This is a genomic window from uncultured Sphingomonas sp., assembly GCF_913774285.1.
Lineage (GTDB): Bacteria > Pseudomonadota > Alphaproteobacteria > Sphingomonadales > Sphingomonadaceae > Sphingomonas.
The window spans coordinates 1-230,686 of sequence record NZ_CAJYHX010000025.1 but is presented as its reverse complement, the minus strand read 5'-3'; the positions used below and the strand labels follow the sequence as shown (position 1 = coordinate 230,686).

General features: G+C 67.8%; 197 protein-coding genes (1 of these 197 cut by a window edge). 121 read left to right on the top strand and 76 right to left on the bottom strand.

The genetic code is table 11. The features are described 5' to 3' along the window. Positions 1 to 869 carry the 5' end (the start) of an FUSC family protein gene (locus QZ670_RS12945; protein ID WP_294256036.1) on the bottom strand. Its footprint begins 1,231 nt before the window's first position, so only the first 869 of its 2,100 coding nucleotides appear in the window; the start codon lies at positions 867 to 869; its stop codon lies off the left edge, out of view. Positions 870 to 945: 76 nt separating this feature from the next. Between QZ670_RS12945 and QZ670_RS12940 the strand changes: the two genes are divergently transcribed. The 19 genes from QZ670_RS12940 (at position 946) to QZ670_RS12850 (ending at position 21,492) form a co-directional block, all read left to right on the top strand. After that, a complete protein-coding gene (locus QZ670_RS12940) occupies positions 946 to 1,743 on the top strand; it encodes a helix-turn-helix transcriptional regulator (RefSeq protein WP_294256034.1) in 798 nt (265 codons plus the stop codon). Between the two features lie 453 nt (positions 1,744 to 2,196). After that, entirely contained in the window at positions 2,197 to 4,248 is a 2,052-nt protein-coding gene (locus QZ670_RS12935) for a conjugal transfer protein TraG (protein WP_294256032.1), read from the top strand. A 2-nt stretch (positions 4,249 to 4,250) separates the two neighbouring features. Continuing rightward, entirely contained in the window at positions 4,251 to 4,652 is a 402-nt protein-coding gene (locus tag QZ670_RS12930; protein ID WP_294256030.1) for a CopG family transcriptional regulator, read from the top strand. Positions 4,653 to 4,684: 32 nt separating this feature from the next. Then, a complete protein-coding gene (trbB, locus tag QZ670_RS12925; protein ID WP_294256027.1) occupies positions 4,685 to 5,638 on the top strand; it encodes a P-type conjugative transfer ATPase TrbB in 954 nt (317 codons plus the stop codon). Positions 5,639 to 5,640: 2 nt separating this feature from the next. Next, positions 5,641 to 5,970: a TrbC/VirB2 family protein gene (locus QZ670_RS12920; RefSeq protein WP_294256025.1), complete on the top strand. Its 330-nt coding sequence runs from the start codon at positions 5,641 to 5,643 to the stop codon at positions 5,968 to 5,970. Further along, positions 5,967 to 6,239, top strand: a complete 273-nt coding sequence (locus QZ670_RS12915) for a VirB3 family type IV secretion system protein (protein ID WP_294256024.1) — start codon at positions 5,967 to 5,969, stop codon at positions 6,237 to 6,239. The genes QZ670_RS12920 and QZ670_RS12915 overlap by 4 nt, the downstream gene beginning before the upstream one ends. Then, positions 6,233 to 8,671: a conjugal transfer protein TrbE gene (trbE, locus tag QZ670_RS12910; protein WP_294256022.1), complete on the top strand. Its 2,439-nt coding sequence runs from the start codon at positions 6,233 to 6,235 to the stop codon at positions 8,669 to 8,671. The genes QZ670_RS12915 and trbE overlap by 7 nt, the downstream gene beginning before the upstream one ends. 4 nt (positions 8,672 to 8,675) lie before the next feature. Next, complete coding sequence (gene trbJ / locus QZ670_RS12905) at positions 8,676 to 9,416, top strand: P-type conjugative transfer protein TrbJ (protein ID WP_294256020.1); 741 nt, start codon at positions 8,676 to 8,678, stop codon at positions 9,414 to 9,416. A gap of 113 nt (positions 9,417 to 9,529) precedes the next feature. Beyond that, positions 9,530 to 10,828, top strand: coding sequence for a P-type conjugative transfer protein TrbL (gene trbL / locus QZ670_RS12900; RefSeq protein WP_294256019.1), 1,299 nt, complete (start codon positions 9,530 to 9,532; stop codon positions 10,826 to 10,828). 3 nt (positions 10,829 to 10,831) lie between these two features. Then, on the top strand, positions 10,832 to 11,638 hold the full coding sequence (gene trbF / locus QZ670_RS12895) for a conjugal transfer protein TrbF (RefSeq protein ID WP_294256017.1): 807 nt from the start codon (positions 10,832 to 10,834) through the stop codon (positions 11,636 to 11,638). Next, the gene (trbG, locus tag QZ670_RS12890; protein WP_294256015.1) at positions 11,635 to 12,564 is read left to right on the top strand and encodes a P-type conjugative transfer protein TrbG; all 930 of its coding nucleotides are present in this window, start codon (positions 11,635 to 11,637) and stop codon (positions 12,562 to 12,564) included. The genes trbF and trbG overlap by 4 nt, the downstream gene beginning before the upstream one ends. After that, positions 12,561 to 13,769, top strand: a complete 1,209-nt coding sequence (locus tag QZ670_RS12885) for a TrbI/VirB10 family protein (RefSeq protein WP_294256014.1) — start codon at positions 12,561 to 12,563, stop codon at positions 13,767 to 13,769. Before trbG ends, QZ670_RS12885 begins: the two co-directional genes overlap by 4 nt. A 9-nt stretch (positions 13,770 to 13,778) precedes the next feature. Next, complete coding sequence (locus QZ670_RS12880) at positions 13,779 to 13,997, top strand: DUF2274 domain-containing protein (protein ID WP_294256013.1); 219 nt, start codon at positions 13,779 to 13,781, stop codon at positions 13,995 to 13,997. A 173-nt stretch (positions 13,998 to 14,170) separates the two neighbouring features. Then, a complete protein-coding gene (locus QZ670_RS12875) occupies positions 14,171 to 14,497 on the top strand; it encodes a helix-turn-helix transcriptional regulator (protein WP_294256011.1) in 327 nt (108 codons plus the stop codon). A 2-nt stretch (positions 14,498 to 14,499) separates the two neighbouring features. Further along, entirely contained in the window at positions 14,500 to 15,747 is a 1,248-nt protein-coding gene (locus QZ670_RS12870; RefSeq protein WP_294256010.1) for a HipA domain-containing protein, read from the top strand. 1,135 nt (positions 15,748 to 16,882) lie between these two features. Next, complete coding sequence (locus QZ670_RS12865; RefSeq protein WP_294256009.1) at positions 16,883 to 17,389, top strand: 2Fe-2S iron-sulfur cluster-binding protein; 507 nt, start codon at positions 16,883 to 16,885, stop codon at positions 17,387 to 17,389. After that, positions 17,386 to 18,375, top strand: coding sequence for a xanthine dehydrogenase family protein subunit M (locus tag QZ670_RS12860; RefSeq protein WP_294256008.1), 990 nt, complete (start codon positions 17,386 to 17,388; stop codon positions 18,373 to 18,375). Before QZ670_RS12865 ends, QZ670_RS12860 begins: the two co-directional genes overlap by 4 nt. After that, positions 18,372 to 20,711, top strand: a complete 2,340-nt coding sequence (locus tag QZ670_RS12855; protein ID WP_294256007.1) for a xanthine dehydrogenase family protein molybdopterin-binding subunit — start codon at positions 18,372 to 18,374, stop codon at positions 20,709 to 20,711. Before QZ670_RS12860 ends, QZ670_RS12855 begins: the two co-directional genes overlap by 4 nt. 28 nt (positions 20,712 to 20,739) lie before the next feature. Next, complete coding sequence (locus QZ670_RS12850) at positions 20,740 to 21,492, top strand: HAD-IIB family hydrolase (RefSeq protein WP_294256005.1); 753 nt, start codon at positions 20,740 to 20,742, stop codon at positions 21,490 to 21,492. A gap of 86 nt (positions 21,493 to 21,578) precedes the next feature. Here the strand turns inward: QZ670_RS12850 and QZ670_RS12845 are convergent, their stop codons facing one another. From QZ670_RS12845 to QZ670_RS12835, 3 genes are all read right to left on the bottom strand, one after another. Further along, complete coding sequence (locus QZ670_RS12845; protein ID WP_294256003.1) at positions 21,579 to 23,090, bottom strand: tryptophan halogenase family protein; 1,512 nt, start codon at positions 23,088 to 23,090, stop codon at positions 21,579 to 21,581. Between the two features lie 94 nt (positions 23,091 to 23,184). Next, positions 23,185 to 26,241 (bottom strand): TonB-dependent receptor, encoded by a 3,057-nt coding sequence (locus QZ670_RS12840; protein ID WP_294256001.1) that lies wholly within the window; start codon positions 26,239 to 26,241, stop codon positions 23,185 to 23,187. A 584-nt stretch (positions 26,242 to 26,825) separates the two neighbouring features. Next, on the bottom strand, positions 26,826 to 28,634 hold the full coding sequence (locus QZ670_RS12835) for an FAD/NAD(P)-binding protein (protein WP_294255999.1): 1,809 nt from the start codon (positions 28,632 to 28,634) through the stop codon (positions 26,826 to 26,828). Positions 28,635 to 28,660: 26 nt separating this feature from the next. On the opposite strand from QZ670_RS12835, the gene QZ670_RS12830 reads away from it, so the two are divergent. From QZ670_RS12830 to QZ670_RS12820, 3 genes are all read left to right on the top strand, one after another. Continuing rightward, entirely contained in the window at positions 28,661 to 29,155 is a 495-nt protein-coding gene (locus tag QZ670_RS12830) for a hypothetical protein (protein ID WP_294255996.1), read from the top strand. 139 nt (positions 29,156 to 29,294) lie between these two features. Further along, on the top strand, positions 29,295 to 29,477 hold the full coding sequence (locus QZ670_RS12825) for a CsbD family protein (protein WP_294255993.1): 183 nt from the start codon (positions 29,295 to 29,297) through the stop codon (positions 29,475 to 29,477). Between the two features lie 121 nt (positions 29,478 to 29,598). Beyond that, entirely contained in the window at positions 29,599 to 31,110 is a 1,512-nt protein-coding gene (locus tag QZ670_RS12820) for a PAS domain-containing protein (RefSeq protein WP_294255989.1), read from the top strand. Here QZ670_RS12820 and QZ670_RS12815 read toward each other — a convergent pair. After that, entirely contained in the window at positions 31,100 to 31,486 is a 387-nt protein-coding gene (locus QZ670_RS12815; protein WP_294255985.1) for a response regulator, read from the bottom strand. The two genes, QZ670_RS12820 and QZ670_RS12815, sit on opposite strands and share 11 nt — an antisense overlap. A 547-nt stretch (positions 31,487 to 32,033) precedes the next feature. On the opposite strand from QZ670_RS12815, the gene QZ670_RS12810 reads away from it, so the two are divergent. The 17 genes from QZ670_RS12810 to QZ670_RS12730 all read left to right on the top strand — a co-directional run bounded on the left by QZ670_RS12810 (position 32,034) and on the right by QZ670_RS12730 (position 50,808). After that, entirely contained in the window at positions 32,034 to 33,965 is a 1,932-nt protein-coding gene (locus QZ670_RS12810) for a methyl-accepting chemotaxis protein (RefSeq protein WP_294255982.1), read from the top strand. Between the two features lie 5 nt (positions 33,966 to 33,970). Continuing rightward, positions 33,971 to 35,353, top strand: coding sequence for a chemotaxis protein CheW (locus QZ670_RS12805; RefSeq protein ID WP_294255977.1), 1,383 nt, complete (start codon positions 33,971 to 33,973; stop codon positions 35,351 to 35,353). Further along, entirely contained in the window at positions 35,350 to 36,438 is a 1,089-nt protein-coding gene (gene cheB, locus QZ670_RS12800; protein ID WP_294255974.1) for a chemotaxis-specific protein-glutamate methyltransferase CheB, read from the top strand. Before QZ670_RS12805 ends, cheB begins: the two co-directional genes overlap by 4 nt. Further along, positions 36,435 to 37,289, top strand: a complete 855-nt coding sequence (locus QZ670_RS12795; RefSeq protein ID WP_294255971.1) for a protein-glutamate O-methyltransferase CheR — start codon at positions 36,435 to 36,437, stop codon at positions 37,287 to 37,289. Before cheB ends, QZ670_RS12795 begins: the two co-directional genes overlap by 4 nt. Next, on the top strand, positions 37,289 to 39,190 hold the full coding sequence (locus tag QZ670_RS12790; RefSeq protein ID WP_294255968.1) for a chemotaxis protein CheA: 1,902 nt from the start codon (positions 37,289 to 37,291) through the stop codon (positions 39,188 to 39,190). Before QZ670_RS12795 ends, QZ670_RS12790 begins: the two co-directional genes overlap by 1 nt. Then, positions 39,187 to 39,423 (top strand): hypothetical protein, encoded by a 237-nt coding sequence (locus QZ670_RS12785; protein ID WP_294255965.1) that lies wholly within the window; start codon positions 39,187 to 39,189, stop codon positions 39,421 to 39,423. The genes QZ670_RS12790 and QZ670_RS12785 overlap by 4 nt, the downstream gene beginning before the upstream one ends. 78 nt (positions 39,424 to 39,501) lie before the next feature. Beyond that, positions 39,502 to 39,885, top strand: coding sequence for a response regulator (locus QZ670_RS12780; RefSeq protein ID WP_294255963.1), 384 nt, complete (start codon positions 39,502 to 39,504; stop codon positions 39,883 to 39,885). After that, a complete protein-coding gene (locus tag QZ670_RS12775) occupies positions 39,882 to 40,520 on the top strand; it encodes a chemotaxis protein CheX (protein WP_294255962.1) in 639 nt (212 codons plus the stop codon). The genes QZ670_RS12780 and QZ670_RS12775 overlap by 4 nt, the downstream gene beginning before the upstream one ends. A 37-nt stretch (positions 40,521 to 40,557) precedes the next feature. Then, positions 40,558 to 42,549, top strand: coding sequence for a hybrid sensor histidine kinase/response regulator (locus QZ670_RS12770; RefSeq protein ID WP_294255960.1), 1,992 nt, complete (start codon positions 40,558 to 40,560; stop codon positions 42,547 to 42,549). A gap of 189 nt (positions 42,550 to 42,738) precedes the next feature. Further along, positions 42,739 to 43,386, top strand: a complete 648-nt coding sequence (locus tag QZ670_RS12765) for a sigma-70 family RNA polymerase sigma factor (RefSeq protein WP_294255958.1) — start codon at positions 42,739 to 42,741, stop codon at positions 43,384 to 43,386. A 518-nt stretch (positions 43,387 to 43,904) separates the two neighbouring features. Further along, a complete protein-coding gene (locus QZ670_RS12760) occupies positions 43,905 to 46,715 on the top strand; it encodes a monovalent cation/H+ antiporter subunit A (protein WP_294255956.1) in 2,811 nt (936 codons plus the stop codon). 2 nt (positions 46,716 to 46,717) lie between these two features. Further along, the gene (locus QZ670_RS12755) at positions 46,718 to 47,071 is read left to right on the top strand and encodes a Na+/H+ antiporter subunit C (protein WP_365894648.1); all 354 of its coding nucleotides are present in this window, start codon (positions 46,718 to 46,720) and stop codon (positions 47,069 to 47,071) included. After that, the gene (locus QZ670_RS12750; RefSeq protein ID WP_294255952.1) at positions 47,068 to 48,591 is read left to right on the top strand and encodes a monovalent cation/H+ antiporter subunit D; all 1,524 of its coding nucleotides are present in this window, start codon (positions 47,068 to 47,070) and stop codon (positions 48,589 to 48,591) included. Before QZ670_RS12755 ends, QZ670_RS12750 begins: the two co-directional genes overlap by 4 nt. Then, positions 48,588 to 49,076, top strand: coding sequence for a Na+/H+ antiporter subunit E (locus QZ670_RS12745; protein WP_294255950.1), 489 nt, complete (start codon positions 48,588 to 48,590; stop codon positions 49,074 to 49,076). The genes QZ670_RS12750 and QZ670_RS12745 overlap by 4 nt, the downstream gene beginning before the upstream one ends. Further along, positions 49,073 to 49,342 (top strand): K+/H+ antiporter subunit F, encoded by a 270-nt coding sequence (locus QZ670_RS12740; protein ID WP_294255947.1) that lies wholly within the window; start codon positions 49,073 to 49,075, stop codon positions 49,340 to 49,342. The genes QZ670_RS12745 and QZ670_RS12740 overlap by 4 nt, the downstream gene beginning before the upstream one ends. Next, positions 49,339 to 49,752, top strand: a complete 414-nt coding sequence (locus QZ670_RS12735) for a Na+/H+ antiporter subunit G (protein WP_294255945.1) — start codon at positions 49,339 to 49,341, stop codon at positions 49,750 to 49,752. The genes QZ670_RS12740 and QZ670_RS12735 overlap by 4 nt, the downstream gene beginning before the upstream one ends. Positions 49,753 to 49,764: 12 nt before the next feature. Continuing rightward, the gene (locus tag QZ670_RS12730) at positions 49,765 to 50,808 is read left to right on the top strand and encodes a potassium channel family protein (protein ID WP_294255941.1); all 1,044 of its coding nucleotides are present in this window, start codon (positions 49,765 to 49,767) and stop codon (positions 50,806 to 50,808) included. 73 nt (positions 50,809 to 50,881) lie between these two features. Here QZ670_RS12730 and QZ670_RS12725 read toward each other — a convergent pair whose 3' ends face one another. The 7 genes from QZ670_RS12725 to QZ670_RS12695 all read right to left on the bottom strand — a co-directional run bounded on the left by QZ670_RS12725 (position 50,882) and on the right by QZ670_RS12695 (position 60,803). Then, positions 50,882 to 51,133 carry a hypothetical protein gene (locus QZ670_RS12725; protein ID WP_294255938.1) on the bottom strand — a complete coding sequence of 84 codons (252 nt, stop codon included), beginning with the start codon at positions 51,131 to 51,133 and terminating at the stop codon, positions 50,882 to 50,884. A gap of 260 nt (positions 51,134 to 51,393) precedes the next feature. Beyond that, positions 51,394 to 53,205 (bottom strand): glycoside hydrolase family 15 protein, encoded by a 1,812-nt coding sequence (locus QZ670_RS12720; RefSeq protein WP_294255936.1) that lies wholly within the window; start codon positions 53,203 to 53,205, stop codon positions 51,394 to 51,396. After that, positions 53,198 to 54,010: a glucose 1-dehydrogenase gene (locus QZ670_RS12715; RefSeq protein ID WP_294255933.1), complete on the bottom strand. Its 813-nt coding sequence runs from the start codon at positions 54,008 to 54,010 to the stop codon at positions 53,198 to 53,200. Before QZ670_RS12715 ends, QZ670_RS12720 begins: the two co-directional genes overlap by 8 nt. 68 nt (positions 54,011 to 54,078) lie before the next feature. Next, entirely contained in the window at positions 54,079 to 54,936 is an 858-nt protein-coding gene (locus tag QZ670_RS12710; RefSeq protein ID WP_294255930.1) for an SDR family oxidoreductase, read from the bottom strand. A 15-nt stretch (positions 54,937 to 54,951) separates the two neighbouring features. Next, positions 54,952 to 55,434: a MarR family transcriptional regulator gene (locus QZ670_RS12705; protein ID WP_294255927.1), complete on the bottom strand. Its 483-nt coding sequence runs from the start codon at positions 55,432 to 55,434 to the stop codon at positions 54,952 to 54,954. A 124-nt stretch (positions 55,435 to 55,558) separates the two neighbouring features. Beyond that, entirely contained in the window at positions 55,559 to 55,990 is a 432-nt protein-coding gene (locus tag QZ670_RS12700) for a hypothetical protein (protein WP_294255925.1), read from the bottom strand. Positions 55,991 to 56,063: 73 nt separating this feature from the next. Beyond that, complete coding sequence (locus QZ670_RS12695; RefSeq protein ID WP_294255923.1) at positions 56,064 to 60,803, bottom strand: PAS domain-containing protein; 4,740 nt, start codon at positions 60,801 to 60,803, stop codon at positions 56,064 to 56,066. 557 nt (positions 60,804 to 61,360) lie between these two features. On the opposite strand from QZ670_RS12695, the gene QZ670_RS12690 reads away from it, so the two are divergent. Further along, on the top strand, positions 61,361 to 62,026 hold the full coding sequence (locus tag QZ670_RS12690) for an HAD family hydrolase (RefSeq protein WP_294255921.1): 666 nt from the start codon (positions 61,361 to 61,363) through the stop codon (positions 62,024 to 62,026). A 56-nt stretch (positions 62,027 to 62,082) separates the two neighbouring features. Beyond that, positions 62,083 to 62,907 carry a transglutaminase-like domain-containing protein gene (locus QZ670_RS12685; protein WP_294255918.1) on the top strand — a complete coding sequence of 275 codons (825 nt, stop codon included), beginning with the start codon at positions 62,083 to 62,085 and terminating at the stop codon, positions 62,905 to 62,907. A gap of 173 nt (positions 62,908 to 63,080) precedes the next feature. Here QZ670_RS12685 and QZ670_RS12680 read toward each other — a convergent pair whose 3' ends face one another. Both QZ670_RS12680 and QZ670_RS12675 read right to left on the bottom strand, forming a co-directional pair. Beyond that, positions 63,081 to 63,872, bottom strand: coding sequence for a ThuA domain-containing protein (locus tag QZ670_RS12680; protein WP_294255917.1), 792 nt, complete (start codon positions 63,870 to 63,872; stop codon positions 63,081 to 63,083). Positions 63,873 to 64,063: 191 nt separating this feature from the next. Further along, positions 64,064 to 64,999 carry a LysR family transcriptional regulator gene (locus QZ670_RS12675; RefSeq protein ID WP_294255915.1) on the bottom strand — a complete coding sequence of 312 codons (936 nt, stop codon included), beginning with the start codon at positions 64,997 to 64,999 and terminating at the stop codon, positions 64,064 to 64,066. Between the two features lie 118 nt (positions 65,000 to 65,117). Here QZ670_RS12675 and QZ670_RS12670 point away from each other — a divergent pair, with 118 nt between their 5' ends. Next, positions 65,118 to 65,843 (top strand): SDR family oxidoreductase, encoded by a 726-nt coding sequence (locus QZ670_RS12670; protein ID WP_294255913.1) that lies wholly within the window; start codon positions 65,118 to 65,120, stop codon positions 65,841 to 65,843. Between the two features lie 90 nt (positions 65,844 to 65,933). Here the strand turns inward: QZ670_RS12670 and QZ670_RS12665 are convergent, their stop codons facing one another. Both QZ670_RS12665 and QZ670_RS12660 read right to left on the bottom strand, forming a co-directional pair. Beyond that, positions 65,934 to 66,236 carry a putative quinol monooxygenase gene (locus tag QZ670_RS12665; RefSeq protein ID WP_294255911.1) on the bottom strand — a complete coding sequence of 101 codons (303 nt, stop codon included), beginning with the start codon at positions 66,234 to 66,236 and terminating at the stop codon, positions 65,934 to 65,936. Between the two features lie 71 nt (positions 66,237 to 66,307). Continuing rightward, the gene (locus tag QZ670_RS12660) at positions 66,308 to 67,102 is read right to left on the bottom strand and encodes a type 1 glutamine amidotransferase domain-containing protein (RefSeq protein ID WP_294255909.1); all 795 of its coding nucleotides are present in this window, start codon (positions 67,100 to 67,102) and stop codon (positions 66,308 to 66,310) included. A 119-nt stretch (positions 67,103 to 67,221) separates the two neighbouring features. Between QZ670_RS12660 and QZ670_RS12655 the strand changes: the two genes are divergently transcribed. The 3 genes from QZ670_RS12655 (at position 67,222) to QZ670_RS12645 (ending at position 70,487) form a co-directional block, all read left to right on the top strand. After that, a complete protein-coding gene (locus QZ670_RS12655) occupies positions 67,222 to 68,118 on the top strand; it encodes a LysR family transcriptional regulator (RefSeq protein WP_294255908.1) in 897 nt (298 codons plus the stop codon). 806 nt (positions 68,119 to 68,924) lie between these two features. Beyond that, positions 68,925 to 69,662: an AraC family transcriptional regulator gene (locus tag QZ670_RS12650; RefSeq protein ID WP_294255906.1), complete on the top strand. Its 738-nt coding sequence runs from the start codon at positions 68,925 to 68,927 to the stop codon at positions 69,660 to 69,662. A 75-nt stretch (positions 69,663 to 69,737) separates the two neighbouring features. Further along, positions 69,738 to 70,487, top strand: a complete 750-nt coding sequence (locus tag QZ670_RS12645) for an acetoacetate decarboxylase (protein ID WP_294255904.1) — start codon at positions 69,738 to 69,740, stop codon at positions 70,485 to 70,487. A gap of 74 nt (positions 70,488 to 70,561) precedes the next feature. Here QZ670_RS12645 and QZ670_RS12640 read toward each other — a convergent pair whose 3' ends face one another. Further along, a complete protein-coding gene (locus QZ670_RS12640; RefSeq protein ID WP_294255900.1) occupies positions 70,562 to 71,344 on the bottom strand; it encodes a GntR family transcriptional regulator in 783 nt (260 codons plus the stop codon). A 589-nt stretch (positions 71,345 to 71,933) separates the two neighbouring features. Here QZ670_RS12640 and QZ670_RS12635 point away from each other — a divergent pair. Continuing rightward, positions 71,934 to 75,071 (top strand): autotransporter outer membrane beta-barrel domain-containing protein, encoded by a 3,138-nt coding sequence (locus tag QZ670_RS12635; protein WP_294255898.1) that lies wholly within the window; start codon positions 71,934 to 71,936, stop codon positions 75,069 to 75,071. A 24-nt stretch (positions 75,072 to 75,095) separates the two neighbouring features. On the opposite strand, the gene QZ670_RS12630 is transcribed toward QZ670_RS12635, so the two are convergent. The 3 genes from QZ670_RS12630 to QZ670_RS12620 are packed head-to-tail and all read right to left on the bottom strand — an operon-like array spanning position 75,096 to position 78,672. Continuing rightward, positions 75,096 to 75,701, bottom strand: a complete 606-nt coding sequence (locus tag QZ670_RS12630; RefSeq protein ID WP_294255897.1) for an isochorismatase family protein — start codon at positions 75,699 to 75,701, stop codon at positions 75,096 to 75,098. A 20-nt stretch (positions 75,702 to 75,721) separates the two neighbouring features. Then, positions 75,722 to 76,990, bottom strand: a complete 1,269-nt coding sequence (locus tag QZ670_RS12625; RefSeq protein ID WP_294255895.1) for a sigma-54 dependent transcriptional regulator — start codon at positions 76,988 to 76,990, stop codon at positions 75,722 to 75,724. Then, complete coding sequence (locus QZ670_RS12620; protein WP_294255893.1) at positions 76,987 to 78,672, bottom strand: ATP-binding protein; 1,686 nt, start codon at positions 78,670 to 78,672, stop codon at positions 76,987 to 76,989. Before QZ670_RS12620 ends, QZ670_RS12625 begins: the two co-directional genes overlap by 4 nt. Before the next feature lie 221 nt (positions 78,673 to 78,893). Between QZ670_RS12620 and QZ670_RS12615 the strand changes: the two genes are divergently transcribed. Both QZ670_RS12615 and QZ670_RS12610 read left to right on the top strand, forming a co-directional pair. Then, complete coding sequence (locus QZ670_RS12615) at positions 78,894 to 80,246, top strand: dicarboxylate/amino acid:cation symporter (protein WP_294255891.1); 1,353 nt, start codon at positions 78,894 to 78,896, stop codon at positions 80,244 to 80,246. Between the two features lie 12 nt (positions 80,247 to 80,258). Continuing rightward, a complete protein-coding gene (locus QZ670_RS12610) occupies positions 80,259 to 81,704 on the top strand; it encodes an alginate export family protein (protein WP_294255888.1) in 1,446 nt (481 codons plus the stop codon). On the opposite strand, the gene QZ670_RS12605 is transcribed toward QZ670_RS12610, so the two are convergent. From QZ670_RS12605 to QZ670_RS12585, 5 genes are all read right to left on the bottom strand, one after another. After that, positions 81,656 to 82,795, bottom strand: a complete 1,140-nt coding sequence (locus QZ670_RS12605; RefSeq protein ID WP_294255886.1) for an ABC transporter permease — start codon at positions 82,793 to 82,795, stop codon at positions 81,656 to 81,658. The genes QZ670_RS12610 and QZ670_RS12605 overlap by 49 nt on opposite strands. Beyond that, positions 82,792 to 83,919: an ABC transporter permease gene (locus tag QZ670_RS12600; RefSeq protein WP_294255885.1), complete on the bottom strand. Its 1,128-nt coding sequence runs from the start codon at positions 83,917 to 83,919 to the stop codon at positions 82,792 to 82,794. Before QZ670_RS12600 ends, QZ670_RS12605 begins: the two co-directional genes overlap by 4 nt. After that, a complete protein-coding gene (locus QZ670_RS12595) occupies positions 83,916 to 84,920 on the bottom strand; it encodes an efflux RND transporter periplasmic adaptor subunit (protein ID WP_294255882.1) in 1,005 nt (334 codons plus the stop codon). The genes QZ670_RS12600 and QZ670_RS12595 overlap by 4 nt, the downstream gene beginning before the upstream one ends. Further along, positions 84,917 to 86,431 (bottom strand): TolC family protein, encoded by a 1,515-nt coding sequence (locus QZ670_RS12590; protein ID WP_294255879.1) that lies wholly within the window; start codon positions 86,429 to 86,431, stop codon positions 84,917 to 84,919. The genes QZ670_RS12595 and QZ670_RS12590 overlap by 4 nt, the downstream gene beginning before the upstream one ends. Positions 86,432 to 86,557: 126 nt before the next feature. Further along, positions 86,558 to 87,748, bottom strand: a complete 1,191-nt coding sequence (locus QZ670_RS12585) for an alpha/beta hydrolase-fold protein (protein WP_294255876.1) — start codon at positions 87,746 to 87,748, stop codon at positions 86,558 to 86,560. A 291-nt stretch (positions 87,749 to 88,039) separates the two neighbouring features. Between QZ670_RS12585 and QZ670_RS12580 the strand changes: the two genes are divergently transcribed. Together QZ670_RS12580 and QZ670_RS12575 are read left to right on the top strand one after the other, a co-directional pair. Beyond that, complete coding sequence (locus QZ670_RS12580; RefSeq protein ID WP_294255873.1) at positions 88,040 to 88,753, top strand: acetylxylan esterase; 714 nt, start codon at positions 88,040 to 88,042, stop codon at positions 88,751 to 88,753. Between the two features lie 8 nt (positions 88,754 to 88,761). Next, the gene (locus QZ670_RS12575) at positions 88,762 to 90,207 is read left to right on the top strand and encodes a family 43 glycosylhydrolase (RefSeq protein WP_294255870.1); all 1,446 of its coding nucleotides are present in this window, start codon (positions 88,762 to 88,764) and stop codon (positions 90,205 to 90,207) included. Between the two features lie 8 nt (positions 90,208 to 90,215). On the opposite strand, the gene QZ670_RS12570 is transcribed toward QZ670_RS12575, so the two are convergent. Continuing rightward, a complete protein-coding gene (locus tag QZ670_RS12570) occupies positions 90,216 to 90,677 on the bottom strand; it encodes a hypothetical protein (protein ID WP_294255869.1) in 462 nt (153 codons plus the stop codon). Then, positions 90,674 to 91,618: a sterol desaturase family protein gene (locus tag QZ670_RS12565; RefSeq protein ID WP_294255867.1), complete on the bottom strand. Its 945-nt coding sequence runs from the start codon at positions 91,616 to 91,618 to the stop codon at positions 90,674 to 90,676. Before QZ670_RS12565 ends, QZ670_RS12570 begins: the two co-directional genes overlap by 4 nt. Positions 91,619 to 91,754: 136 nt before the next feature. Between QZ670_RS12565 and QZ670_RS12560 the strand changes: the two genes are divergently transcribed. Further along, on the top strand, positions 91,755 to 92,651 hold the full coding sequence (locus QZ670_RS12560) for an MBL fold metallo-hydrolase (RefSeq protein ID WP_294255866.1): 897 nt from the start codon (positions 91,755 to 91,757) through the stop codon (positions 92,649 to 92,651). Between the two features lie 121 nt (positions 92,652 to 92,772). On the opposite strand, the gene atzF is transcribed toward QZ670_RS12560, so the two are convergent. Genes atzF through QZ670_RS12520 form a run of 8 tightly spaced genes read right to left on the bottom strand, consistent with a single transcriptional unit; the run spans position 92,773 to position 102,760 of the window. Further along, positions 92,773 to 94,530 carry an allophanate hydrolase gene (atzF, locus tag QZ670_RS12555; RefSeq protein ID WP_294255864.1) on the bottom strand — a complete coding sequence of 586 codons (1,758 nt, stop codon included), beginning with the start codon at positions 94,528 to 94,530 and terminating at the stop codon, positions 92,773 to 92,775. Beyond that, positions 94,527 to 98,126 carry an urea carboxylase gene (gene uca, locus QZ670_RS12550; protein WP_294255862.1) on the bottom strand — a complete coding sequence of 1,200 codons (3,600 nt, stop codon included), beginning with the start codon at positions 98,124 to 98,126 and terminating at the stop codon, positions 94,527 to 94,529. Before uca ends, atzF begins: the two co-directional genes overlap by 4 nt. Continuing rightward, on the bottom strand, positions 98,123 to 98,758 hold the full coding sequence (locus QZ670_RS12545; RefSeq protein ID WP_294255860.1) for an urea amidolyase associated protein UAAP2: 636 nt from the start codon (positions 98,756 to 98,758) through the stop codon (positions 98,123 to 98,125). Before QZ670_RS12545 ends, uca begins: the two co-directional genes overlap by 4 nt. Then, positions 98,758 to 99,576 carry an urea amidolyase associated protein UAAP1 gene (locus QZ670_RS12540; RefSeq protein ID WP_294255858.1) on the bottom strand — a complete coding sequence of 273 codons (819 nt, stop codon included), beginning with the start codon at positions 99,574 to 99,576 and terminating at the stop codon, positions 98,758 to 98,760. Before QZ670_RS12540 ends, QZ670_RS12545 begins: the two co-directional genes overlap by 1 nt. Continuing rightward, the gene (locus QZ670_RS12535; RefSeq protein WP_294255855.1) at positions 99,573 to 100,052 is read right to left on the bottom strand and encodes a CopG family ribbon-helix-helix protein; all 480 of its coding nucleotides are present in this window, start codon (positions 100,050 to 100,052) and stop codon (positions 99,573 to 99,575) included. The genes QZ670_RS12540 and QZ670_RS12535 overlap by 4 nt, the downstream gene beginning before the upstream one ends. Then, complete coding sequence (locus QZ670_RS12530) at positions 100,049 to 100,855, bottom strand: ATP-binding cassette domain-containing protein (RefSeq protein ID WP_294255854.1); 807 nt, start codon at positions 100,853 to 100,855, stop codon at positions 100,049 to 100,051. The genes QZ670_RS12535 and QZ670_RS12530 overlap by 4 nt, the downstream gene beginning before the upstream one ends. Continuing rightward, positions 100,852 to 101,667: an ABC transporter permease subunit gene (locus QZ670_RS12525; RefSeq protein WP_294255852.1), complete on the bottom strand. Its 816-nt coding sequence runs from the start codon at positions 101,665 to 101,667 to the stop codon at positions 100,852 to 100,854. The genes QZ670_RS12530 and QZ670_RS12525 overlap by 4 nt, the downstream gene beginning before the upstream one ends. A 13-nt stretch (positions 101,668 to 101,680) precedes the next feature. Then, complete coding sequence (locus QZ670_RS12520) at positions 101,681 to 102,760, bottom strand: putative urea ABC transporter substrate-binding protein (protein ID WP_294255850.1); 1,080 nt, start codon at positions 102,758 to 102,760, stop codon at positions 101,681 to 101,683. 413 nt (positions 102,761 to 103,173) lie between these two features. Here QZ670_RS12520 and QZ670_RS12515 point away from each other — a divergent pair, with 413 nt between their 5' ends. The 7 genes from QZ670_RS12515 to QZ670_RS12485 all read left to right on the top strand — a co-directional run bounded on the left by QZ670_RS12515 (position 103,174) and on the right by QZ670_RS12485 (position 110,156). Next, positions 103,174 to 104,736 carry an ATP-binding protein gene (locus QZ670_RS12515; protein WP_294255847.1) on the top strand — a complete coding sequence of 521 codons (1,563 nt, stop codon included), beginning with the start codon at positions 103,174 to 103,176 and terminating at the stop codon, positions 104,734 to 104,736. After that, positions 104,726 to 105,643 carry a DNA-binding response regulator gene (locus QZ670_RS12510; protein ID WP_294255843.1) on the top strand — a complete coding sequence of 306 codons (918 nt, stop codon included), beginning with the start codon at positions 104,726 to 104,728 and terminating at the stop codon, positions 105,641 to 105,643. The genes QZ670_RS12515 and QZ670_RS12510 overlap by 11 nt, the downstream gene beginning before the upstream one ends. Further along, positions 105,640 to 107,184, top strand: coding sequence for a sulfotransferase (locus QZ670_RS12505; protein WP_294255839.1), 1,545 nt, complete (start codon positions 105,640 to 105,642; stop codon positions 107,182 to 107,184). The genes QZ670_RS12510 and QZ670_RS12505 overlap by 4 nt, the downstream gene beginning before the upstream one ends. 60 nt (positions 107,185 to 107,244) lie before the next feature. Next, the gene (locus tag QZ670_RS12500) at positions 107,245 to 107,619 is read left to right on the top strand and encodes a hypothetical protein (RefSeq protein ID WP_294255836.1); all 375 of its coding nucleotides are present in this window, start codon (positions 107,245 to 107,247) and stop codon (positions 107,617 to 107,619) included. A gap of 206 nt (positions 107,620 to 107,825) precedes the next feature. Next, positions 107,826 to 108,158 carry a UrcA family protein gene (locus QZ670_RS12495; RefSeq protein ID WP_294255834.1) on the top strand — a complete coding sequence of 111 codons (333 nt, stop codon included), beginning with the start codon at positions 107,826 to 107,828 and terminating at the stop codon, positions 108,156 to 108,158. 174 nt (positions 108,159 to 108,332) lie between these two features. Continuing rightward, a complete protein-coding gene (locus tag QZ670_RS12490; protein WP_294255830.1) occupies positions 108,333 to 109,217 on the top strand; it encodes a sterol desaturase family protein in 885 nt (294 codons plus the stop codon). Between the two features lie 12 nt (positions 109,218 to 109,229). Next, a complete protein-coding gene (locus tag QZ670_RS12485) occupies positions 109,230 to 110,156 on the top strand; it encodes a YncE family protein (protein WP_294255827.1) in 927 nt (308 codons plus the stop codon). 10 nt (positions 110,157 to 110,166) lie between these two features. Here QZ670_RS12485 and QZ670_RS12480 read toward each other — a convergent pair whose 3' ends face one another. Both QZ670_RS12480 and QZ670_RS12475 read right to left on the bottom strand, forming a co-directional pair. Further along, positions 110,167 to 110,649, bottom strand: a complete 483-nt coding sequence (locus QZ670_RS12480; protein WP_294255825.1) for a cupin domain-containing protein — start codon at positions 110,647 to 110,649, stop codon at positions 110,167 to 110,169. A 65-nt stretch (positions 110,650 to 110,714) separates the two neighbouring features. After that, the gene (locus QZ670_RS12475) at positions 110,715 to 111,608 is read right to left on the bottom strand and encodes a LysR family transcriptional regulator (RefSeq protein ID WP_294255821.1); all 894 of its coding nucleotides are present in this window, start codon (positions 111,606 to 111,608) and stop codon (positions 110,715 to 110,717) included. Between the two features lie 104 nt (positions 111,609 to 111,712). Between QZ670_RS12475 and QZ670_RS12470 the strand changes: the two genes are divergently transcribed. The 5 genes from QZ670_RS12470 (at position 111,713) to QZ670_RS12450 (ending at position 116,215) form a co-directional block, all read left to right on the top strand. Then, complete coding sequence (locus QZ670_RS12470) at positions 111,713 to 112,117, top strand: cupin domain-containing protein (protein WP_294255817.1); 405 nt, start codon at positions 111,713 to 111,715, stop codon at positions 112,115 to 112,117. 35 nt (positions 112,118 to 112,152) lie between these two features. Then, positions 112,153 to 113,202, top strand: a complete 1,050-nt coding sequence (locus QZ670_RS12465; RefSeq protein WP_294255815.1) for an NAD(P)-dependent alcohol dehydrogenase — start codon at positions 112,153 to 112,155, stop codon at positions 113,200 to 113,202. A 73-nt stretch (positions 113,203 to 113,275) separates the two neighbouring features. After that, positions 113,276 to 114,007 carry a DNA repair protein RecO gene (gene recO / locus QZ670_RS12460; protein ID WP_294255811.1) on the top strand — a complete coding sequence of 244 codons (732 nt, stop codon included), beginning with the start codon at positions 113,276 to 113,278 and terminating at the stop codon, positions 114,005 to 114,007. A 58-nt stretch (positions 114,008 to 114,065) separates the two neighbouring features. After that, positions 114,066 to 115,118: a 3-isopropylmalate dehydrogenase gene (leuB, locus tag QZ670_RS12455; RefSeq protein ID WP_294255807.1), complete on the top strand. Its 1,053-nt coding sequence runs from the start codon at positions 114,066 to 114,068 to the stop codon at positions 115,116 to 115,118. Next, positions 115,115 to 116,215: a glycosyltransferase family 2 protein gene (locus tag QZ670_RS12450; protein ID WP_294255805.1), complete on the top strand. Its 1,101-nt coding sequence runs from the start codon at positions 115,115 to 115,117 to the stop codon at positions 116,213 to 116,215. Before leuB ends, QZ670_RS12450 begins: the two co-directional genes overlap by 4 nt. Before the next feature lie 179 nt (positions 116,216 to 116,394). On the opposite strand, the gene QZ670_RS12445 is transcribed toward QZ670_RS12450, so the two are convergent. After that, a complete protein-coding gene (locus QZ670_RS12445; RefSeq protein ID WP_294255802.1) occupies positions 116,395 to 117,510 on the bottom strand; it encodes an NADH:flavin oxidoreductase in 1,116 nt (371 codons plus the stop codon). Between the two features lie 85 nt (positions 117,511 to 117,595). Beyond that, on the bottom strand, positions 117,596 to 118,900 hold the full coding sequence (locus QZ670_RS12440; RefSeq protein ID WP_294255799.1) for a phospholipid carrier-dependent glycosyltransferase: 1,305 nt from the start codon (positions 118,898 to 118,900) through the stop codon (positions 117,596 to 117,598). A 125-nt stretch (positions 118,901 to 119,025) separates the two neighbouring features. Here QZ670_RS12440 and QZ670_RS12435 point away from each other — a divergent pair, with 125 nt between their 5' ends. The 3 genes from QZ670_RS12435 to QZ670_RS12425 are packed head-to-tail and all read left to right on the top strand — an operon-like array spanning position 119,026 to position 121,426. Continuing rightward, positions 119,026 to 120,234, top strand: a complete 1,209-nt coding sequence (locus QZ670_RS12435; RefSeq protein ID WP_294255797.1) for an aminotransferase class I/II-fold pyridoxal phosphate-dependent enzyme — start codon at positions 119,026 to 119,028, stop codon at positions 120,232 to 120,234. Next, on the top strand, positions 120,231 to 120,635 hold the full coding sequence (gene apaG / locus QZ670_RS12430; RefSeq protein ID WP_294255795.1) for a Co2+/Mg2+ efflux protein ApaG: 405 nt from the start codon (positions 120,231 to 120,233) through the stop codon (positions 120,633 to 120,635). Before QZ670_RS12435 ends, apaG begins: the two co-directional genes overlap by 4 nt. Beyond that, a complete protein-coding gene (locus QZ670_RS12425) occupies positions 120,632 to 121,426 on the top strand; it encodes a LysR family transcriptional regulator (protein WP_294255792.1) in 795 nt (264 codons plus the stop codon). Before apaG ends, QZ670_RS12425 begins: the two co-directional genes overlap by 4 nt. Here QZ670_RS12425 and QZ670_RS12420 read toward each other — a convergent pair. Both QZ670_RS12420 and QZ670_RS12415 read right to left on the bottom strand, forming a co-directional pair. Next, positions 121,423 to 122,205, bottom strand: coding sequence for an ABC transporter ATP-binding protein (locus QZ670_RS12420; protein WP_294255789.1), 783 nt, complete (start codon positions 122,203 to 122,205; stop codon positions 121,423 to 121,425). The genes QZ670_RS12425 and QZ670_RS12420 overlap by 4 nt on opposite strands. After that, positions 122,196 to 123,167: an iron ABC transporter permease gene (locus tag QZ670_RS12415; RefSeq protein ID WP_294255786.1), complete on the bottom strand. Its 972-nt coding sequence runs from the start codon at positions 123,165 to 123,167 to the stop codon at positions 122,196 to 122,198. Before QZ670_RS12415 ends, QZ670_RS12420 begins: the two co-directional genes overlap by 10 nt. 255 nt (positions 123,168 to 123,422) lie before the next feature. On the opposite strand from QZ670_RS12415, the gene QZ670_RS12410 reads away from it, so the two are divergent. The 12 genes from QZ670_RS12410 to guaA all read left to right on the top strand — a co-directional run bounded on the left by QZ670_RS12410 (position 123,423) and on the right by guaA (position 134,736). After that, a complete protein-coding gene (locus QZ670_RS12410) occupies positions 123,423 to 123,983 on the top strand; it encodes an AraC family transcriptional regulator (RefSeq protein ID WP_294255784.1) in 561 nt (186 codons plus the stop codon). Positions 123,984 to 124,098: 115 nt separating this feature from the next. After that, complete coding sequence (locus QZ670_RS12405) at positions 124,099 to 124,680, top strand: M17 family peptidase N-terminal domain-containing protein (protein WP_294255782.1); 582 nt, start codon at positions 124,099 to 124,101, stop codon at positions 124,678 to 124,680. A 68-nt stretch (positions 124,681 to 124,748) separates the two neighbouring features. Beyond that, positions 124,749 to 125,411: a response regulator transcription factor gene (locus tag QZ670_RS12400; RefSeq protein ID WP_294255780.1), complete on the top strand. Its 663-nt coding sequence runs from the start codon at positions 124,749 to 124,751 to the stop codon at positions 125,409 to 125,411. Positions 125,412 to 125,654: 243 nt separating this feature from the next. Then, complete coding sequence (locus QZ670_RS12395) at positions 125,655 to 126,311, top strand: hydrolase (protein ID WP_294255777.1); 657 nt, start codon at positions 125,655 to 125,657, stop codon at positions 126,309 to 126,311. A gap of 48 nt (positions 126,312 to 126,359) precedes the next feature. Beyond that, positions 126,360 to 127,199, top strand: coding sequence for an alpha/beta hydrolase (locus QZ670_RS12390; RefSeq protein ID WP_294255775.1), 840 nt, complete (start codon positions 126,360 to 126,362; stop codon positions 127,197 to 127,199). A gap of 27 nt (positions 127,200 to 127,226) precedes the next feature. Next, positions 127,227 to 127,475, top strand: a complete 249-nt coding sequence (locus tag QZ670_RS12385) for a DUF1427 family protein (RefSeq protein WP_294255772.1) — start codon at positions 127,227 to 127,229, stop codon at positions 127,473 to 127,475. Between the two features lie 147 nt (positions 127,476 to 127,622). Further along, positions 127,623 to 129,467 carry an amidohydrolase gene (locus QZ670_RS12380; protein WP_294255769.1) on the top strand — a complete coding sequence of 615 codons (1,845 nt, stop codon included), beginning with the start codon at positions 127,623 to 127,625 and terminating at the stop codon, positions 129,465 to 129,467. A gap of 151 nt (positions 129,468 to 129,618) precedes the next feature. Then, a complete protein-coding gene (locus QZ670_RS12375; protein ID WP_294255764.1) occupies positions 129,619 to 130,494 on the top strand; it encodes a glyoxalase in 876 nt (291 codons plus the stop codon). 2 nt (positions 130,495 to 130,496) lie between these two features. After that, positions 130,497 to 130,922 (top strand): DoxX family protein, encoded by a 426-nt coding sequence (locus QZ670_RS12370; protein WP_125972537.1) that lies wholly within the window; start codon positions 130,497 to 130,499, stop codon positions 130,920 to 130,922. Beyond that, positions 130,915 to 132,414, top strand: coding sequence for an alginate export family protein (locus QZ670_RS12365; RefSeq protein ID WP_294255759.1), 1,500 nt, complete (start codon positions 130,915 to 130,917; stop codon positions 132,412 to 132,414). The genes QZ670_RS12370 and QZ670_RS12365 overlap by 8 nt, the downstream gene beginning before the upstream one ends. Positions 132,415 to 132,425: 11 nt before the next feature. Next, positions 132,426 to 133,127, top strand: a complete 702-nt coding sequence (locus QZ670_RS12360; RefSeq protein ID WP_294255757.1) for a YoaK family protein — start codon at positions 132,426 to 132,428, stop codon at positions 133,125 to 133,127. A 49-nt stretch (positions 133,128 to 133,176) separates the two neighbouring features. After that, entirely contained in the window at positions 133,177 to 134,736 is a 1,560-nt protein-coding gene (guaA, locus tag QZ670_RS12355) for a glutamine-hydrolyzing GMP synthase (protein WP_294255754.1), read from the top strand. 73 nt (positions 134,737 to 134,809) lie between these two features. Here the strand turns inward: guaA and QZ670_RS12350 are convergent, their stop codons facing one another. Both QZ670_RS12350 and QZ670_RS12345 read right to left on the bottom strand, forming a co-directional pair. Further along, a complete protein-coding gene (locus tag QZ670_RS12350; protein ID WP_294255752.1) occupies positions 134,810 to 136,012 on the bottom strand; it encodes a PAS domain-containing sensor histidine kinase in 1,203 nt (400 codons plus the stop codon). Beyond that, positions 136,005 to 136,538 (bottom strand): DNA-binding response regulator, encoded by a 534-nt coding sequence (locus QZ670_RS12345; RefSeq protein WP_294255750.1) that lies wholly within the window; start codon positions 136,536 to 136,538, stop codon positions 136,005 to 136,007. Before QZ670_RS12345 ends, QZ670_RS12350 begins: the two co-directional genes overlap by 8 nt. A 152-nt stretch (positions 136,539 to 136,690) precedes the next feature. Between QZ670_RS12345 and QZ670_RS12340 the strand changes: the two genes are divergently transcribed. The 3 genes from QZ670_RS12340 to QZ670_RS12330 are packed head-to-tail and all read left to right on the top strand — an operon-like array spanning position 136,691 to position 141,006. Then, on the top strand, positions 136,691 to 137,944 hold the full coding sequence (locus tag QZ670_RS12340; RefSeq protein ID WP_294255748.1) for an HlyD family efflux transporter periplasmic adaptor subunit: 1,254 nt from the start codon (positions 136,691 to 136,693) through the stop codon (positions 137,942 to 137,944). A 9-nt stretch (positions 137,945 to 137,953) separates the two neighbouring features. Then, positions 137,954 to 138,625: an ABC transporter ATP-binding protein gene (locus QZ670_RS12335; RefSeq protein ID WP_294255747.1), complete on the top strand. Its 672-nt coding sequence runs from the start codon at positions 137,954 to 137,956 to the stop codon at positions 138,623 to 138,625. Further along, positions 138,622 to 141,006 (top strand): ABC transporter permease, encoded by a 2,385-nt coding sequence (locus QZ670_RS12330; RefSeq protein ID WP_294255745.1) that lies wholly within the window; start codon positions 138,622 to 138,624, stop codon positions 141,004 to 141,006. Before QZ670_RS12335 ends, QZ670_RS12330 begins: the two co-directional genes overlap by 4 nt. A gap of 206 nt (positions 141,007 to 141,212) precedes the next feature. On the opposite strand, the gene QZ670_RS12325 is transcribed toward QZ670_RS12330, so the two are convergent. After that, complete coding sequence (locus QZ670_RS12325) at positions 141,213 to 141,443, bottom strand: hypothetical protein (protein WP_294255742.1); 231 nt, start codon at positions 141,441 to 141,443, stop codon at positions 141,213 to 141,215. Positions 141,444 to 141,531: 88 nt separating this feature from the next. Further along, the gene (locus tag QZ670_RS12320; protein ID WP_294255739.1) at positions 141,532 to 142,638 is read right to left on the bottom strand and encodes an LLM class flavin-dependent oxidoreductase; all 1,107 of its coding nucleotides are present in this window, start codon (positions 142,636 to 142,638) and stop codon (positions 141,532 to 141,534) included. A 24-nt stretch (positions 142,639 to 142,662) separates the two neighbouring features. Here QZ670_RS12320 and QZ670_RS12315 point away from each other — a divergent pair, with 24 nt between their 5' ends. Further along, a complete protein-coding gene (locus tag QZ670_RS12315) occupies positions 142,663 to 143,766 on the top strand; it encodes a Gfo/Idh/MocA family oxidoreductase (RefSeq protein WP_294255737.1) in 1,104 nt (367 codons plus the stop codon). Here QZ670_RS12315 and QZ670_RS12310 read toward each other — a convergent pair. The 3 genes from QZ670_RS12310 to QZ670_RS12300 form a co-directional block, all read right to left on the bottom strand. After that, on the bottom strand, positions 143,748 to 144,974 hold the full coding sequence (locus QZ670_RS12310) for an MFS transporter (protein ID WP_294255734.1): 1,227 nt from the start codon (positions 144,972 to 144,974) through the stop codon (positions 143,748 to 143,750). The genes QZ670_RS12315 and QZ670_RS12310 overlap by 19 nt on opposite strands. Next, positions 144,955 to 147,198 carry a TonB-dependent receptor gene (locus tag QZ670_RS12305; RefSeq protein ID WP_294255731.1) on the bottom strand — a complete coding sequence of 748 codons (2,244 nt, stop codon included), beginning with the start codon at positions 147,196 to 147,198 and terminating at the stop codon, positions 144,955 to 144,957. The genes QZ670_RS12310 and QZ670_RS12305 overlap by 20 nt, the downstream gene beginning before the upstream one ends. 154 nt (positions 147,199 to 147,352) lie before the next feature. Next, positions 147,353 to 147,985, bottom strand: a complete 633-nt coding sequence (locus QZ670_RS12300) for a hypothetical protein (RefSeq protein WP_294255728.1) — start codon at positions 147,983 to 147,985, stop codon at positions 147,353 to 147,355. 175 nt (positions 147,986 to 148,160) lie between these two features. Here QZ670_RS12300 and QZ670_RS12295 point away from each other — a divergent pair, with 175 nt between their 5' ends. From QZ670_RS12295 to asd, 7 genes are all read left to right on the top strand, one after another. After that, on the top strand, positions 148,161 to 148,739 hold the full coding sequence (locus QZ670_RS12295) for a sigma-70 family RNA polymerase sigma factor (RefSeq protein WP_365894646.1): 579 nt from the start codon (positions 148,161 to 148,163) through the stop codon (positions 148,737 to 148,739). Further along, a complete protein-coding gene (locus tag QZ670_RS12290) occupies positions 148,736 to 149,710 on the top strand; it encodes a FecR domain-containing protein (protein ID WP_294255724.1) in 975 nt (324 codons plus the stop codon). The genes QZ670_RS12295 and QZ670_RS12290 overlap by 4 nt, the downstream gene beginning before the upstream one ends. Before the next feature lie 124 nt (positions 149,711 to 149,834). Beyond that, the gene (locus QZ670_RS12285; protein WP_294255721.1) at positions 149,835 to 153,014 is read left to right on the top strand and encodes a TonB-dependent receptor; all 3,180 of its coding nucleotides are present in this window, start codon (positions 149,835 to 149,837) and stop codon (positions 153,012 to 153,014) included. Between the two features lie 108 nt (positions 153,015 to 153,122). Further along, entirely contained in the window at positions 153,123 to 154,658 is a 1,536-nt protein-coding gene (locus QZ670_RS12280) for a tryptophan halogenase family protein (RefSeq protein ID WP_294255719.1), read from the top strand. A 27-nt stretch (positions 154,659 to 154,685) separates the two neighbouring features. After that, on the top strand, positions 154,686 to 155,402 hold the full coding sequence (locus tag QZ670_RS12275) for a SapC family protein (RefSeq protein ID WP_294255716.1): 717 nt from the start codon (positions 154,686 to 154,688) through the stop codon (positions 155,400 to 155,402). Then, positions 155,399 to 156,043, top strand: a complete 645-nt coding sequence (locus QZ670_RS12270) for a DUF6445 family protein (RefSeq protein ID WP_294255715.1) — start codon at positions 155,399 to 155,401, stop codon at positions 156,041 to 156,043. Before QZ670_RS12275 ends, QZ670_RS12270 begins: the two co-directional genes overlap by 4 nt. Before the next feature lie 100 nt (positions 156,044 to 156,143). Further along, a complete protein-coding gene (gene asd, locus QZ670_RS12265) occupies positions 156,144 to 156,995 on the top strand; it encodes an archaetidylserine decarboxylase (protein WP_294255712.1) in 852 nt (283 codons plus the stop codon). Positions 156,996 to 157,001: 6 nt separating this feature from the next. On the opposite strand, the gene QZ670_RS12260 is transcribed toward asd, so the two are convergent. Continuing rightward, positions 157,002 to 157,562, bottom strand: coding sequence for a TetR family transcriptional regulator (locus tag QZ670_RS12260; RefSeq protein WP_294255709.1), 561 nt, complete (start codon positions 157,560 to 157,562; stop codon positions 157,002 to 157,004). A gap of 100 nt (positions 157,563 to 157,662) precedes the next feature. Between QZ670_RS12260 and QZ670_RS12255 the strand changes: the two genes are divergently transcribed. The 10 genes from QZ670_RS12255 to QZ670_RS12210 all read left to right on the top strand — a co-directional run bounded on the left by QZ670_RS12255 (position 157,663) and on the right by QZ670_RS12210 (position 174,275). Next, on the top strand, positions 157,663 to 158,343 hold the full coding sequence (locus QZ670_RS12255) for a DUF1349 domain-containing protein (RefSeq protein ID WP_294255706.1): 681 nt from the start codon (positions 157,663 to 157,665) through the stop codon (positions 158,341 to 158,343). A 2-nt stretch (positions 158,344 to 158,345) separates the two neighbouring features. Beyond that, complete coding sequence (locus tag QZ670_RS12250; RefSeq protein ID WP_294255704.1) at positions 158,346 to 158,897, top strand: sugar O-acetyltransferase; 552 nt, start codon at positions 158,346 to 158,348, stop codon at positions 158,895 to 158,897. Further along, positions 158,894 to 159,997: an acyltransferase gene (locus QZ670_RS12245; protein WP_294255702.1), complete on the top strand. Its 1,104-nt coding sequence runs from the start codon at positions 158,894 to 158,896 to the stop codon at positions 159,995 to 159,997. Before QZ670_RS12250 ends, QZ670_RS12245 begins: the two co-directional genes overlap by 4 nt. A 63-nt stretch (positions 159,998 to 160,060) precedes the next feature. After that, positions 160,061 to 160,600, top strand: coding sequence for an RNA polymerase sigma factor (locus tag QZ670_RS12240; protein ID WP_294255699.1), 540 nt, complete (start codon positions 160,061 to 160,063; stop codon positions 160,598 to 160,600). Continuing rightward, entirely contained in the window at positions 160,590 to 161,579 is a 990-nt protein-coding gene (locus QZ670_RS12235; RefSeq protein ID WP_294255696.1) for a FecR domain-containing protein, read from the top strand. Before QZ670_RS12240 ends, QZ670_RS12235 begins: the two co-directional genes overlap by 11 nt. Before the next feature lie 102 nt (positions 161,580 to 161,681). After that, on the top strand, positions 161,682 to 164,369 hold the full coding sequence (locus QZ670_RS12230; RefSeq protein ID WP_294255694.1) for a TonB-dependent receptor: 2,688 nt from the start codon (positions 161,682 to 161,684) through the stop codon (positions 164,367 to 164,369). Between the two features lie 73 nt (positions 164,370 to 164,442). Beyond that, entirely contained in the window at positions 164,443 to 166,014 is a 1,572-nt protein-coding gene (treF, locus tag QZ670_RS12225) for an alpha,alpha-trehalase TreF (protein ID WP_294255691.1), read from the top strand. A gap of 319 nt (positions 166,015 to 166,333) precedes the next feature. After that, positions 166,334 to 166,501 carry a hypothetical protein gene (locus tag QZ670_RS12220; protein ID WP_294255689.1) on the top strand — a complete coding sequence of 56 codons (168 nt, stop codon included), beginning with the start codon at positions 166,334 to 166,336 and terminating at the stop codon, positions 166,499 to 166,501. A gap of 13 nt (positions 166,502 to 166,514) precedes the next feature. Beyond that, a complete protein-coding gene (locus tag QZ670_RS12215) occupies positions 166,515 to 172,520 on the top strand; it encodes an MBG domain-containing protein (RefSeq protein ID WP_294255687.1) in 6,006 nt (2,001 codons plus the stop codon). Positions 172,521 to 172,601: 81 nt separating this feature from the next. After that, complete coding sequence (locus QZ670_RS12210; protein ID WP_294255685.1) at positions 172,602 to 174,275, top strand: ShlB/FhaC/HecB family hemolysin secretion/activation protein; 1,674 nt, start codon at positions 172,602 to 172,604, stop codon at positions 174,273 to 174,275. A gap of 16 nt (positions 174,276 to 174,291) precedes the next feature. Here QZ670_RS12210 and QZ670_RS12205 read toward each other — a convergent pair whose 3' ends face one another. From QZ670_RS12205 to QZ670_RS12190, 4 genes are all read right to left on the bottom strand, one after another. After that, the gene (locus tag QZ670_RS12205) at positions 174,292 to 175,227 is read right to left on the bottom strand and encodes a hypothetical protein (RefSeq protein WP_294255683.1); all 936 of its coding nucleotides are present in this window, start codon (positions 175,225 to 175,227) and stop codon (positions 174,292 to 174,294) included. Positions 175,228 to 175,277: 50 nt separating this feature from the next. Beyond that, on the bottom strand, positions 175,278 to 176,957 hold the full coding sequence (locus QZ670_RS12200) for a beta-xylosidase (protein ID WP_294255681.1): 1,680 nt from the start codon (positions 176,955 to 176,957) through the stop codon (positions 175,278 to 175,280). Positions 176,958 to 177,047: 90 nt separating this feature from the next. Continuing rightward, positions 177,048 to 177,584 (bottom strand): DUF3142 domain-containing protein, encoded by a 537-nt coding sequence (locus QZ670_RS12195; RefSeq protein ID WP_294255678.1) that lies wholly within the window; start codon positions 177,582 to 177,584, stop codon positions 177,048 to 177,050. A 172-nt stretch (positions 177,585 to 177,756) separates the two neighbouring features. Further along, complete coding sequence (locus QZ670_RS12190; protein WP_294255675.1) at positions 177,757 to 179,832, bottom strand: hypothetical protein; 2,076 nt, start codon at positions 179,830 to 179,832, stop codon at positions 177,757 to 177,759. 510 nt (positions 179,833 to 180,342) lie between these two features. On the opposite strand from QZ670_RS12190, the gene QZ670_RS12185 reads away from it, so the two are divergent. The 13 genes from QZ670_RS12185 (at position 180,343) to der (ending at position 193,891) form a co-directional block, all read left to right on the top strand. Beyond that, positions 180,343 to 181,605 carry a YceI family protein gene (locus QZ670_RS12185; RefSeq protein WP_294255672.1) on the top strand — a complete coding sequence of 421 codons (1,263 nt, stop codon included), beginning with the start codon at positions 180,343 to 180,345 and terminating at the stop codon, positions 181,603 to 181,605. A 77-nt stretch (positions 181,606 to 181,682) separates the two neighbouring features. Next, on the top strand, positions 181,683 to 183,134 hold the full coding sequence (locus QZ670_RS12180; protein ID WP_294255669.1) for an aldehyde dehydrogenase: 1,452 nt from the start codon (positions 181,683 to 181,685) through the stop codon (positions 183,132 to 183,134). Positions 183,135 to 183,143: 9 nt separating this feature from the next. Beyond that, complete coding sequence (locus tag QZ670_RS12175) at positions 183,144 to 183,617, top strand: DUF3237 domain-containing protein (RefSeq protein ID WP_294255666.1); 474 nt, start codon at positions 183,144 to 183,146, stop codon at positions 183,615 to 183,617. Positions 183,618 to 183,646: 29 nt separating this feature from the next. Beyond that, the gene (locus tag QZ670_RS12170; RefSeq protein WP_294255664.1) at positions 183,647 to 184,483 is read left to right on the top strand and encodes a p-hydroxycinnamoyl CoA hydratase/lyase; all 837 of its coding nucleotides are present in this window, start codon (positions 183,647 to 183,649) and stop codon (positions 184,481 to 184,483) included. Positions 184,484 to 184,500: 17 nt separating this feature from the next. Then, positions 184,501 to 186,636, top strand: a complete 2,136-nt coding sequence (locus QZ670_RS12165) for an acetate--CoA ligase family protein (protein WP_294255661.1) — start codon at positions 184,501 to 184,503, stop codon at positions 186,634 to 186,636. Positions 186,637 to 186,679: 43 nt separating this feature from the next. Next, entirely contained in the window at positions 186,680 to 187,978 is a 1,299-nt protein-coding gene (locus tag QZ670_RS12160; RefSeq protein WP_294255659.1) for an MFS transporter, read from the top strand. 32 nt (positions 187,979 to 188,010) lie between these two features. Next, positions 188,011 to 188,421 (top strand): GNAT family acetyltransferase, encoded by a 411-nt coding sequence (locus QZ670_RS12155; RefSeq protein WP_294255657.1) that lies wholly within the window; start codon positions 188,011 to 188,013, stop codon positions 188,419 to 188,421. Positions 188,422 to 188,427: 6 nt separating this feature from the next. Next, the gene (locus tag QZ670_RS12150; RefSeq protein ID WP_294255654.1) at positions 188,428 to 188,775 is read left to right on the top strand and encodes an ArsC family reductase; all 348 of its coding nucleotides are present in this window, start codon (positions 188,428 to 188,430) and stop codon (positions 188,773 to 188,775) included. Positions 188,776 to 188,913: 138 nt separating this feature from the next. Further along, entirely contained in the window at positions 188,914 to 189,291 is a 378-nt protein-coding gene (locus QZ670_RS12145; RefSeq protein WP_294255651.1) for a hypothetical protein, read from the top strand. Positions 189,292 to 189,420: 129 nt separating this feature from the next. Further along, positions 189,421 to 190,281 (top strand): 3-methyl-2-oxobutanoate hydroxymethyltransferase, encoded by an 861-nt coding sequence (panB, locus tag QZ670_RS12140; RefSeq protein WP_168844381.1) that lies wholly within the window; start codon positions 189,421 to 189,423, stop codon positions 190,279 to 190,281. 73 nt (positions 190,282 to 190,354) lie between these two features. Continuing rightward, a complete protein-coding gene (locus tag QZ670_RS12135) occupies positions 190,355 to 191,071 on the top strand; it encodes a tetratricopeptide repeat protein (RefSeq protein ID WP_294255644.1) in 717 nt (238 codons plus the stop codon). Beyond that, entirely contained in the window at positions 191,068 to 192,399 is a 1,332-nt protein-coding gene (locus tag QZ670_RS12130; RefSeq protein WP_294255640.1) for a PQQ-like beta-propeller repeat protein, read from the top strand. The genes QZ670_RS12135 and QZ670_RS12130 overlap by 4 nt, the downstream gene beginning before the upstream one ends. Positions 192,400 to 192,523: 124 nt before the next feature. Then, entirely contained in the window at positions 192,524 to 193,891 is a 1,368-nt protein-coding gene (gene der, locus QZ670_RS12125; RefSeq protein WP_294255637.1) for a ribosome biogenesis GTPase Der, read from the top strand. Positions 193,892 to 194,043: 152 nt separating this feature from the next. Here der and bfr read toward each other — a convergent pair whose 3' ends face one another. From bfr to QZ670_RS12090, 7 genes are all read right to left on the bottom strand, one after another. Then, complete coding sequence (gene bfr / locus QZ670_RS12120) at positions 194,044 to 194,526, bottom strand: bacterioferritin (protein WP_294255634.1); 483 nt, start codon at positions 194,524 to 194,526, stop codon at positions 194,044 to 194,046. A gap of 70 nt (positions 194,527 to 194,596) precedes the next feature. Then, positions 194,597 to 194,767, bottom strand: a complete 171-nt coding sequence (locus QZ670_RS12115; RefSeq protein ID WP_010545522.1) for a (2Fe-2S)-binding protein — start codon at positions 194,765 to 194,767, stop codon at positions 194,597 to 194,599. 33 nt (positions 194,768 to 194,800) lie between these two features. Next, positions 194,801 to 196,045, bottom strand: a complete 1,245-nt coding sequence (locus QZ670_RS12110; RefSeq protein WP_294255629.1) for a DUF418 domain-containing protein — start codon at positions 196,043 to 196,045, stop codon at positions 194,801 to 194,803. 10 nt (positions 196,046 to 196,055) lie between these two features. Beyond that, positions 196,056 to 196,709, bottom strand: coding sequence for a nitroreductase family protein (locus tag QZ670_RS12105; RefSeq protein ID WP_294255626.1), 654 nt, complete (start codon positions 196,707 to 196,709; stop codon positions 196,056 to 196,058). 94 nt (positions 196,710 to 196,803) lie between these two features. Then, the gene (locus QZ670_RS12100) at positions 196,804 to 197,205 is read right to left on the bottom strand and encodes a hypothetical protein (RefSeq protein ID WP_294255621.1); all 402 of its coding nucleotides are present in this window, start codon (positions 197,203 to 197,205) and stop codon (positions 196,804 to 196,806) included. Between the two features lie 66 nt (positions 197,206 to 197,271). Further along, positions 197,272 to 198,300, bottom strand: coding sequence for a DUF4118 domain-containing protein (locus QZ670_RS12095; protein WP_294255617.1), 1,029 nt, complete (start codon positions 198,298 to 198,300; stop codon positions 197,272 to 197,274). Positions 198,301 to 198,410: 110 nt separating this feature from the next. Next, positions 198,411 to 201,323: a sensor histidine kinase gene (locus QZ670_RS12090; RefSeq protein WP_294255614.1), complete on the bottom strand. Its 2,913-nt coding sequence runs from the start codon at positions 201,321 to 201,323 to the stop codon at positions 198,411 to 198,413. Between the two features lie 162 nt (positions 201,324 to 201,485). Between QZ670_RS12090 and QZ670_RS12085 the strand changes: the two genes are divergently transcribed. Next, the gene (locus tag QZ670_RS12085; protein WP_294255611.1) at positions 201,486 to 202,085 is read left to right on the top strand and encodes an alpha/beta hydrolase; all 600 of its coding nucleotides are present in this window, start codon (positions 201,486 to 201,488) and stop codon (positions 202,083 to 202,085) included. Between the two features lie 9 nt (positions 202,086 to 202,094). Here the strand turns inward: QZ670_RS12085 and QZ670_RS12080 are convergent, their stop codons facing one another. The 11 genes from QZ670_RS12080 to QZ670_RS12030 all read right to left on the bottom strand — a co-directional run bounded on the left by QZ670_RS12080 (position 202,095) and on the right by QZ670_RS12030 (position 216,410). Next, entirely contained in the window at positions 202,095 to 202,895 is an 801-nt protein-coding gene (locus QZ670_RS12080; RefSeq protein WP_294255607.1) for a cyanophycinase, read from the bottom strand. Further along, complete coding sequence (locus QZ670_RS12075) at positions 202,888 to 203,784, bottom strand: isoaspartyl peptidase/L-asparaginase family protein (protein ID WP_294255601.1); 897 nt, start codon at positions 203,782 to 203,784, stop codon at positions 202,888 to 202,890. Before QZ670_RS12075 ends, QZ670_RS12080 begins: the two co-directional genes overlap by 8 nt. Further along, complete coding sequence (gene cphA, locus QZ670_RS12070) at positions 203,777 to 206,539, bottom strand: cyanophycin synthetase (protein ID WP_294255598.1); 2,763 nt, start codon at positions 206,537 to 206,539, stop codon at positions 203,777 to 203,779. The genes QZ670_RS12075 and cphA overlap by 8 nt, the downstream gene beginning before the upstream one ends. A gap of 124 nt (positions 206,540 to 206,663) precedes the next feature. Then, positions 206,664 to 207,812, bottom strand: a complete 1,149-nt coding sequence (locus tag QZ670_RS12065) for a heparan-alpha-glucosaminide N-acetyltransferase domain-containing protein (protein ID WP_294255596.1) — start codon at positions 207,810 to 207,812, stop codon at positions 206,664 to 206,666. Continuing rightward, positions 207,809 to 210,142, bottom strand: a complete 2,334-nt coding sequence (locus QZ670_RS12060) for an alpha-N-acetylglucosaminidase (RefSeq protein WP_294255593.1) — start codon at positions 210,140 to 210,142, stop codon at positions 207,809 to 207,811. Before QZ670_RS12060 ends, QZ670_RS12065 begins: the two co-directional genes overlap by 4 nt. Before the next feature lie 66 nt (positions 210,143 to 210,208). Then, the gene (locus QZ670_RS12055) at positions 210,209 to 212,917 is read right to left on the bottom strand and encodes a TonB-dependent receptor (RefSeq protein WP_294255590.1); all 2,709 of its coding nucleotides are present in this window, start codon (positions 212,915 to 212,917) and stop codon (positions 210,209 to 210,211) included. Between the two features lie 278 nt (positions 212,918 to 213,195). Further along, entirely contained in the window at positions 213,196 to 213,678 is a 483-nt protein-coding gene (locus QZ670_RS12050) for a GAF domain-containing protein (RefSeq protein WP_294255587.1), read from the bottom strand. Between the two features lie 207 nt (positions 213,679 to 213,885). Beyond that, complete coding sequence (gene arfB, locus QZ670_RS12045; RefSeq protein WP_121078764.1) at positions 213,886 to 214,287, bottom strand: alternative ribosome rescue aminoacyl-tRNA hydrolase ArfB; 402 nt, start codon at positions 214,285 to 214,287, stop codon at positions 213,886 to 213,888. Beyond that, positions 214,280 to 214,939 carry an RNA pseudouridine synthase gene (locus tag QZ670_RS12040; protein WP_294256059.1) on the bottom strand — a complete coding sequence of 220 codons (660 nt, stop codon included), beginning with the start codon at positions 214,937 to 214,939 and terminating at the stop codon, positions 214,280 to 214,282. Before QZ670_RS12040 ends, arfB begins: the two co-directional genes overlap by 8 nt. A 121-nt stretch (positions 214,940 to 215,060) precedes the next feature. Continuing rightward, positions 215,061 to 215,663 carry an NAD(P)H:quinone oxidoreductase gene (gene wrbA, locus QZ670_RS12035; protein ID WP_294255576.1) on the bottom strand — a complete coding sequence of 201 codons (603 nt, stop codon included), beginning with the start codon at positions 215,661 to 215,663 and terminating at the stop codon, positions 215,061 to 215,063. 48 nt (positions 215,664 to 215,711) lie between these two features. Next, the gene (locus QZ670_RS12030; RefSeq protein ID WP_294255574.1) at positions 215,712 to 216,410 is read right to left on the bottom strand and encodes a pirin family protein; all 699 of its coding nucleotides are present in this window, start codon (positions 216,408 to 216,410) and stop codon (positions 215,712 to 215,714) included. 113 nt (positions 216,411 to 216,523) lie between these two features. Between QZ670_RS12030 and QZ670_RS12025 the strand changes: the two genes are divergently transcribed. The 4 genes from QZ670_RS12025 to QZ670_RS12010 all read left to right on the top strand — a co-directional run bounded on the left by QZ670_RS12025 (position 216,524) and on the right by QZ670_RS12010 (position 219,856). Continuing rightward, the gene (locus QZ670_RS12025) at positions 216,524 to 217,435 is read left to right on the top strand and encodes a LysR family transcriptional regulator (protein ID WP_294255572.1); all 912 of its coding nucleotides are present in this window, start codon (positions 216,524 to 216,526) and stop codon (positions 217,433 to 217,435) included. After that, complete coding sequence (locus QZ670_RS12020; RefSeq protein ID WP_294255569.1) at positions 217,432 to 218,502, top strand: AI-2E family transporter; 1,071 nt, start codon at positions 217,432 to 217,434, stop codon at positions 218,500 to 218,502. The genes QZ670_RS12025 and QZ670_RS12020 overlap by 4 nt, the downstream gene beginning before the upstream one ends. A 134-nt stretch (positions 218,503 to 218,636) precedes the next feature. Further along, complete coding sequence (ctrA, locus tag QZ670_RS12015) at positions 218,637 to 219,344, top strand: response regulator transcription factor CtrA (protein ID WP_125976549.1); 708 nt, start codon at positions 218,637 to 218,639, stop codon at positions 219,342 to 219,344. Between the two features lie 107 nt (positions 219,345 to 219,451). Beyond that, positions 219,452 to 219,856: a diacylglycerol kinase family protein gene (locus QZ670_RS12010; RefSeq protein WP_294255564.1), complete on the top strand. Its 405-nt coding sequence runs from the start codon at positions 219,452 to 219,454 to the stop codon at positions 219,854 to 219,856. A gap of 122 nt (positions 219,857 to 219,978) precedes the next feature. On the opposite strand, the gene QZ670_RS12005 is transcribed toward QZ670_RS12010, so the two are convergent. Together QZ670_RS12005 and QZ670_RS12000 are read right to left on the bottom strand one after the other, a co-directional pair. Beyond that, complete coding sequence (locus QZ670_RS12005; protein WP_294255561.1) at positions 219,979 to 220,626, bottom strand: HPP family protein; 648 nt, start codon at positions 220,624 to 220,626, stop codon at positions 219,979 to 219,981. A gap of 4 nt (positions 220,627 to 220,630) precedes the next feature. Beyond that, entirely contained in the window at positions 220,631 to 222,286 is a 1,656-nt protein-coding gene (locus QZ670_RS12000; protein ID WP_294256057.1) for an amidohydrolase, read from the bottom strand. A gap of 57 nt (positions 222,287 to 222,343) precedes the next feature. Here QZ670_RS12000 and QZ670_RS11995 point away from each other — a divergent pair, with 57 nt between their 5' ends. Together QZ670_RS11995 and QZ670_RS11990 are read left to right on the top strand one after the other, a co-directional pair. Then, positions 222,344 to 223,588 (top strand): threonine ammonia-lyase, encoded by a 1,245-nt coding sequence (locus QZ670_RS11995; protein WP_294255560.1) that lies wholly within the window; start codon positions 222,344 to 222,346, stop codon positions 223,586 to 223,588. Continuing rightward, the gene (locus tag QZ670_RS11990; protein ID WP_294255558.1) at positions 223,588 to 224,187 is read left to right on the top strand and encodes a TIGR02466 family protein; all 600 of its coding nucleotides are present in this window, start codon (positions 223,588 to 223,590) and stop codon (positions 224,185 to 224,187) included. Before QZ670_RS11995 ends, QZ670_RS11990 begins: the two co-directional genes overlap by 1 nt. Here the strand turns inward: QZ670_RS11990 and QZ670_RS11985 are convergent. Then, positions 224,171 to 224,317 carry a hypothetical protein gene (locus QZ670_RS11985; protein WP_183049446.1) on the bottom strand — a complete coding sequence of 49 codons (147 nt, stop codon included), beginning with the start codon at positions 224,315 to 224,317 and terminating at the stop codon, positions 224,171 to 224,173. The two genes, QZ670_RS11990 and QZ670_RS11985, sit on opposite strands and share 17 nt — an antisense overlap. A gap of 130 nt (positions 224,318 to 224,447) precedes the next feature. Here QZ670_RS11985 and rnr point away from each other — a divergent pair, with 130 nt between their 5' ends. Continuing rightward, complete coding sequence (gene rnr, locus QZ670_RS11980; protein WP_294255550.1) at positions 224,448 to 226,691, top strand: ribonuclease R; 2,244 nt, start codon at positions 224,448 to 224,450, stop codon at positions 226,689 to 226,691. 132 nt (positions 226,692 to 226,823) lie between these two features. Then, positions 226,824 to 227,834 (top strand): LacI family DNA-binding transcriptional regulator, encoded by a 1,011-nt coding sequence (locus QZ670_RS11975; RefSeq protein ID WP_294255547.1) that lies wholly within the window; start codon positions 226,824 to 226,826, stop codon positions 227,832 to 227,834. Between the two features lie 82 nt (positions 227,835 to 227,916). Here QZ670_RS11975 and purL read toward each other — a convergent pair whose 3' ends face one another. Then, positions 227,917 to 230,151: a phosphoribosylformylglycinamidine synthase subunit PurL gene (purL, locus tag QZ670_RS11970; RefSeq protein ID WP_294255544.1), complete on the bottom strand. Its 2,235-nt coding sequence runs from the start codon at positions 230,149 to 230,151 to the stop codon at positions 227,917 to 227,919. A gap of 73 nt (positions 230,152 to 230,224) precedes the next feature. Further along, the coding region (locus tag QZ670_RS11965) for a phospholipase D-like domain-containing protein (protein ID WP_294255542.1) at positions 230,225 to 230,686 on the bottom strand (462 nt) is incomplete at its 5' end.

Below are 230,686 nucleotides of genomic sequence, written 5' to 3'. Positions count from 1 at the left end.
TGCATCAGCGCCGCTAGCGCTTCGTCGTTGTGCATCGCTGCCAGCCGGGCCTCGATCTCCGTCGCCAGCGGGAGCAGCCGCGCCACCCGATCGTGGAGGTGCCGCAGCGTCGTACTGCTTGGGCGGGCGATCGCCGGGTCGTAGGGGAGATGCGTCGCCAGCCCGTTCAGGGCGAGCAGATCGAGGGCCAGCCGGTGGCGGTCGGCGCGCTGTCGCGGGTCCGTTTCGCCGCGCAGCGCGTCGCCGGCCAAGCGCCGTGCATCGCGCAGCGTCGCTGTCGCCTTGGCCAGGAAGTGGCCCGTCATCGGCCGAGGCAGCACGAAACGGTGGATCAGCACGGCACAGAGAATGCCAAGCCCGATTTGCTGCACGCGGACCAGCGCGGTGTCGAAGATCGCGTCCGGCTCGGCGACGCCGGGAAAGCCGATCAGGCTGGCGGTATAGCCGGCCAGCACGAAGGCATAGGCGCGCGGCGTGCGGTCGAGCAGCGACAGGAACAGGCAGAAGCCGATCCAGCCGGCCAGCACCAGGCTGCAAATGATCGGTTCGCCGACAAATGTCGGGAGGATCACCACCGTCGCCGCGGCGCCGACCAGCGTGCCGGCCATGCGATAGACGCCACGGCTGACCGACGCACCGGCCGAGCCTTGTGAGACCAGATAGGCCGTAATGATCGCCCAGGACGGGCGGGGAAGCCCGATGCGCAGGGCGATGTAATAGGCCAGCATCGCCGCCGCGAAGGTCTTGGCGGAGAACAGCAGCGCCTCCGCATCCGCTCGCAATGCTGGCGTGCGCAGGAAGGTGCCGATCGGCGGCAGCGTCAGACGCGGCCCGACCCAACCGTAAGTGTGAAACAGCCAGATACCCATTGGCTTGTTGATAATGATTCTTAGATAGTTATAAATTCGGTATCCTGACAATCAGTCCCTGAATTCGGTCAATCGCATGCTGTCCCCGCAACCCGCCATCGCCGCCTTCGATCCTGACGCGGTCGACCGGCCTGCGATTGCCCGCAATCTCGATTTTGCGGACTATGCCGCAGAGGTGCCCGCGCATGTGCACCGTAAGGGGCAGATGATCCTGGCGCTGCATGGTGCGGTCACTTGCACCGCGGACGACCAGCTCTGGATCGTACCGCCGAACTGCGGAGTCTGGATTCCGGGGGGCACGCCCCACAGTGCCCGCGCCACGCTCAACGCGCGGCTGAGCTATCTGTTCGTCGAGCCGGGGGGGGCAAGCCTGCCGGACCATTGCTGCGCGTTGTCGATATCCCCGATGATCCGCGCGATGATCGATCGACTGACCGAGGAAGGCGCCAGCTATCCGCCGGACGGCCATGCCGCACGGCTGGCGCGCGTGCTGCTCGATGAATTGGCCGAGATGCCGCACGAACGGTTCAACCTGCCGGTTTCGACCAACCCGAAAATCCGGGCCATTGCCGATGCACTAATGTCCAACCCGTCGGACCGCGCTACACAGGCGGAATGGGCGAAGCGCATGGCGTTGGGCGAACGGTCATTGTCACGGCTTATGATCCGCGAAACCGGTCTCACCTTCGGTCGCTGGCGCCAACAGCTGCATCTGATCATCGCGCTTCGGGAGCTGGCAGGAGGGGCATCCGTGCAAGGCGTGGCTGCGGATCTGGGCTATGAGTCCGTCAACGCGTTCATCACCATGTTCCAGAAGGCGTTGGGCAGTACGCCCTCGCGCTTCTTCGCCGGAAGGCGGCAGAATCGGGCTTAATCTTCAAGATCACGGAGCGGACCAAGATTCTGGCGGGAGGATAGGTCCAACGTGCGCCTTCGGCCACGTGCGTCCGCACGTGCATATTTGACGTATATTTGACAAGTTTGCTGCTGAGCCAGCTAAGCCATTGAAAACTGGCGCACCCGACAGGATTCGAACCTGTGGCCTCTGCCTTCGGAGCGCGCGCTATAGAGCCGGACATCCGCTCGAATGCTCAACGATGGAAGGTAGGCGGGCATCAGCAGAAGCATTCTTCCGGAGCGCAGCCGGTCGGAGCGATCCTGTTGTAGCTGCTTGGCCCGGAAAACAACGCTCATTCATCGGACGCTGCGCCGCGAATTGCACCGGAGCAGTAGCGAACGGCACCAGAAGGCTACTGATGCGCCAGACCGGAAAGGCGGAATGTAGCGGCTGAACCCGCACAGGCTGAACTGGCAGGCGGAGGCCCGCATGACTCCCACCAAACTGCTCATTGGACAGATCCTGATCGTGCTCGTCATCGTACTGGCGGGCGTATGGTTTGCGACGCAGTGGGTAGCCGCAGAACTGGCGTATCAGCCCGAGCTGGGCAGACCCTGGTTTGTCGCCTTCGGGCGTCCGTTCTATCGGCCATGGGCATTGTTCGGCTGGTGGTTCTCGTTCGAGGCCTACGCCCCGACAATCTTCGAAGAAGCTGGCGCAATCGCGGCGACGAGTGGCCTGATCGGATGCGGGGCAGCAATCTTCGGATCCCTCTGGCGTGCCCGTCAGCGGCGCCATGTCACGACTTACGGCTCCGCCCGCTGGGCGAGCTTTCAAGACATTCGCGCCGCTGGGCTTGTCACGGAGGCCGGTGTGTTTCTCGGCCGCGTGGGCCGGCAGTACCTACGCCATGACGGCCCCGAGCATGTCATGGCGTTCGCGCCGACCCGGAGCGGCAAGGGCGTGGGCCTCGTCATACCCTCGCTTCTTGGCTGGACCGGCTCGGCGGTCGTCCACGACATCAAGGGCGAGAACTGGCAGCTGACAGCTGGCTGGCGCCAGCGTTTCTCACATTGCCTCCTGTTCAATCCGACGGATGCGCGATCGGCGCGGTACAATCCGCTGCTCGAGGTCCGTCGCGGCAAGGATGAGGTGCGCGACGTCCAGAACATCGCCGACATCCTGGTCGATCCCGAAGGAGCGCTGGAGCGCCGGAATCATTGGGAGAAGACCAGTCATTCGCTGCTGGTCGGCGCGATCCTTCATGTCCTCTACGCCGAGCAGGAGAAGACGCTGGCCCGCGTCGCGTCCTTCCTTTCCGATCCGCAGCGCAAGTTCACCGACACGCTGGACCGGATGATGACCACCAATCATCTCGGCACGCCTGAAGCGCCCGCCGTCCATCCGGTGGTCGCATCGGCGGCACGCGAGGTGCTGAACAAGTCCGAGAACGAACGCTCCGGCGTGCTGTCGACCGCCATGTCATTTCTCGGACTCTACCGCGATCCGACGGTCGCGGCCGTCACTTCGCGCTGCGACTGGCGCATCGCCGACCTGGTCGAAGCCGAGGCGCCGGTGTCGCTCTACCTGGTGGTGCCGCCCTCGGACATTAGCCGCACTAAGCCGCTGATCCGTCTCGTCCTCAACCAGATCGGTCGACGCCTAACCGAGCATCTGGAAGCCGAGAAGGGCGCCAAGACCGGTAGCCGCCACAAGCTGCTGATGATGCTCGACGAGTTCCCGGCGTTGGGGCGCCTCGACTTTTTCGAGACCAGCCTGGCGTTCCTCGCCGGCTACGGCGTCCGCGCCTTCCTGATCGCCCAGAGCCTCAACCAGATCGAAAAGGCATATGGCGAGCACAATGCCATCCTCGACAATTGCCATGTCCGCATCGCCTTCGCGACCAACGACGATCGGACGGCAAAGCGCATTTCTGATGCCCTCGGCACCTCCACCGAGCAACGCGCGATGCGCAACTATGCCGGGCATCGGCTGGCACCCTGGCTCGCCCATGTCATGGTCAGCCGGCAGGAGACGGCGCGGGCGCTGCTGACGCCCGGCGAGGTCATGCAGCTGCCGCCAACGGACGAGCTTGTGCTGGTGGCGGGCACGCCGCCGATCCGCGCCACCAAGCTGCGCTACTATAAGGACGCCGTCTTCAAGGCCCGCATCCTGCCGCCGCCCGTGCTCGGTGCTGGCGATTATGCCGATCGGCCTGCGCCGCGGGCAAATGACTGGGCCGGCGTCGTCCGTGAGACGGATACGCGCCTCGCAGAAGGTGCGCCAGAGCAGCGCGAGAATGAGGATGGCGGGCTCGAGCAGGCGCGTCATCCCGGGCAGGAGCTTCCAGCCAAGCCGGCCGCCGAACCCACGCCAACCGAGGTATTGGGGCTCGGCCAGGACGAGGACGATCCTGCCGCCGACCAGCGTGCCATGGACCGGGCCGGCGCCTCCGGCATCGCGCGCGCCGTCTTCGCGATGGACGCAGGTGCGGATGGTGCCGGCGGGCATCGGGCCGGCGACCTGCAGGTGGAGCTGTGACCATGGTCGAGAAGGTCCGCCATCAGCTCTTCCTGCCAAAGCCGCTCAGCGATCGGCTGGAGGCGCTCGCCGCAAAGCCGGGTGCGTCGAAGTCGGCGATCCTGGCGGATGCCGTGACTGCCTGGCTCAATCGGCGCGGCGTCTCGGAACTGGAGGAGCGCTTCGGCCTGCGGCTGGACCGGATGACGACAGCCATCGGCAGGATCGAGCGGAACGAGCATGTCCTGCTCGAGACCCTGGCACTGTTCGTCCGCTACGAACTCGCCATCCACGCGCCTCTTGCCGAGAGCGACCAGGCGGGGCGTGCCATGGGGGCGAAGCGGTTCGAGGCGTTCGTCACCCAGGTCGGCCGGCAGGTCGCCGCTGGGCGCAGGACGATCGGCGGCTCGGAGCCCGGCCAGTGACCGCCGGCGTCTCCGGCGATAGGCGGCGCGCAATGCTGCGTACGGCCATGGGCCCGGCGATCGCCGCAGCGCTCGCCGATCCGCGCGTCACCGAGATCATGGTCAACCCCGACGGCGCGCTCCGGCTGGACCGGTTGGGGGAGGGGCGTTCCGACACGGGGCTACGCATGGAGGCCGCGCAGGTCGAACGGATCATCCGGCTTGTCGCCGCGCATGCGCGCGCCGAGGTGCACGGCGATGCTCCCATCGTGTCGGCCGAGCTTCCGGCCCACGAGGAAGGGCGGGCAGGGGAGCGGTTCGAGGGCGTGTTGCCGCCGGTGTCGACCGCGCCATGCTTCTCGATCCGCAAGCCGGCCGAGCGCCTCTATCGGCTCGACGACTATGTTGCCGATGGCGTCATGAGCCGGCTGGCTGCCGACCGACTGAAAGCCTGCGTCCTCCTCCGCCACAACATCCTGATCGCCGGCGGGACCAGTTCAGGCAAGACCACGCTCGCCAATGCGCTGCTAGCCGAAATGGCGTGCCTCGACGAGCGCATTCTCCTGATCGAAGACACGCGCGAGCTGCAGAGCCCGGCAGCCGATACGGTCGCGCTGCGCACACGGTCCGGCGTCGTGACCATGGCAGACCTGGTCCGCTCGACCCTCCGGCTGCGCCCCGATCGCATCATCGTCGGCGAGGTCCGTGGGCCCGAGGCGCTCGACATGCTCAAAGCGTGGAACACCGGTCATCCCGGCGGCATCGCCACGGTCCACGCCAACAGCGCGCTGTCCGCGCTCACCCGCATCGAAGGCCTGGTGCAGGAGGCGGTGATCACCGTGCCGCGCCAACTCATCGCCGAGGCGATCGACGTCATCGTGTTCGTATCCGGCTGCGGTCTCGACCGCCGCGTCTCGCAGGTCGCCCGCGTTGCCGGGCTCGACCCGGACACCGGCAGCTACGCGCTCGCCGACCTTCTCTTGCCCCCCAGCCCCGAAGGAGATTGATCATGCAATTAGCCAGGATCCCTGCACGCCGCGCGCGCCTCGTCGAGCTTGCCGCCATCGGCATCGCATTTGCCACCTCGGCCCATGCCGCGGGGTCGGGGATGCCGTGGGAGGAACCGCTCCAGCAGGTGCTCGAGTCTGTCCAGGGGCCGGTCGCCAAGATCGTTGCCGTCATCGTCATCATCACGACCGGCCTGTCGCTGGCGTTCGGCGAGAGCAGCGGCGGCTTCCGGCGGCTTATCCAGATCGTGTTCGGGCTGTCGATCGCGTTTGCCGCCTCGAGCTTCTTCCTTAGCTTCTTCAGCTTTGGCGGGGGAGCGCTGGTCGCATGAGCGGCACCGGCCAGCACCTGCCGGGCTTCGAGGCGCCGATCCATGCGAGCCTGGGCTCGCCGATCCTGCTCGCCGGGGCCCCGCGCGGGATCGCGATCGTCAATGGGACGGTCGCGGCGGCGGTCGGCCTTGGGCTTCAGCAGTGGCTGGCGGGGCTAGCGCTCTGGGCGGTCGGGCACAGCATCGCCGTGTTCGCGGCGCGGCGAGACCCGGACTTCGCGCCCGTCCTGCTTCGCCACCTTCGGCAGAAGGGATATTTCGCGTGCTGAACCTCGCCGAATATTGCCGCCGCGCGGATAGGCTGGCCGATCATCTTCCCTGGGCGGCGCTGGTCGCGCCCGGCGTCGTCCTCAACAAGGATGGCAGCTTCCAGCGTACCTTCCGCTTCCGCGGACCCGATCTCGAGTCCGCCACCGAGGCCGAGCTGATCTCGGCCTGCGCGCGCGCCAACAATGTGCTCAAGCGGTTCGGCAGCCGCTGGGCCCTGTTCTTCAATGCCGAGCGGCGCGAGGCCGCCGCCTATCCCGACAGCGATTTCCCCGACGCCGCATCCTGGCTGGTCGACCAGGAGCGCCGCGCGGCATTCATGGGGGAAGGCGCCAATTTCGAAAGCCGCTACCACCTGACCCTCGTCTGGCTTCCGGCGCCTGACAGCGCCGAGGCCGCCGGACGGTCGCTGGTCGAGCGGCCCGACGCCGGGGCGGGGCGGGACTGGCGCGGGGCGCTGGCGCACTTCATCGCCGAGACCGACCGTGCGCTCGACCTGTTCGCGAGCTTCATGCCCGAGGTTCATGCGCTCGATGACAGCGAGACACTGACCTTCCTGCACGGCACGATCTCGACGCGGCAAAAGGCGGTCGCGGTGCCGGACACGCCGATCTACCTAGACGCGTTGCTCGCCGATACGCCGCTGACCGGCGGGCTGGAGCCGCGATTGGGCGACCATCATCTCCGTACCCTGACCATCCTTGGTTTCCCGAGCATGAGCCGGCCGGGCATCCTTGATGCCCTCAACCACCAGGACTTCGCCTATCGCTGGGTCACGCGCTTCCTCGCCTTGGACAAGGGCGACGCCACCAAGGCGCTGACCAAAATCCGTCGGCAGTGGTTCAACAAGCGCAAGTCGGTCACCGCGCTTCTGCGGGAGGTGATGTACAACCAGCCATCGCAGCTGCTCGACAGCGATGCCGACAACAAGCTGGTGGATGCCGATCTGGCGCTGCAGGTGCTGGGCGGCGACCATGTCGCCTTTGGCTACCTGACCACCACGATCACGGTGATGGACAGTGATCGCGCACAAGTCGAGGACAAGGTCCGGCAGGTCGAGCGGATCGTGGGCGGGCTCGGCTTCACCTGCATCCGCGAGGGCGTCAACGCCGTCGAGGCCTGGCTCTCGTCGCTGCCGGGGCAGGTCTACGCCAATGTCCGCCAGCCGCTCGTTCATACGCTGAACCTTGCCCATCTGATGCCGCTGTCGTCGGTCTGGGCGGGGCCGAGCCGCAATGCGCATCTGGACGGTCCGCCGCTGCTCCACGCCAGCACCGCCGGATCAACGCCGTTCCGGCTGTCGACCCATGTCGGCGATGTCGGTCACATGCTGGTGGTCGGACCTACCGGTGCCGGCAAGTCGGTGCTGCTGGCGCTGATCGCCCTGCAGTTCCGCCGCTACGCCGACGCGCAGGTCTATATCTTCGACAAGGGCTTCTCGGCCCGCGCCGCCGTGCTGGCGATGGGTGGCGCCCACCATGCGCTGGGGATGGGCGCCGATGCGGGGCACACGCTGGCCTTCCAGCCGCTCCGCGGGATCGAGGATGCCGCCGAGCGGAGCTGGGCCGCCGAATGGATCGCGGCGCTGCTCGCGCACGAGAAGGTGCTGGTCACGCCCGAGGTCAAGGACGCGGTCTGGTCGGCGCTCGGCAGCCTTGCCTCGGCGCCGGTGGAAGAGCGTACCCTGACCGGGCTGGTGCTGCTGCTCCAGTCGAACGCGCTGCGCACCGCGCTTAGCGCCTATACGCTCGAAGGTGCCTATGGCCGGCTGCTGGACGCAGCCGAGCAGCAGTTCGCTTTCGCCGATGTCCAGTGTTTCGAGACCGAGGCGCTGATGGGGCAGGCCGGCGTGATCGCGCCGGTGCTGACCTACCTGTTCCACCGCCTGGAGGAGCGCTTCGACGGTCGGCCGACGTTGCTGATCCTCGACGAGGCCTGGATCTTCCTCGACCATCCCCTGTTCGCCGCACGCATCCGCGAATGGCTGAAGGTGCTACGCAAGAAGAATGTCGCCGTGCTGTTCGCGACCCAGAGCCTTGCCGACATTGCGTCGAGCAGCATCGCGCCCGCCATCCTCGAAAGCTGTCCGCAGCGCATCCTGCTGCCCAACGACCGAGCGCTCGAGCCGCAGAGCCGCGAGGCCTATGTGCGGTTCGGGCTCAACCAGCGGCAGATCGAGCTGGTCAGCCGCGCGACGCCGAAGCGCCACTATTACCTGCAGTCCGCGCGCGGCAACAGCCTGTTCGAGCTGGGGCTGGGCCCGATCGCGCTGGCCCTGTGCGGCGCCTCCGATGCTGCGACACAGGCCCGCATCGACGCGATGCTCGCCGAGGGCGGGCACGCCGACTTCGCCGCGCACTTCCTCGCCGATCGCGGCCTCGACTGGGCCGCCGAGCTCCTCGCTACCTTCCCCGACCCTCAAGACAAGGAGTGATGTGATGCGTATCCGCACCCGCAAATATCTGGTCGCGAGCGCCCTGGGCGTCGGCACGGCCGGATCGCTCGCCATGGCGCTGACCTGCACGCCGGCCCGCGCGCAGTTCACCGTGTTCGATCCCAGCAACTACAGCCAGAACCTCCTCACTGCCGCGCGCACCCTCCAACAGATCAAAAACCAGATCCAGTCGCTCCAGAACGAAGCGACGATGCTGATCAACCAGGCCAAGAACCTGACCCGGATCGACTTCCCCGAGCTCCAGGCGCTCACCCAGACGCTGCAGCAGGTCGACCGGCTGATGGGGCAGGCGCAAGCCATCCAGTTCCGCGTGTCCGGGCTCGACCAGCAGTTCCGCCAGCTCTTCCCGCAGAGCTTCTCGGCGGCGCTCCGGACCAACGAGCAGGTCGTCGCCGCGCGTGCCCGCCTCGATACCGCCATGTCGGCCTATCAGCAGACGATGACCGTCCAGGCGCAGGTGACCGAGAATGTCACGGCCGATGCCCAGGCGCTGAGCGGGATCGTTGCCAAGAGCCAGGGCGCGGAGGGTGCGCTCCAGGCGCAGCAGGCGACCAACCAGCTGCTCGCGCTCGCCGCCAAGCAGCAGTTCCAGATCCAGAACATGATGGCCGCGCAGTACCGCGCCGAGGCGATCGAGCATGCGCGCCGCGCCCAGGCCGAGATCGACGCGCGCGCGGCAACCCGCAGGTTCCTCGGCTCCGGCTCGGCCTACACCCCCAGGTAGCGCCGCCGGCCAGGGCGGCGGCGGTCTTGCCTCCCGCCGTCGTCCGCCGCGGGGCGGGGCTCTCACCCCCGGTCCCGTCTCGCGGCACTCCTCCAGCGCAGGACATCGCCACCGTGAACGACCTCAACGTCATCGATCGCTTCCTGGCTGCCTTCACCCGCTACATCGACAGCGGGTTCGGTCTGCTGGGCGGGGATATCCGCTTCCTTACCGCGACCCTGATCGGCATCGACATCACGCTGGCTGGCCTGTTCTGGGCGATGGGCGGCGAGGACAATGTCATCGGCCGCTTCCTGCGCAAGATCCTCTACATCGGCGCGTTCGCGTTCATCCTGAACAGCTTCTCGACGCTTGCCGACATCATCTTCCGCTCGTTCGCGCAGGCCGGGCTGACCGCCGGCGGGGGCACGCTGTCCGCCGAGGATCTGCTCAAGCCCGGTCGTCTCGCCGGCACGGGCTTCGCCGCCGCATGGCCGTTGCTCGACCAGGTGTCGCAGCTGATGGGCTTCACGACCTTCTTCGACAACTTCCTGACGATCGCGGTGCTGCTGTTCGCCTGGGCGGTCGTGATCCTGACCTTCTTCCTGCTCGCCGTGCAGATGTTCGTCACGATCGTCGAGTTCAAGCTGACCTCGCTCGCCGGCTTCCTCCTCGTGCCCTTCGCGCTTTGGAACCGCACCAGCTTCCTCGCCGAGCGGGTGCTCGGCAATGTCGTCTCGTCGGGCATCAAGGTGATGGTGCTCGCCGTCATCGTCGGCATCGGCGCCAATTTCTTCAGCGAGTTCACCAGCGCGCTGCAGGGGCAGGAGCCCGATATCGGCCAGGCGATGAGCCTGATGCTCGCCAGCCTGACGCTCTTCGGGCTGGGCATCTTCGGACCCGGAATCGCTTCGGGCCTCGTGTCCGGTGCGCCGCAGCTCGGCGCGGGCGCGGCGCTTGGCACCACGGTCGGCGCGGCCGGCATGGCAATGCTTGCCGGCGGTGCTGCCGTCGGCGGTGCCCGCATGTTGGGCGGTGCCGCGCTGGGGGCCGTCCGCGCAGGTACCGCGATGGGATCGGCTGCTTCCACGGCATACACGCTGGGCAAGGAGACGGCAGCAGCGCCGACCATGTCGGCGGGGCTGGGCGGGGTGGCTCGCGCCGCCGGCAATGCCGCACGCGCGCGGGCCTCCAGCGCGCTTGGCCTGGGCGAGGCGGCCTCACGCGGCCGCCAGGCAGCCTGGAACGCGCTCAATCGCACGGGCGGCGATACCGGCTCGCAGTCCGCCGCCGAAGAAGCCGTGCCCGCATGGGCCCACGCCATGCAGCGCCAGCAGACCACCCGTCATCACCGCCAGGTCGCCTTGCACGCTCTTCAGCAGGGCGATCGCGGCGGCGCTTCCGCAACCCCAGACATCAAGGAAAGGGACTAGCCGATGGTCTTCCGACGCGCCGTCCAGCGCTATGGACGAACCCCCGAGCCCGAGACGCCGTACCAGCGCGCCGGGCAGCTCTGGGACGAGCGGATCGGCTCGGCCCGCGTGCAGGCGCGGAACTGGCGGCTGATGGCGTTCGGATGCCTTGCGCTCGCCACCGGTCTTTCGGGTGCGCTCGCCTGGCAGTCGGCGCAGAGCCGGGTGACGCCCTATGTCGTCGAAGTCGATCGGCTGGGAGAGGCGCGTGCCGTCACCGAGGCCGAGGCCGGGTACCGCCCGACCGACCCGCAGATCGCCTGGCACCTGTCCCGCTTCATCGCCAATGTCCGTGGCCGCTCACTCGATCCGGTGCTGGTGCGTCGGAACTGGCTGGACGCCTATGACTTCGCCACCAAGCGCGGCGCACAATTCCTCGGCGACTATGCCCGCGCGGCCGATCCGTTCGGGGCGATCGGCGAGAAGACGGTAACGGTGCAGGTCACCAGCGTGGTGCGGGCATCCGATCGCTCGTTCCAGGTCAAATGGGCCGAGACCGCGTTTGAACGCGGCGCCAAGGCCGGCACGTCACGCTGGACGGCTATCCTGACCGTCGCGATCACCCCGCCCAAGGATGCCGACACGCTCCGCCGCAATCCGCTCGGTGTCTATGTCGATGCGATCGACTGGAGCCGGGAACTGGACGCGCCGGCCGCCCCGAAGCCGGCAGCCACGCCGATGCTCCCGCCGTCCGCTCCCGTCTCAGCGCCGACCAGTTTCCCAGTCGATCCCGCTGCCCCGGCGCAGCCCAGCACGGATGTCCAATCATGAAGCGCTTGCTCGCCCTATCGGCGGCTTCCCTCGCCATGGTATCCGCCTCGGCGGAGCATGCGCCGCCGCCTCCGGTCAAACCGATCCCTGCGCCGTCCGCCACAGCGTCCTCGCCTGCCAAGCCGCCGGCCAGCAAGCATCTGCGGAAGTCCGTGAGCCCCGGCGCCGCGCGCGTCGCTGCAGCCAATCGCGCAGCTACCCAGCAGCCGCAGGCCCAGGGCTTCGTCAACGCGGTGCAGGTCTATCCCTTCAGCGAGGGCATGATCTATCAGGTCTATACGGCGCCGGGTGCCGTGACCGACCTTGCCTTGCAGTCTGGCGAGAACCTCGTCGCTGTCGCGGCAGGCGATACGGTACGCTGGGTCATCGGCGACACCACCAGCGGAAGCGGAACCGACAAGCGCACGCATATCCTCGTGAAGCCCTCTGCGAGCGGCCTTGCCACCAACCTCGTGATCACCACCGATCGCCGCAGCTACCATCTCCAGCTTACGGCAACGTCCCGGACCGCAATGGCCGCCCTGTCCTGGACCTATCCTGCCGACCAGCTGATCGCGCTCCGGCAGAAGGAAGCCCAGGTGGCGGCGACAGCCCCGATCGCTGCGAGCCTGTCGGTCGACAGCCTGCACTTCAACTATACGGTGACTGGCGACAGCCCGGCCTGGCGCCCGCTCCGCGCCTTCGACGACGGGCGACAGACCTTCGTCGAGTTCCCGGCGAGCATCGCGGTCGGCGAGGCACCGCCGCTGTTCGTGATCGGGGCTACGGGGGAGGCCGAGCTGGTCAACTACCGGATGCGCGGTCGCTTCTATGTCGTCGATCGGATCTTCGACCGGGCCGAATTGCGGCTCGGCACCGGCAAGCAGCAGGTCGTCCGCATCGATCGGGTCGCCGAGGTCGCGGCGCCGAAAGGCAAGCGCTCATGAGCGAGGATGCCGTCCCGCCACCTCCGAAGCTCGACCCGGAGTCGCTGTCCATCCGGGTCAAGCCTCCGCGCGCCATCCGGTTCCGGCGCGGCGTGATCATCGCTATCGCGGCACTTGGTTCGGTCGCCCTTGTCGCCGTGGCATGGAGTGCTTTGGGATCGCGCCTGCGACTGGCGGCAGCCGAGCGGAAGGAGCTGTCGCAACCAAGCAGACAGCCGCCGCCCGATACCTTGAACCGCCTGCCCGCAAGTTATGGTGATGTTCCAAAGCTCGGGCCGCCGCTACCGGGCGACCTGGGGCGCCCAATCCTTGAGCGCCAGCGCCGCATGGCGGCCGAGGGGGAAGTAGATAGCGGTAGTGGGGCAGAGCGGGCGGTGGCGCAGGCCGCGACCCAGGAACGCGAGCGGCAGCTTGCCGAGCTGAAAGCAGCACGCGCATCGGGACTGCTGGTGCAGAACCAGAGCAGGCCATCGGCGCCGGTGTCAGCGGAGATCGCTGCTCCGCCGACACCCGTGACCACGGAAGGGCCAACGCCGGCACTCGATCCGGAGCGCGATCCCAATGCGCAGAGCCGCAAGGCCCAGTTCATTGCCACGCTCGATCCGTCGGCGGACACCAATCCGCACAGGCTGCAAGCCGCGCCGTCGCCGTATCTCCTGTCGGCCGGCAGTGTGATCCCGGCGAGTCTGATGTCCGGTCTCCGGTCCGATCTGCCGGGTTTGGTGACGGCACAGGTGACGGCGAACGTGTTCGATAGTCCCACCGGGCGCATTCTGCTCATCCCGCAAGGCGCGCGGCTGGTTGGCAGCTATGATTCCGTAATAGCCTTCGGGCAGAAGCGTGCGCTGGTCATTTGGCAGCGCATCCTGCTGCCGGACGGCAGCTCGCTCCGGATCGACAACGTGCCGGCGACCGACGCCTCGGGCTATTCCGGCCTGCAGGACAAGGTGGACTTCCACACCTGGACGCTGCTCAAGGGGGTCGCGCTGTCGACCCTGCTCGGCGTGGGCTCGGAGCTGACGATTTCCGGTGACAGCGATCTTGTCCGGGCGATCCGGCAGTCAACGCAGCAGAATGTCGCGCGTGCGGGCGACCAACTCACCTCGCGTAATCTCAACATCCAGCCGACGCTGACAGTTCGCCCCGGCACGAATGTGCTGCTCGTGGTCCACAAGGACCTGATCCTCGCGCCCTGGCGCGAATAGGAGGCCGACATGCCTGACCTGAAACTCGCAAAGCTGCCGGATCGAAAGCCCGTCAAGCTGGCGATCCTCATCACGCCCGACCTGCACCAGCGGCTGCGGGACTATGCTGCGCTATATGCCGAAACTTATGGGCAGAAGGAGGCGGTGACCGATTTGATCCCGGCCATGCTCGCGTCCTTCCTCGATAGCGACCGTAGTTTTGCAAGGGTGCGGGGAGCAGGCCGATGACACGCGCGACGGGCTGGAGTGCTTCCCTTACAGCACCTTCTATGTCTTCGCGCGGGCCAGCGCGGAGTCTTTCGACGCGGTGATATGTTTCCATATCTTTTGACGAATTTTTGGTACCTAAACGGACAAACTCAGTTGACGCGAAGGATCAATTATGATCTCTATACGTATCATTGAGCGCAAGCATGATATGTTTTAGGATCATTGTGGAAGCGTCATCAACATTCCTGCAGGAAATGGGGCAGCGATTGCGTGAAGTCAGGCGGACTGCCGGACTGACGCAGGAACAGGTCGCCGATTTGGCTGGCATCTCGCGGCCTCGCTATCGGGATATCGAAACTGGGGTTGCCGCTGCCCGAGCTACGACGCTGATGAATGTTGCGCGTGCTCTTGGGCTTGAGGTGATGCTGGTGCCACAGGCGATGGTACCCGCTGTCCGCGCATTGCTGCAGCCTCAGCACGACGACGACCTGCCTGCTTTCGTTCCCCAGGAGGATTGAAGGTGACGCAGGTTCCGCAGACCACCCAGTCGCTGGACGTCTTTCTGAACGCGATGAAGGTTGGTGTAATCGTCCGGACGTCGGGCGACTTTAACGCGTTTAGTTTTGATCCCGCCTATCGGGCTACCGGCGGATTCCCGGTCCTCAGCCTGTCTTTCCGCGCGGCGGCAGGGGGGCTGCGGAAGGATCCGAAGCCCTTGGCCGGTGCGCTGCCTGCCTTCTTCGCGAATCTGCTTCCCGAGGACAAACTGCGGGATGCGATGGAAAGGCATCATGCCGGGGCTGTCCGCCCGGGCAATGATTTCGACCTTCTGGCGGCCCTCGGCACCGACCTCCCGGGCGCGGTTCGGGTAATCCCCAGCGAAGGCTCCAACGTCGCACGTCCGGAGGCCGTAGAGAACAAGCCCAAGGCGCGCTTTTCGCTTGCCGGCGTGCAGATGAAGCTGTCGGTGATGAAGAACACCGGCAAGGGAGGCGGCCTGACCATCCCGCTCGAAGATGGGCAGGGCCAGTATATTGCCAAGTTCCCGTCGACCGCATTTCCGGGCGTCTCCGAAAACGAGTTCGCCAACCTGGCGTTGGCGGCAGCCATCGGCATGGACGTGCCAGCGCGCGAACTGGTCGACAAATCGGATTTCGACGGGATCCCGGAAGACTTCGATACCATGGCCGAGGGCAAGGTCCTGCTGATCCGGCGCTTCGACCGTGCGCCATCGGGCGAAAGGATCCACATCGAGGATTTCGCCCAGGTGTTCGGTGCCTATCCGTCGCGGAAATACGATGCCGCGGCCTATCACGATATCGCCGCGGCCTTAGGTGTAGCGATCTCTCCGCCGGCCGCGCTCGAATTCGTCCGCCGGCTGGTCCTGGCCGTGATCACCGGCAATGGCGATATGCATCTTAAGAACTGGTCGCTCATCTATCCCGGAGACGGCAACCTTCCCGCGCTGGCGCCAATCTACGACGTGCTGTCGACCGTCCCTTATATTCCAGCGGACACTCTGGCGCTGTCGCTCGGTGGCGAACGTTCGTTCAAGGCGTTGACGGCAGATCGCTGGAAGGTCTTCGCAAATCGCGCGCGCCTCCCCGAACCGGCGGTTCTCGAAGCCGTGGTGGAGACGGTGGCTTGCGTCCATGCGCACTGGTGGAAGTTGCCGGAGCGTGAGGTTGTTCCGTTGAACGTCCTTGAGCGCATCGATGCGCATGTCAGGGCGATGACCCCGATCCTCGAGGGATGCGGCAAGCGCTGATCCACTTCGCCCGGCATGCGATGCGATCAGGCGACCGGCGCCGCTTAGAAATCGCTATGCCGGAACATGTATGACCGGCGCTGAATAATTGACCCTGATCGCCCGAAAAGCGTGCCGCGAATCACGTCCAAAAAGTACCAAAGGGGTTCAAGGGGCGAGGGTTCGTGTCCGGGTTTCGGACCAGGTTTTTTGGTGGGCCACGAAGGGGCCACGGATTGCTAGTCCTGCCAGAGCCCACGCTTTTCTGCGGGTTACAGCGTCCGATGTGAGTCCTGTAAGCGCACCAGTACATCTAGAGAACATCGCTAGAAAACCGCGGAAAACTGCGATAAAATGGGCCTAACGTGGTCCCATATTTTCTCATTATGTTCCGCTGTGGCCCACTCAAAAGAGGCCACGATCATGGGGCCACGAACGCTTCAGGAGCCGTGGCCCCATGCTTGCCGTGGTCCAGATTCCAGCGCTGTAGCCGGCAGCCAGGCCCTTCAACGTTTCCGACTCGGACGGGCTCTACTGCCTCGTTCAGCCCTTTGACGCCCTGCCCCGGCGATACCGCTATCAATGCTGCGGGATCCAGCGGAAGCTGTCGCTCGGCAGCTTCCCCCCCCCCCACGCATCGCTATAACAGCCTCGGCAGGCGGAACGGGGCGAAGGCCCAGCTCGACAACGGATCGATTCGGTCGAGGAGAGGCGGCGGCAGCGTGTCCAATCGGAAGTGGCAGCTAAGACCACCTTCAAGGTTGTCGCCAATGACTATATCAAAGAGATGGAGCGATAGGGGACGTCGGCGGCTACCCTCAATAAGGCGCGTTGATCTCCGGGACTTTTAGCAGGCATCGCCCGACGGCCGATCGCGGCGGTAACCCCGCACGAGTTTCTCGACGTGCTGAAACGGGGCAAGCGCCGAGGTCCCGCCAATGGTATTATTCGCGCAAGATGCGCGCCGTTGGTGTGTGATCCCGACCAAGACGCGTCGTTCGCCAATTGCGCTTCCAACGACAGCTTCTGCCAGAAGCTGCCGCTCGATCGGCCTGAGATCGTCAGGGGGCAAGCGACCGGCTGGGGAACATCGTCACGGCACCAATCGTCGCGCTTGTCGTTCCGCTTTGTAAGGGCTTTCCACCGGAGGATCGGGATGTCGCTCATCGTGAACGGAGCGAGGGTATCGGCACCCGCCGATCCTCGCACGTCATTACTCGACCTGCTGCGAGAGGAACTGCACCTCACCGGCACCAAGAAAGGTTGCAACCAGGGCGCATGCGGCGCTTGCACGGTGCTGGTGGATGGCGAGCGCGTTCTCGCCTGCCTCACGCTGGCGGTGCAGGTGGACGGCCGCGAGGTTACCACGATCGAGGGACTGGCAGGCGCGGACGCGCTTCACCCGCTGCAGGTCGCTTTCATCGAGCATGACGGGTTCCAGTGCGGCTATTGCACGCCGGGGCAGATCTGTTCGGCGATGGGCATGGCGGCGGAGGCGGCGCGGGGCGTCCCCAGCCATGTGTCGGCCGACCTCGCTGCCGAGGTGACGCTGTCTCGCGAGGAGATCCAGGAGCGCATGAGCGGCAATCTGTGCCGCTGCGGCGCGCATAACGGGATCATCGATGCGATCCGCGCGACGCTCGCGGCGGAGGTGCCGGCATGACGCCCTTCACCTATCTGCGGGCAACCGACGCGTCCGAAGCCGTGCGCTTGGGTGCCGACGCCGGCACCGCCTTTCTCGGCGGCGGTACCAACTTGGTGGACCTGCTGCGCGAAACGGTTGCGCGTCCCGAAAGACTGGTGGATGTGAGCGCGCTTCCCGCGACGATCGAGGAAACAGACGCTGGCGGCCTGATGATCGGGGCGGCGGTTCGCAACACGGCGCTTGCCGAGCATCGCGCGGTGCGGACACGCTATCCGATGCTGGCGCGGGCGATCCTGGCCGGCGCATCGGCGCAGATCCGCAACATGGCGACCATGGGCGGCAATCTGCTGCAGCGGACCCGCTGCACCTATTTCTACGACAGCGATGGATCCCGCTGTAACAAGCGACTGCCCGGATCGGGCTGCGACGCACGCGAGGGGTTCAACCGGATCCATGCGGTGCTGGGCGCTTCCGAAGCATGCGTGGCCACGCACCCGTCGGACATGTGTGTGGCCCTGGCCGCGCTGGACGCCATCGTGCACGTGACAGGGCCTGCGGGACCGCGCAGCATTGCGTTCGGTGATCTGCATCGTCTCCCCGGCGACGCACCCGACCGGGATACAACCCTCACGCAGGGCGAACTGATCCAGGCCGTCGAACTGCCGCCGCTCGATTTCGGGGGCACGTCGACCTACCGGAAGGTACGCGACCGGGCGAGCTATGCCTTTGCGCTGATCTCCGTCGCGGCGGCGCTCAGGCGTGACGGGGATCGCATCGCTGACGTGCGGATCGCGTTCGGTGGCGTCGCTCACAAGCCTTGGCGCGCCACGAAGGCGGAAGCGGCACTCCGCGGGGCGCCGGCAACGCATCAGACCTTTCTGGATGCGGCTGCGCTGGAGTTCGAAGAGGCCAGGCCGCTCCGCGACAACGCGTTCAAGCCGGCGCTGGCCGGGCGCACCCTCGCGGCGGTGTTGCAGGCGCTTGCATCGGGAGAGACGACGTGAGCATCGTCGAGAATGCCAAGCAGGCCGCGCAGGGCCTGGTGCAAAGCGCGATGGAGCGGCTGGTGCCGCTTGCGCCCGACAGCTGGATGCCCGGCGGGGTGCCCGATCCGCTGATCGCCCGCAAGCACGGCGCGATCGGCAAGCCGGTGTCGCGCCTGGACGGCGCGCTCAAGGTGACGGGGACCGCCGGTTTCGCGGCCGAGCATCGTTTCGAGAACATGGTCTATGCCGCGCTTGTCTACGCCACCATCGCGCGCGGCCGCATCGCCGCGATCGACAGCGCTGCGGCGGAGGCGGCGCCGGGCGTGGTACTGGTGATGACGCATCGAAATGCACCGCGCATGGCGCCGCCGCCCGCCTTTGGCTCGTCGCCTACGGGTGTCGGCCCCGCGGACCTGCCGGTGCTGCAGGATGATCGCGTGCATTGGAACGGGCAGCCGATCGCCGGCGTGCTCGCCGAAACGCAGGAGCAGGCCGATCACGCCGTCACCTTGCTGCAGGTCACCTACGAGACCGAGGCAGCGACCACCGCGCTTGCCGACGCCAAGGCCAAGGGGATCGAGCAGGCGGTCTTCATGGGCCATCCGCTGCTGAACGAAGTCGGGGACGCGGAAGCGGCCTTCGCGGCGGCGCTGCACAAGGTTGACCAGGTCTATCGCACGCCGCGGCACAACCATAATCCGATCGAGCCCCACGCGGCGACGATGGCGTGGAACGGCGACACGCTGACCATCCACGATGCCAGCCAGATGGTAAGCCAGCAGGCGCAGACGCTGGCCGACGTGTTCGGGCTGGAGACCGAGCAGGTCCGGCTCACCTCGCCCTATGTCGGCGGCGGCTTCGGCAGCAAGGGGCTGTGGCACCACCAGATCATTGGTGCTGCGGCGGCGCGGCTTTCCGGCCGGCCGGTCCGCATCGCACTTTCCCGCGAGGGTGTGTACCGCGTGGTCGGCGGACGGTCGCTGACCGAGCAGCGCGTGGCCCTCGGCGCACGTGCCGACGGAACGCTGGAGGCACTGATCCACACCGGCCTGTCGGTGATGACGCCGCACAACAACATGCCCGAGCCGTTCATCCTCGGCAGCCAGGCCGCCTATGCGTCGCCCAATATCCTGCTCAAGGTGGAGGTCACGCGGATGCACACGCTCGCCAACACCTTCATGCGCGCGCCGGGCGAGGCAGTGGGCACCTTCGCGCTCGAATCGGCGATCGACGAGCTTGCCGAGCAGCTGGGCATCGACCCTGTCGAACTGCGCCTGCGCAACGAGCCGGAGAAGGACCCCGTCAACGGCCGACCCTTCTCCTCGCGCCACATCGCCGAGGCATGGCGCAGCGGCGCCGAACGCTTCGGATGGGCCGATCGTCCGGCGGTCGGCACGCGCCGGGAAGGCGAGTGGCGCATCGGCCTGGGCTGCGCGACCGGCACCTATCCCTATTACCGGATGCCGGGCGCCGAGGCCCGGATTACCTTGTCGCGCGACGGCGAGGCGGTGCGCGCCAAGGTGGAGGTCGCCGCCGCCGAGATGGGCATGGGCACGGCCACTACCACCGCGCTGGTGGCGGCCGAGCGGCTCGGCCTCGCCATCGAGCAGGTCGAAGTCGTGTACGGCGATTCCGCTATTCCCGGCGCGATCATGGCGGGCGGCTCGCAGCAGACCGCGGCGATCGGCGCGGCGGTGATTGCGGCGCACGGCGAACTGGTCGGCGAACTGCTCAAGCTGGCCGGCAACGACTCGCCGCTTGCCGGTCTGTCGGCGCAGGAAGTCGGTTGCGACGATGGCGGCCTTGCCGCGCTGGCCGATCCCAGCCGCCGAGAGCGCTATGCCTCCATTCTCGAACGAGCGCAGCGGGATGGCATCACCGTCACCAAGGCGGGATCGATGCCGCTGGAGACGATGCATTGGTCGATGCATTCGCACAGCGCGCTGTTCTGCGAGGTCGCCGTCAACGCCGTCACGGGCGAGACCCGGGTGCGGCGCTTCCTGGGCTCGTTCGACTGCGGCCGCATCCTCAATCCGAAGACCGCGGCCAGCCAGTTCCGCGGCGGCATCATCATGGGGCTCGGCATGGCGTTGATGGAGGAAACCCAGTTCGACGAACGCAAGGGCCGCATCATGAATCCCAGCCTGGCGGAATATCATGTGCCGGTGCATCTCGACGTGCCGGAAATCGACGTGATCTGGACCGACATTCCCGATCCCCACACCCCGATGGGCGCGCATGGGGTGGGCGAAATCGGTATCACCGGCGTGGCGGCCGCGGTAGCGAACGCGATCTACAACGCGACCGGCAGGCGCGTTCGGGACCTGCCGATAACCCTGGACAAGCTGCTGTGACACCGGCTTCTTCGCAAGGGCGCGCGGCATGAAGCAGTTGGTTGCTTTCGATCTCGACGGGACGCTCGCCGAAAGCAAGCAGCCGCTCGAGCCGTCCATGGCCGCGTGCCTGAAGGCGTTGCTCGACATCGCAATGGTGGCGGTGATCTCCGGCGGGGACTGGAAGCAGTTTCAAAGGCAGGTGATCGCGCGCTTGCCGGAAGGTACGAAGCTGGAGCGGCTGTTCATCATGCCGACCACTGGCGCCAAGCTGTACCGCTTTGCCAAAGGCGGTTGGCGGCAGATCTACGCCGAATCCTTCACGGCTGACGAACGCACCCGGATTTTGACGGCGTTGGAGCGTGCCGTTGCCGATGCGGGACTGAAACCGGAGCGGCTATGGGGGCCCCAGATAGAGGATCGCGGTACCCAGATCACCTTCTCGGCGCTCGGGCAGGAGGCGCCGGTCGACGCGAAGAAGCGGTGGGACCCCGATCAGGTGAAGCGAACTGCGCTGCAAAGCAAGCTCGCGGCGCAATTGCCGGGTTTCTCGATCCGAATCGGTGGCACGACCTCGCTCGACATCACCCGCGACGGGGTCGACAAGGCATATGCCATCGATCGCCTCGTCGAACATGCAGCAGTCCCGAGGGAGTCGATCCTGTTCTTCGGAGACGCCATCTATCCCGGCGGCAATGACGATCCGGTGCGGGCCGCAGGCATCGACAGCGTGGGTGTGCGAGACCCGGCGGAAACTGCCACGGCCTTGCAGGCGCTGATCGCCTGGAGTCGAAAGGATTAGAAGGCAGGCCGGCGGCTAATGGGCGCTCCACCTCGGTGAGGCATAAGCCTGTAGCATCGGCGCGAACGTCGGCAGGGCGAGTTGGCTCATGCAATAGCGCCGATGCGTTCGAGATAGGTCCGGTGTGGCTCGGCCAGTGCCAATGCGCGGCCCAGCGCCTCCCGCATCCGGCCAAATGCGCCTTCCAGTTCGCCGTCCGTGAAATGGTCGGCAAGCGGATCATGGCGCTGGGGCAGCAGGTCGAACCCTGCGTACATCGACAGCCAGCTCGGATCGCGGAACGACTCCCATTCATAGCGGGCGAACACGCCGCGGCTGCGGAACAGCTGCACCTTGTGCGCGAGTTCCTCCGGCAGCGGGTTCGCGCGGCATGCATCCCATAGCGGCTCGCCGGTGCGCCCGTTCGCCCAGTAATGGAGCAGCAGGAAGTCGCGGATGCGCGCATATTCGAGGGCAGTGATCCGGTTGAACTCGTCCGCGAGTTCCGGCGCGAAGCCGCGATCGGGCATCAAGTTGCCGAGCCGCTCCACGCCCGACTGGATCAGCGTGAGGCTCGTGGATTCCAGTGGCTCAAGAAAGCCTGCCGCAAGCCCTAGCGCAACGACGTTCTTCTCCCAGACGCGCGCCCGATGCCCGGTGGTGAAGCGCAGGAAGTTCGGCTCGGCCAGCGCCTCGCCTTCCAGCCGCCCGCGCAGCACGGCCTGGGCCTCGTCGTCGGAGAGGTGTGCGCTGGCATAGACATAGCCATTGCCGACGCGGTGCTGCAGCGGGATGCGCCATTGCCACCCCGCCGCCAGTGCGGTGCTGCGCGTATAGGGGGTGAAGGCGTCCCCGTGCGCACAGGGCATCGCCACCGCGCGGTCGCACGGCAGCAAATGGCTCCAGTCTATAGTGGGCACACCCAGCGTCCCGCTGAGCAAGAGGCTGCGAAAGCCGGTGCAGTCGAGGAACAGGTCCGCCTCGATGCGGTTGCCGTCCTGCAGCGTCACCGCGGTGAGGAAGCCGCTCTCGCCGTCCTGATCGACGGTCGCGACGGTGCCCTCAATGTGGCGCACACCCCGTCCGGTAGCCACGCGCGCCAGAAAGCGGGCAAACAGTCCCGCGTCGAAATGCACCGCCCAGTCGAAGATGCCGAGATCGTTGGGCGGGTTCTCGGCCGGCGGCATGATCAGTCCGCGCATCGCCATTTGGGTGGCGAGGCAATAGTCGGCGAGCGGCGTCTGGTCGCCGGCGGCGCGACGCTTCAGCCAGTAATGGTGGAACCCCACGCCGCGCGACGCGATCCCGTAGAGCCCGAAAGGGTGGAAGAAGCTGTCGCCCGGCCGCGCCCAGTCGCGGAACTCGATGCCCAGCTTGGCGGTGCCCTTCGCCTCGCGCAGCACCTCCGCTTCGCTGACACCGATCGCGCGGAAATAGTCGCGAACCGCCGGCACCGTCGCCTCGCCGACGCCGACGGTGCGGATGTCGGGGCTCTCCAGCAGGGTGATCGTCACCGGCTGGCGATCGAGCAGCCGCTCGAGCAGGGCAGCCGCCATCCAGCCGGCGGTGCCGCCGCCGACGATCAGGATCGAGCGAATGGGTTGTCCGGCTTCGCGCATCTTCTTTTCCTAGGGCCAAGCCGCGTTCGGCGGAAGCACTCGGAACAAGCGACGCCCCGGCCCGCACGGGACCGAGGCGCCTCAGAGATGAGGATCAGAACTTCGCGCGCACGCCGGCCATGAAGCGCCGCTCGTAGATATTGTTGTATGCGCGCTCGTCCGGATAGACGATGTAGTATTTCTCATATTCGCCGGTCAGGTTCTGCCCCTGGCCGTAGATCGTCACATTGGGCGTGATGTCGTAGCTGATCGACGCGTCGACATAATTGGTCGGTGCCTGGTAGAGTTCGGAGCCGCTCAGGCCGTTGACGAAGTTCGACTGCACGGCGCGCTTGGAGCGGTAGTTCCACGCGACGCGCGCCTGGAGGCCGTGCGCCTGATAATAGAGCGCGGCGTTGGCCTGGTACTTCGAGTTGTCCTGGAACGGAATCTCCTGCCCGGCCAGATCCTTGTCGCCCGTCGTCGAAGGCGAATAGGTGAAGTTCAGGTCATAGCCGAAATCGCGCGCGAAGCTCGGCATGAAGCCGATATCGCCCAGCGACTGCTTCCACGACGCCTCGATACCCTTCAGCGTACCGCCGGCGCCCTGGACCAGCGTGTTGATCGGCACCGTCCGGTTGCGCACCACGCCGTCATTGTCGGGCAGGTCGCTGCGGTAGATGATGCCGTTCTGGATGAAGCTCTGCACGTCGATGTAGAAGGCCGCGAGGCTGATCATCGAGGCGCGGCCGATATAATATTCGACCGAGGCATCGAGATTGTCCGCGCGCCACGGATCCAGCTGCGGATTGCCCGCCTGGCTGCCGCCGGTGACGCGGAACAGGCCCGTCGAGGTGTCGATCGCATAGCCCGGGGTCAGGCCTCCGCCCCACTGGTCGAGGTTGAGCAGCGTCATCGTCCGGGCATAGGCAAGGCGCAGGCGCAGCTTCGGCGTGAAGTCGAAGGCCAGGTTGAACGCCGGCAGCAGATCGGTGAACTCGCGCTGGGTGCGCAGGTCGCCGCCGTCCTGGTTCGACAAACCATAGGGCAGCGGGCCGCCCACCACGTTCTGGCGAATGTCGAGCTTGGTGTTGATCACGCGCAGGCCGCCATTGCCGCGCACCGTGATGCCGCCCAGCTCCAGGTCCTTGAAGTTCAGCTGGAAATAGCCGGACCACTGCTTAATGCCGACATCGTAGGAAGCGCCCGGATTCAGGTGCTCCTGCTCGTTCGGATAGAAGCCGTTCTGGAACGCCGCGGCATTGTCCATCGTGTGCGGGTCGAGGACATAAACCGCCGGCAGGCCGCTGCCCGGCAGGTTGTACGGCTTCACCTGGCCGTTGAACACCGGATCGGTCGCCTTGCGGGTGAGGCCGGCGGTATAGAAGCGCGTGCCGTCGCCCGCCGAGCAGGTGGAGTCGTTGACCGAGACGTCGAACGCTTTCCACTTGACCAGACAGCCGGCGGCATTGCTCGCGCCCTGGCCCGCATAGACCGGCGCGACGCGCTCGAACTGGTAATTGTCGACCGAGCGATCGCTGTAGCGAATGCCGCCGGTGATGTTGAACGTGTCGCTGATGTCATATTCGGCATCGAAGCGACCGACCTTCAGATCCGCCCGGCGCCGATAATTGTCCTCCGACGACATCGTCTTCAGCGCATAATTGGCCGCGTTGCCGAGCAGCGAGGTCAGCTGGGTCGGCAGGGTGAAGCTGGGCTCGTCGCCGGTATAGTCGACGGTGGCGCGCAGCGAGTTGAGGCCGGCCAGCGTGTTCACCGTATAGCCGCCGGGATTGAAGGCGCGGTCCCCGCCGATCGCCGCCGGGTAATGGCCGATGCCGCCCGGCTGCCACTGGATGCCGTTGCTTACGCTGAACTGGAGGTAGCTCTGGTCCTGGTTCTGCGTGGCCTTGCCATAGAGGCCGCGCAGCGTTGCGCGGAACTTGCCGCCATTGTCGAATTTCAGTTCGGCATTGTAGTTCTGCGATTCCGACTTCCACCGATATGTCTCGGAATAGGAGTCGAAGTTGCCGAGATCGTACTGGTACACCTGCGTCGTGTTGACGTGATAGCCGCCCGAGGTCGCGCCGGTATCCTGCGACTTCAGCGGCACGAACTCCGCCGCCTGCCAGTTCACATTCTGCATCTGGATGCCGGCGGTGCGGTTATACTGGGTCTGGCGGGTGTAGAAGCCGTCGGCGGTGAAGCTCAGCGCGTCGTTGAGCTTTGCCTGGAACGAGCCGTTCACACCCAGCCGCTGGCGCTGGGTGATGCGGTTCCAGGCGGTGAAGCCCTGCGGCACGATGAACGTGTCGTTCGCGTCACCGTCGCCGTTGACGTCGATTCCCCCGGCGACCGGCGTGCCGCGCGGACGCGTGGTGGCGGTGCAGCCAGGCGCCTGGGGCGAGAAGCCGCCGCAGCTCGTGGCATCGGCCAGTCCCTCGTTATGCAGCGCGGCGCCATAGCCTTCCTGGATGCCATTATGCGAATTAGAAAGCTTCAGGTCCGAATAAGCGGCAGAAACGATGAAGCCGACGCGGTCGTTCTGCCAGCCGACCAGGCCGTTGACATTGGGATCCCAGCTCTTGGTCTTGTCGCCATAGGAGCCCTCGGCGGTCGCGGCGAGCGTGAGGCCGCGCTTCAGGTCGAACGGGCGGCGGGTGCGCAGGTTGACCGTGCCGGTGATGCCGGCATTGAGCAGGTCCGCCGTGGTCGACTTGATCACGTCCGCGCCCGAGAAGAGCTGCGACGGAATGTCGTTGAAATTCGGCTGGATCGTCGTGATGGAATTGGCGCCGAGATAGGCTTCGCCGTTGAGCAGCGTCGTCACCTGCGGCAGGCCGCGGATGTTGATCGCCGCGCCCTCGCCTGCATCGCGGCGGATCTGCACGCCGGTGATGCGCTGGAGCGAGTCGGAGATGGTTACGTCGGGCAGCTTGCCGATGTCCTCCGCCGAGATCGCATCGACCACCGACGATGCTTCGCGCTTCACTTCGATCGCGCGGGCCTGCGAAGCGCGGATGCCGGTGACAACGATCTCGCCCTCTTGTCCGGCAGCGCTGTCAGCGGTTGAAGCGCTGTCCTGCGCAAATGCCGTTCCGCTAGCGGCAAGGCAGAGAAAGGAAGCTGCACAAAGCAGATGGCTGCGACGGAGGCGGAACGACTGCACCATGTCTCGAACTCCCAGGCAATGGGAGGCAGTGGCGGGATACCTTTGCAGGTATGCAACCTTTTCCTCCCCGTCCGGACGGCTTTTGCCGTCTCGGGCTTCATCTGAAATGAAAGTAGCGACGCGGTCAACTTAAATAATTTAACTTTTCTTTTTGATTGGCGCAGGTCGGCGAAAGGCGGGCTCCCTATCGCTTGGCTGATGCGCTGGCGGAGGGGCTTCGGGTGGGAACGCAAGGCCGCACCGGCCGCGGGCATTGCGGCGGAAGAAATTGTGCACTCCGGCGTCGGAAAGACGAGCGTCGTACGGGGTATGCGTGCGCCTGCACTGCTCCGGATCAGCCCGATGGTCGGTGCTGATGACCGAAGGCGACCTTAACACCAAGCGCCAGGATTTCGCATGTACCCTGGACGCGGTAGTCAGTCTGTTCGCATCGATGAATGCCGTCCAGGCGCGCAATGCTCCCAATGCGCGCTCGGCCCGGCGGCGCCGCTCCCGATGGCGGCCTTACCGAGCGAGGCCGCATTGGTCTCCACATCCCGGAGAAGGCGCAAGCCCGGCGTTCGTGAAGCGCCGGGATCGCTTTGTCATCCTCGCTTCAAACCTGCCAGCGAGAGCACTGCTCCGTCCGGGAGAATGACGCTGGGCCTTTCCAGGACATCCAGTAGATCCGCAGCGGAGATCTGATCCGCGTCTGTCGAGCAGCGTGCTTCCTGGATCGCATCTCCGATCGCGGCCGCCATGGCAGCGCACTCCACGAGTCCTTGCACGAACGGCCGGCTGCCCAGCAAAAAGGGAAGCGCGCAAAGATGCACGCGCTCCAGCGAGGAGTCCTGCCCACGCATCGTGAGGTCGCCTGCAGGATTGAGGCCGCTGCTCCATGCCTGATCCGCTTCCAGCGCGCTGGCACATAGCTGAAGGCGCAGGGTCGGGAACGGGAAGTGGTTCAGCGCGGCCGTCTGCGATCCGCGGGCGTCGAGGAGTTCGTCGAACGTACCGGTCCAGTTCGGAGACAGGACCAGACAGGTGCCATCCTGCTGCGGCGCGATGTCATATGCGTCGCCCAGCGCCTGCGCCTCGAGGTAGCCGGCATCGTGCAACGCCAGGATCCGTTCGATCGAAAGGTGCGGAACGGCTGCATAATTGTCGGTAAACACACGCTTCAGGCCCCGATGGAAGCGGGCGAGATCGGTTCCCGACAGCGACGGGATCACCGTGGCGAACACCTCGTGTGCCTTCAGGATCGCAATGCGCCAGAAGGGAGTGTCGTGGTGCGCATGCCAGTGCCGCACGTCGGCCAGATTTTCGCGGGCATAATCCCAGGCATTGCTTGAATGTCGGGCGGCGAAGTAGCGATCCGTGAAATCATCGGCAGTCGCTTCGGCAAGACCGAAATGCGCGGCCCAATCGGGCGCTCCCTTTCTCAGCACCGCAACGAACTGGGCGAACAGCCTGTCCAGATCTCCGTCTTCGGCCCGCAATACTGCGGCCGCAGTCTCGGGCGTGAACCCCTCCAAGCTGGGGAGGGGATGGGGGAACCAATAATCCGCTTCCGGCAACAGGCCGTTCCGGCTGAGCAAGGTTGCCCGCCACGGGCGCTCGGCCACATAGGTCAGTGTATCACCGTGCCGGACGAACGTGCCGCGCGCCGTGGCGATCGCGGTCACCATGTCGATCGCCGACAGAGACGAGCCCAGCACCCCGAAGCGTTCGGTCTGCCGAGGCCGTCCAAGGGCTGCCGTGGTCTCCCCGGTGCGGGTGGTTGCCGCGATCGGGCCATAGCCCGTCGCCACGATCAGCCGGTCGAACTGGTCCTGCACGATGCGGCCGTTTGTGCCCCGCCAGTCGACCCGACAGCCCTTCGGCATCGCGACGACGTCCACCACTTCGGCGTGCCGCTGCACACAAACCGGCACCGGGCTGCCGGCGACAATCATGGCGAATTGATCGGCGAGCCAGGCACCCAGGGCCACCCGCGGAAAGAAGGCGCGGTCGTCGCTGGCGCACGTGCGGATGCCCCAGGCATCAAGCTTGTCGGGAGGCTGCCGCACTGCCCACGCGTTGAGGCTTTCGATCAGCGGCGGGATTTCGATCCCGGCGATGTTCGACAGCGCATGGGGCGCATTGAGATGCTCCGCGTAGGCGAGGCCTGGGCCCAGTGCGTCGCTGCTTTCGAACATGACGATCTCGCGCGCGACGGCGCTGCGGAGCAGGGCGTGCAGCACATAGGTGCCGGTGGCGCCGGCACCGACGATCGCGATGCGCTCGCCCGGGTCGTGGCGATCCTTGGTATGGATACGAAAAGCCTCTATTCGCGCTTTGCGCTTCGAAGGGTTGCTGGAACGCTGCTCACAGTTGGGAGGTTCCTGCACCAACGTGCAGGTCGTGTGCGCCATCGGAACGCAAGCATGAAGGATAAAGGATGAAGCTCTACCTCGTGGAAATCGGAGGCATGCGAGACGGCAATCTGTTCGAGTGTCACGAGGTCCATGCGCTGGTCGCGTCCAGCGAGGAGCAGCTGATTCTCGAATGCCAGGTTCGCTTTGCCGGCGCGATGCGTGCCGCCCATCTCGACGGGTGGATAGAATTGGAGCTAGAAAATCTCACCGAGGACAGTCGGCGAGACGGGACATCGTTCTTCATCGCGGAGCTTGGACGCAATTCAACGCGCGCAATGCGCGAAGAGCATGACTATCGCTTCCTGAGCGCGGGAAGCCTGCGGGAGGCGGTGCAGGCTGCGCGCCAGGGGGCGCCGGGATGGCACGTCGATGCGTGCGTCAACCTCGATGACCTCGCGCGGAAAGCCGGATATGCGCTGCGCCGCGATCTGTTCGGCGCGGTGCCGGCGCCTCGGTCGCAAGCGCGATATCTCCGCTTTCTGGAACCGCGGTCGGAAGTGTCTGTGCCAGCGCGTTGACGTCGGTTCGTCATCCAGGACGAGCCTGTCCGTCACACCTGCGCAGTCTCAGCAAAGGCAGGGCCGGCGAAGAGGAACTTGACCTATGTCAGTCCGTTGAATGCAGGCTGTTTCAACCGACCTGCCGAAAGGAATTACCGTGGGTGAACTCACCGACAAGATCAACGCTGCCGGCAACAAGATCGTTGGCAACGTCAAGGAAGCGATCGGGAAGGCGACCGACAACGACAAGCTCGTCGCCGAAGGCGAGGCGCAGCAGCTCAAGGGCACCGCGCAGGACGTGAAGGGCAGCGTCAAGGGCGCGCTCGGCGACGATATCTGAGACGTTCCGACAGCCGCATGCGCTGCGGGCGCCTGCGGCGGCACGCGGCCGAGGCTGTTTCAGCAGCAATGCCACGTCCTTGATGCATCGGTCGTGCGATTTGGAAGAGATTGTTCCGCAAATGACCGACAGCCTGGAGGGTGATGGCGGCCCGGACGAGACCGTACGGGCCTCGGCGATCCGCAGTTTCGGACTGGCCGATCTGATCGGCAGTGCCGAGCTCACGCGGATCACCGATTTCGCGTCGGCACTGTGCGAGGCCCCGATCGCGCTGGTGAGCATCGTCGAGGGCGATCGGCAATGGTTTCCGGTGCGAACCGGCCTGGAGGTTGCCGAGACCCCGCGAGAGACGTCGTTCTGCGCCCATGCGATGCGCGGCACGGACATCATGGTCGTACCCGATGCGACGCTAGACTCGCGCTTCCATGAGAACCCGCTGGTGACGGGAGAGCCGTGCATCCGCTTCTACGCCGGCGCGCCGCTGGTGTCGGAGGAGGGGGGGCGGCTCGGCGCGCTGTGCGTCATCGACCGCGCCCCGCGCACGGGCTTGACCGACGTGCAGCAGGAGGGCCTGCGCGTCCTGGCCGCGAACGTCATGGCATTGCTCGGCGCCCGACGCGCTTCGCGCCGCACCGACCGCGAATTGGAGGAGCGGGAAGCGAAATTCCGGATTCTGGCGGACGCAATGCCGCAGATGGTCTGGTCGACGCGCCCGGACGGATTCCACGATTATTACAATGCCCAGTGGTATGCGTTCACGGGCGTGCCGTCCGGCTCCACCGACGGGGAAGGATGGAACGGCATGTTCCATCCTGACGACCAGCCCAGGGCGTGGTCCGCGTGGCGGCATTCGCTGGAGACCGGCGAGCCGTACGAGATCGAATATCGATTGAAGCATGCCGATGGTGTCTATCGCTGGGTGCTTGGCCGGGCGCTGCCGATCCGCGACCGCGGCGGCGCGATCACGCGCTGGTTCGGCACGTGTACCGATATCCACGACCAGAAGATGATCCAAGTGCAGCGCGAAATCGTCGCGCATGAGCTCAGCCACCGGATCAAGAACATTTTCTCGGTGATCAGCGGTCTGATCAGCTTCTCGACCCGGCACCATCCGGAGATGGCCGAGGTCGCGAATGATCTGCGCGAGCGGATTCTGGCGCTGGGTCGTGCCCATGACTTCGTGCGCCCTCACAGCGAGGCATCCAAGCCGAGCGCCGTGCAGGATAGCCTGACGGGCATGCTGGGCAACTTGCTGGAAGCCTATGCGGGTCGCATCACGATCGTGGGCGACGACGCCATCATCGACGACCGCTCCGCCACGCCGCTGGCGCTTCTATTTCACGAGCTTGCGACCAATGCGGCCAAATATGGCTCGCTTTCGGCCAGCGACGGCGAAGTTGAAATCGAGATCGCGGCCGATGGCGCACGCATCCATCTTGAGTGGCGCGAGCGCGGCGGGCCTCCCGTCGCGGTACCCGCGCAGGAAGGCTTCGGCACCAAGCTGATCGAGCTTAGCGCCATTCGGCAGCTGGGCGGGCAGATCGAGCGGAATTGGTCCGTGGAAGGCTTGCGACTGCACCTCTCGCTGCCTGCCTCCGCGCTGAACCGCGTGCCGCAGCCCCCTACAGCCTGATGATATCTTGATGGGCGACGGGCGGTGCTTCCAACTGCGCTGCGATCGCTACTGCCGATCGAATCGCGTCTTCGGAGAAAGGCTTGCGGATGCAGCCGATCGCGGTCGGCGCAGGTTTCACGATCTGGCTGGGGTTGGCCGTGACGTAGACAATCCGCACGCCGAAGCGTTCCGCCAGTTGTTCTGCCAGGACCGGCCCGGTCGGCCCATCCCGCAGGTTTAGGTCGACAAAAGCCACTTCCGCCGACGCGGCCGCAGCGAGCGCCTCCCGCTGATCGGCGGCAATGCCGACCACCGTGTAGCCGGCATCCTGCAGGATCCGCTCTATCTCCATGGCAATGAAGATTTCGTCCTCGACGATCAGCACCGACTTCATATTGCAAACCTCACCCGGGACACAATGCCACGAGAGCTTCCGCGTTCCCCATCCTCAGCGGGTCATCCGTTTTCTTCCGTGGAGAAATATGTCTTTGATCAGGTGTTTGAACCGTAGAATTTCGGCGCTTCATCGATCTGGATGCAACGCGGGCTGAAGGGTCTCGGGGCTGTCAATCCCGCGGTCGATGGCGGATGCGCGCCGCCCCGAGCAGCGGGTGCTGATCTGGATGCTCTGGGACAAGGTGAGGCTGGAGCGCGTGAGGCCTGTCAGCGCCAGTACCGCCCTGAGTCGAAGAATACGATCCGTATCAGTGGATTGCATCGCGATTACCTTGCGTTGTCAAAAGGGGTTGATGATTGTTCCCGGCGCTCCCCCTGACATCGGGACTGGCCTTGGACAACCTGTTGAACGTCGCACGTCGGCGCCTGGGCTACGAGCATGATGAAACAACCAGCTATGCCTCCGAGCCATGGCGAGTCCCTGGACGTTGCTTAACCCTCTTTGGAAAGGCATAGCCACAGGCACTATTCGGCTCGGAGGACCCATGGCGCTGGTGAAGAAATCGACGTTGAGCGCCCGCGCCGAGGACCGTGCCCGACAAGCCGCCGACGGGCCTCAATCCTCTCCATCTGCGGTGCCTCCCGCTTCGCGAGCGACACGCAAAGCGCGACGCCCTGCCAATGCGGTGGACGGCATGGACCAAGCGGTTCAGGAGCTTGCGAGCGGGATCGCCGAAGCCGCCGCCGCCGCCAGTGAACTGCAGCGCTCCGCGGATCACATCGCGAGCAGTGCGGAGGAGGCTGCGGGTGCGGCGTATGAGTCGCTGGGGCTTATCACTTCCCTCAATGCCAGTTTCCGCGATGCCAGCGGGCGGGCCGATGCGGCGCGGCACAAGATCGAAGCGGTACAAACGGCCTTCTTGGACGTCGGCGGCCAGATTGAAGCTTCCGTCGCAGCGATCGAGTTGAATGCGCAGCGGCAGCTGTCTACCGTCGATGCGGTCATCGCGTTGGAAATGGTCGCAGGCGAGATCGCTGACATCGGTGTCGGCGTCGCCGATCTTTCCGATCAGACCAGCCTTCTTGCGCTCAACGCGACGATCGAGGCCGCGCGTGCAGGCGAAGCCGGCAACGGGTTCGCCGTCGTCGCCGATGAAGTCCGGGCGCTCGCGGAGACCTCGGAAGCGGGTGCCGGCGACGTCCGGCAATTGGCCGAAGGCGTTGCCATCGCGGTAAAAGATATTGCCGAGCGGATGCGTGCCGCTTCCCGCCTCGCAAATGCGGAGGCTGCTGCGGGGCGCGAGGTCGTATCACGCCTGCGGGATGCGCGCGATGCATTGGCAGGCGTGCGTGCGACGACGCAGGAAATCGTGCAGGCGTCGATGGAGGCGGAGAGCGCAGCCCGCGAGGCGGAACGCGGCGCCGAGCAGATTGCCAGTGCGGCCGAGGAACAGTCAGCGGCAACCGCGCAGGCGCAGCAGGCGCTCGAGCAGCAGAGCGCCTCCCTGGAGCAAAGCCAGCAGACGGCAGATGCCCTTGGCGACCTGGTGCAGGCGCTGCAAGCCAATGGAAGCGATGCAGCCGCCGTCGATCAGGTGGCGGCAGCTGCGGAAGAACTGAGCGCGACCGTGCAGGAGTTGTCGGGAGCGTCCGGCGAGGTCCAGGTTGCGCTCGAACAGATCGCGCGTGGCACGCAGATCCAGGCCGCATCGACCATGGAGGCCGATACCGCCATGGGCCAGATCGAGAAATCGGCGGCGGTGCTGCGCGCCGGCGCCTCCGCGGCGGCCGAACGGATCGCAGGCATCGTGTCGAGTGTCCAAGAGCATGGCGATACGATCGGTCGGCTGGTGGCCGGGGTAGAAGACGGGCTTTCGGAAGTTCGCGGCGTGATGGACGCTCTTGCGTCGCTGCGCGGCAGTGCGCGCGAGATCGAGAAGATCATCGGGCAGCTGGCCCTTATTTCGGTCCAGACCAACATGCTTGCTGTCAGCGGTGCGGTCGAGGCGACACGCGCCGGCGAAGCGGGGCACGGCTTCGCGTTGGTGGCGGGCGACATTCGCAAGCTGGCGCGCGATTCCGCCGCCAGCGCCGAGCGCGCGACCGATATCGTCCGCACCATCCAGGAGCAGGTCGCCACGGCGCGCCGGGACCTGGAGCAGGTCGTCGGCGCGGCGGAGGTCGAGATCGGCCGCAACCGGGCCGTGCTGGATCGATTCCGGTCGGTCGCGGACGAATTGCAGCAGGTCGGCGGCGTCAGCGACGCGGTGCTTGCCGCGGCCGATGACGTGCTTCGATCCGTGCGCGAAATTCGCAGTGGCACGCGTCAGATCGCCGACGCGGCGGAACTGGCGAATGCCGCAGCAGGCGAGGCGGGCACCGCGGCGCGACAGCAGGCGCAGGGTGCGGAGACACTCGCTGCGGCCATCGAAGAAATCGCCCAGATCGCCGCCGCACTCAGCCAGAAGGCTGGCTGACGATCATGGCGGAGATCGCCGAAGCGGCCGAGAACGTCCTGATGCTGCGCGTCGCCGGACAAAGCCTCTCGCTTCCGACGACCATCGTTCGCGAGGTCACCCGTATGCCCAGGGTGACGCGCGTGCCCCATGGCCCTTCGGCGCTGCTGGGCTTGGCCAATATCCGGGGCAAGGTCGTGCCCGTGCTCTCGCTGGCCGCGATGACCGGGCGACCGGGCGGCAGCGAGCAGCGCGTGATCATCGTGGAAGACGGCGATCTGTTTGCCCTCGCCGTCGACCGGGCGGACCAGTTGGCGCGCGCGGAAGACGCCGCCGATACGACGGCGCTGGACGCCGCTGCGCTGATCGCCGCCAGCATCACGCCGCGCGCGGCCCGGCGGGCGCCGGGTGTGGGGGGGGCGGACCGGCAGGAAACCGGCGCCACGGCCGCCGACACGGTGGCGCTGGTCGTTTTCACACTGGCCGAGCAGGCATTCGCCCTGCCGCTCGGTGCGATCGACGAAGTGCTGCGCGTGCCTGCGGAGGTCGCCCGCATGCCCCATGCGGATCCGGTAGTGGTCGGCAGCATCACCGTCCGCGGAGAACTGCTGCCGGTGCTGTCGCTCGGGGCGCTTCTCGCGATGCCGGTGGGCGACGCGGCAGCACGTTCCCGCATCGTGGTGGCGCGGATCGGCGGGAGCCGCGTGGGCCTGCTCGTGGACGCGGTGCGCGGTATCGAGCGCGTACCGGAAACCGCGATCGATCCGGTGCCTCAGGTGCTGACCCGCGGCAGCGCCGAGGCACGCATCCAGGCGATCTGCCGCGTCGATGACGGGCGCAAGCTCGTGTCCGTGCTGGCTGCCGAGCATTTGCTCCGCCCCGACATCACGGCACGTCTCACGCAGGGTAGCGCTGCAGTAAATCCCGGCGAGGCGGCGGTGGATACGACCGGTGCGCAGTTCCTGCTGTTTCGGATCGGCGACGGCGTCTTCGCGGTGCCGATCGACGCGGTGGACGAAGTCGTGGCGCTTCCCGGCAGGCTCGCCCGCCTCCCTAAGGCGCCCTCCTTCGTGAAGGGGGTGATGAGCCTTCGCGGCGCGGCGGTGCCGGTGATCGATCAGGCCGAACGCTTCGGCGAGATAGCCCGCCCAGGACTGCGGCGACGGGTCATCATCGTCCGCGTCGGCGAGGTTCGCGCCGGCTTTGCGGTCGATGCTGCCTCCGAGATCGTCCGCATTGCATCGGATGCCCTCCAGCCGGCGCCTGACCTCGACACCGAAGGAACGCGGCTTTTCAAACACGTCGCGCGTCTATCCGAACGGGAGGAAATCGTGCTGATCGTCTCGCCGCGCGAACTGCTCGACGGTGCCGAACAGGACCTGTTGCGAGGCATGGCCGGCGCATCGTGATCAAGCTGCTGATCGTCGACGACTCGCCGCTCATGCGCCGACTGCTCGTCGACATTTTCATGGATGCCGGCGACTTCGAGGTCGAGGTCGCACGCAGCGGGGCCGAAGCGCTGCAGCGCCTTGCGGCTTTCGCGCCCGACGTGATCACGCTCGACATCCATATGCCCGGCATGGATGGCCTGGCCTGCCTCGATCGCATCATGATCGAGCGGCCCTGCCCGGTGGTGATGGTCTCGTCGCTGACCGCCGAGGGTGCGGATGTGACCCTGCAGGCGATCGAACTGGGCGCGGTCGATTTCATCGCCAAGCCGCGGGGAGCGCTTTCGCTCGAGATCGAGTCCGTCATTCCCGCGCTTCTGGACAAGGTCCGTACCGCGGCCGCCATCCGCATCTCGCGCGCAACCCGGCTGCGTGAGCGTGTGCAAGCGCGGACGCGTGTCAAACCGAGCACGGTTGCATCGGCCCGATCGAAGGCGGTCCGCCGGAGTGCCGCCGCCGGACCGCTGCCCGCCGAGGGCCTCGTGCTGGTCGGCTGCTCGACCGGAGGTCCCCCCGCGCTCGACGTTTTGCTGGATGGCCTGCCGGCCGATTTCCCCTGGCCCGTGCTCGTCGCCCAGCACATGCCCGCCACCTTCACCGGTCCCCTTGCGCGGCGGCTGGACAAGATGTGCGCGCTCACCGTCAGCGAAGTGGCGCGATCGACCGTGCTCGAACCGGGAAACGTCTATGTCGGTCGCGGCGACGCGGACCTGATCGTCACCCGTCGCGCCGGCAGCCTTGCGGCAGCGGCCGCGCCCAGCAGTGCCGACCATTTCTGGCATCCCAGCGTCGATCGCATGGTCCAAAGTGCTATGGCGCACCTGTCGCCGGATCAACTAGTCGGCGTGCTGATGACCGGCATGGGAAATGACGGGGCTGCCGCCCTGACGGAACTGAAGGCGCGCGGCGGTACCACGCTTGCCGAATCCAGCGATACCGCCGTCGTCTGGGGTATGCCGGGAGCGCTGGTTGCGGCCGAAGGGGCTTCCATCGTCGCGCCGCTCGACAGTCTGGCCGCCGAACTGATTGCGTTGTTCGCGCGATGACCAGGCGCGATCTGGTCGCCAGCGCTCCGTTGCCGGCACTGACAGGGGACGAAATGCAGCGGGTCGGCGCGCTGCTGTATCGCTGGACCGGGATGATCTTCGGCGCCAACAAGCGCTATTATATCGAACGCCGCATCGGCGCGCGGATGGTACGCGCCGGCTTCGAGGACGTGCAGGGCTATCTCGGCTTCGCGGAGACCGACGGGCCGGAACGGGAAGCGTTGATCAACGCCTTCACGATCAACGAAACCTATTTCTACCGGGAGGATCATCAGCTTGCTGCGCTGGCACGCGAGATCCTGCCCGCGCTGGCCCGCGAGCGTCGCCCGGGCGATTTGATCCGCATCTGGTCGATGCCGTGCTCGACCGGCGAGGAGGCCTATTCGATCGCGATCTGGCTGCTCGAACACTGGCCGCTCGTTGACGCCTACAATATCGAGATCGTCGGATCGGATCTCGATACCGCCGCGATCCAACTCGCACGCGCCGGACGCTACGGTACTCGCGCGCTGGCGCGGCTGCCCAAGGACGTCGTCGATCGCTATTTCGAGCCGGAGCACGGCCACCGCCGGAAAATCATCGACGACCTTCGCGAGTCCGTGCGCTTCGTTCCGGCCAATATCGTGGACCGGACGACGCTGACCGGGCTTGGCCGGTTCGACGTGATCCTGTGCCGTAACCTGCTGATCTATTTCGACGATGAGTCGCGGTTGTTGGCGGCTGCGAACCTGTTCGAGAGCCTCAACCCCGGCGGGTTCGTCTGCCTGGGGCACAGCGAGTCGATGGCACGCATCACCGATCGTTTCGCCATGGCTCGCCTTGAGAACGCAATCGTCTATCGTAGACCGTAATGGACGAGTTGCTGGAACATTTCCTGATCGAAGGACGCGATCTGGTGGCTGCCGCGTCGGCTGCCCTGGCTTCGCTGGCGCACGATCCCGCAGACGCGACGGCGATCGACGCAGCCTTCCGCGCGATCCACACGCTCAAGGGCTCGGTCGCGATCTTCCCGATGGCGGCGGCGGAACGCACGCTCCATGCCGCCGAAGATGTCCTGGAACGCGCTCGCAAGGAGGGGGCGGCCATCGACGCCAAGGCCGGCGCCGCGCTGGTGGCCTGTCTCGACGCGGTGGACCGCTGGATCGACGAGGTCGAAACCACCGGTGCCTTGTCGGACGAGGCCGGCGCCCTCGCGGCGAACCTCATCGGCGATTTGCCCGGGCACGCGCGTCCGGGGCCTTCCGCAGTTGGCGGGCAGACGCCGGAATGGGCAAGGCAGCTGGCCGCACATGCCGACGGTCCGGCGACGGCGTTTCGCTACACGCCCGATGCGGACTGCTTCTTCCGCGGCGATGATCCCCTGGCCGTCGCCGCCGCGATACCCGATCTCCTCTGGCTGGATGTTAGGCCTGCAGCGGAGGCCTGGCCGAGCCTCGAGGCGCTCGATCCATTCCGGTGCATCTCCATCCTGGAAGGCGTGAGCGGGGCACCCATCGAGGCACTTCAGGGCGCCTTCCGTCTGGTGCGCGACCAGGTCGAATTGCATCCTGTCGCACCAGAGACGAGGCCCGCCCAGGCACGCGAAGCGGGAGCGACACCCATCATCCGGGTCGATGCGGCCCGGGTCGACGCGCTGGCGGACGGCGTCTCCGAACTGCTCGTTGCCGTTCATGCGCTGGCGCCGCTTTCGCGGGAAGCAGAACAAGTCGATCCGCAACTCGCCGCGAAGATCCGGGCGACCCAGGGTGCCGTGGAGCGGGCGGCGGCCGAACTGCGGCGCGGGGTCCACGCCATTCGTCTGGTGCCGCTTGCGCCGGTATTCCGCCGCTTTCCCCGCATGGTCCGGGAGGTCGCCGCGGGGCTGGGCAAATCGGTGACCTTCGCCACCAAGGGCGAAACGCTGGAGGTCGACAAGCAGATCGCGGAAGGCCTGTACGAGCCGCTGCTGCACCTGCTCCGGAACGCCATCGATCACGGCATCGAAATCGCTGCGCAGCGAAGTGCCGCGGGCAAGGCGCCGGAGGGGCGCATTACCCTGGCGGCCGCGCACGAGGGAGACGCGATAGTGATCGACCTCGTCGACGACGGCGCCGGCATCGATCCCGCCAGGATGCGGGAGATGGCCGTAACCCGCGGGCTGCTCGATCCAGAGACGGCCGGGCGACTGGAGGATGCGGAGGCACGGCGGCTGATCTTCGCCCCCGGCTTCTCCACGGCGGGGCGGGTCACCGAAGTGTCGGGCCGGGGCGTTGGCATGGATGCCGTTCGGGCAGCGGTCGAGAAGCTTCGCGGGACGATCGTGGTCGATAGCACGCCGGGCCAAGGAACCCGCTTCCGGCTTCGCTTTCCTGCCAACGCGCTCACGACGCAGCTCCTCGTCGTCGAGGCGGCAGGCGAGCGCTATGGCGTGCCGTTCGAGCAGATCGTGGAAACGGTCCGGCTCGACGCGGCGGCGCTGATGCCCGTTGGCGAGGGCATGGCCTGCGTTCTGCGTGGGCAGACCGTGCCGGTACTGAGCCTGGCCCGATTGCTGGAGGGCCGCGAGGTTCGCACGTCCGTCGCGAGGTTGCTGGTCACGCGCGCGTCGGGTGAAACCGTCGCGTTGCGCGTGGATGGGTTTGGCGACCGCATGGAGGCTGCCGTGCGGACGCCCAGCGGGCTCCTCGCGGGGGTGCGCGGCATCGGCGGAACCACCCTGTTGGGGGATGGCGGCGTTCTGCTCGTCCTGGATCTGGGGGAGCTCGCAGCGTGACCGTTCGACTGGCCGGAGATGTGATCTACCTCGAAGGCCGATGCCTCGCCGAGGACGCCGACACGCTTCTGGTGTATCTGCAGGAATGCCCCAAAAGACATATCGACCTCTCTGGGGTGGAGCGGCTTCATCTGGCAGCATTGCAGATACTGATCGTGGCGAAGCCTGAGATCCGCGCTGCACCGCCGGCGGACAGCTTCGCTGCCCGCCACCTGATTGATCTGCTTCTATGACAACCTCCACCCGCGGTGGTAAGATCGTTTCGGGGTTGGCTCCGTGGGGGTATGCCGGCTCGAATTTCGGAGTTTTGCATGCCGGTTACCGTGTTGATTGTCGACGACAGCAAGCTGGCGCGCATTGTCGCGGGGAAAGCGCTGGCCGAGATCAAACCTGACTGGCAGAAGGTCGAGGCGAGCGGCGGCAACGAGGCGCTGCGGGTGATCGACGCGCAAGCGATCGACGTGGCGCTCATCGACTTCAACATGCCGGAGATGGACGGGCTGGAGCTCGCCGCGGCGATCCGTGCGCGGCGGTCGGAGATGCCCCTGGCGATCATCACGGCCAACGTGCAGGACGAGATCATCGCACGCGCCCGCGACGTGAACGCGGCGTTCGTCGCCAAGCCGGTGACGGCGGAAAGCATCGAGCCATTTCTTTCGGGCGCGGCGCTGCGGCTGCGGATGGCGAAGGCGTGACTTCGGATAATGTGGTGCTCGGCGAGCTCGAACGGGACGCGCTCACCGAAATCGTGAACATCGGCGTCAGCCGGGCCGCGTCGAATCTCCGCAAGATGATCGGCGATCAGGTAAGCCTGTCGGTTCCCTCGATCGACGTGCTGAGCCAGCACCGGGCCGCCCGGCTGATCGGGGAACGCGAGGATTCGGATCTCGTGGCGGTGCGCCAGGATTTCAGCGGACCCTTCGCGGGCAGAGCGCTGCTGATCTTCCCGGAAAGCAACAGCCTGGAGCTTGCGCGCGCCGTGACGGGAGATGCGCTCACTGGCGCGGATCTGGTGGAAATGGAAACCGAGGCGCTCACCGAAACCGGTAACGTCATCCTGAATTCCTGCCTCGCTACCATGGCCAACATGCTGAAGCGGTCGCTGACGATGACCATCCCCGAAGTGCTGCGCGGAGACAGCGCGACATTGTTCGAAGTGAAGGGCGACACCGCATCGGATGGCTTGGTGCTCTTCCTTTATATCGATTTCGCGGTGCGGAAGCGCGATATTCGCGGCTACATCGCCATGATCATGGGTCTTCCGTCGCTTGAAACGATCAAGGCGCTGCTTGGCGAGTTCATCGAGCGGGTTGTTGGAAATGACGCGTGAATCGCCCTTCTCTGGCACCGGACAGGCGCACGCCTTCATGGCTGCTGTCGGCGCCAGCGGTAGCTGGGACTGGGACATCGCTGCCGATACGCTGCGCGTCGATTCAGCCTTTGCGGAACTATATGGGCTAGACGCGGAGGCAGCTGACTCGGCGCTGCCGACGTCCACCTTCTTCAAGGCCATTCACAGCGCGGACCGGCCGCGCATCCGCATCGCCATCGCCGGCATCCTGGCGGGCGCGGAGCATTTCTCCAAGGAGTTCCGCGTCACCGCACCGGACGGATCGACGCTGTGGATGCACGGGCGCGGCCAGCTGCATCTCGATGCGGACGACGAGCCGCTGCGATTCACGGGGCTTTTCATCGACGTCACCGAGCGGAAGCGCACCGAGGAGCGGCTGCGCATCGCACAGTCCGCGGGCGGCGTCGGCACGTTCGAATATATCGACGGCTTCGCCACGGCCGCGGTCTCGGCGGAGTTCTGCCAGTTGCTTGGCCTGCAGCCCGCAACCGCGCTTCCGGTCAACACGATCAACGCAGTGCTGGCCGCCGGCGAGCCGCCGCTGCTTCCGCCGCCCGGCAGCGTGTTGATCGAGGACACGCTGGAGGGCGTGTTCGGCGTCGTGCGCCACGATGACGGCAGGCGCCGCTGGATCGCGCGGCGCGGCGAGGTGCTGCGCGAAGGATCGGGCTACCGGCTGATCGGTGTCATCTATGACGTGACCGAGGCGAAGGACCAGGAAGCGCGCCTGCGCGAACTGGCAGAGACGCTGGAGATGCGCGTCCAGCAGGAAGTGGCGGAGCACCGGCAGACCGAAGATGCGTTGCGCCAGGCGCAGAAGATGGAAGCCGTCGGCCAGCTGACCGGAGGAATCGCCCACGACTTCAACAATCTGCTCACGGTCATCATCGGTAATGTCGACGCTGCCGTGCGGCGCATGGGCGACGCGGGAGATCCGCGGGTGCGGCGGTCGCTGGAGCATGCGCTGAAGGGCGCCGAACGCGCCGCCGCGCTGACTCAGCGTCTGCTTGCCTTCTCGCGGCGACAGCCCCTTGAGCCGAAAACCATCGATGTCGGGCATGTGCTGGCTGGCATGTCGGATCTGCTCTTGCGCTCGATTCCTGAAACGATCGTGGTGCGGATCGTTGCCGATCCCGGCATCTGGGCCGTCGAGGTGGATCCGCACCAGCTCGAAAACGTCATCCTCAACCTGGCGGTGAACGCCCGGGATGCCATGCCTGCGGGCGGCACGCTCACCATCAAGGCGGAGAACATCGAACGGCACGAGCCGTTGTCGGACGATTGCCCGCCCGGATCCTATGTGGCGATTTCCGTCACCGACACCGGCACCGGCATGTCACCGGAGACGATGGCCAAGGTCTTCGACCCGTTCTTCACGACCAAGGAAGTGGGCAAGGGCACGGGTCTCGGGCTGTCGATGGTATACGGCTTCGTCAAGCAGTCCGGCGGACATATCTCCATCGCGTCCACGGAAGGAAAAGGGACGACCTTCTGCGTATATCTCGCGCGTCAGGCGCAGGGGGCGGTGATCGAGCTGGTGAGCGACGACGGCGCGCCGGGGGCAGGCCGTGCCGACGAGACGATCCTCGTGGTCGAGGATGATGAGGATGTCCGGGACTATACGGCAGGCATCCTGCGCGAGCTGGGGTACCGCGTGATCGAAGCCGACGACGGCGCGGCTGCCATCACGCTGCTGGGGCGCGACGATCTGGCGATCTCGATGCTGCTGACCGACGTCGTCATGCCCAAGATGTCCGGTCGCGAGCTCGCGGACCGTGCCCATCGTCTACGCCCGGGCCTTCGGGTGCTGTTCGCGTCGGGATATCCGAGCGACGTCATGCTGCACGACGGTCGGTTGGCGCCGACGGTGGACCTGATCGCCAAGCCCTTCACCTATGCCGGGCTCGCAACCAAGGTGCGCGAGCTGCTCGATCAGCGAACGTACGCGCTCGAACAGGAAGCGCAGAAGCCCAACGCTGCCGTATCGGTCCAGCGCATCGAGCCGTAACCGCTTCCGGTTTTCGGCGTCGCGACACACCCGGGGGATTGCGGCGCACCGCTGGGCCTGGCCGGCTCCGGAACCCCGGCAGCGACGTGAACCGGTGCGAGACCGACAACGTCGTGGAACGGTTTCCTTTCCGAAACGTTCTTGCGGGGACGAGGAAACAGGGTGGGGTTAACCATGCAAAAGGCGGACATGAGCGGTTCGAGCACTACGGCGCTCACCGACGAGGAATTCAAGGACCAGCTGCAGAAGGTCATCCCGCACCTCCGGGCCTTCGGACGGGGCTTGTGCGGTAATCGCGATACGACGGATGATCTCGTCCAGGAGACCATGCTCAAGGCATGGTCCGCGCGCAGCCGGTTTCAGGCGGGCACCAATTTCAAGGCATGGGCCTTCACCATCTTGCGCAACCTCTATTTCAGCCAGACGCGGCGCAAGCGCTTCGTGGGCGAGTGGAATGACCTCGTGGCGGATCGCGTCCTGGCCGCGCCGGCCAGCCAGGACAAGACGGTGGAGCTTCGCGACCTGATGCGGGCGCTCCAGCAGCTAACCCCCGACCAGCGCGAGGCGATCATATTGGTTGCCGCAGCGGGCATGTCCTATGAGGAGGTGGCCGAGGTTACCGGGGTGATGCTGGGCACGGTCAAAAGCCGCGTCTCGCGGGCGCGGCTCGCGCTCGAGACCCTGATGAACGAGGGCATCCTCAATACGAAGCGCCAGGATTTCGACAGCACCGAGGGGGCGGTGATCAGTCTCCTTGCGTCGCTGAAGGCCATCCAGGCGCGCCACGCGCCCAAGCCGTGCCCGGCAGCGGCGGCACCGCTTCCCATCGCGGCCTGAGCGAGCGCATCCCGCATCGGCCGCCACGTACCCGCGGACGGGTGCGATCCTGGCGTTTCTTGAGGGCTGGGATCCGCCGTCTCCACTGCTTCGAACATTGCTGTTGCGGGGCTGCTGACACGTTATTGGTGCGGTTGCGGCTGGAAGTCGCTTTCAGCGGAACGTATGATCGCGCGACGAAGCGGGCAGCGCCGACAACGACCACCATCGGGTGAATCGGGGTTGTGAACGCGTGGTGCATCGTGCAGTACCCGGCCTCGGGTGTTCGCGAAAAGCATTGCGCGGGCAGGTTCTCACGTTGGTCGGGCCGCCAACGGAGAATTGTCATGCCCGGAGCATAGGCTTGCCTGATCCAAACAGCGGACTCTCTGTCTTCCTCCCCCGGGACGTGGAAACCGCCCGGTGCGCCGAACCTTTCGGCTGTCTTGATCGCGTGCAGCGATCAGAATGCCGGCGCGCTTCGCAGACTTGCGGGTGCCATGGCCTGGTCCGGCGCTTTGGTTGAGGGGGAAGCGCCGATGCTATTGCTGGTCCTGATCTGCCTGCCGTTCCTGGCGGTCGTCGCGATCGCGGCGGCGCGCGATGCGACCCGGGCGGTCCACCTGTGGATCGCCGCGGCGAGCAGCGCGGGAGGACTGGCCCTGTTGCTGTCGCAGGCGCCTGCCGCCCTTTCCGGCCGCACCCCGCGGCTTACGATCCCCTGGCTGCCGGTGCTCGGTCTCGACGTCAGCCTGTGGCTCGATCCGTTGGCGCTGCTGTTTGCCGGCCTGATCCTTGGGATCGGGCTGCTCGTTATCGTCTACGCGCAGGGCTATCTGAAGAAGACGGAGTCCACGGCGCGCTTCCTGTCGTTCCTGATGCTGTTCCAGGGAGCCATGGTCGGCATCGCCTTGTCACGCAACGTGCTGTTGATGCTGGTGTTCTGGGAACTGACCAGCCTTGCCTCGTTCCTGCTGATCGGCTTCTGGCGCGACAAGGCGGAGGCGCGTCAGGGCGCGCGGATGGCGCTGACAATTACCGGCGGCGGTGGTCTTGCGCTGATCGCGGGCATGGTGCTGCTGGGCAAGGCGGCGGGCAGCTACGACCTCGCGACGATTCTGGCGCGGGCGGACATGGTGCAGGCCTCGCCGCTGTACGTGCCGATGCTGATCCTGATCTTCGCCGGCGCGTTCACCAAATCGGCGCAGTTTCCGTTCCATTTCTGGCTGCCGCACGCGATGGCGGCGCCGACGCCGGTCAGCGCCTATCTGCATTCGGCAACGATGGTGAAGGTGGGCGTGTTCCTGCTGGCGCGGCTGTGGCCGGTGCTGGCGGGCAGCGATCCTTGGTTCGGGATCGTCACCACGGTGGGCTTGGCGACGATGCTGTTCGGCGCCGGCGTCGCCCTGTTCCGCAGCGATCTCAAGGCGATCCTTGCCTATTCGACGATCAGTCAACTGGGGCTGATGGTGATGCTGCTGGGCTTCGGCACGGTCGCGGCGGTGACGGCGGCGATCTTCCACATCCTGAACCATGCCGCGTTCAAGGCGGCGCTGTTCATGCATGCCGGCATCCTCGACCATGAAACGGGCACGCGTGATATCCGGCGGCTGGGCGGGCTGGCGGCGATCATGCCGCTCACCGCGACGCTGGGGGTGCTGGCGGCGGCGGCGATGGCGGGCCTGCCGCCGCTGGGCGGGTTCATCTCGAAGGAAATGATGCTCGAGGAGAGTGCGCACACGCGGGTTGCCGGGCAGGCGCTGCTCGTGCCGGTGCTCGCCACGATCGCCGCGCTGCTCTCGGCGGCCTATTCGCTGCGCTACGCCGTCGCGCTGCATTTCGGCAAGCGCCGCACCGGCGACGTCGCGGCACCGCACGATCCCGGCGCGCTGCTGCTCGGCCCGCCTGCGCTACTGGCCGGCCTGGCGCTCGCGCTGGGATTGATGCCGATGACGCTGGCCGGTCCGCTGGTCGCGGCCGCCAGCCGCGCGGTGACCGGCGGGACGTCACCCGAACTGCATCTGGCGCTGTGGCACGGGCTCAATCCGGCGCTGCTGATGAGCCTGGGCGCGGTCGCGGCGGCAGTGCTGCTGCTGATCCGCTATCGTGGAGTTGCGGCAGTCGTCGCGCGCCTGCCGTCGGCCGACGCCAAGCGGCTGTTTGAGGGCGGGATGGCGCACGCTGTTGCTGGCCTGCGACGGTTGTCCAGTGCCATTCACGTGACATCGCTGCAGCGCTATCTGCTGGTGCTGTTCGTCGTGGCGCTGGCGCTCGGCATCGATGCCGGGCTGAGATACGGAGTCACTGCAGGCGACCGCGCGACCACGCCCGCGTCGCCCGTCGCCATTGTCGCGTGGATCGCGCTGATCGCCGCGGTCGTCGCCGTCGTCGCCGTGGATCGGCGACGCTTTCTGGCGCTGATCTTCATCAGCGTGATCGGCATCGTGATGGCGCTGGCCTTCATCCACCTGTCCGCGCCCGATCTGGCGCTGACCCAGATTTCGGTCGAGGTCGTCACGATCCTGCTGATGCTGCTGGCACTCCACCTGCTGCCGGGCAGCCCGCCCCGCCTTTCGGGCGTGTCGCGGCGGCTGCGCGACGGCGCGATCGCGGTGGCTGCCGGGCTGGGCAGCGGGTGGCTGGCCTGGGCGGTGATGACGCGGCCCGAGCGCCCCGGCATCGCCCGTTTCCACTGGGACAACAGCTATGCGGGCGGGGGCGGCACCAATGTCGTCAATGTCACCCTGGTCGATTTCCGCGCCTTCGACACGCTGGGCGAGATCATCGTGCTCGGCATCGCGGGGCTGGCGATCTATGCGCTGCTCGAACCCGCCGCGCGCGGGGTTGCCGGGCGCCGGCTGCGCGCGTGGCGATCGAGCGACACCCACTCGCCCGAACGGCATCCGATGATGTTCGTGATGGCGACACGGCTCTTGCTGCCCCTGGCGCTGCTGGTCGGCAGCTACATCTTTCTGCGCGGCCATAACCAGCCGGGCGGCGGATTCATCGCCGCGCTGATCTTCTCGATCGCGATCCTGCTGCAATATCTCGCCTCGGGCTTCGACTGGACCGATGAACGCCGCAAGTTCGGCGAGCACGCGCTGATCGGCACGGGCGTGCTGATCGCCGCGGCTACCGGGCTGGGCGCGCTGGTATTCGGCGCGCCGTTCCTGTCGAGCAGCTTCGGCTATTTCCACCTGCCGTTGATCGGCGAGTTCGAGCTGGCCACCGCGACGCTGTTCGACCTGGGCGTCGCGAGCGTCGTCGTGGGGGCGGTGATGATGGCGCTGGCCCAGCTCGCCCATGTCGCGCAGCGCGCCGCCAAGGCAGAGGGGGAGGACCGCGCATGAGCCTGGAGTTTCTGGTCGCGTCCGCGATTGCCGTGCTGATTGCCGGCGGCGTCTATCTGGCCCTGCGTGGGCGGACCTTCCAGGTCGTGCTGGGGCTGACCTTGCTGTCCTATGCGATCAACCTGTTCCTGTTCGCGACCGGCCGGCTGATCGTCGACAAGCCCCCGCTCTACGCCAAGGGCGTGGTCGAGCATGCCGATCCGCTGCCGCAGGCGCTGGTGCTGACCGCGATCGTGATCACCTTCGGGATGACCGCGCTGACCGTCATCCTGTCCTTGCGGAGCTTCCTGGAAAGCGGGACGGACCAGGTCGACGGCAACCCCGATCCCGACCGCGAGGGGGAGGCGGCGGCATGACCCTGCTCGATCACCTCCCGATCGCGCCGATCGTCATCCCCGCCGTCATCGCCCCGGTCACAATGCTGATGATGCGGCGGCGGCGCATCTTCAGCCTCTATCTGTCGCTGGGCGGCTGCCTGGCGATGCTGGCCGCCGCGCTCGCCTTGTTCGGTATCACGCAGGACGATGCGATCCGCAGCTATGCGCTGGGCGCCTGGCCCGCGCCGTTCGGGATCGTGCTGGTGGTCGATCGGCTGGCGGCGCTGATGCTGGTGCTCGCCGCGGTCCTCGCGCTCCCGGTGCTGGGCCATGCGATCGTCACCGGGGCGGATCGGAAGGGATGGCATTTCCATCCGATGTTCCATTTCCAGCTGCTGGGGCTGAACGGCGCGTTCCTCACCGGCGACCTGTTCAACCTGTTCGTCTTTTTCGAGGTGCTGCTGATCGCTTCCTACGGCCTGATGCTGCATGGGCAGGGGGGGCTGCGGCTGAAGGCGGGTGTCGCCTATGTGGTGGTCAACATCGTCGGTTCGGCGCTCTTCCTGATCGCGCTGGGGCTGCTCTACGGGCTGACCGCGACGCTCAACATGGCCGATCTCGCGGTCAAGGTCGCGCGCCTGGGCGCGGCGGACCAGGGGCTGCTGCGCATCGCCGGTTTGCTGCTGATGGCGGTCTTCGCGCTGAAGGCGGCGGTGGTGCCGATCCATCTGTGGATGCCGCGTACCTATGCCGCGACGATGCCGGTGGTCGCCGCCCTGTTCGCGATCATGACCAAGGTCGGCGTCTATGCGATGATCCGCACCGTGCCGCTGATCTTCGGGGCGCAGGCGGGCGCGGCGGCGTGGGTGCCGGCGCCCTATCTGCTTCCCGCCGCGATGCTGGGCGCGATCCTCGGCTTTGTCGGCGTGGTTGCGGCACGCGGGATGCGGGAACAGGCGGCCTTCGCGGTGCTCGCCTCCACAGGGACGCTGTTGATGGCGGTTTCGGTCTGGCGCGAGGCGGCGCTGGCCGCCGCGCTCTACTATCTGCTCCAGGCGACGCTGGCGGGTGCGGCGCTGTTCCTCGTCGCCGACGTGACGATACGCCGCAGGGGGCAATATGCCGACGCGATCGTGCCCAGTCCGGCCTTTGCGGGACGGGATGCTGCGGCCCTGCTGTACATGACCGCCGCGATCGCCGCGGCCGGCCTGCCGCCGCTCGCCGGGTTCGTCGGCAAGCTGCTGATCCTCGATGCCAGCTTCGCGATGCCGGGCTGGCCGGCGATCTGGGCGACCATCCTCGGCTCCACGCTGATCGGCGTGATCGGTTTCTCGCGCGCCGGATCGACCTTGTTCTGGAAGACCTCGCCGCCGAGCACAGACCCCGTGGCCAGCGTCGCACGGACGCGTGCGGACCATGTCGCACCGATCACGCTGCTGGCGATCCTGGCGCTGCTGACGGTCGCGGCGGGATGGGTGACCGACCAGACCCGCGCGACCGCGCGGCAGATCGTGAGCCCCGAGCGGTACGTCGCCGCCGTGCTGGGAGCCGTACGATGAGGGGCCTGCTGCCGCACCCCGCCCTGTCGGCGATGCTGCTGATCGTCTGGCTGCTGATGGCGAATAGCATCACCGTCGGCGGTATCGTGGTCGGCACGATCTTCGCGCTGATCCTGCCGAAATTCACCCAGCCTTTCTGGCCCGACCGGCCCCGGATTCGCTTCGGGCGGGCGTTCCTCGCCTATCTCGCCATCGTCCTGTTCGACATCGTGGTCGCCAATTTCCAGATCGCGTGGCTGATCCTGTTCCGCCGAAACCGGGATCTGCGTGCGCGGTGGCTGGTCATTCCCGTCGACCTGACGACGCCCGAGGCGATCACGCTGCTGGCGGGCACGATCAGCCTCACGCCGGGCACGGTTTCGTCGGACGTGTCGGCCGATGGGCGCTTCCTGCTGGTCCATGCGCTCGACGTCGGCGACGAAGCGGCGGAAGTCGCACGGATCAAGGCGCGCTACGAGGCGCGGTTGCAGCGGGTGTTCGCATGATCGGGGTGGCGCTCCATATCGCCGCGGCCGGCATCGCGCTCGCGCTGCTGCTGAACGGTTGGCGCCTCCTGCGTGGGCCGGCGCTCGGCGACCGGATCGTCGCGCTCGACACCATGGTCATCAACGCGATCGCGCTGATCGTCCTGATCGGCATGATCGGGGGGAGCGACACCTATTTCGAGGCGGCGCTGCTCCTCGCGATGGTGGGCTTCGTCAGCACGATCGCCTATTGCAAATTCGTCCTGCGCGGAGACATCGTCGAATGAAGATCCTCATCGATAGCGTCATCGTCGGGCTGGTGCTGCTCGGCGCGGCCTTCACCCTGATCGGCAGCTGGGGGCTGGTGCGCCTGCCCTCGACGATGGAGCGGCTGCACGGCCCCACCAAGGCGACGACGCTCGGGCTGGGGGCGCTGCTGCTCGCCTCGGTCGTCTATTTCCAGGCGCGGCTCGGCGTCTGGACCGCGCACGAACTGCTGATCTCGCTGTTCCTGTTCATCACTGCCCCGATCTCCGCGAACATGATCGCGAAGGTGCACCTGCACCGTGTTCACACCGGGGCGATCAACGAGCCCGACAGCATCGCCGGCCCGCCGCCGAAACCGGGCGGCGAGGGCGACTGGGCGACGTTCGAATCGCCCAGGCGGGGCACGCCTGCCTCCACCGCGAACACCTGATCGCGGCCGGCCGTGCGCATCGCCTCCCGTCCTTCGCCGTATCATCTCTACCGGCGCAGTCGCACGCCCGCGTGGCTGGCGCTGTCCTGGCGCGCCTTGCTGGCCGTCGCTCTGATCGGCGTCGCGTTGGCGGTCCACTGGTTCGATCGGGACGGCCTGCGCCAATCCTCGGGCGCGCCGGTGACCTTCGCCGACATTCTCTACTTCACGATGATTACCGTCACGACCGTCGGCTATGGCGATATCGTGCCGGTGACCCAGCAGGCGCGGCTGTTCGATACCTTCCTCGTCACGCCGATCCGCCTGTTCGTGTGGCTGATCTTTCTGGGAACGGCCTATGACTTTCTGCTCAAGCGTGTTTGGGAGCGATGGCGCATGTCGGTGATCCAGAAGCAGCTTCGCAACCATGTCGTCATCGCGGGGTTCGGCAACAGCGGTTCGGAAGCGGCAAGCGAGCTGATCCGGCGGGGTGCGCACCCGGATACGATCGTCGTCATCGACGAGAATGCGGGCGCGCTGCGCAATGCGGAGGCGCTGGGCGTTGCCGTCATGGAAGGCAACGCAACCCGCGATGCCGCCCTGAAGGCGGTCCGGCTCGGCGCCGCGCGGGCCCTGATCGTCGCCGCGGGGCGTGACGATACCTCGATCCTGATCGCCCTCACGGCACGCCGCATTGCTCCGACGCTGCCGATCAGCGTGGTAATCCGCTCGCAGGACAACGAGGCGATCGCCCGGCAGGCGGGGGCGAATACGGTGATCAATCCGGCGAGCTTCGCCGGACTGATGCTCGCCGGATCGACCCAGGGCGAGCATCTGGCCGACTATATGGCCGATCTTGCCGCCGCCGATGGGCGGGTCGCCTTGCGCGAACGCAGCGTTACCGATGCCGAGGTCGGGAAGGCGCTGCGGGATATCGCGACGGGGCTGGGGCATCGCATCTATCGCGGCGACTCCGTGATCGGCTTCTGGGAAGCCGAGGCGGCCCGGCTTCAGCCGGGCGACGTGATCCTCGAAGTCGTTGCCGTGAATGGCCGCAATGACGAAGGCGACGCCTGAGCATGATCTTTGTGGCGGACGCACGGGCGGTAGGATTGCGCGGTACCGCTTCGCCATCCCGGATGCGTGGCGCCTAGGGTGCCGAGGGGGCGTAGGCGCACAGGTCGCGGAGGATCGAATGTCGCGACGGCTGCCAGCCGAGCGCCTGCCGCGCTCCCGCCAGCGGCCGTTCCACCACCTTGCCCCCGGCACCCGTCCCCAGGCTTGCGGCACACGCGATTTCGATCAAGGTCACGGGCGTGCGATGGGCACCGTTGAAGATGGAGGCTGCCGGCGCATTCTCGAGCGCCAGCAGACAGAGGTCGGCGAGATCGTCGACATGCACACACGTCCAGTGGTTGCGACCATTGCCGACGTAGCGCGCCGCGCCTTGTTCCTCAGCCGCGTGCTACATCGTCATCCTAGTCCACGCGCGATCGCCATAATCCCAGGCTGGACGAACGACGACGGGCGTGAACCCCATCGGCTGCGGCGCCCGCTACCTCTTCTACCAGCGGCACACGAAATCGCACCAGATCTAGCGGGCCGAGGGGCGTGGCCTCGGCCGGCACTGCACTGCTAGGAAGCGTCTGCGGAAAGTGCCGGTTAGGGCTGCCATACCGGCCGGTGAGACGGGTCTAGCTTTCGGTCGAGAAAATGCGCGGCGCTGATGAAGGCCAGGTGCGTCAGCGCTTGGGGAAAGTTGCCAAGCGCCAGTCCGCGAATATCGGTCTCTTCGGCGAACAGGCCGAGATCGTTGCCGTAGGCGACTCCCTTGGCGAGGAGCATCTGCGCATCGTCGAGCCGACCCGCGCGGGCAAGGCACTCCGCATACCAGAAGGTGCAGGTGGTGAAGGCGCCCTCCGGCCCTGCCAGGCCGTCGTCACTGCGGTAGCGGTAGACGAGCCCATCGTCGCAGAGCTGTGCGCCGATCGCCTCCAGCGTCTTGAGCCAGACCGGATCGGTCGACGACACGAAGCGCACCAGCGGCAGCATCAGCAGGGCCGCGTCGAGTGCGGTGCCGCCGCGCTCCTGCACGAAATAGCCATGCTCCGGGTGGCGGAAATTCTTCCAGACATCGTCGACGATGGCATCACGCGCCTCCGCCCAGGCTACCAGCGGCGCGGGCAGCGACCGTTTCTTGGCGAGCCGGATGGCCCGATCGAGCGCGACCCAGCACATCACGCGCGAATGGAGGAAATGGCGGGGCGCAGAGCGCATTTCCCAGATGCCTGCATCGGGCTCCTGCCAATGCTCGATTACATGCTCGACAAGCCGGCAGACATGCTGCCAGCCCTCGTGCGGAATGGCAGGCCCGTATTTGTTGGAGAGATAGGCGCTGTCGAGGAGCGCGCCGAAGATGTCGAGCTGCGTCTGTTCGCGCGCGGCATTGCCGATCCGCACGGGGCGACTGTCCGCATAGCCGCGGAGATGCGGGAGCTCCTGCTCGTCACCCGCATCCTCTCCGTCGAGCGCGTACAGTATCTGGAGCGCGTTTCCGCGGCCCGACGCAAGGATGCGCGCGCCGACCCAGCGATAGAAGTGCTCCGCCTCTTCCGTGAAGCCCAGCCGCAGAAAGGCGTAGACAGTGAAGGAGGCATCGCGAATCCAGGTCGCGCGATAATCCCAGTTGCGTTCGCCGCCCTCGGCTTCGGGCAGGGAGAAGGTCGCTGCAGCCGCGATCGAGCCGTGGCGGGCGGAGGTCAGCAGCTTCAGCGTCAGCGCCGAACGCAGAACCTGTTCGCGCCAGCGACCCTTATAGGTCGCCTTGCCCGACCAGGATCGCCATTCCTGGGTAGTGGCCGTGATCTGTGCCAGAACCGCAGCGTCGTCGGGTCGCGGCATCCCCTCGTCGCCGAGCACGAGCCAGGCACTTTCGCCCTTGGACAGGGTGAAGCGCGCGCCGGCGCCGCCATGCTGCCGATCGAGCGGCACGGAGGCGAAGAGGCAGAGCGACAGATGCTGTCCGGAGAAGCGAACCCCGCCTTCGATATGGGCGACCTCCGGCACTTCGCGGGCATAGTCGAAACGGGGGGTACAGCGCATGGCGAACGCCACCGTGCCGCTGGTCACCGTCACCCGGCGGATCAGGCAGCGCGCATCGTTTTTGGCGCGGCGGCGGGCCTCCGGCTGAGGCATCAGATCGACAACCTCGGCGCTGCCCTCCGCTCCCATCCAGCGGGTCAGCAGCACGTTCGTATCGGGCACATAGAGGTGAAGGTGGCGCGGCTGGTCGATCTCCGGCTCGATCGAGAATGCGCCGCCGCGTTCGCCGTCCAGCAGGTCGGCGAAGATCGTCGGGCTGTCGAGCGAAGGCCAGCAGAGATAATCGATCGTGCCGTCGCGCGCGACCAGCGCCGCGGTCTCCAGGTCGCCGATGATGCCATGCTCGCCGATCGTTCGACGGGGCTCAGCCATTGTCGCGGAATTCCGGATAAAGCGACATGCCGCCGTCGACGAACAGCGTGGTGCCGGTCACATAATCCGCCGCGTCCGAGGCCAGCCAGACGACCGCGCGAGCTACGTCCTCGGGCTCGCCGATGCGGCCATAGGGGATCAGTCGCAGCAGCCTGGCCAGCGCTTCCTGGCTGTCCCATGCTTCCTTGTTGATCGGGGTGCGGATCGCGCCCGGCGCGACGGCATTCACCCGAATCCCGTCGCCGGCGACTTCCTGCGCGAGCGAGCGGGTCAGCATGCGCACGCCGCCCTTGGCCGAGGCGTAGTTGATGTGTCCTGCCCAGGGGATGATCTCGTGCACCGAGCTCATCGCGACGATCACGCCGGCGCTGCGGGCGGGCCGCGCCTGGGCGGGCTGCGCGCGGAAGCGCTTCACCGCCTCGCGCGCGCAGAGGAACTGGCCGGTGAGGTTGATGCCGATGACCGTGTTCCAGTCTTCCAGCGACATGTCGGCGATCGCCGCATCCTTCTGCACGCCGGAGTTGGAGACGAGCAGGTCGATGCGGCCGAAGGCGGCGGCAGCTTCGTCGAAGAGGCGGATCACCTCCGCCTCCTCCGACACATCGGCCTGTACCGCGATCGCGCGGCCGCCCTGGGCAATGATCCGATCCACCAGCGCCTCAGCGGGTTCTGCCTGGGCGTGATAGTTCACCGCCACGGCAGCGCCGGCTGCCGCCACGGCTTCGGCAACCGCAAGGCCGATGCCAGAGCTCGCACCGGTGACGATCGCGGCATGGCCCGCGAGAGAAGCGTTGGTCGGCTGCATGAGAAATGTCTCCAGAATGTCGCGGCTGTGCAGAAGCGCGCCCGACAACGCACCGCCGGGCGCAATGGCTATCGAGAAAATTGCTGGCGGTGCGCGAGAAGGAAATCGGTGAAGTCGTGCGGCGGCGTGCCGGTGAGGCGCTGGATCTCGAAGGTCGGGTCGATATCGTGATGCCCGGCGACGACGTCGGCGAATTGCACGACCAGACCCTTCGCCATCCAGGGCGAGTTGCCGGTCAGGCGCATCAGCCCCCAGAACAGCGGGGAGGGCAGGTCCAGATAGCGAACCTTGTGGCCGAGGACCTTCGACAGGCGCGCCGCCGCTTCCTTCATGTCCAGCGTCTCCGGGCCGGTCAGGAAATAGGTCGCGCCGTCGTGGCCCGCCTGGGTCAGCACGGCGGCTGCCACGCGTGCGATGTCGCGCGTGTCGACCCAGGAGACCGATCCCTTGCCGGCGACCTGAGGCAGGAATCCCTTGGCGATCGGGTCCTTGAACCACAGGAAGTTCTGCATGAAGGCGGTGGGCTTGAGGATAGTCCAGCCGATGCCGGAGGCGCGGAGATGGTGGTCGATCAGCGCGTGCGCCCTTGCCCAAGGCACCGGCGAGCGCACATTGCTGTCGGAGGCGGAGATCTTGACGATCCGGCCGACGCCGGCCTTCCTGGCGGCATCGATCGCCGCGGTTTCCTGCGTCAGCTGCTGCTGCGTGGGCGGTGTGATGAGAAACATCGTATCGATTCCCTGCATCGCCGCCGCCAGCGTTTCCGGCCGGTCGAAATCGCCGAGCACGGCATCCATGCCCTGCCGGCGCAGGCGTTCGACCTGTTCTTGTTTGCGGCACAGGGCGCGGAATGGCGTGCCGGCTTCCTTGAGCAGGCGGCATACTTCACCACCGATGCCGCCGGTGGCACCTGATACCAGGATCATGACAGCGTCTCCTTTTTACGCGTGGGGGTCGGGCGCGCGCGGGGGCACGGCGCGGTCGAGCCAGTCCGCGAGAATGGCGTTCATCGCTTCCAGGGTCTGGACGGCGTCGCGGATTCGGGCGCGACCGATGCGGTCGGCGATTTCCTTGTCGAGCGGGGCGACCGCCTGCTCGGCGCCGATGACGGCGGCAATCCCGGCCTCCGTCAGCACGATGAGCTTCGCCCGGCGGTGGTGCGGATTGTCCTGGAATTCGACCAGCCCGCGCGCCGCCAGCAAGTCGACGATGCGCTGCACCGCCTGCCGGGTCAGGCCCATGTTGCGCGCGATCGAGGCGGTCGGAAGCGGCACGGGCGAGTAGCGCAGCGCTCCCAGCACCTGCCACCACGCGCTGGTGAGGCCGAGATGGGCAACCAGTTCGTTACCGGTGCCGATCAACCTGCCGCTGGTTGCGAAGACGGCGAGGGCGAGCTCGCGTACGTGCGTTTCCTGGTTCGACATTGGACAACATGTGGTTGAGTGGACAACATGCTGTCAAAACCGGCGCGGCGCGCAATGGTTCCGCGGCCAGCGCCGCAACGTCGGGCCAGGAGGATTTCGATTCGAAGCTCGCCGCCGGCGCCTCCTAGGCGGGCATTGGGCCGGGCTGGGGCGGATCGGGTGCTGCGTCGAGCAGCCCCATCGAGCGCGCGACGGCATCCTGAAGCGCTTCGACGATCTGGAATGCGGCGTACGGCCAGACAAAGGCCGGCTGCAGGCCGATATCCGTGCTGCGCCACGGCGCGTTCTCGACAAGGAGATAGGGAATGTTGCGCTCCATCAGCGATGGCGGCAAGGGCAATTCCCGGTCCCGCAGCCAGTCAGCGGCGAGAACGATCGCCGCCGGCGGCGAGGGGAAGGCATCGGCCCATGCCTGCAATTCCGCCTCGCTGGCGAAGGGGCCTATGGTGCGCAGGCCGAACATCGAGAGTGTCTGCGCAAGGTAAGCGGCGCAAAAGCTCTGCTGCGTGGCGAGCAGGATCGTCGCGTTCTGGAAAAATGGTTGGGGCGCCCACATGCTCGCCTCCTTCCTGTTGCAACCAGAACATCCGCCAGAGTCGTAAGATCCAGGCGATCCTATTGATCTGCATCTAACCGGAAGCGTCGGCGCAGGCATGTGCCGGCAACTGTGCCAGGCTCGATGCGAGCTCGTCCTTGCGGAACGGCTTGATCAGCCGCGGCAGGTTCGGGTCCACGCCCTCGGTTTCGGCATAGCCCGAGACCAGCAACACCGGCACGTCCGGCCGCGCCGTGCGGACCATCCGCGCGAGATCTGTTCCGGTGATGCCGGGCATCAGGTGATCGGTCAGGAGGACGTCGAACGCCACGTCGTTGGCGACGAACTGCATCGCCTCTTCGCCCGACGCTGCCTCGATGACGGCATAGCCCATTTCGGTGAGCATGTCGGCGGTGCTCATCCGCACCAGTTCCTCGTCGTCGACCAGCAGCGCGACGCCGCGCGCTGCGGGCGCGAGGCTTTGGGCACCGGTCTGTTCTTCTGGCTTCGGCGCCACCTCGCTCTGCGGCAACCACAGCTCGATCGTGGTGCCTCGGCCCGGCTGGCTCTGGATCGTCAATGCGCCACCGAGCTGGGAAGCGAGGCCGTGGACCATCGACAGGCCGAGCCCGGTGCCCTTGCCAACGCCCTTGGTGGAGAAGAACGGCTCGATCGCCCGCGCCAGGGTTGCATCGTCCATGCCTGCGCCGGTATCGGCCACCGAGAGCTTGACGTAGGCGCCGGGCTTCAGCCCCGAACGATGCGCGCGGCCGACCTTCGCCGCCGCCGCGGCGATACGGAGCACGCCGCCCCCCGGCATCGCGTCGCGCGCGTTCACCGCGAGGTTGAGCAGCGCCATTTCCAGCTGGTTCGGATCGGCCTTGGCGAAGGGCAGGTCGTCTTCGGCCTGCAGCACGACCTCGATCTGCGGACCGGTCGTGCTCGAGACGAGCTCGCCCATGCCCTGCACCAGCCTGGCAATATCGACGGCGACGGGCTGCAGGGGTTGGCGCCGGGCGAAAGCGAGCAGGCGCTGGACGAGCGTCCTGGCGCGCTCGGCCGACTGCACCGCGCCGGCGATAAGACGCTGCTCGCGCTCGTTGCCGATGCCTCGGCGCTGCAGCATGTCGAGCGAGCCGACGATCGGAGTCAGCAGGTTGTTGAAGTCGTGCGCCACACCCCCGGTGAGCTGGCCCATCGCCTCCATCTTCTGGCTCTGGCGCAGCGCCTCCTCGGCCTCTGCCAGCCGGTGCTGTTCGGCGATCCGCTGCGTCACATCATAGACGAACTGATATGCCCCAATGCGCGCGCCGCTGGCATCCCGCAGCACATTGAACTTCATCTCGTAGAAGCGGCGGTCCAGGCTGGGATCGCCGAATTCGCCGATCGCGGTGAACTCCTCGCCACCCAACGCGCGCGCCCATAGCGCTTGTGCGGCGGCCTGGTGCGCCGGCTTGTCGGCAAAAAGATCGAGCATCGAGGCCCCGACCCTGGGCCGGGTGCCGTAGATCCGCTCGAATTCGTCCGCCGCCGCGCGGTTGACCGCGAGCCAACGAAAATCTGCATCGACCACCTGGACGAAGGCATCCGTGCCTTCGACCAGATCCGCGAGCAGCTTACGCTCCGCCAGCGCCGCGGCCACGCGACGCTCGAGCGTTTCGTTGAGCTCGCGAAGCTGGTCCTCGGCAGTGGCGCGCTCGATCGCGGCCTTTACGCGCTCGCCGATCTCGCGGAACAGTGCTTCCTCCGCCGGCGTCCAGCTGCGCGGCGTGGTGCTCTGCATCGCCAGCACGCTCACCCAGTGCGCGTCCTCGAACAGCACGACGTCGAGATAGGCGCCGACCTCTCTCGCCAGCAGCCCGCCGCGCGCATCCTCGCCAAGCCGCGGATCGGTGCGGACATCGTCGATCCGGACGACCGGGTTCTCGTGATAGGCGCGCAGCAGCGGTTCGCCGAACGCGGCCAGCTCGTGCTCGCCCACGATCGAGGCAACGCCCCGCGTGAAGTCCCGCTCGACCTTCATCAGGCTGCCGAAGAACTCGGCATAGAAGACGCGGCTGAGCCCATATTGCTCGCCGATGTGCTGCGCGGCGGCCGAGGCGATGTCGAGCGGCGACTTCAGGGCGCGCAGCGTATCGGACAGCGAAAGGAGGAACGCCTGGCGCGCCTGGCTTTCGCGCAGTTCCGCCTGCGCCGTCACCCGTTCGATCCCGTCGGCTGCCTGGCGTGCCAGCACGTCGAAAAGCTTCAAGTCGCGTTCCGATGGCATGTGCGGCCGCTTCCAATGGGTCGACAACATGCCGAGCGGCTTGCCCGAGCGCGACAGGAGCGGGGTCGTCTGCACCGCGCGCATGCCCGTCCAGCGATACGCCTTCAGGTCGCCGCTCTCTTCGGCCAGACCCGAATCCTCCACGTCCGGCACGATCACGCGCTGACCTGTTCCCAGCGCGATGCCGCAGGTGCTGCCCGAGGTCGCGCCGACGGTTTGCCAATAGGCGGCCGAGCGCGGGTCGTATCCCCGGTGCGCCAGCAGGTCGAGGTCTCCCGACGCGTTCAGCATCTGGATGCTGGCGCATTCCGAACCCATCAGTTCGGTAGCGGCGGTCAGGATCGCATCGTACACCGACTGCGGCGATTCATCGCGGATCAGGCGGGTGCTGACTTCCTGCAGGCGCCCCAATGCCTCGACCTCGGCAGCGAGCGCTTCCTGGGCCTGGGTGCGTTCGATGATGTCGGCCGCCTGGCGGGCGAGCTGCACGATGATCGCCTCGTCATCCTCGTCGAATTCCGATCCGTCCTGCTTGTCGGAAAGCTGGATGAGGCCGAGGTTGCGACCGTCCCGTCCGACGAGGGGTACTGCCAGCCAGCCGCGCATCGGCGGGTGATCCTGCGCGTGCGCGCCGAAGCCGCGCCACCGGGGATGCGCCTCCAGTTCGGCCTGGGTGAGCCGCAACGGACGATTGGTCTCGCAGACCAGCGCATAGATGCCGGAGCCGTCCGCCGGCGTGGCATAGGTGCGCCACCCGGCATATTTCCCGCTGAGATCGATGTAGGGGATGATCTGCGCCCAATCCTCGCCTTGGGTCAGGCTGACGACCGCCTGATGTGCGCCGATGATTCTGCGTGCTGCACGGGTGATTTCGTCGAGCGTCGCCTCCAGCGTGGGCGCGGCCGTCACCGCATTGGCGGTCTCGGCAAGGCCCTGGAGTTGTTCGGAACGCCGGCGCAGATGCGCCTCGGCCGCATGTTCGGCGGTGCGATCGCGGAAGATCTTCAGATATCCGCCACCGGGCTGGTCGAGCCGCATGGTAAGCCCGGAGCCCCAGAAACGGCTGCCGTCCTTGCGCATGTGCCAGCGTTCGTTGAGCGATCGGCCGTCGCTTGCCGCTCTGTTCAGCTCGTGATCGGGCGCGCCAGCGGCGCGGTCTTCGGGCGTGAAGAGGAGCGCCCCCGGCCTGCCGAGGATGTCCGCTTCCTCGAAGCCGGTGATGCGGGCCGCACCCGTATTCCAGCTCGTGACGCGGCCATCCGGATCGACCGAAGCGATCGCGAAGTCCTCGGCGCCTTCGACGATCTGCCGGTAGCGACCTTCGCTTTCGCGCACGCGCTGTTCCGCGGCCAGCCGATCCGACATGTCGACGGTGACGACGAGGAGATTGCTCGAGCGTGCGTCTGCGTCGAGGCGCGAGACGCGGCTGTTGGCCCAGACGACGCTGCCATCGGGCCGCACGTAGCGCTTGTCGACCGACGTTGCCTTTCCCGTTCGCAGGGTATCGGCGATGGCCTCGAGGCTTGGCTCCAGGGACTCGGGATGGGTGACGTCGGCGATCGTCATGCCGTGCAATGCGTCCGCCCCGCGCCCCAGGAGGCGGCACAGTTCCTCGTTGACCCGCAGGAACCGGCCGTCCGGATTTACTTCGGACAGTCCGACGGTGGCACCGGCGAAGATCGCCGCCAGCCGCGCGTCGCTGGCGCGCTGCGCCTCCTCCGCCCGCTTCTGGTCGCCGATGTCGCGAAAATAGACCGAGAGGCCGCCGTTTGCGGTCGGATGGATGTCGATGCCGACCCAGCGCTGCAGGATTGGCGACACGGTTTCGAGCCGCACCGGCACGCGATCGGCCATCGCGCGAAGATGTTCTTCATAAGCCTTGCTGCCGACGGCTTGCGGGAACGCCGTCCAATAGTGCTTGCCGAGAAGATCGGTGGCGGCACGCCCCCACCATTCCTGGGCCTTGCTGTTGACATAGGTGAACCGCCAATCGCCATCGACGGCGTAGAAGGCATCCGAGATGCTCTCGAGAACCTCCGCGGCGCGGTCGCGCTCGGCCTGCAGCCGATGCTGGGTCGCGACGTGCCCGGTCGTCTCCGCGACGATCGCGAGCACGCCTGCGGGCTGGTCGTCCTCGCCGAGTACCGGCGAATAATCGAGGTTCAGGAACGCCCGCTCGGGCAGGCCGGGCCGGTCCAGGCAGATCTCTTCGTCGCGGTAGGCGAGGCGGCCGCCTGCGAGTCCGGCCCGTAAGCCCGCGTCGTTGAAGCGCGCGATCGCCGGCCAGCCGTCCCCGATCCTGGCGCCGAGCAGGGCCGGGTGCCGCCCCCCGGCCAGGGCAGCATAGGCGTCGTTGTAGAGCGTGATGCCCTCCGTGCCCCAGAACAACGCCATGGGGGCGGGGGACAGCAACGTGATCCCGAGCGCCGTCTTGAGGCTTTCGGACCAGCTGCCGATCGGGCCGACGGCCGTCCCCGCCCAGTCATGCTCCGCGATCTGGCGGGCGAGCGCACCGTCGAACCTCAGCAGGCTTTCGATGAAGCGTTCCGCCCGAGCTTCGGCCACGATTCATCTTCTCCCGCTTAACTGAATGAAAATCCGAAAAAAACCTGTAGCGACGGATCCGCTCCAGTCCAGTGCCGGAGCGCCCCTGGAGGCGCCGTTTGTTCAGCATGGATAGGGCGCGAGGACAAGCGCTGCGACCTCTTCCGCGAGGATGCGGCGCGTCCCTGGCGGCCGATGTCCACCAAATGAAGAAAATGCGGCTCAGGATGCACGATTTTCGCCGCCAAGTGGCTGCGATCCTTGCAAGTTTCATAGGTCGACCCGATATGGTTGGCCTTGTTCAACAACAGAAAGGAGGTGGTCGAATGTCTCATTGTCTCACGCCGCTGAAGACGGAATCCATGAGCATGGCGAACCTCGTCGAGGCGAGCCGCTACTGACCTCCCGGCCTTCAGTGGCAGGCAATGGAAGGGCCGCTCCAGCGATGGGGCGGCCCTTCGTGTTTCCCGCTGACGGCGCTTGCCGGGCGGGAACCTTGGGGGAGGCGATGCGCTCGGTTCGTCTACCCGCCGCGATCACGGATCGCCGACCCTGTTCTCCTGGCGCCGAGGTGCGACATGCCGATCAAAGCCGTTCTGTTCGACATCGACGGCACGCTCGTGGACAGCAACGCCTTTCACATCGCGGCCTGGCAGGAGGCATTCGCGACGATCGGCAAGGCCTTCGATGCGGACACGATCCACGATCAGATCGGCAAGGGAGCGGACATGCTGGTCCCGACACTGCTGCCGGATATCGACGAGGATGCCCAGGACAAGCTCGGCAAGGTGCATGGGGAGGTCTTCAAAGCCAAGTTCCTCGCCCGGGTCGAACCCTTCGCCGATGCGCGCGCGATCCTCGCGCGCGTGCAGGCGGAAGGGCTGCGGGCAGTGCTCGCCTCGTCGGCCTCGAAGGCCGAGCTCGACCATTATGTCGATCTGCTCGATGCGCGTCAGCTGATTTCGGAGACAACCAGCGCCGACGACGTCGCGCGGACCAAACCCGCTCCGGACATCTTCGCGACTGCGCTCGCGAAGGTAGCGCCGCTGGGGCCGGATGAGGTGCTGGTAGTGGGGGACACCCCCTATGACATCGAGGCGGCGTGCAGATGCGGCATCGCTGCCATCGGCGTGCGCTCGGGCGGATTTGCCGACGACGCGTTGATCGATGCGGGCGCGGTGGCGCTGTACGACGACGTGGCGCACCTCCTGCGCGACTATGCGCAGTCGCCGCTCGCCCGCTGATCTGCCCATTCGCGCCGCGTACGGTCCGAACGCCGCGCTGGAAGAAGGATAGGATCTTGGCCACCGCTGTACCCACCGACGCCATCCTCCAGCTCGGCCTGATGGAAGACGAGGCGATCGACCTCGACGCGGCCGCGCTGCAATTGGCGGCACTGGATCATCCCGACGTGGATCTCGGCCCCTATGTCGGCCAGCTCAACGCCTATACCGAAAGGCTGGCGACGGCGGGCGGTGATGCGGAGACCGTCGAGGACCGCGCGCAGGCGCTGGCCGACGTGATGGCGACGACTTTCGGCTTCAGCGGAGACCAGACCCGCTATGACGACCCCGCCAATGCCGATCTCATCCGCGTCATCGATCGCAGGCGCGGCCTGCCGGTGAGCCTGACCATCCTGTATGTCGCCGCCGCCCGGCGGCTTGGCTGGCGCGTGGATCCGCTGAACACGCCCGGCCATGTCCTCGCCCGGGTGGGCGCCGAGACCGAAGCGGTGCTGATCGATCCGTTCAACGACGGGCGCATCGTGGCGGCGGACGATCTCGCTGCCCTGCTGCGGGGCGTTCTGGGGCCAGCTGTGGTGCCCACGATCGAGCATGTCACGCCGATGTCGAACCGATCGGTCCTGGTGCGGCTGCTGATGAACCAGGCGAGCCGCGCCGAAGCTGCGGACGATGCCGCGCGCGCGCTGACGCTGTACGACCGGATGACCGTGATCGCACCGGACCACGGGCAAGGTTGGTGGGAGCGTGCCCGCCTGTTGCTGCTGGCGGGAGAGATCGGCGGCGCCCGCTCCAGCCTCAGCGCCATGCTGGAAATCACTCGCGACCCAGCGCTGCGCACGCATATATGCTCGGCGCTGGATTCGCTCAGCGGGCGCGAGTAAAACTGCCTGGGGGCAGCGCACTGGGCGGAGCGCAGATCGACGTCGTGGTGTCGGACCATATACTGCCGGCGGCGGCGGCCTGAGCCCGCCGTTCCCGCAACGCACAGGACGCGCTGCGAAAGGTAGCGACGGGCCGGCTGGAGGGCCGGCGCCGTGACCCGGCGCCGCAGTGCCTAGCGGGCGGCCCAGCGAATGGCGTTGGTGAGGATACGCCGATAGTTGGGATCGTCATAGGCTTCCGGCGAATGGCCGAGCGCCGAATAGAAAACCCGCCCCTTGGTCGAAGGGTTGACCCAGATGACGGGATGCACCCCCATCGCCAGCTTGGCGCCCGGCCGATAGCTGGCCTCGTCGATCCGGGCGAGCACCGTCATGCCGCGCGCGGCCGGGTTCGAATCGAAGGAATACCATTCGTCGACCAGGGACCAGGGCAGTTTCACGCCGGCCATCGCAGGATGGTCCGGCTTGTCGACCAGGACCTTTGCAGGCTGGAGGTGATCGGCGCCGCCCGGATGCCCGATGAATGTGGTGCCGATCACCGTCTGGACGTACCAGGGATCGGTATGGCTGTTGTCGCCCGCCGCATGCAGTGCCACGACGCCGCCGCCCCGCGCGACGAACCGCGCAAAGGCGGCGCGCTGCTCGGATGTGAGGAATTCGCCGCTCGCGCTGTTGAGCACGACGACGGAGAAGTGGCGTAATTGGTCGTCGTTGAAAACCGCGCCATTCTCGGTGACGTAGCTCGCGCGGCCCAGGCCCTTGGCGATATCGGCAAGCACCTGGTTCGAGTGCGGGATATGCTCAAGATGCCGCCAGCCGTTGGTTTTCGAGACGATCAGGACTGCGTGCTGCAACCCCTGCGGCAAGATGGGCGCGACGGAATCCAGCGTCGGCTTGGGCAGATGCGGATCCGGCACGGTCTGCGCCATGGTGAAAAGCGCCAATACCGCCAATATTTTACGCATCCATTCTCTCCCGCCTCGGCCATTGCCAGGGCCGACACCCTGCGGGATGGAAACCGCTTCGTTCAAGCCTAAAGGGCAATGTTCAGGGTGCACGAGATCAGATCAGGGCAGATTTCGACGCTTAACGCGGAGGCGCGCGCTGCTGAGGACGGGCACGCGCCAAGATCCCGTCGTTCGGCCGCTCTCGCAGTTCATGCAGAGGTGGAAATTCGAGCCTCGCGGCGATCGGAAGCGAGAAGGTCGATAAAGGCGCGCAGGGGTGCAGGAACGAAACGGCTGGAGAAGTACAGCCTAGGCCCTTCGAATGCTGGCCACCATTGCGGCAAGATCGGTAGCAGCGAACCATCGGCGATGTAGGGCGCGAGCCAGTTTTCGAAAGTTCCGATGATGCCGTGTCCGGCACATGCGGCGGCAATGGCTGCGGGTGCCGCATCGACCCCGATGATCAGTCGGCCGGGCGGGTCGATCGTGATCGATTGCTGGTCTCGCTCGAACTCCCAGGCGACCAGCGCGCCACTCGAAAAGCGGAGCCGGATCGCCTCATGCGCCATCAGGGCGCGTGGATTCTCGGGCGCGGGACGACGCGCCAGGTAGGAGGGCGCGGCGGCATAGGCGAGCGCCTGCGCCTTCGGCCCGATCGGCACGGCGATCATGTCCTTCGCCAGGTGCTCGCCATAGCGGATGCCCGCGTCGCACCCGGCCGCCACGATGTCGACCAGCCGGTCCTCCACCACGATCTCGACGCGGACCTGCCGGTGCAGGTTGAGGAAGCGATCGAGCAGCGGCGGCAGGATGTCGACCATCACCGCCCCGGTTACGTTCAGCCGGAGCAGACCGCGGACCTCGGCCTGCGAATTGGCGGCATCCTGCAGCGCGGCTCGTGCCTCGGCCAGCAGCGGCGCCATCCGGGTTGCCAAGGCGCGTCCCGCCTCGGTCGGCACGACGCTGCGGGTGGTGCGAGCGAGCAGGGGGACGCCCAGCTGCTGCTCCAGATCGGCGATCTTTTCGCTGACGGTGGAGGGCGAGAGGCCGAGTTGCTTCGAGGCGGCGCGGAAGCCGCGCGCGTCGACGACGGCCAGGAAGACCCGCAGGCTGTCGAGGCTCGGCACATCGGGATTGTTCGACATGGCGATCAGCGTATCCGGACTTGCGCCAATTATCAAAGTGTTCCGAACGCCGATATTGCTGGTCGAGCCGCGCGGCTCCGGCGGCAGACCGCCACCGGGCGCGGCGCAGGAGCATGACATGACCGACCGGACCGTCCTTATCACCGGTGCCAACAAGAGCATCGGCTACGAAACCGCGCGCCAGATGGGCCATGCGGGGTTCCGCATCTGGCTGGGCAGCCGCGACGCCGATCGCGGCGGGCAAGCGGCCGATCGGCTTGCGGGGGAGGGCATCAATGTTCGCCTGTTGCCGATGGACGTGACCAGCGACGAGAGCGTCCGATCGGCGGTCGCCCGGGTCGAGGCCGATGACGGCAAGCTCGATATCCTGATCAACAATGCCGGTATTCCCGGCCTCCAGCCCATTCTGCCAAGCGAGCAGCCGCTCGACAACATCAAGACGGTCTACGAAACCAACGTCTTCGCGCAGATCCGGATGACCCAGGCTTTTCTGCCCCTGCTGAAGGCGGGGGACGATGCCCGCGTGGTGATGGTGAGCAGCGGGCTCGGCTCGCTGGGCTGGCTGTCCGATCCGGCCAATCCGCACCACCCGGTCAACATTCTCGGCTACAACAGCTCGAAGACGGCGCTCAATGCGGTGACGCTCGCCTTTGCCAAGGAACTGGCCGCCTTCGGTATCGCGGTGAATGCGGCGGATCCGGGCTATACTGCGACCGACTTCAACGATCATACGGGCTATCGCACCGTCGAGCAGGCCGCGGCAGGCATCGTCTGGCTGGCGACCGAGGCGGCACCGGAAGTGACCGGACGCTTCTATTTCGAACAGCAGCAGGTGCCCTGGTAAGCCGCTTCCGCGCCGTCGACCGGGAGGACCGACGGCGCGGAGCGATCCTGCGTCAGCGCTTGGCGCCGCCCGCGCGTTCGATGCCGATGATCAGGCGACGGCGACGGCGACGGGCGTGAGCGGGATCGCGGTCCGCTCGGCGAGGTCGGCGATCTTGGCGGCATAGGCCTGGAAGTGCGGGCTCGCGCGGTGGGCGGCCACGGCATCGGCATCGGCATAGAGTTCGTCGAGCACGAAGCGGGCGGGATCGTCGCGGTCCTGCCAGAGATCGTAGCGCAAATTGCCCGGCTCGGCGCGGCTGGGCGCGAGCATCGCATCGAGCAGCTGGCGGAGTTCCGCCACCTTGCCGGCATGGGCGGTGAGGATCGCGACGGTTTTCACGTTGGTGGACATGATGGAGTTCCTGTTTGCTCGGGGAAGGGCGGTGGAGCGCAGGCGCAGCGCTCCACCGGTCATGCGGGTGCTCACCGCTGGGCGCGGTCGAGCGCGTCGACCAGCGCGGCGGCAAGCTGGTGGTCCGAAGCGGGATTCTGCCCGGTGATCAACTCGCGGTCCACGACCACGTTGGGCGCGAAGTTGGTCACGGTGACCGAGACGTTGCCGCCCGCCGTGCGCAGCGCGCGCTCCATGTCGAACAGCAGCGCGCCGCCCAGCAGCTGTTCCTCGGCGATCTTCTCCTCGCTCGCCGAGAACACGGTGATGCCATAGCCGGCATAGATCCAGTCCTGCCCCAGCGCAGTGGCCTTTTCGGTGTCGCCGGCGGCGAGCGCCGCGCGATAGGCCGCGGCCTCGGGGAGTGCTGCCAGGACGGCGACCGGGCCGTGGCAGAGCAGCGCCGTCGGCTTCCCGGCAGCATGGAAGTGGCGCAGGATGGTGCCGGCATCGGCGTCCTGCATCAGGTCGACCGCGGGGGCATGGCCGCCGGGCACGAACACGCCGGCGAACTGGTCCAGCCCGCCTTCGATCACCGCGCGCAGCGTCTGCACGGCGTTCATCTCGGGCGCATCGGCGAAGAAGGTGCGGGCCCGGTCATAGGAGGCCTGGTTGCCGCCGAAATGGTCGACCGTGTCCGACACGGCGTCGATGATCGGCTTGGTGCCGTCGGGCGTGGCGAGCACCACGTCGTAGCCGGCGTCGATCAGCGCCAGCGTGGGGACCACGGTTTCGTTCAGATACTGGCCGATCGTGGCGCTGCCGCCGCCGCGCAGCTCGATCTGCGTCGCGTTGGAGCCGAGGATGAGAATGGTGCCCTTGGTCATGATGGAAGCCTTTCATGCGGTGCGCCGCAACCGCTGCGGCAGGTGCAACATGGCCCCGCCCGACATATTCCAGAAGTTTATCTTCTTGATTACAGATATGCTGGAAGCAATATGACTGTATGCGCTACGACCTGAACCTGCTGCCGATCTTCGTGGCGCTGATGGAGGAGCGCAGCGTCACCCGCGCGGCCGACCGGATGGGGATGACGCAGCCGGCGCTGTCCAACGCGCTCGCCAGGCTAAGGCTGATGCTGCAGGACCAGCTCTTCATCCGGGAGCGCTACGGCATCCAGCCGACGCCGATCGCACTGGAACTGGCGCCGGCGATCGCCGAGGCGCTGGCCCGGCTCGACGATGCGGTGCTCGGCCAGCAGGAGTTCGATCCCGCCACCGCCGAACGCCTGCTGACGATCGCGCCCAACGGCTATGTCGAGTTCGTGCTGGTGCCCGCGGTGGTGGCGCGGCTCCAGCAGGTGGCGCCAGGCATCAAGCTGCGGCTGACGCCCTATGGTAACGACCTGGTCGAAACCGGCGTCGTCTCGGGCACGACGGCGCTGGTGCTCGGCCCCGTCGTCGATCCGCCCGACAATCTGGTCGTCCAGCATGTGATGGACGAGGGGCTGGCCTGCGTGGTGCGGGCGGGGCATCCGGAAGTGGGAGACCGGATCACCCGCGAACAGTTCGAGGGCATGAAGCACGTCAACATCGTGCCGCCGGGGCGGATGCGCGCCGGGCTGTTCCAGGCACTGGCGCAGCAGCAGCTGAAGCGCGACGTGGCGATCTCCGTCACCAACTTCTTCGCGGTGGCGGAGATGGTCGCAGTCACCGATTATTGCGCGACGCTGCCGTCGCTGATCTGCCGCAGGCTGGCGCATGATCCGCGGCTGAAGGTGCTCGAGGCGCCCGTCGACCTTGGGACCTTCCCGGTCGAGATGGCCTGGCACGTCCGCTATCGCCAGGACCCGGCGCATCGCTGGCTGCGCAACCTCATCAGTGAGGTCGCGGCGGCGCTGTAGGCGCGCCGCTCGACCTGGCATGCCGCGCTCGCGGTCGCGTGATGTACCTATGTTTTCTACATGGGGCCCAGTGCACCCATGCGCGGCCGGTCGCTGGCTTCGACGCGCTGCCGGAAGGCCTCACGCGCGAGCCGCGAGCGGGATCGTCCGCTCGCCCAGGCTGAACGGATGGATGTCCGGCCTAGCGCCGAGAGCAGGCGTCCCGACAATGCTCGGTCCCTACTCAAGGCCCTGCCATTCGCAGGACAGGGGCGGAAGGCTCGCCTGCAAGCTTATCGCTTCGATACAAGCGGAGACCTCTTTCGCGCGGTTGCCCCGTGCCACTTCGGGGCTGCCCCGGGGGCGCGCATTCCAAATGGGAAGGAACGCCGTCTCCAGTGTGCCGTCGCCGTAGACGCGCAACCGCCCGATCATGCCGTTGACCGCTTCGGGCTGGAAGGAGCGACCAAGTAGGCCGGGTCCGGCTCGAAGCCGAACAACTGCTTGCGGGGCTCGACCCAGAAGCGCGGGCGGGACGAGCCTGCGCCGGGCTGAGTGCGTGGGTGACAACGCCGCCGTTGCCGAGACCGTGGAAGATCGGACGCCCACCGTGAAACGCGTTCCCGCGGACGATATGTGCATGGTGCCCGAGCGGCCACAATGGGCAATGGTGCGCGTTCGGAGCTTCCATCCGCCGGCGCGATCGTCGTGCTGCCGTCCGCGCCTCCCGCATCCCGTTAGACCGCAACGAGTCACGCCAAGTAACGCCGCGCCGCTGCGGCGACGAATAGGAACCGCGGCAACAGGGACTATCCGGATGACCAACCATGTCTTCAGAAGGAGTGGGCTTCGGGCCGTTCCGCCTGGCGTTCCGCAGCGAAGCCGTGGCCTCCGGGACGCTCCTCGCACCGGAATCGGCCATGCTTGGGGAGCACCGCCGAGCGCTGGTGCCGGTGCGCCGCGCGCGTGCGAGGGCGGGGACTGCCGCGCTTCCGATGGGCCTCGCCGACCTGCCGGCGGTGCCCCCCGCGTGCAGTGGCGACGCGGTGGAACGGGAGGCGTTGGCCCGATGTCTCGTCGAGCGCCTGCTCGACGCGCTCGACAGCCTGCCGGCCGCATCTACCGAGCGGATCACGGAAACGATCCAGCGCGCGCTGGCGGTGGAACTCAGCGGCCTGCGCGGCGCGGTATCGGCATGCCGACAGACGGCGGGGCTGGGCCGCGCCGAACTGGCACGGATCACCGACTATATCGACCGGAACATCGACCGCAGCATCGAACTCGTCGAACTGGCGGCGCTGATCAAGGTCAGCCGCTTCCATTTCTCACGGCTGTTCAAGCGCAGCACCGGCACGACTGCGCTCGCCTATGTGGAGGCCCGACGCATTCTCCACGCCCAGCGTCTGCTCGCCGAGACCGATCTTCCGATCGCGGAAGTGGCGCTGATGACCGGCTTTGCGGACCAGAGCCATTTCACGCGTCGCTTTCGCGAACGGCTGGGTTCGACCCCGGCCGCCTTCGCGCGGGAAAAGGGGCGGCGTCGTTCGGCGCAGCGACCGGCCTGACCCGCAGGGCGCGCTTCGGCCTCCCCCGAAACAGATCCGTGCACACCGCCGCTTACCACCAGAAGGGACACCAACATGACCGAGGAAGAAATCCGCGCATCGGCCTATGCGATGCCCGTCAGCAGCCCTGCCTATCCCAAGCCGCCGTTCCGCTTCATCAACCGCGAATTCGTGATCATCGCCTATCGCACCGATCCCGAAGCCCTTGCCAGAGCGATCCCGGCGCCGTTGCTGCCCGCCGATCCGATCGTGAAATATGAATTCATCAAGATGCCGGACTCGAGCGGTCTCGGCGATTATACCGAGTCAGGGCAGGTGCTGCCGGTCCAGTATCGGGGCGTGCCCGGCGGCTTCACCCATGCGATGTATCTCGACAGCGAGGCCGGCATCGCCTCGGGGCGCGAGCTGTGGGGCTTTCCCAAGATGTTCGCCCAGCCCAAGCTGGAAGTCCGCAACGACGCGATCGTCGGCACGCTCGACTATAACGGCGTCCGCGTCGCGACCGCGACCATGGCCTACAAGCACAAGGCACTCGATCACGACAAGGTGGCGGACTTCCTGACCACGCCGACGTTCCTTCTGAAAGTATTGCCGCATGTCGACGGTACCGCACGCGTGTGCGAGCTGGTCCGCTATGCGCCGCAGGACGTCGTCGTGAAGGGGGCCTGGACAGGCCCGGGGAGCCTTGAGCTCCATCCGCATTGCCTTGCGCCCGTCGCCAAGCTGCCGGTGTTGGAGGTCCTCTCGGCGACGCATATCCTCGCCGACCTCACGCTGGCGCCGGGCGAAGTGGTGCACGACTATCTCGCGTCGGCGTCGCGCTGAGCGGCACGTCGCGGCGTCAACCCCGGACGGAAGCCGTCGCTTGCGCCAGAGCGGCGGCGTCCGCGCCTCTCGCGTCAGGCGTCGAGCTGCATTCGATAGACATAGCTGTCCCCGCGGAACACCCCCTCGACATATTCGACCATCGCGCCGCCGGGGACGAAGCTGCGCCGCTTGATCAGCAGGCACGGCGTCGGCTGCTCGAAGCCAAACACCGCGCTTTCCTGCGGCGAGGCCATCGTCGCCTCGATGCTCTGCTCGCAATGTGTCAGCTTCAGTCCGGCATCGGCAAGCTGCTGGTAGATCGATCCCAGCGGATCGGCGGTTTCGAGCTCCGGCGCGGCGGTGAGGTTGTACCAGGCGGATTGAATCGTCATCGGCTGGTCGTCCCCGTAGCGGATTCGCGCCAGCCGCAGGAAGCGGGCGTCGGATTGCAGCCCGAACAGCGAGGCAATCGATCGATCGGTGCGCACCTCGCAGTCGAGCAGCCGGGTGGAGGGTTCCAGGCCCAGCTCGCGCATCTCCTGGGTGAAGCCCTTGAGCTTGTCCATCCGCGGCACGATCGCGCTGTCGCCGCCCGGCTGGACCACCGACCCGCGCCGCCCGCGCCCGCCGAGCAGCTTGCGCGCCCGCAGCGCATCATAGCCGTTCTGCACCGTGCTGCGGCTGATGCCGAGCGCTTCGGCCAGCTGGCGCTCGGGCGGCAGCGTCGACCCCGCCGGTAGCAGCTGCTGCGCCATCAGCGCGGCGATCTGCTGCTCGAGCTGCAGATACAGCGGTTCGGGAGAATCGCGACGCAGCACGACAAGTTCGTGCAGCGGCGTCCGATCGCCGAACGGGGTGGCAACCTGGCTATGCATCCGCCCGCTACTCCGGGTTTTTCCTTCTGCGACCCTACACGTTTCCGAGATTTCCGGGCCGATGACAATGGCGGGCCATGGGGGATGTCTCGGCCCATGAAGGTGCCTGGGGCTTCGTCGTCGGCAGCTTGGTGAGGCCTGCTGCGCCGGCGCCGGGCGAGAACCGCATCGCCGCTTATCCTGGTGCGACCGACGCGCTCGACGCGCGCCATGCCGAAGCAGCGACCGATCGGATCGTGGCCGCGGCGTCCCCCGCCGATCTTTCCCGACCTGGAGACGCTACGCGCTTCCCTCGCCGCGCCCGCCTGACGCGGTGCCAACCCATGCGCATCTTTGCCGCTCCAAGGTCGGTCTACGGCGTAAATGCTATCGGACACGGGCGAAACGTCTAGTAGCTCGTTGACCGGTTTCGGGACGCTTGGGAGCCAGGTTAGTCTGGATGCATGGAAATTGAGACATTTTGAGACATCCAATACCATGCCAAAAACTCCCTCCTTCTCTAAAATTCCGCCGCGAATCGCGGTTTGATCCGCCCTTGGCGGCTGCCGGGCGCGGTTGCCGCGAACGGGGGAATCAAGGGGGATAATCCATGCATATTCGAGACTATTCGCGCGCCCTGCTGCTGGGCGGCGCTTCGATCGTGGCGCTGGCGGGGCAGCAGGCGCTTGCGCAGTCGGCGACCTGCGTCGAGACGCCGGCGAACAGCGGCACCTTCCTGTGCTCCGGCGGCCCGGCAAAGCCCGGGCCCGATGCGTCGCAATATCTCTACGGGACGGAGAAGGTCCCGCTCGACGTCACCGTATCGCCCAACTTCTATCTTCGCGCGCCCTCCAAGACGGACGCTGCGGGCATCACCATGTACAATATTCGCTCGTTCAAGGATGATGCGACCAGCATCGTCACCGCGGGTTGGGATGCTCTGCAGTTCCGCAAGCCGGCGGCCGATACGCGCATCACGATCAACGGCACCTATAGCGCAGCCACGTCCGAGCTTACGGGCGCGGCCGTGGTGATCAGCACCAACGGGGAAGCCCCAGGCACGATTACCGCGCCCAACATCGTCGTCGACATCACCGATACCGCGCGGCTGAGCGGCGTGTTCGGTTTGAAGTTTGTCGGTATCGACAACGGTACCTTTGTCGGCACCAGCGCCGGCACCATCCATGTGCCGGAATCCGAGGAACTGAGCGTGGCCGCCGTCTCGCTGGTGCAGCCGGGCCGCGGCAGCGTCTCCTTCACGGTGACCGGCGGCGAGATCACGGCAGGGGCGGGCGTCAACGAGGGCGCAACGGCGCTGATCGCCCGCGCCGGCGGCAACGTCACGCTCGATATTCAGGCGCCCGCCGTGCTCAGCGGGTTCCGCGGCATCTACGGCTCTTCCCAGAAGATGATAGACGTGAAGGTCGCCGGATCGGTGACCGCAGACCCCAGCCAGATGGCGCTGGAGGTGTCCGGCGACGTCACCAAGGTGTGGATTCGGCCCACGGCGACGATCGCCGGCGATGTGGAGGTCTTCGCCGATGGCATCGATCCGGACAACTTCATCCGAAACGAAGGCTCGGTGGTCGCCCGACGCTTCCAGGTGGGTGGCGGCGGCATGGTGTTCACCAACACCGGTACGATCGATGTCAGCACGGCGGTCGGGGAGGGCGATGGCGTCCTCGTCGTTGGCGACGACAGCGTCTTCAACATGGAGGGTGGGACAATAACCGGCCCTGTCAGGATCGAGGATACCGTGACGATGAACTGGTCGGGCGGCGCGATCCGCGGCGACGTTGCGTTCGGCGCTACGCTGGATACGAAGGTCGCCACGCTCAACCTGAACGCGATCGGGGCCGAGCAACTCGCCGGCGTCAAGCGCCTTTCCGGCGGCAGCACGGCGTGGAACCACGTTCTCAACCTCAACGACATGGACTTCAAGGGGGCAGCGCTTCCGGTCTCTGACGAGGCCAAGGGCGTGAGCGTCAGCGGCTGGCGGACCATGAACCTGCACGGCACGCAGTGGACGCTCACCGGCAACATGAGCGCGCGGAACCTCAACATCGATTCCGATTCCACCTTCAATATCGGCAATGGGGTCAACCCCACATTGGGAACCGCGGACACGCTCGCGCTGGTCAATCGCGGCACGATCGATCTCACCAACGGCGGGGTGATCGGCAATGTCGTGACGCTGAACGGCACGCTCGATCATCGCGGCAACCTGATCCTGGGCGTATCGCCCTCCGCGATCGACGTGATCAACGTCTCCGAAACGGCGGCGCTTTCCGGTGCGCTTACGCTCGCCTGGGCGCCGGGCACCTATACCGATGGCACGCGAACCTTCCTCCACACCGACAAGGGGCTGAGCGGTACCTTTGCGCAGGTTGCCGACGCCACCGGCGCGGCCCGTCCTGCCGGGATTAGCGCCGATGTCCTCTATACCGCGTTCGATGCGAAGCTCGCGATCGCGGCCACGCCAACGCCTACGCCTACGCCAACGCCTCCTCCGGCGCCCGAACCGACGCCGACGCCTGCTCCGATGCCCACGCCCGCGCCGACGCCCACGCCCGCGCCGACGCCGGCGCCTGCTCCGACGCCCACGCCTACCCCGGCGCCGACGCCCGGTCCGGAGCCAACGCCTACCCCGGCGCCAACGCCTACTCCGGCGCCCACGCCTACGCCCACCCCGACGCCAACCCCAACTCCAACTCCAACTCCAACTCCGACGCCCACGCCCACGCCAGCGACACCGGCGGCAGGACCGGCGCCGGTGCCGGTCGTCGTTGCCCCGGCCGATGCGCGGATTTTCAGCGCGCAGAACTTCGCCTTTGCTGCCGCCGGCGAGCAGGATGCGGTGGCGCTCCTGTCCCGTACGCAGGCGGATGGCGGCGGCCATACCGGCTACAATCTCGCGCTCAGCCAAGGGCCGCGGCTGCGCAGCTGGATGCAGTTCGGCGCGCAGCGCTTCGTCGCGGATCCGGACAAGGGATCGTTGCCGTTTCGCTCGCAGGGCTTCCGCGTCTCGGGCGGTGCCGACACGACGGTGGGCGCAACCGGCCGGCTGGGCGTGGCGCTCGGCTATGAGCGCCAGTCCTACAAGGATCAGAGCAGCGGCGGCGGCGATACCGACGTGCTGCGCGCCAGCGTCTACGGCTCGGTGCCGGTCGGCCCGATCGGGCTCTCGGCGGTCGGCAGCTATGCCTATGGCTGGGTCAACACCCAGCGCGCGACCGGCGTGGGGCAGGCCTCGGTGCGCCGGCACGTCAGCCAGTGGCTGGGCGGCGCGCAGGCGGCGGTGCCCTTCACCCTGGCCGGTGCCACGATCACCCCGGCGACGGGCGTCCTCGTGTCGCACGTGCGGAGCGACGGCTTTGCCGAAGCCGGGGCGGTGCCGGCCAGCTTCCGCGTGACCGGCATCGAATCGAGCCGCACCAGCGCCTCGCCCTTCGCGCAGATCGGCTGGTCCTACACCGTCGAGACGGCGAACGGCCTGCAGATCATCCCCGACGCGACGATCGGCTACCGCCGTTCGGACACCGCGCGCGGACTGGCGACGACGCTGGTCGCGGCGGACGGCACCGCCTTTGCCGGCAACGCCATCGGGCTGCCGCGGGGCAGCGCGATCGCCGGCGCCAGCCTGACCGTGCACCAGGGCCGCTGGACCGGCTTCGCCAGCTGGCGGGGCGAGTTCGGCTCGGCCTGGAGCAACAATGGCGGGACCATCGGCGTCCGTCTCGCCTTCTGAGGCCCTGGAGGGTGCCCGCCAGCCTTATGCGCTGGCGGGCACTTCCTCGCCGAGCCGCACGGGCTTGCCGGCAAAATCCTCCGCCAGCACCTGCGCGATCGGCCGCGCGATCCCACGGGTGAGCGCGGCGGGCACGTCGACGGTGAAGCCGCGTGCCACCGCGCCGTCGATCGCCCAGCGCACGCAATAATCGGCGGCAACGCCGATCACGGTCAGCTCCGTGACCCCGTCTGCACGCAGTGCCGCGAAGAAGGCGTCGCGCGGCTGGGTCTCGCCGGTGTCGACCGCCTCGATCGCCAGGTCGGGTTCGGCCCACATGTCGAACACACCTTTTTCGATCCGATAGACCGGAATGCCCGGCGCCACCGCGGCGAGATCGAGCACATTCGCCCAGCCCGGCGTGCCGCGTTCGCAGTGGAGCGGGAATTGTTCGGCCTCGGGCGATCCGGCGAAGCGCTCGGTGGTGTGGGTGTCGAAGGTGAACAGCACGCCCGCGGTCTCCGCCGGATCGAGCGCGGCGAGCCAGGCCCGCATCGGCCCGATCAGCGCCTCGGCGCCCGCGACCGAAAGCGCGCCATCGGCGTGCATGAAATCGGCCTGGGTATCCACCACGATGACGAAACGCCGCACCTTCGGTCTCCTTGCTTGCCCTATTCGACCCCGCGGGCGCGCCGCAGATCGATGCCGAGCCGTTTGACCCGGTAATAGAAGGTCTTCCGCGGCAGGCCCAGCGCCGCGATCGCCGCATTGATCTCGCCGTCCGCCGCTGCGATCGCGTCGAGGATGGCGCTGCGCTCGAAGGCTTCCAGCCGTTCGGTGAGCGGTCGCGTCTCGACTGGCCCTGCGTCCGCCGCAGGTTCGAGGCCGAGGACGAAGCGTTCCGCCGCCCGCTCCAGCTCGCGGACATTGCCGGGCCAGTCGCGCCGGGCGGCGGCGTGCGCGGCTTCGGAGAGCGGCGGGGCGGGGCGGCGATGGCGCTGCGCGGCCTGTTGCGCGAGGTGCGCGAAGAGCAACGGCACGTCCTCGCGCCGCTCGGCCAGCGGCGGCAGCCGCAGCGGCACGCCGGCCAGCCGGTGGTAGAGCCCGGGGGGCAGCGCCGCCGCGCCGCCGTCGCCGATCGCGGCGATGATCCGCACGTCGACGGGATCGGGATCGCGCTGCTCGGTGGCGACGGTGCGCGCCTCGGCGAACTGGGCGAGCCGGTGGTGCAGCTCGGGCGGGGCGAGATCGAGATGGTCGAGGAACAGCGTGCCGCGATCGGCGCGGGCGACCAGCCCGTCGCGGGCGAACAGCTCCCGCGCGCCGATTCCCGGCGGCAGCGTCGCGCAGTCCACCGTCTGGAAGCGATGCCGTGCCCGCCTGCCGGCACGGTGGACCAGCCGGGCATAGAGTTCCTTGCCGGTGCCGGTCGCGCCTTCGAGCACCAGATCGAGCGCGGCATCGGCCAGCACCGGGATCATCTCGCGAAGTCGGCGGATCGCGGGCGCCTCGCCGAGTAGTGCTGTGTCGCTCTCGCTGGTCGCGGCGCGAAGCCGCCGATTCTCCAGCGCGAGGGTGCGCGCGGTGCCGGCGCGTTGCAGCGCCGCGGCCAGCGCGTCGCCGGGGAAGGGCTTGGTGAGGAAATCCCACGCGCCCGCCTTGATCGCGTCCACCGCCATCGCGACGTCGCCGTGCCCGGTCATCAGGATCACCGGCAGCTCGGGATCGATCGCCCGCAGCCGGTGGAAGAAATCGACCCCGGACATGCCCGGCATCCGCACATCGGTGACGACCACGCCGGGAAAGTCGCGGTCGATGCTGGCAAGCGCGCTGGGCGCATCGACGAAGGGGCGGACGTCGTGCCCCGCCAGCGTCAGGAGCTGGAGGAGCGCCGCGCGGAAATCGGCATCGTCATCGACCAGGGCGACGGGCACGCTCATGCCCGGCGCAACTCCAGCTCGAAGCACGCGCCGCTTTCCCCCTGCAGCCAGCGCAAGCTGCCGCCAAGATCGGTCATGATGTCGCTGGCGATCACCAGCCCCAGGCCCAGGCCATTGCTGCGGCTGGTGGCGAAGGGGGTAAACAGCCGTGCGGCGATGTCCGGGGCGATGCCGGGGCCGTTGTCCTGGATGCGCACCCAGACCAGCCCGTCGGCGAGCGTGGTGCGGATTGTAATCGTCGGGTTCGGGCGCCCGGCCAGTGCCTCGGCGGCGTTCTGGAGCAGGTTGACGAACACCTGTTCCAGTCGGACCCGTCCGCCCATCACCAGCAGGTGCGCGCCGATCGCCGGGCGCTCCAGCCGCACGCTGCGCAACTGCTCCTTGAGGATCAGCAGCGCGCCGTCGAGCACCTCGGCCAGCGGCAGGGGACGGACCTCGCCCGGCTGGCGGCGGGAGAAGCCGCGCAGCTGCGCCGTCACCGCGCCGATCCGGTCGCTCAGGTGGCGGATCGTCTCCAGATTGTCGCGGACCATGTCGGTCGCACCGTGCTCGAGCAGTTGGACGCTGGTCTCGGCATAGGTGCGGATCGCGGCGACCGGCTGCGCCGTCTCGTGTGCGACGCTGGCGGTGACTTGGCCCAGCGTGGCGAGGCGGTTGGCCTGGCGCAGCCCTTCTCGCAGATCGGCGGCGCGGGCTTCGAGCGCGGCGCGTTCCTCGATCTCGCGGCGCAGTTCGGCGGTGCGCTCGGCCACCGCGGTTTCGAGCTCGGAGGTGCGGCGCTGGCGCTGGGTCGCGCGCTGGCGCAGGCCCCAGAGCAGCAGCGCTAGCGCCAGCACCGCCATCAGCGCGCCGAGCCCGGCGGTCCGCTGTGCCGTCGCGACGGCGGGGCCGACTGCGCGGCGCAGCGCCAGCGTCCAGCCCGGCTGGCTGGTCGGCACGCGCGCCTCGATCAGGTCACCGCGGGCGGGGGGCAACAGCACCGGCGCGGAGCTATCGGGCAGCGCGGCGTCGCGCCGCAGCGCGGCCAGCACCGCCGGCAGGATCGGGCGGGCGACGGCGAACCGCAGGCCCGGATCGCTGGCGACGAGCACCAGCCCGGCGGGATCCTCGACATAGGTGTCGCCGCCCGCGCGCCGCCACGCCGCCTCGATCGCATCGAACTCCAGCTTGACGACGATCACCCCGTTCAGCGGCGTACGGCGGGCGAGGTAGAGCCCCGAATGGCGGCTGACCGTGCCCAGCGCGAACTGGCTGGCCTCGCCGCGGCTGCTCGCCTCGCGGAAATAGCGGCGGAAGCGATAGTCGGAGCCGACGAAGCTCTGCGGCGTCCGCCAGTTGCTCGCCGCGCGGGTGCGGCCGTCGGCGCCGATCACGTAGATCGCCGCGGCGCCGGTGGTGCGGGCGAGGGTTTCCAGCTTCGTGTTGAGCGCGCCGGCAGGGGCCCCGGCCAGCGTCGCGGCCACGTCGCGGTCGTCGCCGAGCGCCAGCGGCAGCAGGCGGAAGCGGGCGATCTCGCTGTCGAGCAGGGCCGCGCGCAGCTGGGCATTGGTGCGGGCGCCGGCGACCAGCGTGTTGCGGGTGCGATTCCCGGCGATCCAGCCGGCAGCGACCGCCACCGCCACGCCGAGCAATGCGGCGAGCGCCCAGTAGCGCCAGCCCGAGAACGAGTCGCGTCGCGTCACCGCTTCGCTATCCGCCAGTGCAGGGCGATGTGCAAGATTTTGCACTTTGCCCGGCAGGTATGTGCCGATTTTTGCGCACCGTCCGTGGCGGATTGGTGCTATAAGACTGAAAAATAACGATATAAGGTTGAGCCGCTTTTTGCTTCCTCCGCAGCTTTCCGCAATCGAGAATGCACCGATCGAGTCCTACCGGCACAACGGAGGCCGAAGGAGAGGAAGTGATGGTTCGTATCCCCGCCGAGTCCCACGACAGCGCAGCTGCGCCGGTCCCCGCCAAGGCGTTGCCCTGGTACCGGCATCTCTATGCGCAGGTGCTGGTCGCGATCATCGCGGGCGTGCTGATCGGCCATTATGCCCCCGCCACGGGCGAGGCGCTCAAGCCGATCGGCGACGGGTTCATCAAGCTGGTCAAGATGATCATCGCGCCGGTGATCTTCCTCACCATCGTCACCGGCATCGCCGGGATGCGAGACCTGAAGGCGGTGGGTCGGGTCGCGGCCAAGGCCTTCGGATATTTCCTGTTCTTCTCGACGCTGGCGCTGGTCGTCGGCATGATCGTGGCCAATGTCGTGCGGCCGGGGGCGGGGCTGAACATCGATCCCGCCTCACTCGATGCCGGCAAGGTGGCCGACTATGCCGCCAAGGCGCATGAGAGCACGCTGACCGGCTTCCTGCTCGGCATCATCCCCGACACCTTCCTTTCGGCCATCACCGGCGGCAACATCCTGCAGACGCTGTTCGTCGCGATCCTGTTCGGCATCGGCCTGGCGCTGGTCGGCGACCGTGGCGAGCGGATCACGCACGCGCTGGAAGACATCTCGCTGGCGATGTTCAAGGTCGTCGCCATCCTGATGAAGGCGGCGCCCGTCGGCGCGTTCGGCGCGATGGCCTTCACCGTCGGCAAATACGGCGTCGGCACGCTCGCCAACCTCGCGATGCTGGTCGGCACCTTCTATCTCACGTCGGCGCTGTTCGTGCTGGTCGTGCTCGGTGCGGTGTCGTGGATGGCGGGCTTCTCGATCCTGCGGCTGATCGCGTACCTCAAGGCCGAGCTGTTGCTGGTGCTCGGCACCTCCTCGTCGGAAAGCGCGCTGCCCTCGCTGATCGAGAAAATGGAGCGCGCAGGCTGCCCCAAGACGATCGTCGGCCTGGTCGTGCCGACGGGCTATTCGTTCAACCTCGACGGCACCAACATCTACATGACGCTGGCGGCGCTGTTCATCGCCCAGGCGACGAACGTTCACCTCTCGATCGAGCAGCAGCTGCTGCTGCTCGGCGTGGCGATGCTGTCGTCCAAGGGCGCGGCGGGCGTGACCGGGGCGGGCTTCATCACGCTGGCGGCGACGCTGTCGATCGTGCCGAGCGTGCCCGTGGCGGGCATGGCGCTGATCCTAGGCGTCGACCGGTTCATGTCCGAGTGCCGCAGCCTCACCAACTTCATCGGCAATGCGGTGGCGACGGTGGTCGTATCGCGCTGGGAAGGACGGCTCGACCACGAGGCGCTCGATGCCGCGCTGCACGGCCGCGCGCCGCGGGTCGACCAGTTGCCCGCCGACGCCGTCCCCGCCGAGTAAAGGGAACCTCCCATGCGTATCCTGTACCGCGTCCTGGGCGCCACCCCGGCGCTCGTCCTGAGCATGCCTGCCGCCGCGCAGGTCGTCGAAACCGCCGGCTACCCGGCCGCTGCCGCCGGCGACGGCACCACGACGGGCGGCTACAACCTTTCCCGCTGGGCGGAGGACTGGCGCAAGCTCTGCGATCCCGCCAAGCGCGACGATCCGATCGATGCGCTGAAATGCGTCAAGCTCACCCCCAGCGGCGACGTGTACGTCACCCTGTCCGGCGAGGCGCGGCTGCGGATGAACCACACCACCAACCCCAATCTGCGCGACAGCCGCGCGCAGCGGCAGGACATCGTCCGGCTCGTCGGCGGCGCCGATCTGCACCTCGGCGAGCATCTCCGCGTCTATGGCGAGGTGGCGCATGGCGGCATCAGCGGCGTCGAACTCGGCGCGCCCGCCGCGACGCTGCGCAACGACGTGGCGGTGCAGCAGCTGTTCGTCGAGGCCAAGGGCGAGGTCGCCGGCATCGATGTCGGCGCGCGCTATGGCCGGCAGGAGTTCACCGACGGGCCGAACCTGCTGGTTTCGCAGCGCGACAACAATACGATCCGCTACACGCTCAACGGCTTTCGCGGCTGGGCGCGGGGCAAGACGGTGCGGGTGGACGTGTTCGACCTCAAGCCCACCCAATATGGCGATCTCGGCACCGATGACGACGTGGTCGATCCGGCGCGGCGCTTCTCGGGCGTGAGCCTCGGCTTCGTCGTGCCCAAGGCCTGGGTGGGCGGCGCCAAGCTCTATTTCGATCCCTTCTTCTGGCGTCGCCGCAACAATGTGGGCACCTGGGGCGGCCGCATCGGCCCGGGCTCGCGCTTCTATCTCGGCACGCACCTCTGGGGCGAGGCAGGCCCGGTGACGATCGACTGGTCGATCAATCATCAATGGGGCTATTGGCGCGACCAGCAGATCGATGCCTGGCAGGGCTTCTTCGCGCAGAATGTCCGGATCGGCTCCGGCAAGCGCGCGCCCCGGATCGGCTTCCATGCGGACTATGCCAGCGGCGGGGGCGGCTATGGCGACGGCAAGCTGCGCAACGCCTATGCGCCGTTCGGCAACAACATCTATTACAGCTACGGCCTGTTCCTCACGCCGAGCAACCTGGTGGCATTCGCGCCGACGCTCAACCTGTCGCCCACCGCGAAGCTGCGGCTGAACCTCGAATACCAGCGGGCGTGGCGGGCCAATGTGCACGACGCCGTGTACCGCGCCAACGGCCAGCCCTTTGCGGGGACGCAGAACGTCCGCGATTCCCGGACCGCCGATGTCGCGCGGGTGCAGGCGGTGTGGGCGATCACCCCGCGGCTGTCGCTCACCGGGCGCTACGAGCATCTCGCCGCCGGGCCGGCGCTCACCAAGGCGGGCTATGCGAGCTCTGACTTCGTCGCCGGCTGGCTCAGCTTCCGCTTCTGACGCGGACCGGCGATCCGCCACCAGCCGAGCCCGCCATAGACCAGCGCGAGCGCCAGCAGCGTGAGCACCCCCGGTGCCACGTCGGCGAGGCTGGCGTGCATCTGGTTGAGCGGCACGAACACATGCACGCCGCTGGTCGAGGGAATCAGCTGCGCCAGCGCGCGGACGAAGCCGGGCATCTGATCGAGCGGCCAGGCGGTGCCGGACAGGAAGAAGAAGGGCGCGGAGGTGGGGGCGAGGATCACCATCGCCCGCTCGGAGCGGTCGAAATGGCTGCCGAGCCAGAGGCCCAGTCCGGCGACCGAGGCCGCGAGCAACGGCGCGGCGAGCAGCATCCCCGCGACGTTCTCGTCGCGCGGGATGCCCTGGACCCAGAAAATGAAGCCGAACAGGAACAGGCAGGTCAGCAGCCCTACGGACGTGAACGCCGCCCAGGTGCCGAGATACTCGCCGTGCCCCATCCGCCAGCGGCCCTCGCGCCGCCGTCCGCCGACAAAGGTGGCGACGCCGAACAGCAGCGTCTGCTGGATGATCACGATGGCCACGGCGGGGAAGACATAGCCCTTGTAGCCCGCGGTCGGGTTGAACATCGGCTCGCGGACGATGGTCACCGGCGGCCCCGCGCGCACGGCCTGGCCCAGCATGTCGAGCTTCTCGACGGCGAGGTCGCGCAGCACCTCGGTCACCGCCTCGCCGATCGTGCTGGCGCGCAGGAGGTACGAGGCGTTGACCCATACCGCGATCCCGGCGCCCGGCGCACCGGTGCGGAGCTGGCGTTGCAGCCCGCGCGCGATCAGCACCACGCCGTCGGCCTTGCCGGCGCGCAGCCGCGCCTGCGCCTCGGCGACGCTCGGGGCATGATCGACCACGATCACGGCGCGTGTGGCTTCGAGGTTGCGCACCAGTTCGCGGCTGAGCGCGCTGGCATCCTCGTCGACCAGCACCACCGGCAGTTGCTGGGCCACTTCCTGGCTGTAGGGCGCGGGATAGTAGAAGGCGTAGAGCACCACCGCGAGCAGCATCGTGCTGAGCAGGGTGCGCGAGGTCAGCACCGCGGCCCAGGTGGCGCGGAAGGCGGCGGCGAAGCTCATCGCGCCTGCCGCCGGATCAGTGCCCAGGCGAGCGCGCCCGGCACCAGCACATAGGCGAGCAGCGCCAGCATCGGCGGCACGATGGTGGCGAGATCCTGCCCGCCCAGCTGCCCGGTCTGGAGCGTGAGATAATGGGTGAGGGGCAGCACCTGGCTCCAGAAGCGCGCGAAACCGCTGCCGCCGTTGAGCGGCAGGGTGGCGCCCGCATAGGCCAGCGCCGAGCCGGCATAGACCGCGCAGACCGACAGCGCCGTGGCGGTCTCGCGCGTGGCGGCGACCAGCAGCGCGGAGATCGCGGCGGTGCCGAGGTAGAAGAGCGTCTGTGCCGCGACGATCGCCGCGATGCTGCCCTCCACCCGCCAGCCGCGTGCCAGCGTCACGAACAGCAGCCAGGCGATCCCCCACAGGCTCGCCGCCGCGACATAGGGCAGCAGCTTGCCGAACAGCGCGGGCACGATCGCGCCGCTGCGCGTAGCCCAGCCGCCGAGCGAGCGGTCCTCCAGTTCGCGGCCCAGCGCCATCGCGGAGGTAACGGCCGCGACCAGATGCAGCACCGCCGGATAGATCAGCGTGCTGAGGAACCATTCGAAGCTCGACGCGGCGTTGTTGAGCGGCACCGCCTCGACGGCGAAGCGGCGTGTCGGGTCCGGGGGCAGGGCATGGCCGGAAAGCTGATCCACCACCAGCGACGCGGCCGCCGCCTGCACGGCGCTCGCCGCGCCGCTCGCCGCCTGCGAGCCCGAGGAGAGGAAGCTGGCATTGTACAGGATGCGGATCACCGGCGTGCGGTGGCGGGCCAGCCCGGCGCCGAGATCCTCCGGCAGGTGGACGAAGCCATTGGCATGGCCGCGGCGGACCTCTTCCACCGCCTCCGCCTCGGTGGCGCGCATCGCGACAATGTGCACCAGCGGCGCCGCGTCGATCGCGCGGAGGATGGCGCGGCTCGCCGAGCTGCGATCGTCGTCGACCACCACGATCGGCAGCCGCCGCATCGATCCCTGCCAGAACATCGCGCCGATCAGCAACAGCAGCAGCGCGGGGATCAGCGTCAGCCCTGCCAGATCCCAGCGGTCCCGCGCCAGATGGCGCAGCTCCGCCCGCAAGGCCTGGCCGAACGCGCTCATTGCGGCCAGTCGAACAGCACGCTCATGCCGGGGCGCAGGCCGGGGATCGGCGCGGCCGGGCGCAGCTTCACCTCGAAGGCGCGAACGTCATAGCCCGAGGCCTGCCGCGTCGCCCGCCACGTCGCGAAGTCGCCGCGCGGGGCGATCTGGTAGACCGCGAAATCGCCGTCACGGCCCAGCGCGGGGATGTGGCCGTGCAGCCGCTTGCCCATCGCGATCCCCTTGAACCTGTCCTCACGCACGGTGAGCGCTACCCAGCTATGGTCGATGTCGAGCACCTGATAGGCGGGGATCACCGGGCTGACGACTTCGCCCGGCTGCACCAGCTTGCGCGACACCTCGCCGTCGATCGGCGAGACGAGCTGCGTCTCGCGGCCGAGCGCGGTGGCGGTTTGCAGCGCCGCCTCGGCGATGCGTACCTGCGCATTGGCCGCCTGCTTGTTCTGCGGCCGGGCACCGGCGAGCGCCTTGAGATATTGCTGGCGCGCGGCTTCGGCCTGCTTGGCGCTGGCGTCGCGCGCCGCCGCCGCCTCGTCGCGCCGCTGCGCCGCGACCACGCCCTGCGCATAGAGGTTGGCGGTGCGCCGGCTGGTCACTGCGGCGAGATCGGCCGCCGCCTGCGCCGCCTGCCAGGTCGAGCGCAGCGAGGCGATGTCTTCCTGCCGCGCGCCTTCGTTGGTTTCGGAAGCGATCGCGCGGGCGGCGTCCACCGCGCCCTGCGCTTGCGCCTTGCCGCCGGCGATCTCGGGGCTCGACAGCGTCGCGAGCAGCGTGCCGGCGCGAACGCGCTGGCCTTCCTCGGCCACCAGCGTCTCAACGCGAGCGAGCGCCTTGGTGGCGACATTGACCTCGTCGGCATCGACCATGCCCTGCAGCTGCTCGGGCGCGGGCCGGTTGGCGAGCCACAGCCCGCCGACGATCAGCGCCAGCACCGCGATACCGAGTACGATCGCGAGGATAGGCGGCTTGCGGCGCGGCGGGGCCGCGGTCTCGTCGGTCATTGCTGGTCCTCCACGTGCCGGTCGGCACGCGCCATGAAACTGCTATACTCGTCGACGCGGTGGCTGGCGGCGAGCAGCGCCATCAGCCCCAGGTCATATTCATAGGCGGCGGCCAGCCGCTGGGTGCGCACCGTCGACAGCGCCGCCTCGGCGTCGATCAGCGCCGACGAGGCGACCTCGCCCTCGCGGAAGGAGAGCTGCTGCACGCGAAGATTTTCCTGTGCGGCGGCGAGGTTGGCATCGAGCAGCAGGAAGGAGCGGCGCGCCGCCTCGGCGATGTTCCAGGCGCGGACGATCTCACCGGCGACGTCGCGGCGCGCTTGCGCGGCGGCATCGGCGGCGGCGGCCTGGTTCTCGCGCGCGGCGGACAGCGCCTTCTGCCGATCGAAGTTGGAGAGCAAGGTCATGCGCAGCGAGACGCCGGCGATCCAGTCCGGCTCGGTCGGCAGCGCGTTGTTGCGGTTGGCGTTGTAGCTGCCGAAGGCGAAGGCCTGGGGGCGGTAGCGCGACTTGGCGAGGTCTACGCCTGCCTGCGCCGCGCTCTTGGCGGCATCCGCACCCTGCGCACGCGGCGATTGATCGACGCCGTCGAGGAAGCGCTGGAGCGGCGGCAGCGGCTCCGAATGGACGAACAGCGGGGTCGAGGCGGTGACGCCCGCGGGCTGGTCGAGCAGTCGCGCCAGCGTATCGGTGGCGATTGCTTCCTCGCTGCGGGCATGTTCGTGCGCACGCTGGGCGGTGTTGCGCGCGACCTCCACCTCCAGCACCCGGGCATGGGCGAGCACGCCCTCCGCCTCCAGCTTGCGCGCGTCGGAGAGGTGGCGGTCGAAAGCTTCGAGCTGTTCGCGAGTGGAGACGGTCAGCTGGCTCGCGACCTTCTGGCCGAAATAGGCGCGCACCAGATTGACGCGGGAGAGATCCTGCCCGCCGGCCTGCTTGGCGCGGGCGATGCCCACGGCCGCGTCGGCACCCTTCTGCACGGCGGGAATCGCGCCGCCGGTATAGAGCGGCATCGCTGCGGTGATCGCCGGGCGGAACACGGTGTCGCGGGTCTGGAACTCCAGCGCGTTGGGGATCGCGCCGAACAGCCGGGGCAGGGCCGCGCCGATCCGCTGCGTCACCTGCGCCACGATCTGTGCGCTCTCGCCGGAGAACTGGCCGCCGATCTGGTCGAGAAGGCCGTTGGCGGCATTGAGCGCATCGGTCTTGGGCTCGGACAGGTCGACCGACAGCGTCTTCTGATATTCGATCACGCTGGCCGATGCGGTGACCACCGGGCGGCGCAGCGTGCGGGTGGCGGCGGCGATGTCCTCGCTGGCGCGGACGGCATGGTCTTCGCCGCTGAGCCCGGGCGACGCCTTGTCGAGCCGGGCGAGCGCGGCCTGGAAGCTGAGCGCGGGCGCGTCCTGTGCGAAGGCGGTGCCGGTCGAGGCGAGCAGCAGGGCAAGCGCGGCCGGCCCGACCCAGCGGCGGCCCGCGACGTATCGATCCTGCCGCTTCGCGCTGCGCACTCTGCTTCGCCCCTGTTCTGCCCGGCACGCCACCGCGGTTGCCCCCGCGATGGCATCGTCTTCGATTGCGCATATTTGCAGCGAATTGCGCGCGCAATCGATTTTCTTGGGTGCCCCGGGGCGGGGTCAGTCGCGGAACAGCAAGGGCGCCATTTCGTGCAGGCTGCGCCGCCAGGTCTGGAACTCATGACCCGTGCCCGGCGAAACGTAGAACGCGCTGGGAATGCCCGCCGCCTTGATCGCCTCGGCATTGGCGCGCGGATCGACCTTGGGGCCGCCCGGCGGGCCCGAGCGGCCACCCTCGATCTCGCGGCTGCCGAAGCTGACGAAGCTGAGCTTCACCTTGTCGCGATAGCCCGGCGTGGCGTTCACATCCTCCAGCGAGATGGTGCCGCCGCTCAGCAGGCCGATATAGGCGAAGCGATCGAGATTCTTGAGCGCGATCAGCTTGGTCTCGAACCCGCCCATCGACAGGCCCGCCATGGCGCGATGCTTCTGGTCGGCGAGCGTGCGGTAGTGCGCGTCGACATAGGGGATCAGCTCGTTCAGCAGCACGGTCTGGAACGGCTTGATGTCGAAGCTGGCGAGCCCGCCCGGCTGGCCCGGCCGCACATCGTTGGTCATGCCATAGGTCATCACGATCAGGAACGGCCGCGTCTTGCCCTCGGCGAGGAGATTGTCGAGGATCAGATTGGCATGGCCCTGGTTGCTCCACGCCGTCTCGTCCTCGCCCCAGCCATGCTGGAGGTAGAGCACCGGATAGCGGGTGCCGGCGTTCTTCTCATAGCCGGGGGGCGTGTAGACGAAGGCGCGGCGCTGGGTGCCGGTGCTGGGGGAGGGGAACAGGATCTGCTCGACACGGCCGTGCGGCACGTCCTTCAGCGCATAGAAATCGGCGTCATGCGCGGGGATCTCGATGCCGCTTTCCCAGCGCGTGGAGCCGTAGAAGTTGAGCGTGCCCGGATCGTTGAACGTGCCGCCGTCGATCGTCAGGTGATAGTAGTGGAAGCCTTCGTCGAGCGGGCCTTCGGTGGTGCCGGTCCAGCTGCCGTCGGATGCCTTGGTGAGCGTGGTGCCGCCGCGACCGCCCAGGCCCAGGCTCACCTTCACCGCGCTCGCCTCGGGCGCGACGACGCGGAAGCGGACATAGCCCTGCGAATTGACCTGCGGATATTGCTGCCCCGGCTGGTTGAGCTTCGAGGGTTTGAAGTCCTCGGCGATGGGTGCGGTCTGGGCAGCGGCCGTCGGCGCGGTCTGCGCCTGGACGGGGTGCACGGCGAGCATGGCCGCGGCCATGGCGGCAGGAGCGATCTTCACGGCGGTTCCTCCCCTAAGTGCGGCCGGCGTCATGGGTCGGCAGCCTTGGATGTTAGCGCACACATTAGGACAGTTTAGTCGGAGAAAATCAAGCCGCTTCCGCGCAAGACCAATGTCTTGCGGTGCAGTGCTATAGCATTGGAATACCTAGTGTAAGTCGTTCGGCGGCTGGCACGTCAAGCGCGGCAATCGTTTCGCCAGTTGACGGCGCAGTGGGCCGCGGCCTAGCCATGCTGTTACCGATAACAGCGGTGGCCGCTTCTGAGTCGCCGGGGAGAGGAGACAGAGGCGATGGGCAGGCCCTGTTCGGCTGCGCTGTGGTGCGCGCTGGCATTGGCGTTGACCGCACCGGCAGCGCTGCACGCGCAGACCGCCGGCATGGTGGAAGAGAAGCTGCCGCCGCCCACCGGGCTCGCGCCCTATTTCACCCCGGCCTCCGCCGATCCGATCGCGCCCGATGCCGATGGCTTTCTCCGCCGCTGGCTGCTGCTCGAACCGGTGGTGAAGCCCAACCGCACCAACACCGGCTTCACGCCCAGCTATGTCCGCGGGGTGATCGCGCCCGCCACCTATCCCGGCAAGTTCGAGGCGGTGCCGCGCGACGGCGATACCGCGCCGGGAGGCTTACGCTGGCACGCGCTCGATTCCAGCCTGTTCGACGTGAAGCTCTTCTACCTCGCGCAGGGGCTCGGCAAGCCGACCTATGGCGTGATCTTCTGGGCGGTGACAGTGATCAATGCGCCCCGCGAGATGCGCGGCGTGCGGCTGGCGATGGGCTCCAACTCGGCGTCGCGCTGGTGGCTGAACGGCAGCGAGGTTGCCGGACTCTATGGCGATCGGCGGATGGTGATGGACGACGTGGTGTCGCGGCCGATCACGCTGCGGAAAGGGCGCAATGTCCTGCGCGGCGCGGTGATCAACGGCCCCGGCCTCAGCGATTTCTGCGCCCGCTTCGTAGGCGAGGACGGCAAGCCGATCCGCGACATCTCGATCGATGTGAAGTGAGGAACGCCATGAAGTTCGCATGCCTTTCGCTCGCCGCGCTGTTCCTGCTCGCCCAGCCCCAGGCCGCCTCCGCCCAGCTGGCGGGCGAGCCGTTCATCCACGATCCTTCGACGATCACCTATTCCGACGGCCGCTGGTGGACCTTCGGCACGCGCGGCGGCGGGCTCGTCTCCGAGGATGGCTGGACGTGGACGAGCGGCGGCGAGCGGCCCGGCGGCGGCGTCGCGCCCGACGTCATCAAGATCGGCGACCGCTTCTATGTCGCCTATGCGGTGGGCGGCGGGGGGATGAACGGCGGCCATGCCAGCAACGTCAAGGTGATGTGGACCAAGTCGCTCGACCCCAAGTCGCCCGACTTCGGCTTCCACGATGTCGGCGTGGTCGCCTCGACCAACGGGCTGGAGCCGGCCGATGCGATCGACCCCGCGTTCCTGTTTGCCGAGGGGCGGCTGTGGCTGAGCTACGGCACGTACTTCGGCACTATCCGCATGCTCGAGCTCGATCCCAGGACCGGGGACAAGATGCCGGGCAGCCAGCCGGTGGATGTCGCGATCGACATGGAAGCCACCGCGCTGATGCACCGCGACGGCTGGTATTATCTGCTCGGCACCCACGGCACCTGCTGCGACGGGCCGAACTCCTCGTACAACATCCGCGTCGGACGTGCGCGCGCGCCGACCGGGCCGTTCGTCGACAATATGGGCGTGCCGCTGCTCAAGGGCGGCGGCAAGCTGGTCGTGGCGGGGCGCGGGCGGCAGTACGGGCCGGGGCATTTCGGACTGCTCGATCTTGGCGACGGCGTCGAGAAATTCTCGATGCACTATGAGGCGGATCTCGACCGCGGCGGGCGCAGCGTGCTCGGTATCCTGCCGCTGTTGTGGAAGGACGGCTGGCCGGTGGCTGGGGAGAACCTGCCCGCCGGCACCTATGAGATCCAGTCCGAGCGCGGCGGCGGGGCGCTCGAACTTGCGGTCGACTTCGTGCGCATGCCGTTCGACGCGCGCCGCAGCTTCTTCGCCAAGCCCGGCGACCCTACCGGCCCGATCCCCAACCAGACGCTCGCCGAGAACCGGGTCAGCTGGCCCGAAGGCGCGATCGAGGTCGGCCTCGGCGATTACATGATGCGCGCGCACCAGCTCTGGGCGATCGCGCCGGCGGAAGGGGCGGGCGGGGCGTTCGGCGCGCCTTATTACAAGATCCTGATAGCCGGCACCGAACGCGCGCTGGCGGTGGGTCCCGAGGGCAGCGTGCAGGCGGTACCTGCCTTCACCGGTGCGGCCGAGCAGCTGTGGCGCATCGATCAGCTGACCGACGGCAGCTACCGCATCCAGCCCAAGGCGCAGGCCGATGCCAAGCACCCCAGGGCGCTGGTCGCCATCGGGCGGAGCACGCCGGCGCTGATGCCGTTCGATGCCGCCAGCGATAGCGGCCGCTGGACCTTTCAGCGGCCCTAGGCGCCTCCTCAGGCCGGCACTGCCTCGGCGGTGTCGGTCCCGAGCAGGCGCTCGCGGAACAGCTTGTGCGCGTTTCGCTGCTCGATGACGCGACCGGCGAGATACATCGCCGCGAAGATGCCGGCGAAGACATAGCCGGGGATCCGCATCGGCTGCGCGGCATAGGCGAGCGCGGCGAAGGGCGCAGGCGCGATGAAGCACCAGAGCAGCGGGTGGCTGGTCAGGTCGTAGCGCAGCGCCGGGCCCTGCTCGGTCTCCACGAACTCCAGCGTGCCGTGCTCGAACGAGGCGAGCCTGTCCTGCGAGTCCGGATTGTCCTTGTGGAACACCAGCGTGTCGGGGCCGCGCTCCAGCGTGGTGCCGCGCTCCTCGAATACCGGCTCCAGCGCATGGAAGGAGCTGGGGCGGGCGGGCAGGGCCAGCGTGCCGCGGACGTGCCAGATCCAGTCGATCGCGCGCAGCCAGCTCATTCGGCGGCTACCGCTTCGGGCAGGCGGGGGGCGCGCAGCTGCTTCACCCAGCGTACCACCGGCCGGAACGGATAGACCATTTGCTCCTTAATCCCCAATCGGCGGCAATCGTCGAGCCCGACATGCGCCGCCTCGGAGTCGCGGCAGGTGCCGAAAATGCGGTCGATGAAGATGAAGGTGTTGGCGTAGTTCGTCCGGCTGCTGTCGTAATCGGGCGAGTGGTGCAGGCTGTGATGCTCGACCGTGTTGAACAGGAAGGACCACCAGCGCGGCGTGTTGAAGCGGATATTGGCATGGGTATAGGCGCCGATCGCCATGCCGATGCCCCCGGCGAGCAGCGCGGCGCGCGGCAGGAAGTCGAAGAAGCCACCGAGACTGAGGCCGATCAGGAACAGCTCGATCGGATTGCCGACGGAGCCCTTCAGCGCGTTGAGCTGGGTGATGTGATGGTGCGGCGCATGGGTGAGCCACAGCGGCGTCCAGTTGTGCATGCCACGATGCATCCAGTACTGGCAGAAATCAAAGATCAGCAGGATCGCCAGCGCCTGGAACAGGATCGGGATCTGCCCCGCCCAGGCGGTCTTGAGGTGGAAATAGCCCTTGATAGCGTCGATGATCGCGTCATCGCCGAAATGCTTGCCGGCATATTTGATCAGCGTGTAGCTCATGCCGACATAGAAGAGATCGCTGGCGAGCTCCTTCCAGGTCAGCCGCCAGTGGCGGTGGCGCTCGCTGATCCGCTCCATGCCGAGCAGGCAGAGCTTGAAGACGATGCCGATGCCGACCGCGACCGAGGCCTTGGCGATCGAATCCGGTGCCAGCGTCCAGAACAGCACCATCGCGAGCAGCACCGCGGGCTGGAACCAGGTGAAGATGAAGCGCTTGACCGGGCCGCCCTGCACGCCGGTTGCCTCGAAGTTGGTCGGTACAGCTGCATCCATGATTGCGCCCGGTCCTCGCCCGTGATTCCGATGATTCGAAGATGACCGAAACGGGGTCGGCACGCCGTAAGTCGTTTGACGTAGCGGGGGATTTGGCGGCTTGTCCGGTGCCGATGGGTAGCCCAGCATGGGCGTTATGAACCGGATTGAACGCTGTTTTTCGCTGGGCCTTGGTGCCTTCCTGCTGCTCGGCGCGGCAGACCCGAAGCCGCTGGCGTTCGCGCCCTGGATCAACGGCACCGCGGCGAACGAGCCGGAGACGCAAGTGCAGGCGATCGACGGCGACACCTTCGTGATCCGCCAATCGGTGAAGACCAATTTCGAGGCGCCGTTCCTGTACCTGATCTTCGGCCGCGATCGGGCGCTGCTGCTCGATACGGGGGCAGGCGGGCTGAAGATCCGGCCGACGGTGGACCGGCTGGTCGCCGACTGGCAGGCCAGGCATGGCGGCCGCGCGATCCGGCTGGTCGTCGCGCATTCGCACAGCCATGGCGACCACCATGCCGGCGACGACGAGTTTCGCGATCGACCTGATACCGACGTGGTCGGGCTGAAGCCCGCGGAGGTGGCCGCGTTCTTCCGCTTCACCGACTGGCCACGCGACGGGGCGCACTACGATCTGGGCGGACGGATGCTCGATGTGCTGGCGACGCCGGGGCACCAGCCGGCGCACATCATGGTCTATGATGCGCGGACGCGGCTGCTGTTCTCGGGCGACATGCTCTATCCGGGGCGGCTCTATGTGCCGCTGAACCATTTCGACGATTTCCGCGCCAGTGCCGAGCGGCTGGCGGCGTTCGCCAAGACGCACCCGATCCGGGCGCTGCTAGGCGCGCATATCGAGATGACGACCACGCCGGGCAAGGATTACGGGATGGAAGCGCCGGTGCATGCGGACGAGCATCCGCTCCCGCTGGCGCCCGCCACGATCGAGGAGCTGCGCGCTGCGGTGGCGAAAGCCGGACCGGTGCCCGCGATCGACCGGCACGCGGACTTCATCGTCTATCCGGTGCCGGCCCGGCCCAACGACTGACTCTTCCCATCTGTCATTCCGGCGAAAGCTGGAATCCATTCGCCGCTCGGTGGTAGCTCCTGCGGATACGTGGCGCCAATGGATCCCGCTTTCGCCGGGATGACGGTCGAGGGGCGGGTGCTCAGCCCCGCGCGATATACGCCCGCCAGCCGCCGAGCGCGGTGATGTCCTCGGCGCCGGTCATCGCGCGCGGCTCGGCGACGAAGCCCTTGACCATGCTGCCGTCGTCCAGCGTCACCGTGCCGATCGCGAGCGGCGGGGGCACTTCGGCGACGAAGCTGCCGAACGCGGCCATGTCGAGTTCGTAGACTTCCAGCGCGATCGCCGCACCGCCGTCCTCGCTGTACACCAGCGCGGGCTTGGGCGGTACGCTCTCGGCCATGGCGTAGAGCTTGTAGGTCGGCGCCGTGGTGGTCGCGCCGACGAACTTCGCCTCGCGCGAGGTCAGCTGCCAGTGGAGCGGCATGCCTTCGAGATGGGCGCCTACGACCGCGAGCTTCACCGTTTCCATCCGTCCCTCCAGGTCCAGCGGCGGCGGGGTTGCCGTCGCGGGGAAAAGTGCGTTCGCTGCGTCGAGCAGCGCGCGATCCGTGCCCGCCGGGCCCATCAGCGTCACACCGAAGCCGACGCCGCTGGCATACATGCCGGCGGGTACGGCAATCGCCGCCATATCGAGCAGGTTCACGAAATTGGTGTAGGCGCCGAGGCTCGCATTCACCCTGATCGGCTCGGCAAGCATCTCCGCGACGCGGTAGCTGGTCGGCGCGGTGGGCAGGGCGAGCAGGTCGACCTGGTCCCACATCGCCGCCGCCGCGCGGGCGAGTTCGACCAGGCGATAAGCGCCGTTGAACGCATCGATCGCGCTATAGCCGAAGCCGCCTTCGACGATCTCGCGCACCACCGGGTGGATCGCGTCGGGGTTGTCCAGCAACAGGCCCTGCAGTGCCGCGGTGCGCTCGGCGACCCAGGGGCCGTCGTAGAGCAGCCGCGCGGCTTCATCGAGCGGGGCGAGGTCGATTTCGACCAGCTCGGCGTCGAACCCGGCCAGCGCCTGGCGGTAGAGGTATTCGGACTCGATGTCGCCGAACCAGCGGCATTGCTCCGGGCGGGGAACGCCGATGCGGCGATGGGCACGAGGCCGGTCCGGCAGGTCGCGGGAGAGCGAGTCCGTAGCGTCGAAGCCGGCGGCGATAGTATCGACCAGCGCGGCATCCTCGGTGGTGGCCGCGAACACCGTGATGCAGTCGAGCGTGCGGCAGGCGGGGACAAGCCCCGAGCTGCTCCAGCGGCCCTTGCTCGGCTTGAGGCCAACGAGATGGTTGAACGCGGCGGGTACCCGTCCCGAGCCTGCGGTATCGGTGCCTAGCGCGAAGGCAACCAGTCCGGCGGCGACCGCCACGGCCGAGCCCGAGCTGGAGCCGCCGCTCACCCAGGCGCGGTTATAGGCGTTTCGCGGGATGCCGTAGGGGCTGCGCGTGCCGTTGAGGCCGGTGGCGAACTGGTCGAGATTGGCCTTGCCGACCGGGATGGCTCCGGCAGCCACCAGCTTCGCGACGACCGTCGCCGATTGCTCGGGTTGATAGGCGAAGGCCGGGCAGGCGGCAGTGGTGGCGAGGCCCGCGAGGTCGATATTGTCCTTCACAGCGAAGGGCACGCCTGCCAGCGGCAGAGTCTCGCCTGCAGCTACCCGTGCATCGACCGCAGCCGCAGCGGCGCGCAGCGCATCGGGCTCGAACCGCGAGATCCACACCGCCGGCTGGATGGCATCATAGGCGGTGAGCCGCGCCATCACGTCCTCGATCACCGCGACCGCGCTGCGCCGCCCCGCCTGCACCTCGGCGGCGATGCCCGCCACCGAAAGCCGGTCGAGCGCCGTCATGCCCGCACCAGCGCCAGCACCGGCGACCCCGGCGTTACGGTCTGCCGCTCGGCGACATAGAGCGCCGCCACCGTACCCGCCGCCGGGCTGGTCACGGGGAACTCCATCTTCATCGCTTCGAGCACCGCGATCGTCTCGCCGGCGTCGATCGGGTCGCCGACCTCCTTGAGCAGCTTCCAAACGCTGCCGCCGAAGGGCGCTTCCACCAGCTCGGCGCCGTCGGGCACCGTCACCGCTTCGTCGGCGCTGTCGTCCGCGCTTTCGGTGAGGCTGGCGACGCGATCGAACTCGCCCTTGCGTTCCCACTCCGCACGCTCGGCGGCGAAGGCGGCGTTGCGCTGCTTCTCGAACGCGGCGATCGAACGCGCATTCTCGGCGAGGAACTCGCGATAGTCGGAGAGCCGGAACTCGGTCTCCTCGATCTGGATCTCGCGCCGGCCCAGCGGGAAGTCGCGCCGCCATTCGGTCAGCTCTTCGTGGCTGACCGGGAAGAAGCGGATCTGGTCGAAGAAGCGGAGCAGCCAGGGCTTGCCCTCGGCGAAGGCGCCGGTCTGGCGATAGGTGTTCCACACCTGGATGGTGCGGCCGAACAGCTGATAGCCGCCCGGACCCTCCATGCCGTAGATGCACATATAGGCGCCGCCGATGCCGACCACATTGGGCGGCGTCCAGGTGCGGGCGGGGTTGTACTTGGTGGTGACCAGCCGGTGGCGCGGGTCGATCGGGGTGGCCACCGGCGCACCGAGATACACGTCGCCCAGGCCATAGACGAGGTAGCTGGCGTCGAAGATGATCCGGTGGACCTCCTCGGCGCTGGCAAGCCCGTTGGCGCGGCGGATGAACTCGATATTGTCCGGGCACCAGGGCGCGTCGTCGCGGACCACGCGCATGTAGCGCTGGATCGTCTCGTGGATCGCGGGATCGTTCCAGCTCAGCGGCAGGTGCACGATGCGCGAGGGGATCACGAAATCCTCGAGATCGCCGAGTGCGTCCTCGATCTGCGTCAGCCGCTCGATCAGCGCCGCCTCCTTCAGGCGGATGCCGTCGATATGCACCTGGAAGGAGCGGATGCCCGGCACGATGTCGAGAATGCCCGGCAGCGCCAGCTCGGCAAGCGCCGTCGTCGCGGCATGGACGCGCAGGCGCAGCTCGAGGTCGAGCGTGATCGGGCCATATTCGACCAGCAGGTTGCGATCGCCCTGGCGGCGGAAGAGTACACGCGGGCGGCGGCCCTTGGCGGGCAGGTCGACCAGGATCGCGTCGCGCCCGCCGCCCTTGGCGGGGCTGGTCGCGGTGGCGGCACGGCCCTCGATCCAGGCCTCTTCGACCTGGGCGGCGGCATCGGCCTCGTCGAGGCTGACCTGCTCGAACTGGATGCGGTCGCCCGGTGCCAGCTGGCCGACCTTCCACAGGTCCGCCGCGATCACCACGAACGGGCAGACGAAGCCGCCCAGCGAGGGGCCGTCGGGGCCGAGGATGATCGGCATGTCGCCGGTGAAATCCAGTGCGCCGATCGCATAGGGATTGTCGTGGATGTTGGACGGGTGGAGCCCCGCCTCGCCGCCGTCCTTGCGCGCCCAGTGCGGCTTGGGGCCGACCAGGCGCACGCCGGTGCGGTTGCTGTTGTAGTGGACCTTCCACTCGGCGGAGAGGATCGTGTCGACATCGTCCGGCGCGAAGAAATCGGGGGCGCCGTGCGGGCCGTAGAGGACGCGGATCGTCCAGTCGGGGCCGAGCGGTTCCTGCTCGATGCTACGCGGGCCGGGAATGACGGCGGGGGCGTGATCGGTGAGGTGCAGCGTGTCGCCGACGCGGAGCACGCGCCCGCCATGGCCGCCGAACTCGCCGAGATCGAAGGTGCTGGCGCTGCCGAGATAGCTCGGCACGTCGAGCCCGCCGGCGAACAGGATATAGCCGCGCATGCCGCCGCCGGTGACGCGGCCGAGCGCCAGAATCTGGCCCTCGGCGATCGCGATGGGCTTGTTGCGCTCGACCGGCTTGCCGTCGAGCGTCGCGGCGAAGTCGGCGCCGGTGAGGACGATGCGGGTCGCGGTGTTGAACTGGAGGGTGGGGCCCGTCGCGGTCATCTCCAGCCCGGGCGCGGTGCTGTCGTTGCCGAGCAGCATGTTGCCGAGGCGGAAGGCACGCGCGTCCATCGGGCCCGAGGGCGGCACGCCGATGTCCCACAGGCCGACACGGCCGGGATAATCCTGCACGCTGGTCGCGGTGCCGGCCGAGCGGACGACGATGCTCTGCGGGCGATGAACCACGGTTTCGAGCGAGCGGGTCGAGACGTCGCCGGTAACGAAGTCCTCGCTGCGGGCCACGTCGCGGAGCCAGCGGACATTGGTCTCGATGCCGGCGAAGCGGGTGCGGTCGAGCGCCGCCTGCATCGCCGCGACCGCGGACTCGCGGTCCTCGCCATGCACGATCAGCTTGGCGAGCATCGGATCGTAGAAGGAGGACACGGTACTGCCCGACTCCACCCAGCTCTCGACGCGGACGCCTTCCGGGAACGCCACGTCGGTGAGCGTGCCCGAGGCCGGGCGGAAGTCGACCGCGGGATCCTCGGCATAGAGCCGCGCCTGGATCGACCAACCCTTCGGCGCGGGGACGGGCGTGTCGAGGAAGCTGTAATCGCCGCCTGCGCCGCGCACCATCCACTCGACCAGGTCGACCCCGGTCACTTCCTCGGTAACGCCGTGCTCGACCTGGAGGCGCGTATTCACTTCGAGGAAGAACCAGTCCTCGCGCGCGGGATCGTAGAGGAACTCGACGGTGCCGGCGGAGCGGTAGTTGGCCGCCTCGCCCAGCCGCACCGCCGCCTCGATCAGCGCCGCGCGGACGCGTTCGGGCAAGTGCGGGGCGGGGGCCTCTTCGACGACCTTCTGGTTGCGGCGCTGGAGCGAGCAGTCGCGCTCGCCGAGCGCCACGACTCGGCCCTGGCCGTCGCCGAAGATCTGCACTTCGACATGGCGCGCGCGCGGCACGAAGCGTTCGAGGAACAGCCCGGCATCGCCGAAATTGCCTGCACCCAGCCGCGCCACCGCGGCATAGCCGTCGCGCACCGCCTGCGCGTCGGCGCACACCCGCATGCCGATGCCGCCGCCGCCCGCGGTCGCCTTGAGCATCACCGGATAGCCGATGCGCTCCGCCGCTTCGAGCGCGGCCTCGACGCTGTCGAGCAGGCCGGTGCCGGGGGCGAGGGGGACGTTCTCCGCCTCGGCCAGCGCGCGCGCGCTGTGCTTGAGGCCGAAGGCGCGGATGCTGTCCGGGGTTGGGCCGATGAAGGCGATGCCGGCGGTCTCGCAGGCTTCGGCAAAGGCGGCGTTCTCGGAGAGGAAGCCATAGCCGGGGTGGATCGCGTCGGCGCCGGTTTCCTTGGCGGCTGCCAGGATGCGGGCAACGTCGAGATAGCTTTCCGCCGCCGGGCCGGGGCCGATCCGCACCGCAATGTCCGCCAGCGCGACATGGCGCGAGGCCTCGTCGGCGTCGGAGAAGACCGCGACCGAGCGGATGCCCATCTTCTTCAGCGTGCGGATAATCCGGCAGGCGATCGCCCCGCGATTGGCGATCAGGACGGTGCGCACGCTCATGCGGTGACGATCATGCGGACGGGGGTGGGATTGAAGCCGTTGCAGGGATTGTTGATCTGCGGGCAATTCGAAACGACCACGGTCACATCCATTTCTGCGCGAAGGTCCACGGTCAGGCCGGGCGCCGAGATGCCGTCGACGATGCCCAGCGCACCATCGGCCTCGACCGGCACGTTCATGAAGAAATTGACGTTCGACACGATGTCGCGCTTGCCGCGGCCGTCGCGCAGATTGGCCTCGAGGAAATTGTCGACACAGGCGTGCTGCGCCTTGGTGAAATGGCCGTAGCGCAAGCTGTTGGACTCGCACGAACAGGCGCCGCCGATCGTGTCGTGATACTCGACCGCGGTCGCGGTGATCGTCATCATCGGCCGGCCCTCGTTCGAACGCAGCACGCTCCCGGTGCGCAGGAAGATATTGGCCTGCGCCGCGATCGTGTCCTGCGCGCTGTAGCGCTCGGCATCATCGTCCGTGGCGTAGAGGAGGAAGTCGACCGCCTGGTTGCCTTCGAGGTCGACGACGCGGAGCGTTTCGCCCGCCTTAACCCGGTGCAGCCAGGGGGCGCGGGCGGGGACGATCTCGTCATGGATCACCCGGCCGGGGAGGCCGGCAAGTGCCACATCCTGTTCCATCAGCGGCGGACCCAGTCTTCGGTGTTGAGGAAGGCGCGTTGCCGCTCGGGCGTCGCGTTGCGGATCGGATCGTTCTCCGCCGTCACCGGCCCGCGCCAGGCGGTGGCGCGCAGCGGCGTGACGGTCCAGGGACGCGGATCGAGGACGTGCGGGCAATTGGCCAGCACGACAATCAGGTCCATCTCGGCGCGCAGCACCAGCGTGCGGCCTGGCGCGAACGGCCCGAACTGCGGTTCGGTGGTGCCGTCGGCGGCGATGCGGACGCCCTTGAACAGGTTCACGCACGGATGCACGTCGCGGCGGGTGAGGCCGTGCTTGGCCGCACCCAGCAGCAGCCGATCGCGGGCATTGGGGAACGGCCCCGAATTGCTGCCATCCCCGTAGCGGCGTTCGTTCGACGCGGCGTTGGATGCTCCGCAGAACGCGTCATGGGTGCCGGCGCCGTCCTGCTCGATGCTGGCGAGCACGCGGCCCATGTCGGAAAGGAACAGGCTGCCGGTGCCGAGATAGGCGTTCCACTGCACCTTCACCGTATCGGCGACGTTGAGCCGCTCGGTCGGCATCGCGGCGTTGAACAGCTGGAGCGAGACGCAGGCATCGCCGTGCAGGTCGATCAGCCGCAGCCGGGTGCCGCGCGCCAGCACGCGGCTGGCATAGCCGCCGGCGGCGATCGTCTCTTCCCAGACGAGATCGTCGGCCGAGACGCCCGCAGGCAGGTCATCCGCCTTGGGCGGCAGGATCGGCATCGCCTCGACGACGGTGCCGGCCATCGCGCGCGCATGGTCGCGTGCGGCATTGGGGTCGGCGAGAATGCTCATGCCGCCTTGCTCCCGGTTGGGGCCGCCGCCTCGTCCTGCTCGTGGAGCGGGGGCAGCAGCGCGGTGGTGGTGAAGAGGCGCAATTGCTGCACGCCGCGCACCTTGCGCAGCGCATCGCACAGGTCGCGCAGGCGCCGCGCCGGCCCCTGGACCAGCAGCACCTCGAGCGACTGGTCGTCCTCCAGGAACACGTGCTGCGAGGAGATGACCTCCTTCAGATACTCGCTCTGCGTCTGCGCCAGCTGGTGGCGCACCCGGCCGAGATCGGCGCGGTAGACGAGCGTGATCGTGCCCGCGAGCATCTCCTCGGGGCGCGAGGCGGCGCTCTGCTCGGCAAGCTCGTCGCGGATCAGCTCGGCGATCAGCTGCGAGCGCGAGGGCAGCCCCCGGTCTTCCACCATTTCATCGAGCTGGCGGAAGAGTTCGGCGGGCAGGCTCATGCTGAGCCGGGCGAGGGAGGAGGAGGGTTCCTTCACAGTGATTCCTCTTTCCTGGTTATTACTGATTCTGTCAATCGTAATACTTCCTGCTGCGCCTCGACGATCGCCTCGCGCCGCTTGCGGGTGAGGTGGAGGTCGTAGACGGCGGTCGCGCCGAAGCGGTGCGGGGCGTGGGGATCGACGCGGCGCTTGTCGAAGGTGAGCACGCGGGTGCCTAGGTTGAACGCCTCGGAAATGTCGTGGGTGACCATCAGCACGGTGAGCGCATGCTCCTCCCACAGCTTGAGGATCAGCCGGTGCATGTCCTGCCGGATGCCGGGATCGAGCGCGCCGAACGGCTCGTCGAGCAGCAGCACGCGCGGCCGCGCGATCAGCGCCTGCGCGATGGCGAGCCGCTGCTGCATGCCGCCAGAGAGCTGGGCGGGATAGAGGTCGAGCGCGTCGCCCAGGCCCACCTCGGCGAGCATCGCGGCGGCCTCGTCGCGGGCGCGGCGGCGGGCGGCGCCGAACAGCCGGGCGGTGAGTGGGGCGCCGACACACTCGCGCTCGAACATCACGTTCCTGAGCGCACTCAGGTGCGGGAACACCGAGTAGCGCTGGAACACCACGCCGCGATCGGGGCCGCATTCGCCGGGGAGCAGCGTGCCGTCGAGCAGAATCTTGCCCCGCGTCGGCCGCTCTTGGCCGAGCGCCAGCCGCAGGAAGCTGCTCTTGCCCGCCCCCGAGGGACCGACGATCGAGACGAAGCTGCGCTCGGCGATGTCGAGCTCGACGCGTTCGAGCACGACCTTGTCGCCATATTCGAGCCAGACATTCTGGAAGGAGAGGAGCGCGCTCATCGGCCGGCTCCATGCGCCCAGGCGAAGGCGCGCTTGCTCAGCTGGGCCAGCGCCACGTCCATCAGGATGGCGAGGACCGAGATCCAGGCGACATACGGAATGATGATGTCCATCGAGAGATAGCGCCGCACGAGGAAGATGCGGTAGCCGAGGCCGATGTCCGACGCGATCGCCTCGGCCGAGATCAGGTAGACCCAGGCGGGACCTAGCGAGAGGCGGATGCCGGCGATCAGCCTGGGTAACGCCTGGGGCAGGGCCACGCGGAGGGCGAGCTGCCAACTGCTCGCGCCGAGCGTCTGCGCCTTGATCAGCTGCTCCTGCGGAATCGCGGTGATGTGGTCGGCGAGATCGCGGATCAGGAAGGGGGTGACGCCGATCACGATCAGCGCGACCTTGGCGGTATCGCCCAGCCCGAAGACGATGAACAGGATCGGCAGCAGCGCGATCGGCGGGATCACCGCGATCGTCGTGACCAGCGCGCCGAAGGTGGCGCGGGCGGCGGGGAGCACGCCCAGCACCATGCCGACGAGCAGCGCCGACAGCGCGCAGATGCCGAGCGCGAGGCCCAGCCGTTCCAGGCTCGCCACCGTATCCGCCCAGAAGATCAGCCGGCCGCTTAAGGGGTCGGCCTGGGCGAGCAGGCCGTGCATCGCCTCGACCATCGCGCCGGGGGTGGGCAGCAGCTTGTCCGAGGGATTCTCGGCATGCCGCGCGGCCGAGGCGAAGAGGTAGACGATCGCCGCGAGCAGCAGCGGCAGGCTCCCCAGCAGCCAGCCGGTGCGGCGGCGGGGACGGATGTTCACCCAGCGCATAGAGGGTCCGGCCTCAGAGCTTGCCGGCCGCGGCCAGCTCCATATAGGTCGGGTCGAAGCGCAGCTTGACGTTGTTGGCATTACCGATCGTCTTGCCCGGCACCGAAATGCCGATCGCGTCGGCCGACTTGGCGCCCTGGCCGAACAGCCCCTTGGAGAAGCTGAAGTCGCGCACCTTCACCATGGTCGCGCCGATCGCGGGCGACTTGACCGCCGCCACGGCATCCTGCGGCGTGCCGTAGAGGTGCGTGGTGGCGAGCTGCGCGTCGAACGCCTGCGGGGTGGCGCCCGCCAGCTTGGCCATCGCGGCGCGGGCGGCGGCGCCGGCAGCGTCCTTCTTCTGCATCAGCTGGATCGTCTCGTACCAGATGCCGGCCAGCGCCTTGCCCAGGTTCGGGTTGGCCTTGAGCGTCGCGGTGTCGACGGCGAGCAGGTCGAGGATCTCGGCGGGGACCTGGCTCGAGTCGAACACCTTGGTGGCGCCGGGCAGCTTGGCGACTTCGGTCAGCTGCGGGTTCCAGGTGACCACGGCGGTGGCGGCCGGGTTGGCGAAGGCGCCGACGATGTCCGCGTCCGAGGTGTTGACCGTCTTCACGTCCGAGAGCTGCAGGCCCACCGTGGAGAGCCCGCGCGCGAGGAGGTAGTGCGAGACCGACAGCTCGACGAGATAGACGGTGCGGTCCTTGATGTCGGCGAGGCTCTTAGCGTTCTTGAGCACGATGCCGTCATTGCCGTTGGAGTAATCGCCCAGGATGATCGCACTGGTATCCTTGCCGCCGGCGGCGGGGATGGTGAGCGCATCCATGTTGGTGACGGTCACGCCGTCCAGCTTGCCGGCGTTGAACTGGTTCACCGACTCGACATAGTCGTTCACCTGGGTGAAGTGGATCTTCACGCCGTACTTGTCGGCCCATTTCTTCACGATGCCCGCCTGTTCGGCATAGGGCCAGGGCATCCAGCCCGCATAGATCGACCAGCCGATGTTGAACTCGGTCCGCGCCTTTGGTGCAGTGCCGCTACCGCCGCACGACGCCGTCGCCAGCATCGCCACCGCCGCCACCGCGATCCGCGCCTTGGAACCCCATACTGTCATGATCGACCCCCATCTTCGCAGCGCGAGAAAGCGCGAATTTCAGCCGCCGGACGGTCGCAACCGATATTACGTTTGCTAGATCCAGTAATACGACTTATAGGCAGGTCGTATGGCATGTGTCACCCCAAATCGTGATGCTGCAATGCGTCATTCAGGCACGGGCGAACCCCGGTTCCGGGGTGGGTCGGCGCGCCTTTCTCTCGCGCTCCACTCCCGCTTGCGCGTTGCAGGTCGATCAGGCCCCCGGCCTGATCTGAACGACGCGGGGCGTCGTTCACCTGAAACGGGGCTGGGGGAGGGAATGACGTGGAAGATGCGCCATGCCGTCTCAGCCCCTCCCCCGTCCCCTCCCGCAAGCGGAAGGGGAGCGCAAATGGATACCGCCGCGCTCTCAAGGCGAGGCGGCTAACCCCATGGCGATGGCGCGCATCCTCGGAACGATCTGCCTGGGGCTCGCGCTGGCCGTTGCCGCGACCTTTGCCCGGCTGTTCCTGAAGGCGCGCGAGGGCCATCGTGCCGCCGAGGCCGTGAATCGCGCGCAGACCGAACGGCTCTGCGCCGAGATTGCCGCGCACCAGGAAACCGAAGCCGCGCTCGCCAAGGCCAAGGAAACCGCCGAGGCCGCCAATGCTGCCAAGACGCGCTATCTGGTGGCGGTCAGCCACGAGATCCGCTCGCCGCTCAACGCCATTTATGGCTATGCCCAGCTGCTGGAGCGCGGCGATTCGATCCCGCCGCGCGAGGCGGGCGGAGTGATCCGCCGCTCGGCCGAGCACCTCACCAACCTCGTCGAGGGACTGCTCGACATCTCGCGCGTCGAAAGCGGCGTGCTGCAGGTGCGGCAGGAGTTGGTCCGGCTGCCCGCCCTGCTCGACCAGGTGGTGGAGATGTTCCGCGTCCAGGCATCGGCCAAGGGGCTGTCGCTCGACTATGTCGTCGAGGGGCGGCTGCCCGCCTATGTCCGTACCGACGAGAAGCGACTGCGGCAGATCCTGATCAACCTGCTGTCCAACGCGATCAAATATACCGACAAGGGCGGCGCGACGCTCACGATACGCTATCGCAGCCAGAGCGCCGCGATCGAGGTCCGCGATACCGGCCCCGGCATCCCGCCCGAGGACCTCGAACGCATCTTCGAGCCGTTCGAGCGTGGCCGCGAGCCCGACACCGTAATGCAGCCGGGCATCGGGCTCGGGCTCGCGATCACCCGCGTGCTCGCCCGCATCCTCGGCGGTGAGGTGACGGTGACGAGCGAAGTAGGGAAGGGCAGCAGCTTCCTCCTCCGCCTGCTGCTGCCCGAACCGATCGAAGCGCCCGCCGGGGCCGCCGCCTATCGCCGCGTCACCGGCTATCAGGGGCCGCAGAAGACCATCCTGGTGATCGACGACAGCCCGGCGCAGACGACCGTGGTCAACCATCTGCTGCGCCCGCTCGGCTTCTCGGTGTTCGAGGCGAGCGGCGGCACGGCGGGGCTCGCGCTGGCCGAACATTGTTCGCCCGATCTCGTGCTGCTCGACATCCAGATGCCCGGCACCAGCGGCTGGGATATCGCCGAGCAGCTCCGCGCGCGATTTGGCCCCGCCCTGCGCATCGTGATGGTCTCGGCCAATGCGCATGAGTTCCATGCCGGCCGCGACGGCCGCCGCGCGCACGATGCCTTCCTCACCAAGCCGGTCGATCTCGACGCGCTGCTCGACATGATCGCGCGTCAGCTCGGGCTCGACTGGATCGTCGAGGATGCGGAGCCGCCCGCCGCGCCGCCCCGTCCACCGATGGCACTCCCTGAGTCGGCGGTGCCCTATCTCGATGCGCTGCGCCGCTTTATGAAGCTCGGGCATGTCCGTGGAATCGAAACGACACTCGTGAGCTTGGAGAGGGAGGTTCCCGAAAGCGCCGACCTCGTCGCGCGGCTGCGGCCGCAGCTCGAGGCGTTCGATCTGCGCGGGCTGGCAAGGACGCTCGACGATGTCGGCTAGCGATCCCGGCGCCACGATCCTGGTGGTGGACGACACCCCCGAATCGCTCCGCTTCCTCACCGCGACCCTGGAGCAGGCCGGGATGACGGTGCTGATCGCGGTCGACGGGCTCGCCGCGCTGGAACTGCTGGAGCATGGCACGCCCGACCTGATCCTGATGGACGCGGTGATGCCGGGGCTCGACGGGTTCAGCACCACGCGGCGGATCAAGCAGGACGGCCGCTTCCGCCAGGTGCCGGTGATCTTCATGACCGGGCTGACCGAGAGCGAGCATGTCGTGCGCGGGCTCGATGCGGGCGCGGTCGATTATGTCCACAAGCCGATCGTGGTGGACGAGCTGCTGGCGCGCGTCTCGGTGCACCTTGCCAATGCGCGGATTGCGCAGAGCAGCCAGCTCGCGCTCGATACCGCCGGGCGGCCCTCCTTTGCCGTGGACGGAGAGGGGCAGACCGGCTGGCTGACCCCGCTCGCCGCCGAGACCATCGAACGGCTGTTCCCCGACTGGTCGCCCCGGGCACTGGACTTGCCCGACGAACTCGCCGCGATCGTGCGGCGGCTGCAGGATCCGGCGGTGCCGCCCGGCGCGCAGGCGACGCTGCAGATCGGCGACAGCACGCTCCAGTGCAGCTTCCTGCGCCAGACCAGCGCGCGCGAATGGCTGTTCCGCCTGACCGAAAAGCGCGAGGGCGATGCCGAACGCATCCTCGCCGAGCGCCATGGCCTCACTTCGCGCGAGGCCGAGGTGCTGGTGTGGCTCAGCCGCGGCAAGCAGAATCGCGAGATTAGCGAGATCCTGGAGATCAGCCCGCGCACGGTGAACAAGCATCTCGAACAGATCTTCCAGAAGATGGGCGTCGAGAACCGCGCCTCGGCGACGGCAATCGCCGTGGCGACGCTCGCCGGATGAGCGCGGCGGCGGCGCGGGCGGCGCTGGAGCAGGGGGATTTCGGTACGGCGGCGCGGCTGGCCTCGGCGGCGCTTCCTTCCGCCGAGGGCGCCTTCCTGCTGGGCGTGATCGCGGCGGAGCAGGGGGGGGTCGGCGAGGCGATCCGTCAGATCGAGGCGGCGGTGGAGCAGGACCCGCGCGGCGAATATCGCGCGCAGCTCGCCCGCCTCTACACGCTGGTGCGGCGCGACGGGGATGCAGCGGCGCAGCTCGCCGCGGCGGAGGCGGACCCGCCTGCGGACGCGCTGTCGCGGGATACCATTGGCTGCGTCTATGCCCGCCTCGGCGACCATGAGGCGGGGCTGCCCCACTTTGAGGTGGCGGTGGCGCTTGCGCCGGAGAACGACCAGTTCCTCTATAACCACGCCGCGACGCTGAGTTTTCTCGGCCGCGTCGACGATGCCGAGGCGGTGCTGGAGACGCTGCTCGCCCGCAGCCCGGACGATGCCCGCGCCCACCATCTGCTCGCCGGGCTCCGCAAGCAGGCGCCGGAGCGCAACCATGTCGCTCGCCTCCAGGCGACGAAGCAGCGTGCGCGGGGGGCGGACCGGCTGCTCACCGGCTATGCGCTCGCCAAGGAGCTGGAGGATATCGGCCGCGGCGACGAGGCGCTGGCGTGCCTGCTGGAGGTCAACACCGAGCATCGCGCGGTACTCGGCTATGATCCGGCCCGCGATGCGGCCATCGTCGACGCGGTTGCCGGAAGCTGGCCTGCCATCGCCGCGGCACCCGTCACCGACGCCCCCACCGAGGCGCCGATCCTGATCATTGGCATGCCGCGCACCGGCACCACGCTGGTCGACCGCATCCTCGCCGCGCATCCGGCGGTGGAGAGTGTCGGCGAGCTCCAGGCCTTGCCGTTGGCGGTGAAGGCGGCGTCGGGCACGCACAGCCGCACCGTGCTCGATCCCGAGACGCTGCATGCCGCCGCGACCGCCGATCTCGGCGCGATCGGCCGCGACTATCTGGCGCGGGCGGCGCACCACCGGCGGATACCCGAGCGGTGCTTCATCGATAAATTCCCGGGCAATTTCCATTATGCGGGTATCGCCGCGCGCGCACTGCCGAACGCCGCGATCGTCTGCCTGCGCCGCAACCCGATGGACACGGTGCTGGCGAACTTCCGCAACCTGTTCGCGATCAGCTCGCGCTATTACGATTACAGCTACGACCTGCTCGATATTGCGGCGTATGTGGCGGGATTCGAGCGGCTGATGGCGCTGTGGCGCACGGCGCTGCCCGGCCGCATCCTCGAGCTGCGCTACGAGGACATTGTCGCCGATCAGGAAGGCGCGACCCGACGGCTGCTCGCGCATTGCGGGCTCGACTGGTCGGATCGCTGCCTCGATTTCCATGCGCAGGGCGGGGCGGTCTCCACCCCCAGCGCCGCACAGGTCCGCCGCCCGATCTACCGCGACTCGGTCGCGCGCTGGCGCAAGCACGAAGCGGTGCTGGCGCCCGTCGCCGCCTATTTTGTCGAGCGGGGCATTGCCATCGACTGAGCGCCGCGTACGTCAAACGGCGCATGGTGCGCCGCGGCGGGCTCCGGCAGCCTCGCGAGCATGGTACTGTTCTCCCGTCTGGCCCTCGTCGCCGCGCTCCTGATCACACCGGCGGCGCATGCCGATACGCGTCCGACCGCCAAGCTGGTGCGCTGTTCGCAGGGCGACTGCCTGTTGATCCGGGGGACGCGCAGCTCCCCTGCGACGAGGATCACGATCAACGACCGCGCCGTGGAGGCGAGCGGCGGACGCGGCTGGAAAGTCCGCGTGCCGGTGGCGGCGGTGCGGGGCCTCGCCTCGCCCTTCGCCCGCACGCTCGACGTGGCGGTGATCGATGCGGCGGGGCAAGTCGAGCGGCGGGAAAGCGTCCGCCTGCCGGTAGGCCTGATGGGGCACACCACCGAACTCGCCTCGCTGGTAGTACGTGCACGATGATTTGTAATAATGATGGAGTCCGTATCTAAAGTATGAAGAACGTCTGAAACTGTAATAAGCGATTGCTGCGTTGCAAAACTTGCCGTATAGTGTGGTGCGGAAGTTACGTAGTGTATCTATTGCTTTTGATCTTGCCGTTCGTCGTTCCTGCGACTAGATGCGCTTCAGCCGCTCGGGTGAGGCGGTCTTGGTTGCAGGAGATTGCCATGAAGATGCTCGTCGCGGCTGCCGCCGCCCTTTCGATCAGCACCGCCGCCTTTGCCGGCACGACCGACACCGGCTTCGGCAAGCCGAGCGCGACGCTGACGCTCGCCGGGCTCGATCTCGCGACCGCCGACGGCCAGCAGCGCCTCGCCACCCGCGTCGACCAGGCCGCCCGTGCCGTGTGCGGCGAGAATCTCGCAACGATTCACCCCGAGCTCGAAGCCCGCGCCCGCCTGTGCCGCGCCGATGTCGCCGAGCAGGTCCGAACCCAGATCGAGGCCCGCGTCGCCCAGGCGAACAAGAGCCGCGGCGTGCAGGTCGCCTCGCTGCGCTGAACCCGACCATCTGAACGGCCTGTTCCCGGCCGCGCGTGTCCCGAAAGCATGCGCGCGGCCGCGTGCTTTCGGGGCCGCTACGTCATTCGGCCACCTGCGCTGGCATCCTTTGCATGGCTAGCTTCCGATCGAACCGGGGCGGCATCGCTCCGCTCGCGATCGGGACGACAGCGCATGACCAAAGGGCTCGTGAACCTCATTCCCCCAGCGACCGTGGTGGCGGTCGTCTGCTTCTGGGCCTTCGCGCCCGCCGCCATCCTCGCCAATCCCTGGACGATCGTGATCGTGTCGGCGCTGATCACGCTGTACATCCAGGGCCTCGAATTCGTGTTCGAGCGGCACGCGGGCTGGCGGATGAACTGGCGCGAGTTCTGGACCGACCTGTTCTATGTCGTGCTCGGCTCCACCGCCATTTCCTGGGTGTCGCGCACACTCGCCGACACGCCGCTGCTCGTGCTCAAGCAGTCGCTGGGGATCGCCACGCCGTGGCTGATGCACTGGCCGTTCCTGGCGCAGGTAGCGCTGGTGATCTTCCTGATCGAGTTCGGCCAGTATTGGATGCACCGGCTGATGCACAATTCGGCGCCCTTCTGGATGACGCACGCGCCGCACCACCACCTCACACAGCTCAACGCCGCCAAAGGCTATGTCGGCAATCCGATCGAGCTGTTCCTGATCAGCCTCAGCGTCGTCGCGCTGTTCGACCTGCCGCTTACCGCGATCTTCTGCGGGGTGAGCGTGCTGGGCGTCGTCTCCGGCTTCGCGCACGCCAATGTCCGGTCCGATCCGCCGATCTGGTACAGCTTCGTGTTCACCACGATCCGCCACCACAGCCTGCACCATTCGGTGCCGTATGAACATACGCGCTGCAATTACGGCAACTCGCTGATCCTGCTCGACCGGATCTTCGGCACCTACAAGGAAGGCGAGGCCTCGGTCGTCGGCCAGGACGAGCGGCGGCGGCTGTCGATCCGCGAGCAGTGGCTGTACCCCTTCCAGCCGATCCTCGCTCGGCTGAAGCAGCGACCGAGCGCCACTACCGACGTGGCGGCGGGCTGAGCGATGGTCTGGATGCCGATGCTCGCCATGCTGCTCGCCGCCGCGCCCGCCACCGCCGATCCGCAGCCCCGCGAGGAGCAGGTGCTGACCGTGCCGGGCTTTGCCGACTTTCTCGCGGTGGACGGCGACAGTGTCTGGGCGACCAACAAGGGCCGCGTCGAACGCTGGTCGCGCGGCGGCAAGCTCGCCGAAGTGGCGATGACGCATCCGTGTGGGGCGATGGCGATCGCGGCGGGCTCGCTTTGGGTCGCCGATTGCAAGGAGGGCACGCTCAACCGCATCGACCTCAAGACCGCCAAGCTGCTGGCGGCGATCCCCACCGGCATCGCCAATCCGGCGGGGGAGCTCAACGTCGTTGCCGGTGCCGGATCAATCTGGGTGGCGAGCGACAATGCAGGCAAGATCGCCCGGGTGGATCCGGCGGACAATCGCGTCGTCGCCTCAATCGCGGTCGACCCCGGCACGCACTACCTCGCCTTCGGGTTCGATGCGGTGTGGGCGGTGAGCAGCGGACAGCAGTCGCTCCAGCGGATCGACCCGGCTACGAACCAGGTGACCGGGCGCACTCGACTCGGCAAGCAGCCGGGCTTCCTCGCGGCGGGCGAGGGGGCGGTATGGGTGCAGGAGCAAGGCGACGGCACGCTCGCGCGGGTCGATCCGGCGACAGTCGAAGTCTCGGGCCGAGTGAAGGTCGGCGCCGATCTGCTCTACGGCGACATCGACACCGGTGGCGGCATGGTCTGGCTGCGTACCACCGCCGACCAGACCTTCGTCACTATCGACCCCAAGACGCTCGCGATCCTCGGCCGCTTGGGCAAGCCGAGCGGCAGCGGCGCGCTGCGCTTCGCCGGCAGCGGCGTGTGGACCAGCGCGCATGACGTTCACACGCTGTCCTGGTGGAGCCTCGTCCCGGCGGCCTCCGCCGGCGCGGCGAACTAGCGCGGGCCCGTCACTGCCCCTTGGGCAGCTTGATCCCGAGTAGCACCAGCCGCGCGCCGGTGATGCCGAACCAGTGCGGCACGCCCGCCGGCACCAGGATCACGTCGCCCGGCGCAAGCGTGCGGGTGGTGCCACCCTCGATGCGACTGCCTTCCACCAGCGTGGGGTTGCGGACCTCGCGATCGGGCATGGTCCCCCCCGAGACGAGCGTGCCCGCGCCTTCCAGCACGATCGCATATTCGGCCTGGTCCGGGTGTACGGCGGGTTTGCCCGGCTTCTTCCAGATCTCGATGGCGGCACTGTTGCTGCCGTCGCGTACCAGCGGCTTCCAGGCGAAGCCCTGGCCCGGCTTCATCTCGGCCAGCATCGCCTTGATCTGGGACTGCACCTCCTTGGCGGTGGCGAAGGAGGTGGGATCGGCAGCGGTCTGCGCCGCGGCGGGGGCGGCGACCAGCAATGCGGCCGCGGCAAGGGCGCTGGGCAGGATCTTCACGACATCTCTCCCTGTAGGATGTTGAGAACGCTTGGGCTCTTCCCCGACAACCTGCCACAGCCGGATCAGCCTCGCCAGCGCAACCGCTCGACCAGCAGCGCGAAGGCCGGGGTGGGCTGGCGGCGGCTGGGGTAATAGAGATGATAGCCGGCGAAGGGCGGCGAGAAGCGCGTCAGCACCGCCTCCAGCGCGCCGCTTGCCAGATGCGGTGCCAGCATCGCATCGGGCAGGCAGGCGATGCCGAAGCCGTCGAGCGCCGCGCGGAGGATCGGAAAGACCGAGGAGAAGGTGAGGGGCCCGTCGACCCACACCTTGCGCTCGCGGCCCTCTTCCTCGAACTCCCAGGCATAGAGCCCGCCATAGGTAGGCAGCCGAAGGTTGATGCATGCGTGCGCCGTCAGGTCCTCGATCGCCTCCGGTCGTCCGGCGCGGTCGAAATAGGCGGGGGAGGCGACCGCGAGCATCCGTGCCTCGGGGCCGATCGGGACGGCCACCATGTCCTTGGCGATGATGTCGCCGAAGCGCACGCCCGCATCGAACCGCTCGGCGACGATGTCCTTCAGCCGATAGTCGCTGTCGATCTCGACCCGGATGTCCGGGAATTCGCGCAGGATGGGCGCCAGCCGCGGCCAGAGCAGGGTGTTGAGCGAGTGCTCGTCGGCGCTGATCCGCACCAGCCCGGCCGGCTTGTCGCGCAGGGCGGTCAGCGCCGCCAGCTCGGACTCGATCTCGTCGAGCCGCGGCGCGAGCGTGGCGAACAGCCGCTCGCCCGCTTCGGTGAGGCTGACGCTCCGCGTGGTACGGTGCAGCAGCCGCACGCCCAGCCGCTCCTCCAGCCCGCGCATCGCATGGCTGAGCGCCGAGGGCGTGACCCCGCTCTGCGCGGCGGCGCGGGTGAAGCTCTTCTGGCGCGCCACGGCGAGGAAAGCGGTGAGTTCGGAAAGCTGCTGGCGGTTCATTGATGAACCCTATTCAGCACTGCATGCAGATACCAGCGGCTAATCGGGAAAGTGCCGAGGCCATATCTTTCCTCAAGCGCGATTTCGCGCCGGCAGGAGAATGCATGCAACTCAAGCGCAACGGCAGCCAGCCCTCGCAGGCCGGCCCGGCTGACTGGTTCACCGGCCGCGTCCGGGTCGACCCGCTCCACACCGCCCCGTCGCCCGCGCTGCACGGGGTGGCGAGCGTCACCTTCGAGCCCGGCGCGCGCACCGTGTGGCACACGCATCCGCTCGGCCAGACGCTGGTCGTCCTGTCCGGTACAGGCTGGACGCAGTGCGAGGGCGAGGCGATCTTCGAGATCCGCGCCGGCGACGTCGTCTGGTGCCCGCCCGGCCATCGCCACTGGCACGGCGCCAGCGCCACCACCGCGATGACCCATATCGCCGTCCAGGAAGCACTCGACGGCAAGATGGTCGAGTGGATGGAGCCGGTGGACGAGGCAACCTATCGCGCCGGTCCGCGCTGAACCCTTCGAACCCTCACCCCCAGGAGATACATCCCATGGCCACCAAAGCCTATGGCGCCTATGCCGCCGACAAGCCGCTCGAGCCGATCGATATAGAGCGCCGCGCTCCCGGCGATCACGACGTGCAGATCGACATCCTCTATTGCGGCGTCTGCCACTCGGACCTCCACCAGGTCCGCTCCGAGTGGGAAGGCACGCTCTATCCGTGCGTGCCGGGCCACGAGATCGTCGGCCGAGTGAGCGCCGTCGGCGGGCATGTCTCGAAGTTCGCAGTGGGCGACGTGGTCGGCGTCGGCTGCATGGTCGACAGCTGCCAGCATTGCGCTTCGTGCGACGAGGGGCTGGAGCAATATTGCGAGAACGGTTTCGTCGGCACCTATAACGGCCCGACGCCGGACGCTCCCGGCCACACGCTGGGCGGCTATTCGCAGCGCATCGTCGTCAGCGACAAGTTCGTGCTCAAGGTCGGGCATGGCGAACAGGATCTCGCGGCCGTCGCCCCGCTGCTCTGTGCCGGCATCACCACCTGGTCGCCGCTCCGACACTGGCAGGTTGGCCCGGGCAAGAAGGTCGGCATCGTCGGGATCGGCGGGCTCGGCCATATGGGCGTGAAGCTGGCGCATGCGCTGGGCGCGCATGTCGTCGCCTTCACCACCTCGGAGAGCAAGCGCGCCGATGCGCTGGCGCTGGGCGCGGACGAGGTCGTGGTCTCGCGCGATGCCGAGGCGATGGCGGCGCACGCCAACAGCTTCGACTTCATCCTCGACACCGTGGCTGCCAGCCATGACCTCGACGCCTTCACCACCCTGCTCAAGCGGGACGGCACGCTGACGCTGGTGGGCGTTCCCGAGCATGCGCATCCCTCGCCCAACGTCGCGGCGCTGATCTTCAAGCGGCGTTCGATCGCCGGCTCGCTGATCGGCGGCATCGCCGAGACGCAGGAGATGCTCGATTTCTGCGCCGAGCACGGCATCGTCGCCGATATCGAGATGATCCGCGCCGAGGAGATCAACACCGCCTATGAGCGCATGCTCAAGAGCGACGTGAAGTACCGCTTCGTCATCGACATCGCGTCGATGGGCTGAGGCCTCCCGCGGGGGCGGCATCTGCGCCGCCCCCGCATTTCCCTTTCCGCCGCGCGCATCCTACATCGCGGCGATGCACCTCCGCGCCGAAGCCATCTTGCTCAGCGTTCGCGCCCATGGCGAACATGGCGCGATCGTGCGGGCGCTCACCGAAAGCGACGGCGTCCAGCCCGGCTATGTCCGCGGCGGCCGGTCGCGCGCACTGCGACCGGTGTTGCAACCGGCGAACCTCATCCAGGGCGAATGGCGCGCGCGGACCGAGGAGCAACTCGCCGGGCTCACCGTCGAGCTCCTCCACAGCCGCGCGCCGATGTTCGGCGAGCCGCTCCCCGCCGCCGCGCTCGCCTGGGTGACGGCGCTCACCGCCGCGACGCTGCCTGAAGGGCTGCCCTATCCCCGCCTCCATGCCGCGCTGGGCGGCGTGCTCGACGCGATCGAGGCCGCACCCGCCGCGCGCGGCTGGGCGGTGGCGCTGGTGCGCTACGAACTGCTGCTGCTCGCCGAACTCGGCTTCGGTCTCGATCTGGAACGCTGCGCGGCGACCGGTGCGAGCGAGGATCTCGCCTATGTCAGCCCCAAGAGCGGTATCGCGGTCAGTCGGGCGGGGGCGCTCGGCTACGAGAATCGCTTGCTCGCATTGCCGGCCTTCCTCACAGAAGGCGGTGCGGCAGACTGGGAGGACATCCTGGCCGGCCTGCGCCTCACCGGCCACTTTCTGGCGCGCGACCTGCTGATCGGTCGCGGCGCCGATCTGATGGCCGCGCGCGCCCGGCTGGTGGACCGGTTGTTGCGGGCAGTTGCATGAAGGGCCCCGGGGCGGCTAAGCGCGCCTCTCAGGACATGCTGCTAGCGTGGGGATCGGAATGCCGTTGATTGCTGTACTGCCGGGTGACGGGATCGGCCCCGAGGTGACGCGCGAGGCGCGCCGGGTGCTCGAGGCGCTGGATCTCGGCCTCAGCTTCGAGGACGCGCCTGTCGGCGGCGCGGGCTATCTCGCCTCTGGCCATCCGCTCCCCGACGACACGCTGGCGCTCGCCAAGCGTGCCGACGCCGTGCTGTTCGGCGCGATCGGCGACCCGCGCTTCGAGAAGCTGGAGCGCCATCTGCGCCCCGAGGCAGCGCTGCTCGGCATCCGCCAGGCGCTCGGCCTGTTCGCCAATCTCCGCCCCGCCACGCTGTTCCCGGCACTCGGCGACGCCTCGCCGCTCAAGCACGAGGTGGTGAACGGTCTCGATATCGTGATCGTCCGCGAGCTGATCGGCGACGTCTATTTCGGCGAGAAGGGGCTTCGCACCACCGCCGAGGGCCTGCGCCAGGGCTATGACGTGATGAGCTACAACGAGCAGGAAGTGGCGCGCATCGCCCGCGTTGGCTTCGAAATGGCCAAGCGCCGCCGCAAGAAGCTCTGCTCGGTGGACAAGGCGAACGTGCTCGAAACCTCGCAGCTGTGGCGCGACGTCGTGACCGCGATGGCGGCGGAGTATCCCGAGGTCGAGCTGACCCATATGTATGTCGACAACGCCGCGATGCAGCTGGTGCGCGCGCCGGCGACGTTCGACGTGATCGTCACCGGCAATCTGTTCGGCGACATCCTTTCGGACCAGGCGAGCATGTGCGCCGGTTCGATCGGCATGCTGCCCTCGGCCTCGCTCGCCGCCTGGTCGGGCGCGAACGGCATGTATGAGCCGATCCACGGCAGCGCGCCGGACATAGCCGGGCAGGGCAAGGCGAACCCTTGCGCCGCCATCCTTTCCGCGGCCATGCTGCTGCGGCACTCGCTGGCCGACGAAGCATCGGCACAGCGCATAGAAAAAGCGGTTGCCGCAGCACTCGCCAAGGGCGCGCGGACGGCCGATCTCGGGGGTACCCTTTCAACGTCCGCGATGGGGGACGCGGTGCTGCTGGAGCTTCAGTGAGCGATACTCTGCTCGAACTTGCGGTCGTTATCCCCACCTTTAACGAACGCGCCAATGTTCCCCTCCTGATCGCCAAGCTCGACGCGGCCCTTGCCGGCCGCGCCTGGGAAGCGATCTTCGTCGACGACGACAGCCCTGACGGGACCGCCGACGCTGCCCGCGCAATCGGCCGGGAGGATCCGCGCGTGCGCGTGATCCAGCGGATCGGTCGGCGCGGCCTCTCCTCGGCGTGCATCGAGGGGATGTGCGCGACGGCGGCGCCGTGCGTGGCGGTGATCGACGGCGACCTGCAGCATGACGAGACGCTGCTGCCCAAGATGCTCGACGCGCTGCAGGCCGATGCGAGCCTCGACGTGGTGATCGGCTCGCGCTTCTGCGAAGGCGGCTGCACCGGCGAGTGGGACAGCGAGCGCGTGGCAAAATCCGCCTTCGCGACCAAGCTGTCGCGCCAGGTGCTCAAGGCCGACCTGACCGATCCGATGAGCGGCTTCTTCATGATCCGCAGCGAGATCGCCCGCGGGCTGGTGCCGGTGCTCTCTGGCATCGGCTTCAAGATCCTGCTCGATATCATGACCGCGAGTCCGAAGCCGCTGCGCTTCCGCGAGCTGCCCTATACCTTCCGCGTGCGTACCGAGGGCGAGAGCAAGCTCGATTACGTCGTGGCGATGGAATATCTGATCGCGCTTTACGACCGGATGTTTGGCAAGGTCGTGCCGGTGCGCTTCGCGATGTTCTCGGCCATCGGCGCGATCGGGGCGGCCGTGCATTTGTCCGTACTGTTCCTGCTGTTCCGCATCGCGGGCCTGCCCTTCGTCACCGGCACCATCGTCGCGACGATCGTCGCGATGACGTTCAACTATCTGCTCAACAACGCGCTCACCTATCGCGAGCGGCGGCTCAAGGGCGCGGCGCTGATCGGGGGCTGGGTGAGCTTCTGCCTGGTGTGCGCGGTGGGGGCGGCGGCCAATGTCGGGCTCGCGGCGTTCCTCCACAATGTCCAGCACGGCGACTGGCGGGTCTCCGCGCTGGCAGGGATTGCGGTGGCGGCGGTGTGGAATTTCGCGCTGTCGTCGCGGTTCGTGTGGGGGCGGTACTAGGCGGGCAGCCCCTCCCCTCTTCCTTATTCCCCCTCCCGCCTGCGGGAGGGGATAGGGGAGGGTGCGACGTGGGGGCTCTTTCTGCACCGGCGTCGCCTGCTACCCTCACTCACCCTCCCCCATCCCCTCCCGCAAGCGGGAGGGGGGTAAGAAGAGGAGGGGCTGAAGCTGATTAATCCTTACACCAGCTCGGCCAGTGCCGCCGGGCTGAAGCCCTTCAGCTCTTGGCCCGCACCCGCCTGGACCTTCTTCGCCCAGTCCGGATTGCTGATCAGTGCGCGGCCGACCGCGATCAGGTCGAACTCGTCACGCTCCATCCGCTCGACCAGCTTGTCGAGATCGCTGTGCTCGGACGTCTCGCCGCCGAACGCTGCGATGAACTCGCCCGAAAGGCCGACCGAACCGACGCTGATCGTCGCGGCGCCGGTGAGCTTCTTCGCCCAGCCTGCGAAGTTGAGGCCGTTCTCGCCGTCGATCTCGGGGAATTCGGGCTCCCAGAAACGACGCTGCGAGCAGTGCAGCACGTCCGCGCCGGCATCGACCAGCGGCTGGAGCCAGGCTGCCATCTCGTCGGGCGTGGTGGCGAGACGGGCGCTGTAATCCTGCTGCTTCCACTGGCTGAGGCGCAGGATCACGGGGAAGTCCGGGCCCACCGCCGCGCGTATGGCCTTCATCACCTCCACTGCAAAGCGCGAACGCTCCGGCAGGGTCGCGCCGCCATAGCCGTCCTCGCGGGTGTTGGTGCCCGCCCAGAAGAACTGGTCGATCAGATAGCCATGGGCGCCGTGGATCTCGACCGTGTCGAAGCCGAGCCGCTTGGCGTCGGCCGCAGCCTTGGCGAAGGCGGCAATCGTCGCCTCGATGTCCTGTTCGGTCATCGCCACGCCGCGCGGCTTGCCCGGGGCAACGACGCCCGAGGGGCTTTCCACGTCCACGGCGGGCACCCAGTCGGTCTGCGCCTTGGTCGAGCCGGTGTGCCAGATCTGCGGCGCCATCTTGCCGCCGGCGGCATGGACCTCGTCGATCACCTGTTTCCAGCCGGCCAGCGCGGCGTCGCCATGGAAGAACGGGATGTTGGGGTGATTGCGCGACGCCGGGCGGTCGATCACCGTGCCCTCAGAGAGGATCAGGCCCACGCCGCCCTCGGCGCGGCGGCGATAATAAGCGGCGTTGACCGCGCCGGGAATGCCCTCGGGCGCGAAGGTCCGGGTCATCGGCGCCATGACGATCCGGTTCGGCAGATCGAGCGACTTGATACGGAACGGACGAAAGAGGGTGTCGGTCGACGCGGCCATGGTAGCTCCGTTGCAGTTTGAAACTGATGGAAAGCTAGCGCGTGCGGCGACCGGTTCAAGATGGCGGATGGGGACGCAACGAAATTTACCGCCAGCTCGGCAGCCACATCCAGTGGGTATAGCTTTGTGCGTCATTGAGCGGCGCAGCGGAGAGGATCGGGTAGAAATAGCCGAAGGACACCAGCGCCAGCGCGAGATACCATTCCTCCCAGCCCTTGGCGCGCAGCCGGTCGAACTGGTGGAAGGTCACCGGCAGCACCAGGCACAGGAAGATCGCCGACAGGTGGTAGTAATAATAAAAGCCTAGCGACTTGGGGATGATCGCATAGATCGCCACCGAGAAGGTCCAGAGTAGCGCCAGCAGCAGCGGGCGCCAGGCCTTGGTGCGGAACCACAGCACGTAGCTGGCGAGCACTGCGACCAGCCCGCCCCACATGACCACCGGGTTGCCGATCAGCAGCACGCCGCGCTGGGCACCGTGATCCCATTCGTAGAAGAACCAGATCGGCCGCAACATCAGCGGCCAGCTCCACCATTCGGACTGGTAGGTGTGATGCGGCAGCACCTGGGTTTGTGCCTCGTACATCTCGCGCTGGAGGTGGAGCAGCCCGCGCAGTCCGTCGGTCGCACCGGTCAGGTAGAAGAAGGTGGGCGCGAAGGTCGCGAAATAGACCGGGATGCTGATCGCGCCGAGCAGTGCCAGGCCGGCCAGCGTGGAGAGGCCGGGCCAGTGCGGCTGATCGCCGGAGAACAGCGCGGTCGCGATCGGCCGCCGGGCGCGGCGGGCGTCACGCAGCCGCACCGCGACCAGCGCGAGCCCGAGAGCGGCGATGTACGGCGCCGCCGCCCATTTGACCGCCGTGGCGAGCCCGAGCAGCGCTGCGCCGACGCACCAGCGCCACCGCACTTGTCGGCGCGTGCCGTGCATCGCCCAGAGCAGGAAGATCATGCCCCAGAGCAGGAAGGCGCCGAGGAACACGTCGAGCATCGCCGTGCGCGCCTGGACGAACAGGCTCTGATTGAGCATCGCCAGCACCGCGCCGGTCACCGCCACGCGCATCCGGCCGCGCATCAGGATCCAGAGGAAGGCGAAGACGCCGAGCACCGTCGCGGTGCCGGCGATCGTCGGCATCAGCCGCCAGCCGAAGGGGTTGTCGCCCAGCAGGTCCATCCCTGCGCCGATCAGCTCCTTGCCGAGCAGCGGATGCTCGGTGTTGCGCGGCCCGCTGAGCTCGATCAGCGTCTTGGCGGCGGGGACATAATGGACCTCGTCGAACATGATGCCCCCCGGCTGGTCGAGGTGCAGCGTGAACAGCAGCTGCGCAGCGAGACCAAGGAGGAGGGCGACGAGCCAGGGGCGGGTGGCGAGGGCCGAAAGGCGGAGACGCATTGCGAAACGGTAGCGAAGGTCCGGGCCGCGTCCAACAAAATCCTCCCCGGAACGAAGCGCGGCCCGGGCTCCTGGTACAAGGCAAAGGTTGACGCAGCGGCCCCAAGCGCCGCAAAGCAGCGCCCATGAAGCGTCGTACCGGACAGGATCCCAGCGTCACCCGTAACTGGAAGCCCGCGACTCAGGCGGTGCGCGGCGGCACCGCGCGCTCGGAGTTCGGCGAGACCAGCGAGGCGCTGTTCCTCACCTCGGGCTATGCCTATGACTGCGCGGGCGATGCCGCCGCGCGCTTCGCCGGCGAACAGGCGGGCATGACCTATTCGCGGCTCCAGAACCCGACGGTGGAGATGCTGGAGCAGCGCATCGCCCTGCTCGAAGGCGCCGAGGCGTGCCGCACCATGGCGACGGGCATGGCGGCGATGACCGCAGCATTGCTCTGCCAGGTGAGTCAGGGCGACCATATCGTCCAGGGCCGCGCCGCCTTCGGCTCGTGCCGCTGGCTGACCGACAGCCTGCTGCCGCGCTTCGGCGTCACCACCACGACGATCGATGCGCGCGATCCGCAGCAGTTCGAGGACGCGATCCGCCCGAACACCAAGCTCTTCTTCTTCGAGACGCCGGCCAACCCGACGATGGATGTGGTCGATCTGGAAGCCGTCTGCGCGATCGCCAAGCGGCACGGCATCGTCACCGTGGTCGACAATGCCTTCGCGACGCCCGCGCTCCAGCGCCCGATGGACTTCGGCGCCGACGTGGTCGCCTATTCCGCCACCAAGATGATGGACGGGCAGGGCCGGGTGCTCGCCGGCGCGGTCTGCGGCTCCGAGGACTTCATCACCAATACGCTGCTGCCCTTCACCCGCAACACAGGCCCGACGCTCAGCGCGTTCAACGCCTGGGTGGTGCTGAAGGGGATCGAGACGCTCGACCTGCGCATCCGTCGCCAGAGCGAGAATGCGCTCAAGGTCGGCAGCTTCCTGGAAACGCGCGTGCCGCGGGTAAACTTCCCCGCGCTGCCCAGCCATCCGCAGCATGCACTGTTCATGCGCCAGATGGCGGCCGGTGGCCCGATCTTCAGCTTCGAGGTCGATGGCGGCCGCAAGCAGGCGCACGCGCTGCTCGACGGGCTGGAACTGATCGACATCTCCAACAATATCGGCGATTCGCGCTCGCTGATGACGCATCCGTCGTCCACGACCCATTCGGGTCTCGCCGAGGAAAAGCGGCTGGAGATGGGCATCACCGAAGGCATGATCCGCATCAATGTCGGGCTCGAGGACGCCGACGACCTGATTGCCGATCTCGACCAGGCGCTGCGAGGCGCCGGGCTGTGAAGGCGCTCTTCACCGACGAGGCGACGACGCGCGGCGTGGTCGTTCGCGTGTCGGTGTCGTACCTGCCCGAACAGTCCGAGCCGCACCGCGGCCGCTGGTTCTGGGCATACCATATCCGCATCGAGAACGAGGGCCCGGTGGCAGTCCAGCTGCTCACCCGTCACTGGATCATCACCGACGGCCGGGGCCTGCGCCACACGGTAGAGGGTGAAGGCGTCGTCGGCGAACAGCCGATGATCGCGCCGGGTGCGAGCTTCGACTATGTCTCGGGCTGCCCGCTTTCGACCCCGACCGGCTCGATGCAGGGCAGCTATCACATGATCGACGAGGACGGCGACGCGTTCGACGTGACCATTCCGAGATTCGCGCTCATCGCGCCGGCCGTGGCGGGCGAACAATGAAGCGCACCCACCTTCCCCTGAACGGCATGCGCGTGCTCGATGCCGCCGCGCGCCATCTGTCCTTTACCCGCGCAGCGGACGAACTGGCGGTGACGCCCGCCGCCGTCGGCCAGCAGATCCGTGCGCTGGAGGATACGCTGGGCGTCGTGCTGTTTCGCCGAACCACCAAGGGCCTGGAGCTCACTCCCGAGGCGGAAAGCGGGCTCACCGCGCTGCGCAACGGCTTCCTCCAGTTCGAGGAAGCGGTGCGGGCGATGCAGGCGGGGCAATCCTCCAAATCGCTGACCATTGCAGCACCGCGCGACCTCACCGCCAAATGGCTGATGCCGCGCCTCTCCGATATCGCGCGGGCCGATCCTGACCTGCGCTTCGTGCTGGTACCGGCCGACGACGCGCTCGACTTTACCGAGGCCAATCTCGACCTGGCAATCCGCTGGGGCGAAGGTCCCGGCGAGCATGAGGGCGAGGCGCTGGAAAGCGACGGCATGATCACCGTCGAACGGCCCGGCGGCGGCAGCATCGACGTGCGGATTTCCTGGCCCGGCTGCATGGCCGAGGATGCCGGATCGCTGGTCCGGGTCGCCGACGCGGGCCTGGCGATCGACGCTGCCGCGCAGGGGCTGGGCCGGGCGACCGTGCCCGAGCTGCTCGCGCGCGCCGATATCGAGGCGGGCCGTGTCTCCGTCGTGGGCGAGCCCAAGGCCTCGCGACTCGGCTACTGGCTGGTCGCGCCGCTGCCGCAATGGCGGCAGAAGAAGGTGCAGACGCTGGTCGAGGTGCTCGGCGGCTAGGCGAGTTTCGTCCGCCCGACCGGGACCGGAAGCAGCCGGCCCTGTTCGTCGCCTATTACCATCACTTCCACCCCGAACGCATCGCGCAGCGGCTGGTGGGCGAGCGCCGCCTCGGCCGGCCCGAAGGCCACGGTGCGGCCGTCGCGGAGCAGCAGCACGTCGTCGGCCGCCCGGGCTGCCTGGACGAGATCGTGGAGCACGATCACCACGCCCATGCCGCCCGCCGCCAGTGTCCGGAGGCGATCGAGAAGGTCGAGCTGGTGGACGGGGTCGAGGCTGGCCAACGGCTCGTCGGCGAGCAGCCATTGCGGTTGCCCGGCCAGCACGCGCGCGAGCAGCACGCGCGCGCGTTCGCCGCCGGAGAGCTGGGTGACCAGCCGATCGGCAAGCGGGCGGATGGCCGTGGTTTCGATCGCCGCGTTGATCGCCGCATGATCCTCGGCGGACAGGCCGGCGAACGGCGCGCGATGCGGCATCCGGCCGAGCGCAACGAGGTCGGCGACGCGCAGGTCCCAGTGTACCGTCGCTTCCTGGGGCAGATAGCCGACCCGCCGGGCGCGCTCGCGCGGCGCCAGCCGGGCAAGCAGCTTGCCGTCCAGCTTCACCTGTCCGGCATCGGGATCGAGCAGCCCGGCCAGGGTTCGCACCAGCGTCGACTTGCCGGAGCCGTTGGGGCCGAGGATCGCTGTGACCTTGCCGGGCCGCAGCACCGCGTCGATCCCGTGCAGCACGCGCCGCTTGCCGAGGCTGACCGCGAGATCGGTGACGCTCAGTTCCATGTCGACCGCCGGAGCTTGAGGAGCAGCACGAAGAAGAAGGGGGTGCCGAGCAGCGCCATCGCCACACCGAGGCGGACTTCGCTGGGGCCGGGCGACAGCCGCACCAGGCTGTCCGCCGCCAGCAGCAGCGCCGCGCCGCCGAGCGCGCTGGGCAGCAGCAACGCCGAGGGGCGCGCGCCGGTGAGCGGGCGGAGCAGATGCGGCACGATCAGCCCGACAAAGCCGACGATCCCCGTCACCGCCACGCTCGCGCCCACCGCCAGCCCGGTGCCGAGCACGACGAGCAACTGGGTCCGCTCCAGCCGCAGCCCCATCGAGCGCGCCGCGGCTTCGCCCAGCGTCAGTGCATCGAGCGCACGACCGGTGAACAGCAGCAGGCCACAGCCGATCGCGATGAACGGTAAGGCCAGTTGCACTTCGGCATAGCTGCGATCGGTCAGCGCGCCCATGATCCAGTCGAGGATCTCGGCGGTGGCATAGGGGTTGGGCGCGATCGAGATCAGGAAGCTGGTGAGCGCCGCGCCCAGACTGGCGAGCACCGTGCCGGCGAGGATGAAAGCGACCGCGCTCTCCGCCCGCCAGGCCAGCCCCGCGAGCAGCAGCATCGATCCGCACGCCGCCGCCATCGCGCAGCCGAACAACACCAGCGGTGCACTGCTCCCCAGTAGCACGATCGCGCCGACCGCGCCCAGTGCCGCGCTGGAGGAGACGCCGACCACCGCAGGATCGGCGAGCGGGTTGCGCAGGAAGCCCTGAAGCACCGCGCCGGACAGCCCCAGCGCCGCGCCGATGGCGAGGCCTAGGATCGCGCGGGGCAGGCGCAGCTCGGCGATGATCCACCAGCGCGGATCGTGGCTGAACCAGGCGTCGACCGGCACCCAGAACTTGCCTGCCATCAACGAGCCGGCGAACAGCAGCGCGACGAGCAGCGCCAGGCCGGCATTGAGCGCGATCCGGTTCATGCGGCAGTCGCGACCGGGAGACGCGGCCGAAGTGCGGCAGGATGGGCGAGGACGGTCGACATGGATGCGCCCATAGCATTTCGGTTGGGCGCGCCTACCGAAACCTTGCTGCTCCCGCGCGACTGGCGCGGGGCGGCGTCACCCCAAACCTTGGTATGGTTACCCCAAATCAAAGCGATGTCCTGTTCTGCGGAGGTTCGATTCCGCCGCGCTGCGGGCTGCGCGACAGTCCTCCCGGCAAGACGGGATGGAACCATGTACCACCAGGCGTTGATCGATGTTGCTGCTCCGGCCCAGACGGGCGGCCCCCCCGAACTGACCGCCCTGCTGGCGCGCGCCATTCGGTCGCACGACGAGGATCCGCCGCTTGCCGGGCACCGTCTCGAGCGCCTGTCCAGCCTGGGCGTAACGCACGGTGCGGATGGACCCGAGGACCTGTTGCCGGAAGGGCTGGTGCACGTCGGCGGCGCGGCGAAAGGCGGCCTGGCCGGCTGGCAGCTTCGCCGTGTCGCTGCGCATGTCGACAGCTGTCTCCAAGGCCCCATCCTCACCTCCACGCTGGCGGAGGTGGCGCAGCTGAGCACCGGGCATTTCTGCCGCGCCTTCAAGATCAGTACCGGCGAGACGCCGCACGCCTACATCGTTCGCCAACGCATCCGCCGCGCCCAGCTGCTGATGCGCGACACCCGCGACACGCTGTCCCAGATCGCCTGTTCCTGCGGGCTCAGCGACCAGGCGCACCTTACCCGGCTGTTCCGTCGCCTGGTCGGGACCACCCCGCTCGTCTGGCGGCGCGCGTGGCAGCAGCGCGGCTGATCGCAGCAGGTTTCTTCAAGACATGGGCGACCCGAGCAGGGCAGCCGGGGTTGCGGGGGCAGGATGTCCCGCGATTTCGGGGCGGGCCGGCGGGGGCAGGGAGCGCAGCGGCGGAATGGAGAACAGGCAATCGCTGGCGATCGGTGCCTGGCGGGGCGTTGCGTTCGCGGTAGCGCAGATCGACGTCGTCGCAGCCGAAGACGATCTGCTCGTCGTGGGGATGCTCGAAAAGGATGTCGTCGGGGTGCATCGCGGTGGCGCCGACGCGGTCGACCATGCGCTGCACGGCACTCTTTCCAAACTGCGGGAGGGCGGGATCTTCACCGGCGGCTTCGGCGAGACGCTGATGCTGACCCGCCCGGCCGCACCCATTCGCGCGGCGACGCTGATGCTGATCGGCATGGGCACTGCGCTGAGCGCCGATCCGGAGACCGTGGGCACCTTAACCGCGCTGGCGATGCGCGCGGCGCTGCGGATTGGCGCCGGCTCCGTCGGGTGCCTGCTCGGCTGGTCGGAACTGGATCTGCCCGAGACGCTGGTCGCGCCGAGTGCGGTGGCAATGATGCGCGGGGCATTGTCGGCAATCGATACGCACGACGCGCAGGCCGTTCCGATGGCGTGGACCTTCGACATCCGCAACGGCGCCGCAGCCCAGACCACCGCGGCGCTTCGCGAAGCCTTGGCGGCCTGGCGCTGAGCCATGGATGCGCAGCGCCGGCAAAGCTGCTATGCTCGGCGCAGGATCCGGGAGTTGGTGCGCGTACGATGTTGACGAGGGTTTCCAGCGGGCGTGCGCCGGCACGCGGCAGCGCGCCGATCCGCATCCTGCTGGTCGACGATCACATGCTGCTGCGCGAGGGCGTGCGCGCGGTGGTTTCCACCCAGGATGACATGGAAATCGCCGGCGAGGCGAGCGGCGGGGCCGAGGCGATCGAGGCCTATGCCCGGCTCCAGCCCGATCTGGTGCTGATGGATCTGCAGATGGCGGACATGTCCGGGCTCGACGCGATCACCGCGATCCGCGCGGCGTCGCCCGGTGCCCGGATCATCGTGCTGACCACCTATTCGGGCGACGGCCGCGCGATCAAGGCACTGCGTGCCGGGGCGATGGGCTATCTGCTCAAGGCCAGCCTGCGCAACCAGCTGCTGGAGGCGATCCGCTCGGTCCATCACGGCGGCAAGCATCTCGATGCCAGCGTGGCGACGGCGATCGCGCTGCACGTGCTCGACGAAGATCTGACCGACCGCGAGGTCTCGGTGCTGACGCTGGCCGCCTGGGGCAATTCGAACAAGCAGATCGCCGCCAGGCTCGCGCTCTCCGAGGAGACGGTGAAGGGGCATATGAAGGCGCTGTTCGCCAAGCTCGGCGCCAGTGACCGGACGCACGCGGTGACGATCGCCGCCAAGCGCGGGCTGATCGAGCTCTGACCCCTTCGGGGGCGTAGAACCGCCCGATCGCATCAAACCTGTCCAATACCTGTGCGACCGTCGCGGCCTAAGGCTGCGAGCGGCGGTCCGTTGCTGCGCGAGCCTGAAGGCGAAGCGGCACCCGGTCAGCCAATTGTTCTAAAGAATGGAACGAAATGCGTAATTTTATCCGAGTTTTCGGAAAATGCGCGCCAGCTATTCTGCACCCGACACCGCCGAACCGGCAGCAACAGGAGCCGCACCATGACCCTCACCGCCACCGCCACGCCGGGCAAGTCGCTGATTTCGCCGACCAACCACGCGCTCGTGCTCATCGACTTCCAGTCGCAGATGGCGTTCGCTACCAAGTCGATCGACGCGACCATCCTGCGCAACAACGCCGGGCTTGTCAGCCGTGCCGCCAAGTCGTTCGACGTGCCGACGATCCTTACCACCGTCGCGGAAAAGAGCTTCTCGGGGCCGATGTTCAGCGAAGTGACCGATGCGTTCCCGGGCCAGAAGCTGCTCGACCGCACTTCGATGAACACCTGGGAAGACGAGGCGGTGATCGAGGAGATCAACCGCATCGCCAAGCCACGCATCGTGTTCGCAGGTCTCTGGACCAGCGTCTGCATCGTCGGCCCGGTCGCCTCTGCGATCGACCAGGGCTTCGAGGCCTATTTCATCGCCGATGCCTGCGGCGACATCTCGACCGAAGCACATGAGCGCGCCGTGCAGCGGATGATCCAGCTGGGCGCCGTGCCGATGACCTCGCTCCAGTATCTGCTCGAGCTGCAGCGCGACTGGGCGCGCGGCGAGACCTACGAGTCCACCACCGGCATCGCGAAGCAGTGGGGCGGGGCGTACGGCCTCGGCGTCACCTACGCCAAGACGATGTTCGGCGCCTCCGAAGGCCATTGATTCCTCGACCCGAATTTCCTGCCCCCCCAACCTCAAGGAAACATTCCCATGACCTCCACCGTGACCACCAAGGACGGCGTCTCGATCTTCTTCAAGGATTGGGGCCCCAAGGATGCCCAGCCGATCATGTTCCACCATGGCTGGCCGCTCTCGTCGGACGATTGGGATGCGCAGCTGCTGTTCTTCCTCCAGCACGGCTTCCGCGTCGTCGCGCATGACCGCCGCGGCCATGGCCGCTCGCAGCAGGTGAGCGACGGCCACGACATGGACCATTATGCCGCCGACGCCGCAGCCGTCGCCGAGCATCTCGACCTGCGTAACGCCGTACATATCGGCCACTCGACTGGCGGCGGCGAAGTCGCGCGCTATGTGGCACAGTACGGCATCCCGCAGGGCCGTGTCGCCAAGGCGGTGCTGGTTGCCGCCGTGCCGCCGATCATGGCAAAGACAGAGGCCTATCCGGGCGGCCTGCCACTCGAAGTGTTCGACGGCTTCCGCAAGGGCACCGCGGAGAACCGCGCGCAGTTCTTCCGCGATGTCGCCGCCGGCCCCTTCTATGGCTTCAACCGCGAAGGCGCGAAGGTCTATCCGGGCGTGATCGACAATTGGTGGCGCCAGGGCATGATGGGCAGCGCCAAGGCCCATTATGACGGCATCAAGGCCTTCTCGGAAACCGACCAGACTGCCGATCTTCAGGCCATGACGGTGCCGACGCTGGTGCTGGCGGGCGATGACGACCAGGTGGTGCCGTACCATCAGGGCGCCGAGCTGCAGGCCAAGCTGCTGCCGAACCCGACGCTGAAGATCTACCCGGGCTTCTCGCACGGCATGCTCACCGTCAATGCCGACGTGATCAACCCCGACCTGCTCGCCTTCGTGCGCGGCTGATCGAAACGCGCCGGGGAGGATCTGCAGATGAAGCCCTATCTGATCTCGCTCGCCGTCGGTCTGCTGGTCGGCGTCATCTACAGCCTCCTCGGCGTGAAGTCGCCGGCGCCGCCGACGATCGCGCTGATCGGCCTGCTTGGCATGTTGCTCGGCGAGCAGGTGGTGCCGGTCGCGAAGCGGATCTTCGCTGGCCATGACCTCGTGACGTACCTCCGCACCGACTGTGCCGAGCAGATCCTCGGCGTGCCGGTGACGAAGCCCGACGGCGAGGCATGAAGCTGCTCGCTTGAAGTCTGCGCTCCCCTTCCGCTCGCGGGAGGGGTCGGGGGAGGGGCTGGGCGATGCCGCGGTCGACCCTCTCCACGTCACTCCCTCCCCTAGCCCCTCCCGCAAGCGGGAGGGGAACTGAAGTAAGGAAACCCCATGGCCGACTTGATCCTCGTCAACGCCCAGGTGACGACGCTCGACCGGGAAAACCCGGTGGCCGAGGCGATCGCGATCCGCGACGGCAAGTTCCTCGCGGTGGGCAGCGAAGCGGAGGTCCGCGCCGCCGCGCCGGGCGCGCAGGTGATCGACGCGCATCGCCGCCGGGTGATCCCGGGGCTGATCGACAGCCACATGCACATCATCCGCGGCGGCCTGAACTACAATATGGAGCTGCGCTGGGACGGCGTGCCGAGCCTTGCCGACGCAATGGCGATGCTCAAGCGCCAGGTCGACAATACGCCCGCGCCGCAATGGGTGCGCGTGGTCGGCGGCTTCACCGAGCACCAGTTCGCCGAGAAGCGGCTGCCGACGATCGACGAGCTCAACGCCGTCGCCCCCGACACGCCCGTCTTCATCCTCCACCTCTATGATCGCGCGCTGCTCAATGCCGCGGCGCTGCGGGTGGTGGGCTATACCAAGGACACGCCGAACCCGCCCGGCGGCGAGATCGTCCGCGATGCCGCGGGCAACCCCACCGGCTTGCTGCTCGCCCAGCCCAATGCGACGATCCTCTATTCGACGCTCGCCAAGGGCCCCAAGCTGCCCGAGGAATATCAGATCAATTCCACCCGCCACTTCATGCGCGAAGTGAACGGCCTGGGCGTCACCGGCGTGATCGACGCGGGCGGCGGCTTCCAGAATTATCCCGACGATTATGCGATCATCGAGAAGCTGCATGCCGACCGCCAGCTGACCGTGCGGATCAGCTACAACCTCTTCACCCAGAAGCCCAAGGAAGAGCTGGCGGACTTCGCCGGCTGGGTGAAGCAGGTGACGCCGGGGCAGGGCGACGACAGCTATCGCCACAATGGCGCGGGCGAGATGTTGGTCTACTCCGCTGCCGATTTCGAGGACTTCCGCGTCGCGCGTCCGGACATGCCGCCGACCATGGAAGGCGATCTCGAGCCGGTGATCCGCCTGCTCGCCGAGCATCGCTGGCCATGGCGCCTCCATGCCACCTATGACGAAACGATCGGCCGCGCGCTCGACGTCTACGAGAAGGTGAACCGCGACATCCCGCTGACCGGCATCCATTGGTTCTTCGACCATGCCGAGACGATCAGCGACCGCAACATCGATCGCATTGCGGCGCTCGGCGGCGGTATCGCCGTGCAGCACCGCATGGCCTATCAGGGCGAGTATTTCGTCGAGCGCTACGGCGCCAAGGCGGCCGAGCGTACCCCGCCGATCGCCAAGATGCTCGCGGCTGGGCTGCCGGTAGGCGCGGGCACCGATGCCACGCGTGTGGCGAGCTACAATCCCTGGGTATCGCTCAGCTGGCTGGTGACCGGGCGTACCGTCGGCGGGCTCAAGCTCTATCCGGGCGCCAACAGGGTCAGCCGCGAAAAGGCGTTGGCGATGTGGACGCACGAGAATACCTGGTTCTCGAACGAGATCGGCAAGAAGGGGCAGATCAAGGCCGGCCAGCTCGCCGATCTGGCAGTGCTCTCGGCGGACTATTTCTCGGTGCCCGAGGACCAGATCGTCCATATCCGCTCGGTGCTGACGCTGCTCGGCGGACAGGTGGTGCATGGCGACGGCGACTATGCTCCGCTCGCCCCCGCGTTGCCCCGGCCGATGCCCGACTGGTCGCCGGTCGCGACCTTCGGTGGCTACCACCAGTCGCCCGAGACCCGCGCCCAGCTTGCCTCCGCCTGCGCCTGCCACAGCAGCTGCTCGGTGCATGGTCACGACCATGCCGCGGCGCTCGGTGCGCAGGTGCCTGCCGCCGACGTCCAGAGCTTCTGGGGCGCGCTCGGCTGCGGCTGCTGGGCGGTGTGATGCTCTGTTCTGCCCCGTCCACCTGCGTTCCCCTCCCGCTTGCGGGAGGGGCCAGGGGAGGGGCTGAGCCCTATTCGCGCTTCTTCCACGTCATTCCCTCCCCGACCCCTCCCGCACGCGGGAGGGGAGCGACTTTTACAGGAGTTTCGCCATGCGCCTCTTCCTCCTCGCCTCCGCCCTGGTCGTCGCCACCCCGGCGCTCGCCCAGCAGACTGCCGACTATTCGGTCGGGCCCCAGTACGACACCACGCACGTCTACGTCCCCGAGGACCAGTTCGACAGCTTCGTCACCAGCTTCCAAGCGACCTTCGGCGGCACGACCAGCAAGCAGGGCGTGTTCCAGGTGACGCCCACCACCAGCCTCACCAAGTCGCAGCTGGTGCTGACGCCCGTCGGCACCGTCTCGGTATTCGGGTTCAAGACCCCGATCCCGTTCCCCTTCGGCGACGAACGCACCGGCTATCTGGTGACCGACATCGACGCCGCGGTGAAGGCCGCCGTGCAGCACGGCGCGGTCCGCCGGCTGGTGACGTTCCCCGATCCGATCGGCCGCGATTCGCTGATCCAGTGGCCGGGCGGCGTGAACATGCAGATCTACTGGCACACCACCAAGCCCAGCTACGCGCCGCTGGAAACGGTGCCCGAGAACCGCATCTACCTGACCGAGGATGTCGCCGATCGCTTCGTAAAGAGCTGGGTGGGCTATGCGCATGCCAAGGTGACCGCCGATGATCGCGCCGCGCCCGGCGCCGAGGTCGGCGAGCCCGGCAAGACGATCCGCCGCATCTCGATCACCAGCGGCTATGGCAAGATGGTAGTGTTCGTCACCGACGGCCTGCTGCCTTGGCCCTATGGCCGCGACATGACCGGCTATTCAGTGTCGGATCTCGACGCGACGCTCGCCAAGGCCAAGGCCGCCGGTGTCGAGACGCTGGTGCAGCCTTATGCCGCAGCCGGCGGCCGCGCGGCGATCGTGCGCTTCCCCGGCGGTTATATCGCCGAGATTCACAGCCCCGCGGCCAAGTGACCATGGCGACGCCCGATCCGCGCTTCGTCGACGCCATTCTCGACTGGCGGCCGACCTGGTTCCTCGCCCGGCTGCTGCTGGTCGGCGCGTACCTCCTCGGCGGGCTGGTCAAGCTCGCCGACTGGCAGGGCGCGGTGGCGGAGCAGGCGCATTTCGGCATGCACCCGCCCGCGCTCTGGGCGGCGCTGACGATCGCGGTGGAACTTATCGGGCCGGTGCTGATCCTCACCGGGCGCTGGATCTGGCTGGGGGCGGGGATGCTGGGGGTGTTCACCCTGCTCGCCGCCTTCACCGCCAACGCCTTCTGGACGATGCCGCCGGGTCCCGAGCGGTTCGGCGCGACCAATGCCTTTTTCGAGCATCTCGGCCTGATCGGCGGCTTCGTCCTCGCGGCGCTGGTGGCGGAGCAGGCGAAGCGGCGTGGCTAGCCTCGCCGCGGCGGTGGTGCTGGTGATGCCCGCCGCGCAGGTTCCGACATCTCCTCCGGCGTTCCCCTCCCGCTTGCGGGAGGGGCTAGGGGAGGGGCTGGAACCTAGCAGCGTCACCTCCACGTCAGTCCCTCCCCCGACCCCTCCCGCAAGCGGGAGGGGAGCGCAAGAGGCAGAGGGGCAGCAATCCCTCCCCGCCCCCGAAGCCTGGCAGGCCCCGACACTCAGCATCACCCGCTACGACGAGGACTGGTCCGACCTCGCCGATGCAGAGAAGCGCGCGCACCACTGGACCGGGCCGTTCAAATATATCCCGCTCGGCGGCGATGCGTGGCTCTCCACCGGCATCGAAGTCCGGCTGCGTAGCGAATCCTTCGCCAACAATGCGCTCAGCAACGCGGCCTCGCCCGACGACGCATATCTATGGACCCGCGTGCTGCCCTATGCCGATCTCCATGTCGGACCGTTGCGCGCCTTCGCCCAGCCGATCCTCGGCTATGCCGCCGGGGTGCGCCCCGCCGCCGGCCCGGTCGACCAGACCCGCGCCGACCTGCTCCAGGGCTTCGCGGAAGTCGATCTCGGCGTGGTCACCCTGCGCGGCGGGCGGCAGATGCTGTCGCTCGGCACCGAGCGGCTGATCGGCACGCGTTACGGCCCCAACGTGCCGCTGGCGTTCGACGGCGTGCGCGGAATCTTGGCGCTGGGGCGCGCGAAGATCAGCCTGCTCGCCGTCGCGCCGGTGGCACCCCGGCTCGGCACCTTCGACGACCGCACCTCGCCGACCAAGCGGCTCTGGGGCGCCTATGGGGTGCTGCCGGGGCTCGACCTCTATTATCTCGGCTATCGCAACCGCACCGCGCAGTTCGGCGACCGCACCGGCCGCGAGTTGCGCCACAGTTTCGGCGCGCGCATCTATGGGGCGCGCGACAACTGGCACTGGAATGTCGAGGGTGTCGCCCAGTTCGGCCGCTTCGCCGACGGGCCGATCGCCGCCTGGACGCTCGGCACCGAACTCGGCCGCAAGCTGCCCAGCCTGCCCTTCGCGCCGGACGCGGTGCTGCGCGTCAACGTGATCAGCGGCGACGGCCATGCCGGCGATCGGCGGCTCGGCACGTTCAATGCGCTGTTCCCCAAGGGCAAATATTTCGGCGAGCTGTCGCCGGTCGGCCCCTACAACCTGATCAACCTCAACCCGCGCATCGCAGGCACGCTGGGCGGCGGCGTCTCCGCCAGCATCGCGGGCAGCGCCTATTGGCGCTACAGCACGGCGGACGGCGTGTACGACATCCCCGGCAATTTGCTCCGCGCGCCCGGTACCAGCCGCGCCCGCTTCATCGGCAAGCAGATCGAAGGCGCGATCGCCTGGCAGGCCACCGCCGAGCTCGAGCTTTCCGCTTCGCTCTCCTTCTTCCAGGCCGGGCGCTTCCTGCGCGAAACCGGTGCGCCCCGCCCGATCCGGATGATCGGCCTGGAAAGCAACTTCCGATTCTGAGGACCCACGCCATGGCCGACCCCAAGACCGCCGCTTCTCCGCTTCCGCCGCTGCTCCTGCTGCTCTCCGTCACCACGGGCCTTGTCGATGCGGTGAGCGTGCTCGGGCTGGGCAAGGTGTTCACCGCGAACATGACCGGCAATATCGTGTTCCTCGGTTTCGCCGCGGCGGGCACGCCGGGCTTCACCATCGCGCCCTATATCGTCGCGCTGGCGTCCTTCCTCGTGGGCGCGCTGGTGGCGGGCAAGGTCGGCGCGCATCTCGCCGGGCAGCCGCTGCGGCGCTGGCTGGTGCTGGCGGCGGTGACCGAGGCGGTGCTGTTCGGCGTGGCCGCGGGCGTCGCCGCCTGGGCCGACGCGATGGGCATCCTGCCGGAGACCTGCGTGTTCGCGATCATCGCCCTCACCGCGATCGCGATGGGCTTCCGCAACGCGACCATCCGCCAGCTCAAGGTGCCCGATCTCACCACCACGGTGCTGACGCTGACGCTCACCGGCATCGCCGCCGATTCGCATCTCGCCGGCGGCCGCAACCCCAATATCGGGCGGCGGCTTGCGGCAGTCGTGGCGATCCTGCTGGGCGCCTTCCTCGGGGCGATCCTCGTCAACCGCTACGGCCTCGCGATTCCGCTGGTGGTTGCGGGGCTTACCGTGCTGGTCGGCACGCTGGCCTGCGTCCGCCACCCGATCGCCGCCGAGCCGCTGCGCGCCTGATCGCCCGCACCCCTTTGACAGCCCGGCGATCGCTCCCTATCGGCCAGCCATGACGCTCCAGCACACCGACTCCATCCTGATCGTCGATTTCGGCAGCCAGGTGACCCAGCTGATCGCACGCCGCGTTCGCGAAGCCGGGGTCTATTCCGAGATCGCGCCCTTCACCACCGCCGCCGAGGCCTTTGCCCGGATGCAGCCCAAGGGCATCATCCTCTCCGGTTCGCCCGCCTCGGTGCTGGACGAGGGGAGCCCTCGCGTCCCGCAGGAGATCTTCGACAGCGGCCTGCCGGTGCTCGGCATCTGTTACGGCGAGCAGGTGATGATGCACCAGCTCGGCGGCCAGGTGGTGCAGGGCGACAGCGGGGAGTTCGGCCGCGCCTTTATCGAGGTCGCCGATGACTGCGCGCTGTTCGACGGCCTGTGGCAGACCGGCGAGACCCACCAGGTGTGGATGAGCCATGGCGACAAGGTGGCGAACCTGGCCCCGGGCTTCCGCCCGGTCGCGGCCAGCCCCGGTGCCCCCTTTGCGGTGATCGCGAACGACGAGCGTCGCTATTACGCGATGCAGTTCCACCCCGAGGTGGTCCACACTCCCGACGGCGCCAAGCTGCTGGCGAACTTCGTCCGCCATGTCTGCGGCCTGTCGGGCGACTGGACGATGGCCGAGTTCCGCGCCGCCAAGATCGCCGAGATCCGCGCGCAGGTGGGCGACGGCAAGGTGATCTGCGGGCTGTCGGGCGGCGTCGATTCCGCGGTGGCGGCGGTGCTGATCCACGAGGCGATCGGCGATCAGCTGACCTGCGTGTTCGTCGACCATGGCCTGATGCGGGCAGGGGAGGCCGACCAGGTCGTCACCATGTTCCGCGAGCATTACCACATCCCGCTCGTCCATGTGGACGCGGAGGAACTGTTCCTTAGCGGCCTCGCCGGCGTCACCGACCCCGAGGCGAAGCGCAAGTTCATCGGCAAGACCTTCATCGACGTGTTCGAGGCCGAGGCGAAGAAGATCGGCGGCGCCGATTTCCTCGCGCAGGGCACGCTGTACCCGGACGTGATCGAGAGCGTCAGCTTCACCGGCGGTCCGTCGGTGACGATCAAGAGCCACCACAATGTCGGCGGCCTGCCTGCACGCATGAACATGCAGCTGGTCGAGCCGCTGCGCGAGCTGTTCAAGGACGAAGTCCGCGCGCTGGGCCGCGAACTGGGGCTGCCGGACGTGTTCGTCGGCCGCCACCCCTTCCCGGGCCCGGGCCTCGCGATCCGCATCCCGGGCGAAGTCACCAAGGAACGCTGCGACATTCTGCGCAAGGCCGACGCGATCTATCTGGAAGAGATCCGCAACGCTGGCCTCTACGACACGATCTGGCAGGCCTTCGCGGTGCTGACCCCGGTACGCAGCGTCGGTGTGATGGGTGACGGGCGTACCTATGACAGCGTATTGGCGTTGCGCGCGGTGACCTCGATCGACGGCATGACCGCCGAGGCATTCGAATTCCCCGGTGGCTTCCTGCCGCGGGTGGCGACCCGTATCGTCAACGAGGTGCGCGGCGTGAACCGGGTGACCTACGACTATACCAGCAAGCCGCCCGGCACGATCGAGTGGGAGTGAGTTTATTAGCAATATTTAGGAATTATTGCGCAGTCGTAATACAGTCGTGAATATTACAAAGGTATGATCATGTTCAACTGTTGCGTGCTGGCAGGTGGAGTTCGAAGCGGGCGCCGCTGGTCGCCGATCGGGTGACCAGCGTTCCGTCGTGCAAGGATGCAATCTGTCTCGATAAGGGCAGCCCGATGCCTGAGCTCCCCGCCTTCGTGGAGAAGAAGGGCACGAAAATCTCTTCCATCTGGTCGGGCGCGACGCCGTGCCCGTTGTCGCAAACAATGACGGTCGTGCCCGTCTCGTCCGCCTTCAATTCGATCTGAACTTTGGGATTCGGGCATTCTCGTACGGCCTCCGCCGCGTTTTGGAGAAGGTTGACCAGGGCGCGCTCGATCAGTTGCGGGTCGGCAAGGATGAGGGTCGGGTGGGGCGGTCTCGCTACCGAGAATAGGACGACCTCTTCCCCCATCGTCGGCCGCATTGCCTCGACGATATCTATGACGAGCGCTGCCAGATCGAATTTCGTCGGCACCGGGCGTGGCAGGTCGCCGAGCGCGCGATAGCGTTCGACAAAGCCGAGAAGATGCGTGGCGCGGCGTTCGATCGTGGCCAGCGCGCGTGCGGTCTGCGGGCCATGCTCGGGCAGCGCCTTCAGGCTCTCGGCAAGCGAGACGATCGGCGCGAGCGCGTTCATCATCTCGTGAGTCAGCACGCGCGTCATTGCATGCCACGCCTCGATCTCGACGGCGTCCAGTTCGCCAGCCACCCATTGCAGCGACAGGAGGCGCTGCGGCGCTGTGCCAGGCACGGTGAAGCTGCCGCACCAGGCGAGAAGGTTGCGGCCGTCCTTCGCACGAACCAGGCGACGCGCGCCGGGCGGGAGGGCCAAGACGGTCGCGGCTGTCACGGGATCGAGCGCGGCGACATCTTCCAGTCTCGCGACCATGGCGCCTGCCATGCGGCGGGCAGCGCGATTGCAGCGCACGATCCGGCCCTCTGCATCGATTACGAACAGCGCGGTGGCCACTGCGTCGAGCAAGGCCCGCAGCTGGTCAGCATCGTGCGCGTCGTCTGCAATCTCCGTCCGTGCCGGAAGGGCGGTGCGCCGCGTCAGGCTGCGATAGATATCGGCAAGGGCGAGGGCCGCCACGATCAGCAGCAGGGCGATCGTCGCGGCGTGATGCGTGGGTCGCAATTGGAGCGCGCCCCACAATGCCACGCCGGCGATGACCAGGCGCCAGCCAAGAGCAGAGACGCGCGGGGCTGCGGACCAGCTATCCATCGCGGGCGAGCCGCCGGTACAACGCCTGCCGGGTGAGCCCCAGCGATGCCGCCGCACGGCTGATATTGCCTTCGTGGCGCTGGAGGGCTTCGGCGATGGTGGATTGCTCCACGGCGGCAAGCGTTGAGGGGCGGCGCCGCGCCTCGGTGCGAGCGACGGCGTCGCGCACGGCGGCGATCAACTGGGCATTGCGCCAGGGTTTGAGCAGGAAATCGTCGCCCCCCTGCTTCATCGCCTGTACCGCAAGGCTCACGCCGCCATAGGCGGTGAGAAACACCACGCCGAGAGCAGGATCGGCGCCACGCAGGTTGGCAATGGCAGCGAGCCCTGCTTCCCCGTTTCGAGCGCCTGCGAGAAAGTTCATGTCGAGCAACACCGCATCATAGCGGCTCTCCCGCACCATCTGCGCGGCTTCGGCGGGCGCGGTGGCTTCGTCGCAGCCGTTCACATGGGGCGCAAGCGCCAGCGCCGCCGCTTGGCGAATGTCGGGATCGTCGTCGACGATGAGGATGCGGGCGCCTTTCATCGGCGCGCATGGTAGGTGCAGCCGTTAGCCACGCGCAACTGTACGAATCCGGACGGCATCGGAGTGCGAGCGGGCTTTGTCGGCGACTAAGTGGTTGCCGGGGGGTGTTTTTTCTTATCAGGCTCAGCGGATATGATGGCGTGGTGTCGTCCATGGACCATCCCATCGCCACGCCCTGGTGGCAGCGCCCGCGCCGGAGCAGCTGGATTGCTGCCCTCGCGCTGTTGGCCTTGCTGGTGACTATCGCTGCGCTGGTGCACGGGGCGGGTGCCCGGACACTGACTGTCGCGGCCGGCACGGTGACGCTGGCCACGGCGCGAATCGAGCTGTTTCGCGATGTCGTCGCGGTCCATGGCACGCTGCAGCCGCGCGAGATCCTCTATCTGGACGCAGTTTCCGGCGGGCAGGTCGCCCGGATCTTCGCGCAGCCCGGCGACCGTGTGACGGCCGGACAGCCGCTGGTCGCGTTTCGCAATGCGCAACTCGTGCGGGACGTGCTCGACAATGCCGGGCGCCTCGTCGAATCCATCACCCAGGTGCAAAGCTTCGAAACCCAGCTCGAGACCAACCGCGCGACCAACGACAAGACGCTGACCGAACTCGCGGCCAGCGTCGCGACGCTGGAGGCGAAGGCCGCGCGGGTCGACGCACTTGCCGCGCGCGGCTTCTATCCCAGGGGTGACGCCGAGGCGCTGCACATCGATCTCGCGCGCTATCGCCGCCTTCTTGCCGTGCAGCAGGCCACCAACCAGCGCCAGGAGCGGCTGCGCGCAGCACAGCTCCCCCGCCTGCGCAGCGAGCAGGAAAGCCTGAGCCGCAGCCTCGATGCGACGCATGCACAGCTCGATGACCTGATCGTACGGGCGCCGGTGACCGGTACGCTGACCCAGATCGACCTGAAGCCGGGACAAAACCGCAATCGCGGGGATCGGCTGGCCGAAATCACCAGCGATGCCGGTTTTCGCGTGGTTGCCGAGATCGACGAATACTACCTGCCGCGGGTCCGAGCCGGGCTGGACGCTGCGCTGGCCTTTGGCGGGCGCACCCTTGCAGGGCGGGTCACCCGCGTGCGCCCGGAGGTGAAGAATGGCGCGTTCACCGTCGAGATCGACTTCCTCGGCGCGCAGCCCACCGGCGCCACCCCCGGCGCAGCGATCGACGGCGAGCTCACGCTCGGGCTGGATCGCCGCGCGCTGGTGCTGCCCGCCGGCGCCGCCGCGCAGGGTAGCGGCGACCTGTTCGTGCTTGCGCCCGATGGCCGCAGTGCCCGGCGCACGCCGGTGCGCTTCGGTCGCCGCAATCCCCGCCAGGTCGAGATCCTCGCCGGCATGCAGGCGGGGCAGCGTGCCATCGTTTCCGATACTTCCAGCTGGTCGCGGATCGACCGCGTCCTCCTTACCGACTGAGGTAGTCCCATGCTGACGCTTACCGACCTGCGCAGAAGCTTCCGCACGACCGAGGTGGAGACGCGCGCGCTCGACGCCGTCTCGCTGGAGGTGGGGGCGGGCGAGTTCGTCGCGATCATGGGCCCCTCCGGCTGCGGCAAGTCGACGCTGCTCAACATCCTCGGCTTTCTCGATGCGCCCAGCGGCGGCTCCTACCGGCTGCTCGGCGAGGAAGTGGCGGGACGCTCCGAGCGGGAACGGACGAGGCTGCGCCGCGCGCATATCGGTTTCGTGTTCCAGAGCTTCAATCTGGTCGACGAGCTGACCGTGGAGGAGAATGTCGCGATTGGCCTGCTTTATCGCAGTGGCGCCGCGGCCGCGAAACGAAGGATCGGCGAGGCGCTGGAGCAGGTTGGGATCGCTCACCGTGCAAGGCACCGGCCACAGCAATTGTCCGGAGGGCAGCAGCAGCGCGTGGCGATCGCGCGTGCGCTGGTCGCCGAGCCCAAGCTGATCCTGGCGGACGAACCGACCGGCAATCTCGACAGCGCCAATGGCGAGCAGGTGATGGGCCTGCTCAAGGATGCGGTGGCGGCGGGCACCACGGTGGTGATGGTCACCCACTCGCCGCTCCACGCCGCCGAGGCGCAGCGGACGATCCGGATGCTCGACGGCCGCGTGGTCAGCGAGACGCTGCTGTGAAGCTCCGGCATTTCCTGATCGCCGGGTGGCGCGCGGCGCTGGGCGCGCGAACGCTGTCGCTGATCGCGCTGCTCGGGCTGGTGGTTGGGCTCACCGCGGCGATCCTGATGGTGATCGTGGTGCGCGGTGCCCTGGAGCAGAACGGCTTCGTTCCCGAGCGCGCGCGAACCTATCTGGCTACCTCCACCCTTTTGATGCCCGGTGGCGCGCCAGACACGCGTGACCTGAGCAGCGGCCTGGTGGCGCCGCTCGTTGCCGGTCGGCTGGCGTCGGTCGAAGCATGGGCACGGCTTGCCGAGGCCGACGTCGCGATCCGGCGCGGGGCGGTCGAGCGCAAGGAGACGATCTACTGGGCCGATCCCGCCATCGCGGAAGTGCTGCCGCGCCCGGTGTTGCGTGGGGATCTTGCGGCTACGCTCGCCCGACCCGACGGTGTGGCGATGACCGCCGCGGCGGCGCGGCGCTGGTTCGGGCGCGAGGACGTGCTGGGCGCGCCGATCACCATCGCCGGGCGCGCGATGACCGTAGGCGCCATCCTTGCCGATCTGCCGCCCGGCGCGAGCGACTGGACCCATGACATCCTGGCCTCGTCGCGCAGTGCTGCGTCGATCCTGCACGGTCTCGCCCGCCCGGCCGACGGCGGGTTCAGGATCGAGTCCAGGACCTATTTCCGCCTCCGCCCCGGAACTTCCGCTGCCGAGGCGGCGGGCCAGATGCGCCCGCTGGTCGCGACGCTGATGCCGCCGGAAATGCAGTCGCTGTATCGCATGGGGCTGGTGCGGATCGATCGGCTGGCGCTCGATGCCGATCTGCATCCCGGCGCGCGCGACCGGCTCATCACCGGCTCCATAATCGCGGCGCTGGTGTTGTTCGTAGCGGTGGCCAATACCGTCAATCTCGCGCTGGCGCGGGCGGGGCGGCGGCGCAAGGAGATCGGTGTCCGCAAGGCGGCCGGTGCGGGCCGTCGGGATATCGCGTTGCAGTTCCTCGGCGAGGCGGTGGCGGCCACGCTGGTCGCGGCGTTGCTGGCGATGGTCGCCAGCGAATGGCTGCTGCCGCCGCTCAACGCCTTTCTCGATACCAATGCCACGATCGACTATGCGCAGGCACCGTTGCTGACGCTCGGCATCATCGCCGGCGCGGTCGTGATCGGCCTGCTTGCCGGTGTTTACCCGGCGCTCGTCGTCTCGCGCCTGCCGCCCGCGACGATCTTGCGTCCGGATGCCCGTACCGGGGATGGCGGCACCAGGGTGCGCGCGGTGCTGGTGACGCTGCAGTTCGCGGTGCTGATCGGCCTGCTGATCGCCACTGGCATCGTGTACCAGCAGCGCCGCTTCGCGATGGCGCAGGGCACGGGCGCGGACGTCGCGCAGATGCTCACGGTAGATGCGGATTGCCCGCCAGGCTTCGTCGCGGAGGTCGCGCGCCTGCCCGGCGTGAAGGGCGTGGCGTGCCACGGATCGGAGTTCGTGACGGGCGAGGGCGGGTCCTTCATCGAGCTGCGCGGCCGACCGGTCCAGATCCTCGTTGCGGCGGCACTGCCGGCCACGTACGCGCTCTATGGGGTTCCGCCGATTGCCGGCTCGCTCGCAGGACTGCCGCCGCGGGGCGAACCCCAGGTGCGGCGCATCGTCCTCAACGCGGCGTCGGTGAAGGCGCTGGATTTGGGGTCGCCGCGCGATGCGGTTGGCAAGCGCGTGCCGGTGACCAACTTCTCGCCGTTCACCGAAGGCGAGCAGATCGGCGTGGTTGCCGCGGTCGTGCCGAACTTCCAGTTCACCTCGGCCGAACTGGCGGCGAAGCCCACCGTGTATATCGACGCCCCGCGACGGGTGGGGCCCAGCGCCGGCATGGTGTCGATCCGCCTGTCCGGCAGCCAGGTGCCGGAGACGCTCGCGGCAATCGATCGCGTCTGGCGAGAGACGGGCGGCGAGAAGCCGATCCGCCGCCGCTTCCTGTCCGATCGGATGGAGGAACTCTATCGCGATCTCGAACGCGGTATGCAGCTGTTCGCGATCTTCGCCGCGCTGGCGGTGCTGCTGGCGGCGGCGGGCATGGTAGGCATCGCCATCGCCACCACCGATCGTCGCACCAAGGAGATCGGCATCCGCAAGGCGATGGGCGCAAGCACCGGGCAGGTGCTGTGGCTGCTGCTCCGCCAGCTTACGCGCCCTGCGCTGCTGGCCAACCTCATCGCCTGGCCGGTAACCTGGTGGGCGATGCAGCACTGGCTGAACGGCTATGCCTATCGGATCGACATGCCGCTATGGCTGTATCCTGCGGCGGGCGGGGCTGCGTTCGTCATCGCAGTTGCAAGCATTGGTGCGCTGACAGGCGTAGCTGCGCGCAGGGCGCCTATCGTTGCGCTTCGGTACGAGTGACCTGGCTCGCCACAGCCTTGTGACCGTAGGCTTAACTGGGGCGAAGCGGCACATGGTGCTCTTCATGGCATCGCGTGGAAATGGTTGCGCTAAAGCTCTGATAAAAAGGCGTTCTCTCCCGCCATATGTTCGAGTGGGAATGATCCCACGTCGGGGGCAGGCTTCGCTGTCCTGAACCGTGCCGGTTGACATGCTCGGTGCGGGGCTCAGCCGTGCGTGCTACCGCGCGCATAGGCGGCTTGGTCGACCTCGCGTCCGCTCAGGATCGCATCGTTGAAGATGCGGTGGTCGTGCGGTACCTCGACTTCGACATCCGTCCCCGCGAACTTCATGTGGACAGTGCGACGGCGATGGTCCCAGTGGAAGAAGGCTTCCTCGAACGGCTCGAACAGATAGCGGTCCCGGTCCTGAAAGAAGTTGCCTTTCTCCATCGTCATGGCGGCCGTCCTCCTTCGCACCTCAGCGCCCGCGGGAATCCTAAGCGCGGCGCATGACTTATTCGACCGCGATGCGCCCGCTCGTCCTCTAGCCCGTCAGTGGACCATGTTCCAGCTTGGGCAGCACATGCCGCGCGAACAGGTCCGCTTCGGCGGCATGGGGGTAGCCGGAGAGGATGAACGCCTCGATCCCCAGCGCGCGATAGGCATTGAGCTTGGCGAGCACCTGGTCGGGATCGCCGACGATCGCCGCACCGCAACCCGAGCGGGCGCGGCCGATGCCGGTCCAGAGATTGTCCTCGGCGTAGCCGTCGTCCGCGGACGCCTCGCGCAGTTCGGCCTGGCGGCGCACGCCGGCCGACTGGGCATCAAGCGAACGGGCGCGGATCGCTTCGCCCTGCGCCGCGTCGAGGTGCGAGAGCAGCCGGTCGGCAGCGGTGCGGGCTTCGGCTTCGGTCTCGCGGACCACGACATGGACGCGGTAGCCGAAGCGCAGCGTCCGGCCGCGCTTGGCCGCGCGGGCGCGCAGGTCGTCGAGTGTGGCGGCGACGGCCTCCATCCGGTCCGGCCACATGAGGTAGACATCGGCACCTTCGGCCGCCGCTTCGCGGGCATCCTCCGACAGGCCGCCGAAATAGAGCTGCGGCGCGCGTCCCGAAACGGTGGTGATTCGCGGCGGCTCGACCTTGAGCTTCCAGAACTCGCCCTGGTGATCGAGCGCTTCCCCGTTCAGCAGGGTCTTCAGGATGTGCATCGCCTCGATCGTGCGGCGGTAGCGCGGCGCCGACGCCAGCGTCTCACCCGGCAGGTCGGAGGAGATGATGTTGATCGCGAGGCGGCCGCCGAGAATGCGGTCGATAGTCGCGATCTGGCGGGCGAGCTGGGGCGGCCAGCTCTCGCCGACGCGCACCGCCATCAGCAGACGGATGCGGCGGACCAAGGTGGCGATCGCGGCGGCGAAGGCGGTGGTGTCGATCCCCAGCGCATAGCCCGAGGGCAGCAGGATATTGTCGAACCCGGCGCTTTCCGCCGCCAGCACGATGTCGCGGCAATGCTCCCAGCTGGAGAGCAGACGCGGGTCGGGCTGGCCGAGAAACTCGTAATCATCGTCGCAAAGGGCGGAAAACCAGCTCACTTCGCAGGGGGGAAGTTGTTCTTGCTTGCCGGATGCGTCGGTCTGGGGATGGGTGGTCATCGTTCAATGCCTCTGGAGAAGAGTATGGCGTCGCGAATTCGGTATGGTCTGGTCGGGTGCGGGATGATGGGCATGGAGCATATCCGCAATCTCGCGATCACGCCCGGGGCGGAGCTGGTGGCGATCGCCGATCCGGTCGAGACCTCGCTCGGCTGGGCGCGCGAGGCGCTGGGCGGCAAGGCGCAGGACGTGACCGCCTATCGCGATGCCGAGGCGCTGGCCAAGCATGACGGGCTCGACGCGGTGATCGTCGCCAGCCCGAACTTCACGCATCGTGACATGGTGGCGCCGCTGTTCGATGCGGGGCTCCACATCCTGTGCGAGAAGCCGCTGGCGACGACGATCGAGGATGCCCGCTGGATCGCCGAGCGCGCCGCGCGCCACTCGGCGGTGTTCTGGACCGCGATGGAATATCGCTACATGCCCCCCGTCGCCGCGCTGATCGCCGGCGTGCATGGCGGCGAGATCGGCCGGCTGCGCATGCTGGCGATGCGCGAGCACCGCTTCCCCTTCCTGGTCAAGGTGGGCGACTGGAACCGCTTCGCGCGCAATACCGGCGGCACAATGGTGGAGAAATGCTGCCATTTCTTCGACCTGATGCGCTTCATCGTCCGCAGCGAGCCGGTGCGGGTCTATTGCTCGGGCGCGCAGGACGTGAACCATCTCGACGAGCGCTATGACGGCGCCGTGCCGGACATCGTCGACAACAGCTTCACCACCGTCGATTTCGCCGACGGCACCCGCGCGCTGCTCGACCTGTGCATGTTTGCCGACGGCGCGGAGGAGCAGGAGGAGATCATCGCGACCGGCGACATCGCCCGGCTCGACGTGAGCATCCCCGGCAGCGTGCTCACCCGTTCGCCGCGCACCGGCTTCGGCAACCCCAAGGCGCCCGAGAAGCGCCACATCGACGTGGACGCGGCGGCGCTGGCGGCGGGCTCGCACCATGGCTCGACCTACTACCAGCATCAGGCCTTCGCCCGTGCGGTGCGAGGCGAGGGGCCGGTGGAAGTGACCGCCGAGGACGGGCTGAAGGCCGTCGCGATCGGCATGGCGGCGGAGATCAGTCTGCGCGAGCATCGGGTGGTCGACATGGCCGAGCTGCTGGGTCAGTCCGCGTCCGCATAGGCGGTGCGCGGCAGGATCCAGCGCACCAGCAGCGCGCCGGCGAGGTAGGAGAAGGCGGCGATCCAGAACATCGGCGCATAGCCATGGCCATTGTCGAGCGACCAGCCGGCGAGCTCGAGAATGGCCATGCCGGCCAAGTTGCCGGCAAAGGCGCCGATGCCGATCACCGATCCGACACGGTTCGCCGGAAAGATGTCGGTCGCCAGCCCGAAGACGTTGGTCGAGAAGCCCTGATGCGCGAACAGCGCGAGGCCGAGCAGCAGGGCGGCAAGCCAAGGGTTGCTCGCCACCAGCACCAGCGGGATCGGCAGCACGAGCAGCGCATAGCCGAGCAGCGTTGCGTGCCGGACCTTCTCGGGCGGCCAGCCGCGCGTGAGCAGCCAGCCCGGTACCCAGCCGCCGCTTATCGCGCCCAGCGCGGCGAGGCTGTAGGCGAGCGCCACGGGGAGCCCCAGCGCGCCCTGCTCCAGCCCGAACTGGCGGTGGAACAGGTCGGGCGTCCAGAACAGCAAAAACCACCAGACCTGGTCGCTCAGCACCTTGGCCACAGCGATGGCGAACGTCCGCCGGTCGCGCAGAAGATGAAGCCACGGCACGTCGGAACGCGGGCCGCGAACGCCCGCGGCGGCGGGGACGTAGCGCAGCCATATCGCCACCCAGACCAGGCCCAGGCCGCCCGCGATCAGGAAGCTGCCCTTCCATCCCACCAGCAGCGCCAGCGCGGGGATCAGCAAGGGGGTGAGGATCGCGCCGAAATTGGGCGCGGTGTTGCCGATGCCGAGCGCGCGCGAGCGCTCGGCGGGCGGGAAGAAGGTAGCGGCGGACTTCACCGCCGCCGGGGTGCCGATCGACTCCGCCGCCCCCAGCACCGCGCGCGCGGTCACGAACTGCGCGACGGTGGAAGCGAAGGCATGCGCCATGCCCGCGATGCTCCACACCGCCACACCCAGCGCGAAACCGCGCCGCAGCCCCACCCGATCGAGGAACCAGCCGGTGCCGAGAAAGGCCAATGCCGCGGCGAACTGGAAGGCCGAGGCCATGTGCGCATAGTCGCGATCGGACCAGTGGAACTCGCCCTGCAGCATGGGCTTGAGCAGGGCGAGGATCTGCCGGTCGACATAGTTCAGCATCACCGCGCCGAACACGAGGGCGAGGATCGCCCAGCGACCCTGCGCCCCGGCGGTGGTGTCAGTAGCGGATGCGCGCATTCAGGCCGACATAGCGATCATTGTCCCGGGGCACGTAACGGACCACGCCCGCCGTGGTGCCATAGACGAGGTAGTTGGAATAGTGCTGGTCGAGGATGTTCTTCACCAGCGCGCGCAGCTCCCAGCGCTCGCCGCCGATCAGCGCGATGCTGGCGTTCCAGATGCCATAGGCGGGCTGGATGGTGTCCGGGTTCTGGGTGATCGCGTACTGCGTCTTGCTCTTGTAGCTGGCGTCGGTCTGCAGCTCGACCGCCAGGCCGTCGGTGATCGGCAGCTTCCACGCCGCGCCGCCGCTCAGCTTCCAGTCGGGCGCGAAGGGCAGGGCGCCGCCGTCGATCGAGGTGCAGGTGGTGGCCGCCGGGCAGTTGAAATGGCGGATGCGCGCATCGGTGCGCGCCACCGCGAAATTGAGCGTCAGCCGGTCGGTCGGCCGCGCGTTCAGATCGGCCTCGACGCCCTTGGTCCGCACCCGGCCCGCGTTGATCAGCCGGGTGACGATCGCGCCGAGATAGGTGTCGGTGTAATTGGCCTGGAAGCCGTCATAATCGGTGAGATAGGCCGCAATCCCACCGCTCACCCGCCCGTCGAACAGGCTGCCCTTGAGGCCGACTTCGTAGCTGGTCGAGGTCTCGGGCGCGAGCGGCTGGGTGTCGAACGCCTGCATGTTGAAGAAGACGTTGTAGGCCGGCCCCTTATAGCCGCGCGAGAAGGTGAAATAGGTGTTGGCGTTGCGCGCCAGCTTGTACTGCACGCCGGCGCGGGCGCTGTAATCCACCCGGTCGGTCTTGCCGCTGCTGGCGAAGCTGGGGCGGATGCCCGACACGCCGGTCGCGGTATCCGACACGCGCTGGTGGAAATAGCTGAGCGAATCGTGGATCAGCCGCCCGCCCGCGATGAAGGTCAGCGTGTCGGTGGCGTGGAGGTTGGCCTCGCCAAACAGTGCGTGGTTCTGCGCGCGGATGCCGTAGTTGGCGACCCCGTTGTTGGTCACCGGCGCGCCAACGATCAGCTGGGTGACGCTGCGCTGATAGCGCTCGTCCGTATCGGCGGAGAGGAGGTAGGCGCCGACGACATAGTCGACCAGCCCGCCCTGCGGCGAGGCGAGGCGGATCTCCTGCGAGAACTGGTCGAAGTCCACCGTGCCGTCGTCGCGGCCCTGCGGGAAACCGGTAGCGAGGATCGCGCGCGCGTCCCAATCGGGCGTCTGGTGGTTCTTCCACTCACGATAGGCGGTGATCGAGGTCAGCGTATAGCCGCCGCCCAGCCCCCAATCGAGCGTGATCGAGCCGCCATAGTTGCGGTCGCGCACCTCGGCGTCGAAATTGGTGTTGATCCGGGTGTTGTTCGCGCCCGGCACGATGCCCTCCTGCGTCAGCAAGCCGGCAAGGGTGGGGTTCGGCGTCACCACGCCGGTCGGGTAGGCGACGCGGCTGGAGCTGACATAGACACCCTGCGGCGTATCGTCGCGATTGTAGAGATAGTCGCCGGCAAACGTGATCGTCACGTCGTCATTGGGCTTGGCAACGATCTTGCCGCGCACGCCCCAGCGGTCATAGCCGTTCACCCAGCTCCGGGTGCCGACATTGTAGACGTTGCCGCGATAGGCGGCGTAGAGCCCGCTCAGCGTATAGCCGATGGTGCTGGTGATCGGGCCCGACACGGTACCCTTGATGCGGCCTTCGCCGCCCTCATAATAGCCGCCTTCCAGTGACCCTGTCTGCGTCTTGGTCGGGCTTTTGGTCACGAGGTTGATCACGCCCGCCGAGGCGTTCTTGCCGAACAGCGTGCCTTGGGGACCGCGCAGCACCTCGAGATGGTCGAGATCGAGCAGGTCGAGCGTTGCCTGGCCCGGGCGCACCAGCACCACGCCGTCAATCACCGTAGAGACCGAGCTCTCCACGCCCGGCGAGGTTGTGATGGTGCCGACGCCGCGGATGAACACGGTGCGGTCCTTGTTCGACTGGCCGGTGCGGAAGTCGACCGTCGGGATGACAGTGGAGAGGTCCTGCAGCGTGTTGAGGTTGCGCGACGCCGCGACGTCGCCGTTCACCACCGAGACGGCGATCGGCACGTCCTGCAGATTCTCGTTGCGGAAGCGCGCGGTGACGACGATGTCGCCAGCGCTGTCTTTCGGGGGCGCCTCGGCATCCTGTGATTGAGCAAGCGCGGGTTGCGCCACGCCTGCCAGCAGACCCGCTACCACCCAACCATCCATGCGCCCCATTCGATCCTCCTTATGTGATGCGCGGGGTGGTAATTCCCAGCGCGGCAATAGGAAAATATGCTTTTGCTTGGGCGCGGCAAAGCAGGCCTTCGCGAGCGCGTGAAAATTCGTTCACTGCGAGGGGGAAGGTCCGAGTTACCCCATCGCCTCGCTTCTACCGTCGGGCAACCTGCGGCGCCCAGTCTACCGAGCAGGCCGCTGTCACTTGAACCCTTGCGCGATTGGCGCGGAGCAGTGCGGCGTCGATGCCGTTGACCAGCGCAAATCGGTAGCGACCCGGCTCCAGGAAAATGGCTTCTGCCGTGGTCCGGCCGCGGCGCAGCCCGTCGAGATCGTCCGTGTTCACGGCGAAGCGGTGTCGCGTACGCGCCTTCGCCCAGGAAAGGGCCTGCGACGGCAGCAGGATGTCGTCTGCTTCAACGGTATCGCCGTCATAGGGAGAATAGAGTTCAAGCAGCCCCCGCTCTGGCGTCACCACTACCAGCACATGTTTTCGCGCGACCTGGTCGGCAGGCAGAGTCAGTTGGAAGGCGCGCGAGGCGGGGCTGCTCCCGCGAAGGGTAGCAAGCGAACATGCCATACCGCCGATCCCAGGCACGCGGGCCGGGAAAGGCCGCTTCTTGGCCCCCGCTACGGCTTCGGTCAGATCCGCGGCGTAGAGGGCGGCCGGCCTCGGCTCCAGGGTAATCATCGCGTGGCTCGCGCTGACGAATCCCGTGACCGGCAGCAGCGCGATCGGAGCAGCCAACGCCATCATTTTCAAGGAACGCGGCAGGAAACTGGTCATCATCCGCCCATACAGCCTGCGCCGGAGGGTTGCCATCCCGGCAAGGGCACGACACCCTGCGGGCACAGCGGCCACAAAATCACCTCTTCTCGCGAAGGATTTCGCTAGCCCAGGTCTCTCTGAGGGCAAATAGAATAGCTGCGCGAAGCCATAGGAGGGAACGGCGACACGCGACCTGAAATCTGCGCTGGAGCGCCGCCAACTTCTGGCGCGATGGGTCGCGTGCGAGATCGTTCCGCACGAGGGCCGCATCCGCACCTGGTTCGCGCGCCGACGGCTGGCGCCCGAGGATGTGGATGAACTGATGCAGGAAGCCTATTGCCGGATCGCGACGCTGGACTCGGTCGACCATATCGATTGCGGGCACGCCTATTTCTTCTCGATCGCGCGCAACCTTTTGCTGCGCAAGCTCAAGCGCCAGCAGGTCGTCCCCCTCGAGGCGATCAGCGAGATCGAGAGCTTCCGCGACACGCAGACTCCCTCGCCCGAGGAGCAGGTCTCGACTCGTCTCGCCTATGAGCGGGTAATGGCGCTGATCGCGGGCCTGCCCGAACGCTGCCGTCGCATCGTCGAACTGCGCAAGATCGAAGGCTGGTCGCAGAAGGAAATCGCCGCGCATATGGGCATGACCGAGAAAGCGGTGGAGAAACAGGTCTGGATCGGCGTGCGCGCCATCCGCGAGGGCTGGTCTGCCGCAACGGGCGCGGTCGACGCCGAAGCTTCCCCGGTCGGCCGCAAGGCGGGCATCCTGTGAGCGAGTCCAGCCGCCCGAGCGACGAAGACGCCGCGTCCCTGTGGGTCGCCCGCATGGATGGCGGCGCCTGGAGCGAGGCGGACGAGACCGAACTGCAGCACTGGCTGGCGCGGGACCCGCGTCGACACGGCCTGCTGCTTCGGACCCAGGCTCTTTGGCAGGTGCCCCATCTCGAACCGCAGGCCGCCGTGGAGAATGACGTGCCGCTGGATACCGGCACGCCGGGTTGGCGGCGACGCGGGGTGCTGGGAGGGCTGCTCGCGGCCTCGGCTGCCGGGATCGTCGGCGCTTGGCTCTTCCCTGGGCGCGGCGTCGGCTATGTGACCAAGGTGGGCGAGATCCGGCGGGTGCCGCTTGTCGACGGATCGGTGATGACGATCAATTCGGGTACCGAGCTGCAGGTGCGCATCGCCAAGCGCGCCCGCGAAGTCGAGCTGGCGCAGGGCGAGGCCTGGTTCGAGGTCGCCAAGGATGCCGCCCGTCCGTTCGTGGTTGCCTCGGGCAAGGTGCGGGCGAAGGCGATCGGCACTGCCTTCTCGGTGCGCAAGCGCGACAATGGCGTCGAGGTGCTGGTCACCGAAGGCGTGGTCGAGACCTGGTCGGACGGGGAGGAGGCGCAGCGCGTGCGGCTCACCGCCGGGCAATGCGCGCTGATCAACGACCATGCCATCGTCCATTACGAAACCGACAAGCCGTCGTCGGTTGACCGTGCGCTCGCCTGGCGCAGCGGCATGATTGATCTCGACGGCACCACCCTCGCCGACGCCGCCGACGAGTTCAACCGCTATAACGATCGCCAGATCGTCATCGCCGATCCCGATGCGGCGGGCGAGCGCTTCGACGGGCTGTTCCGCATCAACGATCCCGAGGGCTTCGCCGAGGCCGTCCGCAACGCGCTCGATCTGACCGTCAACACCAGCGATCCCCGCTTCATACGTATTCAGCGTGCGGCCAAATCGCGCACCCTGTAATCGGCCGATCGAAAAAATCCGCACAGTGGAAGAATTTGCGTGAAGGAAAATCCAGCGCCGGGTCTCTAGGTACGTACAGGTCACAAAGACCTGACAAAAAGTAGAATGAACAGGGAGGGGTTTCATGGCGAACGCCACGTTGCGTGGGGTGCTTTTCGCATCCACGAGCATCGTCTGCATGGTCGCACTGCCTGCGGCAGCACAAGCTGCCGCGCAAACCAAGCGTTTTTCCATCGATGCGCAGCCAGCCGAGACCGCGATCGGTCTGTTCGGCCATCAGGCCGACGTGCAGATCATCGCGGCGCGCCGGCTGACGCAATCGGTCCGCACCAACGGCGTGCGCGGCGAATATACGGTGGGTGACGCGCTCAATCGCCTCTTCGCCGGCACCGGGCTGGTCGCGCGCCAGACCGGCCCGCGGACCTACGCCGTTGTCCCCAAAGCCGCCCCTGACCGTCTCGTGCCCGCCACAGGCACGAAGCTCGCGCTGAGCGCGCCGAGCGGGGGGACGCAGGCGCAGTCCCCGACGCCTGCGTCCTCCCAGTCCACCGCAGCGGCGCCGCCGCAAGTGGCGGGCGAGGACGATCCCGCGATCGTCGTGACCGGCCTGCGCGCCAGCCTCGACAATTCGCGCGGGATCAAGCGCGAGGCATCGGGCATCGTCGACGCGATCTCGACCAAGGACATCGGCAAGCTGCCCGACGCCAACCTGGCGGAGTCGCTCCAGCGCATCACCGGCGTGTCGATCGACCGCTCGGGCGGCGAGGGTGCCTTCATCACCGTCCGCGGCTTCGGCCCGGAGTTCAACACGGTGCTGGTCAACGGCCGCCAGGTCGCCACGCCGACCGACCCGAGCCAAGCATCGGGCCGCGCCTTCGCCTTCGACACGCTGGCATCCGAGCTCGTCTCGGGCGTCGAGGTCTACAAATCCTCGACCGCGCGCTACCAGTCGGGCGGCGTCGGCTCGACGGTCAACATCAAGACTGCGCGGCCTTTCGACTATAAGGGCCTGAAATTCGGCGCGACCGTCGACGTCAACTATGACGAGAATGCGAAGAAGAGCGCGCCGGACGCCTCCTTCCTGTTCGCCGACACCTTCGCCGACGGCAAGCTCGGCGTGCTGCTCTCGGGCAGCTATCAGCGCCGCTTTACCCGACTCAAGCAGGCAGTGACCGATGGCTGGCTGATCAACCCCGCCATTCCCGCGGCGGAGGTCAATGGCGGCAAGGGCGCCGTTGGCTCGGGTAATCCGCAGGGCAACGTCTTCATCCCGCAGAATTTCGACACCCGCGTCACGCGCGAGGACCGCGAGCGGATCGGCGGCACGCTGGTGCTGCAATATCGCCCGAGCGACGCCGTGACCGTAACCGCCGACGGCCTCTACACCAAGTTCACCAACACCACCGACGCGCGCTCCTACGGCCACTGGTTCACCGCGTCGAACCTGACCAACGTCAAGACCGACGCCAACGGCACCGCCATCGACCTCACCCAGGCGACCGGGATCGCCACCGACTTCCACGACAAGAAGTTCGACAAGCGCACCAACACACGCGCCGTCGGCCTCAACGTCGAGTGGCAGATCTCGCCGACAATCACCGCCAGCCTCGACGGCACCTATTCGCTCGCCAAGGAAGATCCCAATGGCGGCAAGGAAGCCTATCTGGCGCTGCTCGGCTATCTGACCGGATCGTCGCGCTACCAGTCGGACGGCTCGCGTCTGCCCTGGCAGACCGAGACCCTGCCGACCTTCGCCAACCCAACCAGCCGCTGCGGCAGCGCCGTCACCGATTCCGGGCGGCCGGGGAGCACCACCGTGGTGGGCGACGGCCAGCCGATGTGCCAGCACGTGATGCTGCTGCGCGGCTATGGCGTCCGCGACGAGGTGAAGCAGGGCCGTGCCGACTTCACCTACAAGGGCGACGGGCTGGAAGGACTGGTGAAGGCCAGCAGTGGCTTCTATTGGTCCGAGGACAAGAAGGATACGTCGCTCTATTCCAACGACGGCGGTACCGGCTGCACCACCTGCGGCTACAACCTGCCGGTGCCCCCGGGCGTGGCGATCACCACCTTCAACGCCGGCAGCAACTTCCTCTCGGGGGTGAGCGGCTCCAATCGCCTACCGACCCAGTGGCAGACCTTCGACGGGCCCGCACTGTTCAACGCCATCACCGCGCAGCAGGGGCCGGGCTTCACCTTCGCCCCACCGCTGGTCAACGACACCATCGTCAAGGAGCGGGTGATCGGCGGGTATCTGGAAACCGAATGGCACGGAGAGGTTGCCGGGCGGCCGATCTCGATCGTCGCGGGCGTGCGCTTCGAGGATACCTCGACCAACGTCAACGGCCTCGCCACCGCCTATACCGCGCTGGTCAAGCTGGCCAACGACCAGACGCAATATGGCTCGACGTCTTCGGGCACGACCCGCACCATCGGTACGACGCACTATACGGACATCCTGCCCAACATCGCGCTGAAGTGGCAGGTGTCGAACGCGTTCACCGTGCGCTTCGCGGCCTCGCAGACGATCACCCGGCCGACGCTGGAGCAGCTTTCGCCGGTTACGACCCTGGTGACGCTGCGCCCCGGCAACTTCGCCGCCAGCCGCGGCAATGCCGATCTCAAGCCGTTCAAGGCCAGCAACCTCGATGTGTCGTTCGAATATTATTATGGCCGGTCGAGCTATGTGTCGCTCGGCGGCTATCTGAAGAACGTCAACAACTTCATCGTGCTCAACCAGACCACCGGACCGGTTGCCGGCGTATCCGGTTCCCTGCTCGACCCGGCCACCGGGCTCCCGGCGCAGTTCACCATCACGGCCCCGGTCAACGGGCAGGATGCGACGGTGACCGGGCTGGAGGCCGCGTGGCAGCACGCGTTCGGCGACACCGGCTTCGGCTTCCAGCTCAACGGCACGCTGGTCGGGTCCAACCGCCACCTCAACCCGCAGGATCTCAGCAACAAGTTCGCGCTGACCGGCCTGTCCAACTCGGCCAATGCGGTGGCCTTCTACGACGCGCACGGGATCGAGGCGCGGGTGGCATTCAACTGGCGCGACCACTTTCTCCAGTATCTCGCCCCGCCGCCGCTCAACGGCGCCGGCCAGGCGGTCACCCAGGTGCGCGCCTATTCGCAGGTCGATGCCAGCCTCACCTATCACATCAACCCGCAGGTGGCGGTCTTCGCCGAAGGCGCCAACCTGACCAAGTCGATCGCCTTCAAATATGCCTATTACGCCAACCAGTTCCTCAATGCCGAGGATACCGGGCGGCGGTTCAAGCTGGGCGCGCGGATCAGCTTCTGATTGGACGCACCCGGGGATCGAGGCCGGGCAGGGAAACCTGTCCGGCCGCCTTTGTCGGCGGCGCAATCATGCTAAACCGATAGGCGAGAGAGGAATGTCGGGGATCTGATGAGTCGGCATATTCAGTCGGTCTGCATCGTCGGGGGAGGATCTGCCGGGTGGCTCACCGCCGCGCTGATCGCCGCGCGGCATGGGCCCGATCTGCAGGTCACGCTGGTCGAGAGCGTGCGGTTGGGCATCATCGGGGTGGGCGAGGGGACCTGGCCGACAATGCGCAACACGCTGCGCAAGATCGGCATTTCCGAGACCGACTTCCTGCGGACCTGCAAGGCCTCGTTCAAGCAGGGTGCGAAGTTCGCCGGCTGGCGCACCGGCGCTGCCGATGATTTCTACTATCACCCGCTGGTCCTGCCCGAAGGCTTTCCGGCGGTGGACCTGGCGCCATTCTGGAATGCGCAGGCGGACGCGGCGGGCGCGCCGTCCTTCTCCGATGCGGTGTGCTTTCAGGAATTCCTCTGCGAGCACCATCTCGCGCCCAAGCAGATCACCTCACCCGAATATGGCGGCATCGCCAACTATGCCTATCATCTCGACGCGGTGCGGCTGGGCGAGATGCTGCGCGAGCATTGCGTCGGCAAGCTCGGCGTGCGCCATGTCGACGACGACATTGTCGAGGTGCAGCAGGCCGAGAATGGCGACGTAACCGCCGTTATCGGCCAGCGGCACGGGGGCATCGCCGCCGATCTGTTCGTCGATTGCAGCGGCTTTTCCTCGCTGCTGCTCGGCCAGACGCTGGGCGTGCCGTTTATCGACTGCAGCGACGTGCTGTTCATCGATCGCGCGCTGGCGGTGCAGGTGCCCTACGAGCGCGAGGACGCGCCGATTGTTTCGCACACCGTTTCCACCGCGCAGGACCATGGCTGGATCTGGGATATCGGCCTGCAGAACCGGCGCGGGGTGGGCTATGTCTATTCCAGCCGCCATGCCGGCGCCGATCGAGTGGAGGAAGCGCTTGCCGCCTATGTCGGCCCCAGCTTCGCCGACCTCACTCCGCGCGAGATCACGATCCGTTCGGGCCACCGCGAGACGTTCTGGAAGAACAATGTCGTCGCGGTCGGGCTGGCGGCGGGCTTTCTCGAGCCGCTGGAGGCCTCGGCGCTGGTGCTGATCGAACTTTCGGCCGACTACATCGCCAGCGCGATGCCAGCGACCCGCAGTGCGATGGACATCGTCGCGCGCCGCTTCAACGAGATGACGCGTTATCGCTGGGACCGTATCATCGAGTTCCTCAAGCTCCACTATATGTTGTCCGAGCGTGACGACACCGCCTTCTGGCGCGACAATCGCGATCCCGCGACCATCCCCCAGCCGCTCCAGGACCTGCTCGAGCTGTGGCGCCACACCCCGCCCGGCGAGCATGACTTCGCCAGCGCGCACGAGATGTTCCCGGCGGCGAGCTACCAATATGTGCTCTACGGCATGGGCTTCCGCACCGCGTCCCGGCCCGCGGCGCTGGCCGCCCGGCACGCCGCGGAGGATGCGTTCGAGCGCGTCGCCGCGATGAAGCAGCGGCTGGGTGCCGCGATGCCCACCAACCGCGCGCTGCTCGACAAGCTGGCGCAGTATCGCTTCCAGCCCGTCTGATCCCCCGCCTGCCGTGAAAGAGAGCGCATGAATCTGATGCAACTGACCCGCAAGGACCATGCCGGGCTGCGGCTCGATCCGCCCCGCGCGCTCGCGGCGGCGGCGAGCGTCCACCTCGTGCCCTTGGTCGCGGGCGAGATCCGCAAGGTGGCGAGCCAGTTTCCCGTCTTCCTCGCCAAGGACGGCGAGACCGGGCAATTCTACCCAGCCGCGCTGCTTGGCCTGGAGCCGCAGGAGAATCTGTTCTGGGACGGCGCGAGGTTCGATGCCGATCATGTGCCGCTCAACCTGCTGCGGCTGCCCTTCTTCGTCGGCAGCGGCGCGCTGGAAGGGCAGGTCTGCATCGACAGCGACAGCGCGGCGATCGTCGCAGACGGCCCGGTCGGCATCGTCGAAGGCGACGGCAGCGACAGCGCCTATCTCCAGTCGGTCCAGGCAATCCTCGGCCAGTTGGTGGCGGAGCAGGCGCCCACCGCGGCGCTGGTCGCACTGATCACCGAACACCGGCTGCTCACCGAAGTGAAGCTCGATGTCGCCTTCCACAACGGAACGTCCGCCTCGCTGTCCGGCCTCTACGGCATCGACGAGCGTGCGCTGGGCCGCAGGGCGGCGGCGCTCGGCGATTGGGATCAGGTGATGGTGCTGGCGGCAATGGCGCTGTCGCTTGATCATGTGGCGGGGCTGGTGCGGCGCAAGAACGCCCGGATTGCCGCCGAGGCGGCGTGGTTCGCGGCGGGGACATGATCGCTGCGACGCGGGTGGGCGCGGAGCAAGTGCCGCTGTGGCTGTGCGACGACGCGCATCACGCGCCCGATTCACTGGTGGCGGCGGCGGAGGGCCTGAGGTTCGATCGGGAGGAGGGCGACTTCTATCCCGGCCTGCGCGCCCCGGTGCCTGAGGGATATGCCGATTGGCTGGTGCAAAGGGCGGCCGCAATGGTCGGCGAAGACCTCGCCTTCGTGCGGGCGAGCTTCGCGGTTGCCAGCGACGATCCCGCACGCCTTGCGCCGATTCAGCGTATCCCGCATTTCGACGATTGCTCGGACACGATCCTGGCGGCCGTCCATTATCTGTGCGCTCCACCCCATGGCGGCACCAGCTTCTACCGGCACCGCGCGACCGGCTTCGAACGCATCACCGCCGAACGCGTGCCGCTATGGCGCCAGGCATTGTCCCGTGACGGCCAGGCCCATGGCTTGCCGCCAAAGGCGTATCACGACGGCGACAGCCCCGCGTTCGTCCGAACCGGCCACGCTAGGCTCGCCTTCAACCGCCTGATCCTCTACCCGGCCAACTGCCTGCATGCGGGCGACATCGCTGCATCGTGGCAAGCAGCGGCTTCGGACCCGCGGCGGACCATCACCGCGCTGCTCAGACGTTCCTGACCCGCCCGCACTGCAGGCCGCCGCCTTTTGGGAGCACGCAACGCTCGCCTTGCGGCGGGATCGGCTGCTACAGCGACGCTCCGAAGCTCGAAAGTACCCGATGTCCGAACGCCTTGCCGTCCTGTTGCAACATGCCCTGCCGAAACAGCGGCTGACCCTTTTGGCCGGCTTCGTCGCGAGGGCACGGGGCGGAGCGGTCACCCGCTGGCTGATCCGCCGGTTCGTCGCGCGCTACCGCGTGGCTATGCACGAGGCCGCCGAGCCGGACGTCGCGGGCTATGCCAGCTTCAACGACTTCTTCACCCGGCCGCTGCGCGACGGCGCCCGTCCGCTCGCCCATGCCGATTTCGTCAGCCCGGTGGACGGCGCGATCAGCCAGCTGGGGGCGATCGACGACCATCACATCGTCCAGGCCAAGGGGCATCGCTTCACCACCACCGCGCTGCTCGGCGGGGATGCCGAACTGGCGGCCGCGTTCCGGCACGGCAGCTTCGCCAACCTCTATCTGTCGCCGCGCGACTATCATCGGATCCACATGCCCTGCACCGGCCGGCTGACGCGGATGATCCATGTTCCCGGCAGCCTGTTCTCGGTCAACCCGGTCACCGCGCGCGGCGTGCCGGACCTGTTCGCCCGCAACGAGCGGGTGGTCTGCGTGTTCGAGAGCGCCGAGCACGGAACTTTCGCGATGGTGCTGGTCGGCGCGACGATCGTCGGCAGCATGGCGACGGTGTGGCACGGCGTCGTCAACGCCAAGCGGACCGGCAAACTCGGCGAATGGCGCTATGACGGTCAGGACATCGTGCTGGAGCAGGGCGCCGAGATGGGCCGCTTCCTGCTCGGCTCGACCGTCGTGATGCTGTTCCGCCCCGGCGTGATCGCATTCGACGGGAGCTGGGCGCCCGAGCGGGCGGTGCGGCTCGGCGAACGCATGGGCGATCGGCTCGCCTGATCGACCTCAGTCGCGGCCGGGCGCCGTCAGCCGCTGGACAATGTCGCGGATCGCGTCGCGATCGAGCGGATCGGCGTCGATCGAATTATGGATACCGATGCCTTCGACCAGCGCGTCCAGCACCCGCGCGGTCAGCGGGTCGAAGAAGCGCTCGAGTGCGGCGCGGCTGTTGCTCATCCAGCGCTGCATCACTGCCGACACGGCAGGATGGCGCGCCGCGAAGGCGTAGAGCTCGTAGCTGAGCAGCAAAGTCCGCGGCTCGGCCCATACCGATCCGGCGATGATGTCGATGATCGCCTCGCAGGCCGCGTCGCGATCGGTCGCCGCCGCCATGCGGGCACGGAAGGCATCGGAGGACTCCTCGGCCAGCTGAAGGAATGCCTCGGTCAGCAGCGTCTCCAGCGACTCGAAATAATAGGTGACCGATCCCAGCGGCACCCTGGCCGCCGCCGCGATGCGGCGGTGGGTGGTGTTGGGCACGCCATGCGCGGCGATCACTTCCAGCGCCGCGGCGATGATGCGGTGCCGCCGATCCGGGTCGTTCCGTCTGGTCTGTCCGTCGGACACGCCAAAAACTCCGTTGCATTCTTCTTGTGTACAAATGTACACATCGCGCCAAGCCCTGGCTCGGGCATTCTGCCGTAGCGAAGATCGGAGGAGAAGGAAGATGGACGAAGCGCATTGGTCGCGCCGCACGGTGTTGGGAGGCGCGATGGCGCTGGGGCTGCCGGCGGTTGCACGCGCGGCGGCGCCTGAGACGGGGGCGCTGGGGCGGAAAGACGGGCGCTGGCTGAACGCGCCGCGCACATGGCATGCGGACGCCGCCGGCGACCTGACCCTGGTCACCGATCGCGGCACCGATTTCTGGCGCGAGACGCATTACGGCTTTACCCGCGACAGCGGCCACTTTCTCGGTTTCCCGACCGGCGATGCGTTCACCGCGCAGCTGCGTATCCGCGGCCGCTACGAGAAGCTGTACGACCAGGCCGGGATCATGGTGCGCATCGACGAGCGGCGCTGGGTAAAGGCCGGAATCGAGCTTTCGGACGGTCGCGCGATGCTGAGCAGCGTGCTCACCGATGGCCGTTCGGACTGGTCGACCGGGCCCTATGCGGCCGATGCCGCCGATTTCTGGATGCGCGCGACCGTGGCCAAGGGCGTGCTGCGCCTGCAGGTATCGGCCGACGGCAAGACCTGGCCGCTCGTGCGGCTGGCGCCGTTCCCGATCGCGCCATCCTATCAGGTCGGGCCGACGGCCTGCACGCCCGAGCGCGAGGGGCTGGAGGTCCGCTTTTCGAATCTCCGGATCACGCCGCCGCTCGGCAAAGACCTGCACGACCTGAGCTGAGCATGGCGTCACAGAAAGAACGGATGCTCGCCGGCGCGCTTTACACCGCCGACGATCCCGAGATTGCCGCCGATGCCGCGCGCGCGGCGGCCTGGATGGCGCGCTACAATGCGTCGCTTGCCTGGGACGCGGCCGACCGGCACGCATTGCTGGTCGAGGGGCTGGGCCAGGTGGGCGAAGGCGCGGTGGTGCGGCCGCCCTTTCATTGCGACTATGGGGCCAACATCCATCTCGGGGCCCGCGTGTTCCTCAACTTCGGCTGTGTCATCCTCGATGTGGTGCGCGTGGAGATCGGCGCGGGCACCCAGATCGGGCCGGGGGTGCAGATCCTCACCGCAGATCACCCGCGCGATCCGGCGCAGCGCGCGCAGGGGCTGGAGTTCGGCCGACCGATCCGCATTGGCGCCAATGTGTGGATCGGTGGCGGCGCGCTGATCCTGCCGGGGGTGACGGTAGGCAATGACGCGATCATCGGCGCGGGGGCGGTGGTCACGCGCGATGTCGCGCCGCGCACCACCGTTATGGGCAATCCCGCTCGGCCGGTCGGGCGATGAATCAGCCGGTCGTGCCCGACGCCACCAGCGCCGGAAAGACGCATTTCGAGGTGCTCGACGGGTTGCGCGGCACCGCCGCGCTGCTCGTGGTCGCCTTCCACATCCAGGGCATCACGGTGCTGTTCCAAGCGGATCGGCTGTTGCTGCCCCATGCCTATCTGGCCGTAGACTTCTTCTTCGCCCTGTCTGGCTTCGTCGTCGGCTATGCCTATGACGATCGCTGGGGCAGGATGACGGTGCGGAGCTTCCTCGCCCGCCGGCTGGTGCGGCTGCACCCGCTGGTCGTGCTTGGCGCGCTGCTGGGGCTGGTGAGCTATCTCGCCGACCCCTTCGCCGGTGATCGCCAGCACGCGTCCGCCTGGGTGGTTGCGCTGGCTTTCGTCGCGGCGCTGCTGGCGCTGCCTTCGGCGCCGCTCCCGAACCGCCTGGGCGACAGCCACCCGCTCAACGCGCCCGCCTGGACCCTGCTGCAGGAATATATCGCCAACCTCGCCTATGCGCTGGTGCTGCGCCGCCTGGGGGTGCGATCGCTGGCCGTGCTGACCGGGCTGGCCGCGATCGTCTCGGCGACGACGGCGCTGACGCTCGGCTCCTATGACACCGGCTGGGGGCTCGACAATTTCTGGGGCGCGCCGGTGCGGCTGGCCTATCCCTTCCTGGCCGGCCTGCTGCTGTACCGCCTCCGCGATCGCCTGCCGCCCATTCGCCTGGGCTTCCTGCCGCTCAGCCTGGTGCTCGTCCTTGCCTTCGCCGCACCGGTGCTGCCGGAAATGGGCGGGGTGAAGCTGAACGGCGTCTATCAGGCGGCCTGCGTCCTCCTGCTGTTTCCGCTGATCCTGATGGCGGGCCGCCATTCCTCCGGCAGCCCGGCGACGGTGCGGCTGTGCAAGCTTGCCGGGCGGATTTCCTATCCGCTGTACATCACTCATTATCCGTTCGTGTACGTCTACATGAATTGGGTCGTGACCGCGCCGGCATCGAGCGGACGGACCGTCGTCGTCGCGGTCGTCCTCTACCTGTTCACCCTGTGCTTCGCGCTGGCGGCACTGCGGTTCTGGGACATGCCGATCCGGCGCCGGCTGAGCCGCTTGCGCCACTAGCGCCGCACCCTTGTCTTGCGGGCCGCGGGCGCGCACAAGCGCGGGCCAGGGAGCACGACAAGGATGCGGCCGGACAAGAGGAGGGGAGCGCAGGGCGAACGCGGCGCGTTGCTGGACCAGCTCGCGCGTCGCTACGCCCGGCCGCTGGCGCGGTTCTTCGAGCGTCGGGTAACGGTGCGGGACGATGTGCCCGATTTGGTGCAGGACGTGTTCCTCAAGCTCAGCCGCATGCCCGATCCCAGCGCAATCGATGAACCCGACCGCTTCCTGTTCGTCACCGCCGCCAATGCGCTGCGCGACCGCGCCCGCCGCGACGCCGCGCGCGGCGGCGTACACGAAAGCTGGGATGACGAGGCGCATCCCGGTTCGGATTTCACGGCCCAGCGCGTCTTGGAGGGTAGGGAAGCGGTGCTCCGGCTCCGCGACGCCCTGCTTGAACTGCCCGAACGCACCCGCGACATCTTCGTACTGCGCGTGCTCGAAGGGCTGAAGATCGGCGACATCGCCCGGCTGGTCGGCATCTCGACCCGGGCGACGGAGAAACATGTGGCGCGTGCGATGGCGCATGTGACCACGGCATTGGAGGCGTGGCGTGAAGACTGACTCAACCGCCACGACGACGATCGCGACCGAGGCGGCGCGCTGGCACGAGCGGCTCGCGCGCACCCCCGATGCCGCGCCGCCCGAGGCGTTCGAGCGCTGGCAGGCGGCCGACCCCGCCCATGCCGAGGCATTCGCCCGGGTCGAGGCGGCGCACGACTGCGCCCGTGCGCTCGCCGCCCATCCCGAACTGCTGGCCCTGCGGCAGACCACGGCAACGCGAATTGCGGTGAATCGCGCGCGATCGGCGGCGCGGAAACAAAAGGCAGGAGCGGCACTCGCCGCACTCGCGCTGGTCGCGCTGCCGCTGGCCGGCTGGTATGCCGCCGAGCATCGAGCCCCGGCCAGCACCGACGTCGCGCAGACCAGGCTATTCAGCACCGGCGTCGGCCAACGGCTGTCGATGATGCTGGACGACGGCTCGCGCCTGACGCTCAACACCGCTACGTCGGTTCGCGTCGCCTACACCCCGAGCGAGCGCCACTTGATCCTGGAGCGCGGCCAGGCTTGGTTCGAGGTCGCCAAGGGCCAGCCGCGGCCGTTCCGCGTCACCGCCGGCGCGCATGACGTGATCGCGCACGGCACTGCCTTCGACGTGCGGCTCGATGCGGACCGGACCACCGTGCTGCTGGTCGAGGGCAAGGTGACCGTCGGCAAGGTGGCGATGGCGCCCAACGACCTGCTGGTTGCGCGCGGCGACAGTCTGACGCTTCGCCATGGCGGCGATGCCCGTCAGATCGAGGCGTGGCGCGAGGGGCTGGTGGTGTTCGCCGACACGCCGCTCGCCGAGGCCGTCGCCGAACTCAACCGCTACGCGCCGCATGCGCTGGTGGTGAAGGATGCCCGGGCGGGCGCCGTGCGGGTCAGCGGCGCCTTCCGCACCGGCGAGAGCGCGACCTTTGCCGAGGCGCTGGAGACCAGCTTCCCGGTGCAGGCAGTTACGCGCAGCGACGGCACGATCGAGCTTTCCAGCCGCCGCTGAAATTTTTCTGCGGGCCGGTTCGGGTTTTCGGATCGGCTGCGTCATGGGGGGTAGAAGCGCTGCAGAAGACGGCGCCTCGTGAACCGATTTGGGAGGATCCTGATGCCCCGACCCCTTTCCACGCTCGTCCGCAGCCTGGCGCTGGCCGGCGCCGCCGCCTGCGCCCTCACGCCCGCGCTCGCCGCGCCAGCGGCCGAACCCACCGTCAGCCTGGCGATCGGCAGCCGCGATCTCGGCGCCGCGCTCACCGAATTCGCGCGGCAGAGCGGCCGCCAGATCCTCTTCGCGCCCGACCTCGTCCGCGGCAAGCGCGCGCCCGAACTGCGCGGCCGCTACGGCGTCGACCGCGCGCTGACGATGCTGCTCGCCGGCAGCGGCCTGCGCTATCGCACCACTGCCAGCGGCACCTTCGTCGTCGAGGGCGGCGGCACCGAGGGAGCGCCGGCGGCACCCGCCGTGCGGGCCAGGCAAGCGCAGGTCGCAGCGGCGGACCCGCAGGAAGAGCCTGCCGCCAACGACCCCGAAATCGTCGTGACCGGCACCGCCGGCGCGGGCACCCGCCGCCAGGACGCGTCCTTCGCCGTCACCACGATCAACGATGCCGCGATCGCGCGGCTGGCACCCGCCAGCACCGCCGAAGTGCTGCGCGTCGTGCCGGGCATCAGCGTGGAGAGTTCGGGCGGCAAGAACGGCGCCAATATTTTCGTGCGCGGCTACCCCTCGGGCGGCGACGCCGAATATGTGACCATCCAGTCCGAAGGCGTACCGATCTTCTCGCCGCCGACGCTTTCCTTTCTCGAAAACTCGCAGCTCATCCGAATCGACTCGACGCTCAAGCGGGTGGAGGCGGTGCGCGGCGGCACCGGCGCGCTGTTTTCGTCGGGCCAGCCGGGCCTGACGATCAACTTCGTCCAGCGCGAGGGCGGGTCGACGCCGGACAATCTGCTCAAGCTCGGCGTCGCCAGCTATGGCGACGTGCGCGCCGACGGCTATCTCTCCGGGCCGATCGGCGAGGGCACGACCTATATGGTCGGCGGCTATTATTCGGCAGGCAACGGCGTGCGCAATCCGCACTTCACCGCCGAGAAGGGCGGACAGATCACCGCCAATGTCCGGCATGATTTCGATAACGGCTCGGTGCTGGTGTTCGGCCGTTACCTCAACGATCGCGGCCAGTGGCTGCTGCCGATCCCGGTGGTGCAGAACGGCAAGAAGATCAGCCAATATGGCAGCTTCGATGCCGGCACCGGCACATTGGCTGGCGGCGAGACGCGGCTGGGCGTGCTCAACGACGGCACCCGCGTCGACCTGGCCGACGGGCGCGGGGCGGACGTGGTCAATCTCGGCGGCAATTTCGAATATCGCCTGGGCGACGGCTTCAAGCTGCGCGACCGCCTGAGCTGGCTGAAGGGCGATGCCAACACCACCGGCCTCGTCCCCGGCGGCACGCCGCCGCAGAGCGCCTCCGCCTATGCGGCGAGCAGGGGCGGCACGATCGGCAGCCTGACCTTCGTGAACGGCGGACAGGCGGTGCCCGGCACCACCCAGGTCGTCGAGGCCGGGCTGTGGCGCGTGCAGAAGCGCATCGAGAATTTCTCCAACGATCTCGCGCTCGAATGGAAGAAGGGCGGCAACACCTTCACCGCTGGCGTCTATTACGCCGCCTATTCCTCGCGTGACCTGTGGAACCTCGGCAACAGCCAGCTGCTCACCGCCGAGCCCAATGCGCGCCGCCTGAACCTGACGCTGGCCGATGGCCGCATCGTCACGCGCAATGGCTTCACCAGCGGCTCCACCTTCAACGTCAACGCCGATTATGACGGCAAGGACGCGGCGGTCTATGCGGTGGACGAGCTGCAGGTGAACGACCAGCTCCGCCTCGATGCGGGCCTGCGCTACCAGCACCATTCGGTCGACGGAACGCTGGAGAATAACGGCACCGCGCCGGCCGGCGGTCTTGATGGCAATCCGAACACGCTCTACGACAATGGCGACGCGGTGCTGAACGGCACCTTCTCGACGATCCGCTATCGCGGCGAGAAATGGTCGTGGACGGCGGGTGCGAACTACGATTTCACCCGCTCGATCGGCCTGTTCCTGCGCTACAGCCGGGGCAACAGCTTCCCCTTCTTCGACAACCTCCGCGACGGCATCACCGTGGCGCCGCGCGTCGATACCTATGAAGGCGGGCTGAAGGTCTCGACCGATCTGGCGAGCGCCTATGTCACCGTGTTCCACAACGACTTCAACGGCCTCGCCACCACGGTGATCACCAGCGGCGCGCCGATCGCCTCGATCGGCGGCGCCAAGGCCACCGGCGTCGAGCTGGAAGGCGAGCTGCGCCCGGTGCGCAACTTCACCATCGGCTTTTCGGGCACGTACCTCGACAGCAAGTATCGCGATTTCTTCACCGACAATGGCGCGACGAACCTCACCGGCAACCGGGTGCAGCGCCAGCCCAAATGGCAGTGGCGCGTCTCGCCGGCCTATTCGGTCGAGTTCGGCTCGGAGAGCAAGGCGACGCTGTTCACCTCGGCCACCTATATCGGCGACCGCTTCTCCGACGTGCAGAACGCCCAGCTGCTGCCCAACTATTACAAATGGGACGCGGGGCTGACGGTGGATGTGACCAAGCGGATCACGCTGCAGGCCTCGGTCGATAATATCACCAACACGATCGGACTGACCGAGGGCAATCCGCGCACGATCGGATCGCAGGGAAGCGGGGTGATCCTCGCGCGGCCGATCCTGGGCCGCTCGGCATTGTTCAGCGCCGCCTACCACTTCTGAACACCCCCGAGGGGCCGGCCGGGCGTAGCGCTCGGCCGGCCTCGTGCGTTGTGCGCCCGATGAGGATGACCCGATGATCCGCCGCCTGCTCCCGCTCGCCGCCCTGCTGTGCGTCGCCGCGACCGATCCCGAGCCGCAAAGCCCGGCGCAGCTGTTCGGCCCGCTGTTCGATGCGGTGCAGATGGCGCAGGTGTTTTCGGACGGGAAGACCTTCGTCGATGCGGTGCCGAAGGAGGATCCGGCGGCGATCCTGGCGGCATACCGCAAGGCGAAGCCGAAGACGCGCGAGGCGCTGAAGGCATTCGTGGAGGCCCATTTCACCCTGCCCGCGCAAGGCAACGGTGCGCCGGCGCCGCAGGAGAAGCTTGGCCTGCGCGCGCATGTCCAGGCGCTGTGGCCGGTGCTGTCGCGCCCGGCGCTTAGCCCTCAGCCGGGCAGCTCGGCGTTGCTGCTGCCGGCGCCCTATGTCGTACCCGGCGGGCGTTTCCGCGAGATCTATTACTGGGACAGCTATTTCACCATGCTGGGCCTCAAGGTCGACGGCCAGCAGGCGATGGTCGAGCACATGCTTGACAACTTCGTGAGCCTGATCCAGCGCTACGGCCATATCCCCAACGGCACCCGCAGCTATTATCTCAGCCGCTCGCAGCCGCCCTTCTTTGCGCTGATGCTCGACCTCTCGGACGCACGCGATCCGGTGGTGCTGCGCAGCCGGCTGGCGGCACTCCGGAGCGAATATGGCTATTGGATGCGCGGGGCGGGCTGCATCACGGCGGCACAACCGGCCTGCGAGCATGTCGTGCGCATGGCCGATGGCAGCCTGCTGAACCGCTATTGGGACGCGCGCGAGACGCCGCGCGACGAAAGCTATCGCGAGGATGTGAACACCGCCAAGGCCGCGGCGGGCCGCCCGCTCACCGCGGTCTATCGCGACCTGCGCGCCGGGGCGGAAAGCGGCTGGGACTATAGTTCGCGCTGGCTGGCCGACGGTAAGACGCTGGCGACGGTGCACACGACGGACATCGTGCCGATCGACCTCAACAGCCTGCTCTGGGCGGTGGAGCGCGGGATCGCACAGCGCTGCGCGACGCTGGCCGATGCGGACTGCGCGGCCGACTTCACCCGCCGCGCGGCCCAGCGGCGCAAGGCGATCGACACCTATCTCTGGCTGGCGCCAGAGCAGCGCTACGCCGATTACGACTGGAGCCGTCAGCAGGCGACACCGGTACTTTCGGCCGCGACCCTGTTCCCGCTCTTCGTCGGCGTGGCAAGCCCCGAGCAGGCGAGTGCCGTCGCCACGACCGTGCGCGCCAAGCTGGTCGCCCCCGGCGGGCTGCGCACCACGGGCAACCGGACGGGCCAGCAATGGGATACCCCCAATGGCTGGGCGCCGCTGCAATGGGTCGCGATCGACGGGCTGGCCGGCTATGGCCAGCGCGATCTGGCGAAGGACATTGCCGGGCGCTGGCTGACGACGGTCGACCGCGCCTATCGCGCGACCGGCAAGATGCTCGAGAAATATGATGTCGAGGAGCAGGTGCCCGGCGGCGGCGGCGAATATCCGCTGCAGGATGGCTTCGGCTGGACGAACGGCGTGACCAGCGCGCTGCTCGAACGATATCCGGATCTGGCGGCGGCGCGCTGATCGCCCACCGCGGTTCGCGGCACACGTCGATCCGTAGGCAAATGCGGAAGGTCGAGCCGCCACGGTCCTCGACGATCTGTCGGCAGATCTTGAGATCGATTCCCTTGTCGCTCGCCTTCCTGGCGTAAATCCCCGACCAGGTGGCAGGCGGGGGGCGTCGCCGCGCTGGCGGCTCCCCCGATGCTGCAAAACATCTCAATCTCCTTCCACCGCGTCTCAAATGCGGTGGACGATCTTGACCCTCGCCGCGCGACGGGGCCTGCCGCGTGAGCATTCGGAGGGGATCATGGGGGGCATGATGCCGAGCGGGGGACACGGCGTGGCCTTTCGGGGGAAGGGCGACGCTGCGCCGGCCAACAGGGGTGTCGACGATGGCGCTGCGCGTACCGGGGTCGTGCGCGCCATCGTCGGCCAATGCGCCGTCAGCCACCTTCCTGAACCTTCGGTGCCGGTGCGGCTGCGCGTCGCACGCCATTTCCATTCGTGAGCGAGTAGAGACCATGTTGACGCGCCGCCGCGCCGCCCTTGCCGGATCCCGCAGGGCAATCCTGCACCGAAACGGGGGGCGCCGCCTCCGCCGCCTGCTGCTCGGCGCGACGATCCTCGGCGGGGGGATGCCGCTCGCCGCACAGGCGCAGACGACGCTGCCGGGCGGGGGCAGCGTCGTGGCGGGCCAGGCGGCGATCGGCGAGGCCGGCGGTTCGATGACGATCCGCCAGAGCAGCGACCGTGCGATCATCGACTGGACCAGTTTCTCGATCGGCGAGAAGGCAAGCGTGCTGATCGAGAACGGCTCGGGCGCGACGCTCAACCGCGTGACGGGGAGCGCGGTGTCGTCGATCGACGGGGTGCTTCGGGCGACCGGATCGGTATATCTGGTCAATCCCAACGGCGTCGTTATCGGCGCGCACGGGGTCGTCGAGACCGGCGGCAGTTTCATCGCCTCGACGCTGGACGTGCCGAATGCCGCGTTCCTCGCCGGCGGCAACCTCGCCTTCACGGGAACGTCGCGGGCGCAGGTTGTCAATCTCGGCAAGGTAGGCGCACTCGGCGGCAACGTCGCGCTGATCGGCGCGGTGGTGGAAAATCAAGGCAGCCTTTCGGCCGCGAACGGCACCGTGGGCATGATCGCCGGCAGCAAGGTGCTGCTCCGCGATGCCGCGCATGATGGCGGCGGGCTGTTCTCGGTCCTCTATGGCGATGCCCAGACCAGCGCGGCCAATGGCGGGACGATCGCCGCCGCCAATGTCGAACTGCGCGCGCAGCAGGGCAATGTCTATGCACTGGCGGGCAACAGCGCCGGCACGATCAACGCCACCGGCGTCCGCCGCGGCGACGGCAAGGTCTGGCTGGTCAGCGACGCCGGCAGCACCGAGGTGGCGGGAACGATCCGCGCGCAAGGTGCGGGCGGATCGGCGGGCGCGATCGAGACCTCGGGCGCGCGGCTCCGCATCGGCGCCTCGACGATCGACGCCGCGGGCGGCACCTGGCTGGTCGATCCCGAGGACCTGGTCGTGGACGCGGCGGCGGCGGCGACGATCAACGCCACGCTGGGCGCCAATACCGGGGTGACGCTCACCACCGGCGCGAACGGCGCCAGCGCCTATGGCAACGGCGATGCGAGCGGCGCGGGCGACATCCTGATCAACGCCGGCCTGGCGTGGAACACCGGAGCGACGCTCACGCTCAACGCCTATCACGGCATTTCGGTGAATGCCGACATCGCCGTCAACGGCGGCGGATCGGTGGTGCTGCGCACCAACCAGGGGGGCACCGGCGGCGAGGTCCGCTTCAGCTCCGGCCGCGCGCTCAGCTTCGCCGACGGGCAGAGCGGACAGACGCTCAGCATCAACGATTCCGCGTACACGCTGCTTCGGTCCTGGGACGACGTAAAGGCGATCAGCGGCACGAGCGGCAACTATGCGCTCGCGCATGGCCTGGGGGATTTCAACAGTACGAGTTCAGCGGTCGCTCTGCTCAGCGGCGCGCTCGATGGTCTGGGCAACAAGATCGAAAGTGCGACGATCCAGCCCACGAACGCCAGCAATGTCGGGCTGATCGGCACCATCAGCGGCAGCGGCGCGGTGCGCAACCTCGTGTTCGGCAAGATCTCGATCTACGATTGGTCGGCCAAGGGCAGCAGCGTGATGGGCGGCTTGGCCGGCGTGAACAACGGCTCGATCGCCAATATCGTCGGCATATCGACGGTGGCGACGGGCAACGGCAGCGACATCGGAGGGCTTGTCGGGATCAACAGCGGCGACATCCGCAACATATCGTTCGCCGGCGATCCGATCGGCAATAATAACGTCGGCGGCCTGGTCGGGACGAATTACGGACGGATCAGCAATGCGCACAACAGTGCCACGTCCGAAGTTTGGGGTGCCTACTATGTGGGCGGGCTGGTGGGCAGGAACGGTGGTGTTATCACGGATTCCTCCGCTGATGCCCCGGTTATTGCAAACGAATATTATATCGCCCCCCGATACAACTTCCTTTCGACGCCGTTAGCGGGCGGGCTTGTCGGCAGTAACGAGGGCACGATCACACGGTCCTTCGCGACGGGTGCCGTCAAAGGATCGAGACAAATAGGCGGACTGGTCGGCCAAAATAAGGGCACGATCACACGCTCCTTCGCGACGGGTACCGCCAGCGCATGGTCGGAAGTGGGCGGACTGGTCGGCGAAAACCAGGGTCTGATCGACATCGCCTATGCCACCGGCGCAGTCACGGCCTCGGGCAGTAGCGTCGGCGGGTTGGTCGGCACGAACTGGGGGGACGGCATGGGATCCCTCACCATTCGGAATGCATATGCTACCGGCAATGTCACGGGTGACGATATCGTCGGAGGACTTGTCGGTTTTTCGACGGATCGGATCGAAACCTCCTATGCAACCGGGAAAGTAGTTGCGAAGCCGGGCAACCGCGCGGGCGGCATCGCCGGGATCAGTGGCGGCGATCTGGTCGATGTGCGCTGGAGCGTCTCCGGCACGGGCCGATCTTCTGCAAACGGCGATTCGTCCGCGTTCGATCAGCAGGCGCGTGGGTTGTCCGACCAGGGTCTTCTGCGTGCCCTTTCCTATGAGCACTGGGATATCGACACGACCGGCGGCCAGGACAAGGTCTGGCGCATCTATGAAGGCAGCACGGCGCCGTTGCTGAAGGCGTTCCTGACGCCCGCGACGGCTTCGCTTACCGGCGCTACGACCGCCAGCGTGCTGTACGACGGGACGAACCAGTCCGGGCGTTTCCAGGCCGCGGTCCGGGCGACGGGCGGCCGGCCGCTCGACTCCGCGAAGATATTAGGAAGCCTTGTCTATAGCTGCCAGGGCGGCGCCAATGCCTGCGTCGATGTCGGCGTCTACACGGTGCAAGCCGCTGGTGGCCTCTATTCGACCCAGTCGGGCTACGACATCGACTATTCCGCGGCGACGGCGAGCCTGTCTATCATGCCGCGGACGCTGGACGTGACGGCGAACGGCCTGACGATGGTCTATGGCGACACCGTGCCGACGCTGACCTATCGCCTGGGCGGGGACGGACTGGTCGGCACCGATACGCTCACCGGCGCCCTGTCGACCAATGCCAGCGCGACAAGCGGCCTCGGCACCTACGGCATCACGTCGGGCACGCTGGGCGCGAGCAGCAACTATACGCTGCGCTTCACCGGCGCCGATATCACGGTAACGCCGCGCCCGCTGACCGTAACGGCGGAGAACGCTGCCATGATCTATGGCGAGGTGCTGCCGAACTTCACCTATCATCTGGGTGGTGCGGGCCTGGTCAACGGCGATGCGCTGAGCGGCGCGCTTTCCACGAGTGCGAACTCGCTGAGCGGCGTTGGCAGCTATGCGATCGGGCAGGGCACGCTCGGCGCCAATCCGAACTATGCGCTCAGCTTCGTTGGCGGGACCTTGTCGATCACGCCGCGCGCGCTGACGGTTACCGCCGCCGACCGGACGATGGTCTATGGCGAGCCCGTGCCGACGATGGCCTACACGCTGGGCGGGGCGGGCCTGGTCAATGGCGACACGCTGACCGGAGCGCTGGCGCCGAATGTCAGCGCCACGACGGGCGTGGGCACCTATGCGATCGGGCTCGGTACGCTGAGCGCCGGCGCGAACTACATGCTGAGCATGCTCGGCGGCAGCATTGCCGTGACCCCGCGGGCGCTGACCGTGCGCGCCGACGACCGGACGATGGTCTATGGCAATGCCCTCCCGGCGCTGACCTACGCGCTGGACGGCGCAGGCCTGGTCAACGGCGACACGCTGAGCGGCGCGCTGGCGACGAGCGCGGACGCGACCAGCCCGATCGGCAGCTATGCGATCGATCTGGGCTCGCTCACCGGCGGCGCCAACTATGCGCTGAGCTTCACCGGCGGCACGCTGTCGGTCACGCCGCGCGCGCTGACCGTGACCGCGAACGACCGCACGATGACCTATGGCGATAGCACGCCTGCGCTGACCTACAGCCTGGGCGGTGCAGGGCTGGTCCATGGCGACACGCTGAGCGGCGCGCTGGCGACCGGCGCCGGGCCGGCGAGTGCGGTCGGCAGCTACGCAATCGGGCGGGGGACGCTCGCTGCCAGCGCCAACTATGCGCTGAGCTTCACCGGTGCGACCCTGGCGGTAACGCCGCGGCCACTGACGGTGATCGCGAACGACCGCAGCATGGTCTATGGCGACAGTCTGCCGGCGCTCAGCTATGCGGTAGGCGGCTCCGGGCTGGTCAACGGCGATGCGTTGACGGGTACGCTCACGACCGGCGCGGGCGCGACCAGCGCCGTCGGCAGCTACGTGATCGACCAGGGCACCCTGACTGCCGGGTCCAACTATGCGCTGAGCTTCACCGGCGGATCGCTGTCGATCACCCCGCGGTCGCTGACGGTCACTGCGAACGACCGCACCATGGTCTATGGCGATGCGCTGCCGGGGCTGACCTACACGCTGGGCGGCGCGGGTCTGGTCCATGGCGACATCCTCTCCGGCACGCTGGGATCCAGCGCGACCCCGACGAGCGCGGTCGGCAATTATGCGATCGGCCTGGGCGACCTGACTGCAGGTTCGAACTACGCGCTGCACTTCACCGGCGCGACGCTGGCAGTGACGCCGCGGCCGCTGACCGTGACGGCGAACGACCGCAGCATGGTCTATGGCGATGCGCTGCCGGCGCTGACCTATGCCGTGGGCGGTGCAGGCCTGGCCAATGGCGACACGCTGGGGGGCGCACTGGCGACCGATGCCGCGCCGACCAGCGCGGTGGGCCGCTATGCGATCCAGCAAGGCACGCTTGCCGCCAGCAGCAACTACACGCTCAGCTTCGTCGGCGGCCAGATGGCGGTAACCCCGCGTCCGCTCACCGTGACGGCGGAGGCGCGGTCGATGGTCTATGGCGATGCGCTGCCCACGCTCGGCTATGCGGTTGACAGCGCGGCGCTGGTCAACGGCGATACGCTGCAGGGCATGCTGCGCGGCGCGCCGGCCACGCGCGCAACCTCGGCGAGCGGTGCAGGCACCTATGCGATCGAGCAGGGGACACTGGCAGTCGATAGCAACTACGTGCTGAACTTTGTCGGCGCGAATCTGTCGATCACCCCTCGTGCGCTCACTGTGACGGCCGGCGATCGCTCCATGATCTACGGCGACGCCGTGCCGACGCTGACCTATGCGGTTGACGCTGCCGGCCTGGTCAATGGTGATACACTGGAAGGCACGTTGCGCGGTGCGCTGGGTACCAGTGCGGGCGCGACTAGTCCCGTCGGCACCTATGCCATCGGGCTCGGCACGCTGAGTGCCGGTCCGAACTATGCGCTTCGCTTCGGCGGCGCGACGCTTGCGGTCACGCCGCGGCCGCTCTCGGTGACTGCGATTGATCGCGCCATGGTCTATGGCGACAGCATTCCGGCGCTGACCTACAGCCTGGGTGGTGCAGGCCTGGTCAACGGCGACACGCTGCGCGGTACCCTCGGGACCAGCGCGACCCCTGCCAGCCCGGTTGGCAGCTATGCGATCGGTCAGGGCACGCTGAGTGCGGGAGGCAATTACGCGCTCAGCTTCACCGGTGCGAACCTGGCGGTGACGCCGCGCCCGCTGATCATCCAGGCGCAGGACAGCAGCAAGGTGCTGGGCACGACGCTGGATCCCAGCGGGATCGGCTTCCAAGCGATCGGCTTGGTCAATGGCGACCGGGTGGACGGGGTTGCGCTGTGGAGCGAGGGCTTCGGTGCGGCAGCGCCCTATGATCCGGACCCCTATGCGATCGCGGTGACGAACGCGTCGGGCCCGGGACTGTCCAACTATGCGATCGTCTACCAGAACGCCCCGACTGGCCTGATCGTCCGCGATCCGAATGTCCAGGCGACTCCCTTGTCGATCCGGTTGACCGGCGATGCGGCGCCGACAGGCGTCTGGCGCGGTGTGGAGGACGCAATCGACGGTGCGCGATCGGGCGGACCTATCCCGCTGCGGCCTTGGCCCGGCATCTTCTTCAAACGGCAGAACTGACCCGTGCAGACCCTTCCTCGTGCGCGCCGCTTGGCGCCCAACGCCCGCGTGCTCGTTGGGCTCGCACCGCTTTCCTGTATCTTGCTGCCCCTTGCGGCGCATGCGCAGGTGATCGAGCGCAACCCTGCGCCGGTCATCCAGCCGGATCCGGCATGGCCCGTGCCGCCGATGGAGATCGACCCGGCCGCCGACTCGACGCCGCTGGGCGTGACGCTGCGCGGCATCACGCTGCTCGCCGATGACGCAGCGGCCGCGCCCGACGACAGCGGTATCCGTTTGAAGGGAATCGAGGACGCGCCGTGGCTCGCCGATCCGCTGCGTCGCTTCATCGGCAGGCCCCTGTCGCAGCGCGAGATCAGCGCGATCAAGGCAACGATCGCCAAGACCTATCGCGAGCATGGTCGCCCGTTTGTCCACGTCTCGGTACCCGAGCAGGAGATTTCCTCGGGCCAGCTGACGCTGCGGGTCGCGCAGTTCCGGCTGGGTCAGGCGCGGATCTCCGGAGTCGGCGCCGGCGAGGCGGCACGTCTCTCGGCGGCGATCCGCCAGCAGCCGGACGCGGCGATCGACGCGCAGGCGCTCAGCGACGATCTCGACTGGCTCAATCGCTACCCCTTTCGCCGGGTGGAGGCGGTGTTCGAGCCGGGGCAGCGCGTCGGCACTACCGATGTGACCTATGTCGCCACGCGCGAGCGGCCTTGGGCGGTCGGCGGCGGTTACGCCAATACCGGCAGCCCGAACACGGGGATCGGCCGCTATTTCCTCTATGCGCTCGCCCGCATCCCGGGGCTGCGCGACGGCTATGGCAGCTATCAGCTGACCACGTCGGGTCAGCGGCTGACCGGGCTCGGCGCGCAGCCGGGCGGCAGCAGCCGCTATGTGAGCCAGGCGGGACGGGTCTGGACGGCGATCGCGCCGCGGACCAGCCTGGAGGCGAGCTTCGGCGACATCCGATCGAACCAGCCGTTCGAGGCGTTCGACGCCCGCCAGCACACCCGCGAATATGGCCTCAACATCCGCACCGCACTGGCAAATGTCGCGTCGCGCCTGCGGGGCGAGGTTTATGCGGGGCTCGACTGGAAAACACAGGCCAGCGACCTGCTGTTCGGTGCGCTGCTGGTACGGCCAACGTCGCGTTTCCATGTCGGCCAGGTGACCGCTGGCTATGCGTTGCAGACCAGTGATGCGCAAGGCGCGACGGCGCTCGACATCGCCGTGCATGTCAGCCCCGGCGGAATCGACCGGTACAATAGCGCCGCGGCGTTCGAGGCCGCTTCGCAGCACCAGTTCGGGGCGGCGCGCTACGCCTATGCAAACGGCCTGCTCTCGCGGCGTACCCGGCTGCCGGGCTTCAGTCTGGTGCACCAGCTGAACTGGCAGTTCGCCGGAGTCGCGCTGCCGCAGACCGAAATGCTGGGCATCGGCGGGCGGGGTCAGGTGCGCGCCTATACGCTCGACGACGGCGCGTTCGATCGCGGTGTGGTGCTGCGGAACGAACTGCGGCTCGATCCGCTGCGGATCGGGCGCGGCCGCTGGGCTTCGGCGGTGGAGCCCTGGCTGTATGTAGACGGCGGCTATGCCGGCCGCCTGCGCGGCGGTGCCGCCGGGCCGGTCGGCGCCGCCGGTGCGGGGGCGGACTTGGCGCTGGGCCGGCACGTCGCGGTCTCGGCCGATGTCGGGGTCGCGATGAAGACGCTCGGCGCGACCCGAGCGGGCGACGTGCGGGCGAACTTGCGGGCGACCCTGGTGCTTTGAGCCGATCGCGGCGCGGTCAGTCGATGCGCTTCTTGCGCACCGTCCACGCCGCGTCGGTGCAGAGCCGGCAGTCGGCGCCCTGGAACCAGCGCGCTGCGGCCCTGTCGCCGCGCAGCTGCCATTCCAGCCAGGCGACATCCACCGGCGTCACCCGTCCGCCATTGGCATCCTGGAAGGTGCCGCCATGGCCGACATCGATGCTGGCGAGCACCGCCGGCACCGTGTCGATCCGGTCGAAATCGTCATTGCCGTTGGGCCAGGCGATGTCCGACGGGCCGCCCATGATGTAGAGCACGGGCGTGTGCAGCCGCTGCAGCGCCGCCTTATCGATGGTGATGCCGCGGATCGGGTTGGCGCCGTCCTTGAAAACCCCGCTATTGTGGACGATCACGGCGCGCACGCGCGGATCGGGGGCGATCTCCAGCGCCTGCAGCCCGCCGCAGCTGTGGCCCGAGACCGCGACCAGGCGGGGATCGATGCGGCCGAAGAATCGGCTGCCGCGCCGTTCATTCTCCGCCAAGGCCCAGTCGATCCCGGCGGCGACCTGCGCGGTCGTCGTCTTGATGCCGAGCGGGCCGGGTGGGGGCGGGCTCTGCGGGCGCGGCGGGGCGCCGGGGCCGGTCAGCACCCGGCCGGCGGCGATCACCAGATAACCATGCGAGGCAATCTCGGCGAGGTGCAGCCGCACGCTCGCGCCGTCGTCGCTGCACGCGCCGTTGCCCCACACCAGCACACCCAACTTCTTGGCCCCGAGCTTCGACAGGTCGGCCGGCTGGTAGAGAACATGGTCGGGCAGCGCGGGATCGGTGCGCTTGATGGCAGGATAGGGGCCGGTTCCATGGGTGTCGGGCATCGCTTCGTAGGCTTGTCGCGAGGCTTGCAGGGCGGAGGCACCCGCCAACCCCAGCGTTGCCATGGCGACGATCGTCATCGCCGTTGCTGCCTGCTTCATCCCGCTTCCTCCCCCTGTCGGTCGATTGATACTACTGTTATGAAGCGAGACTATCGAGGCGTCACGACCAGAAGCGAGATGCCCTGTCGCGGCAGACGGAAGCGCAGCGTGGCATCCGCGGGGAGGGGCATGGGCACGGGGTCGATCGTCGCCAGTGCCGCGGCCTTCAGCAGCGCCGCGCGCTGCGCATCGCTCGGGGCAATCGGCGATCCCATCGCGCGCCACGCGGCGAACGCATTGGAATGGGTTTGGTCGATGCGATAGTGCAGCAGCCTCCCGCGCTTTGCGAGGGCAGGGTCCAGGCCGCGAAGCTGCAGCGTCACCGCGGCATCGGGCCCAGGCACGTCGTCGTCATGATAATGCCAGACCAGGACCGACAGCGTATCCCTCTGGAGGCTGGCCACGCTGCCGACGTCCGGCGCGCCGCGCACCCCGTCGTGCAGCACCGTGTCGAGCGGCGTCTGATGGTCCGAGCTGGCATGGACATGATGGCCCCGCATTTTCGCGAGCAGCTTGAACAGGTTCATCACCGGCAGGTCGATCCCGGCCGAGGTGAGTTGGCGGAAACCGGCGAAGGGCGGCTGGTCCTCGAACTCGAACGCCCAGGACAGCACGCCTTCCAGCGTCAGGCCGCGCCGGTCGGCCAACGCTTGTAGCCGGGGAAGCGCGGCGGCGGTGTAGCTCGAATACATCGTGCCGTTGCGATAGGCATTGGCCGGTCCCTGGCAGGCCGCACAGCCTTCGGGATCGGACTCGCCGATGATGATCGGCTTGGTCCGCCCCACCGGATCGGCGGCGATCGCGGCGAATTCGTGGTCGGCGGCACGCAGATGGGTGTCGAGCCCCATGCGGACATGGTTGCCTTGCGCGTCCGTCACCACCGCCGGCTGGCCCTTGGCGTGGAAGGAGAGGAAGTCGGTGGGCGTGCCCGCCGTATTCACATGGGCGAGGAAGGCGACGAGAAAGTCGTCGCCGGCGCCCGCGCCGTCCGGGCCCCCGACGCGCGCCTCAGGCAGGGCCCGGCGCACGCCGCGGATCGCGTGATCGTGCAGCCGAAAGAATTCCTCGCGGGTGCCGCCCCAGTAATATTGCGGAAGGTTGGCCTCGTTCCACGTCTCGAAATACCAGCTGGCGACCTCGGCGCGGCCATAGCGGGCGACGCAGTGCCGCACCCATTGGAACACCAGTTCCTCCCACTTGGCATAGTCGCGCGGCGGGTAGGCCCAGCCGGTGCGCAGCGTGCCGCTGCCGGGGCGCCAGTCGTGCTGATAGGGCTGGGGCCGGGTCGACATCGCCTCGGGCATGAAGCCGAGTTCGACATAGGGCTTCACGCCGCGGGCGCGATAGGTGTCGAAGATCCGGTCGACGATCGTCCAGTCATAGATCGGGCGGCCCCGCGCATCCTCGCGATAGATGCCGGTCGAGCCCCATTTGAGTGCTGGGGTTCCGTCGCCCGAGGTGAACAGGTTGTGGGTGCGGAAATAGACATAGTCGGGCATCAGCGCGCCGAGCGTGGCGAGCGTGGTACGGCCGTCCTTCATCGTCGCATAATTGGGCTCGTCGGCGCCGAAGAAACGCCAGACGGGCGCGACCGGGCCTTCGTCGCGCGCGGCATCGACCGTGATGGTGACCGGGATCGGGTCGGGGGCGGCGGCGGCAAGACCGGGCAGGACGAGCGACGCTGCGGCGAGCGTCCATGCCGCACGTGTCGCGAACCAGCGCATGGCCATCCCGCTGCCCTCCCTGCTTGTCATACCCATGGATAGGCGGATCCGATCAACGCGCAATCCCTTGTTTCCATTGGCGTTGTCAGGCCGGGTTCACGGATTCAGCAGAAACACCACATAGCCCTGGAAGCGCGGATTGGCGTTGAGGCCCGGCGGCGGGGTCCATTCGCCCCCCTGGAGCAGTCCGATCCGGAAGGGGATGGGCAGCCGACCGAGTTTCGCGACATAGCCCTGATACCCGGGGATGACGTGCCGCCCCTGATAGATCTGCACGACCACCTCGTCGACGACGTCTGCCAGCCTTGCCAGACCTTCGGGATCGCCATTGGCGCTCCAGTCGAGCAGCCCGGTGATGCCGAGCTTGTACTGCATGGGGAGCCTTGCCCGCAGCGCCTTCAGGAAGCTGGCATAGCGTCCCAGGTGGCGGGTCCGCGCGTCGAAGTCGATCTGGACGCCGGCGATCCGGTTTCCCGCCCGCTTCCAGCGTTCGAGTGCGGCAAGCAGCTGCGCGTCGATCTGCGGGGTCCAGGCGAGCGTCTCCACGCGCAACACCATCCAAAGTTCGGCATGGTGCACCCGCGGGACCGCCGGGCGCTGCGCGATCAGCCGCGGTGCGTCGCCGCCGACCACCGCGCCCTGCAGCAGATAGATCCGGCGGGCGCGGGCGAGCGCCGGCTGCGGCTTTACGCCTGCCCAGAGCCAGAAGGCGTCGTACCGGGTCGCATCGACCGCTGCGCCGGGCTGCGTCTGCGGCGGGGTCGCCGAGAGCAGCAGCGGCAGTGCCAGCAGCAGCCCGAGCCGCTTACCAATAATAGCGCAGCTCCTGCGCCCAGCGCGACTTGGGATAGTCGCGCTTCAGCCGCTGGAACCAGCCCTTGCGGACGAGCGGCTCGACGCCCTTGCCGCCACAGGAATTGTAGGCACTGGGGGCGTAGCAATTGACCGCACGGAACAGCGCATACGCCTTGTCGTCGGGCGATGCGCCGGGAGAGGCGATCACCGCCTGATACGCGTCCAGCCGCGAATAGGGGGCTCCGGCGAACCGGGTGGGCGTGCCGCCCAGCTCTTCGGCGGCGGGCTGGCTATCGAGGACGAACCCGTCAAAGCCGTTCACGCGGGTGAACTCGCCCAGGCAGAGCATCGCCTTGGCGTCGCTCGCCGCGGCGGCGAGCCGGCGCTGCGTTTCCGGAAAGGCCGGGCAGCCATAGTCGCCGAGCTTCTTGCTCCGAACGAACACCGCCGTCGGCAGTGATTTGGCATCGGCGAAATCGATGTAATAGTCCGATTCGATCGGCGCGCCGGCCGGGACTAGCCGCATGTCCTCGACGAAGTCGCGGTGCGAACCGCGCGTCGCTTCCTTGTAGAGGAGGGTGAACAGCGCGACGTCGCGCTCGTGCGCCGATGCGCCCGCGGCCTGCGCCTGCTGCCGCAGCAGCTTCGCGTCGGCGACGTTCATCAGCAGCCGATCGCGGATTTCCTGCGAGCGGATCGGCGAGTCGTGCGCGAACACACGGGCGAGCCCGTCGTGCCGCTCCTCGTGCAGCGCAAGCGCCAGCTCGACCGCGGGGCGCTGGCCAGGTGCCTTGGCGCCGCTGAGCAGATCGATCCAGAAGCCGCGGGCGTTGCGATCGGCGCGCGCCTCCAGCGCCATGCCGCGCAGCATCTGCCGGCTGAACTCGAGATAGCTGAAACTGGCCTGATGCGACGCATCGGGGAGGAGCTGCAGCACCTCCTGCGGCTGCCCGCTGAAATGATAGGCATGGGTCGCCTGGAGGAACGCGAACAGCGCCGGGTTCCTGGCGAATTTGGCGCGCTGGGCATCGAGCGCGGCGCGGGACAGGGCATCGCAGCAGGATTCGCCGCGTTCCCCGGTGCGCATGTGCATCAGGTCGAACGCGGCAAGCAGGATCGGATCGTGCAGCGTGTCGGCGGTGGCACCCGCCAGCAGCTTGGCGTCGATCTCCTGCGCCAGCGACACCGCATCGATCCCGCGCTGCGCATCCGGCAGCGCGATCAACGCGGCATATTCCGCCTCCAGTCTCTCGCGGTCCTTCGCCAGCCAGTAGACGCGGCGCAGCAGCCCGCGCGCCGAGAAAAAATAATCGCCCTTGGGATAGGCCTTCATATAGCTGCGCAGGGCGTTTTCCGCCTCGGCTACCAACTTCGGCGCGATCTTCGCGCCCTCCTTGGGCGAACCATATTCGTCGTAGTAATCGACCTGCGCCCGGTTCACCGCGACGCGGCCGAGCATGTAGCGCCCGGTTTCGCGCAGCCACGGATCACGGGCGCTGCCGAGCGACGCGAACCGTGCCGCGGCGCCATTAAAATCGCCGGCGTAGAAGGCGGCCGCGCCGTCGAGATAAGCGGCGAAGGCCTTGCCGGCCTCCGACTTCGCGCCGTTCACTGCCGCGACCAGCGCGGTCGTGCCTGCGGTGCCCTGCGCGCAATCGGGCTGCAGACCCTGCCGGGCGGCGATCAGTGCGGCCCGCTCCACCTCGGGCACCTTGGCATTGGCGCGGATGGCGGCCTCGAAACTCGACGCGCCCGCCACGTTGCTGCGGCAGCGCGACCCCTCGCCGTCGGAGAAATATGGGCTGCCGCCATCGGCCGAGCGCGGCATCAGCAGGGCGATATCGAGGAACACCGACGGCTTGGCTGGCGCCACCAGACGAGCTGCGCCCGGAAGATCGGCGAGCAGCAGCGCGAGATTGGTCCGGCTATCGTTGCGCGGCCCGAGCATCGCCAGGTCGTCGCAACCGCTGTAGACGGCGGCGTTGAGCTTCCAGGTGGGGCCGCAGCTGTAATCGCCGCTTGCATGCGCAGGGGCGCTCCAGAGCGCGCCCAGACCGAGCAAGAGGAAGAGAACCATTCGGATCATGCTGCGCGCCCCCGTAAAAGTTGCGGGCGTGCGCCTACCGCAGCGGCAGGCGCCGCGCCATAGCCGTTGGCGTGCAGCAGCAGCTCGTCGTCTGTCTCCGGATCCACACGAGCAATGTACGGCCAGCGGCCTGAAGGGGATGCTGCAGAACCGCGTCGCCATTGGACCACGGCACCGGACGGCACGGTCGCGTTCACCAGCCATGCCGAGGTGGCAGCAGTGAATGCGGTGCTGCGCCGGCTCGATCCGGTACCCGAGAACGTGCCCGCGCTGTCTGTCAAACCGGTCGCTTGGGCAAACGGTCCCGCGTCCCGCCAGCGCCGCGACCGCGCTCCCGCCCGGAAAGGATCGGCCGCTGCCGCTGGAACCCACCGTTTCCGGCTGGCACACTTGCCGACTGCCGGGCCATCGGCGCAACATCGGGTCGTTGCGCTATCGACTCCGGCATCGGGTCCCGCGCTTCCGTGCGCCGCACCGGGCTGCGCGCGTTACCGAAGAACGAGGCGAGGCGTGGCAGATCTGAAACAACGATATAGCGGGATCGCGATCCTGCTCCACTGGGCGCTGGCGCTGTTGCTGCTGTTCCAGCTCGGGCTCGGCTGGGCGCTGGAGGATCTGCCGAAATCCTCGCTGTTCGTGGCGTTCCAGTTCCACAAGTCGGTCGGCATCCTGATCCTGGTGTTGTCGCTCGCGCGGCTGCTGGTTCGCCTGTTCGTCTCGCGGCCGCCTGCGGAGGGTGCACCCGCGCTCAAGCTGCTGGCGAGCGTGGTGCATTGGGGGCTGTACGGCGTGATGATCTTGGGGCCGATCACCGGCTGGATCATCGTCTCCACCGCGCGGGTGAAGCTGCCGACGCTGCTGTTCGGCACGATCCCCCTGCCGCACCTGCCGCTGGGCACGGCGTGGAACGAGCCTGCCGAGACGATCCATGGGCTGATCGGCTGGCTGCTCGCCGGGCTGTTCGTGCTGCACGTGGCGGGCGCGCTGCGGCACCACCTGCTGCGCGACGATCTGATCGGCCGGATGATGCCGGCGGCCTTGTCGCAGCGCCCGGCGCTGTCGATTGCGGTGTTGGTGGCGCTGGCAGCGTGCGTGTCGGCGTTCTTCGCCGGTTCGTGGCGCTACAAGGGCCATGCCGAGGTGCCCAAGCCCTCCGCCCCGCTGCCCACGCCAGGCTCGACGCCCGAGCTGCCGGCCGCCCCGGCACCCACTCCGGAAGCCTCGGCCAGCCCCGAGCCCACGCCGTCGCCGTCGGCCTCTGCGACCGATGCCGCCATGCCGGTGCGCAGTTGGAAGGTGTCGCCGGGCGGCACGCTCGCCTTCCGCACCGTCTATAGCGGCGAGACGATCAACGGGCGCTTCGCCCGCTGGACCGCCGACATCCAGTTCAGCCCCGACGACCTCGCCCATTCCAAGATCGCGGTCGACATCGACCTCGCCTCGGTGAGCAGCGGCGATTCGGAGCGCGACGACACGCTGAAGGGGGATGATTTCTTCGGTACCGCCGCGCACCCCAAGGCCCGCTTCACCGCGACGCGGATCCGCAAGCAGGGTAACGGCTATGTCGCCGACGGCACGCTGGCGCTGGCGGGCGCGACCAAGCCGATGCCGGTGAGCTTCACGCTCAAGATCGACGGCGACCATGCCCAGGCGAGCGGCACCGCCACGGTCAAGCGCCTCGCCTTCGGAGTCGGCAAGGGCCAGTGGAGCGACCCCAGCACCATCCCCGACGCCATCGCCGTGACGTTCCGCTTCGCCGCCGACGCGAAATAAATCGGACGCGATGCCTCTTGCCTGTTCTGCGATAAAAGCTATGCTGCATAACAATAGCACGCAGGACAGGAGAGGTCATGTCTGCAAGCCGAGTTCCGCTGAGCGTGGGCGGTGCCCCGCGCGAGGCCGCGCGTACCTTCGAGCGCCGTAATCCCGTCACCGGCGAGGTGGCGACGATCGCCGCCGCTGCGGGCACGGAGGATGCGCTCGCCGCCGTTGCCGCTGCGCAGGCGGCGTTTCCCGCCTGGTCCGCGCAGGGCCCCAATGCCCGCCGCGCGTTGCTGACCAAGGCAGCCGCCGCGATGGAGGCCCGCGCCGACGCGTTCGTCGATGCGATGATGGCCGAGATCGGCGCGACCGAGGGCTGGGCCCGCTTCAACCTGATGCTCGCCGCCTCGATGATCCGCGAGGCCGCCGGGCTCACCACCCAGATCAGCGGCGAGGTAATCCCGTCCGACAAGCCGGGCTGCATCGCCATGGCGGTGCGCGAGCCGGCGGGCGTGGTGCTGTCGATGGCGCCGTGGAACGCGCCGATCATCCTCGCCACGCGCGCGATCGCGGTGCCGCTCGCCTGCGGCAACACGGTGGTGCTGAAGGCAAGCGAGCAATGCCCGCGCACCCATGCGCTGATCATCGAGGCGTTCGTCGAGGCCGGGTTCGGCGGCGGCATCGTCAATCTCGTCACCAACGCGCCGGAAGATGCCGGCGAGGTGGTCGGCGCGATGATCGACGCGCCCGCCGTGCGCAGGGTGAACTTCACCGGATCGACCGGGGTGGGACGGATCATCGCGGTGCGGTGCGCGCAGAACCTCAAGCCGGTGGTGCTCGAACTCGGCGGCAAGGCGCCGCTGATCGTGCTCGACGATGCGGATCTGGACGAAGCGGTGAAGGCCGCCGCGTTCGGTGCGTTCATGAACCAGGGCCAGATCTGCATGTCGACCGAACGGATCATCGTCGTCGATGCGGTGGCGGATGCCTTCGTCGAGAAGTTCAAGGCCAAGGTCGCCACGATGGCGGTGGGCGATCCGCGCGAGGGCAAGACTCCGCTGGGCGCGGTGGTCGATACCAAGACCGTCGCGCATGTGCAGAGCCTGATCGACGATGCCGTCGCCCAGGGCGCGGCGCTGGTGAATGGCGGCGCGGCGAACGGCGTGCTGATGCCCGCCCATGTCGTCGACAGGGTCACGCCCGCCATGAAGCTGTTCCGCGACGAGAGCTTCGGCCCCGTCGTCGGCGTGATCCGCGCCCGTGACGAGGCGCATGCGATCGAGCTCGCCAATGACACCGAGTACGGCCTGTCCGCCTCGGTCTTCACCCGTGATGCGGCGCGGGGGCTGCGCGTGGCGCGGCAGGTCCAGTCGGGCATTTGCCATGTCAACGGCCCCACCGTGCACGACGAGGCGCAGATGCCGTTCGGGGGCGTGAAGGCCTCGGGCTACGGCAAGTTCGGCGGCAAGGCAGGGATCGAGAGCTTCACCGAACTGCGCTGGATCACGCTGGAGACCCAGCCCGGCCATTTCCCGATCTGAGCCGATAGCATGACCGGCCCCTCCGCTCCGCCGCCCGGCCTCGTCTTCGCCTTCTCGGCGCATGTCGAGATCGCGCCGCCGGTGGACCGGGGGCAGGTGGACGGCGGCCGAGCACGCTTCATCGCGATCACCGGCGGCCGGATTACCGGTCCCCGGCTGACCGCGACGGTGCTGCCGGGCGGCGGCGACTGGCAGCCGATCCTGCCGGGCGGCGTCACCCGCGTGCTCGCCCGCTATTTCCTGGAGGCGGAGGACGGCACCGTGATCGGGATCGAAAATCCGGGCCTGCGCGTCGCCAGCGAGGCAGTCACCGCCCAGCTGGCGCGCGACGAGCCGGTCGAGCCCGATGCCTATTATTTCCGCACCACGCCGCGATTCGATGTGGCCGAGGGGCCGCACGCCTGGTTGGCGCGCACCGTGTTCGTCGCGCGCGGCATCCGCCGGCCGACGCATGTGATCATCGACTTCTACTGCGTCGAATGACGCCGCATTTTTCAGAAAGGCAAAGCAGCATGACCGATCCGACCCAAGACGCCACCGTTGCCTATGACGTGATCGACGGCATTGCCTGGGTACGCTTCAACCGTCCCGAGAAGCGCAACTGCATGTCGCCGCGGCTCAACCGCCGCATGATGGAGGTGCTCGACGAACTCGAATATCGCGACGATGTCGGCGTGCTGGTGCTGAGCGGCGAGGGCACCGCCTGGTCCGCGGGCATGGACCTCCAGGAATATTTCCGCGAGAACGAGGCCAAGGGCCTGGGCGCCACGCGTGGGGCCCAGCGCGAGGCCTATGGCTGGTGGCGGCGGCTGCGCTGGTACCACAAGCCGACCATCGCGATGGTCAATGGCTGGTGCTTCGGCGGCGGCTATGGCCCGCTGTTCGGCTGCGACCTCGCCTTCGCGGCGGAAGAGGCGCAGTTCGGCCTGTCGGAGATCAACTGGGGCATCCTGCCCGGCGGCGGCGCGTCCAAGGTGATCGCGGAGCTGACCGGCTTCCGCAACGCGATGTACCACGCGATGATGGGCGAGAATATCAGCGGCAAGAAGGCCGCCGAATGGGGTCTGGTCAATGAAGCAGTGCCGCTGGAGGGACTGAAGGCCCGCGTCGAGGAAGTGGCCAAGGTGCTGCAGGCCAAGAACCCGGTGGCGCTCAAGGCTACCAAGGATGCCATCCGCCGCGTCCGCGAGATGACCTATGACAATGCCGAAGACTATCTGATCCGCGCGCAGGAGGCGGCCAACAGCTATGACAGCGAGGGCCGCAAGGAAGGCATCAAGCAGTTCATCGACGACAAGACGTACAAGCCGGGCCTCGGCGCGTACGACAAGTCCAAGCACAACGCCTGAGACCGGGGAGGGCACCGATGACCGTCGATACGCTTTGCCCGCCATCCGCCACCACCAACGGACTCGCGCTCGATCGGCTGTTGCGGCCGAAATCGGTCGTGATCGTCGGCGCCTCGGACAAGCCCGGGGCGCTCGGCGCCTCGGTGCTTGCCAATCTGGAGCGCAACGGCTTTGCCGGTGCCATCCACCTGATCAATCCCAAGCGGGATACGATCGGTGGGCGGGCCTGCCTGCCCAGTGTGGACGCGCTTCCGGAGGGCGTGGACGCCGCCGTGCTCGCCATTCCGCGCGCCGGGGTGGTGGAGACGATCAGAGCGCTCGCCGCCCGCAAGGTGGGCGCGGCGATCGTCTTCTCCGCCGGCTTCGCCGAAGGCGGCGAGCAGGGGCTGGCCGACCAGCGCGAGATCGCCCGCATCGCCGCCGAGGCGGGCATGGTGATCGAAGGCCCGAACTGCCTGGGTCTCGTCAACTATGTCGAGCGGGTGCCGCTCACCTTCGTCGAAACTACCCTGCCCGAGCGCGGGCCGGGTGCGGGCATCGGCATCGTCTCGCAGAGCGGGGCGATGGCGGCCGTGCTCGCGACGACGCTGCTCAGCCGCGACCTGCCCGTCACCTTGTCGGTCTCGACCGGCAACGAGGCGGCGAGCGGGGTCGAGGATTATGTCGACTATTGCGTGGACGATCCGGACACGCAGGTGATCGCGATGATCGTCGAGCAGTTCCGCAAGCCGCAGCGTTTCCTGGCGGCGGCGCGCAAGGCGCGGTCGGCAGGAAAGCTGGTCGTGCTGCTGCACCCCGGCAAGAGCAGCGCGGCGCGTGAATCCGCGGCGACGCACACCGGCGCGATGGCGGGCGACTATCAGCTGATGCGGGTGATGGTGGAGCGCGCGGGCGTGGTCTTCGCCGAGACGCTGGAGGAACTGGGCGACATTACCGAGGTCGCCGCGCGCTGCCCGGCGCTGCCCGGCGGCGGCACCGCCGTGCTGGGCGAATCGGGCGCGTTCAAGGCGCTGACGCTTGATCTGTGCGAAGGGCTGGGCGTCGACCTGCCGGCGCTCGACGACGCCAATGCGCCGGCGCTGCGCGGCGCGATGCCGGACTTTGTCGGCGTCAGCAACCCGCTCGACATCACCGCGCAGGGGCTGGTCGAGCCCGACATGTACTATCGGCTGCTCAAGGCGCTGGGCGCCGACGACCGGTTCGGCTGCGTGGTCGCGGGGATCATCCTCACCGATCCGGCGACGGTGGCGATCAAGCTGCCGCCGATCCTGCGTGCGGTGGAGGAAGCGCCGCTCACCAAGCCGCTGATCTTCGCCGGGCTCGATGAAGGCGCGCCGCTGGGGACGGAGAACATCGCTCGGCTGCGTGCGGCGGGGGTGCCGTGCTTCGCCTCGACCGAGCGGGTGTTCCGCGCCATCGCCCGGCTCTCGGCACATGCGGCGCGGGATTTCGCCGCCTGCGATGCTGATCCGCTGGCCTGCGAAGACCTGCCGCTCGGCGGGGTGGTGCCCGAATATCGCGCCAAGGCAGTGCTGGCGCCGCTGGGACTGCCCTTCCCCAAAGGCGGCTTCGCCCGCACGGCGGACGAGGCGGTGCGGATCGCCGAAGAAATCGGCTATCCGGTGGTGCTCAAGGCGCAATCGGCCGAGCTCAGCCACAAGAGCGATGCCGGTGGCGTCGTCCTCAACCTCGCCGACGAGGACGCGCTCCGCGCCGGCTGGCGCAAGCTGCACGGCGATGTCGGCCGGCACCGGCCGGACCTGACGCTGGACGGCGTGCTGGTGGAGGGCATGGGCAAGCGGGGTGTTGAGCTGATCGTCGGCGCCAAGCGCGATCCCGAATGGGGCCCGGTGATCCTCGCCGGGTTCGGCGGCGTGACGGCAGAGATACTGCAGGACGTGCGGCTGCTCCCCTGCGACCTGACGCCGGAGGCAATCGAGCGCGAGCTGCACCAGCTGAAGAGCGCGGCGATCCTGCGCGGTTGGCGCGGCGCGCCGGCGCTCGACGTTCCTGCCGTCGCTGCGCTGATCGCACGGCTCGCGCAGGTGCTGATCGCCGAACCTGCCATCCGCGAGGTGGATTTGAATCCGGTGGTGGTGCACCCGTTGGGCGAAGGCGTGGTGGCGCTCGATGCACTGATGCTCACCGCCTGACGAACGAAAAGGGCGACGAAAGCCCTGGAGGAGAGGTCTGGACATGGCAGAGTCGCCTGGAATCCTGCAGCGGCTCGACGAGGCGCCGCTCAGCCGCACGCAGGTACTGGCGATCCTGCTCTGCCTGCTGCTCAATGCGCTCGACGGGTTCGACGTGCTGGCGATCAGCTTTGCCTCGCCGGGCATTGCTGCCGAATGGGGCATCGGGCGCGCGGCGCTCGGGCTGGTGCTGTCGATGGAGCTGATCGGCATGGCGGTGGGTTCGGTGCTGCTCGGCAGCTATGCCGATCGCGCCGGGCGTCGGCCGGCGATCCTGCTGTGCCTCGCGATCATGGCGGCGGGCATGCTGGCTGCGACCTTCGCGCGCAACCTGCAGATGCTCGCCGTGTTCCGGCTGTTCACCGGGCTCGGCATTGGTGGCATGCTCGCCTGCACCAATGCGATGGTGGCGGAGCTTGCCAATGCCCGTACCCGCAGCCTGGCGGTGGGGCTGATGGCCTCGGGCTATCCGGTCGGCGCGATCGTCGGCGGGGCGATCGCTGCGCAGTTGCTGGTCGGCGGAGACTGGCGGCACGTGTTCCTGTTTGGAGCCGGCATGACGACGCTGTTCCTGCCGCTCAGCTGGTTGCTGCTGCCCGAATCGATCCGCTACCTGATCCAGCGACAGCCCGTGGGGGCGCTCGAACGGGCGAACCGGCTGCTGGCGCGGATGGGACAAGGTGCGATCGACGCGCTGCCGCCTCGTGCCGAGGCGGGGGCCAAATTGCCGCTGGCGCAGCTGTTCGCCGGGCCGCTGGCGCGCACGACGGTGCTGCTGACCATCGCCTATTTCTGTCATATCATGACCTTCTACTTCATCCTCAAATGGGTGCCCAAGATCGTGGTCGACATGGGCTATCCGGCATCGCAGGCGGCGGGGGTGCTGGTCTGGGCCAATGTCGGCGGGCTGGCGGGCGCGGTGCTGCTCAGCGTGTTGAGCTGGCGGCTGCCGCTGCGGGGGCTGCTGGTGGTGGCGCTGATCGCGGCGACTGCGATGGTGGCGCTGTTCGGCCAGGGGCAGCGGGATCTGGCCGGTCTGGCGCTCGTCGCGGGGATTGCGGGGTTCTGCACCAACGCCGGCGTGGTCGGCATGTACGCGCTGATCGCCCAGAGCTTCCCCACTGCGGCGCGAGGGTCGGGCACCGGCTTCGTGATCGGGGTGGGGCGCGGCGGCGCGGCGCTGGGGCCGATCGTTGCCGGGCTGCTGTTTTCGATGAATCTCGGGCTGCCGGTAGTCGCGCTCGCGATGGCGGGCGGCTCGCTGGTCGCGGCGCTGGCGTTGCTCGGGCTCAAGCGGGGATAGCGGGCGACGTCTCTGGCCGATAGGCTGGGCAGATGAGGATACAGGAAGCAGGCGTAGCGGATCGCGACGCCGTCATCGCGCTGTGGCGGGCCGCCGGGCTCACCCGTCCTTGGAACGATCCCGTCGCCGATTTCGACCGCGCGGTTGGCCGGGCCGGCTCTACCATCCTGCTCCTGCGGGACGGCGACACCTTCCTCGGCACCGCAATGGTCGGCGAGGACGGGCATCGCGGCTGGGTCTATTATCTCGCCGTCGCCGAGTCGGCGCGGGGGCAGGGGCATGGCCGCGCGCTGATGGCCGCCGCCGAAGCCTGGCTGCGCGCGCGGGGCTGCCCCAAGCTTCAGCTGATGGTCCGCGACGGCGATGATGCGGCGATCGGTTTCTATCGCGCGTTGGGTCTGGAGGTGCAGCCGGTTGTGACCCTCGGCCGTTTCCTCCACTAAGCGCGCATGACCATCGCGCTCTACGGAATCAAGAATTGCGACACGATGAAGAAGGCGCGGGCCTGGCTCGACGCCAACGCCATTCGCTATGTGTTTCATGACTATAAAGCCGAGGGCGTCGATCCCGCGCGGCTCGATCGCTGGATCGCCTCGGAGGGATGGGAGCCATTGCTGAACCGCACCGGCACCACCTTCCGCAAACTCCCGGAGATGGACAAGACCGACCTCGATTCGGCCAAGGCACGCGCGCTGATGATTGCACAGCCGTCGATGATAAAACGACCGGTTCTGGAATATCCGGGCGGTTTGCTGATCGGATTCGCGGCAGAACGCTATGCCCGCGCGTTGCTCTGAGCACGAAAAATTAACGGATTCGTGGCCTAACCACCGTGTTTATCCTAAATTAACACGATAAACGAGACAGGTTACTGGGATCGCATGGCGTCTTATATTCGACAACGGCCAGCCAGCTGGTTTCGCACCGTCGCAACGATGCTGGTCCTGTGGGGGCTGTTCGGCTGCCTCGTCTTCTACGCGCATGCGACGCTGTCGCTGCCGCGCGGCGCCGAACTGAGTTTCTGGAATTGGGAGTATTATCAGGCGGTTCCGCGCTGGTTCCTGGTCGATTACGCGATCGGGGTAGGTGCCAGCCTGCTGGGCTCGCTGGCCATGCTGCGGCGCTCGCGCAAGGCGAATATCCTGTATGTGGTCTCGCTCGCGGCGGTGATCGTGCAGTTCGGCTATCTGTTTGCGACCGGCGGGCTTTCCGGGCCGGTGCAGGCCTTCGTGATCCCGGCCTTCATCCTTGGCGTCGCCATTTTCCAGATCTGGCTCGCCGGCATGGCGACGCGGCGGGGCTGGCTGCGGTAGGTCGCTTGAAATCCGCTGCCGGGCAGCAAGAATACCGCAATTCCATCAAGCATACGTCGGTCGTCCCCGCAAAGACAGGAATCCGGGCAGCACTGGCAACGCCGCCCGCGACCCGCTAGACCGCGCGCCATGTCGCACCAGCTCACGCTCGATACCGCCACCAGCCGCGCCAATCCCACGCCCGCGCCGATGAAGCGCGTCACCGTGCCGGCGATCCGCAAGCGCAAGGGCGGCGCGCCGCTGGTGATGCTCACCGCCTATACCGTCCGCATGGCGCAGCTGATGGACGAGGCGTGCGACATGCTGCTGGTCGGCGACAGCCTGGGCCAGGTGATCTACGGCCTGCCGTCCACCGTGCCGGTGACGCTCGAGATGATGGCGGCGCACGGCGCGGCGGTGGTGCGCGGCAGCTATCACGCATTGGTCGTCATCGACATGCCATTCGGCAGCTACGAGGCCTCGCCCCAGCAGGCGTTCGAGAGCGCCGCGCGGCTGCTTAAGGAAACCGGCGCGGCGGCGGTGAAGCTCGAAGGCGGCGCGGCAATGGCGCCGACGGTCAAGTTCCTCAACGAACGCGGCATCCCGGTGATCGGCCATATCGGCCTGACCCCGCAGGCGATCAACGTGCTCGGCGGCTATGGCGCGCGCGGCCGCAGCGAGGCGGAGCATGCCAAGCTGGTCGGCGATGCGGTGGCGATGGACGAGGCGGGCGCCTTCGCGATCGTCGTCGAAGGCGTGGTCGAACCGATCGCGGTGGAGATCACCAAGGCGGTGAAGTGCCCCACCATCGGCATCGGCGCCTCGGCGCAGTGCGACGGCCAGGTGCTGGTCGCCGAGGACATGCTCGGCCTGTTCGAGCGCACCCCCCGCTTCGTTAAGCGCTATGACGATCTGGCTGGCCGCATTTCCGCCGCGGTTGAAACCTATGCGGGCGAGGTACGGTCGCGGGCCTTTCCGGGACCGGATCAGGTCTATGCGCCGAAGGACTGACGGAGTAGGGCGATTTGCGTTCACGGGACGCGGCGCTAAGGTCCGCGGCCGCATCAGACCCATGGAGTAGATTTTGGCGCTTCCTCCTTCCGGTACCACCGACGAGGCCTTCCTTCGCGAAGTCGACGAGGAATATCGGCGCGATCAGCTGATCCGCGCCGGCCGTCGCTATGGCATCTGGGTCGCGATCGGCGTGGTGGCCTTCCTCGTCGCCGTGGCCGGCTGGCTGTTCTACGATCACAGCCAGCGCACCGCCGCCGAAGCTCGCGGCGAGGAATATGACGCAGCCCTCCAGCTTGCCGCGCAGAACCAGGTCGGTCAGGCCCAGCCCGGGCTCGACAAGCTGGCGCAGGGCACGGACGGCTATGCCGCGATGGCGCGCTTCACCCAGGGCAATTTGCTGTTCCAGCAGGGCGACAAGAAGGGCGCAGCGGCCAAGTTCGCCAGCATCGTCACGGACGCCAAGCTCGCCCAGCCGTTCCGCGATCTGGCGCTGGTTCGGCAGACCCAGGCCGAGTTCGACACGCTCAACCCGCAGGACGTGATCCAGCGGCTCGGCACGCTCGCCAACCCCGATTCGCCGTGGTTCGGCACTGCCGGCGAGATGGTGGCAGCCGCCTATCTGAAATCGGGCAAGCGCGGCGAGGCCGCCAAGCTCTATCGCCAGCTCAGCGAAGCGGGCACCCGCGTACCGGATTCGATCCGCGAACGCACCGCCGAACTCGCCAAGACGCTTTCGGTCACGCCCACCGCGGCGACCGTTCAGACCCAGGAAAAGCAATCTAAATGAACACGAAGGTTCGCGTTGTAACGGCAGTTGCCGCGCTCGCGCTGGTGAGCGGCTGCGGCGTCTTCAAGGGCAGCGGCGGCAAGAAGACGCCCGTGCTTGGCGAGCGCGTGCCGATCCTGGTGACCGAGAACGACATCAGCGCCGACAAGACGTTGGCGGGCATCGAGGTCCAGCTGCCCGAGGCGGCGGTGAACGAGAGCTGGAGCCAGCCCGGCGGTAGCGCCTCCAAGGCGATGGGCCATCTCGCGCTCGGCGATTCGCTGTCGCGCGTCTGGTCGCGCCAGGTCGCCAAGCCGTCGAAGAGCCAGCGCCTCGCCGCCTCGCCGGTGATCGAGGGCAACAAGCTGTTCGTGATCGACCAGGCGGGCACGGTTCACGCCATGGCCGCCGATACCGGTTCCGAGCTGTGGAGCGCGCGTACCGGCACCGGTGAGGACAAGCGCAGCCGCGGCGCGCTGTTCGGTGGCGGCGTCAGCGTCGACGGCGACCATGTCTATGCCTCGAACGGTCTGGGCGACGTGGTCGCCCTGCAGGTCGCCGATGGCAAGGAACTCTGGCGCAAGCGCCCCGGCGGTCCGCTGCGCGGTGCCCCGACGCTCGCCAACGGCAACGTCTATGTGGTGACGCAGGACAACCAGCTGTTCGCGCTGACCCAGGACAAGGGCGACATTTCGTGGACGGCGACCGCCAGCCTCGAATCGCAGGGCGTGTTCGGCGTCGCGGCCCCGGCTTCGGCGCAGGGCACGGTGATCGCCGGCTTCTCCTCGGGCGAGCTCAACGCCTATCGCTACGAGAACGGCCTGTCGCTCTGGGGCGACGTGCTTACCCGCAACACCATGACCACCTCGGTCTCGTCGCTGTCGGACATCGATGCCGAGCCGGTGATCGACCAGGGCCGCGTCTATGCGCTGGGCGAGGGCGGCCGGATGGTCGCGGTGGACATCACCAGCGGCTCGACTTTGTGGGAGCAGAGCATCGGCGGCCTGGCTTCGCCCTACGCCGTGGGCGAGTGGCTGTTCGTCGTCACCGACGATGCGCGCCTGCTCTGCCTGTCGCGTAGCAGCGGCAAGCCGCGCTGGATCGTGCAGCTGCAGAAGTACAAGAACGAGAAGAAGCTGAAGAACCCGGTCGCCTGGAAGGGTCCGATCGCGGCCGGCGGCCGTCTCGTGCTGATCAACACGCTGGGCCAGATCGTCTCGGTGTCGCCGAAGGACGGCAGCATCCTCTCCACCAAGGAGACCAAGGATCCGCTGTCGCTGGCGCCGGTGATTGCCAACAACACGCTCTACCTGCTCGACGACAAGGGCCGCCTGAGCGCCTATCGCTGAGCCTGCTGCCCCGGCCGCGTGCCGGGCAGACTATCCATCAAGGGGGCCGGGGCGCAGCGCTCCGGCCCCTCTCGTTTTTCCGGCGACTTTGCGTCGCCCTTTCGTCTGCGTTAGAGAATCGATCATGCCTTTGCCCACCGTCGCCATCATCGGACGCCCCAATGTGGGCAAGTCGACGCTGTTCAACCGGCTGGTCGGAAAGCGCCTCGCGCTGGTCGACGACCAGCCCGGCGTCACCCGCGATCGCCGCGAGGGCGATGCCAATCTGCTCGGCCTCGAGTTCCGCGTGATCGACACCGCGGGCTATGAGGACGAGGATGCGGCGACGCTCCCCGGCCGGATGCGCGCGCAGACCGAGGCGGCGGTGCGCGAGGCCGATGTCTCGCTGTTCCTGATCGACTCGCGCGCGGGCGTGACTCCGCTGGACGAGGAAATCGCCCGCTGGCTCCGCTCCACCGATCGCCCGGTGGTGCTGATGGCCAACAAGGCCGAGGGCCGCGCTGGAGAATCGGGTGTACTGGAGGCGATGGCGCTGGGCCTCGGCGATCCCATCCCCTTCTCGGCCGAGCATGGCGAGGGCGTGGCAGACCTGTTCGAGGCGCTGCTGCCGCATGTCGACCGTGACGACGAGGAGCCCGAAGAGGATCCGGAAAGCCCCGACGCGCCGCTCAAGCTGGCGATCGTCGGCCGCCCGAATGCGGGCAAGTCCACGTTGGTCAACCGCATCCTCGGCGAGGACCGGATGATCACCGGGCCCGAGGCGGGCATCACGCGCGATTCGATCTCGATCGATTACGAATGGACCGACTTCGAGGACAAGCCGCGCAAGGTGCGGCTGGTCGACACCGCGGGCCTCCGCAAGAAGGCGCGGGTCGAGGAGAAGCTGGAGAAGCTCTCGGTCGCCGATACGCTTCGCTCGATCGACTTCGCCGAAGTCGTGGTGCTGCTGCTCGACGCGACGCGCGGGCTGGAGGTGCAGGACCTCAAGATCGCCGACCGCGTGCTGCAGGAAGGCCGCGCGCTGATCATCGCGCTCAACAAGTGGGACGTGGCGGAGAACGCGTCCAGCCTGTTCAACGGCGTGAAGGGCGCGCTGGACGAGGGGCTGGCGCAGGTGAAGGGCGTGCCGCTGCTCACGGTCTCGGCGGTAACCGGCAAGGGGATCGACACGCTGATGCGCGTGGCGTTCGAGACGCGCGACGCCTGGTCGCGCCGCGTGTCGACCGGCCAGCTCAACCGCTGGTTCGAGCGCGCGATCGAGGCGAACCCGCCGCCCGCTCCCGGCGGCAAGCGGATCAAGCCGCGCTACATGACGCAGAACAAGACGCGCCCGCCCAGCTTCGTGCTGTTCGGTACGCGGGTGGATTTGCTGCCGATGAGCTACCAGCGCTATCTGATCAATGGCTTGCGCCGGGAATTCGATTTCGGCGCGGTGCCGGTGCGGCTGGTGCTGCGTGCGCCGAAGAACCCGTTCGACCGGGAGAAGGAGTAACACCTCCTCCCACCTTCAATTCTCCCCTCCCGCTTGCGGGAGGGGCAGGGGGAGGGTCAGTAAGGGTAGCGGGCGATGTCGTTGAAGAAAGAACCTCCACGTCACACCCTCCCCTAACCCCTCCCGCAGGCGGGAGGGGGATTAGAAGGCGCTTACTCCGCCTCGGCCGGCTTGCTGTTGAGCTGGATATAATTCTCCAGCCCCATGCGCTCGATCATGTCGAACTGGCGCTCCAGCGTGTCGACATGTTCTTCCTCGCTCTCGAGGATCTTGAGGAACAGGTCGCGGCTCACGAAGTCGCGCACGCTCTCGCAATGCTGGATCGCGTCGCGCAGCACGGCGATGGCCTCGACTTCCAGCGCCAGATCGGCGCGGAGCAGCTCCTCCACCGTCTCGCCGATGCGCAGACGGCCGAGCAGCTGGAAATTGGGCAGGCCGTCAAGGAACAGGATGCGCTCCGACAGCCAGTCGGCATGCTTCATCTCGTCGATCGATTCGTGGCGCTCGAATTCGGCGAGCTTCTGCACGCCCCAGTGATCGAGCATGCGATAGTGCAGCCAGTACTGGTTGATCGCGGTGAGCTCGTTCTTGAGCACCTCGTTCAGATACTCGAGAACCTTGGCGTCGCCCTTCATGTGCAGATCCCTTATCGTTCGGGCGACAGCCTAGCCGCGAAACGATCGGGACGGAACCGGGGAAGTGCGCTCAGGCGGCAGCCCGTTCCTCGGCGATGATGGCGCGGGCGAAGGGAACGCACTGGCCGCACTTGGCCTGGCAGCCGAGCGCGCGATAGGCCTGGCAGGCACTCTGCGCACCGGATCGCGCCGCTTCCCGGACTTCTCGTTCCCGCAGGGCATTGCACACGCAGACGACCATCGACAGTCCCTCGATTCTCTCGCTGCGAGGGATTTAGTGCGACTGCGAGCGATTCGCAAGGCTATTGCGAATGGGTTGCAGGCTGCCCCGCGCCAGGCTGCGCCACAGCCACTCTAACGGCCCGTAGCGGAAGACGGTCAGCCAGGGCTGCGACCAGAGCAGCAGCAGCGCCCAGACGCCGAGCACCACCGGGTAGAGCTGCCACCGCGAGAGATGGCCGAACCAGCCCATGCCATAGCCATCGAAGACCCAGACGCAGAGCAGGCTGGTCGCGAGATAGTTGGAAAAGGCCATCCGCCCCGCCGCCGCCACCCGGCGGGTGAGCCAGCCATCGGGTCGTGCGGCATAGAGGATCAGGCAAGCCCAGCCGACGATCATCACTGGCCGCACCAGCCCGGGCAGGGTCACCGCCGCCATCAGGACCGCGAACAGGCTGAACTTCGCCGCGACCAGCCAGATCGCCAGCAGCACGTAGACGGGCAGGGCGATCGCCCAGCAGCGCAGCCACCAGCGCCGGTAGGTTGCACGCGACCACGCGCCCGCGAGCAGCCCGCTGCGCAGCGCCGCCATCCCGAACAGCATGTAGCCCAGCGTTTCCCAGCCGTAGAGCGTCAGCATCGCGAAGGGGCTGGTCGCATATTCGCCGAAGCGCTGGCCGACCACGCCGGCATAGTCGCCGCGCCGGATCGCCAACTCGGTGGCGATCCGGGACGCTGGCGGCACTCCGAACGCGTCGACCAATGCCGTATATTCGTTCTGTGTCTGCGGCGGCAGCAGCGACATCCGCCAGGCATCGTGGGCGAGCATGCCGAATATGGCGGTGGTCGCGAGCACCAGCACCGCCCCCAAACTCACCAGCCGGGAGATCGGCAGCTTGCGCAAGGGAAAGGCGACCATGCCGACCAGTGCATAATGGGCGAGGATGTCACCGTGCCAGACCAGCCATAGGTGCGCGAGGCCGAACAGCAGCAGCCAGCCCATCCGCGCATAGTGCGCGCGTGCCGGGGCGCGCCCCGCGGCTTCCGCGGCATCGGTCACGATCAGCAGCGAGGCGCCGAACAGAAAGGAAAAAAGCCCCCGCATCCGCCCGTCGAAGAACAGGAAGTTGACCAGCCAAGCGACGAGATCGGCACCGTGCCAGCCGCCATAGGCGCGCGGGTTGAAATAGGCTGCATCGGGCATGCCGAAGCCGACGATGTTGAGCAGCAGGATGCCGAGCAGCGCGGTGCCGCGGACAAGGTCGAGCGAAAGCAGGCGGGAGGAGATAGGGGGATGCACCCGCCGGCACTTAGAACCAGCTGGCGATCTGATCCAATGGTTTGCGCTCCAGCGCGGCCGCCGGGACAGTCGCATCGGACGCGGCATGGCCGGTGACGATCAGCATCACCGGTCGCTCATGCTCCGGCCGCCGACACAGCCGGTTGAGGAAGCGCGCCGGCGTGGCGGTGTGGACCAGTGTTGCCAAGCCCGCCAGGTGCAGCGTGGTCAGCAGCAGGCCGCAGGCAATGCTCACGCTCTCGACCATGTACGGGTTGGGGAAGCGATCGGTTTCGCTCGCCTTGGTCTGGCCGAAGGCGACGATGATCCATGGCGCGATTTCCAGATAGGGCTTGTCGGCATTGGTACCCAGGTTCTGGAGCAGTCCCTGCCATTCGCTGCCGCCGATCCCGCCGTAGAAGTTGCGCTCTTCCTCCTCCACCGCGACGCGTAGGGCTGTCTTTGCGCCAGGCGAAGAAAGCGCGGCGAAGTGCCAAGGCTGGCGATTGGCGCCACTGGGGGCGGTGCCGGCTGCGGCGATCGCGGTCTCGATGATCGCACGGGGCACCGGGGTGGCCGAAAAACTCCGGCAACTGTGGCGCGTCGCCATCCGTTCGCAAAAGGCTGCGGCGTTGGCGATCCGCGCGTCGTCCGGCAGATCGATGTCGGGGGTCCAAGGCCGCATATCTGGTTTCATAGAGGAATTTGGCGACAAGCGTTGTCGAAGAGGCGTTGCCTGTCCACCCGTATCTTATGCGGAGACGTGCATATGTCGAGCTTTATTCGGCTGCAGGTGTGAGCCGGGGGGTTAGCTTGACCCCCGACCAGCCTGCGAACGCGCAATGGTCACGCGCCTCCCAGCCTTGCGCGGCGGCGACATCGGCGACGGTGTGTTCGTGCAGCTCCGACGTGCCCTCCTGCTCGGGCCACGAGACCCAGCAGAAGCCGTTGCTGGCGAGCAGCCCGCGCAACGCGCCCAGTTCCCGCTCGAGATGATCGCGGCGTGAGGCGAACAGGTGGACGCCCTGCACGCCGTCAGTGGCGCAGCCCAGCTCTTCCAGCGCGGCACGTTCCGGCGCGATCGCGTCGCGAACCGCTGGCGGCATGTCGTGAAACCATACGCGCATGCCGGGCTTGAAGCCGAGCCGCGTCGCCATCGGGGTGCCAGAACATTGTTCCATCGTCGCCGCCCTCCTTGGATGAGCCTACAGGATGCGGCGGATCGGCGCCAGCGGCCTTGATCGCGATCAGACCGGCTGCGCCGTGGCGTCGATCGGGATGTTGCGCAGCTCCACCAGCGTGCCGGGGTGGGCGGGGGCGATCCGCAGCTCGGCATCCATGCCCTGGGCAAGGCTGCGGGCGATGCGCAGGCCTAGGCTGTCCACGCTGGCCAGGTCAAAGCTCTCTGCCACCCCGGCCCCGTCGTCGCGGATCGAGAGCGACAGCCGGTCGCCTTCGGCGAAGACCTGGACGAGGATGGTGCCGCTCTCGCGATCGGCAAAGCCATGCTCGATGGCATTGGCGATACCCTCGGCGACGATCAGCGCCAGCGGAATGGCGCGGTCGGGGGGCAGCAGCAGCGCGCTGTTGGCCTCCACCATATGGCGGATGCCGGGCTTGCCGCCGCTTTCCGCAAGGTCCTCGACGAGCGCGGTGATGAAGGCGTCCAGCGCGAGCGGCTCGCCCCGGCTGCCGTAGAGCCGTCGCTGGATGCGCCCGATCAGCTGCAGCTTGGCCGCGGCATCGCCGATCGCGCGCTTGGCCTCGCCATCGGCGACTCCGCGGCGCTGGAGGGACAGCATCGCACCGACCATCTGGAGATTGTTGGAGACGCGGTGCTGCAGTTCTTCGAACAGGATCTCGGTTCGCGCAGCGAGACCGGCGCTGCGTTCCCGCTCCGCCATCAGCCGAGCGTTGGCGATCTGCATCCAGTGGACGAGCAGGATGTCGACCGTCACCACGCCGACATAGAAGAGCAGCGCAACGGCGGTGCCCCGTGCCAGCGCGAAGCTGTGGAAGGGCGGGATGAAGAAGTACCAGGCGAGCAGCCCGCACAGCACCGCCGCGAGGATGCCGGGGCCCCGCCCGAACAGGAACGAGGCGAGGATCACCGCCGGGAAGAAGGTGAGATAGGGGAAGCCCGGCGGAAAAAACGGGTCGAGGACCAGCCGCAGCCACCAGGCCGCGACACAGAAGCCGAGGGTGATCGCATAGGCAAGCGCCCGTCGCTTCTCCAGCAACGGCAGATGTTCCAGCGTACGATGGTAGGAGTTCATTGCCACCCGTTGCCCCAGTCCTGCCCCGCGAACGCGGCATCGCTCCCCGGGGGGCGGAGCGGCCCAGTGATCTCTCATCGTTCAGAAATAATGCAGACGCAAGCGCCGCGTCACCGCTCCACGGTGAGCCGAACGGAGGTACCGACCATCGCGCCGCGGCGGATCTCCAGCCGGCCGCCCAGCGCTGCTGCGCGCTCGTGCATGCCCTTCAGCCCATAATGGCCGCGGCGTTCGCCCGCCGCGACCACCTCCGGAGGGATGCCGCGGCCCTGATCGTCGATCTCGATCCGCAGGCGACCGTCCCTGCTGTCCACCCGCACCTGCGCGAGCAACGTCCCGGCGTGGCGGCGCACATTGGCAAGAGCCTCGCGCACGATGGCCAGGATCTGTTCGAGCTCCTCGGGCAGGAAGCGCAGCGGCGGCCCGGCGCGGGAGACGCTGACGATCAGGCCTTCCTCCTCCAGGCAGCGGACGAGTTCGTCGATCAGCGGCTGCGGATCGCCGGGGCCAGTGATGCGGCGGAGCGCCAGCACCCGATCGCGCGCCTCGATCATCACGTCGTCGGCGCGTTCCAGCGCGCTGTCGATCAGCGTCTGCGCCTCGGAGCCAGGCTCGGTGGCATAGGCTGCTGCCTGGAAGCGCAGCATCAGCCCCTGCATGCTCTGGAGCAGCGTGTCGTGCAGCTCGCGGGCGATGCGCTCGCGTTCGGCGAGCTGGGCCTCGGCACGGGCGCGGGTGCGGGCGAGCTGCTCGCGCAGTCGCCACGCATAGAGCAGCCACAGCGCAGCGGCGCCGGCGCCGATCGCCAGCAGCCGGAACCACCAGGTCTGATGGAAATGCGGGGCGATGGTGACGGTGACGGAAGCGCCTTCGCGGTTCCACACCCCGTCATTGTTTGCGGCGATCACCTGGAAGCGCCAGCTGCCGGGGCCGAGATTGGCATAATAGGCCTCGCGCGCGGTACCGGCATCGATCCAGTCGCGATCGACGCCGATCAGCCGGTAGCGGAAGCGCACCCGCTCGGATTCGGCCAGGCTGAGCGCGGTATAGGCGATCCGCAGATTGGCGGTGCCGGCGGGGAGTGCGAGGTCGCGGGGCGCGGCATAGCTCCGCTCGTTCGCGGTCAGGCGAAGGATCGCCACCGGCGGCGGCAGCGGGTTGTGGACGATCCGTGCGGGATCGATCCAGCCGATGCCGACATTGTCCGCCACCCAGATCCGCCCGTCGCCCCCGCGGACGGCGGTGCTCTTCTGCGCGCCTTGCTGGGCCACGCCGGGCAGACCGTCCGCGGCGGTGAACAGCTGGTGATGGAGCGGCGCGCGCGGGTCGGCAAAGGCGGCATCGAGCGCGGTCTTGCTGGTCCGCAGCAGCCCTCGCACGCCGTTGATCCACACCATGCCGTCAGGCGACTGGACGATGCCGGTGATTCCGCCGAGCTCGGGCACGCGGCTGTCGGCGATCCCTCGCAGCCGGCCTCGCTCGACGCGGCCGAGCCCCAGTTCCCCCCCGATCAACGTTCCCGCGGGGCCATTCGACACCAGCGCGATGGCGCCGATGCCGTCGCCCCGCACCGCGTGCAGCGACGCCCCCTTGCGGCGATACAGCCGATCGCGGCCATAGAACCAGTTTCCGCCGTCGGCGCCGGACGACGTATACAGGCGCCCGGCCGGCTGGTCCGCAGGCGCGAGCGGGCGCCACTGGCTGCCCGCGAGTTGAAATACGCCGACATCCTCGACCGAGATCCACTGCATGTTTCCCTGTCGTGCCCAGCTGGCGGCGGGGCCGGGGAGCCTAGGCGTCGACAGGGTCGAGAAGCGTTCGCCGCGCAGCCGTACCAGCGTGTCGGACAGCGCGACCATCAGGTCGGCGCCGTCCGCTTCGATCATGTGGATAGGCTGGTCGAACCGACGCAGCCATCGCAGCGGCTCGCCGGGCCGGGCGCGGTACAGATTGTGCGGGTTGGCGGCGTAGACCGTACCGTCCTGCGTCACCGCCAGCTCGAAGCCGCCCAGCACGGTATCGTCGACGCGGAGCGCGGTTGCGGCACTGACCGGGCGAAGCCTGAACAGGCCGAGGTTGGTGCCGACCCACAGATTGGCCTCGCGGTCCTCGAGCAGGGGCACCGCAACGAGCGACGGGAGGCCCTGCTTGGTGGTGAGGCGGGTGAAGGTCGGGGAGGCATTGCCCGGGCCTAGGGTCTGCATTACCCCGCCCGCGAACAGGGTCCGCCACAGTGCCCCGTCGCGGGTGAAACCCATGCGATCGGCGGCGGGCGGGTGCATGCCGGGCGCCAGCGGGGCGATCCGTACGCCTGCCGTGTGCGCGGCGGGTGCACGCACCGGATCTCCCGAGGCCCAGACCTGTCCGTCCGGCGCAACGGCGAGGCGCACGCGATACATGCTGCCGGTCACCCGCACGAAGCGGGACGTGCCGGGGCGAAGCACTTGAATGTCCGTCTCGGTCGCGACCCAGATCGCGCCGTCGCGACCGGTGACGACGCTGGAAGCGCGGCCTGCGGGCATGCCGCGATCGGCACCGACGCGCGCGATGCGGCCCCGGCCGACGCGGAAGAGGCCGCCCTCCACACCGGACATCGCGACCCAGATCGTTCCGTCCGGGCCACGGGCGAATTGTTCGACGACGGCATTGGGCGCGCCGAAGTTCGACACGCGGTCGCCCTGCAGGCGCGAGACGTGGCCGTCGAAATGGCCAACCCACAGGCTTCCGTCGGGGTCGGCGAGCAGCGCAGTGATGTTGCGTGAAGGGAAGCGGCCGATGCGCGGCTCTACCGGCTCGAAGCTGATGCCGTCGAATCGGTAGAGCCCGGCGCCGGTGCCGAGATACAGGAAACCGTCGCGCGCCTGGGCGAGTGCCCAGATGTCCGGCGGGGCCCCGTCGACCAGGTGCCAGGCGCGCAGGTTGTACTGGTCGATGCTGCGCTGGGGCGGCGCCTGTGCGGCGGCGGGCGCAGCGGCGAGGATCGCCGACGCCAGCAGCATCATCCCGGTTCGTTTGCGCCCCATCGTCCGCCTGTCGCCTCCTCGCACCCCGTGCCCTGCCAATGTTCGCGCGGCAAGATCCCGCGCCGAAACGTGCGGCAGGTACGATCCCCGCCGTACGATCCGCGTTGCACGGGGCGCGGGGAGCATATAGCCTCGCCCGACCAGCACACGGGAAGACTCGCCATGACGCTCGTGACGACCCCCTTGGATCGATTTTCGGTGATCAGCACCGGCAACGGCCCGGCCCGCGCGCTATCCGCATTGTTCGGCGCGCCGCTGCGGGCCGACGCGCATCTCGATTATTCGGAAGAAACCCCGCGCCAGCGCAGCCTGTGGGCGGCGAAGCTCGATTCGGCGATCCTTCATGCAGAGCGGCCGGTGCTGCTGGTGGCGAACGGCGCGAGCTGCTTCGCGGCGACCTGGTGGGCCCGGCTCTCCCCGCGCGACTATATCACGCGCGTGGCCGGAGCGCTGCTGATCGACCCGATCGCGGGGGAGTGCGATGCCGCGCATTTCGCCTCGCCCAAGATCCGGCTGCCCTTCCCGTCGCTGCTGCTCAGCGGCGACACGCCCGATGCAGCGATCACCGAGCGGGTGCAGGCGCTCGCTACCGGCTGGGGCAGTGCGGTGGGCGGTATCCCGCAGCTGCCGCACGCCCGCCGCAGCGGCAGCCATTGGCAGGGTGCCCGCGACCTCGTTCTGCGGATGACGGCGGGCATTGTCGAGCGCCGCGCCCAGACCGCCGACGCACTGGCGGCAGTGCTGGCCCCCGAGCAGGACTGAAGGTCGCGATCAGTCCTTCTTCGTTAGGGGGCGCCGTTCGTCGAGGTCGAATTCGTCGCCATGGCTGAGCACGTGCAGGCGGACGTCGTGCATCGATAGCGTGCGCTCCGGGCTTGCCTCGGCGATGTTCGAGCGGGTGACACCCGAGCCGTCGACGATGGTGACCGCACCGGCGCCCACCACGCGGAAGCAGCAGCCCTCCAGCACGATCGCGGTATCCTCGTCGATGCCGATACCGAGCACACGCGGGTTCTGCGCCACCGCCCCGAGCAGGCGCCCGATCCGGCCGCGCTCGGCGAAATGCTGGTCGATGATCACGTCGCGCACCAGCCCCAGGCCCGGCGCCATGTGGAGGTCGCCGATGCGGTGCGATTCGGCGCTGGAGCCCTTCACCAGCATCGTCTCGCTCATCACCGAAGCGCCCGCCGAGGTGCCTGCGATCACCCCGCCGCGCGCGTGGATGTCGCGCACCATCCGCTCGACCGGGGTGTCGCCGATCTGGCTCGAGATGCGCAGCTGATCGCCGCCGGTGAAGAAGATGCCCGCGGCACCCTCGAACACCGACTGGGTTTCCTGCTCCAGCGTCTCGCCGCGTTCATGGACGTAGAGCTCGACCAGATTGTCGACGCCGAGCGCGCCGAACGCCTTCTGATAGGCGGTGAAATACCCGTCGGGCTGGTGGCTGGCGACGGTGGCGATGACGAGCTTGCCGTCCTTCACCCGCCGCGCGACTTCTTTAAGGATGGTCTTGTCGCCTTCCTTGTCTTCGTGGCCGCCGATGATGATGAGCGGTCCGCCGGAGTCAGCCATGCAACACGTCCTTCAATTCGTCGCGGTGGACGCCCGCGCGCGGGGCATCGAGCCCATGGGAATGGAGTGCCAGCGCGAAATGATCGCTGTTATGGGCAACGCCGAAGGCGCCCGAGCGCTCCACGACGATCGCACCCGCTTCGCCGCCGACCCGGCCGAGGCGTGCAATGGCATGCTCCGCCGCTTCGCCGGCCGAGCCGCCGCGTTCGAGCGCGTGCATCACCTGCGCCGCGAGCATCGTCCGCAGGATCGCTTCGCCGTCGCCCGAAAAGGCGCAGCCGCCCAGCGTGTCGTCGGCATAGAGGCCAGCGCCGGGCACGGGGGAGTCGCCGATCCGGCCGGGATGCTTGCCGGGCAGTCCGCCGGTGGAGGTCGCCGCAGCGATCGCGCCGGTGGTATCGATCGCAACGCAGCCGACGGTGTCGTGCCCCTTGCTGTTTTCCGAGGCGAGGGCCTCCGGGGACAGCATCGTGTCGGACTCGACGAGTTCGATCCCATTGTTCGCCGCGAAGCGCTCGGCGCCCTCTCCGGCGAGCAGGACCGGCCGGGCAGACAGCATCACGCGCGCGACGCTGACCGGATTGCGCACCCGCCGCACGCCCGCGACACCACCCAGCGTCAGCTCGGTGCCCTCCATCAGCGCCGCGTCCATCTCGACCACGCCGTCGCTGGTGAGGACAGAGCCGAAGCCGGCATTGAACACCGGATCGTCCTCCAGCACCCGCACCGCCGCCTCGGCCGCCAGCACCGCGCTGCCGCCGGCGCGCAGCACCGCCGCACCGGCTTCAGCGGCAGCGGCGGTCCCGGCGCGGTTGCGATCGTGCAGCGCCGGATCAATCGTCTTGGCGCCGCCATGGACGATGATCGCCCAGCTTGTGGCTTCAGGCATGCTGCTTCTCCCGAGCCGCCGCTTCGGGCTGGAAGGCGAGGATCCGGTCCCACACTGCCTGGATCGCGCTGGGCATGATCACCAGCAGGTCACCGGGACGGCCGAGCTGGAGCACCATGTCCACCGCTTCCATCTCGTCGACGATGCGGTGAACCCGTTCGGGTCGCACGCCGGCGGCCATCGCGCCTTCGGACATCAGCCCATTGGTTTCGCCGCGCGGGCGGCCGCGGCCGTCGGGCGCCTCGCGGAACACGATCTCGTCGAAGATCGCGCCGGCGAGCTGGCCCATTTCGACAATGTCGCAGTCGCGTCGGTCGCCGGGGATGCTGACCATGCCGATCACTCGGTTGTAGCGCCCGCGCATCCGCTCGATCACCTGGCCCAGCGCCTGCAGCCCGGCAGGATTGTGAGCATAGTCGAGAATGTGGCGGCGGCCATTGGCATCATGGATGTTGAGCCGGCCGGGCGAATCCTCGAACGAAATGCTGAAGGCGCTTAGTCCGTCGCGGATCGTCTCGATCGACAGCCGTTGCGCCGCGCACATCGCGATGGCGGCAAGTGCATTGGCGATGTTGAAATCGGCGATGCCGCCCAGGGTCGCGGGAATGTCGGCGGCCGCCATCACTTCGATGCGCTCGCCGCCGCGGTGGAGGACGATGCAGCCGCCATAGCTGCCGGGCTCGCGCACCACCGCCATGCCGCCTTCGGCGATGTGGCGGCGGAGGTGGCCGGACAGGTCCGACCCGCCGCTCAGCGAGAACCAGACGATGGTGCCGCGCGCATGGCGGGCGATGCGGTGGCACATCGGATCGTCGGCGTTGAGCACCGAATGCCCGCGCCGCGCGACGCTCTCCGCCACCACGCCCTTTACCTTGGCGAGGTCCTCGACCGTGTCGATGCCCTTGAGCCCGAGATGATCGGCAGTGACGTTGAGCACCGCGCCGACATCGGCGCCGTCGAAGCCGAGCCCCTCGCGCAGGATGCCGCCGCGGGCCGTCTCCAGCACGGCGACGTCGACCGCCGGGTTGCGCAGCACGGTGCGCGCGCTCTTGGGCCCGCTGGCATCGGCCTCGACCATCAGATGGCCGTTGAAATAGATGCCGCTGGTCGAGGTCATGCCGACATTCCTGCCGGCCTGCTGCAGAATGCGGGATACCATCCGCGCCGTGGTCGACTTGCCGTTGGTGCCGGTGATCGCGAAGATCGGGATTCGGGCACGGCTGCCGCGCGGGTACAGCATGTCGATCACCGGCGTGGCGACGTCGCGCGGGGTGCCGCTGGAGGGCTCCAGATGCATGCGGAAGCCGGGCGCCGCATTGACCTCGACGATGCCGCCGCCGGTCTCGCGCACGGGGCGGCGAATGTCGGGCGAAAGGAAGTCGATCCCGCACACGTCGAGCCCGACCACCGCCGCCGCCTGCTCGGCGATCGCGCGGTTGGCGGGGTGGATCACGTCGGTGCGATCCACCGCTGTGCCGCCGGTCGAGAGATTGGCGGTGTCGCGCAGAATCACCTGCTCGCCGGCCATCGGGATGGTTGCGGGGGTGCGGCCGCTCTTCTCCAGCAGCGCCAGCATCGCCTCGTCGATGACGATGCGGGTGAGCACATTCTCATGCCCGACGCCGCGACGCGGATCCTGGTTGAGGTCATCGATCAGCTGCGCGATCGAATGGAAGCCGTCGCCGATCACCTGGGCGGGCACGCGCTCGGCGACCGCGACCACCTTGCCGTTCACGACGAGGATGCGGTGATCGTTGCCGGGCACCTGCTGCTCGACGATCACGCGGCGGCCGTGCTGGAGCGCGAGGTCGAAGGCGGTGCGGAGCGCCTCCTCGTCGGCGATCCCGGTGGTGACGCCCCGGCCATGGTTGCCGTCGAGCGGCTTCACCACCACGGGCCAGCGCAGCCGCCTGGCTTCGGCCAGCGCTTCCTCCACCCGGCGCACGACCACGCCGCGCGGCACCGGCAGCCCGGCCTCGGCGAGCAGCTGCTTGGTCATCGCCTTGTTTCCGGCGATGTCGACGGCGATCTGCGCGGTGTCGCCGGTGATGCTGGCGCGGATGCGCTTCTGGCGGCTGCCCTGGCCGAACTGGATCAGGCTCTGCTCGTTGAGGCGCGTGACGGGAATGCCCCGGCGCTCCGCCGCCTCGACCAGCGCGCGGGTGGTGGGACCGAGGGCATTGGCCTTCAGGATCGCCTGCAGCGCCGCGACGATCGCACGCACGTCCTGCGGCGCATCGAGCGGGGGCGTGCCGAGCAGCTGCAGCCCCTCCACCTTGCGCAGGGGCTCGGGCAGCAGATCGGCGACCAGCCGGATCGCGGCGAGGCCGGCGGCGAGTGCCAGCGTCTCGTCGCGATAGGTGTAGAGGATGTTGTACACGCCCGGCCGGTCCTTCACCGACCGCGTCTTGCCGCGGGTGACGCGCGATCCGGCGAGCGTCTGCAGCTCCAGCGCGACATGCTCGATAATATGCCCCAGCCAGGTACCTTCGCGCAGCCGCTCGACGAAGCCGCCGGGGCGCTGATAGCTGCAGCCATGCACGCCCAGGCCGGGAAGCAGGGCGAGCAGCGCGTTGGTGAAGCCCGGCAGCTTGTCGCTCGGCCATTGCTCGAGGTCGCGCAGATCGACCTGGATGCGGATCATCGGACGCGTGCTGAACAGATGCGGGCCGCGATAGACGCTCCGCTCGAGCACCCGCATCCCGTTTGCCGAAGCCGGACGCACGAAATCGGCCGGCTGCACCAACGCTGTCATAGTGGACCTCTAGAAGAGGACGCCGAGGGCCGGCGCCTGAACCGATGAAACGGCCAGGCCCTGCCCGCGTTCCGCTGTTGATGCGGATCAACTATTTGAAATAAAGCGGGTTAGGCGGCGTTTTTCACGCCTTGAGAATGAGCCCCCTGCGGTCCATCCACCAGCCCACCGCCCAGCACAGCATGGTATAGGCGAAGGCGCAGAGCAGCGAGCCCAGCGGCCCCGGCGCGATCGCCTGGAAAATGCCCACGCCCGCCGCGTCGTATAGGCCGCCATGCTCGCCCGCGGGGATCATGCCGAGCACCGTCACGAACAGCTCCGAGAAGAGGTAGATCGCCAGCGGATTGCGCCCGAGGATGGTGAAGAAGCGGCTGCCGCGCTTGAACCCGGCGACCTCGATCAGCCAGATCGCAGCTACGAGCAGCAGCAGGTCAAGCCCGACGGTGAGCAGGACATAGGAGCCGGTCCACAGCTTCTTGGCGATCGGGAACCAGGGCGACCAGGCGAGCCCGGCCAGCACCAGCGCCACGCCGATCACCGCCATGCGGCCGACGGTCCGGCGCAGGTCGCCGCCCTGGACGATGGCGAGACCCGCCAAATAGCCGGCGATCACGTTGACGGTGGCGGGCAGGGTGCCGAGCAGGCCTTCGGGATCGAAGCCGGCATCCTTCTTGTAGAGATGCCCCGGTCCCAGCAGCCAAAGGTCGATCTGGGTGCCGATATTGGCGACTTTGTCATAGGCCATGCCCGGCGGGCTGAAGACGAGCAGGATGGTCCAATAGCCGAACAGCAGCGCGATCGCGGCGAGCAGCAGCTGGCGGGGCTTGAGCCAGCGGATCAGCAGCGCGGCCAGCACGTAGCAGAGCGCGAGGCGCTGGAGCACGCCCGGCACGCGCGTGAGCGCGAAGGGCTTGATTTCCCAGCCGTTCGCGCCCTGCTCGACGAACGGGAACCAGTACATTAGATAGCCGAGCATGAAGATGATCGCCCCGCGCTTGAACAGGCGGGCGAGGAACGGCCCGGTTTCCACCCGCTTGCGGAAGGCGAAGCTCATCGCATTGCCCATCGCGAACAGGAAGGTGGGGAATACCAGGTCGGCCAGCGTGAAGCCGAACCATTTGGCATGGACCAGCTGCGGGTAGGGCGCGGCCCCGGGCCCCGAAGTGTTGACCAGGATCATCAGGAAGATCGTGGCGCCGCGGAACACGTCGAGCGCGAGGAAGCGCGGCTTGCCGGCGAGCGCGGCGACGGTGTTGGCCTGGGTCTCGGTCATCGGGCGTCGCTTTCTGCGAGGAGCGTGCGGGCAAGGGCTAGCGGGGCAGCGGGGCGCTGGCGAGCCCACATCTTGCCGTCCTTGAGCCAGCCGGCCTGCCAGTCGCGGATCGCGGCGGCGGTGGCCTTGGCGTCGAAGTCAGTATGCGCGGCAGCGGCGGCGCGCTGGGCGGCGAGGAAGCGCTGCCAGCGCGGCCAGTAATAGCCGGCATAGAGCCCCTGCCAGGCGCGCGAGGCATAGTCGGAGAGGTGGCCGGTGCCGCCCCAGACCGTCACCACCGCCTTGGCCTGCTCGACGAATGCCGCCTTCTCGGCGGGGGTGTCGCCATAGGCGGCGGCATCGGCGAGCCAGCTGCCCAGCGTTTCCTGCTGGTTGCCGGCAATGGCGTCGATGTCCTTGGCCAGCGTCTCGGCCGCCGCGGTGGCGCGGTCGCCGGTGGCGAGGTCGCCGGCCTTGTAGGCGGCGACCGCCGTCTTGAGGCGCTCGTCCAGCTTCACGCTGGCATAATGGCGTACTAGGTCAACCACGTCATAGGTGTAGAGCGGCTCGCCGACATGCTGCGGCGCCTGGGCCAGCAGCGCTTGGATTCCGGCTCGGAGTGCCACCGGGTCGCCGGGGGCGGCGGGGTATTCGGCGCCGTCTAGGCTGGGGAATTTGAACAGCAGATAGGCGCCGGCCTGTTCGTGCCACCAGCGCGGGGTCCAGTAGCGCGTGCTGTAGGCGCCCTGAATCGCCTTGTCCCAAGCGGTGACCAAAGCGGGCGAGGTCTTGCCGTAGCGGGCCTTGGTATAGTCGCCGAGCCACGCGTCGAGCGGGCGCGCCTGGCCGCCAGCGTCGATCTCGCCCCAGGCGAGGTCATAGGCATAGGCATAGGCGATGCTGTTGCTGTGCAGCCCCTCGGGGAACAGCCCGAAGCCGCGCATTCGGCCATGGCCAGGGTTGGCGAGCGCGGCGGTGATGTCGCTGCGGTAAAAGTTCAGGTCGCCATAGACGGGGTTGCTGCCGCCGTAATTGTGGACATAGCCATAGGCCCAGCCCTTGCCGTAAAAGGCCTTGGTCGCGTTCCAGATGCCGGGATAGCGATCATTGCCGATATCGAGCACCAGCATCCGCTCGTCGGGCACCTTCGACAGGAAGGCGGCGATCGCGTCGGAGGTCCAGAAGGCCTTGTCGGCGCCGAACAGCCAGCCCTGCATCACCCAGGTCGCGTTCGGCGCGGCGGCGGTGATCGAGCGATAGAGCCGCTCGCCATAGGCTGCGAGCCGGGCGTCGCGCACCTCCCTGGGCAACGCGGCGGCGCGCGTCGCGGCAGTGTTGGCGATCGCGTCACCATAGGTGGCAGCGCGGGCGTCGCTGCCGTCCTCGGCGATCGGCGGGACCATCTCGTTGAAGGCGTCGGCGAGGTAATATTCGCCCGGGCCGTAGGTCGCGGTGTACAGCTGCAGGAAGCGCGCGGCGAGCTTGGCGAACAGCGGGTCGGACGGGTCGAGCCAATAGGTGCCGGGGAAGCCCTCCCATTGCCGCATCTGGTAGATCTTCGCCTCCGGATGCGCCTTGGCGAAGGCTTCGGGGACATAGCCGGAAAAGGCGGGCAGAATCGGCTTCATGCCGAGCGACCGCATCCGGGCGAGGATCTGGCGCTGCAGCACGCGCTTCTTCTCGATCCAGTTGGCCGAGAGCGGCGCGCGGTACCCCGCGATATTGCCCATCCGCTGCCAGGGCAGGAACGGCGCGGCGGAGAGGCCCGCGGCGATCTGGGCGTCGTTCATGCCCTGCTCGCGCCAGAGTGCCCGCCAGACGAACTCCTGGCCTTCCATCGCCAGCGGCGTGTCGACGCCGTGCGCCGCCATCCAGTCGATCTCCCGCTCCCAGCGGCCCCAGTTCCACCAGGGGGTGGTGTAGCCATAGGTGCAGGTGTTCAGATAAGTCCGCAGCGAGAATGGCGAGGCGACCGTGCCGCTGTCATAGCCGTCGCGAAGCACCAGCGGGCGGTTGCGGACGCCCTCCCAGGAAACGAACAGGCTGCCCTGCTGTCCGAGCGTGCGGGCGGCACCGCGCACCAGTGCGACAGGCGAGGTGCCTTCGATCCGCAGCCGGCCGCCGGCGGTGCGGGCGCGGAACTGCGGAGTCTTGCCGGGGACCAGCGCCAGATCCATCTTCGCCGTGTCGACGCCGAGCCGCGCTAGCACGGCACGAGCCGCGGCGGTTTGGGAGATGGGCGCGGTGGCAGCCGTCGAGCGGCTGGGCATTGCCGCGGCGGGGTTAACGAGAACGAGGGCGGCCGCGACCGGGCCGAGAAAGGGAAGGCGGCGGGCGGCGGATACGACCAAGTCAGACTCTCCAGGCATCGAAACGATTTGGGGGCGCCGCCGTGACAGCGTCGCCCCCGATTGGTCTTACATCTTCAGCGTGGCCGACAGATAGAAGCTGCGGCCGTAGAAGCTGCTCTCCTGCCACACCGCCGGATCGCGGAAATAGGCCTGTTCACGGCTGTTGTTGAGGTTGATCACCCCGGCCGCGAAGCTGAGCCAGCTGTTCGGCGAATAGCCGCCGCTCAGATCGAACTGGGTGCGCCCCTTCACGACATGGCCTTCGCGGGCGAAGAAGCTGTCGGCGCTGTTCTGCTCATAGCTGCTGCGGTGGTTCACTGAGAGACGGATGTTGAAATGCGCGTTCTCCCAATAGGGCGAGACGTTCCACGTCACCTTCGACAGGTTGCGGATCGTGTAGCCGGTGCCGATCGCCACCTTCTGCGGATAGACCCGCGTGAAGTTGGCGAGGAGGCCGAAGCCGTCCAACGGCAGGATGCGATCGAACGACTGATTCCAGCTTACCTCGAAGCCCTTCACGCGGATCGTGCTGGGATCGTTGAGCGTCTGGGTGATGTCGTAGATGTTGCCCTTGGCGTCGACGCAGTCATTGCCCGCGGTGCTGAGCGCCGTGCCGTTGAACGAGGTCGGGCAGATCAGCCGCGAGAAGGTGCCGTTCTTGATCCACTTGTAGAAGCCGTTGAGCGCGATCGTGCTCGAGCGGGTGGGATACCATTCCACGCCCAGATCGAGCTGGTTCGCGGTCAGCGGCTTTAGGCCTGCCTGGCCGAGATCCACGGTGATCGTGCTCGTGTTCGCCGGGAAGGTGTTGGGCGAGCTGCTGGTGGTCTGCGCCATGGACGTGTTCGAATCCATGATCGGGCGCACCAGCACCTTGGCCGCGGCGAAGCGGACCTGCACCGTGCGGGTCGGCTCCAGCACCAGGTTCAGGCTCGGCAGCACATTGTCGTAGCTCTGCTCGATGGCATAGTCGCCGACCTTGCGCTGCACTTCGGTATAGCCGTCGGTGCGCGGCGCGGTGATGTTGCCCTGCACCTTCTGCTTGGTGTGCTCGTAGCGCACGCCGAGATTGCCGCGCAGCGTCATGCCGCCGAGCTGCGTGTCGATGTCCGCCATCGCATAGGCAGACGGCATGAACCGATCGACATGATAGCTGGCCTCGGGCGCGAAGATGTCCGGCACGGTGATGCCGGCCGCCGACAGCGCCTTGTCATAGGCGCCGAGATCCGGGCCGATCCAGGCGCCGGGGATGCCCGAATCGCCGTTGAGGAAGCCCGAAACCGCGTAGTTGGTGGTTGCCATCTTCGGGAAGATCGGGCTGGCCGGCGCCGGCTGGTTGGCCAGCGCGATCATGTCGTGGCGGCTGACGTTGCGGCTGAAGATCTCGTGCCGGTACTTGGCGCCGACGCTGAACTTGGTGATCGGCCCGAGCGCGACCTCCTTGTACAGATCGGCCTGGCCCGAGGTCTCGCTCGATGCCATCTCGCGGGTGGCGCCGTTCGGATATTCGTTCCGGGTCAGCGTCGCCGGCGCATAGAGCGCGGTGCTCGAAAGGTCGGTGCCGACGCTGTACTTCACCGAATCGGGGTTGGAGAAGTCGATCGTCGCGGTGGGGATGTTCACCCCCAGGATCGCAGCGGCTTCGCGCTGATAGGTGCTGCCCCTGGTGTAGTTGAACACCGTGCGGCCCGACCAGCCATCGTCGCCCGTCCACTTGCCCGACAGGGTGTAGCCCTGGCTGACGAGGTTGCGGTCCTCGTGCTGGCGATTGTTCTCCATGGTGAAGTTGGTCGCGGTCGCCTTGGTGGCGACGCCGTTGACGACGTTGCTCGCCGCAATCCGCGCGGTGTTGAACAGGAACACCTGCTGGTTCACGTCGTAGTCGGTGATGTCCTTGGCGTAGATCGCGCTCGCGTCGATCTCGATACGGTCGGTGGGCTTCCACTGCACGCCGCCGCTGCCCATCAGCCGTTCGGTATCGCGGTCAATGCGGCGATAGCGCGGGCGGCGGGGCACGAAGGTGCTTGCGCCAGCGATGGTCTGGGTCGCCCAGCGGTCCATCCAGAAATAGTCGGCGCGGTCTTTCAGCTTCTGGTAGCCGAGATTGACGTAGACGCCGAGCTTGCCGTCGGCGAACTGGTCGACATAGCTGCCGCTGATCTTCGGCGTGATCCTGCCGCCGGCATATTCGGAGTTCTGGCCCTTGACCGACAGGACCAGCTGGCGGTCTTTGTAGTCGAGCGGCATCGTGGTCTGGATGTTGACCGTGCCCGAAAGGCCGCCGGCATCCATGTCCGCCGTCGGCGACTTGATTACCTGGATCGCATTGGCGAGCTCGGTCTGGATGATGTCGTAGCGGAAGCCGTCAGTGAAGTCGGCGCTCTTGAAGGTCTGACCGTTCACCGTGGTCATCGCGTACTGCGGACCAAGGCCGCGAATGCTGATCGTCGCGCCGCGGCCGTTGATGTTGGACATTTGCACGCCCGAGATGCGCTGGATTGCTTCGGTGATGTTCTCGCTGGGGAACTTGCCGAGGTCTTCGGCGGAGATGCCGTCGGTGACGCGCGTATCCTTGCGCTTGGCGTCGATGGCGTTGTCGATCGAGGCGCGGATGCCGTTGACGACGATTTCGTCGTCATCCTGACCGGCGACGGGAGCTTCGGTCTGCGCCTGGGCTACAGTGGCCAGACCCAGTGCGGCGATTCCGCCCGAAGCGAGGAGAATGCTCTTGGCAATCCTTTGCGCAGGCAGGCCAAGGCGATGTAGTTTCGGCATTTCATACCCCCCAAGTGGTTGAACCCATTGTTCAATGCCGCGCCCGATGCCCTCCTGAGGCATTTTATGTTTTTCTGGGCTGCGACAGGGGTATTGGCCGGTATCGGTCCTATCGTGTCAAGGCCAATTCAATACAAAAACAAATGTTGGTATTACCTCTTTGCCTGATGGTATGCCGGAGCCTCGCGCAAATCCCTGTTTTCAGGACGCAAAAACGAGTGTCGCCGAACCGCAACAGGTTTGGCGAATCCGTTCCACGGCAGTGTGGGATGCTCCGGTCAGGCGATGCGCGGTGCGAGGATCCGCATCAGTGCCTCGCAGCCTGCGGCATCGCCGGCGTCGAAGCGGGCGGGCAGGGGGCTGTCGAGGTCGAGGACGCCGAGCAGTTCGCCCTGGTGGACGATTGGTACCACCAGCTCCGAGCGGCTGGCCGCATCGCAGGCGATATGGCCCGGAAAGGCATGGACGTCCTCGACAAGCTGCGTTTCGCGAGTCGCGGCGGCCGCGCCGCACACGCCCTTGCCGAAGGGAATCCGGATGCACGCCGCCTTGCCCTGGAACGGCCCCAGCACCAGCTCGTCGTTCAGGTTGCGGTAGAAGCCGGACCAGTTGAGATCGGGCAGATACTGGCCGATCAGCGCGGAGACGTTCGCCATGTTGGCGATTGGATCGGGCTCCTCGGCGGTCAGCGAATCGAGGGCAGCGGCAAGGTCGCGATAGAGCTCGGCCTTGGAATCGGCGGTGATGTCGAAGCTATACATGCGCGCGATGTAGGGGATTGTGGGGTGCGGTGCGAGGGGGACTTGGTTTCGCCGCCGCTCCGAAGCCATATCCTCCCCGCCAGGGGGAGGTGGCGCCGAAGGCGACGGAGGGGAGGGTGCCAGAACCTCTCGACCGGCGTGCTTCCTCCCCCTCCGACCCGCTGCGCGTGCCACCTCGCCCTGGTGGGGGCGGATACGCTTTCCCAGCTAGTCGAAGCTGACCTTGCCCCGCCCCGCTTTCACCGCCGATCGGCCCTTCTTCGCATCCACCCGCCGTGCCTTCGCCGCTTTGCTAGGCTTGGTCTTGATCCGCTTCGCCTGCCGCTCATGCGCCTTGTCGATCAGGTCGGACAGGCGCTGGCGGGCGTCGGTGCGGTTGGCGTCCTGGGTCCGATATTGCCGCGCGGTGATCAGCAGCTCGCCGGCCGAGGTCATTCGCGTGCCGGCGAGTTCCTTCAGTCGTTCATAGGCATAGGGCGACAGGCCCAGCCGAAAAACGTCCACCCGCAGCTGCACCGCGGTTGCCACCTTGTTGACGTTCTGCCCGCCGGGTCCCGTCGCGGCGAGGAACTTCTCCTCGAGGATCGCCGCGTCGGGGATCTCAGCCATGGGCCGGTCGGCCGAAGCCGATATGGTGGAAGCGCGCGGGCAGCGGCGCGTCACCGTGCACGTCGGGCTTGCCGGGGCGGGGCACGGTGATCGACTGGGCGTGGAGCATCATCGCCGGGCCGCCGCGGCCATAGACGGGATCGCCGACAATCGGGATGCCGATGCCTTCCAGCGCATGGACGCGGATCTGGTGGGTGCGGCCTGTCTCGGGATAGAAGGCAACGAGCGCGCGGCCGTCATGGACCTCCATCCGCTTCCAGCGGGTGCGCGCGCTCTTGCCCTTGGGGTCGTGGGTCATCCGCCAACCCTCTTCGATGCTGGAGACCTTGCCGAGCGGCAGGTCGATTTCGCCGCTTTCCTGCTCGGGCACGCCGTCGAGGACCGCGACATAGCGCTTGGTCACCTGTCCGGCCTCGAACGCCTGGCCGAAGCGCTTCATCGCCTTGGGATTGCGGGCGAGCAACAGGCAGCCGCTGGTGTCGCGGTCGAGGCGGTGGACGGGGACGGGCAGGCGCTCGAAGCCGAAGGTCAACTGCTCGAGCAGATCCTCCAGGCTCTCGCTGCGGTCGCGCGGGCGATCGACGGGGAGGCCCGCCGGCTTGTCGATGATCAGCGCTTCGCCGTCGATGAAGAGTACCCGGTCCTTGAACATGCGCGGGATATAGCGATCGGCGCGCAATTCGCGAGCCCCGAAACGAAAACGGCCGGAGCAGGGGGAGCTCCGGCCGTCGTTGTGCGCGGCGCGATACGCTACGGGCGCGCGCTTCGGGGGGTTACGCCTTCAGCTTGGTCGCGGTGTTGGCGACACGGGCGCCGAGATAGCGGGCACCGTCGAGATCGGCCGTGCTCGGCTGGCGGCTGCCGTCGCCGTCCGCGAGGGTGCTGGCGCCATAGGGGGTGCCGCCCTTCACTTCGTCCACGCCCATCTGGCCCTGGAAGCCATAGTCGAGGCCGACGATGGTCATGCCGAAATGGATCAGGTTGGTGAGGATCGAGAACAGGGTGGTTTCCTGGCCGCCATGCTGCGAGGCGGTCGAGGTGAAGGCCGCGCCGACCTTGCCGTTCAGCTGGCCCTGGAACCACACGCCGCCGGCCTTGTCCCAGAACGCGGCCATCTGGCTGGCCATGCGGCCGAAGCGGGTGGGCGAGCCGACGATAATGCCATCATACTGGGCGAGCTGGTTGGGATCGTCGAACAGCGGGTGGCTCTCGTCAACGCGGAAGCCGGCTGCCTGCGCGACGTCGGCCGGCGCGGTCTCGGCGACGCGGCGCACGTCCACTTCGGCACCGGCGTTGCGCGCACCCTCGGCGACGGCATCGGCCATCTTCGCGAGGTGGCCGTAGGAGGAATAATAGAGAACGAGAATCTTGGTCATGGCAGAAACTCCCTGTGCGGGTGGAAAGGACCGGGCGCAAACGCCCGCTTATTCGGAATCGACGAGAACGATCTCGGCGTCTTGAACGGCGGTGATGGTAACGGTCCGGCCGCCCGAAAGCGCCGCGCCGTCACGGGCGTTCACCGCGTCTCCGTCAACGGTGATCGCACCGGCTGCCGGCACCAGATAGGCATGGCGACCTTCGCCCACACTGTGGGTGACGCTCTCGCCGGCCTTCAGCGTGGCGCCCAGCACGCGGGCATTGGCGCGGATCGGCAGCGCGTCCTTGTCATCGGCGAAACCGGATGCCAGCGTGACGAACCGGCCCGAGCGATCGCCCTTTGGGAAGGGCTTGGCGCCCCAGCTCGGCTGGCCGCCGGCCTCGCGGGGGAGGATCCAGATCTGGAAGATCCGGGTAATCTCCGGCTCGAGATTATATTCCGCGTGGCGCACCCCGGTGCCGGCGCTCATCACCTGCACGTCGCCCGCCTCGGTGCGTCCCTGGTTGCCCATCGAGTCCTGGTGGGTGATCGCACCCGAGCGGACATAGGTGATGATTTCCATGTTCTGGTGCGGGTGCGGCGGGAAGCCCGAATTGGGGGCGATCTCGTCGTCGTTCCATACCCGAAGCGCGCCCCAGCCCATGCGGGAAGGGTCGTAATAGTCGGCGAAACTGAAGTGATGCTTGGCCTTGAGCCAGCCATGATCGGCGCCGCCCAGGCTTTCGAAACTGCGTTTGTCGATCATCGCTGATCTCCCATCTGTTGTCGCCAAGATAGGCATGGGCATCGGCGCGTAAACGGAAACGTTGGAAACTGATCGTTTCGTGATATGGCTTCGGCCAAGCAGGAGGGGCGGGGATGAAGCTACCGGATTTCGAGGCTTGGGCGGTGTTCGCCAGCGTGGTGGAGCACCGTTCGTTCAGCGGCGCGGCGCTGGCGCTGGGCGTCTCCAAGGCGACCGTATCCAAGGCGATCACCCGGCTGGAAGAGCGGCTGGGCACCGCGCTGTTTCACCGCACCTCGCGCCGGCTGACGCTTACCGACAGCGGCCAGCAGCTCGCCGAGCATGCCCAGCGTATCCTGGAGGACGGCCAGTCCGCCGAGGAGGCGGCGTTCGAGAGTGCGAGTGCGCCGTCCGGGGTGGTGCGCCTTGCCGCGCCGCTTACCTTCGGGGCGCGGCACCTGTCCGGCCTCATCGCCGAATTCATGGTTGCCCACCCGCAGATCAAGGTGGAGCTGACGCTCTCCGATGCCTTTATCGACATTGTCGGCGAGGGGATCGACGTGGCGTTGCGCATCGCCGAGCTGCCGGACAGCTCGCTGCGCGCCCGCCGGCTGGGGCCGGTGGAGATCCATGTCGTTGCGGCACCAGGCTATTTCGACCGTACCGGGCGGCCGCAGCACCCGGCCGATCTCGCCCGCCATGCCTGTTTCGTCTATACCAACACCGCGACGCCGGGCGTGTGGCGTTTCCGCAAGGCCGGCGGCGAGGAGGCGGCGGTCCGCGTCGACGGGCCGCTGCGCACCGATAATGGCGAGGCGATGCTGCCGGCGCTGCGCGCGGGACTTGGCGTGGCGCGCTTGCCGGGCTTTCTGGTCGATGCCGAGATCGCCGCGGGGCGGCTGGAGGCCGTGCTCACCGACTGGGTGGCGGGATCGGTGGGCCTCCACCTCGTCACGCCGCCCGGATCGCGCCGGCCGGTGCGGGTGGAAGCGCTCATCGAGTTTCTGACGGAGCGGTTGCGCAGCATCTGCGTTCGGCACGCGTGAAACGACTCGTTCCCGATGATGCCGACGCGCGGTTCATCCGCCGCGTCTTGATCCTGCTCACCGTCGGCGCGGTGGTGGTGGCGCTGGTGCGCGCCGCCGACCTGCTGATCCTCACCTTCGGCGCGGTGCTGGGCGCGGTGGTGATCCGCGCTATTGCCGACCGCTATGCGCAGGTCGGCGTGCCGAAGCGGTGGTCGGTGGTAAGCGCGATGCTTACCGTGATCGCCGCGATCGCCTTCCTCGTCTGGCTGTTCGCGGTGCAGTTCGGCCCGCAGGTGGAGGCGCTGGTCCGCTCCATCCCGCAGCTGGTCGTGCGGCTCAAGGCCTGGGCGCAGGAGAGCCCGGTGGCCGCCAAGCTCTACGATGCCGCCGAGGCCGCCTTCGCCGGGTCGCGGGTGGCGCGCGATGCCAGCGGCTTCGCGCTGGGGTCCTTCGAGCTGTTCCTCAACGCCCTGCTGCTGCTGGTCGGCGCGCTGTTCATGGCGGCCGATCCCGGCGTGTATCTGCGCGGGCTGCTGCTGCTGGTTCCGCGCGGCAGCACGCGCGATGCGGTCGCCGACGCGCTGGCCGATGTAGGCACGACGCTACGGCTGTGGCTGCGCACCCAGCTGATCCTGATGACGAGCATGGGGTTGTTGGTGGGCGTGGGGCTGTGGATCGCCGGCGTCCCGTCGCCTGCTGCGCTGGGACTGTTGGCCGGGCTCAGCGAGTTCATTCCCTATGTCGGCCCTGCCGCGGCGATGCTGCCAGCGCTGGGCCTCGCCGCCACGGGCGGATCGGGGGCGCTGATCGGCTGCCTGCTGGTGTTCGCCGGCGTGCGAATCATCCAGACCAATTTCCTTACCCCGTTCGTGCAGAGCCGGGTGATCGCGATTCCCCCTGCCGTCACGCTGTTCGCGATCATCGGTATCGGATTCGTCTTCGGGCTGTTCGGCCTGTTCTTCTCCGCTGCGCTGCTGGTGGTGATCTTCACCCTGGTGCGCAGCCTGTATCTGCGGGAGGTGCTCGGCGAGGAGATCGACGTGCGGCCCACGGTTTCGACAGATACGTCCGAACCCGATGCGTAGATTCCCCGGGGCTTGCGGAACCGCCCGACTTACGAGAAATTAACCTTTCGGCTTCATTGACGCTTAGGTTAATGAAGCGTCCAGCGCGTCGGGCATCGGGGCTACGTCGTGTGGTGTGGACAGGGGAACCGGCAATGCGCGTGCTGCTGATCGAAGACGAGCCTAGCACAGCCAAGGCGATCGAACTGATCCTTTCGGGCGAAGGGTTCAACGTCTACACGACCGACCTCGGTGAGGAAGGTTTGGACCTCGCCAAGCTGTATGACTACGACATCATTCTGCTCGATCTGAACCTGCCGGACATGCACGGCTATGACGTGCTGAAGAAGGTGCGCACCGCGCGGGTGCAGACCCCGGTGCTGATCCTTTCGGGCATCAGCGAGATGGATTCGAAGGTGCGCTCGTTCGGCTTCGGCGCCGACGATTACGTGACCAAGCCGTTCCACCGCGAAGAGCTGGTCGCCCGCATTCACGCCGTGGTGCGCCGCTCGAAGGGCCATTCGCAGTCGGTCATCCGCACCGGCAAGCTGGCGGTGAACCTGGACGCCAAGACCGTCGAGGTCGACGGCGCCCGCGTGCACCTGACCGGCAAGGAATATGCGATGCTGGAGCTGCTCTCGCTCCGCAAGGGCACCACGCTGACCAAGGAGATGTTCCTCAACCATCTCTATGGCGGCATGGACGAGCCGGAACTCAAGATCATCGACGTCTTCATCTGCAAGCTGCGCAAGAAGCTCAGCATGGCATGCGAGGGCGACAATTATATCGAGACCGTCTGGGGCCGCGGCTATGTGCTGCGCGAGCCGGACGAGGGTATGCAGGCGGACAGCCAGGTCGCCTGATTTTTTCGCGAGATCACGCAGGGGCAGGGCCGTCGTCACCTCCGGGTGGCGGCGGCCTTTTTCGTTGCGGGGTGGTCGTGGGCTGCCGGATCGGCCACGCTGGTTGGATGACGATGCCGACCGACAGACCTGCCGCGCCGAAACGCTTCAGCATTTCCGCGCGCCTGAAGAGCTTTCGCTACGCGATCCGCGGGCTGCGCGTGCTGGTGCACGAGGAGCACAACGCGCGGGTGCATCTGGCGGCATCGGCTGGTGCGGTGGCTGTCGGTGCTGCGCTGCGGCTTTCGTCCGCCGAGTGGCGCTGGCTGGTCCTCGCGATCGCGCTGGTCTGGCTGGCGGAGGCGTTCAACACCGCGATCGAGGATCTTTGCGACCGGATCTGCCCGGACTTCGACCCCGCGATCGGCCGGATCAAGGACCTAGCGGCCGGCGGTGTGCTGGTGGCGTCGCTCGCGGCTGCGGCGATCGGGCTGCTGACGCTGGGACCGCCGTTGCTGCGCGTGCTGACCTAACAAAGCCCCTCCCCTTCAGGGGAGGGGTTGGGGGTGGGGCCTGAGCTGGTAGCGAGTCCATTGCTCGTCGGTCATCCCTCACCCCAACCCCTCCCCTGAAGGGGAGGGGCTTTTTGCTTGCTTTACCCGCGTCGTGCCGCCGCATGGTGTTCGGCGCGTGCCAGCAGCGCCAGCAAGTCCTCGCGGCTGACGTCGAAGGCTTCGCCCGCTTCCTCCAGCGCCGCGTCGACATCCTCCGGCAGCAGCCCGGGTGCGGGCGGAGCGGGCTGCACCCGGTGCGGATAGCTATGGCCGGTGAAGCGGTGGACGAGCAGCCCGCACAGCGTCAGCAGCACGGCGTTGACGCCGATCGGCAGCAGCACGAAGCCCAGCCCCTTCGCCAGCACCGCAGGCGCCAGCACCGGCAGCAGCACCGTGCCCCCGCCCGGCGGGTGGAGGCTGCGGGTCAGCGACAAGACGAGGATCGCCAGCCCCACCGCTACGCCTGCGGCAAGGGCGCCGTGCCCGAGCCAAAGCGCCACCGCCAGCCCAACCAAGGCCGAGATGACGTTCCCGCCGATCACCCGCCACGGCTGGGCAAGCGGGCTGGAAGGCACCGCGAACACCAGCACCGCCGAAGCGCCGATCGGTGCTGCCAGCAGGATCGACGTCGTGCGGTCGAATCCCGCCAGCGCCGAAACCCATGCCGTCACCCCGATCCCGATCGCGCCGCCCAGCGCCGCGCCGATCCGGTCGCGCCACTGCGCGCCGGCCATCACCAGCCGGAACATCAGCTCAGGGCTTCGCGCCCCAGGCGCGGCGTCCGCCCACCCAGGTCTCTACCACCTTGGTACCGCGCAGCTCCGTCGGCGAGACCGTCAGCGGATCGCGATCGAGGATCAGGAAGTCGGCCCACAGCCCCGGCGCCAGCCGCCCGATCTTGTCGTCGGCGAACCCGGCATAGGCCGCGCCGATGGTGAAGCCCGCCCAGCCTTCTTCGCGGGTCAGCTTCTCCTCGGGGCGCCAGCCGCCCGGCGGATTGCCGGCCGCATCCTGCCGGGTGAAGCTCGCCGCCCAGCCTGCCCAAGGATCGGGGCTCTCGACCGGATAGTCGGAGCCGAAGGCGAGGTGCGTGCCGTTGCGCAGCATCGTCTTCCAGGCATAGGCGCCGGCGAGACGGTCGGGCCCCAGCCGCGCTTCCGCCATCAGTCGGTCGCTGGTCTCATGGACCGGCTGCATCGAGGCGATCGTGCCATATTTGGCAAAGCGCGGCAGATCCTTGGGATCGATGATCTGGGCATGCTCGATCCGCCAGCGGCGATCGCCCTTATAGGTCTCGGACAGGATCTCGATCGCGTCGAGCACCTGCTGGTTGGCGCGGTCGCCGATCGCGTGGACGGCGATCTGGAAATTGTCCATCGCGCCACGCGCCATCAGGTTGAGCAGCTGGTCGTCGGTGAGGAAGCCCAGTCCCTTGTTGCCCGGCGCGTCGCTATAGTCGGACTTGAGCCACGCCCCGCGCGAGCCGAGCGCGCCATCGGCATAGAGCTTGATGCCGCCCATCCGCAGCCGATCGCCATAGAGCCAGGGCGTCGGCCCGGCGCCCGCCACGCGCAGCGCGGTGTCGACGCCGTGCGCATAGCTCAGGATGCGCAGGTGGAGCTGGCCGATATCGGCCATGCCGCGCATCGTCTCCCAGTCGTCGACCGTGGTGCCCATATCGGCCGTCGCAGTGATGCCGAGCGAGAGCAATTTCTGCTGCGCCGCGAGGAAGGCCGCGTTGCGCTCGCGCGGGGTCGGCTGGGGCACGACCTTGGCGACCAGCTCGGTCGCGGCATCGACCAGCACGCCGGTGGGCTTGCCGCTCGCATCGCGTTCGATGCGGCCGCCGGCGGGATCCTTGGTCGCGGCGGTGATGCCGGCGAGTTCCAGCGCCTTGCTGTTCGCCCAGCCGGCATGGCCGTCGACCCGCTCCAGCCACACCGGGCGGTCGCTCACCGCGCGGTCGAGATCGGCGGCGGTGGGAAAGCGGCCTAGCTTCCAGGCTTCCTGGTTCCAGCCGCGGCCGAGCACCCATTTCGCCCGGCTCTTGCCCGCATAGTCGCCGATGCGGGCGAGGGCGTCGTCGAGGCTGGTGGTGGCCGAGAGGTCGAGCTGGAGCTGCTGGAAGCCGAGCCCCATGAAATGGCCATGCCCATCGATCATGCCCGGCACGATCGTCGCGCCCTTGAGGTCGAGCCGCCAGACCAGCTTCTTCGGCCGCTTCTGCCCCTTGGCGTAGACCGCGACGACCTTGCCATAGGGATCGATCTGCAGCGCCTCGAAGCGCACCACGGCGCCCTTGGCGTCGAGCGTGATGCCGTTGACATTGTCAACGATTCCATCGGCCTGGGCGGCGGGCGCGAGCAGCAGGGCGGTGGCGGCGGCAAGCCGCTTGAGGCGCGTGAACATGGGTGCGGGCATAGGGCCTGTTCCCCTGCCGCGCCAGATGGTCTAGGCGGGAAGCCTATGGCTACCAAAGCAGCACCAGCGCCCGCATCGCTCCCCGTGTCCATCGCCGATGTTCGTGCGGCGGCCGAGCGAATTTCGGGCGCGGTGGTGCGCACACCGACGCTGCACAGCCGCACGCTCTCGCAGCTCACCGGCGCGAATGTGTATCTCAAGTTCGAGAATCTCCAGTTCACCGCCGCCTATAAGGAACGCGGCGCGCTCAACACGCTGCTGCAGCTGGATGCGGAGGCGCGATCCAAGGGCGTGATCGCCGCCTCGGCCGGCAACCACGCGCAGGGCCTCGCCTATCACGCGACGCGGCTGGGCATCCCCAGCACGATCGTGATGCCGAAGAACACGCCGATCGTGAAGGTGACGCAGACCGAAGGCCACGGCGCCAATGTCGTGCTGCACGGCGAGACCTTCGACGCTGCCTATGCGCACTCCCGCGAGCTGGAGGCAGAGAAGGGCTATACCTTCATTCACCCGTTCGACGATCCCCGCGTGATCGCGGGCCAGGGCACCGCGACGCTGGAACTGCTCGAGGACGTGCCGGGCATCGATACGCTGGTCGTGCCGATCGGCGGGGGCGGGCTGATTTCGGGTGCGGCAGTCGTCGCCAAGGCGCAGGACCGGCCGATCGAGGTGCTGGGCGTCCAGGCCGAGCTCTACCCGTCGATGTACAACCGGGTGCACCACACCGAGATGCCGTGCGCGGGCGACACGCTCGCCGAGGGCATCGCGGTGAAGTATCCGGGCAACATGACGGCGAAGATCGTCGAGGCGCTGGTCGACGACATCGTGCTGGTCGGCGAACGCCGGCTGGAAGAGGCGGTGAGCCTGCTGCTCCAGATCGAGAAGACGGTGGTTGAAGGGGCAGGGGCCGCGGGGCTCGCTGCGCTGCTCTCCGAGCCCGAGCGCTTCAAGGGCAAGACCGTCGGCACCATCCTGTGCGGCGGCAATATCGACACCCGGCTGCTGGCGAACGTGCTGCTACGCGATCTTGCCCGCTCTGGGCGGCTGGCGCGCCTGCGCATCCGGCTACAGGACCGTCCGGGCGCGCTGTTCCATGTCGCGCGGATCTTCCACGAGCAGGGCGTCAACATCATCGAGGTCTATCACCAGCGCGTGTTCACCTCGCTGCCCGCCAAGGGGCTGGTGACCGACATCGAGTGCGAGACGCGCGACCGCAACCATCTCGACCGGCTGATCACCGCGCTGCGCCGCGCCCAGTACGAAGTGAGCATGGTCGAGTCCGCCTGATGCGCACGCTGTTTTCGACCCTGCTCTACCAGCAGCCGCTGGGCGACGACGCGCTGGTCGCCGATCTCGAAGCCTCGTGCCTGCAACTGGCCGAGGACGACAGCGCCGGCCGCCGCTGGTGCCGCGAGAACCACTATCGCGGCTACACCAGCTATGCCTCGCTGAACGACTTGCCGATCCGCGACCCGGCCTTTGCCGATCTAAAGCGGCTGCTCGACAAGCATGTCGCCAGGTTCGCCGAGGCCTGCGCGTTCGATCTCGCCGGGCGCAAGCTCAAGCTCGACAGCCTGTGGGTCAACGTGCTCGACGGCAAGGGCGGCCACGGCGCGCATATCCACCCCCACAGCGTGGTGTCGGGCACCGTCTATGTGGCGCTGCCGCAGGGCGCGCGCGGGCTCAAGCTGGAAGACCCGCGGCTGGCGATGATGATGGCCGCGCCGACGCGGCGGCCCGATGCGCCGGAATCGCTCCAGCCGTTCATCGAGGTGGTGCCGGACGTCGGCACGGTGCTGCTCTGGGAAAGCTGGCTGCGCCACGAAGTCCCGCCGGGTGCGGCCAAGGACAAGCGGATCAGCGTCAGCTTCAACTATCGCTGGTAACGCGCTCCAGCGCCGCAACCTGCATCACCGGTCGCACGGGTTTGGCGGGATGCGGGTTCGTGGCGTGTGCAACGAACGCGACGCAGGTGCCGAGCGCGGCACCGATGAGTAGACAACGCGAAATAGCCATGGACGGACTCCTCAAATCACACAGGATCCACAATCCATTATAGTGAAGGCGGCGCTTACCATGGCGCGCCCCGCGCTTTTACGGAGCCCGCAGGTGACGTTCGCGCCGATCGTGCCTATGTTGGGGGCCAATGGCTAAGAACAGAACAAGCGCAGGGCTGCCGACGCGGCAGCAGATTCTCGATTTCATCGCATCCTCCAACACGCCCGCCGGCAAGCGCGAGATCGCCAAGGCGTTCGGGCTGAGCGCGCAGGACAAGATCCTGCTCAAGGCGCTCCTCAAGGACATGACCGACGAGGGGCTGATCGACGTCGCCCCCGGCCGCGCCTTCCACAAGATGGGCGGGCTGCCCAAGGTGACCGTGCTGCGGATCACCGACGCGGACGGCGATACCACCTGGGCGGTGCCCGAGCGCTGGGAGGCCGAACATGTCCCAGCACCCCGGCTGCGTGTCCGCGAGATGCGCGGCAAGCGCTCGGCGCTGGGGGTGGGGGATCGCATCCTCGCTCGCACCGAGGAGGCCGGCAACGGCTGGATCGCGCATCCGATGAAAACGCTCGCGCGCGGCGAGGAACTGATGCTCGGCGTGCTCCACGAGGAGGGCGGCAAGCTCTGGCTGCAAGGCGTGGAGAAGAAGGAGCGGCGGAGCTGGCCGGTCTCCGACGCCGGCGGTGCCGAGCCCGGCGACCTGGTGCTGGCCGAGAAGGCCGGGCGACCGCCGCGGATCACCGCGCGGGTGGTCGAGCGGCTCGGCGATCCGTTCGCGCCGCGCAGCTTCTCGCTGATCGCAATTCACCGCCATGGCATTCCTAACGTCTTCTCCGAAGAGTTGTTGGAGGAGGCCGAACGCGTCGCCAGGCAGCCGCTGGGCGAGGGGCGCGAGGATCTGCGCCATCTGCCGATCGTCGCGATCGACCCCGCCGATGCGCGCGATCATGACGATGCCGTCTGGGCGACCCCCGACGACGATCCCGCCAACGAGGGCGGGTGGAAGGCGATCGTCGCGATTGCCGACGTCTCCTTCTACGTCCGCCCTGGTTCGGAGCTGGACCGCGAGGCGCGCAAGCGGGGCAACTCGGTCTATTTTCCCGATCGCGTCGTGCCGATGCTGCCGGAAGTGCTCTCGGCGGACGTCTGCTCGCTGAAGGAGGATGTCGACCGCGCGGCGCTCGCCTGCCATCTGCAGGTGACCAAGAGCGGCACGCTCAAGAGCTGGCGCTTCACGCGGGCCGTGGTGCGGCTCGCGGCCAATATCGCCTATGAGGACGCGCAGGCGGCGATCGACGGCGATCTCGACAACCCGCTCACCGAAACCGCCCTCCGCCCGCTCTGGGACTGCTGGCACGCGCTGAACGCAGCGCGCGACAAACGCGAGCCGCTGGACCTCGACCTGCCCGAGCGCCGCATCGTGCTCGATGAGAAGGGGCGCATCCTCTCGGTCGCGCCGCGCGAGCGGCTCGATGCGCACAAGCTTATCGAGGATTACATGATCGCCGCCAACGTCGCCGCCGCCAAGGCGCTGGAGGCGAAGAAGACGCCGGTGATGTACCGCATCCACGAACCGCCGGCGCGCGAGAAGCTCACCGCGCTCAAGGAATATCTGAAGACTTTCGACATCGAGTTCGCGCTCGGCCAGGTGATCCGCCCGGCCACCTTCAATCGCATCCTCGACCGCGTCGGCGAGGAGGAGTTCCGCCCGCAGGTGATGGAGCAGGTGCTGCGCACCCAGACCCAGGCCTATTACGGCCCGGAGAATGTCGGCCATTTCGGGCTGGCGCTCGGCTCCTATGCGCACTTCACCTCGCCGATCCGCCGCTATGCCGATCTCGTCGTGCACCGCGCGCTGGTCGACGCCTATCGGCTCGGGCCGGGCGGGCTGACCGCGGAGGAAGCCGGTAGCATGGACCGGATCGGCGAGTCGATCAGCCAGCTCGAACGCCGCGCCATGGAGGCCGAGCGCGAGACGATCGACCGCTATGTCGCCGCCTATCTCGCCGCGCATGTTGGCGAGGTGATGGAGGCGCGGATCACCGGGGTCCAGAATTTCGGCTTCTTCGCCACCGTCGACGGTGTCGGCGGCGACGGGCTGGTCGCCGCGCGCGACTTGGGCGCGGAATATTTCCACTTCGACGAAGCGGGCAAGCGGCTGGTCGGCGAGCATAGCGGCGAAGAATTCACCCTCGGCCAGCGGATCGAGCTGCGGCTGGTGGAGGCGAACCCCGTCTCCGGCGCGCTGCGCTTCGAGCTGCCCGACGGCAAGGGTTCGGCGGGTGGTCCGCAGCGCACCGGCAGGCCCGGCAAGGGCGCGCCCAAGCGGGTGATCCACCGCCGCGGCCGCCCCGGCAACATCCGCCACAACGGGCGCAAGCGCTGAGGCGAGGCACTGCCGGGCCCGCGGCCTGGCAGCGCTGTCCAAAATTCGTGCAAAGCCGGAACGTCCGCGCTACAAGCTGTCGCAAAGAGCATGTTGCAATGCCGAAATGACGCTTGTCGCGAAGGAGTGAGAATGGCCGGCCGCCCGACGATCAAGGAAGTCTCGAAGATCGCCGGCGTGTCGTTCAAGACCGTCTCCCGTGTGCTCAACAACGAAAAGCATGTCAGCGACGAGACACGGCGGCGCGTCGAGGAAGTGGTGGCGCAGCTCAACTTCCGGCCGAGCCATGCCGCGCGCACGCTGGCCGGGCGGCGCTCGTTCCAGGTGGCGCTGCTCTACGACAATCCCAGCCCCTATTACGTCTTCCACATCCAGTCGGGTGCGCTGGAGCGCTGCCACGAGCTGGGCTACCGCCTGCTGATGCAGCCGATCGACAGCGCCGCGCCGGACATGGTGCCCGATGTGATGGCGCTGGTCGACGAGGCGCATCTCGACGGGCTGATCCTGTCGCCGCCGCTGACCGAGATGCCCGAACTGATCGAGGCGCTCGATAAACGCAAGCTGCCCTATGTCCGGATCGCGCCGGGGCTCCGAAAGGATCATGGACTGGCGACGACCATGAACGACGTAGCGGCGGCGCGCGAGATCACCCGGCACCTGATCCAGCTGGGCCATCGCAAGATCGCCTTCGTCCGCGGTCCCGAAAGCCATGTTTCGTCCGCGGACCGCCTTGCGGGCTACCGGCAGGAGCTGGAAGCGCACGGCATCGCCTTCGATCCGGCGCTGGTGATCGCAGGCGATTACAGCTTTGCTTCGGGCGGTGCGGCGGCACGCGCGCTGTTCGGGCGCAGGCCCCGGCCCACAGCGATCTTCGCGGGTAATGACGACATGGCTGCCGGTGCGCTCGCAGCGGCGCACGAGGCGGACATCGCGGTGCCCGAGGCCCTTTCGATCGCCGGCTTCGACGATTCGGACCTGGCGCGTGCGGTCTGGCCGCCGCTCACCACGATCCGGCAGCCGGTGCGCGAACTCGCCTATGCCGCGGCGGACCTGATGCTGGCGGGGACCGCGGTGACGCCGCAAGTGATGCTGGAGCACGAGCTGATGGTGCGCTCCACGACTGGCCCCGCGCCGAAAGGCTGAGCGTTCCCAACTTCCCCCTGCCGGGGGAGGGCGTCGACTCTTGCTGAATGCCGCCCCCGCCGCGGAGCAGCGGGGGCGAACATCAGATCGCGTTTTCCTCGCTGACGGCTTCCGCTGCGCCCATCAGCGCCGGGAAGAAGCCCTCATGCGCCTTGCGCAGATCGTCCAGGCTCACGCAGAAATCGCCTTCCTCCATCTCGAAGATGATGCGGTTGGCGATGGTGCGGCCGATCGGATCGGCGGCGAGGCCGGCCTTGTCGGCGGCGACCAGGAAGTCGGCCAGCGCTTCGTCCTTCACCGTCACGACGTACAGGCCCTGGTCCTCGCCGAACCAGCTGCCGGCGACGCCGAACGGCTGGGGCTGGTCGAGGATCGCGCCGATGTTCGACGCCAGCGCCATCTCGGCGACCGCGACCGCGAGGCCGCCGTCCGACACGTCGTGGCAGGCGGTGATCGCGCCGCCGCAGATCGCCGAGCGGATGAAGGCGCCCGTGCGGCGCTCCATCATCAGGTCGACCGGCGGGGGCGGGCCTTCCTCGCGGCCGCAGATCTCGCGCAGCCAGATCGACTGGCCGAGATGGCCGCCGCGCTCGCCGACCGCGATGATCACGTCGCCGGTGCCCTTGAAGGCGATGGTGCAGTTCTTCTGCCAGTCCTTGAGCAGGCCGATCGCGCCGATCGCCGGGGTCGGCAGGATCGCCGAGCCGCCGCCGGTCGCCTTGCTCTCGTTGTAGAGGCTGACGTTACCGGAGACGATCGGGAAGTCGAGCGCGCGGCACGCCTCGCTCATGCCTTCGAGCGCGCCGACGATCTGGCCCATGATCTCGGGCCGCTGCGGGTTGGCGAAGTTGAGGCAGTTGGTCACCGCCAGCGGGGTCGCGCCCACCGACGAGAGGTTCCGCCACGCCTCGGCAATCGCCTGCTTGCCGCCCTCGACGGGGTCCGCGAAGCAATAGCGCGGGGTGCAATCGGTGGTGATCGCCAGGCCCTTGTCGGTGCCGTGGACGCGCACGACCGCGGCGTCGCCGCCCGGGCGCTGTACGGTGTCGCCGCCGACCATGTGGTCATACTGTTCCCAGATCCAGCGGCGGCTGGCGATGTCCGGCGAGCCCATGAGCTTGAGGAGGTCCGCGGCGGGATCGGTGCATTCGGGCACGTTCTGCAGCTCGGGCTGCTTGGGCGTCGGCACGTGCGGGCGATCGTAGAGCGGCGCCTCGTCGGCGAGCGGGGCGAGCGGGATGTCGCACACCACATCGCCCTTCCACTTGAGCACCATGCGGCCGGTGTCCGTCACATGGCCGATCACCGCGAAATCGAGCTCCCACTTGCGGAAGATCGCCTCGGCGAACGCTTCGCGGCCGGGCTTCAGCACCATCAGCATGCGCTCCTGGGACTCGGAGAGCATCATCTCATAGGGCGTCATGCCGGTTTCGCGCTGGGGCACGTCGTCCATGATCAGCTCGATGCCGACGCCGCCCTTGGACGCCATCTCGACGCTCGACGAGGTGAGACCGGCGGCGCCCATGTCCTGGATCGCGACGATCGCGTCCGAAGCCATCAGCTCGAGACAGGCCTCGATCAGCAGCTTCTCGGTGAACGGATCGCCGACCTGGACGGTGGGGCGCTTCTCTTCCGAATCCTCGCCGAAATCGGCGCTCGCCATGGTGGCGCCGTGGATGCCGTCGCGCCCGGTCTTGGAGCCGACATAGACGATCGGATTGCCGACGCCCGAGGCCGCCGAATAGAAGATCTTGTCGGTATCGGCGATGCCGACGGTCATCGCGTTGACCAGGATGTTGCCGTCATAGGCGGGGTGGAAGTTCACCTCGCCACCCACCGTGGGCACGCCGACGCAATTGCCGTAACCGCCGATGCCATGGACGACGCCCGAGATCAGGTGGCGCCTCTTGGGGTGGTCGGGTCGACCGAAGCGCAGCGCATTCAGGTTCGCGACCGGGCGCGCGCCCATCGTGAACACGTCGCGCAGAATGCCGCCGACGCCGGTCGCCGCGCCCTGATACGGCTCGATGTACGACGGGTGATTGTGCGACTCCATCTTGAAGATCGCAGCCTGACCGTCACCGATGTCGATCACGCCCGCATTCTCACCCGGACCGCAGATCACCCACGGTGCCTCGGTCGGCAGCTTTTTCAAGTGGATGCGGCTCGACTTGTACGAGCAATGCTCGCTCCACATCACCGAGAAGATGCCGAGTTCTACCAGATTCGGCTCGCGCCCGAGTGCGTGGAGCACGCGGTCGTATTCTTCGGGCGACAGGCCGTGCTCGGCAACGATCTCGGGCGTGATAGCGGTCATGTGCGCGCGCATAGCGGGGGAGGCGCGTCGATACCAGCAGCCAAGCACCGGCATCGTGAGGGGGAGGCGGTGCCTAGCGCCGATGACGGCGAAGGTGGCGATGCCGCCGGTTCTTCAATCGACGCAGCAGTCCGCGCTTCTCGAAGGCCTCGAACATCTCCGCCGGGCCTTCGGGATCGAGCACCTCGTTCTCCGCCAGCCACGCCTCGACACCGTTCAGGTCGGGCACCTCGTACGGGATCAGCGTCTTGTCTTGCCCACGCAGCCGCTCGATGGTCGCGATCAGCCCGTCGCGCTTTACGCCCTCGCTCACCTGCGCCATCTCGACGTCCAGATGCTCGGCGAGCAGGTCGTCGCGGATCGCGGCGATGCGCGGGCCGTCGTCCGCGATCGTCACGTCACATTCGGTGTCGAGCCGCAACGAGCGGTTGTTGAAGTTCGACGATCCAATCCGGATCACGTCATCGTCGATCACCAGCACCTTGGCGTGGCAGTAGATGCCGGTGCCGTCGGTCGTCACTGGATGGTACAAACG

Bases quoted from the DNA above. Each gene is read 5' to 3' on its own strand.
- QZ670_RS12530 (WP_294255854.1), bottom strand. From the start codon at position 100,855: ATGAGCGCGCTCCTCTCCTTCCAGAATGTCTGGCTCGAATATGGCGAC.
- QZ670_RS12055 (WP_294255590.1), bottom strand. From the start codon at position 212,917: ATGCCGAAACTACATCGCCTTGGCCTGCCTGCGCAAAGGATTGCCAAG.
- QZ670_RS12615 (WP_294255891.1), top strand. From the start codon at position 78,894: ATGGTTCGTATCCCCGCCGAGTCCCACGACAGCGCAGCTGCGCCGGTC.
- QZ670_RS11990 (WP_294255558.1), top strand. From the start codon at position 223,588: ATGCGCACGCTGTTTTCGACCCTGCTCTACCAGCAGCCGCTGGGCGAC.
- QZ670_RS12395 (WP_294255777.1), top strand. From the start codon at position 125,655: ATGACCCTCACCGCCACCGCCACGCCGGGCAAGTCGCTGATTTCGCCG.
- QZ670_RS12740 (WP_294255947.1), top strand. From the start codon at position 49,073: ATGATCGGGGTGGCGCTCCATATCGCCGCGGCCGGCATCGCGCTCGCG.
- QZ670_RS12360 (WP_294255757.1), top strand. From the start codon at position 132,426: ATGGCCGACCCCAAGACCGCCGCTTCTCCGCTTCCGCCGCTGCTCCTG.
- QZ670_RS12130 (WP_294255640.1), top strand. From the start codon at position 191,068: ATGAACACGAAGGTTCGCGTTGTAACGGCAGTTGCCGCGCTCGCGCTG.
- QZ670_RS12735 (WP_294255945.1), top strand. From the start codon at position 49,339: ATGAAGATCCTCATCGATAGCGTCATCGTCGGGCTGGTGCTGCTCGGC.
- trbF (WP_294256017.1), top strand. From the start codon at position 10,832: ATGGTCTTCCGACGCGCCGTCCAGCGCTATGGACGAACCCCCGAGCCC.
- QZ670_RS12625 (WP_294255895.1), bottom strand. From the start codon at position 76,990: ATGAGCGTGCCCGTCGCCCTGGTCGATGACGATGCCGATTTCCGCGCG.
- QZ670_RS12165 (WP_294255661.1), top strand. From the start codon at position 184,501: ATGACCGTCGATACGCTTTGCCCGCCATCCGCCACCACCAACGGACTC.
- QZ670_RS12940 (WP_294256034.1), top strand. From the start codon at position 946: ATGCTGTCCCCGCAACCCGCCATCGCCGCCTTCGATCCTGACGCGGTC.
- QZ670_RS12830 (WP_294255996.1), top strand. From the start codon at position 28,661: ATGAAGCTCTACCTCGTGGAAATCGGAGGCATGCGAGACGGCAATCTG.
- uca (WP_294255862.1), bottom strand. From the start codon at position 98,126: ATGAGCGTGCGCACCGTCCTGATCGCCAATCGCGGGGCGATCGCCTGC.
- QZ670_RS12840 (WP_294256001.1), bottom strand. From the start codon at position 26,241: ATGGTGCAGTCGTTCCGCCTCCGTCGCAGCCATCTGCTTTGTGCAGCT.
- QZ670_RS12025 (WP_294255572.1), top strand. From the start codon at position 216,524: ATGAAGCTACCGGATTTCGAGGCTTGGGCGGTGTTCGCCAGCGTGGTG.
- QZ670_RS11985 (WP_183049446.1), bottom strand. From the start codon at position 224,317: ATGGCTATTTCGCGTTGTCTACTCATCGGTGCCGCGCTCGGCACCTGC.
- treF (WP_294255691.1), top strand. From the start codon at position 164,443: ATGATCCGCCGCCTGCTCCCGCTCGCCGCCCTGCTGTGCGTCGCCGCG.
- leuB (WP_294255807.1), top strand. From the start codon at position 114,066: ATGCCGTTGATTGCTGTACTGCCGGGTGACGGGATCGGCCCCGAGGTG.
- QZ670_RS12640 (WP_294255900.1), bottom strand. From the start codon at position 71,344: ATGCATAGCCAGGTTGCCACCCCGTTCGGCGATCGGACGCCGCTGCAC.
- QZ670_RS12500 (WP_294255836.1), top strand. From the start codon at position 107,245: ATGGTACTGTTCTCCCGTCTGGCCCTCGTCGCCGCGCTCCTGATCACA.
- cphA (WP_294255598.1), bottom strand. From the start codon at position 206,539: ATGACAGCGTTGGTGCAGCCGGCCGATTTCGTGCGTCCGGCTTCGGCA.
- QZ670_RS12470 (WP_294255817.1), top strand. From the start codon at position 111,713: ATGCAACTCAAGCGCAACGGCAGCCAGCCCTCGCAGGCCGGCCCGGCT.
- QZ670_RS12495 (WP_294255834.1), top strand. From the start codon at position 107,826: ATGAAGATGCTCGTCGCGGCTGCCGCCGCCCTTTCGATCAGCACCGCC.
- QZ670_RS12435 (WP_294255797.1), top strand. From the start codon at position 119,026: ATGAAGCGTCGTACCGGACAGGATCCCAGCGTCACCCGTAACTGGAAG.
- recO (WP_294255811.1), top strand. From the start codon at position 113,276: ATGCACCTCCGCGCCGAAGCCATCTTGCTCAGCGTTCGCGCCCATGGC.
- QZ670_RS12440 (WP_294255799.1), bottom strand. From the start codon at position 118,900: ATGCGTCTCCGCCTTTCGGCCCTCGCCACCCGCCCCTGGCTCGTCGCC.
- QZ670_RS12090 (WP_294255614.1), bottom strand. From the start codon at position 201,323: ATGGGGCGCAAACGAACCGGGATGATGCTGCTGGCGTCGGCGATCCTC.
- QZ670_RS12170 (WP_294255664.1), top strand. From the start codon at position 183,647: ATGACCGATCCGACCCAAGACGCCACCGTTGCCTATGACGTGATCGAC.
- QZ670_RS12745 (WP_294255950.1), top strand. From the start codon at position 48,588: ATGAGGGGCCTGCTGCCGCACCCCGCCCTGTCGGCGATGCTGCTGATC.
- QZ670_RS12445 (WP_294255802.1), bottom strand. From the start codon at position 117,510: ATGGCCGCGTCGACCGACACCCTCTTTCGTCCGTTCCGTATCAAGTCG.
- QZ670_RS12490 (WP_294255830.1), top strand. From the start codon at position 108,333: ATGACCAAAGGGCTCGTGAACCTCATTCCCCCAGCGACCGTGGTGGCG.
- QZ670_RS12415 (WP_294255786.1), bottom strand. From the start codon at position 123,167: ATGAACCGGATCGCGCTCAATGCCGGCCTGGCGCTGCTCGTCGCGCTG.
- QZ670_RS12115 (WP_010545522.1), bottom strand. From the start codon at position 194,767: ATGGTCGTCTGCGTGTGCAATGCCCTGCGGGAACGAGAAGTCCGGGAA.
- QZ670_RS12780 (WP_294255963.1), top strand. From the start codon at position 39,502: ATGCCGGTTACCGTGTTGATTGTCGACGACAGCAAGCTGGCGCGCATT.
- QZ670_RS12820 (WP_294255989.1), top strand. From the start codon at position 29,599: ATGACCGACAGCCTGGAGGGTGATGGCGGCCCGGACGAGACCGTACGG.
- QZ670_RS12765 (WP_294255958.1), top strand. From the start codon at position 42,739: ATGAGCGGTTCGAGCACTACGGCGCTCACCGACGAGGAATTCAAGGAC.
- QZ670_RS12240 (WP_294255699.1), top strand. From the start codon at position 160,061: ATGCGGCCGGACAAGAGGAGGGGAGCGCAGGGCGAACGCGGCGCGTTG.
- QZ670_RS12565 (WP_294255867.1), bottom strand. From the start codon at position 91,618: ATGGATGCAGCTGTACCGACCAACTTCGAGGCAACCGGCGTGCAGGGC.
- QZ670_RS12570 (WP_294255869.1), bottom strand. From the start codon at position 90,677: ATGAGCTGGCTGCGCGCGATCGACTGGATCTGGCACGTCCGCGGCACG.
- QZ670_RS12610 (WP_294255888.1), top strand. From the start codon at position 80,259: ATGCGTATCCTGTACCGCGTCCTGGGCGCCACCCCGGCGCTCGTCCTG.
- QZ670_RS12175 (WP_294255666.1), top strand. From the start codon at position 183,144: ATGACCGGCCCCTCCGCTCCGCCGCCCGGCCTCGTCTTCGCCTTCTCG.
- QZ670_RS12040 (WP_294256059.1), bottom strand. From the start codon at position 214,939: ATGTTCAAGGACCGGGTACTCTTCATCGACGGCGAAGCGCTGATCATC.
- bfr (WP_294255634.1), bottom strand. From the start codon at position 194,526: ATGAAGGGCGACGCCAAGGTTCTCGAGTATCTGAACGAGGTGCTCAAG.
- QZ670_RS12310 (WP_294255734.1), bottom strand. From the start codon at position 144,974: ATGCGCGCATCCGCTACTGACACCACCGCCGGGGCGCAGGGTCGCTGG.
- QZ670_RS12320 (WP_294255739.1), bottom strand. From the start codon at position 142,638: ATGACCACCCATCCCCAGACCGACGCATCCGGCAAGCAAGAACAACTT.
- QZ670_RS12325 (WP_294255742.1), bottom strand. From the start codon at position 141,443: ATGACGATGGAGAAAGGCAACTTCTTTCAGGACCGGGACCGCTATCTG.
- QZ670_RS12600 (WP_294255885.1), bottom strand. From the start codon at position 83,919: ATGAGCGCGTTCGGCCAGGCCTTGCGGGCGGAGCTGCGCCATCTGGCG.
- QZ670_RS12180 (WP_294255669.1), top strand. From the start codon at position 181,683: ATGTCTGCAAGCCGAGTTCCGCTGAGCGTGGGCGGTGCCCCGCGCGAG.
- QZ670_RS12245 (WP_294255702.1), top strand. From the start codon at position 158,894: ATGAATCAGCCGGTCGTGCCCGACGCCACCAGCGCCGGAAAGACGCAT.
- arfB (WP_121078764.1), bottom strand. From the start codon at position 214,287: ATGGCTGAGATCCCCGACGCGGCGATCCTCGAGGAGAAGTTCCTCGCC.
- QZ670_RS12280 (WP_294255719.1), top strand. From the start codon at position 153,123: ATGAGTCGGCATATTCAGTCGGTCTGCATCGTCGGGGGAGGATCTGCC.
- QZ670_RS12420 (WP_294255789.1), bottom strand. From the start codon at position 122,205: ATGGAACTGAGCGTCACCGATCTCGCGGTCAGCCTCGGCAAGCGGCGC.
- QZ670_RS12660 (WP_294255909.1), bottom strand. From the start codon at position 67,102: ATGACCAAGGGCACCATTCTCATCCTCGGCTCCAACGCGACGCAGATC.
- QZ670_RS12810 (WP_294255982.1), top strand. From the start codon at position 32,034: ATGGCGCTGGTGAAGAAATCGACGTTGAGCGCCCGCGCCGAGGACCGT.
- QZ670_RS12105 (WP_294255626.1), bottom strand. From the start codon at position 196,709: ATGCGGCCTTGGACCCCCGACATCGATCTGCCGGACGACGCGCGGATC.
- QZ670_RS12545 (WP_294255860.1), bottom strand. From the start codon at position 98,758: ATGGAACAGGATGTGGCACTTGCCGGCCTCCCCGGCCGGGTGATCCAT.
- QZ670_RS12410 (WP_294255784.1), top strand. From the start codon at position 123,423: ATGTACCACCAGGCGTTGATCGATGTTGCTGCTCCGGCCCAGACGGGC.
- QZ670_RS12885 (WP_294256014.1), top strand. From the start codon at position 12,561: ATGAGCGAGGATGCCGTCCCGCCACCTCCGAAGCTCGACCCGGAGTCG.
- QZ670_RS12100 (WP_294255621.1), bottom strand. From the start codon at position 197,205: ATGGAACAATGTTCTGGCACCCCGATGGCGACGCGGCTCGGCTTCAAG.
- QZ670_RS12250 (WP_294255704.1), top strand. From the start codon at position 158,346: ATGGCGTCACAGAAAGAACGGATGCTCGCCGGCGCGCTTTACACCGCC.
- QZ670_RS12680 (WP_294255917.1), bottom strand. From the start codon at position 63,872: ATGCGTAAAATATTGGCGGTATTGGCGCTTTTCACCATGGCGCAGACC.
- QZ670_RS12230 (WP_294255694.1), top strand. From the start codon at position 161,682: ATGCCCCGACCCCTTTCCACGCTCGTCCGCAGCCTGGCGCTGGCCGGC.
- QZ670_RS12525 (WP_294255852.1), bottom strand. From the start codon at position 101,667: ATGCGCTGGGTGAACATCCGTCCCCGCCGCCGCACCGGCTGGCTGCTG.
- QZ670_RS12085 (WP_294255611.1), top strand. From the start codon at position 201,486: ATGACGCTCGTGACGACCCCCTTGGATCGATTTTCGGTGATCAGCACC.
- guaA (WP_294255754.1), top strand. From the start codon at position 133,177: ATGACGCTCCAGCACACCGACTCCATCCTGATCGTCGATTTCGGCAGC.
- QZ670_RS12720 (WP_294255936.1), bottom strand. From the start codon at position 53,205: ATGGCTGAGCCCCGTCGAACGATCGGCGAGCATGGCATCATCGGCGAC.
- atzF (WP_294255864.1), bottom strand. From the start codon at position 94,530: ATGACGGCGCTCGACCGGCTTTCGGTGGCGGGCATCGCCGCCGAGGTG.
- QZ670_RS12005 (WP_294255561.1), bottom strand. From the start codon at position 220,626: ATGTTCCGGCTGGTGATGGCCGGCGCGCAGTGGCGCGACCGGATCGGC.
- QZ670_RS12935 (WP_294256032.1), top strand. From the start codon at position 2,197: ATGACTCCCACCAAACTGCTCATTGGACAGATCCTGATCGTGCTCGTC.
- QZ670_RS12335 (WP_294255747.1), top strand. From the start codon at position 137,954: ATGCTGACGCTTACCGACCTGCGCAGAAGCTTCCGCACGACCGAGGTG.
- QZ670_RS12650 (WP_294255906.1), top strand. From the start codon at position 68,925: ATGTCTTCAGAAGGAGTGGGCTTCGGGCCGTTCCGCCTGGCGTTCCGC.
- trbJ (WP_294256020.1), top strand. From the start codon at position 8,676: ATGCGTATCCGCACCCGCAAATATCTGGTCGCGAGCGCCCTGGGCGTC.
- QZ670_RS12520 (WP_294255850.1), bottom strand. From the start codon at position 102,760: ATGACAGTATGGGGTTCCAAGGCGCGGATCGCGGTGGCGGCGGTGGCG.
- QZ670_RS12465 (WP_294255815.1), top strand. From the start codon at position 112,153: ATGGCCACCAAAGCCTATGGCGCCTATGCCGCCGACAAGCCGCTCGAG.
- QZ670_RS12505 (WP_294255839.1), top strand. From the start codon at position 105,640: ATGAGCGCGGCGGCGGCGCGGGCGGCGCTGGAGCAGGGGGATTTCGGT.
- QZ670_RS12760 (WP_294255956.1), top strand. From the start codon at position 43,905: ATGCTATTGCTGGTCCTGATCTGCCTGCCGTTCCTGGCGGTCGTCGCG.
- QZ670_RS12150 (WP_294255654.1), top strand. From the start codon at position 188,428: ATGACCATCGCGCTCTACGGAATCAAGAATTGCGACACGATGAAGAAG.
- QZ670_RS12815 (WP_294255985.1), bottom strand. From the start codon at position 31,486: ATGAAGTCGGTGCTGATCGTCGAGGACGAAATCTTCATTGCCATGGAG.
- QZ670_RS12795 (WP_294255971.1), top strand. From the start codon at position 36,435: ATGACCAGGCGCGATCTGGTCGCCAGCGCTCCGTTGCCGGCACTGACA.
- QZ670_RS12790 (WP_294255968.1), top strand. From the start codon at position 37,289: ATGGACGAGTTGCTGGAACATTTCCTGATCGAAGGACGCGATCTGGTG.
- QZ670_RS12655 (WP_294255908.1), top strand. From the start codon at position 67,222: ATGCGCTACGACCTGAACCTGCTGCCGATCTTCGTGGCGCTGATGGAG.
- QZ670_RS11975 (WP_294255547.1), top strand. From the start codon at position 226,824: ATGGCCGGCCGCCCGACGATCAAGGAAGTCTCGAAGATCGCCGGCGTG.
- QZ670_RS12475 (WP_294255821.1), bottom strand. From the start codon at position 111,608: ATGAACCGCCAGCAGCTTTCCGAACTCACCGCTTTCCTCGCCGTGGCG.
- QZ670_RS12000 (WP_294256057.1), bottom strand. From the start codon at position 222,286: ATGTTCACGCGCCTCAAGCGGCTTGCCGCCGCCACCGCCCTGCTGCTC.
- QZ670_RS12075 (WP_294255601.1), bottom strand. From the start codon at position 203,784: ATGCCTGAAGCCACAAGCTGGGCGATCATCGTCCATGGCGGCGCCAAG.
- QZ670_RS12425 (WP_294255792.1), top strand. From the start codon at position 120,632: ATGAAGCGCACCCACCTTCCCCTGAACGGCATGCGCGTGCTCGATGCC.
- QZ670_RS12080 (WP_294255607.1), bottom strand. From the start codon at position 202,895: ATGGCTGACTCCGGCGGACCGCTCATCATCATCGGCGGCCACGAAGAC.
- QZ670_RS12275 (WP_294255716.1), top strand. From the start codon at position 154,686: ATGAATCTGATGCAACTGACCCGCAAGGACCATGCCGGGCTGCGGCTC.
- QZ670_RS12300 (WP_294255728.1), bottom strand. From the start codon at position 147,985: ATGACCAGTTTCCTGCCGCGTTCCTTGAAAATGATGGCGTTGGCTGCT.
- QZ670_RS12930 (WP_294256030.1), top strand. From the start codon at position 4,251: ATGGTCGAGAAGGTCCGCCATCAGCTCTTCCTGCCAAAGCCGCTCAGC.
- QZ670_RS12805 (WP_294255977.1), top strand. From the start codon at position 33,971: ATGGCGGAGATCGCCGAAGCGGCCGAGAACGTCCTGATGCTGCGCGTC.
- purL (WP_294255544.1), bottom strand. From the start codon at position 230,151: ATGACCGCTATCACGCCCGAGATCGTTGCCGAGCACGGCCTGTCGCCC.
- panB (WP_168844381.1), top strand. From the start codon at position 189,421: ATGTCGCACCAGCTCACGCTCGATACCGCCACCAGCCGCGCCAATCCC.
- QZ670_RS12010 (WP_294255564.1), top strand. From the start codon at position 219,452: ATGACGATGCCGACCGACAGACCTGCCGCGCCGAAACGCTTCAGCATT.
- QZ670_RS12270 (WP_294255715.1), top strand. From the start codon at position 155,399: ATGATCGCTGCGACGCGGGTGGGCGCGGAGCAAGTGCCGCTGTGGCTG.
- QZ670_RS12315 (WP_294255737.1), top strand. From the start codon at position 142,663: ATGGCGTCGCGAATTCGGTATGGTCTGGTCGGGTGCGGGATGATGGGC.
- QZ670_RS12540 (WP_294255858.1), bottom strand. From the start codon at position 99,576: ATGAGCATTCTCGCCGACCCCAATGCCGCACGCGACCATGCGCGCGCG.
- QZ670_RS12285 (WP_294255721.1), top strand. From the start codon at position 149,835: ATGGCGAACGCCACGTTGCGTGGGGTGCTTTTCGCATCCACGAGCATC.
- QZ670_RS12160 (WP_294255659.1), top strand. From the start codon at position 186,680: ATGGCAGAGTCGCCTGGAATCCTGCAGCGGCTCGACGAGGCGCCGCTC.
- QZ670_RS12155 (WP_294255657.1), top strand. From the start codon at position 188,011: ATGAGGATACAGGAAGCAGGCGTAGCGGATCGCGACGCCGTCATCGCG.
- QZ670_RS12405 (WP_294255782.1), top strand. From the start codon at position 124,099: ATGGAGAACAGGCAATCGCTGGCGATCGGTGCCTGGCGGGGCGTTGCG.
- QZ670_RS12715 (WP_294255933.1), bottom strand. From the start codon at position 54,010: ATGCAGCCGACCAACGCTTCTCTCGCGGGCCATGCCGCGATCGTCACC.
- QZ670_RS12510 (WP_294255843.1), top strand. From the start codon at position 104,726: ATGTCGGCTAGCGATCCCGGCGCCACGATCCTGGTGGTGGACGACACC.
- QZ670_RS12560 (WP_294255866.1), top strand. From the start codon at position 91,755: ATGAACCGGATTGAACGCTGTTTTTCGCTGGGCCTTGGTGCCTTCCTG.
- QZ670_RS12915 (WP_294256024.1), top strand. From the start codon at position 5,967: ATGAGCGGCACCGGCCAGCACCTGCCGGGCTTCGAGGCGCCGATCCAT.
- QZ670_RS12710 (WP_294255930.1), bottom strand. From the start codon at position 54,936: ATGATCCTGGTATCAGGTGCCACCGGCGGCATCGGTGGTGAAGTATGC.
- QZ670_RS12690 (WP_294255921.1), top strand. From the start codon at position 61,361: ATGCCGATCAAAGCCGTTCTGTTCGACATCGACGGCACGCTCGTGGAC.
- QZ670_RS12700 (WP_294255925.1), bottom strand. From the start codon at position 55,990: ATGTGGGCGCCCCAACCATTTTTCCAGAACGCGACGATCCTGCTCGCC.
- QZ670_RS12345 (WP_294255750.1), bottom strand. From the start codon at position 136,538: ATGAAAGGCGCCCGCATCCTCATCGTCGACGACGATCCCGACATTCGC.
- QZ670_RS12880 (WP_294256013.1), top strand. From the start codon at position 13,779: ATGCCTGACCTGAAACTCGCAAAGCTGCCGGATCGAAAGCCCGTCAAG.
- QZ670_RS12065 (WP_294255596.1), bottom strand. From the start codon at position 207,812: ATGACCGAGACCCAGGCCAACACCGTCGCCGCGCTCGCCGGCAAGCCG.
- trbB (WP_294256027.1), top strand. From the start codon at position 4,685: ATGCTGCGTACGGCCATGGGCCCGGCGATCGCCGCAGCGCTCGCCGAT.
- QZ670_RS12375 (WP_294255764.1), top strand. From the start codon at position 129,619: ATGCGCCTCTTCCTCCTCGCCTCCGCCCTGGTCGTCGCCACCCCGGCG.
- QZ670_RS12095 (WP_294255617.1), bottom strand. From the start codon at position 198,300: ATGAACTCCTACCATCGTACGCTGGAACATCTGCCGTTGCTGGAGAAG.
- der (WP_294255637.1), top strand. From the start codon at position 192,524: ATGCCTTTGCCCACCGTCGCCATCATCGGACGCCCCAATGTGGGCAAG.
- QZ670_RS12865 (WP_294256009.1), top strand. From the start codon at position 16,883: ATGTCGCTCATCGTGAACGGAGCGAGGGTATCGGCACCCGCCGATCCT.
- QZ670_RS12390 (WP_294255775.1), top strand. From the start codon at position 126,360: ATGACCTCCACCGTGACCACCAAGGACGGCGTCTCGATCTTCTTCAAG.
- rnr (WP_294255550.1), top strand. From the start codon at position 224,448: ATGGCTAAGAACAGAACAAGCGCAGGGCTGCCGACGCGGCAGCAGATT.
- QZ670_RS12645 (WP_294255904.1), top strand. From the start codon at position 69,738: ATGACCGAGGAAGAAATCCGCGCATCGGCCTATGCGATGCCCGTCAGC.
- QZ670_RS12705 (WP_294255927.1), bottom strand. From the start codon at position 55,434: ATGTCGAACCAGGAAACGCACGTACGCGAGCTCGCCCTCGCCGTCTTC.
- QZ670_RS12145 (WP_294255651.1), top strand. From the start codon at position 188,914: ATGCTGGTCCTGTGGGGGCTGTTCGGCTGCCTCGTCTTCTACGCGCAT.
- QZ670_RS12515 (WP_294255847.1), top strand. From the start codon at position 103,174: ATGGCGATGGCGCGCATCCTCGGAACGATCTGCCTGGGGCTCGCGCTG.
- QZ670_RS12835 (WP_294255999.1), bottom strand. From the start codon at position 28,634: ATGGCGCACACGACCTGCACGTTGGTGCAGGAACCTCCCAACTGTGAG.
- QZ670_RS12205 (WP_294255683.1), bottom strand. From the start codon at position 175,227: ATGAAGCAGGCAGCAACGGCGATGACGATCGTCGCCATGGCAACGCTG.
- asd (WP_294255712.1), top strand. From the start codon at position 156,144: ATGTCCGAACGCCTTGCCGTCCTGTTGCAACATGCCCTGCCGAAACAG.
- QZ670_RS12200 (WP_294255681.1), bottom strand. From the start codon at position 176,957: ATGGCCATGCGCTGGTTCGCGACACGTGCGGCATGGACGCTCGCCGCA.
- QZ670_RS12255 (WP_294255706.1), top strand. From the start codon at position 157,663: ATGGACGAAGCGCATTGGTCGCGCCGCACGGTGTTGGGAGGCGCGATG.
- QZ670_RS12580 (WP_294255873.1), top strand. From the start codon at position 88,040: ATGGGCAGGCCCTGTTCGGCTGCGCTGTGGTGCGCGCTGGCATTGGCG.
- QZ670_RS12400 (WP_294255780.1), top strand. From the start codon at position 124,749: ATGTTGACGAGGGTTTCCAGCGGGCGTGCGCCGGCACGCGGCAGCGCG.
- QZ670_RS12595 (WP_294255882.1), bottom strand. From the start codon at position 84,920: ATGACCGACGAGACCGCGGCCCCGCCGCGCCGCAAGCCGCCTATCCTC.
- QZ670_RS12350 (WP_294255752.1), bottom strand. From the start codon at position 136,012: ATGGATAGCTGGTCCGCAGCCCCGCGCGTCTCTGCTCTTGGCTGGCGC.
- wrbA (WP_294255576.1), bottom strand. From the start codon at position 215,663: ATGACCAAGATTCTCGTTCTCTATTATTCCTCCTACGGCCACCTCGCG.
- QZ670_RS12750 (WP_294255952.1), top strand. From the start codon at position 47,068: ATGACCCTGCTCGATCACCTCCCGATCGCGCCGATCGTCATCCCCGCC.
- QZ670_RS12845 (WP_294256003.1), bottom strand. From the start codon at position 23,090: ATGCGCGAAGCCGGACAACCCATTCGCTCGATCCTGATCGTCGGCGGC.
- QZ670_RS12635 (WP_294255898.1), top strand. From the start codon at position 71,934: ATGCATATTCGAGACTATTCGCGCGCCCTGCTGCTGGGCGGCGCTTCG.
- QZ670_RS12340 (WP_294255748.1), top strand. From the start codon at position 136,691: ATGGACCATCCCATCGCCACGCCCTGGTGGCAGCGCCCGCGCCGGAGC.
- QZ670_RS12215 (WP_294255687.1), top strand. From the start codon at position 166,515: ATGTTGACGCGCCGCCGCGCCGCCCTTGCCGGATCCCGCAGGGCAATC.
- QZ670_RS12370 (WP_125972537.1), top strand. From the start codon at position 130,497: ATGGCGACGCCCGATCCGCGCTTCGTCGACGCCATTCTCGACTGGCGG.
- QZ670_RS12860 (WP_294256008.1), top strand. From the start codon at position 17,386: ATGACGCCCTTCACCTATCTGCGGGCAACCGACGCGTCCGAAGCCGTG.
- QZ670_RS12575 (WP_294255870.1), top strand. From the start codon at position 88,762: ATGAAGTTCGCATGCCTTTCGCTCGCCGCGCTGTTCCTGCTCGCCCAG.
- QZ670_RS12030 (WP_294255574.1), bottom strand. From the start codon at position 216,410: ATGATCGACAAACGCAGTTTCGAAAGCCTGGGCGGCGCCGATCATGGC.
- QZ670_RS12850 (WP_294256005.1), top strand. From the start codon at position 20,740: ATGAAGCAGTTGGTTGCTTTCGATCTCGACGGGACGCTCGCCGAAAGC.
- QZ670_RS12670 (WP_294255913.1), top strand. From the start codon at position 65,118: ATGACCGACCGGACCGTCCTTATCACCGGTGCCAACAAGAGCATCGGC.
- trbG (WP_294256015.1), top strand. From the start codon at position 11,635: ATGAAGCGCTTGCTCGCCCTATCGGCGGCTTCCCTCGCCATGGTATCC.
- QZ670_RS12380 (WP_294255769.1), top strand. From the start codon at position 127,623: ATGGCCGACTTGATCCTCGTCAACGCCCAGGTGACGACGCTCGACCGG.
- QZ670_RS11995 (WP_294255560.1), top strand. From the start codon at position 222,344: ATGGCTACCAAAGCAGCACCAGCGCCCGCATCGCTCCCCGTGTCCATC.
- ctrA (WP_125976549.1), top strand. From the start codon at position 218,637: ATGCGCGTGCTGCTGATCGAAGACGAGCCTAGCACAGCCAAGGCGATC.
- QZ670_RS12920 (WP_294256025.1), top strand. From the start codon at position 5,641: ATGCAATTAGCCAGGATCCCTGCACGCCGCGCGCGCCTCGTCGAGCTT.
- QZ670_RS12050 (WP_294255587.1), bottom strand. From the start codon at position 213,678: ATGTATAGCTTCGACATCACCGCCGATTCCAAGGCCGAGCTCTATCGC.
- QZ670_RS12485 (WP_294255827.1), top strand. From the start codon at position 109,230: ATGCCGATGCTCGCCATGCTGCTCGCCGCCGCGCCCGCCACCGCCGAT.
- QZ670_RS12665 (WP_294255911.1), bottom strand. From the start codon at position 66,236: ATGTCCACCAACGTGAAAACCGTCGCGATCCTCACCGCCCATGCCGGC.
- QZ670_RS12605 (WP_294255886.1), bottom strand. From the start codon at position 82,795: ATGAGCTTCGCCGCCGCCTTCCGCGCCACCTGGGCCGCGGTGCTGACC.
- QZ670_RS12190 (WP_294255675.1), bottom strand. From the start codon at position 179,832: ATGATCCGAATGGTTCTCTTCCTCTTGCTCGGTCTGGGCGCGCTCTGG.
- QZ670_RS12305 (WP_294255731.1), bottom strand. From the start codon at position 147,198: ATGGGGCGCATGGATGGTTGGGTGGTAGCGGGTCTGCTGGCAGGCGTG.
- QZ670_RS12770 (WP_294255960.1), top strand. From the start codon at position 40,558: ATGGCTGCTGTCGGCGCCAGCGGTAGCTGGGACTGGGACATCGCTGCC.
- QZ670_RS12675 (WP_294255915.1), bottom strand. From the start codon at position 64,999: ATGTCGAACAATCCCGATGTGCCGAGCCTCGACAGCCTGCGGGTCTTC.
- QZ670_RS12385 (WP_294255772.1), top strand. From the start codon at position 127,227: ATGAAGCCCTATCTGATCTCGCTCGCCGTCGGTCTGCTGGTCGGCGTC.